Below are 229,055 nucleotides of genomic sequence, written 5' to 3'. Positions count from 1 at the left end.
GTCGAGCAAACGCTGTTGCTGTTCGCGAATCGCCGGGATGTTGCGCGACAGGACCGCGCTGTACGGATGACCTTCGGCCGCGATCTTCTCGGCCCAGTCGAGATCCGTCTCGCTGCCCGGGAAGCGCGCGATGAATTCCGAACGCGGCATCCCGCACTTGTCGACGACGATGTGCAGGATCTGACGCTCGACCTGACGCACTTCGTCCACTTGCGCACGCAGCGTGTCGCACAGACGCTCGACCGTGCGCGCAGTGAAGCGGATCGTCATCAGCTCGCTCTGGATCGTTTCCTGCGCCTTCAGGTAGGACTTCGACTTGTAGCCTTCCTTCTCGAACGCGCGGCGCATCTTGTCGAACCACTCGCTGATCTGCGCGAACTTTTCGAGCGATGCGCGCTTGAGGGCCTCGAGCTGGGCGGCGTTGGCCGACGCCTGCGCGGCGCCGTCATCGTCCTCCTCTTCCTCTTCTTCCTCTTCCTCTTCTTCTTCCTCGTCCTCGTTCTCGATCGCTTCGGCTTCCTTCGCGGAGAAACCGTCGGTGTCCGCGGCATCCGCCGCATTCGGATCGAGCAGGCCGTCGACGAGCTCGTCGACACGGATCTCTTCGTTCGCGACACGCTCGGCCATCGCGAGGATGTCGGCAATCGTCGTCGGGCACGCGGAAATCGCCATCACCATGTGGCGCAGGCCGTCTTCGATCCGCTTCGCGATCTCGATTTCGCCTTCGCGCGTGAGCAGCTCGACCGTGCCCATCTCGCGCATGTACATCCGGACCGGATCGGTCGTGCGGCCGAATTCCGAATCGACGGTCGACAGTGCGACTTCCGCCTCTTCCTCGACTTCATCGTCCGACGACGCGGCCGGCGCGTTGTCGTTCAGGAGCAGCGTTTCCGCGTCCGGCGCCTGCTCGTAGACCGCCACGCCCATGTCGTTGAACGTGCCGATGATGCCCTCGAGGGCTTCGGTTTCGGTGAAGTTGTCCGGCAGGTGGTCGTTGATTTCGGCATACGTGAGGAAGCCGCGCTCCTTGCCGAGCTTGATCAGCGCGCGCAGCTTCACGCGGCGCTCTTCGAGCTCCTCGGCCGTACCGGGCGTGCTCGTCGCGAACGCTTCCTTCAGCAGCGCCTTTTCCTTGGCGCGACGATCGCGCACCTTGGATTTGCCCGGAGCAGCCGCGGCTGCGGGCTGCTCGTCGCTCTGATTTGCGTCGTCATCGACGGATACTTCGTTCAGCTTTTTGGTCATGGAGTTCGCCGTACCGGCTATATCGACTCGCGGCTGCTGGACGACAGCCGGTTGAACCGTGGGTGCATGAGTAGTACGTACTGCCGTTTCGTCCGCGGCGGCAGTCGTGTCCCTTGCGCTTTTCGCACTTGCCCGCTTCGCCGCCGGCTTGGCCGGCCCGGAGTCGGGTCTCGCGGCAGCCCTGGATCTGGCTGCCGGCGCCGGCGCAGCCTGAGCAGTGCCGGCCGCGGTTTTCTTTCCTGCAGGGGCTGACGTGGCTGAAGACGTTGCCCTGGTGGAAGAAGCAGACTTGGCCGCTGTGACCTTTTTGGTCGGCTCCGTCGAGCCCTTGCCTGTTGCTTTCTTTCCGCCTGTCGTCTTTGCCATCGCGATTCTCGCCTCTGCTTGGAAAACAAACCGCTGGAAACCTTATATTATAGCACGCTGGGGAGCCCCTCTCTCGGCGCCCCGGCCGCCTACAGCCCGAGCCGACGCTTCATGTCGGTTCGCTGCTGGTTCAATTCCGTCAATTCCGCCAGTTCCTCGGGTGTAAACGTGGATTGCCGCGCGAGCCGGTCGAGCCGGTCGCAGCAGGCGTCATAGCGCATCTTGAGCACCGCCGCCTGCAGTTCCTCCCCCGCGATCCGTTCCTGCTCGCGCTGCCGTTCGGACACCGACTCGTCTTCCGAATTCTGTAACAGCAAATCGCGGACGTTTTCATCATAGTCCAGAATTTCGCGGAAGATTTCCTCGTAAGTCGCCGCGTTCGATGACGTTCGCAGGACATCCGACAGCAGCCGGAACTCCGCGCCGTCGCCCAGCGCACGCGCGTGATCGACGACTTCGGCAAACAGCTCCCCGATGCGCGGAAGCGCGCGCAGGGTCGCAAGCTGATCGTCGTCGAGCTGCGTCGCGATCCGCGGATGCATCACCAGCGTACGCAACGCCCGCTTTTCGCTGTCCGTCACACGCCGCCGCTCGCTGCGCGCGGGCGCCTGGCGCGCCGGCGCGGCAATGCGCGCATCAACGTCGCACAGCGCCGCAACCTCCTCGAACGGAATGTCGAGGCGGTCGGCGAACATGTGCATGATCTGCGCGCGCAGAGCGTTCGCCGGCAGCGCCTGCAGCAGCGGCTTCGCGTCGAACAGCGCCTTCGCGCGCCCTTCCGGCTGATCAAGCGCCTTGCCGGCAATTGCTTCGTTCAACAGAAATTGCGACAGCGGCATCGCGCGTTCGACCTGTTCGGAAAACGCTTCCGCGCCGAATTCGCGTACGTAGCTGTCCGGATCGTGTTCGGGCGGCAGGAAAAGGAATCGGATCGTCCGGTTGTCCGCCGCATGCGGCAGGCACGCCTCGAGTGCGCGGCGCGCCGCACGCCGGCCGGCCGAGTCGCCGTCAAAGCTGAAAATGACCGTATCGGTCTGCCGCAGCAGCTTTTGCACGTGGATCGGCGTACACGCGGTGCCGAGCGTCGCGACCGCGTTCGGAAAGCCGAGCTGCGCGAGCGCGACGACGTCCATGTAGCCTTCGACGACCAGCACGTACTTGCGCTCGCGGATCGCGAGCCGCGCCTCGAACAGCCCGTACAACTCGCTGCCCTTGTTGAACAGCGGCGTTTCGGGCGAGTTCAGATACTTCGGCTCGCCGCTGCCGAGCACGCGGCCGCCGAACCCGATCACCTGCCCCTTCACGTTGCGGATCGGGAACATGATTCGCTCGCGAAACCGGTCGTAGCGCCGCGCGACACCTTGCCCGTCGGTCTTCTCGCTGACGATCACGAGCCCCGATTCGACCAGCGAATCGTCGCGGTAGTCGGGGAACGCGGCTTCGAGGTTCTGCCAGCCGTCGGGCGCGTAGCCGAGCCCGAAACGCGCGGCGATCTCGCCGGTCAGGCCCCGGTTCTTCAGGTACTGGATCGCGACCGTCGCGCCGCGCAATTGCTTGCGGTAGTAGTCGCACGCGGCCGACATCACGTCGGACAGCGCGGTCGCGACCGATTTCGACACGGGCGCCGGATAATCGCCGCCCGCGCCGCCTGCGCCCCCGCCGCGCATCGACGGTTCGTGCGGCACCGTCAGCCCGACCGACTGCGCGAGTTCCTGCACGGCCTCGGGGAACGTCAGCCCCGCATGCTCCATCAGAAAACCGATCGCGGTCCCGTGCGCGCCGCACCCGAAGCAGTGATAGAACTGCTTGGTCGGGCTGACGGTGAACGATGGGCTCTTTTCGTTGTGGAACGGGCACAACCCCATGAAGTTGGCGCCGCCCTTCTTGAGCTGCACGTAACGGCCCACCACGTCGACGATATCGACGCGGTTCAGCAAATCCTGCAGGAACGAATGCGGAATCACCGTGGGATCGAGCGAAAAGAGACGATACGACGCCTCCGGCGCGCGCATGCGACGCGCCGGAAAGCAGGTTTTACTTGGACAGCGCGGCCTTGACCTGCGCGGAAACGGCCGTCATGTCGGCACGGCCGGCGAGCTTGCCCTTCAGCACGCCCATCACCTTGCCCATGTCCTGCGGGCCGGCCGCGCCCGTTGCCGCGACCGCGGCCTGGACTTCGGCGGCCACTTCGGCGTCCGACAGCTGCGCGGGCATGTACGCGCCAAGCACGGTCAGCTCGGCCTGCTCCTTCGCGACGAGATCGTCGCGGCCGGCAGCCTGGAACTGGCTGATCGAATCCTTGCGCTGCTTGATCATCTTGTCGATCACGGCGGTGATGCCGGCGTCGTCGAGGGTCACCCGATCGTCGACTTCGCGCTGCTTGATCGCGGCCAGCAGCAGGCGAATCGTCGCCAGACGCTCGCTTTCCTTCGCGCGCATCGCGGCCTTCATGTCTTCGCTGATCTGCTCTTTCAAACTCATCTTGCACCCGGGATGAAAACGTGACTTCGACGCCCGTGAACGGACGTCAACACAAAAACCCGCTTGGGACTATGTCTCAAGCGGGTTGCTCGAATCCGGCATCGGCGGCCTTCGCACGCTTGCCTCCGATCGAAGCCGATCGTGCGGCGGGCGCCGGTGCGCCGCTCAGCGAACCGCGCGGCGCTCAATCGTTCAGTACAGCTTCTTCGGCAACGTCTGGCTGCGGATGCGCTTGTAATGACGCTTCACCGCAGCAGCCTTCTTGCGCTTGCGCTCGGCGGTCGGCTTCTCGTAGAACTCCCGCGCACGAAGCTCGGTCAGCAGACCGTTCTTCTCGATCGTGCGCTTGAAGCGACGCATGGCGACTTCGAACGGCTCGTTTTCTTTAACGCGAATGATCGTCATGATCCGACACGAATAAAGGTTTGCAGGGAAGACTTACTAGTATAGCAGAGCGCCGCGTGAAGACATAAGAGGCGGCCGACCCGCGCGTCAGCCCCCGCGCGCGAACTCGGCGGCCGCCTGGCCCGCCGCCGTGCCCGAGGCCCATGCCCACTGGAAGTTGTAGCCGCCGAGCCAGCCCGTCACGTCCACTGCCTCGCCGATGAAGAACAGCCCCGGCACCCGCGCACTCATCATCGTCGCCGACGACAGTTCGCGCGTGTCGACACCACCCTTCGTCACTTCGGCCTTCTTGTAGCCTTCGGTGCCGTTCGGCGTCAACGTCCAGCCGGACAACGCGTCGCCGATCTGGCGCAGCGTCTTGTCGGGCAGGTCCGCGAGCCGCGCATCGGCCGCGACGCGATGCGCGTCGAGCCATACGTGCGCGAGCCGCGACGGCACCCAGTCCGCGAGCAGCGAGCCGATCTGCCGCTTCGACGTGCGCTTCGCGTCGAGCAGGTCGGCCACGACGTCGCGCTGCGGCAGCAGGTCGACGCGGATCGGATCGCCGGGCTGCCAGTAGCTGGAGATCTGCAGGATGCCCGGGCCCGACAGACCGCGATGCGTCAGCAGCAAATCCTCGACGAATTCGCCGCCGCGCCTGCGGTCGCCGGTCGACACGCGCACTTCGAGCGACACGCCGGACAGCGCCGCGAACGGCGCCCAGTCCTGCGGCGCGAACGTGAGCGGCACAAGCGCCGGACGCGTGTCGACGAGCTTGTGGCCGAACTGCTTCGCGAGCCGATAGCCGAAGTCGGTCGCGCCGATCTTCGGGATCGACAGGCCGCCGGTCGCGACGATCAGCGCGCGCGCGCGGATCGGCCCCGCCTGCCGGGTGTCGAGCGTGAAGCCGTCGGCCGGCGCATGCCGCACCGCGTCGACGACCACCGGGCGGCGCCACGCGATGCCGCCGGCATCGCATTCGTGCTTCAGCACGTCGATGATTGCGTCGCTGCCGTGGTCGCAGAACAGCTGCCCCTTGTGCTTTTCGTGCCACGTGACGTGATGGCGCTTCAGCAGCCCGAGAAAATCGCGCGGCGTGTAGCGTGCGAGCGCCGAGCGCGCGAAATGCGGATTCGACGACAGGTAGTTGTCGGGGCCCGCGTAAAGATTCGTGAAATTGCAGCGGCCGCCGCCCGAGATGCGGATTTTCTCGGCGAGCCGCGGCGCGTGGTCGATCAACACCACGCGGCGGCCAAGTTGCCCGGCAACCGCGGCGCTCATCATCCCGGCGGCGCCTGCGCCGATCACGGCGATGTCATAAGTTTCCATGGCGCGGATTGTACCTGCCCGGCCCTCGGACGGGCGCCGCCATCAGCGGCGACCTCCCCCCGCTGATATAATTTCCGGTTACGTTGACCTTCCTTCGGCGCGCTCGAACCGGCGCGCCCCGCCCCGACCCATGCTCGTTCTCGGCATCGAAAGCTCCTGCGACGAAACCGGCCTCGCGCTCTACGACACGCAGCGCGGCCTGCTCGCGCACGCGCTCCATTCGCAGATTGCGATGCACCGCGAATACGGCGGCGTCGTGCCCGAACTCGCATCGCGCGACCACATCCGCCGCGCGCTGCCGCTGCTCGAGGAAGTGATGGCGCAAAGCGGCACGCGTCGCGACGACATCGACGCGATCGCGTTCACGCAAGGCCCTGGCCTTGCCGGTGCACTGCTGGTCGGCGCGAGCATCGCGAACGCGCTCGCGCTCGCATGGAACAAGCCGACAGTCGGCATCCATCACCTCGAAGGCCATCTGCTGTCGCCGCTGCTCGTCGACGAGCCGCCGCCGTTCCCGTTCATCGCACTGCTGGTATCGGGCGGCCATACGCAGTTGATGCGCGTGACCGACGTCGGCGTGTACGAAACGCTCGGCGAAACGCTCGACGACGCGGCGGGCGAAGCGTTCGACAAGACGGCGAAGCTGATCGGCCTCGGCTATCCGGGTGGCCCGGAAGTCTCGAAACTTGCGGAAACCGGCACGCCGGGCGCGGTCGTGCTGCCACGGCCGATGCTGCATTCGGGCGATCTCGATTTCAGCTTCAGCGGCCTGAAGACGGCCGTGCTCACACAGATGAAGAAGTTCGAGGCGGCGAAGCTCGAAGGCGAAGCGCTCGAACGCGCGAAGGCCGACCTCGCGCGCGGCTTCGTCGACGCGGCCGTCGACGTGCTCGTCGCGAAATCGCTCGCCGCGCTGAAGAAGACGAAGCTCAAGCGCCTGGTGGTGGCCGGCGGCGTCGGCGCGAACCGCCAGTTGCGCGCGGCGCTGTCGGCCGCCGCAGTCAAACGCGGGTTCGACGTGCACTATCCCGATCTTGCGCTCTGCACCGACAACGGCGCGATGATCGCACTCGCCGGCGCGCTGCGGCTTGGCCGCTGGCCTGAACAGGCGAATGCCGACTACGCGTTCACGGTCAAGCCGCGCTGGGATCTCGCGTCGCTTGCGCGCTGAGTCACGCAGCGCGATGTCGCGCCGAGTCACCGAGTCGCTGAGTCACTGAACCGCTCCGATCGAGCCTCGTCCGAAAAACAGAATGGCCGCTCAAATTCGAGCGGCCATTTTTTTCATTGCAGCGGCAATACGGCGCTGCCACACGGCAGCACAGTGCACGCCCGACGTTACGCTGCGTGTCGCTTGTCCCGCTCGATCAGCGCATACGCGCTGTGATTGTGAATCGACTCGAAGTTCTCGGCCTCGAGCACGTATGCGACCACGCGCTCGTCAGCATCGAGACGCTGCGCGACGTCGCGCACGAGATCCTCGACAAACTTCGGGTTTTCGTATGCACGCTCCGTGACGAACTTCTCGTCCGGACGCTTGAGCAAGCCCCACAGCTCGCACGATGCTTCCTCTTCCGCGATGCGGATCAGCGCCTCGACGGGCAGGTCGGCCGCGAGTTCGGCGTCGATCGTCACGTGCGAGCGCTGGTTGTGCGCGCCGTACTGCGAGATCTTCTTCGAGCACGGGCACAGGCTCGTCACCGGCACGAGCACCTTCAGGAATACGCGCGTTTCGCCGTTGCGGCTCTCGCCCGCGAGCGTCACTTCGTAGTCGAGCAGGCTCTGCACGCCCGATACCGGCGCCGTCTTGCTCACGAAGTACGGGAACGTGACCTCGATACGGCCGGCTTCGGCCTCCAGCTTCTCCAGCATCGACGCGAGCATCGCGCGAAAACGCGCGACGGTCAGCGGCGCGCGGTTCTCTTCGAGCAGCGCGACGAAGCGCGACATGTGCGTGCCCTTCTGATCGGCGGGCAGGCGCACGTCGAGGTTCCAGACGCCGACGCTCGGCTGCACGTCGCCGCTTTCGGTGCATACCGTCAACGGATGCCGGACCGCCTTCACGCCCACGCGCTGAATCGGAATCTGGCGGGTATCCACCGTGCTCTGCACGTCGGGCATCACGAAGGCGGGATTCATCTGGTTCATCTTGTTTTCAATCCTTGTAAGCCGCGCGTTCGACGACGCGCACGCCGCGTCACGCGGCAGCCGGAAAAGCAACATGGGCCCGCAGGCCCATGTTTTCCGCATCAATGTTGACCGGTTGCGCCAGTCGCATCGACGCCGCCCGGAGGCGGCGCCAGCTTATGCGACGCGCTTCGCCTGACCGGCGACATCGGCCGCGGGGCTCAGGAAGCGTTCGCGAATCGATTTCGCGATGCCTGCACCGTCGAGACCGCATTGCGACAGCAGCTTCGCGGGATCGCCGTGATCGATGAACTGGTCAGGGAGGCCCAATTGTAGTACGGGCCGGATAACCCCACTCTCCATCAGGGCTTCGACGCAGGCAGAACCCGCGCCGCCCATCACGCAACCTTCCTCGACGGTGACGAGATAGTCGTGCGTCTGCGCGAGTTCGCGCACGAGCGCCGCATCGACGGGCTTCACGAAGCGCATGTTCGCGACCGTTGCGTCGAGCTCGTCGGCGGCGGCCAGCGACGGTGCGACCATCGTGCCGAACGCGAGAATCGCAACGCGCTTGCCTTCCGGCTGCGCGGTACGGCGACGCACTTCGCCCTTGCCGAGCGGGATCTCGGTGAATTCCTTCACCGTCGCCACGCCCGTGCCCGCGCCGCGCGGGTAACGCACCGCAGTCGGGTTCGGCTGCTGAAGCGCCGTATGCAGCATCTGGCGGCATTCGTTTTCGTCGGACGCCGCCATGATCGTCATGTTCGGGATGCAGCGCATGAACGCGAGATCGTACGCACCCGCATGCGTCGCGCCATCGGCGCCGACGAGGCCGGCGCGGTCGATTGCGAACACGACCGGCAGGTTCTGCAGCGCGACGTCGTGGATCAGCTGGTCGTACGCACGCTGGAGGAACGTCGAGTAGATCGCGACGACAGGCTTCAGCCCTTCGGTCGCGAGGCCGCCCGCGAACGTGACGGCGTGCTGCTCGGCGATGCCGACGTCGTAGTAGCGATCCTTGAAGCGCTTCTCGAACTCGACCATGCCCGAGCCTTCGCGCATCGCGGGTGTGATGCCGACGACGCGCGAATCGCGCTCGGCTTCATCGCACAACCACTCGCCGAACACCTGCGTGTACGTCTTCTTCGCCGGGGTGGCCGACGGCTTGATGCCTTCGGCCGGATTGAACTTGCCGGGGCCGTGATAAAGCACGGGATCGGCTTCGGCGAGCTTGTAGCCCTGCCCTTTCTTCGTCACAACGTGCAGGAATTGCGGGCCGCGCAGCTCGCGGATGTTCTGCAGCGTCGGGATCAGCGAATCGAGATCGTGACCGTCGATCGGGCCGATGTAGTTGAAGCCGAACTCCTCGAACAGCGTGGCCGGCACGACCATGCCCTTCGCGTGCTCCTCGAGCTTGCGCGCGAGTTCGAGCACCGGCGGCGCGACGCTCAGCACGCGCTCGACGCCGGCGCGCGCGGCCGCGTAGAAACGGCCCGACATCAGCCGCGCGAGATGGCGGTTCAGCGCGCCGACCGGCGGCGAAATCGACATGTCGTTGTCGTTGAGGATCACGAGCAGCTTCGCATCCTCCGAAACGCCCGCGTTGTTCATCGCCTCGAACGCCATGCCGGCTGTCATCGCGCCGTCGCCGATCACCGCGATCGAGAAGCGGTCGTCGCCGTTCAGCTGGCTGCCGATCGCCATGCCGAGCGCGGCCGAGATCGACGTGCTCGAGTGCGCGGTGCCGAACGTGTCGTATTCCGACTCGCTGCGGCGCGGGAAACCCGAGATGCCATCGTACTGGCGCAGCGTGTGCATCTGGTCGCGGCGGCCCGTCAGGATCTTGTGCGGGTAGGTCTGGTGACCCACATCCCAGACGATCCGGTCGTTCGGCGTGTTGAACACGTAGTGCAACGCGATCGTCAGCTCGACCGTCCCGAGGTTGGACGACAGATGGCCGCCCGTCTTCGACACGCTGTCGAGCACGAACGCGCGCAGTTCATCCGCGAGCGGTTGGAGTTGGCGACGATCGAGGCGGCGCAGATCCGCCGGGTCGTCGATGGTTTTCAGCAAGTCGTACATCGTCGTTCCATTGTAGGAAATCAAACGCGCCCGCATTCTGTTGCACGCACCGTAGCGTGTGCGCGGCGGCGGGCTTTCGCGTCAGCTGACCCGGTTCACCACCAGGTCGGCAAGTTCGGCGAGACGCTGTGCGCGCGCGCCGAACGGTTTCAGCGCGTCGTGCGCTTCGGCGCGCAGCTGTGCTGCGAGCTCGCGCGATGCGTCGAGGCCGAGGATCGATACGTAGGTCGGCTTGTCGTTCGCCGCGTCCTTGCCGGCCGTCTTGCCGAGCGTGGCGGAATCCGTCGTGACGTCGAGAATGTCGTCGACGACCTGGAACGCCAGACCGACGGCGCCCGCGTAGACGTCGAGTGCAGCCATCGCTTCCGCCGACGGCGTGTCGCCCGCCAGCGCACCCATCCGCACGGCCGCGCGCAGCAGCGCGCCCGTCTTCATCCGGTGCATCGTCTCGAGCTGCTCGCGCGTCAGCTTGAGCCCGACGCTCGCCAGGTCGATCGCCTGCCCGCCGGCCATGCCGATCGAGCCGCTCGCCAGCGCCAGCTCGCGCACGAGCGCGGCCTGCTGTGCGGGCGACAGCGCGGCGGCATCCGTCAGCGCGACGAACGCCTGCGACTGCAGCGCGTCGCCGACCAGCAGCGCCGTCGGCTCGTCGTACTGCACGTGCACGGTCGGCTTGCCGCGCCGCAACGCGTCGTCGTCCATGCACGGCATGTCGTCATGCACGAGCGAATAGACGTGGATCATCTCCAGCGCCGCCGCCGCCGCGTTGCGCGCCGCCTCCGTCGCGCCGGTCAGTTCGCCTGCTGCATGGCACAGCAGCGGGCGAACGCGCTTGCCGCCGCCGAGGACCGCGTAGCGCATCGCTTCGTGGAGTTGCGTGGGCACCACGTTGTCGGCCGGCAAATAGTGGCCGAGTGCGTCCTCGACACGGTCGAGCACGGACCGCATCCATTGTTCGAATGTCATAGATCGTCGTCTTCGCCGTCCGTGGCGGCCGTTCCGGATGACAGCGGCTTCAGCGTCGCGCCGTCGAGCACGCGAACCTGCTGTTCCACTTTCTCCAGCTGCTGTTGGCAAAACGCAACGAGGGTCGCACCGCGGCGATATGCGGCGAGCGAATCCTCGAGGCTCAACGCGCCGCCTTCCATCCGGGCAACCAGCGTCTCGAGTTCCGCGAGCGCCGTTTCATAGTTGTCCGGCAACGGTTCGGTGCCGTTGCCGGGCGGGGTGGCGCCTGGGGATGCGGTTTTCGCCATGGACGAGGGTGTCAAATTTCAAAACAAGTCGGACATTCTACGGCAAAAGAGAAATTTTCGACCTGCCGACTTGGGCACCCTGCCCCGCGCTCCGGCCCCTTGCCAGGCACACATTGTGCGCCCATCGGTCGCACCCCGACAAAAAATTGACACAAATCAGGCACTTAATCCTGGCCTTGCGGGGCGAACCGGGTATAATTCTCCGTTTCCCTAAATCGATTTTTCGATGGTTGGGTTGTTCACTGCTTTCACGCTAACACCGGGAGTGGGAATGTCCAATCTGAGCGATGCGCTTCAGTTGAAGTCGGCTCACAGCCAGCTTCCAGTCACTGCATATTTCGATGAGGCGCTGCTTGAGCGCGAGATCGAAACCCTCTTCAAGAAAGGACCTCGTTACGTCGGGCACGAATTGATGGTGCCCGAGGCGGGGGATTATTTTGCGCTGCCGTCCGAAAAGGAAGGCCGCGTGCTGGTCCGCAATCAGGCGAACCAGATCGAACTGCTGTCGAACGTGTGCCGTCACCGCCAGGCGATCATGCTGAACGGGCGCGGCCGCACGCAGAACATCGTGTGTCCGCTGCACCGCTGGACGTACGATCTGGAAGGCCAGCTGCTCGGCGCGCCCCACTTCCCCGACAAGCCGTGCCTGAATCTCGGCAAGAGCCCGCTGCAGAACTGGCAGGGGTTGCTGTTCGAGGCCGAAGGCCGCAACGTCGCGCGCGATCTCGCGAACCTCGGCACGAAGCATCACTTCGATTTCTCCGAGTACTTGTTCGATCACGTCGAAGTGCACGAGTGCGATTACAACTGGAAGACGTTCATCGAGGTGTACCTCGAGGATTACCACGTCGTCCCGTTCCACCCGGGCCTCGGCAGCTTCGTGTCGTGCGACGATCTCAAGTGGGAGTTCGGCGACTGGTACAGCGTGCAGACGGTCGGCGTCCATAACGCGCTCGCGAAACCGGGCAGCGCGACCTACCAGAAATGGCACGAGCAGGTGCTCAAGTTCCGCAACGGCGTACCGCCGGAGTTCGGCGCGATCTGGATGGTCTATTACCCGGGCCTGATGATCGAGTGGTATCCGCACGTGCTCGTCGTGTCGTGGCTGATCCCGCGCGGGCCGCAAAAGACGACCAACATCGTCGAGTTCTATTACCCCGAGGAAATCGCGCTGTTCGAGCGCGAGTTCGTCGAGGCCGAGCGCGCCGCGTATATGGAGACGGCCGTCGAGGACGACGAAATCGCGATGCGGATGGACGCGGGCCGCCGGGCGCTGATGGCGCGCGGCGAATCGCAGGTCGGCCCGTACCAGAGCCCGATGGAAGACGGCATGCAGCACTTCCACGAGTTCCTGCGCCGCCAGCTCGGCGATCTCTGATCCTGCATGCGGCGCACCGGCGCCGCGCGGGATCGGGCACATGAAAAGACGGGTTTCGGCCCGTCTTTTTTTGTTTAGACTTGGAGTATCGGGCCGTTTGCACTCCAGGGAGCCGTCATGCCACATACCCACTACACCACGCTCATCTCCGCAGCGAATCTCGCGGAGCGTCTGGCCGCGGCGCCGGGCAGCGTCGTCGTATTCGATTGCCGCTTCGACCTCGCCGATCCGGGCGCGGGCGAAGCCGCCTATGCAGCCGGCCATATTCCGGGCGCGCAGTATCTTCATCTCGACCGTGACCTGTCCGGCCGCAAGACCGGCACCAACGGCCGCCACCCGCTGCCGACGCGCGACGCATTCGCGACGCTGATGGCGAGCCGCGGCGTCAAGCAGGGCCAGCAGGTCGTTGCCTACGACGCGCAAGGCGGCGCCTATGCGGCGCGGCTGTGGTGGCTGCTGCGGTGGCTCGGGCACGATTCCATCGCGGTGCTCGACGGCGGCCTGCAGGCATGGGAAGCGGCCGGTCAGCCGCTGACCACGGACGTGCCGCACCCGGCCGCGGGCGACTTCCGCGCGGGGGCGCCGCTCGAATCGACCGTCGACGCGGCAGCCGTGCTCGCGAACGTGACGTCGGGGAGCCGCGTCGTGATCGATGCGCGCGCGCCCGATCGCTATCGCGGCGAAAACGAAACGATCGATCGCGTCGGCGGCCACATTCCCGGCGCGCGCAACCGCTTCTTCAAGGACAACCTGAGCGCCGACGGCCGCTTCAAGACCGGCCATGAATTGCGCGAGACATTCACCGCGCTCCTGGCCGGCACCGAGCCGAACAACGTGATCCTGCAATGCGGGTCGGGCGTGACCGCATGCCACAACGCGCTCGCACTGGAGGTCGCGGGGCTGCATGGCGCGTCGCTTTATCCGGGCTCGTGGAGCGAATGGAGCGCCGATCCGTCGCGACCGATCGCAACCGGCCCGACTCCATAAGCAACCGACGCGGCACGACGACGATGTCGCGGTCGATGAAGCGGCGGCCGGCGCCGCCGCTCGTCGCTCACATCACACCGTACTTGTGAAACCACTCGATCGCGCGCTTCCAGCCGTCCTCGGCATCGCCTTTCACGTAGCTCGGCCGATAGTCGGCGAAGAATGCGTGACCGGCATCCGGATACACGACGATCTCCGACTGCCGCGCGAGCGGTGAATCGCTCGTCTGGATCGCCTTGCGCATGTCGGCGAGCGATGCCTGCGTGATGTTCGTATCCTTCTCGCCGTACAACCCGAGCACCGGCACCTTCAACAACGACGCGTGGTCGACCGGATTGAACGGCGTCATCTCGTCGGTCTTGCCTTCGACGAACCCATACCACGCGACGGCCGCCCGCACATGCGGATTGTGCTCCGCATACAGCCACGCCTGGCGCCCGCCCCAGCAGAATCCCGTCACGCCGAGACGCGACAGGTCGCCGCCGTTCTTGCCAGCCCACGCGACGGTCGCATCGAGATCCTCGGTCACCTGACGGTCCGGCACCTTGCTGATGATGTGGTCGTACAGTTCCTTCATCGTCGGGTACTTCGCCGCATTGCCCTGCCGCGCGAACAGGTCGGGCGCGATCGCCAGATAGCCGAGCTTCGCGAAGCGGCGGCACACGTCCGCGATATGCGCATGCACGCCGAAGATTTCGTGAATCACGATGACGACCGGCAGGTTCGTCTTGTCGACCGGCTGCGCGCGGTACGCGGGGATGCTCGCGTCGCCCGAGCGGATCTCGATGGTGTCGACGTCCAGCCCGGCGCTGTCGGTGGTGACCGTCTGCGCCGACACAGGCAGCACCGCCGCCGCGAAGGTGCCGCCCAGCGCGGCCTGCATGAATTTGCGGCGCGAGAACGGGACGTGGGGAACCAGGCTGTCGACTTCGGGTTTCAACATGAATGCACTCCTCGATTGGCGCCGCCGCCACGGCCGCGGATCCGGCCTGACGGGGCATCGCGCCGGCCAACGGCGCGGATGTCGCGGCGGTCGGCACTCCGCCGCCACGCGAAAACCCGGACAAGATGCCCAATAATCCGTTGTCGCGTCAACTGTCGGATGTGTAAGACTCGATTACGAAGGTGTGATCGCGTCGCGTTCCGTGTCGTCAGGCGCTGCATCGCGCGTACTCGCGGCAGAACGAAAGCACCGTTCTCGAACGAATGCGTGTGCATCAAACGAAGAGCCGCGCGCAACGAACGCCGCCGTGTCGGCATGCAGAGGGATCGCGCGCCCGAAATGACTACGGGCAGAGAGCGCTCGGTGTGCGCCCTCTGCCCGCCCGGCGCAATCGGCCGCCTGGTGTCAATGCAGCTTCACACGCGGCAACGTCGTGCGTCTCAGCCAGTGCGCGACCGTATCGAGCATCATCCGTGGATAGCCGTGCAGCGCGGCGATGTGCAGCCGATACAGCGACATGTACATGAACCGAGCGAACAGCCCTTCGATCAGCATGTTGCCGCCGATGAGCCCGCCCATCAGGTTGCCGACCGCGCTGAAGTGGCCCAGCGACACGAGCGAACCGAAATCGCGATACGTGAACTCCGGCAGCGGACGGCCGTCGAGCCGGCAGCCGATCGCCTTCAGCAGGAAACTCGCCTGCTGATGTGCGGCCTGCGCGCGCGGCGGCACGTTGCGTTCGTTACCCGGCCATGCGCAGGCTGCGCAGTCGCCGAGTGCGAACACGTTGTCGTCGGTGAAAGTTTGCAGCGTGCGCCGCACGTCGAGCTGACCGAGCTTGTTGACCTGCAGGCCGTCGAGGTGAGACAGCACGGCCGGCGCCTTGATGCCGGCGGCCCACACCGTGAGATCCGCGCGGACTGCCTTGCCGCTCGCGGTGTGTACGACACCGGGCCCGACCTCGGTCACGCGCTCCGACAACATCAGCCGCACGCCGAGTTTTTCGAGCAGGTCGGCCGTTGCAGTCGACACGCGCTCCTGCAACGCCGGAAGAATGCGCGGGCCGGATTCGATCAGCACGATCCCGACGTCATGCCGCGGATCGAGCTTGTGCAGCCCGTACACGGACAGCACTTGCGCGGTGTTGCGCAGCTCCGCGGACAATTCGACGCCGGTCGCACCGCCGCCGACGATCACGACCTGGATGCGCGGTTCGGCTGCCGCACCGGGCGCCGGCTCCACCGGCGCCTGATGCTCGGCGCGCATGCACGCAGCGATCAGACGCTTGCGGAAGCGCTCGGCCTCGCCAACCGTATCGAGCGCGATCGCGTTTTCCGCCGCGCCCTGCACGCCGAAGAAATGCGTCGTGCTGCCGATCGCGATCACCAGCGTGTCGTATTCCAGGCTGCGCGCGGGCAACAGTTCCGCGCCGTCGCTGTCGTTGACCGGCGACAGCGTGATGCGCTTCGCCGCGCGGTCGAGCGTGGTGAGTTCGCCCTGCTGAAACTCGAAGCCGTGCCAGCGTGCCTGCGCCGCGTATTCGAGTTCCTGCGTGAACGGGTCCATGCTGCCGGCCGCGACTTCGTGCAGCAGCGGCTTCCAGATGTGGGTCGGATTGCGGTCGACGAGTGTGACCAGCGCACGCGCGGGACGATTGTCGCGCGCACCGTAACGGTCGCCGAGCCGCGTCGCCAGTTCCAGGCCGCCCGCGCCTCCGCCTACGATGATGATCCGATGCATCTGATTCCCCCTTTGCGATTCGAAACTGCTGCCGCCGGACGATGCAGACGCGATGCGTTCGCGCCGCCCGCTGGATTAACCGGTTCGGACATCATCGATGTGCAGTTCGAAACGCTTCGATGCGACCGACTCGGGAACGCAGCGCGCAGCGCCCCCGCGACAACGACCCGACTGACTTGCATTGTCCGGGAGCTTGCACGTTGACGACAAGCAAACCATCTCGATATTCGGCATCCCTGCAACAATATGCCGCGGGGAAACGGGAATCGGGAAACCGCGCAGCGCGCGTCAGTGCGCCTCTTCCCAATTCGCGCCGGCACCCACCTCGGCAACCAGCGGCACCTTCAGCTTGGCGACGCCGCACATCATTTCCGGCAGCTTCTCGCGCACGAGCGACAGTTCGTCGTCGGGCACCTCGAGCACCAATTCGTCGTGCACCTGCATGATCATCCGCGACGCGAGCCGGTCGCGCGTGAGCCAGTCGTCCACCGCGATCATCGACAGCTTGATCAGGTCGGCCGCGGTGCCCTGCATCGGTGCGTTGATCGCCGCGCGCTCGGCGGCCTGACGGCGCGGCCCGTTGCCGCCGTTGATCTCCGGCAGCCACAGGCGGCGGCCGAAAACGGTTTCGACGTAGCCCTTGTCTTTCGCGGCGGTGCGCGTGTCTTCCATGTATTGCGCGACGCCGGGGTAGCGCGCGAAATAGCGGTCGATATAGAGTTTCGCCGCATCGCGCGTAATGCCGAGGTTCGACGCGAGGCCAAAAGCGCTCATCCCGTAGATCAGCCCGAAGTTGATCACCTTCGCGATCCGGCGCTGGTCGGCGTTCACTTCCAGCGGCGTCACGCCGAACACTTCGGCGGCCGTCGCGCGGTGGATGTCCTCGCCCTGCGCGAACGCGCGCAGCAGCGACGCGTCACCGGAGATGTGCGCCATGATCCGCAGTTCGATCTGCGAATAGTCGGCCGACACGATCCGGTGGCCCGGCGATGCGATGAATGCTTCGCGGATTCGCCGCCCTTCGGCCGTGCGCACCGGAATGTTCTGAAGATTGGGGTCGTTCGATGCAAGCCGGCCCGTGACCGCGACGGCCTGCGCGTAATTCGTGTGCACGCGGCCCGTTGCCGGATTGACCATGCGCGGCAGCTTGTCGGTGTACGTCGATTTCAGCTTCGACAGCCCGCGATGCTCGAGCAGCAGCTTCGGCAGCGGGTAATCCTCGGCGAGCTTCTGCAGCACTTCCTCGTCGGTGGACGGCGCGCCGCTCGGCGTCTTCTTCACGACCGGCAACTGCAGCTTCTCGAAGAAGATTTGCCCGATCTGCTTCGGCGAGCCGAGATTGAACTCGCCGCCGGCCAGTTCGTACGCCTGGCTCTCGAGCTCGATGAGCCGCGTCGCGATCTCGTTGCTTTGCGCGTGCAGCAGCGCGTCGTCGATCAGCACGCCAGTGCGCTCCATCTTGCGCAGCACGAGCGCCACCGGCATCTCGATCTCGCGGTACACGCGCTCGAGGCCCGGTTCGCGCGCGACCTGCGGATACATCGCGTGATGCAGCTGCAGCGTGATGTCCGCGTCTTCGGCCGCATAGGCAGCGGCCTGATCGAGCGCGACCTCGTCGAAGCCGATCTGCTTCGCGCCCTTGCCGGCCACGTCTTCGTACTTGATCGTCTTCACGCCGAGATGACGCAGCGCGAGGCTGTCCATGTCGTGCGTGCGGTGCGATTCGAGCACATACGATTCGAGCAGCGTGTCGTGTTCGATGCCGTTCAGCGCGATGTCGTAGTTTGCGAGCACCTGCGCGTCGTACTTCAGATGCTGGCCGACCTTCTTGCGATCGGCCGATTCGAGCCACGGCTTCAGGCGCGCGAGCACGTCGTCGAACGGCAGCTGCTCGGGTGCGTCAGGGCCGCGATGCGCGACCGGCAGATACGCAGCCTTGCCGGGCTCGACCGCGAACGACAGGCCGACGAGCCGTGCGGTCATCGGATCGAGCGACGTGGTTTCGGTGTCGAACGCGGTCAGTGCGGCCGCATCGATCTTCGCGTACCACGCGTCGAACTGCTCCCAGGTCTGGATCGTGTCGTATTCGCGCACGATGTCCGTCGCCACCACCGGCGCGGGATCGCCTTCCGGCGCATCGGCGCCGCCGCCCTCGGCAGGTGCGTTGTCGACTTCGCGCAGCCACGTCTTGAAGCCGTAGCGCGCGAAGATGTCGCGCAGCAGGTCGCGTGCTTCGCCGTCCGTCTTCAGCGACGCTTCGATCGATTCGAGGTGCGGCGCGAGATCGCACGCCGTGTCGACGGTCACGAGCTTGCGGCCGAGCGGCAGGAAATCGAGCGCGCGCCGCAGGTTGTCGCCGACCACCCCCTTGATCTCGTCCGCGTGCTCGATCACGCCATCGAGGCTCTCGTACTGCGACAGCCACTTCACGGCCGTCTTCGGCCCGCACTTCTCGACGCCCGGCACGTTGTCGACGGTGTCGCCGATCAACGCGAGATAGTCGATGATCCGCTCCGGCGGCACGCCGAACTTCGCGATCACGCCGTCGCGATCGAGCGTCTCGTTCGTCATCGTGTTCACGAGCGTGACATGATCGGTGACGAGTTGCGCAAGATCCTTGTCGCCGGTGGACACGATCACGTTCATCCCGTGCCGCTCGGCTTCGCGCGCGAGCGTACCGATCACGTCGTCGGCCTCGACGCCGTCGACCATCAGCAGCGGCCAGCCGAGCGCGCGCACCGCGCCATGGATCGGCTCGACCTGCAGCGCGAGATCGGGCGGCATCGACGGACGGTTTGCCTTATAGTCGGCATAAAGGTCGTCGCGGAACGTCTTGCCCTTTGCATCGAACACGCAAGCGCTATACTCTGCACTGACTTCCTTGCGCATACGGCGCAGCATGTTGATGATTCCGTAGAGCGCTCCGGTCGGCTCCCCGCCAGGGCCACGCAAATCAGGCATCGCATGGTAAGCCCGATACAGATAGCTCGAACCGTCAACCAATAGCAGGGTCTTACCTTCCAGATTTCGTTCTTCAGGCATTATGAACAAGAGAAAAGTGATTCCGAGTCTGCGTTCGCTCGCAGATCAAGAACGCGCGACGGCCAAGAAGGCGCGCGCATCGTGGCAGATGTTCACGATTATGGCAGAGTTTATCGAGGCGACCGAGTACCTGTCGGAGATCCGCCCGGCCGTCAGCATCTACGGTTCTGCCCGTCTGAAGCCTGACACGCCGCACTACAAGCTCGCGGTCCAAATCGCCCGCAAGCTGTCCGACGCCGGCTTTGCGGTGATCTCCGGCGGCGGCCCCGGCATCATGGAAGCGGCGAACAAGGGCGCACACGCCGGCAAGGCGCCGTCGGTCGGCCTGAACATCGAGTTGCCGCATGAGCAGGCCGGCAACCACTATCAGGACATCTCGCTGCGCTTCCGCCACTTCTTCACGCGCAAGGTCACGTTCGTGAAGAACTCCGACGCAGTGATCGTGATGCCGGGCGGCTTCGGCACGCTCGACGAATTGTCCGAAGTGCTTACGCTGATCCAGACGAAGAAGTCCCGCCTCGTGCCGATTATCCTCGTCGGCAGCGAGTTCTGGAAGGGGCTGCTGCAATGGTTCCGCGACCAGCTGATTCCGAACGGCCTCATCAATCCGGAAGACATGGACCTGATGCAGGTGATCGACGATCCCGACCAAGTGCTCGACGCGGTGCTCGCGTTCTACGAGGACAGCGGCGAGGAAGAAGGCTCCGACGGTGGCGACGGTCATCCGCCTCCGCCCGAAGAAGACCGCATGTTCTATCTGTAATTCGAGCGACGTCGATGGCCGGCCTCACGGCCGGCCTCTCGCTTCCCGCGCGGCAGGCCCGGCGATTGCGCCGCCTGCCGCGCATCATTTGTAACACCGCATTAATCGCACTGCGCCCCCCGCGCATCGCCGAATGTCAAATCGCGCGGCCCGCATTGCAGGACGCGATTGCCACGCTCCGCGCCCGCGACGCGTCAATGTCAAATCGTGCTGGCTGCGGTTCATCGCCCCCGCTTGCGTCGCGACAATCCGCAGTAACAAACTCGCATCGCTTTTTTCGTGTCGCCGTCGCACACTTGATCTCGTCGACATGACGCCCCGCGATGGAACGATCCCCATCGCGCCAATCGCGCCGCGCCGGCCTTTTGACCACGACATCACAGAAAACAACATGAAACGCTCGCTGATCGCCATCGCCTTCGCCGGCTTCGGTCTTTCGCTGTCCGGCTTCGCTCACGCCGTCAACGTCGACGTCAACATCGGCACGCCCGCACCGGTCGTCGTCGCGCCCGCGCCCGTGGTGGTGGTCGGCTGGCACGGCGACCGCTACTGGGACGGCCATCGCTACTGGGAGCGCCGCGAGTGGGAAGACCACGAGCGCCACCATGGCCGCGACCGTTATCACTGCCCGCCGGGACACGCAAAGAAGGGCGAGTGCTGAACCGGTGAACGCCGGGCCGATCGGCCCGCGCGCTGAAGCGGAAACAACAAGGCCGCACGCGAACGGAAGTTCGCGTGCGGCCTTTGTCGTTGCAGGCTCGACCGTGCAGTCGGGCGGTCGCGTTACTGAAACGCCACTTCCGCGAAGCTGCGCAGCTTGCGACTATGGAGCTTGTCGAGCCCGTTCGTGCGCAGGATCTCCATCGCCTTCACGCCGATTTGCAGGTGTTGATCGACCTGCCCGCGGTAGAACGTGTCGGCCATGCCCGGCAGCTTCAGTTCGCCGTGCAGCGGCTTGTCCGATACGCACAGCAGCGTGCCGTACGGCACGCGGAAGCGGAACCCGTTCGCGGCGATCGTCGCACTTTCCATGTCGAGCGCGATCGCGCGGCTCTGCGACAGCCGCTGCACGGGCTCGCGATGATCGCGCAGTTCCCAGTTGCGGTTGTCGACGCTCGCGACCGTGCCCGTGCGCATCACGCGCTTCAGTTCTGCACCTTCGAGCCGCGTGACCTCCGCCACGCCGCGTTCCAGTGCGAGCTGCACTTCCGCGAGCGCCGGGATCGGCACCCACAGCGGCAAGTCGGCGTCGAGCACGTGATCCTCGCGCACGTAACCGTGCGCGAGCACGTAATCGCCAAGGCGCTGCGTGTTGCGCAGTCCAGCGCAGTGGCCGAGCATCACCCACGCGTGCGGACGCAGCACCGCGATGTGATCGGTGATCGTCTTCGCATTCGACGGGCCGACGCCGATATTGACCATCGTGATCCCGCTGCCGTCCGCGCGCTTCAGGTGATAAGCGGGCATCTGCGGCAGCCGCGGCGGTGCGGCGCCCTCGGCCGGCTCGCTGCCCAGATTAGCGTTGTACGTGATCACGTCGCCCGGTTCGACGAACGAGCTGTACTGGCTGCGGTACTCGCGCACTTCGGGATCGGTGCTCTCCGTCATCAGCGTGCGGCCAAGCTTCACGAATTCGTCGATGTAGAACTGGTAATTCGTGTAGAGCACGTAATTCTGGAAGTGCGTGGGCGACGTCGCCGTGTAGTGGCGCAGCCGGTGCAGCGAGAAATCGACGCGCGCGGCCGTGAACAGCGCGAGCGGATGCGGTTCGCCCGGCGCCGGCTCGAACGTGCCGTTGACGATGCGATCGTCGAGGTACGACAGGTCCGGCGTGTCGAAGATGTCGCGCATCGCGAGCAGGCGGTCGCGGTCGAGTTCGCCTTCGAGATGGATGCCCTCCGGAAACGCGAAATGAACCGGGATCGGCTGCGACGACACGCCGATTTCGATCTTCACATGATGGTTTTTCGACAGCAGGCGCAGTTGCTCGCGATAGTAGTTCGCGAACAAGTCCGGGCGCGTGACGGTCGTCTCGAACACACCGGGGCCGGCGACGAAACCGTACGACCGGCGCGAATCGACGTGCGTATTGACGTCGGTACGGATCCGCACGAACGGATAGCACGCGCGCACGTGCTCGGTGAACGGTTCGTGGCGGCGGTAGCGCGCGAATGCATCGCGCAGGAAGCCGGTGTTCGTGTCGTAGATGGCCGACAGCCGCGCGACGGCGGCAACCGGATCGTCGAAAGCTTCGACGGGAGGACTCTCGGGCGTCAGCACCCGGTGCCGGCGGCTCAAATCGTTCTTCATTTTCATCACCTCGTCTGATCGAACGACATTACCACGGAACCCGGTCACGCTCATGGCCGCGCGCTTGCATGCCGGGTGCACGCGAGGGCCGGCCTGCGCGCAGTATTTGCTAAAATCGATGGGTTCACTGGAGACTCATCATGAAGCCGCTCATTCTCGTCGCCGCTGCCGCCGCGTTTGCAGGCACGCTTGCCGCTGCCGGCGCCGCTTACGCCGCCGGCGGCACGCCCGACGCCGACGCACAGGCCCGGGCCGACGCCAACGAAGCCGCCGGCCTGCCCGATCTCCGCAAGATCAACCGGCCGGGCGCCGAAGTCACGTCGAAGGTCGACTTCGCCGACATTCGACGCACGCCAAGCTTCCACGAGAAGAGCAAGAACGGCACCGAGGTCACCGAGTATCGCGATCGCGGCAAGCCGGTCGAGATCGACGTGAAGTCCAATTTCGGCACCCGCTATCAAATGAGCTCGACGCTCGACACGTCGCCGAAGCCGCACGACGCGGGCATCCCGATCACGCGCCTGCCGTCGGTGAACCTGCGCTACTGATTTCCTGCCGCGCCGCGTCGGTCCCGATGCGGCGCCAGGTTCCCCCTTCACTTCCTGTCGCGCCGTACGCCGCCGCGCGTGCCGACAACTGACCAGACGCATCTCGCATGGCCGTTTTCACCGCTGTTTCCGACTCCGATCTCGCGCAATGGATGCGCCACTACGAACTGGGCGACGTGCTGGCGTTCCGCGGCATTCCGTCCGGCATCGAAAACAGCAATTTCTTCCTGACGACGACGCGCGGCGAGTACGTGCTGACGATCTTCGAGAAGCTGACGGCCGAGCAACTGCCGTTCTACCTCGACCTGATGCGCCATCTGGCGAGCCACGGTGTGCCGGTGCCCGATCCGGTCCCGCGCGATGACGGCGCGCTGTTCGGCGAGCTGCACGGCAAGCCGGCGGCAATCGTCACGAAGCTCGACGGCGCAGCCGAACTCGCGCCGGGGGTCGAACACTGCATCGAGGTCGGGCAGATGCTCGCGCGTCTGCACCTGGCCGGGCGCGACTATGCGCGCCAGCAGCCGAACCTGCGCAGCCTGCCGTGGTGGCAGGAGAACGTGCCGGCGATCGTCCCGTTCATTTCCGACGCGCAACGCGCGTTGCTCGAGGGCGAACTCGCGCACCAGACGGCGTTCTTCGCGTCCGGCGACTACGCGGCCCTGCCTGGCGGCCCGTGCCATTGCGACCTGTTCCGCGACAACGTGCTGTTCGCGCATGCGGCGCCGGATACCGGCCATGCGGTCCGGCTCGGCGGCTTCTTCGACTTCTACTTCGCGGGCTGCGACAAGTGGCTGTTCGACGTCGCGGTGACCGTCAACGACTGGTGCGTCGATCTCGCGACGGGCGTGCTCGACGCCGCGCGCGCGGACGCGCTGGTGCGCGCGTACCAGACTGTCCGGCCGTTCACGGCCGAAGAGCGCCGCCACTGGAGCGACATGCTGCGTGCGGGCGCGTACCGGTTCTGGGTGTCGCGCCTGTACGACTTCTACCTGCCGCGCGCGGCAGAAATGCTCAAGCCGCACGACCCCGGCCATTTCGAACGGATCCTGCGTGAGCGTATCGCGCACACGCCCGTGCTTCCCGAGACCCATACCGCATGCAACTGATCGAAGTGCCCGCGAAAGCGGGCTATGTCTGGTTCCGTCAAGGCATCTGGCTGTTCCGCCGGAACCCGCTCGCGTTCATCACGCTGTTCTTCACGTACCTGCTGGCGATCACGCTGGTGTCGATGGTGCCGGTGATCGGCGCGGCGCTGCCGCTGCTGTTCATTCCCGGCATCGCGGTCGGGTTCATGGCCGCGTGCCGCGACACGGTGGCCGGCAAGCCGGTGATGCCCACGATCCTGATCGACGGATTCCGCTCGTACGGCACCGCGACGACGCAGCGGCTGCTGGTGCTCGGCGTCGTCTATGTCGCGCTGATGGTGCTGGTGTTCGCCGCGTCGTCGATCATCGACGGCGGCGGGCTGCTCCACATGATGCTCGGCGCGACGGGCGACGCGAACGCGACGCCCGAAACACTCGCCACGCAAGGCACGCTCGGCGCGCTGCTGTTCGCGACGGTGCTCTACGCGCCGGTCGCGATGCTGTTCTGGTTCGCGCCGGTACTGACCGCGTGGCACGACATTCCGCCTGCCAAGGCGCTGTTCTTCAGCGTCGTCAGCTGCTGGCGCAATCGCGGCGCATTCGTCGTGTACGGGCTGCTGTGGTTCGGCGTCGCGCTCGCCACGTCGTTCGGGCTGTCGCTGCTGCTGCAGGCGCTCGGCGCCGGCGCATACGTGCTGACGATCATGATGCCGGTGACGATCATCATCGTCACGATGATGTACTGCTCGTTCTACGCGACCTATCGGGGCTGCTTCGGCGTGCAGGAGCCGGGCGCCGCGACGCCCACGTCGGGCCGCTGACGCTCGCACGGCCGCTGGCGCGCACGCGCTGCCGGCCGGCCCCTTCCCCTGTTTGACCGGCTCGCTCGCGCTCCTGAAGACGGCACCCGCCGGGGCCGCCGCACCCCTGTTCAACGAGATCTTTTGCGCGCAAAATAATTTGTGTGCAAATCGTTAGCGCGTGTGCCGCGCCGCCCCGGATCATGGACCGCCTGCCCCCGTTACCCCAGACGCTCGACGAACAACTGTGCTTCGCGCTCTACGCGACTTCGCATGCGATGACGAAGGCGTACAAGCCGTTGCTCGACAAGCTGTCGCTGACTTATCCCCAATATCTGGCGATGCTCGTGCTGTGGGAGCGCGACGACATCGCGGTGAAGGACATCGCCGCCCGCCTCGACCTCGACCCGGCCACCGTCACGCCGCTGTTGAAACGGCTCGAGGCGCTCGGCTATGTCGAACGCGTGCGCAGCGCGACGGACGAGCGGGTGGTGAACGCGCGCGTGACCGCTGACGGCCACGCGCTCAAGGACAAGGCCCGCTCGGTGCCGGCCGAGCTTTTTTGCGCGATGCAGCAGACCCCCGAGTTCCTCGTCCGGCTGCGCGCGGATTTGCAGCAGCTGCGGAGTGCGTTGTCGGCGTCGAACGAAGCCTGACGACACACGCGTTCGCGGTCGCGCCCGGCTCCGCCGGGCTCTTTCTTCAAAATTTCATTTGCACACAAATTATTTGTGTTCTATATTTTATCCGTGGCCCGCGACATTCCGTATGTCCGGACCGCTTTCCTCCCACTCTTCCCGACAGGAGCTGCACGATGAACATTCTGTACAAGACCAGCGCCACGAGCACGGGCGGCCGCGACGGCCGCGCGGTATCTGCCGACAACAGGCTCGAAGTGAAGCTGGCCGCGCCTCGCGAACTCGGCGGCACGGGCGCGGAAGGCACGAACCCGGAGCAGCTGTTTGCCGCAGGTTACTCGGCCTGCTTCCTCAGCGCGATGAAATTCGTCGCCGGCCAGAACAAGCAGACGCTGCCGGCGGACACGCGGGTCACCGCGGAAGTCGGTATCGGCCCGAACGACGCAGGCGGCTTCGGCCTCGACATCGAACTGCGCGTGTCGCTGCCGGGGCTGGACAAGGCAGACGCCCAGGCGCTGGTCGACAAGGCGCACCACGTATGTCCGTATTCGAACGCTACCCGCAACAACGTGCCGGTGCGCCTGACGGTCGTCTGACGCAACGCGCGGCGCCGAATGCAGAAAGGGCGTGTGCGGCTGCTTGCCGCACACGCCCTTTCGCGTGAACTGCCGGGCCGGCTGACGCGCCGGCCGGCGCTGCGCTGCTTAACGCGAGCCGAACGAGAACGGACGGTTCATCGCCGCTTCGCGATCGATCTTGCGCATGCGAAATTCGAGATCGTAGATGTCGGTCGCTTCGGCCAGATACGCGTCGGCACGCTCTTTCGCGGCCTTTTCAGCGTTCTTGGTCAGCATCAGGAAGAGGTGGCTCAGCAGGTACATGTTCGATCTCGCTTTCCGAAGGTTCTGGACTAGGGTTTTCCCGAATTATAGGGAAAACCCTAGTCGATGGCTAGCGTCGATCACACAGTGCGTCGTTCAGTCGCCACAGTGCGACGATTGTGTTCGAAAAAGGACCAGATCATCGCACTTGCATCCGGCCCGACCGCCGCGTGAAACGGCACCGCGTCGTCGCCGCCGGCCCACGCGTGTTCGAGCCCCTTCACGCGGCAGAGCCGCACGACCGTCTCGCCGTCGCGGCGCACATCGGTAAGCTGCACGCCCGCACCGCGCGTCTCGACGCGCTCCCCGCCGCGCAGCGCGCCGCGGCTGTCCGCGAGCCCGTTCAGGCGCATGAACTGCACCGTGAGCTGATCGGCGTTTTTCGGCGCGACGACGCGGTCGCTGTCACCCTGGACGATCAGCGCCGGCATGCCCGGATACGCGGTGGCGTCGACGAGGGCGTCGACGATCGCGGCCGGGTTCTGCCGCAGCCCGCGCCGCATCACGTCCATCGCCGTGATGCCGGAATTCGCTTCGCCGAGCGCAGGGCCCGAGTGCAGCGCGACGGCCGCGAAGCGATCCGGATGGTGCAGCGCGAGCAGCGCCGCGAGGCCCGCGCCGGCGGACAGTCCGGCGACGTAGACGCGGGATGCGTCGAATCCGTGCTCGTCGACGAGCGTATCGACAAGCGACGCGACCGCATCCGCTTCGCCGCGTCCCGCGCGGTCGGTGTCTTCATACCAGTGCCAGCAACCGTGCGCGTGCGCGCGCCGCGACTGCTCCGGGTACAGCACCGCGAAGCCGTGCTGGTCGGCCAGCAGGTTCATCCGCGTGCCGTGCGCGAATTCGTCGGCCGACTGCTGACAGCCATGCAGCATCACGACCAGCGGACGCGGGCCGCGCGCGCGACCGGGCGGGATATAGAGCGCGTACGCAAGATTCTGGACCAGCCGGCCGAGCGCATTCGCCATCGGATGCTCGGCACGCGTCCACTCGCCGGCGGCCCATGCGGCAGCGCGCGGCCGCACGCGCGATTCGCGCGGCGGGGACGGTTCGGTTGCAGCAGGCGACGCTGCGGCCTCGAGCGCGTCGCGCGCGATTCGCTGCGCATCGCGCGCCGCGCGTTTGGCGACCGGAGACAGCATGCGCTTCATGCCGCCCAGCCATACCTTGGTCAGACTTTTGGTCATCGATCGGGCTCGCAGTCAGGAAAAATAGGGGTGCGACTCACGGTGCATCGTTCATCTTTGTGCAATGCACCATAACACTGTTTCTGGGATTTTTCCTGCATACGGATAGTTCCGCGTCCCGTAAAAACGGGCCTCGATCGGGCGCGGCGCTATACTGCGGTTTAACCGCTTGTATCCGTTGTAGTCGTTCTTCGCGGCTCGCGCGTTGATTTAAGCATCCGTCCCGCCTCTGCCCGTTCCCTCCCGATGTTCGACCTGTCCTCTCATCTGTGGATCACGATCACCGCGTTCGGTGGCGCCGGCCTGACGTTGCCGCTCGCGATCACCATCGCCGTGTGGCTCGCGCTCGGCTACTCGTGGCAACGCGCTGCCGCATGGCTCGGCGTGCTCGCGGCCGCGATCGCGGTCGTCGCGCTCACGAAGATCGCATTCCTCGGCTGGGGCATCGGCATCCGCGCGTGGGACTTCACCGGATTCAGCGGCCACGCAATGCTGTCGACGTCGGTCTACCCGGTGGCGATCTTCCTCGCACTCATCCGCACGCGCACGCCGGTGCGGATCGCCGGCATCGCGCTCGGCCTCGCGGCCGGCGTCGCGGTCGGTGTGTCGCGCGTCGCGCTCGACGCGCATTCGCCGTCCGAATCGATCACCGGCTGCATCGTCGGCGCGATCGCCGCGCTCGCGTTCATCGCCGGCTCGTGGCACGCGGTGCCCCACCGCTGGTCGGTGCCGGCGGTCGTCGTGAGTCTCGCGCTCGTCACCGTCGCGCTGCATGGCATCACGGTGCCGTCGCACCGCTGGGTCACGCGGGTCGCGCTGGAACTGTCGGGGCACGAGCGGCCATTCGTGCGCGCCCGATGGAAAGCCAATCCGAACTACCGGCCGGCCTCGCAGCCGTCGTCGCTGCACCGCACCGGCTCGCCGGCGCCGCTGCTGCACGCGTGACGAGCGTCACGCCCGTCATTCCGGCCGCCGGTCACGTCTGAAGGTTCCATGCTCAGCGCCGCATGAGCGGTATGTCGAGCGTTATAACCCGCGCTATATTACGATTACGGTTTTCGACCATTCCAACGACGACCATGCGCTCGACCGCACGCCCGCTTCGCCGCACCCTGCTCCGTTTGATGCCGCTCGCCGCACTCGCCGCCGGATTCGCGTTCAGCGCTCCGGCTTGCGCCGCCGACGAACTGGTCGTGTCGGCGGCCGCCAGTCTGACCAACGCGTTCAAGGCGGTCGGCGATGCTTATCAGAAGCAGCACCCGGATACCAAGGTGCTGTTCAACTTCGGCGCGTCGGACGTGTTGATGCAGCAGATCGCCAAGGGCGCGCCGGCCGACGTGTTCGCGTCGGCCGACCAAAAGGCGATGGATCGCGCGGTCGCCGATAAGGTCGTCGTGCCCGGCACGCGCCGCGATTTCGCCGCAAACTCGCTCGTGCTGATCGTTCCGGCGGACGGCCATGCGGCCGCACCGGCGTCGCTCAACGAGCTGACGTCACCCGGCGTGAAGCGCGTCGCGTATGGCGACCCGGCGTCGGTGCCGGTCGGCCGCTACACGGAAGGTGCGCTGCGCGCGGCAGGCGTGTGGGACGCGGTCAGCGCGAAGGGCGTGCTGGCCGCCAACGTGCGCCAGAGCCTCGATTACGTCGCGCGCGGCGAAGTCGACGCGGGCTTCGTGTTCGGCACGGACGCCGCGATCATGCCGGGCCGCGTGAAGGTCGCGCTGACCGTGCCGACGCAGACGCCCATCACCTACCCGATCGCGGTCGTCAAGGACAGCCGCCATGCCGCACAGGCGCAGTCGTTCATCGATTTCGTCGCGTCGCCGCAGGGGCAAGCGGTGCTGTCGACGTTCGGCTTCAAGCCCGCGGGCAAGTGAGCACGTAATGATGCAGGACGCGTGGGTACCGCTGCTGCTGTCGCTGAAAGTTGCGGGCTGGGCGACCGCGCTCGACGTCGTGCTCGGGGTCGCGGCCGCGTTCGTGCTCGCGCGCTGGCGCTCGCCGATGCGCGACGTGGTGGATGCATTGCTGACGCTGCCGCTCGTGCTGCCGCCGACGGTGCTCGGCTATTACCTGCTCGTGCTGCTCGGCCGGCGCGGCGTATTCGGCGCATGGCTCGACCGGCTTGGCATCGAGCTCGTCTTCACGTGGCAAGGCGCGGTGATCGCGTCGATGGTCGTCGCGTTCCCGCTGATCCTGAAATCGGCGCGCACTGCGTTCGAGAGCGTCGATCCGCATCTGGAGCGCGCGGCCCGCACGCTCGGACTCGGCGAAGCCGCGGTGTTCTTCCGTGTGACGCTGCCGCTCGCCGCGCGCGGCATTCTGGCCGGCGCGCTGCTCGCGTTCGCGCGGGCGCTCGGCGAATTCGGCGCGACGCTGATGATCGCCGGCAATCTGCCCGGCCGCACGCAAACGCTATCGGTCGCGATCTACGCGGCGGTGCAGGCCGGCGACGACGCCACGGCCAACTTCCTGGTGCTCGTCACGTCGATCACGTGCGTGCTCGTGTTGCTCGCGACCGGCTGGCTCGTGCCGGCGCGCGCCGGACGGAGTCAGCCGACATGACGCGCGCAACGCATCGCGAGCCGCGTCATCGCGCCGCACCCGTCGCGGCAAAGTGCGCCCGCGCATCCCGCGCGGTTTTGCGCCCAGGCCGTGCCGCGCGACGGAGGCCCGCATGAGCGTCGCCGTCGATATCCGCAAGACCTACTCGAACGCCGAGCGCCGCTTCACGCTCGACGTGTCGTTCTCAGCGAACACGCAGCGCGTCGTGCTGTTCGGGCCGTCCGGCGCGGGCAAGAGCATGACGCTGCAGGCGATCGCCGGTTTGCTGTCGCCGGACGAAGGCACGATCACGCTGAACGGCGAGCCGCTGTTCGACGCCGCGCGCGGCATCGACGTGCCGAGCCGCGCGCGGCGCGTCGCGTATCTATTCCAGGACTATGCGCTATTTCCGCATCTGAACGTTCGGCAGAACATCGCGTTCGGGCTCACGTCCGGCCTGCGCAATCCACGCGCGAAGACGACGGCGCCCGAAGTCACTTACTGGCTGCAAGCGTTCGAACTCGACACGCTCGCCGGGCAATTCCCGTCACAGCTGTCGGGCGGACAGAAGCAGCGTGTCGCGCTTGCGCGTGCGCTGGTCGCGCAGCCGCGCATCCTGCTGCTCGACGAACCGTTCGCGGCGCTCGACGGCGCGCTGCGCCAGCGCATGCGTCACGAACTTGCTGAACTGCAGGCAAGACTCGATATCCCGATGGTGCTCATCTCGCACGACCCCGACGACGTTGCCGCGTTCGGCGATCAAGTCGTGCAGTTGAACGAAGGACGCGTGCAGGCCGTGGCGCCACACGCGGAGTGGCCAAGCCGCGTCATCTGAACGCGTGCGGGCCGGTGCCGTCGCGGCGGACGCGGCGGACGCCGGGTGCCTGACAGAAACCGCGTCGGCGGCATAAGCCGGAACGGGCCGAAAGCGGAAGCGAGGCCGGCGTCGCGTGCACGTTGGAGACACCGGTTTCGCCGTCGTGTGCGCGGATGTGCAACGGTGCTGGGCGTTCGACATTCGACCGCCTTCCGGCTCTCGGCATGCGCCCGCCGCGCCGCAACGCATGCTCAGCCCGTCACCGCAAGAATCACGCTCGATGCCTTGAACAACGCGATCGCACGCCGCCCGGCGTCGAGCTGCAACGCACGGACACTGTCGTTCGTAACCACGGCGGTGAGTGTGCCGCCGCCGTCCAGCGCAAGCGTCACCTCGCTGTTCACCGCACCTGCTGCAACGGTGTCGACGGTCCCGCGCAACTGGTTGCGTGCCGACACCTTCAACGTCGCTTCGCCGTCGTCGTCGACCGCCAGCACGACCCACGACGCCTTCACGAGCGCGCACGCGGCGGCGCCCGGCTGCAGGCCGAGCGCGTCGGCGCTCTCGTGCGTGAGAACCGCGACGATCGCCTGGCCGCCGGGCAGCACGAGCGTCACCTCGTCGTTCACCGTGCCGCGCACGATCGACTCGACCTTGCCGAACAACTGGTTGCGCGCGCTCGTCTTCATCCCGATCCGGCCGATCAGCGCCCAGTCGACGTCGAAACCGGACACGGCCGCGCTCGCGGCGTCGATGAAACGGCGATGCTCGCGCTCGATCGCGCGAAACGCGGCGATCAGCGACATCGCGCGCGGCGTCAGCGTCGTACCGCCGCCGCCCTTGCCGCCGGTCGACCGCATGACGAGCGGCTCGCCGGCCAGGTTGTTCATCGTATCGATCGCATCCCATGCAGCCTTGTAGCTGAGGCCGACGGCCTTCGCCGCGCGCGTGATCGAACCGGTCTGGCCGATCGCCGCGAGCAGTGCGATGCGTGTGGCGCCGCCGAGCGTCTGCTCGCCTGCGCGCAACCACAGTTCGCCGCCAAGTTCGAGCGGTGCGGCCGGGGAAGAAGGAGGCGACGCGTCGGTCATCGGTCAATCCGAAGAAAACGGGAGGCCATTATAGTGAGCGCGCCGCTCAACGCGGCTTGGCATCGAGCTTCGGCGGACGCAGGCTCGCCAGCAGCGCCTCGGCGTCGCGCGCCGCGCGCTGCTCGAGCGCGGCGCCGTAGCCGCGCACGAAGCCGACTTGATACGCGGGCGCCGCCAGTTGCTCGAGACGATGCAGCGCGACGATCGCGTCGTTCGCTTCGCCGAGCACGCTTTGCACGCGCGCGAGCGTCTTGACGGTTTCGGTGCGTGTGCGCCGCGACGCCAGCGACGCAAAGAATTCCAGCGCGTAGCGCAGCCGCTTCGCTTCGATCCGCACGCGGTGGCGTGCGGCCGTATCGAGCGACGTGAGCGACGGCGATGCATACAGATGACCGAACAGACGCCGCACGCGCTTGGTCGCATGACGCCGCAGCGGCGGCGCGTCGGCGTCGTCCGTGTCCGGCAGTGCAAGCATGCTCAGCCATTCGAGCCAGCCGAGCGTCAGCCGCGCATAGCGCGCCGAATGCAGCGCCTGGCGCAGTTCGACGCGCGCGGCCATCGCCTGCGCGCGCGCCGCGTCGAGCGTGCCGTTCCAGTCGGCACTGCCGCCATCGGCCGCGATCAGGCCGGGCAGGCTCTCGGTCGAGAACACGTCCCAGTCGCGCACCGTGCCGAGCAGCGACGCGAGCCAGCGCAGATCGGCGCCGAACGTGTCCTTCCATCGATCGTCCGCGAAGCGCGGAAAGAAACGCATCAGCGTGCGCAGCCGGCGCAGCGCGACGCGCATCTGGTGCACGAATTCGGGATCGTCGCGCTCGAGCACCCCTGCTTCATTGCCGAGCCATTGCGCGGCGATATCGGCGGACAGCGCGAACAGCGCGGCCCGCTGCGTGCGGATGCCAGTCAGATCGACGAGTTGCGCCTTCACGGGCCCGGCCACAGCAGGGTCGCCCGCGCACGCGCGGTCGATCACGCTGGCCAGCTGCACGAATGCGGGCCATGCGCCGCTCAGCTCGCGCGCGGCGGCGAACAGCGCGCGCAACGCGGCCGTGCGCGCGGCGACGGTGTCCCAGTCGGGCGCCGCAAGCCGCAATTCGACATGTCGGCGCGGCGCGTCGGCTCCGCCGTCCAGCGTGACGTCGTCGAGCGTCATCTCGACCACCACGCCGCTATCGTCCGCCCATCGCCCGCGCCGCCGCTCGCTGACGAGCCGCAGCGGCGCCGGCACAGTCGACGCGGCAACCGCGGCTTCATCGCCGCGTTCAGCGCGGCCGCTGGCCGCCTCGTCCTGCTCCGCTTCGGTGGATGTGCCGCGCGCCGGCGCGGCCACGACGATGCCCGCATGTTCGGCGTCGAACCGTTCGCGCGCCACGACGCCGGGCGCGAACGCCTTCGTGCGCGACGCGACCACCCGCCGCCCGTGCGCATTGGACTCGACCCACGTCCACCAGCTTTCGCCGGCGCTCCGCTCGGCTTCCTCGATCTGGCACGGCTCGATCGTTACGCGCGCGTGGCCGCGCCGCATCCGCACCTGCGGGCAGATCCGCCACGCGCGGACAAGCTCGGCGCCGAAGTCGCGCTGGTCGCCGCGGGCCCGGCTCCCCGCCTTCACCGGCCAACCTTCGAGCGACAGGCACAACACGATTTCCAGCACACGCGACATGGAGGCTCCCGCACATGAACAAGCGCCGGCGCATCGTACGCGCCGGCGTCGACAGTGAAGCAGCTTCCATAGTACACGGCGCTTACCGGCGCGTGACGCGATCCGGCCCCGCCGCGGCGTCGCAGATCAAACGACGTGTCAGAGGGCGTACTGCGCAATGCCGTTGCCGAACGACCAGTCTTCCTTCAGCACTTCGACCAGGCTGATGAATACGTCCTCCGGCCGCACGCCCGGCTGTGCGGCAAGGTTCTCCGCGATCGTCCGGTACAGCGCCTTCTTCTGCTCGAGCGTGCGCGTGTTGTTCGCGGTGATCTGGATCATCACGAGATCGTCGCTGCGCTCGATGTCGAGGTAATGGCGGCCGAAGAAGAAGTTCTCGGCCGTGTGCTCGGTCACGACCATGAAGATGTCGTCTTCGGGCACGTTGAACGTGTGCATCAGCGCGCGATACACGCCGTCGACGAGCGCCGCGCGGTAAGCGGCCGGTTTGCCTTCGCGTACTGCAATTCGGGTGAACGGCATGATCCTGCTCCTTTCGGTGACGTTGACATTCGAAAAACGCCACGTCAGGTTAGACACGGATAACTATAATGAACAGTCATCTATCGATATTTCATCCATTTACATCAGAAATGAAAGTCCTCGATCTCGATGCCGTCCGCGCGTTCGTGCTGGTCGCCGATCTCGCGAGTTTCACGCGCGCCGCCGACGCGCTCGGCACCACGCAGTCGGCCGTCAGCCTGAAGCTGAAGCGGCTCGAGGCACACCTCGGCAAGCCGCTGCTCGACCGCACGCCGCGCGTCGTCAAGCTGGCGGCCGACGGCGAGAACTTCCTGCCGGCCGCCCGCGCGCTGCTCGACGCGCACGATCGGGCGCTCGGCGCGATTTCGGCCGGCTCGCATCGGCTGTCGCTCGGCGTCAGCGAGCACGTCGCGGTGCCGGACCTGCCGGCGGTACTGACGAGCCTGCACCGGCAGGATCCGGGGCTGTCACTGGAAATGCACCTGGGGACGTCGGCAAACCTGCTCGCGCAATACGACGAGCGGCGGCTGGACGCAGCGGTCGTGCGGCACGAGCCCGGCGAGGATCCGCCGCGCGACGACGGCACGCTGCTGTTTACCGAACCGCTCGCGTGGCTTGCCGCGCCCGACTGGGCGCCGCGCGCGGGCGAACCGCTGCCGCTGGCGGTGCTGGCCGGGCCGTGCGGCGTGCGGGCCGCCGCGCTGCGCGCGCTCGAGCATGCGGGACTGCCGTGGCGCGAGCGGTTCACGGGCGGCGGCGTCGCGGCGGTCACGGCCGCCGCGGCCGCAGGGCTCGCCGTCTGCCCGCTCGCGCGGCGTGTCGCGCCGCGCACGCTGGTCGACGTCGGCGCGAGATTCGGGCTGCCGCCGCTGCCGCATTCGCAGGTCGTGCTGTATTCGCGCGTGCGCGACGCCCGTGCGGCGGCGGCACTTCGAAGGTTTTCCGACAGCCTTGCAATCTCGGCGTAAACTAGGCGGTTTCGCCGCCCGCCAATCCCCTGACGAATTCCGATGAAGCCCGATGCCCGCAAGCACCTCCGCGCCAACCTGCTGATGCTCGCCGCCGCCGCGATCTGGGGCTCGGCGTTCGTCGCGCAACGGTTGAGCCTCGACGTGATCGGGCCGTTCATGTTCACCGGATTGCGCTTCCTGCTCGGCGCACTGGTGCTGATTCCGCTGCTGACGTTGAACGCTGCCTCGCGCGCGCAGTTCGCGGCGATTCGCCGCGAGCCGGCGCTGCTCGCGCCGGGCCTCGCGCTCGGCGGGCTGCTCGCCGTGTCGATCTCGCTGCAGCAGTTCGGGCTGCAGTACACACGGGTCGCGAACGCGGGCTTCATCAGCTCGCTTTATGTCGTGATCGTGCCGCTGATGGGCGTGTTCGTGCGTCACCGCATCGGCGCCGGCACGTGGTTCGGTGCGCTGCTCGCGGCGATCGGCCTGTACTTCCTCAGCATCGACGAGCATTTCTCGGTGCTCTACGGCGACTGGTTCCAGCTCGCGGGCGCCGTGATCATCGCCGCGCACGTGATGGCGGTCGGCTATTTCGCGAAGCGGCACGATCCGCTCGTGCTCGCGTTCCTGCAGTTCGTCGCGTGCGGCGTGCTGTGCGTTGCGGCCGCCGTCGCGCTCGAGCCGGTCGGCGTTGCGATGCTGAAGCGCGCGCTGCCGACGCTGCTGTACGGCGGGCTGCTGTCGGTCGGCGTCGGCTATACGCTGCAGGTCGTCGCGCAGCGCGATGCGGCGCCCGCGCATGCGGCGGTGATCTTCAGCATGGAAGGCGTGTTCGCGGCAATCGCGGGGTGGGCCGCGCTCGGCGAGACGCTCACGCTGCGTGCGCTGATCGGCTGCGCGCTGATGCTGGCCGGCCTGCTGGCATGCCAGCTGCTGCCGAACGGCGATGCGCGGAAAAAGGACGAGGAAGCGCTGCCGGCGTGACACGCGCGATCCCTATAATGGCGGTTCGCATGTGTTTCATCCCAACCGCTTCCGACAGGCCAGCTCCGTGACGTCCTTTTCCGCCGATCCCGCCGCCGACCTGCTGCGCGAACGCGCAGCGCACTATGCCGCCGAGGCGGCGCTCTTTCTGCGCGACCAGGCGCTTTCCACCGCATCGCACGACCTGCGCAGCCCGCTGAACGCAATGCACAGCTGGGCGTATGTGCTCGAACGGCAGCTTGCCAACGCCGACCCGAACCTGCAGCGTGCGCTCGCGGGCATCCGGACCGGCATCGACCAGCAGGTCGCACTGATCGACGACGTGCTCGACGCGCCGCGCGCGGAAACGCGCAATCTCGCGATCGAGCCGCAGCCGTTCGCTTTGCGCCCGTTGCTCGACGACACGATCGCACTCGCGCGCGTCGCGCTGGCCGACGCGCGGCAGGTGCGCATCGACGCGACGCTGCCCGAGCACGAACCCGCGCTGACTGCCGATCGCGAACGCCTCGCACAGGCGCTGTGGACGATGCTGACGACGGCCGTCGAAGCGAGTGCCGCCGGCAGCCGCGTGACGTTCGCGTGCGCGCGCGACGGCGCGCAGTGCGTCGCGCACGTCGGCTGCGACGTCAGCGCCGCCGTTCTCGCCGATCCCGGCCTGCCGCACGCGTTCGAAACATTCGCGCGCCGCGAGATGCTCCGCACGCGCGACGCCAAACGCGTCGCGTGGATCGTCGCACTATGCCAGCGCGTCGCGCTCGCGCATGGCGGCACCTTCACGCACACGCCGTTCACCGACCGCGCCGCCGTCACCCTCACGCTCTCCGTCCCTTGCGAGGCGCCGGTGTAAGCAATCGGCCGTCCGATACATTACATTTGCCTTTCCGGCCCTATACTGACGGGCCTGTCTCAACTGGAGCGATTCTTTGTTACAGATCTTCGCGCTCATCGGCGCGTTGTTCCTGGTGGCCCTGAACGGGTTTTTCGTCGCAGCCGAATTCGGCCTCGTCAAACTGCGCGCGACGCGCGTCAAGACACTTGCCCGCAAGCACGGCCTGCGCGGGCGCATCCTCGCGGTCGTGCACGGCCGGCTCGACGCGTATTTGTCCGCGTGCCAGCTCGGCATCACGCTCGCGTCGCTTGGCCTCGGCTGGGTTGGCGAGCCCGCGTTCGCGGAACTGATCGGCCCGCTGCTCGACCTGATCGGCGTGCAGTCCGAGCGCATCGTGCACTTGATCTCGCTCGTGTTCGCGTTCTCGCTGATCTCGTTCCTGCACATCGTGGTCGGCGAGCTCGCGCCGAAATCGATGGCGATCCGCCAGTCGGAAAAGGTCGGCCTGTGGGTCGCGCTGCCGCTCTACGCGTTTTACTGGGCGATGTACCCGGCGATCTGGGTGCTCAACACCAGCGCGAACGCGGTGCTGAGGCTCGCGGGGCTGTCAGCCGACCACGGCGGCGATGCGCACTACTCGACCGACGAACTGAAGCTGATCCTGCGCAGCCGCCGCAGCGCGGCCGGCAATCCGGCGCAGCCCGCCCGCGGTGCGTACACCAACGACGAGTGGAACACGCTCGCGCATTCGCTCGACTTCTCGTCGATGACGGTGTCCGACCTGATGCGGCCCGCGCATGAAATGATCGGCCTGCGCCGCGACCTGCCGCTGCCGGACAACATGGAAATCGTCGCGCGGCATCGCTTCAGCCGCTATCCGCTGTTCGAGAATGCGTCGCGCGAACAGGTGAGCGGGCTGATCCACCTGAAGGATCTGCTGCTCGCGCGGCACGCGGGCGCGGCGCTGGAGGACCTGTCCGACTACGTGAGGCCGGTGCAGTACGTGAAGCCCGACACGCCCGCGCTGGAGCTGTTCCGCCGCTTCCGCAAGGGCGCACCGCACTTCGCGCTGGTCGGCAACAAGGGCGAGAAGCCGATCGGCTTCCTGACGCTCGACAACCTGCTCGGCGCGCTGGTGGGCCAGATCCACGACGAGTTCCGACAGGGCGACGCCGACTGGAGCCGCCTCGACGACGGCACGCTGATGGGCAAGGGCAGCCTGCCCGTCGTATCGCTCGAGCAGGCGCTCGGCATCGACATCGACGAAGGGCGCGCGGAGTCGGTCGGCGGCCTCGTGATCCAGGCGCTGAGCGATCTGCCCACCGAAGGCCAGCGCGTGTCGTTCGACCGCTTCGACGTGGTCGTGAAGAAGATGAACGGGCCGCGCATCGTGCTCGTGCGCGTGTATCCGAAAACCGCGAAGGAGGCCGACGAATGACGGCCACCGTTCAGCGCACGCGATGAGCCCGCCGCTGCCGCGCTGCTGCGTGATCTCGCCGGAGCCGGCGTCCGCATCGGACGCCGATTGCAGCGCGTTTCTCGACCGGATGTCGGCCGTGCTCGCGCGCGGCGAGACGCTCGTGCAGCTGCGCGTGAAATCGTTCGACCGGGCCGCGTTCGCGCGGCTGGCCGCCGATGCGCTCGCGCGCTGCACCGCGGCCGGCGCGCAACTGATGCTCAACGGCCCGATCGATGCCGCCGGCGTGATGCACCTCGACGGCGCGGGCTGGCACCTCGACGGCGCCGCGCTGCGCGCCGTCGCGCAACGGCCGCTGCCGCCCGCGCGGCGCATATCGGCCGCGTGTCATACGGCTGACGATCTCGTGCTGGCGATGCACGCGGGCGCGGACTTCGTCACGCTGTCGCCGGTGTTGCCGACGCTCAGCCATCCCGGCGCACCGGCGCTCGGCTGGACGCGGTTCGCCGCGCTGGCCGCGCAAGCCACGATGCCCGTCTATGCGCTCGGCGGCATGACGCGCGCGCATCTCGACGACGCGCGCCGCCACGGCGCCTATGGCGTCGCGGGGATTCGCGGCTTCTGGTAAGAGCGCGGCCAGGGCGCCCGCGCCCGGCGGTGCAAGCGTCGCGCGTTCAGCGACGCATCGCGCGCCATGCGCCGCCGTCGATCCGGCGCGCGTCGTGCGTCAGTGCATAGCCGTTGACGTCGCCCGTCAGCCACGCGACGAGCGAATAGGGCGGCAACTCCCCTTCATCGACGCGGTCGCGCGCGCGCGCCGGCGTCTCGAACACGATCCGCCCGCTCGGCGCGTCGAACGGCACCGTGTCGGGCGACAGGTTCAGCGCGATGGTCAGTGTCTCGTCGTCGGCAAGCCGCCACGATGCGAGCAGCGCATCGGCATCGCCGTCACCGCCCGCCTTCAGCGTATGCGCGTCCTGCGGACGGCAATCGGACAACCGCGGCGCAATCAGCTTCGCGCGCACCGCGAGCGCCGACTGCACGAAATGCGCACGCTCGGCGTCGCATGCGGTTTCGTCGAAGATCAGCGGAATCTGCGGCGTGAGCAACGACAGCGCGAGCGCCGCGAGGCGCGGTGTGTGCTCGCCGCGCGTGCGTCCATGCTCGCTGTCGCGCCATCCGCCGTCGGACAGCACGAGCGACGTCAGCGACAGCCCGCCGTCGGCGAATGCGGCGTCAGCCGACGCAGCCGGCTGGAACGCTGCGCCGGATGCAGTCAGTGCGCGAGCGAGCGTATGGATCGACTGGTGCGCCGAAATGCCCTCGTGTGCGGCCTCGTCGCGCGCTGTCAGCCGATGCAGCGCACGTTCGCCGCAACCGTTCCACTGCGCATCGAAATGGGTATCGGCCAGATGCACCGGATGCCGTTCGCTGCCGAGCACGAGGTGAATCAGCCGGTCGGCCGGCACGGCCGCGCGTACCCGATCGGCAATCTCGCGCAGCCACGACGTGCCGATCCGGTCCGCCTCGCGCAGCCGCAGGCCGTCGCAACGGTATTCGTCGATCCAGTACAACGCGTTGTCGCAGAAGAAGTCGCACACTTCCGGATGATCGAGCGCAAGCGGCGGCGCCTGCAACGGATCGTCGCGCGTATGGAAGAACGGCTCGGCGTAATGGCGCAGCGCGTCGGTGCCGCTGCCGAAACGCGCGTAATCGAGTTCCAGCAGCACCGCGAGGCCGTAGCCGTGCGCGTCGTCGATCAGCGCCTTAAGCGCATCGGGGCCGCCATCGGCCGCAAGCGGCGCGAACGGCAGGCTGTCGTGCGGCGACGCGAGCAGCTCCAGTGCGGTCACGCCGAGGCGCGCAAGCTGCGGCAGCCGGCGGCGCACGCCGTCGAAGCCACCCACCGCATGCGGACGAATCGCATAGAGTGCGATGTCTTCCCATGGTCGCCCGTGCCAGGACGTATTACGCCACGTGAACGCGCGGGGATCGACGACCTCGCTCGGCCCGTTGAGGCCGTCGGGTTGCGAACGCGACGCGGGATCGGGAATCGATACGACATCGTCGAGCCGGTAGCGGTAGCGGGTGCCCGCTCCGCATTCGACAAAGACCTCGAACCAGTTCGGACCGGCCGGCGTCATCGGCACGCGTGCGGGACCCCGCGCGGTTTCGAGTTCGAGCCGGACCTGCGTGCTGCCCGGCGCCCACACGCGGAAATGCGTGCGCGGCGTCGTGCCGAGCGCACCGCACGGCTGCGCGCCGAACGGCAAGCAGTGAATGTAGTGCTGCGCATACGGATCGTGCGGACAATCTGACATCATGCGCTCCTCATGCGTGCCGAGCGGCATGGCCGCGCAAGCGGCGCGCGGCGCATCGGGGCCCGGCATGCGACGGCCAGGCAGGGGGGAAGAAAAGTATGCGCCGATTCGGCGCATACGATGCATCGATTCATCACATTTTTAAATGCGAATCGACCCCGCAAACGTTTGCTTTCTGTACCGACCGAAGCGGGTAGTCCGCATACCGGAATGGCCGCACGCCTTGTTGACGCGCGGCCGCGCCCTTACGCTCGGGCCGATGCGCGCGGACACCCGGTCCGCGCTCCGACCCAAGGAATCCGCCATGTCGCTCCCCTCCAGCGCCGCGAAGTTCGATCCGGCACGCGCGCACGAATACGCAGAACAGTCCCGCATCGCGCTTGCCGGCTACGACGCGTGCCACGAACTCGCCGCGTGCATGCTCGCGTCGACGATCCGCGTGCCGGAAGCGCAGTTGCTCGTCGTGGGCGCAGGCGGCACCGGGCAGGAGATCTGCATCCCTGCCGCGCTCGAGCCGGGATGGCGCTTCACGGCCGTCGATCCGTCCGCGCCGATGCTGGCACTCGCACGCGCGAACGTCGAAGCGGCCGGCTGCGCCGCCCGCACGCAATTCATCGAGGCCGGCGTCGACGCGCTGCCCGATACGCAGGCCTTCGATGGCGCGACGCTGATCGGCGTGCTGCATCACGTTCCCGGCGATGCGGCGAAGGCGGCGCTGCTGAATGCGATCGCGCGCCGCGTGAAGCCCGGCGCACCGCTCGTGATTGCGGGCAATCATCGCCGCTATGCGGACCACCCCCGGCTGCTCGACGCATGGCAGCAGCGCTGGCGGATGAAGGGCGCGACGCCCGATGCAGTGCGCGCGCAGCTCGCCAAAATCCTGCAGGGCGCCGATCCGCCTGCGTCGGAAAAAGCAGTGTTCGACCTGCTGCACGAAGCCGGTTTCGATGCGCCGTTGCGCTTTTTCTCGAGCCTGTTCTGGGGAGCGTGGATTGCGGTGCGGCGTAGCGCGTGATCGCGCGTCCCCAGTGTGCGATGGCGTGCGACGCACGCGTTGCGCGCACAGCCGAGCGGCACGCCGGAGCGGCACGACTTCACGTACTGGCTGCATCGCACGGGAGGCCCGGCGATGCCGCCGCAGCTGCCGTTTCGGGTCGCGCTGCGGATCGCGCGCACCCCGCTGCCATGCTTCGCGCGGCCGCCCGCGTGCATCAGCTCAGCAGCCCCGCCGCGACGTTGATCGACAGCCCGAGCACGGCCATGTTGAAGTAGAACGACAGGATCGACTGTGCGAGCACCGCGCGTCGCGCGGAGCGGTTCGCGAGCGACACGTCGGCAGTCTGCGATGCGACCGCGATCGTGAACGCGAAATACAGGAAATCCCAGTAATCGGGCTCCGGCTGACTGTCGGGAAAACGCAGCGGTCGGTCGCTGCTCGGCGAACCGTAGTAAAGCCGCGCATAGTGCAGCGTGAATATCGTCGGGATCAGGAACCACGCGCCGAACAACGTCGCGCCCGTGACCGCGTAATGGCCGAGCCCCGCGCGAAACCCCACGCTCTTCGCAGTGGCGAGCTCGATCGCGATCGCGGCGACGCTCGCGACCGTCGCGAGACACACGACGGTCAGCACGGTCGTCGCATTCTCGTCTTCGCGGATCGCTATGTCGCGCACGTTATGATGATGCGCGCTGACCATGCGCACCCACATCAGCGCGAGATACAGCCACACCGCGCAGTCCCAGCCAATCAGCGCACGCACCGTCGGCCTCGACGGAACCGGCAGCAACAGCGCGCACAGCACGCCCGCGGCGAAGGCGGCGACCATGCGCGGCCGGTTGCGCAATACCTGCGGATAAAGCGTCATCGTGTGATTCCGAAAGCGGATGGAAAGGGTTGCGCCAGCGCGAACGGTGCGGGGCGGCGCCGGCGGGTAGCGCCCCGATTATCGCCATTCCCGCATGACGTGGCGATGAGCGCAAGCGCCTAAGATATCGGGATGAGCCCTTCCCTCTGCCGCCATCCCGCCAATTCGGCGGGCCGCGATTTCGTCGTCGGCGATCTGCACGGCTGCGTGGACGTGCTGCGCGCGCTGCTGCGCGACGTCCGCTTCGATCCGGCCAGCGACCGGCTGTTCTCGGTCGGCGATCTCGTCGATCGCGGGCCCGCGTCCGAAACCGCGCTCGAGCTGCTCGACCGCCCGTGGTGCCATGTCGTGCGCGGCAATCACGAAGAGGTGCTGAGCCTCGTGTCGCGCGGCAAGCTGCCGGCCGACGCGTGGCGCGGAATCGGCGGCGACTGGGGCGCCGAGCTGCCGCCGGACCGGCTGCACGCGCATGCGGCGCGCGTCGACGCGCTGCCGCTCGTACGCGTGGTCGGCGACGGGCCCGCGCGCTTCAACGTGCTGCATGCGGAATTCTTCGGACCGGACGCCGAGCTCGACACGGGCAGCTATGCGCACGACGTGCGCGAACGGCTGATCTGGGGCCGCGACCTGGTGCAGGGGCTCGTCGATCCGGCCGTGCAGGCCGGACTGTCGCTGACCTGCACCGGCCACACGCCGGTGCGCGCGCCGCAGCGCATCGGCGCGCAATGGTTCATCGACACCGGCGCGTTCGCGCCGTCGGGACGACTGACGATCGTCGAGCCGCGCACGGGCCGCACGTGGTCGCTGTCGCAGGCGGATGCGCGCGCGCGTCATGCGGGCGACCTGCCGCTGCCATAGCGGAGCGGCAAACCGAAGCCTGCGCTGCCCGCCCGCACGTGCGGGCTCGCGCGCGTCGCGAGCTAGCCGACCTGGTTCAGCTCGAACACGGCATCGATCGCGGTGCCGTTCCAGTTGTATTCGAGGTATGCCGCGTGATGACAATCGCGCAGCAGCGTCGTGCGAAACGCGGCGAGACATTCGCCGCCCGGGTCGCGCACCGACGGATAGACGATCCCCGCGCCGCCCGCATGGCGCACCGCACGGCCGAGCGCCTGTCCGGCGCTGTAATCGAGCGGATCGAGCAACGCAGGATTGCGCTGCGGCCACGTGCGCACGTCGGCGACGTCGCCGTGCGCGTACACGGTGTAGAGCCGCATCTGCTGACGCATCGGCTGCTCTCGCGTCGCGGCCAGGAACAGCCCGCTGTGATATCGCGTTTCGGCGATCGCCGTGTCGCGCGAGCGGCCGCAGTAGAACACGCCATAGCTGCCGTCTGAAAAGCGGCTGCCCTGCGGATTCAGGTGCGTGAACGCGGCCATGATCGGCCCCCAGCCCTGCCCGTAGCGGCGCTCGGCCGGCGGCACGAGGTCGAGCGTGCCGACTTCCTGGCGGATGCGGTCGTTGGTCAGCGATTCGAGCGCGTACAGCGCGTCGAAGTCCTCGGCGGACGCGACGCGGTCGAACAGGTTGATGGCCGGAAAACGAGTAGGAATCACGCGATAGGCGGGCGCCCAGTCGACGGTGGTCGTGGGCCAGTGTTGCGCATCGGTCGGGATCGTCACGCCCAGCCACCCCGCATCGCATCGAGGTATTGGCGCACGGCGACCAGGTCGCCGACATTGCCGGCAAGCATCCGGTCGAGCGCGCGCTTGCCGCCGAACGGTGCGGCGTCGTTCGGCCGCCTGACCCAGGTGTCGGCCGCAGCGGGCTGCGGCAGCAGGATCTGCAGCGACTTGTAGATGCCCAGCAATAGCGACAGCCGCTCGAGCGTATCGCGCGGCAGGCGCGCGGACTCTGGCGCCGCCTTCCACTTGAAAAACGTCGACCGGCCGGGCGACCCGAGCAGCACGATCTGCTCGTCGATCGTCAGCTCCCAGTCGCGCGCGATGTTGAAGAACGCTCGCAGGCCGGCCGCCGACATCTGCGCGACCGAGGCCTGCGGCGAGGCGGAATGCGGATCGAAGGCGGGTTGTGACATGACTGTTAGTCTCGAAACGAATTTACTAACAAGGTTAGTCCATTTCCGGATTTATGCAAGGGTCGTCACCCGGAACGGCTAACGTCCAACGAATTGATATTTTTTGTCCATTCTGGACTGCGATTTTATTTTCTGCGTTAATGGCCGTACGGAGCGCGCCCGCCGGGGGCGCGGTTCCGCAGCAACCGCGTCGTGCAGAACCGGATAGACCACGCCAAGGAACCATCATGAAGAGACTGATTGCCGCCGTTTCGATCGCCCTGCTTGCGGTATCGGCAGGCCCCGCCGCCGCGAAGGACTGGACCACGCTGCGCTTCGGCACCGACGCCAGCTACGCGCCGTTCGAATCGAAGGCGCCCGACGGCAAGCTGGTCGGCTTCGACATCGATCTCGGCAACGAGATCTGCGCGCGGCTGAAAGCGAAGTGCGTGTGGCTCGAGAACGATTTCGACGGGATGATCCCGGCGCTGAAGGCGAAAAAATTCGACGCGGTGCTGTCGTCGATGTCGATCACCGCGCAGCGGGCCGAGCAGATCGGCTTCACGACGAAGATCTACAACCAGCCGACGCGCCTCGTCGTGAAAAAGGGTTCGCCGCTGTTGCCGACCGCCGAATCGCTGAAGGGCAAGTCGATCGGCGTCGAACAGGGCACGACGCAGGAAGCGTATGCGAAGGCGTACTGGGCGAAGCAGGGTGCGAACGTCGTGTCGTACCAGAACCAGGACGGCGTGTATGCGGATCTCACGGCGGGCCGCCTCGACGCGGCGCTGCAGGACGAGGTGCAGGCCGCGATCGGATTCCTGAAGTCGCCGCGCGGCGCGGGCTACCAGTTCGTCGGGCCCGAGCTCGTCGACGAGAAGGTGCTCGGCGTCGGCGCCGGCATCGGTCTGCGCAAGGAAGACACCGACCTGAAGGCGAAGATCGATCGCGCGATCCTCGACATGGTCAAGGACGGCACCTACAAGCGGCTCGCGTCGAAGTACTTCGACTTCGACATCTACGGCGGCTGAAGCGGTGTCGCGGGCGACGGGCGCGATGCCCGTCGCCCGCGCCCAGGGCCTGTTCACCCTGGACCGCCCCTCCCCTGCCTCCCGGACGGCGACGCCTCCCTGACGTTCTGCCGTCGCGCCGGTGTCGTCGCCGTTGTCGCGCAACCGGATCCCGAACTTCGTTCGCGTTGCCGGCGGAGCGCCTGCGCTGGCGACCGCAGGCGCTCGACGTCGTCAATACGTGAAGATCGGGCGCCGGGGAACCGGTGCCCGCGTGCACATCCCCATGCGGATCGGGTTGGCCAGCGTGAAAGCGCCGGCCCGGCGCGGATGACCGGGTATCAACCGGATCCGCCTCGCACCGGGCGCGGAGAGATGGCCTGTCGACGCATGCCGGCCGGCTGCGAGCGGCGCGGCCGACCGGCGATGCGTCGAATCGTTGCGATCGCGGCCTGCCGGCCGCTGTGTGTGGCGATCGTTGCTCATTTTTATACCCCGTCTTCGATCCGTTGCTTGTGCGGGCAACCGGACCCCGCCGCTGCCTCGACGATCGGACGACGACGCTCCCGTGCCGTACGGAACGAGGGCTGTGTCCCGTCCCGCCGATCATCCCCGCGGACTGCGCACTGGCCGGCCTGTGCAGGGTTTGCTGCCGGTCCGGCCGCACGCCACGTCGTCGACGTTCGCACCCGCATCAGCGCAAGGAGCGGGCCAGCTTCGCGCGCGGCCGGCCGTGCAAGGCTTTCGTCGGACCAGCGTGCGGCGCGAACCGGCCGGACATGCGCAACGTTGCGAAACTGAAACATGCGCGGCGCGCCGGGCGCCGCTCACGCGAGCGCAATGCGTTGCCGCACAAGGCGCGCGGACGGTACGGAAAATTTTCCCGGCGCGGATGGCACGCCGTCACGGGCGTTTGCCGCGCGAATTCGCATGCGTGCCGACGCGAAACGTTTCATCGCCTTTACATGCGACACGGCCCGCTTGCGCGGGCCGGTTGCGATGCTGCGCGAATGCCGCTCACCCGACCCGCTGGTGGTCGGCGTCGCCGGACGGGGAGCCGTCCTTTCCGCCGTTGTCGCCGTTGTTGTCGTGATCGTTGAGCCCGTGCTCGATCATCATCCGGTAGAGCGTCACGCGGGAGATGCCGAGCTCGGCGGCGGCCTTGTTGATCCGGTGATCGTTGCGCAGCAGCGCGTTCTCGATCGCGGTGCGCTCCGCAAGCGAACGCGCCTGTTCGAGCGTCACGGGCTCGGTTTCGCCCGGCGTCTCGAGCCCGAGATCGTGCGGCGTCAGCAGCCGGCTCTCGGCCATCACGATCGCGCGGCGCACGCGATTGATGAGTTCGCGCACGTTGCCCGGCCACTCGTAGCGGCGCATCGCGTCGAGCGCGGCCGACGTGAAGCCGCTGATCTTGCGGCCGCTGTCGGCCTTGTATTTCTGCAGCACGTAATGCGCGAGGATCTCGATGTCCTTGCCGCGCGCGCGCAGCGGCGGCTCGTGAATACGCAGCACGCAGAGCCGGTGATAGAGGTCCGCGCGGAAGCGGCCGGCCTCGACCGCCCCGTCGAGGTCCACGTGCGTGGCCGAGATGATCCGCACGTCGACCGGAATCGACTCCTGGCCGCCGAGCCGCTCGATCTTCCCTTCCTGCAGGAAGCGCAGCAGGCTCGCCTGGCTTTCGACCGGCATGTCGCCGATCTCGTCGAGAAACAGCGTGCCGCCGTTCGCCGATTCGATCCGGCCCGCGCGCCGCTGGTTTGCGCCGGTGAACGCGCCGCGCTCATAGCCGAACAGCTCCGACTGCAGCAGGTGATGAGGAATCGCGCCGCAGTTGATCGCGACGAACGGCCCCTTGCCGCGCGCCGAGCGCTCGTGGATCGCGAGCGCGGTCAGTTCCTTGCCGGTGCCCGACTCGCCCGAGATGAACACGCTCGCATCGGTTTTCGCGACCTTGCGGATCGTGCTGAACAGCTGCTGCATCGCCTCGCAGTTGCCGATCATTCCGTGCTCGCCGATCGACGCCGCGTAAGCCGCGCCGTCGACGCGATCGAGCGCGGCCATTCCGCGCGCGTGGCCGAGCACGTGCGAAATCCATTCGTACGGCAACGGCAGCGTCACGTAATCGAAACAATAGCTGCGGATCAGTTCGCGCACGGCAGCACTGATCGTGATGCCGGCCTGCGCGACGGAAATCCAGCCGATCGCCGGCTGGCTCAGGCACGCCTTCAGCGCCGGATAGTCGCGCGACGTGAAGCCCGTGAAGTCGATGAGCCCGGCCGCGACGTTCACGCCGGACGTCATGTTCTGCGCGGCGCCGGCCGTCTTCGCGACCGCGATCTCCCAGCCGAGCTCGCGCAGTTGCGCCAGCAACGGCTCGTCCGGCGAACGCATGATCACGAACAGCTTGCGTCCGGCCTCGGGAGCGGTAACGGACACGAGCGGCATCTCGGGCGCCGCCGTTCCGTTTGCGTCGGGTGACCTTGCAACCATCGTTGTTCCCCGCTTGGCGTTGGTATCGTGCGGCGGCTCGCCGCCATGTACGACGGACCTCGATCGAACCGACATATTGGCCGCATTTCCGTCCGAATAAAATCCCCCCGCGCAATAATTGCTCGCGGGGCAAATCGAATGCTTGCATGAACGGTATATCGATGCCGCCGACGCGCGGCTAGATGGGTGTTATCCCGGTGGCGCGGCCGGTACGACGCCATGTGCACGGCCACGCCGGCGAGCGAAGCCGCGGCGCACAACGGCCGGCACGCCGGATTGGCTCAAACCCGGGCGCCCGCGCACGCGCATGCAACCGTTTGCGCTTGACCGCGGTCAATCGTCGGATCAATCGCGACTGATGCGGCAACGCAACACACGCCGCTGCGCGCCGCGGGCGCGCAGTCAACGCCCGGATGCGAGCGGCGCGAGCGGGTTCGCGCGGCCACGGCCGGCCGACGCGCCGTCGTGGTCGCCGTATGCGGCGACGAGCGCGTCGACGCGCGCAAGGTGATGGCGGTTGTCGTGGTCCCACGGATGGAAGCCGGGCCGGAAAAAGCTCAGCCATTCGCCGGCGATGCGAGGGAAAAGCCCGCGGCGCGGCCCGTACAGGAATGCGAGCACGCGCAACATGCCGCGCACGCGATGCCGGATGTCGCGATCGCGCGAGAGCAGCGTCACGTGAATCAGGAACACGGTCGGCCAGAACGTCAGCGTCGTTGCCAGGTACACGCCGATCCGGACCAGGTAGCTGCGCACGCCCGGCTTCATCACGGCATTCCACACGTCGTAGGACACGGCCTTGTGCTCCGTTTCCTCGAGCGCGTGCCACACCCACATCTGCCTGTAGCCTTCGACCGAGCCGGCGAGACGGGTCGGGTCGCGCAGGAGCCAGTCGGCGAGCATCGCCGTATAGTGCTCGGCCGCGACCGTGTGCGCGAGCTGCACCGAATGCGGCAGCTTGCGTTTCATGAAACCGAGCACCGTCCACACGCGTTTGTCGAGCTTGCGCGCGGGCAGCCGGTTCGCCTGCATCAGTTCGTTGTATTCGACGTGCTCGCGCGTATGCATCGCCTCCTGGCCAATGAAGCCGAGCACCTGCCGCTTCAGCACCGGATCGTCGATCCGGTCGCGATAGTTGCGCACCGAGTCCATGAAAAAACGCTCGCCGGCCGGGAACAGCAGCGACAACGCATTGAAGAAGTGAGTCACGTGCGGGCCGAGCGCATGCCAGTCCTTCGCGCGCTCGACCGGCAAGTCGAAGCGCAGATCGCGGCGCACCGGCATCACGTCGGCTGCGGTGGCGGAAGCGGCTGACTTCATGTTCGCGGTTCTCCTCGTTTTCGGGCGGCCGTGGCCGCGGGCCCGGCCCGCCCATGCGGCCCGGCCGCGCATCGCGCAACGGCAAAATCTTGACATCGATAACTGTAAAGATAGGCGGCGCGCGTCGTCGCGTGCAAGCCGCGCGGTAGACGCGTGCTTCCAAACGGTGCATGGTCGGCAACGCAGAAAAAGCGGCGCTCGGACAGTCGCGCCGCAGCCCGGGATTCGAACGCCGAAGGTGGCGCGCGGCGCGTATGAAAAGCGCTGCGTCCGCAGCCGGCAATCGGCGTCGAAGCCGCGCGCGACGGGCGTTTCGCGGGATCGTGCGACGGGTTGCACCGCGCTTTCGGGCGGCCACGCTGCCGTCGATTCATACGCGGGGATCGCCCTGCTCGCAGCATCGCGCGGCCCCGGCTCGCCGAACATTCAAACGCGCGTTCCAGTTTCATTTGGAGCGGCACGCGGCGCGCGGCGCCCGGCGGCTTGCGAACGGTGTCGCGCCGCGCGTTCGTCGCGCGGGGCGGCCCCCTGCGCGCTCGCCTACAATAGCGGTTTTACCCAACCCTTTTCAGGAGAAGTCATGTCTGTCACCACGACCGCATCGGGCCTCAAGATCGAGGATCTGACCGAAGGCACCGGCGCGGAAGCGCAAGCCGGCAAGACCGTCAGCGTCCATTACACGGGCTGGCTGACCGACGGTCAGAAATTCGACTCGAGCAAGGACCGCAACGACCCGTTCGCGTTTGTGCTCGGCGGCGGCATGGTCATCAAGGGCTGGGACGAAGGCGTGCAGGGGATGAAGGTCGGCGGCGTGCGTCGCCTGACGATCCCGCCGCAACTCGGCTACGGCCCGCGCGGCGCCGGCGGCGTGATTCCGCCGAACGCGACGCTCGTGTTCGAAGTCGAACTGCTCGACGTCTGACGAAGCCGCCGGCCGACGTCCCGCTCATGGAGCACATCCCGTCCCCCGCGATCGCGCTGCGCCGTTACGACACGTGCGAAGCGTCCGACGTGCACGACTTTCATCAGGTCGTGCTCGGCATCGACGGCGCGATGGTGATGGCGGTGGACGGCGTCGGCCAGCGCATCGACCGGCACGCGGCGTGGCTGATCCCGGCCGGCGCGCGCCACGAATACGCAGGCCTCGGCGAGAACCGCCAGCTCGTGCTCGATCTGCCCGCCGCGTCGCTCGCGGTGCCGCAGCGGCTGTTCGAGCGCGCGCGGGCCGTGGCGATCGATCCGGCGCTGACGTCGCTCGTCGCGCAGGTCGCGGCGGCGGCGGCCGCGCTCGACGAGCCGGCTCGCGACGCGCGGCATGCGCATCGCTTCCAGTGGCAGGCTGCCGCGCGCCTGTGCGACGCGCTGCTCGGCGACACCGGCCTCGCCGCGCCCGCGGGCGGCCTCGATTTCACGCGCATCGATCGCTGGCTGCGCGCGCGGCTCGCGGAGCCGCTGCGCATCGCCGATCTCGCCGCGCACTGCGGCTACGGAATGCGCCGGTTTCATCAACTGTTCGTCGACGCGTTCGGCGAAACCCCGCATCGCTACCTGCAACGGCTGCGGCTCGACGCCGCCGTCGTGCTGCTCGCAGACGGCCGGCACCCGCTCGTCGACATCGCCGGGATGGTCGGCTTCGCCGACCAGAGCACGTTCACGCACGCGTTCACGAAGCGCTTCGGCGTCGCGCCCGGGCGCTGGCGCGGCGAACGGCACTGAGCGGCTCCGCCGGGCCCGCCGCTCGCGGCCACCGCCGCACATCGCGGCCCATGCCGCATACGCGCACGCCCGCGTACCCGCATGCATACCGGTCGCATTGCGTCGATCACGCCACGCATCGACGCTTCACGCTCGCGTGAAACATCGCCGCCCATCGCGCCCTACGATGGGTTCATGGACACGACCCGCTCTTCCACCGCCTTCCCGCCCGCGCTTGCGCGCCTCGTCGCGACCGTCAGCATCGGCTTCGTCGTCACGCAGCTCGACGTGACGATCGTCAACATCGCGCTCGCGCACGTGGCCGCAGACCTGCATCTGCCGATCGCCGGGCTGCAGTGGGTCGTCGATGCGTACACGCTCGCGTTCGCGGTGCTGATGCTGTCGGCCGGCGCGCTCGGCGATCGCTTCGGCGCGCGCCGGCTGTACGTCGCGGGCCTCGTGCTGTTCGCGCTCGCGTCGCTCGCATGCGGCGCCGCCGTCGCCCCGGCGATGCTGATCGCGGCGCGCGCGCTGCAGGGCGTCGGCGCGGCCGCAATGCTGCCGAATTCGCTCGCGCTGCTCAACGACGCATGCCGGCACGATCCTCGCGTGCGGGCTCGCGCGGTCGGCTGGTGGACCGCGGCAGGCTCGATTTCGATTGCGGCGGGACCGGTCGTCGGCGGCCTGCTGATCGCCGCATGGGGCTGGCGCGGCATCTTTCTCGTGAACCTGCCGCTCTGTGCGGCCGGACTCGCGGCCACATTCGCATCGGTCCCCGCGCGGCGCGTCACGCCTGCACCCGCGGCACCGGCGCGTGCCGCAATGCCGGCACGCTCGGCAAGCACGCTGGACGTGCGCGGCCAGCTCGTCGCGATCGCGATGCTGACCGCGCTCACCGCCGCCGTGATCGAGTGGCGGCCGCTCGGCTTCGCGCATCCAGTCGTCGCCGGCGGGTTCGCGCTCGCGGCGTTCGCCGCGGCCGCCTTCGTCGCGCTCGAGTCGCGCACCGCGACGCCGATGCTGCCGCTGTCGTTGTTCCGCCGACGCACGTTCAGCGCGGCCGTGCTGTTCGGGATCTGCGTGAACCTCACGTATTACGGCACCGTATTCGTGCTGGCGCTGTACCTGCAGCGCGTGCGCGGCGAATCGGCGTTGCAGGCCGGCCTCGCGTTCCTGCCGCTGACGGGCGGCTTCCTGCTGTCGAATCTCGCGAGCGGCCGCGCGGTCGCACGTTACGGCCCGCGCGCGCCGATGGTCGCCGGTGCGCTCGTCGCCGCGCTCGGCTACGGCTCGCTGTATTTCGCCAACGCAGCGACGCCGCTGCCGCTGCTGCTCGTACCGTTCCTGCTGATTCCTGCCGGCATGGGCTTCGCCGTGCCGGCGATGACGACGGCCGTGCTCGCATCGGTCGCACCGGAACGCGCGGGCATCGCGTCGGCCGTGCTGAACACTGCACGGCAGGCCGGCGGCGCGATCGGCGTCGCCGCGTTCGGCGCGCTCGCGGGCGGCAGCGCGCGGCAAACCGTCGAGGGGCTGCATGTCGAAACCGCGGTGTCTGCCGCACTGCTGGTCGCGGCCGCATCGCTCGCGATGCTCGTCAGGGCCGACGCGCATCGGGGCACATCGGATGCGCAACGGGTGGTATCGGCGGCCGATTGAGCGAAACGATCGAGCACCCCGGACAGGTGCGTTGGCGGGTGCGTCGGTGTGTGCGGTGCCGCGACGCAAACAGCGCGGCGCTTGCGCCGCCCGATGACCTCGCGTTTATCCGCGCGTCGCGCCGTTGCCGTCCGCCACTTTCCGCACCATCGTCTCCGCCGCCTTCAACGGCCGGCCATCGTCGTGCCGCAGCGCGAGCTTGCGGATCGCACGGCCCGTCTTGCGTTCGACCAGCACCGAATGCGGCTCCCCTCGCTCGAACAGGTTCGCTTCGCCCCACTGCCGCAGCATCACGATCACCGGAAACAGCCCTTCACCCTTCTTCGTCAACGCGTACTCCTGATACGCGCTGCCGTCGGACGCCGGCACCACTTCGAACACGCCCGCGTCCACCAGCATTCTGAGCCGGTCCGACAGGATGTTGCTCGCGACGCCGAGGCTCGCACGGAAATCGCCGAACCGGCGCACGCCGTCGAACGCGTCGCGCACGATCAACAATGCCCAGCGATCGCCGACGATATCGGTTGCGCGCGCGACCGGGCACGGCGAATCCGCAAGGCTTTTCTGTTTGGCCATCCTTTTCTCCGCTGTCGCGCCGGCCGCGTTCGCACGGCGTTCGGCGCATTCGTGCGCGGGTCCGTTGCCCGCCACACCAAGTTGCATTTTAAAACTACTTTTTCTACACTCCAACTAGTTTTAAATTGCAACCACTTCAGCGAGCGCGAGGAAGCCCATGGAATCGTCATGTCGAACAGCCGCCGCACCGAACGCGACAGCGGGTGCAGCCGGCCCGGCCGGCGTCACGCGCGTCGCCAAGACGCTCGTCGCGCTTTTGGCGGTGTGCTGCGCGGCGAGCGTCGCGAACGTGTACTACGCGCAGCCGCTGCTCGATTCGATCGCGCGCGATTTCGGCGTATCGCAGGCGGCGGTCGGCGGCGTCATCACCGCAACGCAACTCGGCTGCGCGCTCGCGCTGCTGTTCGTCGTGCCGCTCGGCGACCTGCTCGATCGCAAGCGGCTGCTCGCAATTCAGCTTCTGCTGTTGACTGCCGCATGCATCGGCGTGGCGGTTTCGTCGACGCGCATCGCATTGCTGGCCGGCATGGTCGCACTCGGTTTGCTCGGCACCGCGATGACGCAAGGCCTGATCGCGTGCTCTGCCGCACTTGCGTCTGCCGGCGAGCGCGGCCGCGTCGTCGGCGCCGCGCAGGGCGGCGTCGTGATCGGCCTGCTGGCCGCGCGCTCGTTCGCGGGTGTGGTCACGGATATTGCGGGCTGGCGCGCGGTATATCTGATGTCGGGCGCGCTCGCGATCGCGATGCTCGTCGCGCTCGTACGGCTGCTGCCCGATGCGAACGCGCCGCGCGCGCGTATCGGCTACGCTGCGCTGCTGCGCTCGATGGTGACGCTGCTGCGCACCGAACGTGTACTGCGCGTGCGCGGTGCGATCGCGCTATTGATGTTCGCTGCATTCAGCATCTTCTGGAGCGCGCTCGTGCTGCCGCTCGGCGCGCCGCCGCATTCGATGTCGCATACGCAGATCGGCGCATTCGGGCTGGTCGGCGCATTGGGCGCGGCCGCGGCAGCCCGCGCGGGGCGGCTCGCGGATCGCGGGCTCGGCGAAACGACAACGGGCGCCGCGCTCGCGCTGCTCGCGTTTTCGTGGCTGCCGCTCGCGTTTGCCGGCACGTCGATCGCGCTGCTGGTCGTTGGTATCGTGCTGCTCGACGTCGGCGGCCAGGCCGTTCATGTCGTGAACCAGAGCATGATCGTCGGCGCGCGACCCGACGCGCATGCGCGCCTCGTCGGCTGCTACATGCTGTTCTATTCGGCCGGCAGCGGGCTCGGTGCGATCGTGTCGACGGCGACGTATGCGCACGCCGGGTGGGTCGGCGTGTGCGGACTCGGCGCGGCGGTCAGCGTCGCCGCGTTCATCGTATGGGCCGCGACACGCGGGCGGGCATGACATGGATCGCATGCACCGGTAGCAGCGGTTGCCAGGCGCCTTTCCACCTTTTCATTCCGTGTAGTCGGCGGCGGGAAGATCGCGCGGTCGAACGGAATCGCGCGAATCGCGGTGTGTGCGGCCGCGCACGGCAAAACGCCGGCGCGCCCGCGTTGGGGCGGCCGGCATGCGGCCCGGACGCACGCGAAGGTGCGCGCGGCCGGAGCGTCGTCATGACGGGCGGCGCGCTGTCAGCCCGCCGCCTGGATCGCCTCCTCGTACACGCCGGCAACGCGCCGCGCGATCACCGCGTTGTCGAAGTGATCGCGTGCATAGCGCTTGCATGCGGCTTCGTCCGGCAGCGCGATCGCGCCCGACAGCGCCGCACCGAGCCCTTCGGCGATCGCATCTGCGCCGGTCGACGGCAGCACGAGGTCGCTGGACAGCCCGGCGACGGCCTCCGGTAGCCCGCCGACCGGCGTAACCAGCACCGGCGTGCCGGACGCGAGCGATTCGACGGTGATGAGGCCAAAGCCTTCGAGCGCGACGGTCGGCACGACGCTGACCGTCGCCGCACGATACAGCGCCGCGAGATGCTGGTCGGGCACGAAGCCGAGCAGCTTCACGTTGTCCTGCAGCCCGGCCGCGTCGATGCGCTGCTGAAGTTCCTCGGCGAGCTTGCCCTTGCCGGCGATCAGCAGCAGCACGTCCGGATGGCGGCGCTTGACGATGCCGATCGCATCGACCAGGTCCTCGAGGCCCATGCGCCGCACGAGGCGGCGCACGGCCAGCACGATCGGCCGGTCCTGCGGCAGTTGCAGCTTGTGCCGCGCCTCGGCCGGCGTGAGCGGCGTGTCGAACTGGGCGGTGTCGACGCAGCCGGGAATCACGCGCACGCGCGACGGATCGATGCCGTAGCGGTTCGTCAGAATCTGGCCGAACGCCTGCGACAGCACGATCAGCCGCGACGAACGCGTGTAGACGGCCTGTTCGAGATAGCGCTTCGCGCGCTGCCCGAGCGATGCGGCGCCCTCGACCTGGCTTTCGTCGGCCCACGGGCCCTGGAAGTGCGACACCTGCGGGATCCCGCGCGTCACGTCGAGGCCGGGGAACGTATACAGCGCGAAGTGCGACGAGATCACGTCCGGTCGCGCGCTGCGGATTTCATCGCGCAGCGCGCGGCGCGCGGCGAGCATCCGACGCGCGAGGGGCTGCGACGCGGGCCCGAAGCCCTGGATCGCACCGCCCGTGTCGTCGGCGACTTTCGGCGAGCCGGCAACGAGCCCGCGCACCTCGACGCCCGCACCGGGCAGCGCGCCGACGAGCGAGTAGTACATCCGGTCGAGGCCGCCCGCGCGTTCGGGGAACCAGTGCATGCCGATTTGCAACGATTTGATCGGCCGGGAAGAAAGGGACATTACGACTGCTCCTGCGTGACTGCATGCTCGACCCGCTCGAACGCGGACGGCTGCGAGGGTTGGCCGATGCGCCGGTAAAGCGCGACGTACTGGGCGCCCATGTGGGCCCAGCCGAAACGGGTCATCAGTTCGCGGGCCGCGTCGCCCATCGCGCGGCAGGTGTCGCGCGACGCCGCGAGCGAGCCGATCGCCTGCGCGAGCGCGGCCGGATCGTCCGGGTCCTCCAGCACGATCCCGCATTCGCGCGTGATGATTTCCGCGCCACCGGCAGTACGCGCGGTGACGACCGGCAGCCCGGCTGCCATCGCTTCGAGCAGCGACAGGCTCATCGCTTCGTAGCGCGACGGAAACACGTATGCGTCGACCGAGCGCATCAGCGTCGGCATGTTTTTCACGAGCCCGAGGAAATGCACGCGCGAAGCGATGCCGAGCGCGCGCGCCTCGTCCGGATACGGGCTGCCCGGCAGATAGCCCGCCACCGCGAGATGGACGTTGGCCGGCAGTTTCGTCAGCGCGTCGAGCACCGTGCCGAGGTTCTTGCGCGGCGTGCGCAAGTCGCCGACGAACAGCAGCAGGAACGCGTCCGCCGGCAGCTTGAATGCCGCGCGATCGGCCTGCGCGAGCGCGAACGCGCTGCCGTCGACGCCGTTGTAGATCACGCTGATCTTGCGGCTGTCGATGCCGAGGCCGGCGATCTCGTCGGCCACCTTCTGCGACACGGCCGTGATCGCGCGCGAGCGCCGGTATGCCCAGCGCTCGAGCGCGGTGTTCACGCGCGTGTAGACGTACTGGTACGCCGACCACAGCCCCTTCGTCAGCCCGAACGGGTAGTACGGGCTCTTGAACCAGCCGCCGTGCACGAAATGCGCGGTATTCACGTCGGCCTTGATCCACGAGATGAAGCCGTTTACGTGCAGCACGTCGTATTCGCCGCGGTGCGCACGCAACCATGCCGCGCTCTTGAGCGCGAACACCTGTTGCTTGACGAGATTCGACGGCCAGAAGCCGCCGACCTTGACCGGCACCCAGCGCACGCGCGGATCGGCCAGCAGCTCGGGCGCGACGTGCGACGCGACCAGCGTGACCTCGTAGTTTTCGGCCAGCGCCGCGCGCGCGATTTCGTAATTGACGCGGCCCTGCCCGTCGTTATGACGCACGACGTGCGTGACGATCGCGATTCTCAATGGTCGCCTCCCCGTGAACGCGCGGCGGCCGGCAGGCGCTGCGCCTTCTGCCAGTGCGCCGCGGATAGTATGGAAAAAATGGCAGTGAACATCAGCAGACCGCCCGTGCCGATCAGCGAGTTCGTAAACACGAGCATCGCGAACGTCGACAGGCACAGGCTCAGGCATGCGCCGACGAACTTGTCGTTGCGCAGCTTGAACGCCGCGCGCACCGTGCGACCGAACAGCATCACGACGCCCGCGAGATACAGCAGCGTGCCGGGCCAGCCGAGCACGAACGGCACGTTCATCACGCCGCTGTCGAAGCTGCCGTACTTGCCGAGCTCGCCACTGTCGCTCGACAGCTTCGTCGACGCGCCCGTCGCGCCCATCCCCTCGCCGGCGACGTCGGTAAACGCCGTCTGCGCAAAGGTTGCATAGAACTTGTTGCGGTCGTCGTAGCTGCGGTCGTCCTTCAGGTTCGCGATCGACTGCAGACGCTGGCCGAGCCGGTCGGCTACCGGGCCGACGGTCAGCAGCGGCACGCACAGGCCGACGAGCACGACGCCGCTGATCAGGATCCGCATCCGCACGCGGTTGCTCGACTGCACGAGCTGGATCGCGAGCGCGATCACCCAGCCGCCCCACGTCGAGCGCACGAGACACAGCGCGAAGGACACGAAACCGGCAGCGCCCGCGAACCAGCGGATCTTCTGCGGCGCGACCAGCACGAACACCAGCGCGCCCATCATCGCGAACGCGAACGGCCCGGACGAGTTCATCGTGCTGAACACCCGCACGCCGTAGGGCACCGGCTCGCCCTGCGAACCCATCTGCGAGCCGACCATCCACAGCACGTCCCACTGCGGCATCACGAAGTACTGCACGACGCCGTACAGACCCATCACCAGCATGCCCCACATGAACGTGGACAGCAGCACGTCGCGATACTCGGGGTAGTCGCGCGCGTTCACCATGATGTGAAAGCCGATCAGAATCGGGTACAGCCAGTTCGCGAGGTCGTACGTCGCGGCCATCACGCCGCTCGACACGATCCCGACGAGATACGCATACACGAGCCCGAACAGGATCAGCAGCACCGGAATGCCGCGCCGCTGCGCGAGCACGCGGTAGTGCCGCAGCAGCCCGAACCCGGCGATCATCGTCACCGCGAGCGGCGCGACCTGGATCAGGCTCGTCGGCGTGAACGCGCCCTTCGACCAGTCGGCGAGACGCCGCACCTCCGGGCTCAGGAACCACACCCACCACATGAAGCCGACGTAGCGCGCGGGGCTCTTGAAATACAGCCAGATGCCGACCGCGATGGCCAGCACCGGAAACGCGAGCGTCAGCACCTTGCCCTGGTGAATGGCAATCAGCGCGGCGGTGAACGTCCACAGCCCGGCCTGCCCGGCCCAGTGCTTCGGATCCGCGAACCGGCTGCGCTTGCGCGACGGTGCACTTTCTGCGGCAATCGTACTCATCGATCCTCACTCACCGCGACGACGCGCCCGAATCCGCGAGCGGCATCGCGAGGCCCGCGGCCGCCGGCGTGCGGCGCCGGCGCAGCATGTCGCGCGTAATTCGCACGTGCTGCTCGGCAAACGCCTGCGTGGTCAGGTCGCGCTCGCGCAGACAGGCCGCCGCCGCGCGCGCGCATGCGAGCGCCGCGACCGGATCGGCCGCGAAGCGATCGGCGGCATCGCGCATCGCCTGGACATCGAACGCAGGCACGTACGCCGCCGTGTCGTGCGGGAAGTAGTCGCTGAGCCCGCCGACGTCGGACACGATCATCGGCTTGCCGACCGCCGCCGCCTCGAGCATCACGGTGATCCCCGACGCATGGAAGTTTGGCCGCAGCGGCACGACGATCACGTCGGCCCATGCATACAGTTCATGCTGCTTCGCGAGGCCCGATGCCGAACCGATCTTCACGTTCGGCGCGTGCCACTCGCGCGGCACGCGGCGCCGCGTCGCCAACCGGACGTCGTAGCGTTCGTCGCCGCCGAACGCGGCGAGGAACGTGCGCCAGTCGCGGTCGCGGTCGTTGCCGATCGCGGCGATTCGCAGCGGCCGGTGCGGCTGCCACTGCTGCGGCTCGACCGGCGGGAAATCCTGCGTGTTCAGTCCGTAATAGACGAACTCCGCTTCGCGCCCGAGGTAGCGGCGGCACAGCTCGGCGTTGTCGCGAGCGAGCGTCGTCAGCGCGTCGGCGCGCGTGAGCAGCTTGCGGTACAGCCAGCGGCGCGGGCCGCCGAAACCGTTCCACTTGTCGAACAGCCACACGCTCTGCGCGAGCAGGAGGGGGCGCTTGCCCTGCGCGCCGGCGAGCTTCAGGATCAGCGCGGCGGCGAGGTGCTCCTGCTCGGTGTGCGTCCAGATCACGTCAGTGTTCAAGAGCGCGGTGCGATTGCGCCATGCATGCACGACGTCGAAGCCGAGTGCAGCCTTCAGCGCACGGCGCGCGACGCTCGCGACGCGGCTCTCGCGACGATCCTCCGAATAGGTCAGCCGGAATTCGTCGGATTCGGCATGGTGATAGCCGTACAGGCAGCCGATGTTCTCCCCTTTGCGATAGGTACGCGGATCGGCGCCATAGAACAGATGGACGTGAACCTTCGTGGAAGTCATGTCAGCCTCCGCCGGACCGTCGGATATGCCGCAGCTTCCGGAAGATGGCGGGACTGCGCGCCGCCAGGCGAACGTCGGGGTTGTTTCATGTCGAGCCCTCCAGGGTTGGCCGTGCGCATCGCGCGCGACCCGTTCAAGACGTCACCGGCGGCATCGCCGCACGGCGGGGGGCAAGATCCGCGCGGCGCGCATCGCGTGCGCCGCGGCGCACCGCGCGCCAGTGCTCGAGCACGCGGTCGCGCCGGGGCGTATGCAGCGACAGCAGCACATGCGCGAGACCGGGATAGACGCGCGTGCCGACCAGCGTCCACCACCACCACGCGATCTCGCGCCGCACCGGCGGCAAATGCTCGCGCAGGATCAAATGCAGGTTGTACGCGCCGTTGCTGATCGCATTGAGCGACGCCGCATCGCGCCGGTCGTCGTCGAACCGCTCGGCCGGGTAATGATCGACCGCGATCGCCGGGTCGTAGACGAGCTTCCAGCCGTCGCGCTGCACGCGCATGCTGAACGCCATGTCGTTGTGCACCTGCGCGCCCGCGCCGCGCAACCGCGTATCGAAACGCAGCCGCTCGATCGCCGTGCGCCGGTAGCTCATGTTCGCGCCTTTGAGCATGTCGACTTCGCGCACGCCGCCGACGCCGAGGTGATGGTTGCCGACGATCTTGCCGGACAGCGTGAGCTGGCCCACGAGCTCGCGCGACTCGTCGAGCACGCGGCCTTTCTCGTGCACCCAGTCGCGGCCGCCGACCGCGCCGACGCGCGGATCGGCCAGGAATACGGCTTCGATGCGGGCGAGCCAGTCGGCGCGCGGCGCCGCGTCGTCGTCGGTGATCGCGACGATGTCGCCGTTCGCGGAATCGAGCCCCTTGTTCAGCGCGGCGACCTGCCCCGGCACGTCAACCGGCACGATCCGCAGCGGCAGCGCGCCGCCGACCGACGGATCGGCGAGGCGCTCGTGCGTGGCATCGTCCTCCGGGCGCGCGACGACGATCACCTCGTCGGGCAGCCGCTGCTGACGCTGCAGCGCGAGCAGGCACCGCGCGAGGTCGGCGGGCCGCCGGTAGGTCGGAACGAGCACGGAAATTTTCATCGAGGGTTCTCCCGTCGGCCGGACTGGCGCCGCTCGCGCCGGCCCGGTGTCGTGAAATGCGGTCAAGCGCTCAGGTATTCGTGGACGGCCGCATAGCCGCGGCCGTAGCCGCGCGCCTTCGGCGGCACGCCGTTGAAGATCCCGCCTTCGAGATCGACGCCCGCGGTGCGCAGGCGCTTGATCGCGTCGGCGATCTCGCCTTCGGTATGCATGCCCGAGCGCAGCACGAGGAACGTCGCGCCGGCCATCCGGCCGATGATGGTCGCGTCGGTCACCGCCAGCACCGGCGGCGAGTCGATCAGCACGACGTCGTAACGCTTGCCGAGCCCTTCGAGATATTGCGGCAGACGCGCCGACATCAGCAGCTCGGACGGGTTCGGCGGCCGCGTGCCGGCCGAGATGAACGACAGGCCCTGCACCGGCGTCTCGCGAATCGCTTCCTCGAGCGGCGACTGGTCGCTCAGCAGCTCGGACAGCCCGGGCTGCACGGTGAGACCGAAGTAGCGGTCGAGCATCCCGCGGCGCATGTCCGCGTCGATCAGCAGCACGCGCTTGCCCGAATGCGCGAGCAGCACCGCGAGGTTGACGGTCAGGAAGCTCTTGCCGATGCCCGGCGTCGGGCCGGTCAGCACGATCACGCGGTTCTTCGCGTCCATCATTGCGAACTGCATCGCGGTGCGCAGGCTGCGCATGCTTTCGACGCTCAGGTCCTTCGGACGCAGGCTCGCGAGAATCGGACGCGCGCGGCTGCCCCCCTTCTCGGCCATCGCGTCGAGCTTCACCTGCTCGGCGCTTTGCGGCACCAGCCCGTACAGCGGCAGGTTGAACGTGCGTTCGACGCGGTCCGGATCCTCGATGCCCTGGAACAGGTTGCGGCGCAGGAACACGACGCCGGTGCCGAGAATCAGCCCGAGGAACACCGCGGCCGACAGGATCAGCACTTTCTTCGGCTTGACCGGGTCGCCCGGACGCATCGCCGAATCGACGAGATGGATGTTGCCGCCCGTGCCGGCCTTCTGCACCGACAGTTCCTGCACGCGGTTCAGCAGCAGCACGTAGATGTCTTCGGCAACCTTCGCGTCGCGCTGCAGCTGCACGGCCTTCACTTCGGTCGCAGGCAGGCTGCGGAAGCGGTTGCTGAACTTGTCCTTCTCGCCCTGCAGCTCGGCGAGCTGCTGCTTCGCGGCGATCACCATCGGATGCGAATCGGTGAAGCGCTGCGCGAGCGACGCGAGCTGCAGGCGCTGCGCGGCGATCTGCTGTTCGTACTGCACGCTGCCTTCGAGGTAGACCTTCGCCTCGTCGCTCGCGTTGATCGAGCCGGACGTGCGCTGATACTGCGTCAGCGCGGCTTCCGCGCGCTCGAGATCGGCCTTCAGGCGCGGTTCCTCGCCCTTCAGGAAGTCGAGCATCTTCGTCGCTTCGGCCTGCTTCGCGATCACGTGCTGGTTCAGGTACGACTGCGCGAGCGCATTCGCGATCGCGGCGGTCTGATCCGGATCCTTGCCTTCGAGCGAAATCTGCACGACGCCCGTCTGCTTGCCCTGCTCGCTGACCTGGATGCCGGACTGGAAGCCGGTGATCGCGTCGAGATCGTTGTAGCGGACCACGGTGAACTGCGTGCCGGGACGCGCGACGAGCTTCTGCACGAGCAGCGTGACGCCGCCGCCCTGCTCCGACTCGCCGACGCGGCCCGACAACAGCCGGCGGCCGTCCGGGTCGACCAGCGTGTACGTGCCGTTCGGGCCGGCCGTCAGCGTCAGCTTCTTGCCTTCGAGCGCGGGCACGACGTTGATCGTGTCCACCTCGGCGAGCTCGCCGCCCCATGCGTACGAGCGCAGGCCGAACCACGGGCGCGACGGCTGGCCCGGCGTGGCGACGCGCGCGGCGAGGCTGCCGATGAGCGGCAGCGTCTTCGGCACGACCGAGAAGTTCAGCTTGAACTGCTCGACGACCGGCGCGACGACGCCGCGGCTCTTGATGATCTCGATTTCCGCATCGGTCGGCGCCTGCTGCGGGCCGCTGTTGATCATCGCGCCCGTCTGCGTCTGCGTGAGCGCCTGCGTCGTGTTGTCGTTGCCCTCGACCCGCACGTGCACGTCGGCCTGGTAGACCGGCTTCGCGACGTAGCAGTACAGGCCGGCGAGCGCGATGACGGTCACCGCGATCCCGAGCAGCAGCCAGATGTCGTCCATGAGCACCTGGAGCAGCTGGCCGAGGACGACGTCCTCTTCCTCGGTTTTGGCGGTCAGGTCCGCGTAGGAGTGTTTCGCTTGCGTGTTCACCATTCGTTCCCGCTTGAGTGGTGCCGGGGCGGAGGCGCCGCCCCGGCGGGCTATCAGCGCGTGATTTGCCGCATGTAGAAGATCGTCTGGATCGTCGGCAGCACCTGCTGCAGCACACGGTTGAACTGCACCGAGCTGGCCGTGCTCACGTAGACGACGTCGAGCGGCTGGAGCGGGAAGCGGCTCGACAGCATCAGCGCATCCGGCTGCGTCATGTCGAGGCGGAACACTTCCGGCTTCGTCGGGTTGTCGCGCATCCCGCGCATCACGTAGATCTTGCGCGGGTTCGCGTCGGTGTCGAGGATGCCGCCGCCGGCCGTCAACGCGTCGGCAATGGTCAGCTTGCCCTTGAGCATCGGCACCGTGACCGGCGTCTTGACTTCGCCCATGATGAACACGCGGCTGTCGCTGCGGTCCGGCACGTTGATGATGTCGCCCGGTTGCAGCATCACGTTCTGCTTCACCTCGCCGCGATCGAGCACGCCGTTCGCGTCGAGCGTATACAGCTTGCCGTCGCGCGTCAGGCGCACGCGCTGCAGATCGGCCTCGGCGGTCGAACCGCCCGAGCGCGAGATCGCGTCGACCAGCGTCAGCGGCACGTCGCTCACCGCGAGCGGGCCTGGCTGCTTCACCTCGCCCGTCACCTGCACCTTCTGGCTGCGGAACGACAGCACGCGCACGTCGAGCTGCGGATTCTTCACGTAGCGCGCGAGCGTAGACGCCATCTCGTCGCGGATCTGCGCCACCGTCTTGCCGGCCACGCGGATGCGGCCGACGAACGGGAAAAAGATCGTGCCGTCGGCGGCCACGGTCTGGCCGTACGGATCCGCCTGGCCCGGCAACGCGGTCGTATACGGCTGCTGCAGCGCGCCCGCGACCGACTGCGTCGTGTTGCCGCCGCTCGAGAACGACTGGCCCTGCGGCGTCGTCAGCTCCGGGTGGTCCCACACCGTGACGCCGAGAATGTCCTGCGGGCCGACGCGATACACATACTGCGACGGATCGGTGTAACGGCCCGGCGGCAGCGGATGCTCGACCTGCTGCTTCTGCAGTTGATCCATCACCAGCTTCGCGTCGATGTAATGAACCGGATAGGTTTCGGGCTGGCCCTGCCGGCCTTCGTCCTTCAGGTTCGACGAGTCGAGATAGTTGCCGGGCGCGCTCGCGCAGGCCGACAGGAAAGTCGTCAGCGCAACGGCGAGCGCCAGCGGGCGCATGGGACGTTTCAGCATAGTTTTTGCAGCCATCCTTGAACCAGACGTTCGATCAATGTGTAGCTCTCGCGATAGTCGGCCTCGGGGCCGCCATGCGGATCCGCGATCTCCGCGTCCTCCCACTTGCCCAGCAGGTGGACCTTGCCGCGCGCGAACGGATCGACCGCCTCGACGGCCTTGATCTGTTCGCGCTCGCTCACGAGGATCAGGTCGGCGTCGCGCACGATCCGGCGCGACAGCCGCCGCGACCGGTGCGTCGTCGCATCGACGCCGCGCTCGGCGAGCAGCCGCCGCATCACCGGATCGATGCCGTCACCGTCGTTCGCCCGCACGCCGGCGGAGTGGAACGTCACGCGCGGGCCGCCGCGCGACGCGGCGTGCGACTTGAACAGCATCTCCGCCGCCGGACTGCGGCAGACGTTCGCGTGACAGACGATCAGGATGTTCCGGAACATGGCAGCTCGAATCGGTAACGGGTAACGGCGTGGTGACGGCAGCGCGGCGATGCGGCAACGCGCGGCTTACGCGCTCGCGCGCGCGGCGCCCGGCACGCGGGCGGCGACCGCCTGACGCGAGCCCGGCCGGCCGATCGGGTGGTACTCGATGCCCTGCTCGCTCATCGTCTCCGGCTCGTACAGGTTGCGGCCGTCGAAGATCACCGGCGACTTCCACAGCCGGCCGAGCGCGACGAAGTCCGGGCTCTTGAATGCCTTCCATTCGGTGACGATCACGAGCGCGTCGGCGTCGCGCGCGGCTTGCGCTTCGTCGTCGGCGAACGTCAGCCGCTCGAGCCAGCTCGGGTGAGCCGCGAGATCGAGCGCGAGCACGCGGCGCGCTTCGTGCTGCGCGACCGGGTCGTACGCGGCGATGCGTGCGCCGCGCGACAGCAGCTCGGCGATCAGCTCGCGGCTCGGCGCCTCGCGCATGTCATCGGTATTGGGCTTGAATGCGAGGCCCCAGATCGCGAACGTGCGGCCGGTCAGGTCTTCACCGAAGCGCGCGACGATCTTGTCGGCGAGCACGCGCTTTTGCGCCGCGTTGACCGACGACACCGCCTTCAGGATCTGCAGCGCCTGGCCGTGCTCGTCGGCGGTGCGGATCAGCGCCTCGACGTCCTTCGGGAAACACGAGCCGCCGTAGCCGCAGCCCGCATACAGGAAGTGATAGCCGATGCGCGGATCGGAGCCGATCCCGCGGCGCACGGCCTCGATGTCGGCGCCGAAGCGGTCGGCCAGGTTCGCGAGCTCGTTCATGAACGAGATGCGCGTCGCGAGCATTGCGTTCGCCGCGTATTTCGTGAATTCGGCCGAGCGCACGTCCATGTACAGCGTGCGTTCGTGGTTGCGGTTGAACGGCGCGTAGAGCTTCTTCATCAGTTCGCGCGCGCGCTCGCCCGGCACGTCGTCGTCGCAGCCGATCACGATGCGGTCCGGCCGCGTGAAATCGTCCACCGCCGCACCTTCCTTCAGGAATTCCGGATTCGACACGACCGAGAACATCTGGCCGTCGTCGCCGCGCTTCGCGAGTTCGTCGGCGACCGCCGCGCGCACGCGCTCGGCCGTGCCGACCGGCACCGTCGACTTGTCGACGATCACCTTGAAGCCTTTCATGTAGCGGCCGATGTTGCGTGCCGCCGCGAGCACGTACTGCAGGTCGGCCGAGCCGTCCTCGTCGGGCGGCGTGCCGACCGCGATGAACTGCACGTCGCCGTGCGCGACCGCGGCCTCGACGTCGGTCGAAAAACGCAGGCGGCCCGCCGAGCGGTTGCGCGCGATGACTTCCTTCAGCCCCGGCTCGTGGATCGGCACGCCGCCATCGTTCAGGATGTCGATCTTCGACTGATCGACGTCGAGGCAGAACACGTCGTGCCCGATGTCGGCGAGACAGGCGCCCGTGACAAGCCCTACATAACCGCTGCCGATGATAGTCAGATTCATGATGTGTCGGACCTCGTGACCAATGATTCGAAATTCGTGAAACCGGAATGTGCGCGCGCTCGCGCGTCACGCGTCAGTAAGCGTTGCTGCCGGTGAAGCCTTTCCACAGCGTCAGCACGACGATCTTGATGTCGAGCCAGAACGACCAGTTCTGCATGTAATACAGATCGAGCTTCACGCGCCCCATCATCTTCTCGATCTGGTCGGTCTCTCCGCGATAGCCGTTGATCTGCGCCCATCCGGTGATCCCCGGCTTGATCCGGTAGCGGAACATGTAGCCCTTCACCAGATCCTTGTAGATGTCGTCGTGCGCAAGCGCATGAGGCCGCGGGCCGACGACCGACATCTCGCCCTTCAGCACGTTGATGAACTGCGGCAGCTCGTCGAGGCTCGTGCGGCGCAGGAAGCGGCCGACCGGCGTCACGCGCGAGTCGTTGCGGGTCGCCTGCGTGACCTGTCCAGCCACCTCCTGGTGCACCTTCATCGAGCGAAACTTGTAGATCTCGAACTCGTGCCCGTCGATGCCCTTGCGCTTCTGGCGGAAGAACACCGGCCCGGGCGACGTCAGCTTGATCAGGCACGCGATCGTCAGCATCAGCGGCGCGAGCATCGTCAGCGCCGCGAGCGCGAACAGCCGGTCGAACACGAACTTCGGCAGGATCCGCACGTCGGTGATCGGCGACGCCGCGAGGTTGATCGCCGGCACGCCGAGCAGCTCGACCACTTCCTGGTTGAAGAACGACAGCGTACGCACGTCCGGGATGAAACGGATGTTCACGAAGTCGTGGCGAAACACCGTCACGATCTGGTGAATGCGCCGCTCCTCGGTGATCGGCAGCGTGAGCCACAGCTCGCTGATCGCGCGGCTGCGCACCAGCCACACCAGCGATTCGAACTGCCGCTCGATGCGCACGTCGTCGAGCGCGACCTCGCCGGGCACGTCGCTTTCGTCGTACACGCACACCGGATTGAAACCCGCTTCGGGCCGCGCGCGCATTTGCGCGATCAGCCGCCGCGCGGCCGGCGTGCCACCGACGATCGCAACCGCCTTCAGGTTGTAGCCGCCGCGGCGCAGTTGCCGCAGCACCACGTGCACGCACGCCTTCGAGCCCGCGAGCAACGCCATCGTGACGAGCGCCCAGTAGCCGAGCCACAACCGCGACAGCTCGCCCGACTGGTGAAAGCTGAAGCTCAACAGGATGCCGGCGAGTTCGACGACCAGCCACGCGAACGCAACGCGGACCACCAGCCCGATGAGACGCTTGCCGCGCCACGACTGGTAGATGCCGACCGCCGGAAAGAACACGACGACGAGCAGGCAATCGAACAGCACCGTCGTGCGCTGCAGGTCGTTGAGCCAGATGCTGCCGCCGTGCAGCGCGGCGGCGATCAACGCCCCCAACACGACCATCGCGATATCGATGACTCTCGCCAGCACGCTCAACATGTCTGCTTCCTCTTCTGTGAACAGGCGTTAGCCGAACAGCTCCTTGCGCAGCCCGTGCCGCGCATCCGGTTCAAACGTTGCATGACGCTATTGAAGCGACAAGAAAATTCCACCTCAAGCGCACAAGTATTTCGAAAAATAATCGGAAATTCTTGCCGCGATATTCGCGAATTAATTCGGCACGTTTTCCCGACTTGAGCGCGAAACGCGAATATTTCGGCAACTTTACGATTCCTGCCATCGCCTTGCTGGAAGGGCCAGCCGCGCGCCTGGCCGAATTATTTTTTATTTTTTTGTTTGCATCTGACGCTATCGCGGAAATTTTTCCCGGATACGTGCGCGATCGATATCGCGCGAAGAACGTCGGTTTTATTGTCGATTTACTTCATGCTACAAAACAGGCACTGACTTCAAACGAGGAGAGTGTCACCATGAATGCTCCGGACGTGTTAGCCGATACGCGCCCTTCCACTTCCGCCGCCACCGACGCCGGGTCGCGCGTCGCGGTGCAGCCGGTGATCCTTGCCGGCGGTTCGGGCACGCGTCTGTGGCCGATGTCGCGCGAGCACTATCCGAAGCAGCTGATCGGCCTTCTCGGCGATCACTCGCTGCTGCAATCGACCGCGCTGCGGCTCGACGGGCTGACGACCGGCCATCCGCTGAACGACGACGTGCTGATCGTGTGCGGCGAAGATCACCGTTTCACGACCGCCGAACAACTGCGCCTGACCGGCAAGCGCGCGTCGATCATGCTCGAGCCGCTCGGCCGCGACACGGCGCCCGCGCTGACGCTGGCCGCGCTGCGGATCGTCGCGGGCGGCGCCGATGCGGTGATGACGGTGATGCCGGCCGACCACGCGGTGGCCGACCAGCCGCGCTTTCACGCGGCCGTCGCGGCCGGCGTGCACTGCGCGGCGCAGGGCAAGATCGCGACGATGGGCATCGTGCCGGGCCGCGCCGAGACCGGCTACGGCTACATTCGCGTCGGCGCGCCGCTCGGCGACCCCGCCACCGGCGATCTCGACGTGCGCCGCCTCGACCGCTTCGTCGAAAAGCCGCACCTCGAACTCGCTCAGCAGTACGTCGCGTCCGGTGAATACTGGTGGAACAGCGGCATCTTCATCGTGCGCGCGTCGGTGTGGCTGAATGCGATCCGCCAGCTCGAACCCGAGATCTACGCGGCATGCGAACAGGCCGTCGCGCGCGGCAAGGAGGACGGCGACTTCTTCCGCGTCGATCGCGACGCGTTCGCCGCATCGCCGTCGAACTCGATCGACTACGCGGTGATGGAGCCGCTCGCAAACCAGCCGCAGCTGTGCGAAAGCGTCGTCGTGCCGCTTGACGCGGGCTGGTCGGACGTCGGTTCGTGGGACGCGATCTGGCAAATCCTGCCGAAGGATGACGCCGAGAACGTCGGCCGCGGCCGCGTGCTGTTCGAAAACGCCGAATCGACGTTCGCGCATGCGGAGAGCCGGCTCGTCGCGTGTGTCGGCACGCAGAACCTGGTTGTCGTCGAAACGCCCGATGCCGTGCTCGTCGCCGACAAATCCCGTGTGCAGGACGTGAAGAAAATCGTCGGCCGCATCAAGGCCGAACGCGGCGCGGAAGCGACCGATCACCGCAAGGTCCATCGCCCGTGGGGCCATTACGACTCGGTCGACAACGGCGAGCGCTTCCAGGTCAAACGCATCGTCGTCAAGCCGGGCGCGCGACTGTCGCTGCAGATGCACCACCACCGCGCCGAACACTGGATCGTCGTGCGCGGCACCGCGCGCATCACGCGTGGCGACGAAACGTTCCTGCTGTCCGAGAACGAATCGACGTATATCCCGCTCGGCGTCTCGCATCGTCTCGAGAACCCGGGCAAGATGCCGCTCGAGCTGATCGAAGTGCAGTCGGGCGCATATCTCGGCGAGGACGACATCGTCCGCTTCGACGATACCTACGGCCGGCAGTAACGCCGCGCATGCCGGGTGCGCGGATCGCGCGCCCGGCGTCGCGAGCATCGGCAGACGCGACGGCAGACAAAAAATCGCGCGGGCATCGTGAACCACGATGCCCGCGCGGGTCCGCCCGGATGACGATCAACCTACGCGATAAGCGTATTCGCGACGCTCGGACTGCACCGGATCGTTGCGGCTTTCGCCCAATCCGCCCGTGCGACGCTCGGCGATGAAACGCTTGATGTCCGACTCCGCGCGCGCCAGCGCGGACAGCCCGGCCAGCACCTCGCTCTGCGGCGCACGCACCGGTTCGTCGCTCGCACCGTGGCGGTCGATCCACTGACGCGCCCAGTCGAGCGCGTACTGCTGCGCCTCTTCCGCGTCGGTGAAGCGCGGGCCGATCAGGCCCGAACGCTCGACGCGCCGGTCATCCTGCATGATCTCGGCCCACGCGCGGTACATCAGGTTCTGCACGGGCTGCGCAGTCCCGTAGATCGTATAGCCGCGATAGTCGTCGACCTGCGGCTCGGCCGACGCGAAGCTCGCGGCGGACGGGCGCCCGTGGCGCGACGCCGCGGGTGGCGCGCCCGGCACCGAGAACGACACGGCGGACGACGGGCTCGCGCGCTCGTCGGATCGCGCGGCCACCGTCGCGCCCTCCTCCCAAACGTTTGCCTGGGCGACCGGCAGTTGCCACGACTCCGGGTTCTGCCAGAACACGCCACGCAGACGGTCGTTGTCAGGCGCGGGCTCGGCCCGGCACGCCGGTGCGGCAGGAACCGGCGGCGGCGGCACGTAGGCGAACGTGCGCCCGCTGAACTGGGTCAGCACGTCGATCATCTGCAGCAGCGTGCCGTTGGCGAGCCACTCCTCGTAGCGGCGCCGGCACGTCGGCCCGGACGGATAGCGTCCGGGCAGTTTGGACCACGCTTCACCGGTCGTCAGGATCCACAGCACCGCATTGGCGACCACACGCGGTTCCGCGCGTGGTCGGCCCCGGCGGTTCAGCCGGATGGGTTCGTCGGCGATCAGTGCCGAAATACGCAACCACTCTTCATCGTTAAGCTCATCGAAGAACATAGTTGATTTCTCCACGCGACCAGGCCGGGGCCGCGATTGTCGGCGCCGTCGTCACGCATCGCGTCACGGGGCGGCCGGTTGCACATTATGGTTATCCGATTGTTGTGCATGCCGGCGCGACACCGCACTTTCACGGTGCCGCCATTCCCGGCAATGGCGCACAAATCACGGTCTCACTCCAATGTGGGAATTTTTGTGCACGAAGCATACCATCGTCAGGGTTTATCTCAATATGACAATGACTTAATGTTACGTACTGAAACAACCTGCCAAGGATGCGCAATCCATTTATCGTTGAATTTTTTTACGCGATCGTTATACGGACGGCTGGGAAGCCCCGTCCGGCGGGGCTCTGCGGGGCGGGCCGCCACACCGCGCCACGGCCGTTCCGGCTCGTTCCGACCCTGGCCTGTCACACTCTGCGGGGCGGCGGCCTAAAATCGGTAAATCCGGGATAAATTCGTAACAAGATATTTACGGATCGGTAAATCATTCAATTTCGGCCGAACCGAATTATCTCCGTGCACAATCTTTTTATTGTTTCTCTGCGAGTAGCGAAAGTCTGCTGACGTCCGGTGCACATTGTTTCCCGGCATGCAAGCGCAGGCAGGTCCGTTACATCTTTCACCACCCATGCAGGCAGTGCGGGCAGCGCGCCGGTCCGGCAGTTCCGAAGCGCGCGCCGACGCTCCGGTCGTTGCTTCGACAACGACCGTGTCAGTGCAGATCGCCTGCGAGCGACGCGGCCACTTCGGCGTCCATGCGTTGCGGCGCGACCGTATAGGCCGGATGGTCGCAGCCGATCGACAGCGCCGCGCCGCCCTTGAGCGCGGCGCGCATCGGCCCGCTCAGTTCGAACCGCACGAAATGCACGGCCGACGTTTTCTCCGCATTGTCGCGATCGAGATCCTCGTCTGCGATCGCGTACACCGCCGGATGGCCGTCGACCTGCAGGTACACGCGGTCCTCGACGCCGATCAGGCGCGCGAGCGCCGCCCGCCGCTCGGCCTCGTGCTCGTATTCGATCTGCAGCGTCGCCTTCAGGTTGGTGCCGTCCGGCACGAGCGGCAAATACGCTTCCAGTTCTCCTGCGATGCCGGCCTCGTCGAAGATCTTCTCGATGTGCAGCATCTCGTGGATCTGATAGCGGATCGTGGTCTCATCCTCGAACAGCAAGCGCAGATGGTTGCCGAGCGCCACCGCGCGGCGGCGCTTGTACGCGACGAGCCGTGCGTGTTCGGCCTTGCGGATCTTCGCGTACGCTTCGAGCGTCAGCAGCGAATCGCGGGTCAGCGTCATGGAATGTCCTCGGAGAGCGTTGGAAGTCGTCGATGTAGTCGCAACGAAGCGGGTCGAGCGCGTCAGATGCCGTACGCGCGGCGCAACAGCGTCAACGGATGCGCGAGCGGCGCGGCCGGCAGCCCCTTCTCGTCGATGCCCTGCGCGATGTGATGACCGGCGAGCGCGCAGTCCGACGAGACGAAGTCCGGTTTCGGCTCGGCCATCGCGTTGAACACCGGCGTGCCGATCCGCATCGCGTCCGCATGGAACGCCTTCTTCACGCCGAACGTGCCTGCGTGCCCGGAACATCGCTCGACGACGTTCACGCGCGTATCGGGCACGAGCGCCAGCGTGTCGGCCGTCTTGCGGCCGATGTTCTGCACGCGCGCGTGGCATGGCACGTGATACGACACGGTGCCGAGGCCCTGCTTGAAGTCCGTCTTCAGCAAGCCGTCGCGATGCCGCGCGATCACGTATTCGAACGGATCCCAGAACGCGTCGGCGACGGCGCGCACGGCTTCGTCGCCAGGGAACATCAGCGGCAGCTCGCTCTTGTACATCAGCACGCAGCTCGGGATCGCGCCGATCAGCGCGTAACCGTCTCGCGCATAGCGCTCCAGCACCGGGATGTTGACGACCTTCTTCGCGGCGACGCCCGCGAGATTGCCCTGCTCTAGCAGCGGCATCCCGCAGCAGGCTTCACGGCTGACGAGTTCGTACGGAATGTCGTTGTGCGCGAGGATCGCGAGCAGATCGTGGCCGATGCCAGGCTCGTTGAAGTTCACGTAGCACGTTGCGTAGATCGCGACCTTGCCGGGCGTGCGTTCGCCGTCGCGTACCGGCGGACCGTCCGAGCGCTTCGCCGCGCGACGGAACTTGCGCGGCGCGAACTCCGGCAGCCATGCGTCGCGATCGACGCCCAGCAGCGCTTCAAGCGCGTGGCGCGCCGGCGGCGTGCGATTCACCGCGTTCACCGTCTGCGTGACGATCGGAATGCCCGCGAAATGGCCGAGCGCGTCGGTGTTCGACAGCACCTTGTCACGCAGCGGCGCTTCGCCGCGCTGGTAGCGCGCGGCCTTCGCGCGCAGCATCAAATGCGGGAAGTCGACGTTCCATGCGTGCGGCGGCACGTACGGGCATTTCGTCATGTAGCAGAGGTCGCACAGATAGCACTGGTCGACGACCTTGCCGAACGCGTCCTTCGACACTTCGTCGATATCGCCCATCGGCGTGTCGTCGACGAGATCGAACAGCGCCGGAAACGCGCCGCACAGCGACACGCAGCGCCGGCATCCGGCGCAGATGTCGAAGACGCGCGTCATTTCCGCATCGATCGCGGCCTGGTCATAGAACGCTTCGGATTGCCAGTCGAGCGGATGCCGGGTCGGCGCTTCGAGACTGCCTTCCTTGTGGGGCATGGGGCGCTCCAGCGTGGCGCGCGTGCGCGCGGACCCGCCGCCCGTGCAGCGGGCGGCGTTCGACGCACGGCCGCGGGATATTCCGCGCCGACCGTGCGGCCCTGCGACGGCTCGCGTCAGTCGACGAGCGCGTCAAGCGCCTTCGTATAGCGGTTCGCGTGGCTGCGTTCGGCCTTTGCGAGCGTCTCGAACCAGTTCGCGATTTCGTCGAAGCCTTCTTCGCGCGCGGTCTTGGCCATGCCCGGATACATGTCGGTGTATTCGTGCGTCTCGCCGGCGATCGCCGATTCGAGATTCAGCCGCGACGAGCCGAACGGCAGCCCCGTCGCGGGATCGCCGACGGCTTCGAGGTATTCGAGGTGGCCGTGCGCGTGGCCGGTTTCGCCTTCGGCGGTCGAGCGGAACAGCGCGGCCACGTCGTTCTGGCCTTCGACGTCGGCCTTCGAAGCGAAATAGAGATACCGCCGGTTCGCTTGCGATTCGCCCGCGAATGCGGCCTTCAGATTCTCTTCGGTCTTGCTGCCCTTGAGTTGAGCCATTTGCGCCTCCGTTCGAGTCGGCGCGGCCGCGTGCGACGCCGGGCCGATCATATATGTGGGGAACGATGCGGCGCCGAGCGCGCACGTATCGTGCTCTTTAATCTAGGCGCTCGCGTCCGCATCCCCCAATAGGCTTTTTCAATCCGCGCGATAGCGGCAAGGCCCAGGCCGCGCCGCGAGCGGCGGATCACGCGTCCGTTGCCCGCTTCAGCAGCAATTCCCTTTCGCGCTCGTTACGGGTCAATTCGGCCGCGCGGCGAAATTCCGCCTTTGCTTCATCGGCCCGGCCGAGCTTCGCGAGCAGGTCGCCGCGCACGCTCGGCAGCCAGTGATAACGCGCGAGCGCCGGATCGTCGCGCAGCACGTCGACGATTTCCAGCGCCGCCGCCGGCCCGAACGCCATCCCCACCGCCACCGCGCGGTTCAGCTCGACGACCGGCGACGGCGCGACTTCGGCAAGCGCGTCGTACAACGCGACGATCTGCGCCCAGTCCGTTTCCGATGCATGCCGCGCACGCGCATGACACGCCGCCAGTGCGGCCTGCAGCGCATATGGGCCGCGCACGCCGCCGAGCTTCGCCGCCCGGTCGAGCGCGGCGAGGCCGCGCCGGATCAGCAGCGGATCCCAGCGGCTGCGGTCCTGGTCGAGCAGCAGCACGGGCCGCCCTTGCGCGTCGGTGCGCGCATGCATCCGCGACGCCTGCAGTTCCATCAGCGCGACCAGCCCGAGCACCTCGCTTTCGTCCGGCATCAGCCCGGCCAGCACGCGGCCGAGGCGCAGCGCCTCGTCGCACAGCGCCGGGCGCGTCCAGTCGTCGCCGGACGTCGCCGCGTGGCCTTCGTTGAACACCAGGTAGATCACTTCGAGCACCGACGCGAGCCGCGCGGGGCGCGCATCCGCGGCCGGCACCTCGAACGGCACGCGCGCAGCGGCGAGCGTGCGCTTCGCGCGCACGATGCGCTGCGCGATCGTCGGTTCCGGCGACAGGAACGCACGCGCGATTTCGCTTGTGGTCAACCCGCCAAGCAGCCGTAGCGTCAGCGCGACACGCGCATCGGTCGACAACACCGGGTGGCACGACGTGAAGATCAGCCGCAGCAGATCGTCGCCGATATCGTCTTCGCGCGCATCGGCGAGCGCGTCCGCGATGTCGGGGACGACATGCGCTTCGAGCGCGTCCATCTCATGGCCGAGCTGGTCGCGCTTCGCGGCGTGCAGCGACTCCTGCCGGACCCGGTCGAGCGCGCGCCGCTTCACGGCCGTCATCAGCCACGCGGCCGGGTTGTCGGGCACGCCGTCGACTGGCCAGTGCTCGAGCGCCGCGACGAGCGTGTCCTGCGCAAGCTCCTCGGCCACGCCGACGTCGCGCACCACGCGGGCGGCGCGAGCGATGATCTTCGGCGCCTCGATTCGCCAGACGGCCTCGATCGCACGATGGGTCGCCTCGAGCGTCACGACGCCGCCCCGTGCGCGGCCGCGCCCAACTGCGCGCACAGGCCCCACTCATGGCCGTCCGGGTCCGCAAACTCGTGGGTGTACATGCCCGCATCCGTTTGCGGCTCGCGCGGCACGGTGCCGCCGGCCGCGCGCGCCTTCACGACCATCGCATCGACGTCGGCCGGGCTCTCGCACGACAAGCACGGCAGCACCTGCACGTGCGTGGCCGGATCGACGATCGTCTTGCCGGTGAAACTTTGGAACAACGGCCGCTCGAGCAGCATTACGAGGATCGCGTCGCTGACCCGGACGCAGACCGAACGGTCGCTCGTATAGGCCGGCACGACGTCGAAGCCCAGCCCGACGTAGAACGCGCTCGCGCGCGGCAGATCAGCCACCGGCAGGCTGAGGAAGATCGTTCGATGCATGACGGTCGCTCCCGGCGAAAGCGGCTTCATGCGGCGTGGCCGCGCCCGACGTTGAGGTCGCGGAACCGCTCGACCGCTTCGCTCGGCGTCAGGTCGTCGAGTTCGAACAGCGGCCGCACCTCGATCTCGCATTCCATCTCCGCGCCGAACGGCGCCGGGAACCGGCGAGTCCATTCGAGCGCTTCGTCGCGCGAGCGCACCTGGATCAGCGTATAGCCGGCAATCAGTTCCTTCGTCTCCGCGAACGGCCCGTCGACCACCGTGCCCTTGCCGTTGGTGTACCGCACGCGCCATCCGCGCGCGCTGGGCCGCAGCCCGTTCGCATCGAGCAGCACGCCTGCCTTCGCCAGTTCCTCGTGATAGGCCGTCATCGCCTCGACCAGCCGGTTGTCCGGCAAAGCGTCGGATTCGCTCACGGCGTTCGCCCGGATCATGATCATGAATCGCATCGTTGACTCCTTGTCGTCGGTGAAAAGCGGCGTCCGTTCATCGGCGCCTCATACGGACGACGGGCGGCAGACCGCAGGATCGACGTGCAGCCCGACGAATCAGGGTTAACACCGAAAAACGGGCGTCACAGGAAGCAAGGGCCGACCGCACGCACTTCGACCGTGCACCATTGCGCGGCCGGGCACTGGCGCGCGATCTCGATCGCTTCGTCGCGCGTATCGACGTCGACGATGAAGAAGCCGCCGACCATTTCCTTCGCCTCGGCGAACGGGCCGTCGACGAGGCGCGTCTCGCCGTCGCGCACCTGCACGCGCGTCGCGCGCTCGGAACGCTCCAGCGACTCGACGCCGCGCAGCACGCCGCGCGCTTTCAGCGTCTCGGCGAAATCGACCATCCGCGCATAGAGCGCCTGGCCCTCTTCGAGCGTGCGTTCGGCGCGCTGGCCGGTCGGTTCGACAATCAACAGCATGTACGACATGGAGATCTCCTGAGGGGCCGCGTGCAAGCGTTCGGAGCGCGCGCCGGAATGACGCGCCAGATGCGAAGCGTAACAGCCCTGGCGCGCTCTGCCGCCATCGTTGGCCATTCGGCATTGGCCTGATGGCCATTTCGTCCGCAGCACGCGATTTTGCCGTCAAGATGCTTTCCCGAACTTGCGAATTTTCTTCCTGGGGAACGCTCCATGTCACGCCTGTCACCGCCGCTCGCGGTCGCGTTCGCCGCGTCGCTCGCCCTGTGCGTCGCGTCCGCCGTCGCCGCGCTGCCGCTCAACGCCGGCTGCGGCGGCGCGACAATGGCAATCGCCGACATCCGGCACCCCGACGGCCGCTCGCCGCTGGACGGCCGCACCACGTCGATCGAGGCGGTCGTCACCGCCGCCTTCAACGGCGCCGGCGGCTTCCGCGGGTTTTTCGTCCAGCAGGCGGACGCGCAGCGGCGGCATCGGCCCGGCGTCCCGGAAGGGCTGTTCGTCTACGCGCCGCATGCGCGCGTCCGTCCGGGCGAGCTCGTGCACGTGACGGGCAGGATCGAGCACAAATACGGCCGCACGCAGCTGACGCTGGCGGGCCGCGCAACCGTGTGCGCACGCGGGCAGACCGTCACGCCTGCATCGCTGACGCTGCCGGTCGACAACGACGCCGTGTTCGCCGCACATGAGGGCATGCGCGTGCGTTTTGCGCAAACGCTGACGGTCAGCGATACCAGCGAACTGGGTCGCTACGGCAGCGTCGTGCTCAGCCACGGCCGGCTGTATGCGCCCACTCACGTCGGCCCGCCGGCCGAAGCCGCCGCGCAGGCGGCGATCAATGCACGCAACCGGATCGTGCTCGACGACGGCTCGAGCCGCGTGAACCCCGCGACCGCCCGATATCCGCCCCCCGCCCTCAGTGCGGCCAACACGCTGCGCGCGGGCTACACGGTGCGCGGCGTCGACGGCGTGCTGGAGAAGCGTTACGGCCGTTGGCGGCTGCAGCCCGTCGCGGCGTCGGCTCCGGTATTCGACGCCGCGCCGAACCCGCGGACCGCCGCGCCCGCGCGGCATCCCGACGCCGACGTGCGCGTCGTGTCGTTCAACGTGTTCAACTACTTCAATGGCGACGGCGCGGGCGGCTTCGACGAGCCGGCCAACCGCGGCGCGAAGACGCACGCCGCGTTCGCGCGACAGGAAGCGAAGATCGTCGCCGCGCTACGAGCGCTGCACGCCGACGTGATCGGCCTGATGGAGATCGCGAACAATGGCTACGGTGAAGCAAGCGCCGTGCAGCGGCTCGCGGCCCGGCTTGGCGACGGCTGGCGCGCGGTCGAACCCGGCACCGCGCGGCTCGGGCGCGATGCGATCGCCGTTGCACTGCTGTACGACAGCCGGACGATCGAGGCGACCGGGCGCGCGACGAGCGTCGCGCTCGACGGCCGCAACCGGCCGCCGCTTGCGCAGACGTTCCGACGCATCGGCGGCACCCGCGCGTTCACGGTCGCGGTCAATCACCTGAAGTCGAAGAACTGCTCGCGCGCCGCCGGCGCCGATCTCGATCAATCGGACGGCCAAGGCTGCTGGAACGCGACGCGCACGCGCGCGGCCGAGCGCATCGCCGCGTGGCTCGCGACGACGCCGACCGGCGCCGCGGCCGACGGCGTGCTGCTGCTCGGCGATCTGAACAGCTACACGCACGAAGACCCGTTGCGCGCGCTCGCAGCGCACGGGTACACGAACCTCGTGGCCCGCTTCGCCGGTCATGGCGGCTACAGCTACGTATTCCGCGGCGTAGCGGGCAACCTCGATCACGCGCTCGCGAGCTCGCGGCTTGCCGCCCGCGTGAGGGCCGCGCAGACCTGGCACATCAACGCCGATGAACCGGCCGCGCTCCAATCCGTGCCCGATTACAAAACCGCGGCGCAAAGGGCAGCCTATTACGCACCCGATCCATACCGGTCATCGGACCACGACCCCGTCGTCATCGACCTGGCACTGGACGAAGGCGCGGTCTGCCCCGTCCCGGGCACGAAGTGTGCTCCAGCACGCCATGGCGATTAGTGCAATTGCATCAACAGAACGCGTGCAACGGCACTATTTACCTGATTGGCCAGGCGACGCCATATTTACCGGACTTTCGCGTCGCGCAGCGGCCTCGTCGTGCTGCTACTCGCGATTGCGAAATTTTTTCAATCGCCGCCGCGCCCCGTGCGGCGGGGCTTCCCGGGAAACTTGCCGGCGAATTGAAAATTTGTCTCGAAACTCAATTGGCTGATGTGAATCACACTGGTTGCTGGGATTCGTCTTATCTTCAAATTGGCCTGCAATCTGGGGCTGCAAATCAAATCGAAGGAGGATAAACACCATGGCGCTCACCGACTCGATCGAACACAAGCTGGACCGCGGCCTGTCCGACATCCGTCGCACCGGCCGGCGCGTGGGACGCACGACGCGCGCAGCTGCCCGCGATCTGCATGCAGACGTGACCGACGATCTGCGCGGGCTCGTCGACGAACTCGAAGACCTGCTGAAGAACGATGGCGACGGCGATATCGCCGCGCTGCGCAAGCGGGTGCAGGCGCGCCTCGACGAGGCGCGCAGCACGCTCGACTACGCGTCGGGCACCGCGGCCGCCCGGCTGCGTGAATCGGCCGAGCGCGTATCGCAAGCCGTGCACGACAACCCGTGGCAGACCGCGGGCGTCGTCGCGGGTCTCGCATTCGTCGCGGGCCTGCTCCTGTCCCGCCGTTGAGCGGGTTCACCCGGTTCGTCCTCAACCCGACAACGAAGGAGAAACGCCATGCAGAAGTCCCTCGCCCTGAAAGCCGCCGCAGCTGTGATGCTCGGCAGTCTCGCCCTTGCCGGTTGCACGACCACGCCCGACAAGCCCGACACCGCGGCGGCCAGCGCATCGAAACGGCAGTCGATCGACGCCAGCGTAAACGCGACGCTGTCGCGCCTCTATTCGACGGTGCCCGGTTCGCGTGACCTCGTGTCGAAGGCGCGCGGCGTGCTGGTGTTCCCGAACGTGCTGCAGGCCGGCTTCATCGTCGGCGCGCAATCCGGCAACGGCGCGCTGCGCGTCGGCGGCAGCACCGTCGGGTACTACAACACGTCGTCGCTGTCGGTCGGCCTGCAGGCGGGCGCGCAGTCGAAGGCAGTCGTGTTCCTGTTCATGACGCAGGACGCGCTCGACACGTTCCGCAAGTCCGACGGCTGGTCGGCAGGCGCCGACGCGTCGGTCGCGGTCGTGAAGGTCGGCGCGAACGGCGCGGTCGACACCAATACGGCCACCGCGCCGGTCGAGGTGCTGGTGCTGACCAATGCCGGCCTGATGGGCGACCTGTCGGTGAACGGCACCAAGGTCACCAAGCTCAACATCTGACGCTCATGCGCGGCACTGCCGCGCCTGCGTCCCGGCAACGCCGCGGCTCCGGCCGCGGCGTTTTCGCATGTGCCGCACGCAGCGGCTATGATGGCGGCACCTTTGCGGGCATACTGCCGTTCGGGCCGCCACGCCGCGCGCTTCGCCGCGAATGCGTGCCGTTCGCGAGCCGATCGCGCCCGTAGCAACGAGATTCAATCAAACCGGACAACAATCTGCGCGAACCTTCCATGGACAGCGGACACGATCACCAAAAATTCTTCTATTTCCTGTTGTTCGCGGTCACCGTCGGACTGTGCTGGATCCTCGCGCCGTTCTCCGGAGCCGTGTTCTGGGGCACCATTCTCGCGATCCTGTTCCAGCCGGTGCAACGCTGGCTCGCCGCACGCTTCGGCAAGCGGCGCAACCTGGCGGCGCTCGTGACGATGTCGCTGATCATCCTGATCGTGATCCTGCCGCTCGTGTTCGTCATGGCGACGCTCGTGCAGGAAATCGCGTACGTGTACCAGCAGCTCAAGGACGCACCGCCGAATTATTCGCAATACGTCCACGACATCTTTCACGCGCTGCCGACGTCGATCCAGCACCTGCTGCAGAAGTACGGGCTGTCCAACGTCCCCGGCATCCAGAAAAAGCTGACCGACGGCGCCGCGCAGATCAGCCAGTTCGCGGCAGCGCAGGCGCTCAGCATCGGCCAGAACACGTTCCAGTTCGTCGTCAGCTTCGGCGTGATGCTGTACATGGTGTTCTTTCTGCTGCGCGACGGCGGCGAAATCGGCCGGCGCGTGCGCCGCGCGATTCCGCTCGACGAGGAGCACAAGAACCTGCTGCTCGCGAAGTTCACGACGGTTGTGCGCGCAACCGTGAAGGGCAATATCGCGGTCGCGCTCGTGCAAGGCGCGCTCGGCGGGCTGATTTTCTGGATCCTCGGGATCGAGGGCGTCGTGCTGTGGGGCGCGCTGATGGCGTTCCTGTCGCTGCTGCCGGCAATCGGCGCGAGCCTCGTGTGGGTGCCCGCCGCGCTCTACTTTCTCGCGACCGGGTCGATCTGGAAATGCGTGATTCTCGTTGCCTTCTGCGTCGGCGTGATCGGCCTCGTCGACAACCTGCTGCGCCCGATCCTCGTCGGCAAGGACACGAAGATGCCCGACTGGGTCGTGCTGATCTCGACGCTCGGCGGAATGGCGCTGTTCGGCATCAACGGCTTCGTGATCGGGCCGCTCGTCGCCGCATTGTTCATGGCGAGCTGGGATATCTACGCACGCGCCGAACAAGGCGAGTGACGCGGCGCGCGGCTGCGCCGCGCCCGCACATGATCGTGTGCGACCGTGTTACGGATGACGGATTCTGATCACGACGGGCGCCACGGCGCCCGTCTCGCTTTCCGGCGCCGGCCCGGCCACCGTCAACACGCCGCCATCGGGACCGACACGATGTGTGCGGTCCAGTGCCAGCCACACGCTCCGATCGCTTCGTGCGTCGCGCCACGTCGCGCGGATCACCCCACTGCGCCGCAACGGTCGGCCGTCCGGCCGCACGAGCGCCACCTCCACGCCCGGCAGCCCGCGGCCGTGCGCGTCGAAGCGCAGCGTCGCGGTCGCGCCTTCGACTACGTCGCTCGACGGCGCTTCGAACGTCACGTCGTACAGATCGACGAGCGCACCGGTAAACCGGACGATGCCATCCGCATTCCCGCGCTCGGCCGCACCGGCAGCGGCCATCGCGCACGCCGCGCCCATTCCGGTCGCGACTGCCCGCAGCTTGCCGCCGACGCGCCGCATCGTTCGCGCGCGCACCGCCGTCGATGCCGCCTGCCCTGCCTTCGTTCGCATGTGGAGCCTCCGTTTTTGCCGCGCAAAAAAACGGCGGCGTGACGCGGAGGTCACGCCGCCGTTTGCCGATAATCACTTTAAGGAGACCGCTCGGAACAAGATATGGGACGAATCCTAAATCGATGCCCGCTGGTTCGAACTCAACGCAGGAGTACGCGTGCGCTCAAGCTTGCGGATCGACGCGCAGCACAAGCTTGCCGCGATGATCGCCGTCGAACAGCCGATTGAGCACGTCGGGGGCGTTCTCGAGCCCGTCGGCAACCGTTTCCTCGGCCTTGAGCCGGCCGTCGCGCAGCCAGCCGGCAAGCGTCTGCACCGCTTCTCGGCTCTTGCGATAGTCGAGGATCAGGAAGCCGCGCATCGTGATCCGCTTCGAGATCAGCACGCCGACGTCGTCCGCCGCGCGGCCGCTGTTGTAGTTCGAGATCACGCCGCACAGCGCGACACGCCCGCCGATCACCATCCGTGACAACACCGCGCGCATCACCTCGCCGCCGACGTTTTCGAAGTTCACGTGCACGCCATCCGGCGTCGCCGCCTTCAGTTGCTCACGGAAATCGGCAGCCTTGTAGTCGACGGCCGCGTCGAAGCCGAGCGTCTCCGTCAGGTAGCGGCACTTGTCCGCGCCGCCCGCGATGCCCACCACGCGCGCGCCGTGAATCTTGCCGATCTGGCCGGCAATCGAGCCGACCGATCCCGCCGCCGCCGACACGACGAGCGTCTCGCCCGGCTGCACCGGCGCGATGTCGGTCAGCCCGTAGTACGCGGTCAGCCCGCTCATCCCGCACGCGCCGAGCATCGTCGGCAGCGGCAGGCCCGACTGCGCGGGCAGCTTCACGAGCTGTGCGGCCTGCTCGGCCGGCACCACCGCGTAATCCTGCCAGCCGACGAGCCCTTGCACGAGATCGCCTTCGGCGAAATCCGCGTGGCGCGACGCGACCACGCGCCCGATGCCGAGCGCGCGCATCACCTCGCCGATCGCGACGGGCGGCAGGTATTGCGGCACGTCGCTCATCCACACGCGATTGGTCGGATCCATCGACAGATACAGCACGCGGACGAGCACTTCGCCGTCGGCGAGCGCCGGCACCGGCGTTTCGACCAATGAAAAATGTTCGCGGCCGACCCGCCCTTCGGGGCGCGTCTTCAACAGCAGTTGGCGGTTCATGGGTGTCGCCACGATGTTCTCCTCCGGTAGTTGGGTTCGCTGCGCGTCAGACCGCGCACATGCCGCCATCGATCACGAGTTCGGCGGCCGTCACGAAGCGGCTCTCGTCGGATGCCAGGTAGACGGCCGCATACGCGACGTCGTCCGGATCGCCGAGCCGGCGCAGCGGAATGCCGCGCGCGAGCTTGCGTGTCGCGTCGCGTTCGCCAAGCGACTGGAACAGCGGCTCGACGATCCCTGTGCGAATGAACGCCGGGTGGATCGAGTTGCAGCGCACATCCAGCTCGCGGCGCGCGCAGTCGATCGCGACCGACTTCGTCAGCGACGCCACCGCCGCCTTCGACGCGTTGTAAGCGGTGAAGTCCGGCTCGACCTTGAACGCGGCCACCGACGAGATGTTGATGATCGATGCGGGATGGCTCTCGGCCAGATACGACAGCGCATGCTTGCAGCCGAGCACGATGCTTTCGACGTTGATCGCCATCACGCGCCGCCACTCGTCGAGCTCGATCTGCGCGGGCGAGCCGATCGACCCGACACCCGCGTTGTTGACGAGCACCGACAGCCCGCCCATTGCATCGACCGCCTGCGCGAGCAGCGACTGCCAGCGCGCTTCGTCACGCACGTCCTGCGTGGCCGCGAACGCGACCGGCACTGCGTGCCCCGCATTGAGTTCCTCAGCGAACGCGTCGAGCACTGCCGCGTCGGCGACGTCGGTCAGGAACACGCGCGCGCCCTGCTCGACCATCCTGCGCGCGATCGCGCGGCCGAGGCCGCCGGCGGCGCCCGTGATGTACGCGCACTTGCCCGCGAGACGCGGGGAAACGACTGTCATGGAAACTTGCTCCTTTCGTGGATCGTCGAGGCGGACCGGTGCCGGAACGGCGGTTGCCGTGCGCGGGCCGACGGCCGCGGATTGCGCGAGTATAACGAGCCTGGGTTGCCGTGCCGGACAAACCGCGCCCAGCCGCTCCGAGCGCCGGACGATCGCCAGCGTACGCGAATGCGACCTATCGATGAAATGAATATTGGTAATGCCCGGTCATAGGCGCTTCTGATGACTTCCACGCCGGAACCGGTGAACCGAAGACCGCAAGACCGGCTGGCCATGACCGCGCAGCGCGCCCGATCGATCGACGCGCATACCGGCTCCACGCTAGCCGAACGCCCGCCGGCGCCGGCGAGGAAGCGAATGGAATAGACCAGGGAACGGCCACCGGGCGACGGCGCAGCCGTGGCCCGGTGGCCGATGGCTCCGTTGAGTCCTCGGGCAAGCGCGTCAGAACCCGTCGCCGGACGTGCGCAGGAACGCGCAGAACTGAGGAGAATGCGTGTCGATCATCTGCTGGAACGGCGCACGATGGCCGTATGCGATGCCCGACACGAGCAGCAGACAGAGGGCCGCGATCCGCGGCGCGAACGGTCGCTTCGGCACCCGGGCGTACGCGTGCAGAAACGCCAGCGCGACCGCAGCGCCAAGCAGCCAGCCGACGACGACTTCGGGCGTCGTGTGCGAATGGTCGAGCACGCGCGCGACGGCCGTTACCGCCCCGACGGCGAGGCCGGCCAGCGCGCCGGGCGTGTTGCCGGGGCGAAACGCCTGCCACATCATCGACAGCGCGACGGTCCATACGGACGTCGACATCATCGTGTGGCCGCTGATCACACGGAAGTCGAACTGCGGGAGTTCGATCCCGCAGCCCGCATAGAGAATCTTGGTCGCGCCGACCAGGCTCATGCCGGCCGCGAGCAGCACGACCCAACGCAACGCGAGCCGCCAGTTCGACAGCGCGAGCCAGACCGCGCAGGTGAGCGCGACCGGCAGGGTCAGTGCGGCATCGCCTATGTTGCTGATTTCACTCCACATGACGGACTTCGAACGGCCGGAGAAAGGCCGCAGTTTAACGCAAGCCGGCCCGGCGCCTGTTTCAGCCTGTGACAGGCTGTATCAGCCCGCGACACCCGTAATCAGCAGCAGGTTCGTACCCGTGATGACGACGAACAGCGCCCACGCGGCGATCTGCATTTTGCGGCCGATCGCATGCTCGCCCATCGTGTTGCGATCGCTGACCGATCTGATCAGCGGCCACATCGCGAACGGCAGTTGCAGGCTCAGCAGCACCTGGCTCCACACGAGCAGTTGCCCGACCGAGTTTTCGCCGAGCCACAGCACGCCGATCAGCGCCGGCACCAGCGCGAGCCCGCGCGTGATCAGCCGGCGCTGGTAGCACGGGATCTTCGTATGGAGGAAGCCGTCCATGATCACCTGGCCGGCGATCGTGCCCGTCAGCGTCGAACTCTGCCCGGACGCGAGCAGCGCGATGCCGAACAGCAGCGCGGCCGCGCCGCCGGCGATCGGCGTGATCAACCGGTAGGCCTGCTCGATGTCGGTCACGTTGTGCTGCCCGGTCGCATGGAACGCGGCGCCTGCGACGATCAGGATCGCCGCGTTGACGAGCATCGCGACGAACAGCGACACGCAGGTATCGATGCGCACCAGCGCGAGCGTGTCGCGGATCAGGCCGCGTGCGCCGCCGACCACGTGGCGCGTCTGCACGACCGACGAATGCAGATACAGGTTGTGCGGCATGATCGTCGCGCCGACGATGCCGAGCGCGAGCACGATCGCGTCCTTGCGGTCGTGGCCGGGATCTCCGGGCACGAGCCCGGTCGCGACCGCATGCCAGTCGGGCGGCGTGATCGCGACCTGTGCGACGAAGCAGAACGCCATCGTCGCGATCAGCCCGAGCACGATCGCCTCGATTTGCCGGACGCCCTTGCCCTGCAGGCCGAGCACGATCACCGTGTCGAGCGCGGTGAGCACGATGCCCCATGCGAGCGGCACGCCGAGCAGCAGCTTGAACGCGAGCGCGCAGCCGAGCACTTCGGCGATGTCGCACGCGATGATCGACACTTCGGCGGTAACCCACTGCAACACGCGCCCGAACGGACCGTAGCGGTCGTAGCTGGCCTGCGCGAGGTCCTTGCCGGCCACGAGGCCGAGCCGCGCGGCGAGCATCTGCAGGAAGATCGCGGCGACGCTCGAGAACGCGACGACCCACAGCAGCGAATAGCCGAACTGCGAGCCGGCCTGGATGTCGGTCGCCCAGTTGCCGGGATCCATGTAGCCGATCGCAACCAGCAGGCCCGGGCCGAAGAAGCGCTTGAGCTTCATCCAGCGCGACGCGCCGGCGTCGATCGTGATGCTGCCCTTTACTTCCGACGGGCAGAAAGGGGCGGTGGCGGTGGTGGGGAGGAGGGGCATGGGGTGGAACGCCGTCGATAATGCCCCGATTGTACGGAAAGGCGGCGGCTCCGTGGCCGCCGCCTGGAATGCCCGTGCACGGTTCAGTGGCCGGTACGCCCCGTCGGCATGCCGCGCGGCCGTGCCCCGAATCGCGCGCGCACGAGCATCCACGCGAATCGGCTGTTCGTCGTCCAGTAACGTCTCCACATCCGTTTCGGCTCCTGAAGCACCCGAAACAGCCATTCGAGACCCGCGTTCTGCATCCAGATTGGCGCACGTCGAACTTTGCCAGCGACGACATCGAAGGTGCCGCCCACCCCCATGACAAAATCGACGCCGAGTTCCGCCCTCCACCGATTGATGAAATTCTCCTTGCGCGGTGACGTGATCGCGACGAAAAGCAGCCTTGCACCGGACGCGCGGATCATGGATACCACTGCCTCCTCGTCGTCCCAGAAATATCCGTGGTGAATCCCGGCGATCTTCAAGCACGGATATTTTCTTTCGATCGCCAACGCCGCCCCGGTTACAACTGCATCGGTTGCGCCAAGCATGAAGACCGGCAACGCGTCATCCTGCGCCATTCGCAGCAACCGGTCGAACAGGTCGATGCCGGCGACGCGCTCGTCCACCGCGTGGCCGAGCGCGCGCGCGCCCCACACCACGCCCATGCCGTCGATGTTGATGATGTCGCACGCCTTCACCGATCCGGCCAGGTCCGGGTCAGCCTGCATATTGACCAGCTTGGCAACGTTGACGACCACGTGCTGGGTAAACTGCCGGCGAGCAATGCGATTGCGGATCAGTTCGACTGTCTCCGACATGGTCGCGACGTCCATCGGACAACCAAACAGCTCGATGCGTTTCATAGGACTTCCGGTTCGGAAAGGTAAGTGTGCGCTGCGTCTTCGGCGTGAACGCGGTTCGCGAGCAATTCGATCGCGTAGAACGCCCATGCCTGGGTCCATCGCAAATAATCGACCCGGTTCGTGAAGCGGGCGTTGCGCTGGTAGACGAAGCGGCCCTTGTCCGGCATGTAGAGCGTCTCTACCGCCCGCTCGAATACGCGCACGGCCAACGCGTAGTCCACGTCCGACGTCGAGACGGTCAGCAACGTGATCAGTGCCTGCGCAACGGAGTGCATATCGAGCGGCCAGATCCTGTCGTCGTAATATTTGACGGTTCCATCGGCCAGAAAAAACGCGTGTCGATAGTACGCGAGCCCCTGATCGATCGATTCGGCGAACACCCGGGTTCGACACACGCGCTGCAGCCGATGCAGCGCCTCGAGGTTATAGCCGCTATGGAATCCATCGACAAAACCGTGATGGCTGCGCAAGCCGTACGCCCACGCACCGTCCGGTCGTTGCATCGAGGCCGTCAATCGTGCGGCAGCGATCGCGCGTTCTCGCATCGGCACGTCTCCGGTCCGCACTGCCGTCTCGGCCACGAACGCCGCACTCCACAAATTGGCGTTGTGAACGAACGCGCATTCGCCCGGGATATACGCGAAATAGCCCGAGCCTTGATGCGGCACATAAAGCGTATCGAGAAAATGACCTGCATCGACCGCCGCATCGATGAATCGCGCCTCACCGGTGACGTCGCCAAGCGCGTACAACGCACGCGCGACATAGCAGGTGCTGATCGCATTCGGTGTTCCGACCGGCACGAAGAATGCCCTGGCAGCCCAGTCGAAGTGATAGCCCCACGCGCTATGGCGCCAGCGCTCGCGGTCTACGCGCTGCTGCAGCAGCCAGTCGCCGAGCGTGAGCGCCTCGTCGACACTCGCCCCGTCGCCGATGCGCCGTTCGCGCTCGAGCAGACCGAGCACGATGAGGGCGACGCCCTTGGGATTGCGCATTCTCGGAACACCGAGAAGCTGCCTGAAGTTGAACGGACTGCGCTTGTGCAACTGCAGCCACGCAATGCTGGCAAACGGCAGTTTCGACAACCCGGTGTATCTGAACAGCCGGCTGTTCAACCCGTCGAACGGGTCGTGGCCGGCATACGCGTGCCGACGGCAGTGGGCCAGCACGGCCTCCGACACCTGCGCGGGATCAAGTCGGGCGCTCATCGCTTGGCCTTCCTGTCGCCAATCGCGACCTTGCCGAAGTACAGCGTTACGACGGTCACGTCCGACGGGTCTTTCTGCCAGCCCGGTTTATACACGCCCAACTTCAGATAAGCGCTCACGTCGCCCGGATATGCATTCGGCTTCCCGCTTCCGTCGAAGACGCTTGTGCCGTTTTTCCACAGGTGCGTGATCGCATGCTCGCCGCTTGCATCGGGCGTGTACTGAAGGACCCAGTCGACCCATTTACCCCGATCATCGGATGCGCAGCAAAGGCGTCCGCCGAATCCGTGGAGGGTATTGGTTCCGCCGCGCACGGAAAATGTGTACTCGTTGCCCAGCAGCGTCAGCATGAATGGCGGCGATCCGACCAGGCCGCTCTGATGTATCTGCGTGATGATCTCCATCTGTTGAGAATCAAATGCAAAGTCGCGCGGCAGATACGTGCGCCACCAAATCAGATAATCATGCCCGGGAGCAAAGACGACGTCGCGAGGCAACGTGAATTCCGCGCGCGGCGATCCATTGATCAGATACGTGAAATCCTCGCTCTTTTGAATCTGCACACGAATCGAACGACGTGTGGGATTCGCCGGATCCGCCACCCACGTGACATCCGAGTGCCGCACGGCCTGAATTTCGATGTCGCCGATTCCGTTTTGCCAATCGTTCGTGTAAATCGACCGATAGGATTCGACATGCACCGATTTCGTGAAATCCGACGCAGACGCCATCGCGTCGGACACAGCCGTCAAGCCAATACATGCTGCCACCAGCGCGCGTCGAAAATCCCGCTTCGCATTCATATCAGCTCCTTCCGACTATTTGTCGATAACAATCCACATACCGCGCAACGACCCTCTCGGCTGCGTACAAGCGCTGTGCTCGCTCGCGGGCAGCCCGCCCCATTCGCTCACGAAGCGCCGGATCGCTGGCGATCGCGTGCATCGCGCGCGCAAGCGCCGGCGCATCGTCCGGTTCGACGAGGTATCCCGTGACGCCGTCATCGACCAGTTCGGCCAGGCCGCCCACGCGAGTCGCCACCACCGGCACCCCGTAAAACATCGCCTCCAGCGCGGCAATGCCGAACGATTCGAACCGGCTGGGCAAACAGAACAGCAGGGCTTCTCGATAAAAACGGGATTTTCCCGAACCCGCAAGCCAACCGGCGAATCGAACGTTATCGGCCACGCGCAGCGTTTCGGCGTAGTCGTGCCAGCGCTGCGTGTCGCCGTCGCCCGCCATCACGAGATCGATGGAGCGGCCCATTGCATTCAACGCGGCCAGCGCCTCGATCAACGTTGCGAGCCCTTTTTGCTCGGACAGCCGACCAGCGAACGCAATGTACGTACGGTCGGGCACCGCCATCGTCGACATGGGCGCGTTCTGCGCGTCGACGGCCGTGTTCGCGATCACGTGTGCGTCGCCCGCGCCGTTCCTGAACCGGTTCAGTACGCGCGCCCCCGCTTCGGAGACACCGACCGTGGCATCCGCGCTGCCCACGAACCACTCAATTGCCATGCGCGTTAGCGGGCCCGCCCGCTCCGTAAACCGATCGAAATTCCCCGAGTGAAGATGGAAGACCACGCGTCGCCGACAGAGTTTTGCGATTCGGCACAGGAACAGCTTGCGATAGAACGACCCACGCTCGGAAACGTGAAAGTGAATAACGTCCGCACTCCATACGTCGCGAAGAAATCTCGCAACGTCGAGCCACGCAAAGCTCGCCGCGTCGCGCACCTTGCGAAATCCGTGCGTTCCGAAGAACGCGATCTGAATCGACGCGTTCGCAAAAGCATCGCGCTGCGCCATCAGTTCGCCGAGCACCGACGCGATGCCGCCGCGTTGGCCGTGCCCGGGCCCGACATGCAACACGCGTATCAGGCGCGTGCGCGCCGGCTCTTGCATACCGGTTGCGACCTTTCTCATAGACCGGCCCTCTCACGTGCCACCCGGTGCATGTCGCGCCGGATCCGGACCGCAATCAATCCAAGAAATGGGCTGATCACCGCGGAACCCAGCACGTGTCCGGCAGTGCAAGCCATCGCAAACAGCACGATAAAGAACAGGCGCCCGAAGCGGCGCGACATGGTGCGCGGCCCTCGGCGCAAGAATGAACCCGAAAGCGCACAGATATAGACAGTAAAAAGCGGCAATCCGAGCATCAGGATCAAGTCTGGAACGTCGATCTCGACCATGTAACGCACGACCGGATATCCGCCCGTGAGCAATGCGACGAAATTGCCTTGCTGGAGATCGTCCCAGACGTTGGCGAACTTGAGGTTCCGACCGGAAAGCAGGAGCGTGACGATCTTGTCGTTGCCGATACGTCCGCTCTGATGGGCGAAGTAGCGTTGACTGAGTTCCACCGCGTCGTTCACCGCAGGAATGAACAGATAGGCGAGAATCGCAGCCGAAACCAGCGCAGCGACGGCCATGCCGACATAGCGGGTTGCCTTGATGGCGTCGAATCGGGCATAACAAAACGCGCAGGTCATTCCCAACGCGCCGACCACCGCCCCTTTCGTCCCGGACAGCATTGCCGCGGCCAGCATGCACGTCGTGAGCGCCACGCTGCGGAGTCTCCAGCCGCTTGTCAACGCATGCAGGTACGCGAATCCGAGCGCAACGACGATCAACGCGGCGGCTTCGTTCTGCGCATAGACGATCCCCTTGTACCCCGAGCGAATGTGCGTCTCGGCTTGATAACTACGGAACATCTCGATCGACATCGCCGCGCCCATCACGATCGATGCGCCGTAAATCAGCAATACGACGAACGCTACCCGTTCGATTTGCGCGAGGCGCCGATCACTGAGCAGTGCCATGGCCGCCGGATAAACGAAGAACGAAAACACCTTCAGTACGAACACGCTTTGCTCGATCACCTCGCGATCTGTCAGCGCGCCGAGCACGTAGGCGCCGAGCGTCACGCAGAGCGCCAGCACGGCCGCGATCGTGATGCGAACACCGGACATCCTTGCGCGAAACCCAGATAGCGTGAACGCCAGAAGGCCGGCGATCATCACGCCACGGACGAGCAACGAGATGCGCGCGTCGTTCCCGTGCGACGTCGCACTGTTCGTCATGTAGACAGACAGGAAGTCGCCAAGCGGCGACAACAAGAGTCCGATGCCGAGGGTCGCCCATGCCAGCGTCGCGGCGATTCGCGTCGCCGGCTCGGTCACGGAGCGCGGCGAGCGCGGGCCATACGAGAAACGAAGGCTGTCATCCATGGCGAGCAAAGAGTTGGCCGCGCGACGCGGTAAGGGTGAGTGCGGCCACGATCAGCCAGCGAAAGACGGCACGGACGACGCGCAGCGGCTTGTACAACCATTCAAGCGCGCCGTGACGCCGCGACGACAGCGCGACGCGTCCGGCTTCGATCGCGCTCGGCATCGTCTCGAATGCCTCCCAAACCGCATACGGACGCAGCTCGGCGATGCGCAGCCCGCCGTGATCGCGATGCCACGGCCAGTCGTCCAGCAGGGCTCCGACCGAACCACGCGTATGTTCGAGCGCCTTGCGCGCACCGTCGACGCTGATCCAGTAGCCGACCGACCCGCTCGTCCATTGCTTGAACGGCACACCGATCTGGAGCCCCGCGATCGACCGCGCCCGCTTCAGCGGCTCGTAAAGGTAGGCGAGCACTGCGCGCTCGCGGGACAGCTTCGAGCGGCCCAGCAGCACGATATCCGCATGGTCGGAGAGCGACTTGCCGGGAGCCGAAAGCAGACGTTCGAACAGCGCGTGGTCGAGCATCGCATCATCCTCGAGGATGATCGTCGCGCGCCCCGATCGAACGACTTTTTCCCATACGCGCACATGGCTGACGAAGCAACCGACCTCGCCGCGGCTCAGCGGTCGGCCATAGCGTGCGATGACCCGCGCGACGTCCGTCATGGCCGAGCACGCGTCCGCGTCGAGCGCTCGTGCGTCGAATGCGTCCTCAAAGTCGAACTCGACACCGTGACGGCCCAAGATCTCACGGATCGCCACACGTCTCGGCGAATCGGACAGCGATATCACGCGAATATCGAATGTCATGGCGCGCCCTCAGATCGAGTTGACTGTGCAAAGTGAGCGCGCAGCGTCGCCGACCGGGCGATCCACAATGCGAAGACCGCAAGCAACGTGAACTCCGCCACCAGGTATGCAGTGGCCGCACCGGCCGCGCCCCAGCGCGGCACCAGCAGCACCGCGAGCAGCACGTTGAGCACTCCCGCCGCGAGCATCACGCGAGCGCGCCGGCGTGTGCGGCCGAAGGGCACCAGTACCTGGAGCCCGAGGAAATAGGCGACATTGCCGAACAACGTCGACAGGCAGAGGACGTTCACGACTGACGACGCGCCGGCGAATTTCTCACCGAGCACGAACCGGGTGAGCACATCGGATATCGAAAAGCAGATCGCGATGCCGATGCCCGTCACGAACACGATCGCGATTCCGGCGGATATCGTCAGTCGGGCAGCCGCTCGCTCGTCATCCGGTTGCCGCCGTGCAAACAGCGCGGCAATCCGGGGGTAGAGAACCGTATTGATCTGCGCGGGCACCATGTTTCCAGCGGTCTTCAACTTGTCCGCAGCGGCATACAAGCCGACCTGATACGGTCCGCCGAGCGCGCCGACGATTACCGTGTTTGCAGCGCTGAACAGGCTGACCGATGCGGTCGACACGAACATGTCCGCTCCGTCGACCAGCTGCGCACGAACCGCACGCCAGGAAAAATGCCGGTGACCGAGTAATCCGAGGCGACGCGCCATCAACATCGACCCGCCGGCCGCAAGCACCGATGTCAGTGACTGGATCGCAATGGCGATGTCTACGTCCGCTGGCGAGCGGACCAGCCAGAAAGTCAGCGGCAGTGCGACGAACCGGCTTGCGAGCGCAACGGCCGTAAAAGACGAGAATCGCTCGAGGCCCTGCAACAGCCAGTTGAGCGTCCAGACGTTAGCGATCACACCGAGCCAGCCGATCCAGATCGCCGTTGACATGGCTGCAAGCGTGTGGTCGACCATCAGCACGGCGGACAGAATCGCGCAGGACGCAACACACAGGCACGCCTTCGCGCCGACGATCGACCACACCAGCTCGCTCAACCGCCGCGGATCGCCGCGAAATTGCGCGACCGCTCGCGGGCCGCTGAGATTGAAGCCCCATTCGGTCAGTATTGTTCCGTACACCGTCAACGCCGTGACATAGCCGACCACGCCGAATTGTGCCGGACCGAGTACCCGCGTCAAATATGGGAACGTCGCGAGCGGGACGACATACATACCGATCTGCCACAGAAGCATCGCGGCGAAACTGCGGCCGAGCCCTGCCCCGCCCGGCCGTGAGCCGGACGAAGTCATTGCCCGCGTTACGTTCGACATGCGCGCCGTCATCGGATCACGCTGCCTGCCGCTCGCGCGCGAGCAACCCGCGCGTATCGATCACGATCTTCGTGTGCAGCTTCATCGGATCGATCTGTTTAAATTGCCGATGATCGACGAGGATCACCACGATATCGGCGCGCGCGAGCGCATCGGCAACTTCGCCGAGCATTACACGCCCTTCCAGCGACGCGGGAAGCTGCCGGATGTTCGGCTCGACTGCGATGACCTGCCCGATCTCGCGATTCGCCAGCTCGCGGACGATGCCGACGGCGGGACTTTCGCGCAGATCGTCTATGTCGGCCTTGAACGCGAGCCCGAAGCACGCGATCACCGGCTCGCGAAAGCGTTTCGCGACATGCTCGATCCGGTCCAGTACGTGGTTCGGCTTGTCGTCGTTGACGGTTCGCGCCGTACGGATAAGCCGTGCGTGCTCCGGAGCGGAATCGACGATGAACCACGGATCCACGGCGATGCAGTGCCCGCCGACGCCAGGCCCCGGTTGCAGGATGTCGACTCGCGGATGCCGATTCGACAAGCGGATCAGTTCCCACACGTTGATGTCCAGCGACTCACAGATCACCGACAACTCATTCGCGAACGCGATATTGACGTCGCGGAACGAGTTCTCGGTCAGCTTGCACATTTCGGCTGTACGCGCATCCGTCAATACGCACTCGCCGCGCACGAAGACCCGATACAGTTCCGCGGCCTGCTCGCTGCACCGTCGCGTCATGCCGCCAATCACACGATCGTTTTCCACCAGTTCGCGAATCACATGTCCGGGCAACACGCGCTCCGGGCAGTGCGCAATCCGGATATCGGACTGCTCGCCGGCCTGTTGCGGAAACGTCAGATCGGGTCGCATGGCCGCGAGCCAGGAAGCGATCTTTTCCGTCGTGCCGACCGGTGACGTCGATTCAAGCACGACGAGATCGCCTTTCTTCAGGACGGGGCCTATCGCACGGCTCGCCGCCTCGACGTGGCTCAGATCCGGCTTGTGTCCTGCACCGAACGGCGTCGGAACCGCGATCAGAAAGGCGTCGGCCGGCTCGATCGTCTCGGTCGCCCGCAGATGTCCCTGCGTCACGGCTGCACGCACCAGCATGTCGAGTTCCGGCTCGACGATATGCACGTCGCCGCGATTGATCGTATCGACCGTTGCGCGATTGACGTCGACACCGACCACCGTTTTACGTCGCGCCGCGAATGCGGCGGCGGTCGGCAAGCCGATGTAGCCGAGCCCGATTACGGAAATGACATCGAAGGACATGGATGGATCTCGCTGTATTGGGAATAGGGTTCATGCAAACCGGCCGGCCGCCGCTACCGCCGTGCGGGCGTCGGACGTGCGAGCCGTCAGCAGTTCGACGATGCGCTCGCTTGCGCGGCCGTCGCCGTACGGGTTGTGCGCCCGGCTCATCGAGTCGTACACGTCGGGGCACTCCCACAGCTGCGTGACCTCGCTGACCAGCCGACTCGCGTCGGTGCCCACCAGACGAACCGTTCCAGCCGCAACCGCCTCCGGGCGCTCCGTCGTATCGCGCATCACGAGCACCGGCTTGCCCAGCGACGGCGCTTCCTCCTGAATGCCTCCCGAATCGGTCAGGATCAGCCATGCGCGGCTCATCAGATAGACGAATTGCAGATATTCCTGCGGTTCGATCAACACGATGTTGTCGATATCGCCGAGCAGGCGCGTCACCGGCTCGCGGACATTCGGGTTCAAATGCATCGGATAGACGATCCGGCACTCTGGAAAACGCGTCGCGATCGTCGCCAGCGCGGTGCAGATCTGTTCGAAGCCCCGGCCGAAATTCTCGCGCCGGTGCCCCGTGACCAGGATCATTCGACGCTCGTCGCCGAGGAACGGAAATGCAGCACGCATCCGCTCGGCCAAATCAGGCTCACGTGACAGCCGCTCCGTCACCGTCAGCAATGCGTCAATGACCGTGTTGCCCGTTACGTGAATCCGTTCGGCAGCCACGCCTTCGGACAGCAGATTCGACCTGGACGTCTCGGTCGGCGCGAAATGATGCAGCGCAAGCGTGCCGGTCATTTTCCGGTTGGCCTCCTCCGGCCATGGTGCATACAAGTTGCCCGTGCGAAGCCCGGCCTCCACGTGCCCGACGGGAATGCGGCGGTAATAGGCTGCCAGCGAAGCGCCAAGCGTCGTCGTCGTGTCGCCATGCACGAGCACCAGATCCGGCCTGAGCGACTCGAGAACCGGATCGAGCGTCGTCAGGATTTGACCGGTGAGGTTGCCGAGCGTCTGCCCATCACGCATCAGGTCCAGATCGAAGTCTGGAACGATGTCGAACAGGTCGAGCGCCTGATCGAGCATTTGCCGATGCTGTGCGGTCACGCATACCGCGCATCGCACGCCGGCGAGCGATTTCAGGCGTCGCACGAGGGGCGCCATCTTGATGGCTTCCGGCCGCGTGCCGAAAGTGACGAGAATGTTTTCATGACGGATCGTCATCGGCTTCTCCCTGGACAGCTCACATCCGCTCGACACGCGTTTCCGCCTCGGCGCCTTCGTACGCATACGCACCGTAGTTGCCGTATTGCGCGGAGCGCAGCCCCGGCCGGAAACCGTTGAACACCACGCCCGTTACCGTCGCGCCGACGCGCTCGATCCGCTTCACCGACTCCAGGATCTCGCCCTGGGTGGTCATGCCGGAACGGGCTGCGAGCAGGATCGTGCCCGCGTACCGCGCAAACACCGTCGCGTCGGTGACCGGGAGCAGCGGCGGCGCATCGAGCAGAACGATGTCGTAGCGATGTGAGACTTCGGAGACCACCACGGCAAGGTCGTTGGATGCGAAGAGTTCAACCGGCTGCCCTACGCGCGGGCCCGTCGGCAGGAAATCGACGTGTGGCGACACGCCGCGCACGATCGCCTGATCGAGTACTGCTTCGCCGCGCAGGACGCTCGACAATCCGGGCGCGGACCGAGTCCCGAAATCCTTGGCCAGGCGCCCGCGCCGCAGATCGCCATCGATCAGCAGCACACGCTTGTTCGATTGACCGAGGAGCGCCGCGACGTTTGCCGATATGAAGGACTTTCCGATGCCGGCAGCCGGCCCCGTGACGAGAACCACGTTGTTTTTTGGCCGATCGAGCAGCAGGAACTGCAACGCAGTGCACAGGCTTCGCAACGCCTCGACCGCCGGCTCGTGCGGCCGGGCCAGCGCCAGAATCGCCGCGTCCTGGCTCGCACCCGTCCCGACCCGCGTAAGCTGGCGCTGAACGGGGCTGAGAGGAATGGTCGCAATCACGTTCAGGTCGGCGTCACGCTCGATCTCCGACGGATCGGTCACGCCGCCGAACAGCACTGCCCGCGCGATCGCGACGCACGCTCCAACTACCAGGCCTATCACGGCGGCCAGTGCGACCACGAGCAGCGGCTTCGGCCACACCGGCTGATCCGGAACGATCGCGTGGTCGATCACGCGCACGTTGCCGATCTTGCTCGCCGTCGCGAGCCGCAACTGTTGAATGCTGTTCAGCAGCCCGACATAGATCTCCGTTTGCACGGTAACGTCCCGTCGCAACCGGACGATGTTCTGTTGCGCATCGGGCAGCCGCTGGATTGCGTCATTGAACGTGCCCACGTTGGCCTTGGCCGCGGCAATCTGCTGATCGAGCGACGCGAGTTGAGGGTGCTCCGGGGTGTAGACCGACGCCAACGCTTTGCGCTTCTGCTCCAGTTCGAACAACGACGTCTGCGCCGTGACCGACTGATTGAGCATCGCTTTCGCCTGCTCGCTCAGATCGATTACTTCGTGCTTCGTCTGGTAAGCGTTCAAGCGATCCTCGACCGCGCGCAATTGCTTCTCGACGTCCGGTACCTGCTCGGTCAGGAATCTCAACGATTTCTCGGCTGTCGCTGCCTTCCGGTCGGCATTCTGGCGGACGTAGTTGTCGGCGATTTCGTTGAGCACGCCGGCGCCCAGAACGGGGTCGTCGTTCTCATATGTGACGCCGATGACGCCGGACTGGTCCTTGCCCTTTTCGGTGATGGTCAACGCCTTCTGCAGTTTCGTCAGCATCTTCTGTTTCGAGAATGCCTTGACGACGAATTGAGCACCCGGGCGCGCTTCGATCGCCGCGACCGTCAGCGTCACGTCGCCGGCCGGCGTGCCGACATGCAGCGGCACGCCGATCCGGCCTGTTGCTTCGGCGTCCAGGTCGCTCCCCGAAAGACGAAAGCGCCCGTCGCCAAGGAAGGTCACGAAAAACCGGTCCTCGAGGAAATCCCGCGGCACCTCGAATGTCGACACCGAAATGCGTTCGCCACCCCATACGAACCCGCCCATCCCGAACAGTCCCGGCGTGGAAAGCTTCTTGTTGAAGCGTGCAATCACCGCTCCGATGATCGGGAAATGATTCGGCGTCGCTTCGATGGCCAGGCGCTGATCGACGACGACAGGCTCGGTCACGAGCCTGGATCTCAGGATTTCCATTTCGCCGTCATCCGTCGACTTCACGTCGAATAGCGAGCTGAGACCACCGACGAGACTACCTGCCGCGCCGCCCATCATGTCCGCGCCGTTGCTCTCGACCTGCACGACGATGTCGACGCTGTAGACGGGCTTCGCGACGAGCGCATACAGGCCACCGAACAGCACGAACACGCACGCGACGATGCCGATGATCCTGACGTTCTTGATCATCATGTCGGCGATGCCGCGAATGTCGACTTCGTCCGCGTCTCGCGGGAAATGGGAGGGTGCTTTCATAGAGTTCATGGTGACTGCCGATATCCTTGGGCTGGCGAGCCGGACGGCTCAACGGTCTCGTTCGATCAGGTTGCCGATGCGCTCGACCCAGTCGTTGACGCCGTGTTCGATCAGCGTCAGCGCATAGTCGTAGCTGCGTTGTGACCGCCGGTACGGATCGGCCACATCGGAGGGAAAGGCTTCGGCAATGCGATAGATGCGCCCTCGCGATGCGGGGTGGAATCGCTCGATCGCCTTGCGTTGCTCGAGCTCCATCACGAGAATCAGGTCCGCCGCGCTGCACATGCGTTCGTCGAGACGTCTCGCACGATGCGCCGACATGTCGATTTCACGCGACTTCAGCAGCGCGGCTGCAACCGGATCGATCGCCATGCCGTTCCTGGCCTGCAGGCCTGCCGACGAAACCGACACCCCGGGCAGCAGGCGCTGGAACAAGCCCTGCGCCATCGGGCTGCGACACACGTTGCCATGGCAAACGATGAGCAAATGCCGAATCATTTCGAGACGATTGCCGCGGTAAGGCCTGCGTTGATGGCGGGCAGCAGCAAGCTCAGAACCCGGCTGAATCGGACGAGCCCGTTCCCGTCGACATAAACCACGTCTTTCGGCCGCAACTCGAACTGGTTCGCCAGCACCATCGATACCGGCGAACGCGCATCCAGGTGATAGACCTGCGGCGTCTCGCCCTGCGCGCCGCGGATCACGTAGAGTTGCGCGGCGTCGGCGCTCGTGCTGTTGAGGCTGCCGGCCTGCGACAGTGCGTCGCTCAAAGTCAGCTTGCCGGTTCGCAGCGGCAACGCCGTCACCGGCTTGCTCACTTCGCCCATCACGTACACACCGTTGTCTTCGCGCGGCACGACTCGTAGCAAATCGCCATCGCGGAGCGGAATCGACGCAGGATTCACGTTGCGTGCGAGCATGCCCGGGAGGTCGAGCGGATACGACACCCCGTCGCGCACGAGAACCAAACGACTCTGATCGGCCGTGGGGGCGAACCCGCCCGCGCGATTGACCGCCTCGAACAGCGTCATCGGAATGTCGTTGATCGGAACATTGCCAGGCGTACGGACTTCGCCGTCGACGTAGATTTGCTTCGCCCTGAACGACGCGACCCTGACCATGACCTTCGGCGTGACGAAGTAACGCGCCATCGCCGTCGTGATCGCCTTGCGTGCGCCGTCGACCGTGAGACCCGCGACCTGCACGTTCCCCGCATACGGCACCTGCACGTTGCCGCCGTTGTCGACGACGAAACCCTGAGGCGGATCGAACGGGCGTCCGTTGGTCTGCTGCGGCGCGCCCTGCGCCTGCGTCAATTCCGGATGATCCCAGACCGTGATCTGAAGGACATCGCCTGCGCCGAGGGTATAGGGTTGAGCCTTGCCGACGAGCGATCTCAAACGCTCGCCGTCGTCGGCGCTGGCCGCCGCGCGGAGTTGGCGAATCAGTGTCGCGTTGATTTCCTCGATCGGAATCTGCATCGACTCAGCCGGCGCTCCGTCCCCGCCGGATACCGCGAGCGTGGCCGGTCCGGTCATGCGCATCCCCGGCGCAGCGGCGCACCCCGACAACACCAGACAGGCACCCGCGACGAGCATTGTGGTCCAGCGACCGCGCAGGCCTGGCGAGCCGGAATGGACAGCTTGTTTCACTCGTTTATTCATGGTTTCGATTTATCGACACTCTTGTAGACACCCGCCTTCCGTCACTCCAGCGGCCTCTCGCCCCGCACGACGCCCTCGCCGCCGCCATGCAATCAATACGCATTGCCCCCCACAAACCCCTTCAGAATCGTCGCGCCCACAATCCGCATATCCAGCCCGAACGACCAGTTCTGCAGGTAATAGAGATCGTGCTCGACCCGCCCCTGCATCTTCTCGATCCGATCGGTTTCCCCTCGATAGCCGTTGACCTGCGCCCAGCCGGTAATGCCCGGCTTGATCCGGTAGCGCTGGATGTAGCGATCGACGACCTTGCGGTACAACTCGTCATGCTCCAGCGCGTGCGGGCGCGGGCCGACGACCGACATGTCGCCTTGCAGCACGTTGATGAACTGCGGCAACTCGTCGAGACTCGTGCGGCGCAGGAATCGCCCCACTCGCGTGATCCGCGCATCGTGGCGGGTCGCCTGCCTGACGACGCCCGGCTGCTCCGTGTGCAGCCGCATCGTGCGAAATTTGTAGATGCTGAACACGCGCCCGTCCGCGCCCTTGCGGCGCTGCCTGAAAAACACCGGCCCGCGCGATGTCGCCTTGACGGCGATCGCGATGATCAGCATCAACGGCAGCAGCGCCACGAGCGCGAGTGCCGCGAAGCATCGATCGAAAATCTCCTTGCTGAGCAGCGCATGCGGCGGCAGCGGCGATGCGGCAAGATTGATCGCCGGTACGCCCAGCACGTCCGTCAGCGCGCTGTCGAACAGCGACAACGCGCTGACGTCCGGCATGAAGCGGATATTCACGAGCTCGTCGCGGAATTCGGATACGAAGCGCAGAATCGTGCGTTCCTCCGACAGCGGCAGCGCGAGCCACAGTTCGCGCATGCCCTGCTGGCGCACATACGCGATGAATGCCGCTTCGTCCTCGAACGCCGGAATACCCGCCACCGCGCCGCGCGCGACGGAATCCACGTCGAACACCGCAGCGGCGCGAAACCCGCTCGCGGGCGACCGCTCGATCGTGCCGATTACGCGACGGCAATACTCGCCGCGCCCGACGACCGCAACCGATCGCAGGTTCATCCCCGCATGCCGCAGCCGGCGCAACATCGTGTGCACGACGAGCCTCACAGCGATCAGCGCCGCGCCGGTCATGCCGGTCCAGTACGCAAACCACAACCGCGACACGGACTCCGACTTGTGAAGCGTAAACGTCACCACCAGCGCGCCGCCCTGCGCGATCAGCCACGCCAGCGCCAGTTGCCCCGCCAACCGGAACAGCGAGCGCCCTCGCCACGACTGGTACACGCCGAACGTCGGAAACAACATCAACGAAAAGGCGCTCGAGAACGCAACGACCGACGCGTCGAGCCGGGCATTCGCGACCGCGTCAAACCGGAAATGCGCTGCCAGCGCCGCACCGAATACGATCAGCATCAGATCGACCGTGCGGGCGACGACCCCGTTGACACCGGGTCCGACCGACCTGTATTCGAAATGTGACGTCTTGCTCATCTTGCCCCCGCGTTCACGACGTGATCCGCAGCGCCGGCATGCCGACGCGCACTCCATCGCCCGAACCTTCCCCAACTGCGCGCGACGGCACTCGAAAATCCGCTCGACAGCCGTTCGCCATATAGGATTCCTATTTATCGCTATCCATGACGCGGAGAGCGACGATTTCACGTTATTGATTCAGCCCGGCTGTCGCGGCATGACTTCCGCAATGGCGACGAGCGAATATGCAGTCGCCCTTGCCACAACAACCGGCGTAAGCGCTGATACGGTCGGTGATTAAATCAGGGACGCGCGCCCTGATGCTGCTGCATACGCGGGCTTGCCCACCTGCTGTGTGCGAGGAGATTGGATGGCATCGACGGCAATTCCGCGGCGCCGATACCGAAAGTCGGAATCGAATTCATGATTGGTCTGATGTTATTGATGTTAAATACTGCGGCACGCGTCTGAATAAGCAGAAATCGTGCCACCATCGCAAACGGGGATCGAAGCCCCTCTTTATCGGATGGAAAACCTTGTGAAATCCGTGGATTGCGCGACGCCCTTCATGAATTCGATGTCGGCTGAATCGATGTGCGCGGTGCGTCACGCGATCGTTGTTACGTTACGCGCCGCGTAACGTGCGGCGTAACGCACGCGATTTCGGGCCCCGCCGCGTCATCGCGTTTCGATCGAATCGTCGCGCCTCTGCAATACCGCACGTGAGCGATCGATCGTCCGCTCGTGGGCTCGCACGAGCGTGTGTCGTGCGCGCGGCTTGGCGTCGCCGGGCAAGACGGCTCGATGCCCGCCTTCGCGATCCGCTGCCGCTCGATGACACGAAATTCGGTGGGCGACAGCGCAATGTGTTGCCGGAACAGCTTCGCAAGACGCTCGCCGTTGCCGAGGCCGGTGCGCCGTGCAATCTTGTCCGCGGGCAACGTGGTGTGGATCAGCATGTGGCGTGCGCGCTCCAGACGAATGCTCAAGATGAATTCCGTCGGCGTCGCGCCGACTTCCTTCTTGAAGCGTCGCAGAAAGTTGCGCTCGCTCATCGCGACGGCCTGTGCGATCTCGACGATCGAGATCCGCCCGGCACTGCCCGCACGCAGCAACTGCATCGCCATGCGAATCGGCTGGCTCGCGGCAAGTTCGCGCATCGACCACTCGGCCGAAGGCCCGATAAGGTCGCCGGAATCGCGGTAAACGTGCCGTTCGATTTCATCGGCCGCGAGCGCGCCGAGTTCATGTCTGAACAATTCCAGCAGAACCGCCCGCACGTCCGTGCGTCTGGCCGGCTCGTCGGCACGGTCCGCCGCGGACACGAAGCTCACTATCGACGCGGCGGGCTGCCGTACGCCGGCGCGATTTGACACGACGGTCGCGGGTATTTCCACGTCGTCCGCGAGCCACCGGGCATGCGCGTGCACCGCACGAAACCGGAGAAGCAATGCTTCGGTCCATCCGAACAGCAGATGATCGCCGTGAAGATGAAAAAACGCGTGCACGCGCTGCACGTGGGCATCGTCGAACTTGTCGGTCGTCACCTGCACACCGGACGACGACGGCAACAGCCCGCCGCTGGCCGACACGAACGTCACTTGATAACCCGGCCCCACGGGCATCAGGCGATTGGCGAGGTTGAACGCCTCGATCATGTACGCGGCCTGGGCCAGCGAGAAACCCGCACTCAAAAAGACGACAACCGCCCGTTGTTCACCAGCATTCACTTGCCAAGCCCCCGTATTTCCTGCCCACTTCTCTCAAACGCGCTTTTTATTTGATCGATGCGCTTCTCTGTGCTTGAAAAAGCGTCCGCATCATATCTTTAAACCGAAACCCGCTTGGAAACTGGCCGATCGCGACAGGGTTGTGGCGGATTGATACAAGCCCGATCGCACAACGCGCCGAGCTATTTAATGGAGCGCTCATTCCGGTCGCGTCAAATAATCCGCCCGGCAGAATGCGAAAAATCGTACAGTCTTTTGCAAAATTAAAGACAAACGGCGCATCCCGATCTCATCTTTTTAAAGATTATTAAACAGCTTTCGCCAATACACCGGGAAATGCACTGAACCGCTTCAAATGACCAATAAATTATCGAATCGATTCAGCGCAAACGTTGTCGTAATCCGAAACCGGGGAAATTGACGCGAATGGACGGCACGATGCGCGTTCGATCGTGCGCGTACCGGCGTTTTCGGCCAACACGATCCAATCGCTCTAGAATCGGCAACGTTCCCACTTCCGCTCACCCCCGTGCCCGCCGATCATCGTCTCGACCTGAACCTGTTCCGCGTGTTCGACGCCATCTACGTGCACGGCGGCATCGGTGCGGCCGCCCGCGCGCTGCACCTGACGCAGCCGGCCGTCACGCATGCACTCAACCGGTTGCGCGCGCACTTCGACGATCCGCTGTTCGTGCGCCAGGGCAACCGCATCGTGCCCACCGAACGCACACGCACGATGATCGCCGACGTGCAGCTTCATCTTGCCGGCCTGCAACGCGCCGCGCGCGATCCGGCCGCATTCGATCCGGCGAAACTCGACCTGAGCATCGCGGTCGGCATTCGCGACGTGCTGGAATCGATTGCGCTACCGCGGATCGTCGCTGCGTTCGCGGACGAAGCGCCGGGCCTGCGCTTCGTGAGCCGCCGCGTCGCGGTGCACGACATCGAGCGCGAACTTGCATCGGGCAACCTCGATCTCGCGGTCGATCGCCGCGTGCCGACCGGGCCGCGCATCGCGACCGAGCACCTGCTCGACGATTCGCTCGTCGTCGCGATGCGGCACGATCATCCGCTGATGAGCGGCCCGCTGCGGCGCGGCGACTATTTCGCCGCCCGGCATATCGCGGTGTCGTCGCTCGGCGAACCGCAATCTCTCGACGTGCTGCTCGGCAACGACGGACGGTTCCGTCATATCCAACTTGTCTGCCAGCACTATTTCGCCGCATGCCAGATCGCCGCCACGGGCGACCTGTTGCTGACGCTGCCGCGCACGTATGCCCTGCGCATGGCCGCGATGCTGCCGATCGCGGTGCAACCGCTGCCGCTGCGGCTCAAGCCTTTTCCGCTGCTCGCGTACTGGCACGAAACACGCGAAACCGACCGCGCACACCAGTGGGTGCGCGAACGCGTCGCCACCCTCGTGCGCCGCAGTGTCGGCGCCAGCGCCGACTGATCGCGTCGCGTGTCGCCGCAACGCGCTGCGCCCGCGTTTTCCGGCGAGACGGTATGCTGACGGCCGACATGCCGCGCGCCGACGCGGCCCTTCCTTCCCGCTTACCGGAGATTCGCCATGCCGCTCATCCACGCTGCCGCCGTCCTCGCCGCCGACGCGCCGAACTACGTTGTCCAGCTACAGGCCGGCACGCATGCGCTGACCGGCGACGAAGCGCCGCGCGAAGGCGGCCAGGGGCTCGGTCCGGCGCCGTTCGAGCTCGTGCTTGCGGGCCTCGCGCAGTGCACGGCCGCGACGCTGCGCATGTATATGCAGCGCAAGACGTGGCCGGCCGTGCACATCGACGTGCGTACCGAACTGCATGCCGATCGCGAAGGCCAGCAGTACGTGCGCCGCCTGGTGACGCTCGAGGGCCCGCTCGACGACGCGCAGCGCCAGCGCCTCGCGGAAATTTGCGAGAAGACGCCGGTGACGCTGTTCATCAAGCGCGGCACGCCGATCGAAACGACGCTGGCCTGACACGCCGCGGGCCGAGCGTCGCAAGCGGCACGCCGGCACGCAACAAGCAAAACGGGCGGGCCGCGCACGATGCGCGGCCCGCCCGTTGGCGGACGAGGTGCGGCGCTTACAGTCCGAGCGCGGACAGATCCAGCTTGCCGTCCTTCACCGGCGGGCACCAGAAATACGCGCCGGTCAGCGGCCGCGTGAAGCGGAACAGGCCGTCGACGATGCCGTCGTCGGCGCCGCTCATCCGGCGCATCTGCACGTCGAACGCGCGGAACGACGCGCCGAACGCGACGAAATAAAGCCCGGCGCGGCGCGCATCGGCCCACGGCGACGAACGGCGCAGCATGAACGCTTCCGGCTCGAAGCTTTCCTGCGCGGTGCGCTTCACGTGCGCAAACTCGGGCGCATCGTCGAGTTCCTCATTGTCCGAGCGGCGGCGGCCGATGATGTGATCCATGTCGCCGGAAGCGATGCGCTCCATCTGGTCGAAATCGTGCAGCCACTGCTGGACCGCGACGAAGCTCGAACCGTCGAGTCCCGCGCCCTGTCCGGCGACGATCGCGGCGGCCAGCGCGTCGTCGCCGGTCGGGTTTTCGGTGCCGTCCTCGTAGCCGGACAGGTCGCGATCGTTCGAGTAGCGGAAGCCGTCGACCACGTCCTGCAGCGCGAATGCGGGCGCGAGTGCGCGCTCGATTGCGCGCGATCGCAGCACGAGATCGCCGCGATCGTCGCCGCGCAGCCACACCCACACGTCGGCCGGCGTGCGCGGCAGCGTGCGGTCGTTCACCGCGAATGCCGGATATTCGGTGAGGCCCGGCACCGGGCGCCCGAGGTGAGCGGCCAGTGCGTGTCCGAAACCCGCGACCGCGCCGCGCCCGTCGACGAGTTCGCGCAACGCCTTCAGCGCCGCGGCGACATTGCCGTTGTTCGAAATCGTGAAAGTCAGGTATCGGGCCGCCGTGTCGATCGGAGCCAGGATGCCTTGCTGAACGTCGCTCATCGTTTCCTCGGGAATGTATCGGGGTGAATCCGCGAGGCCGCTCCGGCCCGCGCGCAACCGCGAAGTGTAATCGATGCGGGCGGCCGGCCCGTGCGGCACCGCAGCGCGGAACGCGCCAACGTGCGAACGTGCGAACGTGCGAACGAAAGAGGGCCGAAACGTCGAATATCTGCACCGTATCGACGCTGCAACGCCGTATTCGTCAGACATTGCGGCGCGCCGCGCCCTGCTGATAAAATCCGTTCACGCCATTTCGGCGTCTTTTCAACCATTCACTTCAGGGAGGTGCAGATGTTCCGAATGCCAGCAGCCTTCCCGAACGTGGTCCCACGACGCGGCTGATTCCGCCCGTCGTCCGCGCCGGCTCCCGAGTGCGCCCCCGGCTTACCGGTTAGCACGCCAGCCCGCGCCATTCCCGACAGCCCGTTTCATTGCGTCCGCGAAGTCCGTGCGGGCCGGCTGTTGCGTTTTCGACGTTCTCCGAACCGGAAAGTCCCGTCGCGCGATGCGCCGGGCAACGATACATGACCAGAAAAACCACCCATCTGGGCGGCCACGCTTTCCAGGCCGTCTTCGGCTTTACGTTCCGCTACTGGCGCAAGCAGCCGGTGCGCATCGCGGCGATCGCGGCACTGGCGCTGCTCGGCGCGCTCGCCGACGTGCTCACGCCGCTGTTCGCCGGGCGCCTCGTCGATGCGCTGTCATCCGGCTCGACCGACCGCGCCGCCGCGTGGCACGCGGCCGTGACCGCGTTCGGCGCGCTGGCCGCGCTCGGCATCGGCGCGACGCTGCTGCGGCAGGGCGTCTATCTGAACATCATCACGCTCACGCTGAAAATGATGAGCGAGATCGCCGCCGCATCGTTCCATCGCGTGCAGCGCTTTTCGACCGACTGGCACGCGAACAGCTTCGCGGGCTCGACCGTGCGCAAGATCACGCGCGGCATCTGGGCGCTCGACCTGCTGAACGACACCGTGCTGATCGCGCTGCTGCCGTCGGTCACGATGCTCGTCGGCGCGACCGTGCTGCTCGGCTCGCACTGGCCGGTGATGGGCGTCGTCGTCGGCGCGGGCTCGCTGCTGTACATCTCGGTGACGGTCGCCGTGTCGCTCGGCATCGTCGCGCCGGCCGCGCGGCTCGGCAACATGTGGGACACGCGAATGGGCGGTGCGCTCGCCGATGCGGTCAGCTGCAACGCCGTCGTCAAGGCATTCGGCGCGGAAGCGCGCGAGGAAGCGCGGCTGGCGCGCGTGATCGGCAAGTGGCGTCAGCGCACGCGCCGCACGTGGGTGCGCGGCACGTTCAACGGCGGCCTGCAGGGCGCGATGCTCGTCGCGATGCAGGCGGCGATGATCGGCGTCGCGCTGCGGCTCTGGGCGAACGACGAAGCGAGCGTCGGCGACATCGCATTCTCGCTGACGATGTTCTTCATGCTGCAGGGCTACCTGCGCGACGTCGGCATGCACATCCGCAACCTGCAGCGCTCGGTCAACGACATGGAAGAGCTCGTCGCACTCGAGCGCCAGCCGCTCGGCATCGACGATCGCCCCGGCGCGCCCGCGATCCGGATCGAGCGCGGCGAGATCCGCTTCGAGCACGTGACGTTCCGCTACGGCAACCATCCGGTGCCGCTGTACGACGACTTCTCGATGCGCATCGCGCCCGGCGAACGCGTCGGCCTCGTCGGTCATTCCGGGTCGGGCAAGACGACGTTCATCAAGCTGATCCAGCGCCTGTACGACGTGTCGGGCGGCCGCATCACGATCGACGGCCAGGACATCGCGCAGGTGCGGCAGGATTCGTTGCGCAGCCAGATCGCGATCGTCCAGCAGGAGCCCGTGCTGTTCCACCGCACGCTCGCGGAGAACATCGCGTATGCACGCCCCGGCGCGAGCCGTGCGGAGATCGAGCGCGCCGCGCGGCTCGCAAGCGCGCACGACTTCATCGCGGCGCTGCCGGACGGTTACGACACGCTCGTCGGCGAACGCGGGATCAAGCTGTCGGGCGGCGAACGCCAGCGCGTCGCGATCGCGCGCGCGTTCCTCGCGGATGCGCCGATCCTGATCCTCGACGAAGCGACGTCGAGCCTCGACAGCGAAAGCGAGGTGCTGATCCAGCAGGCGATGGAGCGGTTGATGGTGGGCCGCACGACGCTCGTGGTTGCGCACCGGCTGTCGACGGTGCGCTCGCTCGACCGCCTGCTCGTGCTCGACCGCGGCAAAGTGATCGAGGAAGGCAACCACGACGCGTTGATCCGGCTCGACGGCGGGGTCTACCGCCGGCTGTTCGAGCGGCAGGCGCTGGAACTCGCGAAGGGCTTGCTCGATTCGCCGCGGCGCGGCGCCGGCGACCAGGCCGGGCCGCGCGGAGAGCCGGCGCGGGCGTAACGCGAACGGGCCGCGATGTGGCGCGACCGTGCGGTGACGCCGATTGCGGCCGAGCCCCGTTCATGATTGCGCCGTACCGCGGCCCGACCCTGTTCGCGATGGGGGTTCCTCGGATCACTTATCATACCGGCCACGCAATTCGCGACGAAAGGCAGATCATGTTTACAGGCATTGTCCAGGGTGTTGGCGTCATCAAGGCCGTCAAGGATCACGGCGAACTGAGGACGTTCACCATCGAATTCCCCGAGCGGTTCACCACCGACATCGAGATCGGCGCGAGCGTGTCGGTCGACGGCGTTTGCCTGACGGTAACGACGATTCATTCGCCGGTACTGATCGATTTCGACGTGATGTTGCCGAGCCTGCGCATCACCACGCTGGCCAACCTGACGACCGGCGCGCGCGTCAATGTCGAACGGGCCGCGAAGGACGGCGCCGAAATCGGCGGGCATCCGCTGTCCGGCCACGTCGACTTCATGGGGACCATCGTGCACATCGCATCGTCCGAACACAACCGGATGATCCGCATCGGCGTGCCGGCCGAATTCAAGCGCTACGTGTTCGCGAAGGGGTATATCGCGATCAACGGCTGCAGCCTCACGGTGTCCGACGTCAATCGCGACGAAGGCTGGTTCGACGTCTGGCTGATTCCGGAAACGCGACGCGCGACGACCTTCGATGCGAAGGGCGTCGACGACAACGTCAACATCGAAATCGAACGCAGTACGCAGGTCGTCGTGGATACGATCCGCGAGTCGGTCAAGGAAACGCTCGGCGAGCTGACGGGAATCGTCACGACGCTGCTGGCGGACAAGGGCATCGATATCGAAGAGCTGCTCGCGCGCAACGTCGCGAAGCTGCCGAAGGAATAGCGCGCGGCGGTTGGCCCGGCGGCCCGCGATCGACGGAGACCGGCTTGCGTCCGGCGCTGTGGCGCCGGCGCAGGCGCAGGCCGACCTCAGTCCGCCTCCATCCGTGCGGCCTTCCCCACCGCCACCCGTTGCGATCGATAAATCCCCGCGTGTCCGGAAAACAGGTACGCGACCACGCACGCCACGATCGCATACACGCCGACATCCGCGCCGAACAGCTCGATCGCCATGATCGTCGACGCGATCGGCGTGTTCGCCGCGCCCGCGAACACCGCGACGAAGCCGAGCCCCGCAAGCACCGGCACCGGCAGCGCGAGCACCTGGCCGAGCGCATTGCCGAGCGTCGCGCCGATGTAGAACAGCGGCGTGACTTCACCGCCCTTGAATCCCGACGCGAGCGTGACGACCGTAAACGCGAACTTGCCCGCGAAATCGTAGACGGGCAGCGGTCCGCGAAAAGCCGCTTCGATCGTCGGAATCCCGAGCCCCAGATACTGCGGCACGTTCAGCACGCTCGCCGCCACGGCCACCATCACGCCACCGAGCACCGGCTGCAGCGGCGCGTAGCGGACGACGCGCCGACACCACGCGGTCAGCGCATGCGTGGCGAACGCGAACAACCGCCCGACGACACCGAACGCGACACCCGCGACGACCGTCGCGGCCAGCGCGGTCGCCGATACGGCCGGCACGAACGGGATCGCATACACGGTGTGATGCACGCCCCACGCGCGGCACACGAGGTCCGCGACGATGGCCGACGCGACGCAGGTCAACAGCGCGTCGTACCGCACGCGGCCGATCGCGAGCACTTCGAGCCCGAACACGGCGCCCGCGAGCGGCGTGCCGAACACCGACGAGAACCCGGCCGCGATGCCGCCCATCAGCAGCACGCGCCGATGCTCGCGATCGAGCCGGAGCACGTGAGTGATGCGATCGGCGAGCGCGCCGCCCATCTGCACGGCCGTGCCCTCGCGGCCGGCCGACCCGCCGAACAGGTGCGTGACGACGGTCGCGACCAGCACGAGCGGCGCCATCCGCTTCGGCACGAGCGCCTTCGGGTCGTGAATCTCGTCGATCAGCAGGTTGTTGCCGCGCGCGACCGACTGGCCGAACCGGTGATAGACCCACCCGGTCGCGAAGCCGGCGGCCGGCAGCGCCCACAGCAGCCACGGATGCGCGATGCGCGTGGCGCTCGCCCAGTCGAGCGCGATCAGGAACAACGCGGAGGCCGTGCCGGCCAGCGCGCCGAGCAGGGCCGAGAGAGCGAGCCACCGGCACACGTAGCGCGCGGTCGCGACAATATCGGCGGAAGTCGAGAAAAACATGGTTTCCAGATTCGACAGGACATCGACACCTGGGCGGCAGAACACCGCATGGACGGCCTGCGACCTCCTGACAACCCAGGAACACGCAGGCATCATCAGCCGGGCGAACCGGCGGTTGAGGGCCGAAGACCGCGCGCGCGACGCGCCGGACTCGACCGCAGGGAGGCATGCCATCTCCGCAGGCGGCAATTGTACGCGACGCCGCGCATCGCACGCAACGCGGCCCGTCAGTCGCGCGGCACGCGCGTCACGCGGGAAATCAGTTGCGGCGCAATCCGGTCGAGCGGCAGGATCGCCGACGCGGCACCGATCGCCGCGGCCGCCTTCGGCATCCCGTATACGGCGCTGGTCGCCTCGTCCTGCGCGATCGTGTAGCAGCCCTTCGCGCGCATCGCCTTCAGCCCGAGCGCGCCGTCGCGCCCCATGCCGGTCAGCAGCACGCCGAGCGCGTCGCCCTGCCAGCTGTCGGCGACGCTATTGAAGAACACGTCGACCGACGGCCGGTATGGCGTGTCGGCCGGATGCCGCGTATAGCCGAGCACGCCGCGCGGCGACAGCGACAGGTGATCGTTGGTCGCGGCGAGCAGCACCTCGCCCGCCTGCGGCACGCTGCCCTGCCGCGCGACGCGCACGGGCAGCGGCGTATAACCGTCGAGCCACTCCGCCATCCCGAACGCGAATGCCTGATCGACGTGCTGCACGATCACGAGCGCCGCCGGAAAATCGGCCGGCAACGCACGCAGCAGCGCGGTGAGCGCGGTCGGGCCGCCGGCCGACGCGCCGATCGCGATCAGCGTCGGCTGGCCGCGCGCGGGCGCAGGCCCGGTAGGTACTAGCGCCGCGCTCCGGGTTTCGAGCAGGCGGCCGATCTGGTCGATCTTCGCGAGCAGCGGCTGCGGCGCCGCATCCGACGGCAGGCCGAGCGCGAGCGTCGGCGTGTCGACCGCATCGAGCGCGCCGGCGCCCATCGCCTCGTACACCGACGACGTGTTCGCGCTGACGCTCGCCGTCACGATCAGGATCGCGCACGGCGCACGCGCCATGATCTGCCGCGTCGCCGCCACGCCGTCGAGCTTCGGCATCACGAGATCCATCAGCACGAGATCGGGCGGATGCGCGACGCAGAAATCCACGGCCTCGCCGCCGTCGGTCGCCACCCACAGCACGCGGTGATCGGTGCGCAGCGCGATCACGCGGCGCAGCGCCTCGACGGCAAGCGGCAGATCGTTGACGATGCCGATGTTCATGCGCGCGCGTCCCCGATCAGGTCGTGCACCGCATCGAGCAGCGCTTCGTCGTGGAAGCTGCTCTTCGCGAGGTAGTAGTCGGCGCCGGCATCGAGCCCGCGCCGGCGATCCTCGTCGCGATCCTTGTACGACACGATCATCACCGGCACACGCTTGAGCATCGGGTCGTTCTTGATCAGCGTGACGAGCTCGATGCCGTCCATGCGCGGCATGTCGACATCGGTCACGACGAGATCGAACGCGTCGCTGCGCACCGCATTCCAGCCGTCCATTCCGTCGACGGCGACGGTCACGTCGTAACCGCGCTTCTCGAGCAGCTTGCGTTCGAGCTCGCGCACCGTCAGCGAATCGTCGACGACCAGCACGCGGCGGCGCCGGTCGGCCAGCGCAAGCTGCCGGTCGCGCGTCAGCTTCGCGAGTTGGCCGCCGCGCACGAGCTTGTCGACCGAGCGGATCAGGTCCTCGACATCGACGATCAGCACCGGGTCGCCATTTTCGAGCAACGCGCCGGCCGCGATGTTCTGGATCTTCTGCAGGCGGCTGTCGAGCGGCTGCACGACGAGCATCCGCTCGCCGAGGAAGCGGTCCACGGCGACGCCGTACAACTCGGGCTCGCCGCCGACGACCACGACCGCCGTGCTCGCGCGCGCGACGTCGGGCTCGTCCGTGTCGAGCAGTTGATGCGCGTCGACGAGGCCCACGCGCCGGCCGTCGAACGGAAAATGCGGCTGGCCCTCCAGCACGTCGATGTCGTCGTGCGCAAGCTCCAGCGTGCGGCGCACGTGCGCGAGCGGAAACGCGTACGGCTCGCCGCCGACCTCGACGAGCAGGCTGCGGATCACCGACAGTGTCAGCGGCAGTTGCAGCACGAAGCGCATGCCCGCGCCCGGCTCGTTGAAGATGCGCACCGCGCCGCGTACGCCGCGCACCATCTCCTGCACCGCGTCGAGGCCGACACCGCGCCCCGACACGTCGGTCACCGCGTCGCGCATCGAAAAGCCCGGCAGCAGCAGGAATTCGAGCAGCTCGGGGTCGGACAGGCGCGCGGCCGTCTCGTCGTCGGTCAGGCGCTGGCGCACGACGGCCGCGCGCAACGCGTCCATGTCGACACCCGGCCCGTCGTCGATCACGCTGACGAGCAGCGAGCCTGCGCTGTGGCGCGCCTCGAGCGTCACGCTTGCCTCGGCCGGCTTGCCGCGCGCGCGACGCGCGTCGGGCGACTCGACGCCATGGTCGATTGCGTTGCGCAGCAGATGGCCGAGCGGCGCATCGAGCAGATCGAGGATGTCGCGATCGACCTGCGTGCCTTCGCCGACGATCGAAAAGCGCACCTGCTTGCCGAGCGAGCGCGCGAGGTCGCGGACGATGCGCGGATATGCGCGCGTCGCGTCGCCGAACGGCCGCATCCGGCACTGCAGCGCCTCGTCGTACAGCTGTTCGGCGATATGCGTGCTGCGCCGCTCGAAGCGGTCGAACTCGTCCATCCGCTCGGCGAGCGAACGCTGCAGGTCGTTGAGCATGTGCCGCACTTCGTTCACCGACGCGAGCACGCCCGCATCGAGATCGTCGGCGAACTGTTCGTACAACAGATCGAGCGAGCGCGCCGCATCGCGTTGCGCTCGCTTCACGCGCAGCATCGATTCGGCAAACGGCTTCAGCCAGCGCGATTCGACCAGCGATTCGCCGGACAGGCTCAGCAGCCGGTTCAACGTATCCGCGCGCACGCGCCGCATCGCGCCCGCGCCGGCCGCGCGGCCGGCCGGGACCGGATCGGGCGCGGCCGCCGGCACCGCGAGCGGCGGCACCGCGGCGGCCCCACCGGGTTCGTTCGCGGCCCCGTCGTGTCCGCGCAATGGCATGACGGACGGCGGCGCGACGCTCGATGCCGGCATCGCATGCGCGCCGTCGGCACTCGCCAGCGCAAGCGCGAACGCGTCGATTTCGGCAGACGACACGGGTTGAGCGTGCGGGTCCGCAACGCGCACCAGCAGATCGACGCCGGCGAGCAGCACGTCCACGTGCGTGGCCGTCAGCGCGACCGTGCCGGCCTGCGCGGCAACGAAGCATTCTTCCATCCGGCCCGCGATGTCGACGCCGAGCGGCACGCCGACGATGCGCGCGGCGCCCTTCAGCGAATGCGCGGCGCGCATGCACGCCTCGAGCGCCGCGGCGTCGGGCTCGCCGGCTTCGAGCGCGAGCAGACGCTCGGACAGCGCCTGGGTCTGCGTGCGCGTCTCCTCGCGGTACAGCTCGAGCAGCGACAGGTGGCTCAGATCGTCATCGCCGCTCATCGCATGCTCCGGGTGACCGCGTCGAACAGCCGGTCGTCGTCGAGCAGCCCGACGGACTTGCCGCGCCACGACAGTACGCCGCGCGACAGCCCGGCGCTCGCGCGGCCGACCGTGGCCGGCACGGGCACCCATTCGGACGCGCTAAAGCGCAGCACGCCCTCGACTTCGTCGACCGGGAACACCACCGGCTCGCCCTGGTGGGCCGCGACGAGCAGCCGCGTGAAGCGGCCGTCGGCGCGGCGTGCGCCGACGGTGCCCGCGTCGAGGCCGAGCAGCGCGCCGATCGAGATCGCGATGCGCAGCGTGCCGCGAATGTTGACCACGCCGCGCACGGCCGAATGGCGGCGATACGGCAGCGAATGGATCGGGCGCGTGCCGGCGATCTCGCGCAACACGCCGATCGGCAGCGCGAGCCATTCGTCGGCGACGCGAAACGCGAGCGCCGCCTGACGCGTATCGTCGCCGGCATGCGCGCGCGGCGCATCGACCGCGCTGATCCGCTGCGTGGCGTCGGCCATCTCGGCGGCATCGAGCGGGCGCTCGAGCAGCTTCGCCGCGTGATACGCGTAGACCGGGCAGTTCAGGCAGCGCAGGCAGTCGGCCAGCCGCTCGCACGAGCGGTCGCCGCGCGTGCCGATCCGGTTCCAGCAATCGTCGACGCCGATCGTCGTGTCGTCAGTGGCAACCGCGTCGCGGTTCATTCTTTCGTCGGTCATCCCGATGTCGGCTCCCAACCCGTATTCTCATCAGCCGGCCGAGCGGCGCGCTCGCTCGAGCAGCCATTGCGCGCCGGCGCCGTCGCCGCCGGCGTCCAGCAACGTCGCGAGATGCGTCAGCGCTTCGTGATGCGTCGGCCGCAGATACAGCGCCTTACGGTAGAAATCGCCCGCTTCGGCAGCGCGGCCGCGTGCGTCGGCGATAAGCCCGTTCAAATAGAACGCGTCCGCGTGCGGCCCGGCATGCGCGGAGAACTGTGCGAGCACGCGCTCGGCCTCGTCGAACGCGCCCGCGTTGGCCAGCGCCTGTGCTTCCTCCAGCGTCGGCGCGGCGCCGGCGGCAAGCGGCGCTGCCGGCGCGTCGGCCGCATGCACGGCAGTCCCCGCGCGGCTTGTATTGAGCGCATCGAGCGCACCAAGTCGCACATCGCCGCGCAGGTCGGCTTGTGCGGGCGCGCCGGGCGAACGCGCGGTGCCGGCCCACGCCGGCGGCACGACGGCCAGCACCGGCCGGGGCGCGGCCGGCGGCGTAACCGAGAAGCGCTCCGCGCGCCGGGATGGCGCCAGCGCGGGCGCCGCCGCATGCCGGGCCGCGTGGCCTTCCGCCGTGTCGCCGTGCGCACGATGGAACGCGAACGCGAGCGGCACGCGCGCCGAGCGCATCCCGTGGCGCATCGCGACACCCGTTTCGGCCGGACCGACGAACAGCACGCCGTCATCGACGAGCATGCTTTCCAGCGAACCGATTACGCGGTCCTGCGCGTCGCGGTCGAAATAGATCAGCACGTTGCGGCAAAACACGAAGTCGTAGCGGATGCCCGTATCGGCGCCCGGTTCGACGAGGTTCGCCTGCCGAAACTGCACGCACGCGCGCACGCGCTCGTCGAGCAGCCAGCCGTCCTCGACGGGCGTGAAGTAGCGGCCGCGAAACTCCGTGGCCGTGCCGCGGAATGCGTTGCGCCCGTAGCAACCGAGCCGCGCGTATGCGACCGCGCGCGCGCTGAGGTCGATCGCGTCGATCGTGAAACTGGCCGGATCGAGGCCGGCGTCGAGCAGCGCCATCGCCGCCGAATACGGCTCCTCGCCGGTCGAGCACGGCGCGCTCAGCACGCGAATCACACGCCCGGGCGTGGCGGCGACCCGCTCGGCCGCGAGCCGCGCGAGCGTCGAGAATGCCTCGCGATCGCGGAAGAACCACGTTTCCGGCACGACGAACAGCTCGATCAGCGCGCGCCGCTCGTCGGCCGACGCATTGAGCTGCTGCCAGTACGCATCGAGCGCTTCCGGCGTGAGCGGCGGGCGCGCCGCCGACGGCAGCCGCTCGCCGTCGCCCTGCAGTGCGTGCACGCGTTCAGTCAGTGCGCGGAGCAGAAAATCGTTGCCGAGCGAATCGGAATCGATGCCCGTTTCGCGCAACAGCCAGCCGCGAAATCGCGAATCGGCCACTCTCATGCGAACTCCCCTCCTTGGCCGGCCAAGCCGTCGAACAGATACGAACGCGCGACGTCGCCGATCAGGTCCGACACCGACACCTGCTGCACGATCCCGTCGCGCGTGTGCGCGACGCGCCCGAGCCAGCGCGTGCGCGCGGTCGAGATGCCGCTCGCGCGGAACGCCGTGCGGTCGATCCGCAGCGTCTGCGTCGCGCGCTCGACGATCAGCCCGATCACGCGCGCGCGATCGAGCGGCTCGACGCGATGGCGGACCATCACCAGCCTCGTCGAGCGCAGCGCATGCGCGCGCCGCCCGAGCGCCAGCATCGGCACGTCGATCACCGGCACCGGCTGACCGCCGCGCATCAGCAGCCCGGCAATCCATTCGGGCGCACCGGGCACGGCCTTGGCGGCGGCGAGCGGCAACACCTCGTCGATGTCGGCCGCGTCGAGCGCATAGCGCTCGCCGTCGAGATCGAACATCAGGAACAGCGCGTGCGCGCCGCCGTGCGGCTCGGCCCGCATCACGCGTCGACCTTGAAGCGCGACACGCTGGTGCGCAGCTGATTTGCGACGAGCGTCAGGTCGTCGATCGCCTGCGACGACTGCCGCAGCGATTCGGCCGTCTGCTGCGCGGCCTCGGACAGCTGCGACAGCGCCTGCGTGATCTGCTCGGCGCCGTTCGCCTGCGTTTGCATCCCTTCGTTGACCATCTGGAAGCGCGGCGCGAGCGTCTGCACTTCGGCGATGATCTGCGACAGCTGGCCGCCGACCTGCTGCACGTCGAGCATCCCGCGGCGCACTTCCTCCGAGAACTTGTCCATGCCCATCACGCCCGCCGACACGGCCGACTGGATTTCCTTCACCGTTTGCTCGATATCGTAGGTCGCCACCGCCGTCTGGTCGGCCAGGCGGCGGATTTCGGTTGCGACGACCGCGAAGCCGCGGCCGTATTCGCCGGCTTTCTCCGCCTCGATCGCCGCATTCAGCGACAGCAGGTTGGTCTGGTCGGCCACCTTGGTGATCGTCGCGACGACCTGATTGATGTTCAGCGCCTTCTCGTTGAGGATCGCGAGCTTCGCGTTCACCGAGCCGGCCGCGTCCATCACGCTGCGCATCGTCTCGCCCATCCGCGTGAGGCCGCTCTGGCTCACGCCCGCGAGCGTCGCGGACTGCTCGGCCACGCCGGCCACCTCGTTCATCGTGCGCAGCAGGTCGCGCGACGTCGCGAAAATCTCGCGGGACGTCGCACCGATCTCCGTCGTCGTCGCCGCGGTTTCGTTGGCGGTCGCCTGCTGCTCGCGCGACGTCGCCGCGATTTCGGCGACCGACGTCGTCACCTGCAGCGACGACTGCTGCGCGCGCGCGACCAGTTCGGTCAGTTCGTCGGCCATCCGGTTGAAGCCCGTCTCGAGCGTGCCGAACTCGTCGCGGCGGCGCAGGTCGAGGCGGCGCGTCAGATTGCCGGTGCGCATCACGTCGTGCACCTCGACGAGCCGCGCCATCGGCACGGTGACGGTGCGGTACAGCCCGTAGCCCAGCGCGAGCGCGGACAGCAGCACGATACCGAGCGCGGCGGCCAGGACGATCTCGGTGTCCTGCACCGACTCGCGGATCAGCTTCGCGGACTGGTCGGCGAACTTGCGGTTCTCCTGCACCAGCACATTCGCGTTGCGCACGACGTCGGCCCACGCGGGTTGCACTTTCGCGTACGCGGCGACGGCCTCGTCGTGCGACACGCGGTGTTTTTGGACCGCATCGTTCAACAGCGGAAGGTAGCGGTCGAACGACGCGCGGAACGTCGCGAAGCGCTGGCGGTCGTCATCGCGGAACGTGGTGTTTTGGTAATCGACCGACAGTGACTCGACGTCCTTCACCGCTTCGCCGATCTTCGCGAGATCGCGCTGCACGGCCTCCGGATCGCTTTCGACGAACGTCGCCTGCTGCAGCGCGGTGAACGATTCGTTGACCGCACCGCGCAGCGACGCCGCGAGATAGACGCCGGGCAGCGAGTCGCGCTCGATGCTGACGGCTTCGGTATTGATCGCACGCAGACGTTCGTACGACACGCCGGCGGTCACCAGCATCAGCACGAACAGCACGCCGAAGCTGAGCAGGATGCGGTTGCCGAGCGTCAGCCGGGCGGCGCCGCCGATCGTCGGATGCAGGCTTTCATTGGTCGCGCGAGGCGTCACGGTGGCCATGTTCGTTATGGGCTTTCTAAATTCAGCGTTGAAAAAATCCGCGCCCGCCTGCGCGCCGCACGGCGCGCCACGAGCGCATCGGGTCTCTCCGGCAGCGCGGCCGCGGCGGGCTGCGCCGCGACATTACCGCTCCGCCTGCGCCGGCAACCGCAGCGCGACCATGAAGCCGCGCGCGGTATTGCGCATCAGGATCTGGCCGCGATGCCGCGCGGCGGTCGCACGGACGAACGCCAGCCCCAGGCCGAAGCCGCTGCGCGCCGCACCATGCGCGGATTCGAGCCGCACGAACGACTCCGTCGCGGCCGTGCGCTGCTCGGGCGCGATGCCGGCGCCGGCGTCCTCGACCCCGATCAGCCACGCACCGCCGTCATCGCTCAACGTGCAGTGCACGTCCGTGCCGGCCGGCCCGTACTTCAGCGCGTTGTCGATCAGGTTCGCGACCGCGCGCGTGAGCATCATGCGGTCGCCCATCGTCACGCCGGCTGTGTCGGGCACGTGCGCGACGACGCGACTGCCGAAGCCGGCCGCCTTCTCCCACAGCTGGTCGACGGCGTCGAGCACGATCTCGTTCAGGCTCAGAACCTCGTGCGCGCGGCGCTCGGACTGCGCGCGCGTCAGATGGATGAACCCGTCGGCGAGCGCGAGCGCGCGCCGCGCGTGGCCGGCAATGCGCTCCATGATCGCCGGCATGTCGCCGTGCTCGTTGCGATAGACCTCGAGCAGCGCGAGGATCGACGTCTGCGGCGAGCGCATGTCGTGCGACAGGAAATCCAGCGCTTCGTCGCGTTGCCGCGACATCAGATACGAATTCGAGTGATAGCGGATGCGCGCGGTCAGCTCCATCGCGTCGGGGAGCTTCACGAGATAGTCGTTCGCGCCGGCGATGAACGCCTCGCGCTTGACGATCGGCTCCTCCTTCGCCGACAGCACGATGATCGGCACACGCGCGGTCTCGGCGTCGGCACGCCACGCGCGCACGAGATCGAGACCGTCGATGTCCGGCATCACGAGATCCTGCAGGATGACCGTCGGCTTCACGTCGCGCGCGAGTGCCATCGCCCGGTGCGCGTCGGTGCACACGTGCAGGTCGATATCGTGCTCGCCGCGCAGCGCGCGGCGGATCACCTCGCCGACGAACGGCTGATCGTCAACGAGCAGAACCGACAGTCCCGATTCAAGGCAATCCGGCGCATTTTCACCGCTCGATTCTTTCATAAATACCGTTTCAAACGCCAAATCTCCAATTGATTCTTTCATGGGAGTTGTTTATCCGACTTGGACGCCATCTTGATTTAGCGGTTGAGAAATCCGCCTGTTGTTGCCGATGTGGCCTGTCGGCATTGGCTCGCGGGGATCCGAACGCCGATTTTCCCCGCCGACGGTCGTATTACCTCCGCACGCTTTCTCTCAATAAAGATAACCAGCTGATTCTAAATGAAATTAGAACACAGCATCTATCTCCTTCCGGTTTAGTTTTGCCAAATATGGTGAAAGAGCGGGGTTCGGTTAAATCAGATCATTTCCGGACGCGAACGACGATAACGTTTGCGAAGCCGGCGCCGCGAGGCTTGCATGCGCTGCAAGGGTGGTGCGTCGATCGTATCGGGACCGGGTTCCGCGGCCGCGCCGATCGCGGCGCACAGCGCCGGTGCGCGGCGCAAACCGCAGCGGCCGCAGCGGCCGCAGCGAGCATCGCCGCGCCCCGCGCCGGGCGGAGCCGCGCGACGGGCTTACCCGCGCGCGTGCTGCGCGGACACTTCCTGCAGATCGAGATCGCGCTCGACCATGTGCAGCATCTCGTCGTGGATGTGCCCCGAACGGTGCAGGCGCAACAATTCCGCGCGGCCGGCCTTGATCGCGGCCAGCACGACGTCGTAGTGCGCAACACGGATTTCCGCCGGGTACTCGGGCTCGTTCTTCGTGCGCTCGGTCAGCTCCGCGCGATACGTGTATTGCTCCAGCAGGCGCGGATGAATGACGTTGCCGCTGTCGTCGCGCACCAGCGGCTGGATTGCCGCGAGCTGTGCCGCCTCGATGTACGCCCACGTCTGCGGCTCGGTCAGATGGTGCGCTGCGCGCGCTTCGCTCGGCGGCAGGCGCAGCAGCCGGATCAGCGGCCCGATCGTCGTGCCCTGCAGCAGCACGGTGACGAGAATCACCGCGAACGACGCGACCAGGATCACGTCGCGGCCCGGCATCGCCTCGGGCAGCGACAGCGCGATCGCCAGCGTCACGACCCCGCGCATGCCGGCCCAGCTCATGATCGTCGCGGCCTTCCAGTCGGGCGCGCCGCCGCGCCGGACGATCCCGCGCACGGGCCACTTCAGCGCCTCGACCGCGTAGACCCACACGAAGCGCGACACGATCACGGCAGCGAGCACGGCAAGCACCGCCGGCATCATCGTGCCGAGCACCTGCCCGAAGCCGCCGAGCCGATGAATCGCACCGCGCAGCGACAACCCGATCAGCACGAACACCATCGCCTCGAGCAGGAACACGATCACCTGCCAGAACGCGGTCCCACGCGTGCGCACGGCTGCCGAAAACACTTCGTGCTGGTGCCAGCCGATGATCATGCCGGCCGTCACCGTCGCGATTACGCCCGACACCTCGACCATTTCGCCGGCGATGTACGCGATCCAGCCGGCGATCACCGCGACGGTAATCACCAGATAGTCGTCGTCGAGCAGCTTCAGGAACCACACGACGAGCTTGCCGACCAGAAAGCCCACCACGACGCCGCCGAGCCCGAGCTCCGCGAAGCGGACGACTGCGTGCTCGAGGCTGAACGCGCCCGTCAACGCGGCCGCGACCGCGAAGCGGAACAGCACCAGCCCCGCCGCGTCGTTCAGCAGGCTTTCGCCTTCGAGCAGCACCATCAGCCTGCGCGGCAACGCGACGCGTTCGAGCACCGCTTTCGCGGCGACCGCATCGGGCGGCGACACGATCGCGCCGAGCGCGAAGCACGCAGCCCACGGCAGCGACGGCACGATCCAGTGGACCGCGAAGCCGACCGCAAACGTCGTGAACACGACAGCGCCGATCGCGAGCAGCAGAATGCCGCCCACGTTGCGCTTGAATTCCTCCCACACGGTGAAATACGCACCGTCCATCAGCAGCGGCGGCAGGAACACGAGCAGTACGAGTTCGGGATCGAGATTGACGTGCGGCAGCCCGGGAATGAACGCGATGCCGATGCCGCCGATCAGCAGCGCGGCGGCGGGCGGCAATCGCAACCGCTTCGCGATGTATTCGAGTGCGACGATCGCGAGGAATGACAGCAAAACCAGCTTGAACGCCGAGACGGGGGACATCGATCGACCTCATGAAGAATGAATGCGCATGCCAGCCGGTGTCGTACCCCCGGCGACCATTTCGCGCGATTACATCATGATGCGATGCTTGCAGTCGAGCGCGCTCGGCGCGCGACGCGCGGCGGCGGCACGTCCGTGCACGAACGCCGGCCGGCTTTTCGCCCGAGCGCACGCCGGAACGAGAACGGCACGCGGGCCGGCACGAACGCCCGCCCGCGTGCCGGCCGGCGCCGCCGCGCCGGCGCCCGCTAGCGGCGGCGCACGACCATCAGCCGCGGCTCGGTCATGTCCTCGATCGCATAGCGGATCCCTTCGCGGCCGAGCCCCGAATCCTTCACGCCGCCGTACGGCATGTTGTCGACGCGGAACGACGGCACGTCGTTGATCACGACCCCGCCGACCTCCAGCTCGTCCCACGCGCGCTGCGCATGCGCGAGCGAATCGGTGAACACGCCGGCCTGCAGCCCGAAGTCGCTGTCGTTCACGCGCGCGAGCGCATCGTCGAAGCTGTCGAACTTCTCGAGAATCGCGACCGGGCCAAACGCCTCCTTGCGATAAAGATCCTGGTCGCGGCCGACGTTTTCCAGCAGCGTCGCCTCGAACATCGCGCCGTCCACCTTGCCGCCCGCGACAATCTTCGCGCCCGCGGCCACGGCCGCATCCATCCAGCCCGACAACCGGCGCGATTCGGATTCGGAGATCATCGGCCCGACAAACGTCGACGGATCCTTCGGATCGCCCATCTTCAGCGAACGCGTCTTCGCGATCAGTTTTTCGCGCAGCGCGTCGTACACATCGGCATGCACGAGAATCCGCTGCACGCCGATGCAGCTCTGGCCCGACTGGTAGAACGCACCGAACGCGAGACGCTCCACCACGTAGTCGAGCCGATCGCGTTGATCCGCGTCGACGATCGCCGCCGCGTTGCCGCCGAGCTCGAGCACGACTTTCTTCTTGCCCGCCTTCTCCTTCAGCGCCCAGCCGACTGCCGGCGAGCCCGTAAACGACAGCAGCCTGAAACGCTCGTCCGTCGTGAACAGGTCGGCGCCGTCGCGATGCGCGGGCAACACCGAGAACGCACCCTTCGGCAGATCGGTTTCCGCGAGCACCTCGCCGATGATCAGCGCGCCGATCGGCGTGCGGCTCGCGGGCTTCAGCACGAACGGGCAGCCGGCGGCCAGCGCGGGCGCGACCTTGTGCGCGGCAAGGTTCAGCGGGAAGTTGAATGGCGAGATGAACGAGCACGGGCCGATCGGCACGCGCCGCGTATAGCCGGTGTAGCCTTGCGCGCGTGCGGAGATCTCCAGATTGAGCACTTCGCCGTCGATGCGCACGGCCTCTTCGGACGCGACGCGAAACGTATCGATCAGCCGCGTCACTTCGCCCTTCGAATCGTTGATCGGCTTGCCGGCCTCGATGCAGAGCGCCTCGGCCAGTTCGTCGAAGCGCTCGCGAAAACGCGCGACGCAGTGGTCGAGCACCGCCTGCCGCTTGTAGGCGGGCAGTTCGCGCATCGGCTTCGTCGCGTCAACCGCCGCGCCGATGGCCGCATCGATCGCCTTCGCATCGGCCAGCGCGACGCGCGTTGCGACCTTCCCGCTGAACTTGTCGGTCACTTCCAGATCGGTATTCGCGTAGACGGCCTCGTTGGCGAGGTAGTACGGATAGGTTTCCTTCAACATGGAACGGCTCCTTCCGGTGAACGGGGAATTCAGAGTTGCGCCGACAGGCGCTTGATTTCGCGGTTCAGCACGCGCTCGTTGTCCGAATAGTCGATCGGCACGTCGATCACGTGAACGCCCGGCGTCGAGAAACAGTCGCGCAGCAGCGGCTCGAGATCATCGGCGGCTTCGACGCGATGCCCGTGCGCGCCGTAGCTTTGCGCATACGACACGAAATCGGGGTTCTTCAGCGTCATCGCAAAATCGGGGAAGTTCATGTTTTCCTGCTTCCAGCGGATCATCCCGAACGCGTCGTCGCGGAGGATCATCACGACGATGTCGAGCTTCAGCCGCACGGCCGTTTCGAGTTCCTGCGAATTCATCATGAACCCGCCGTCGCCGCACACGGCGATCACCTTGCGCTGCGGATGCACGATCTTCGTCGCGATCGCCGACGGCAATCCTGCGCCCATCGACGCGAGCGCGTTGTCGAGCAGCAGCGAGTTCGGTTCATGCGCACGCCAGTAGCGCGCGAACCAGATCTTGTACATCCCGTTGTCGAGGCAGACGATCCCGTCGACCGGCAGCGCGTTATACAGATCGTTCACGATCCGCACCGGATACATCGGAAAGCGCGGATCGTGCTGGCCCTTTTGCAGATGCGCGTCGAAATGCTCCTTGATCATCGTGAAGCGCTCGAAATCCCAGTGCGACTGCGGCGTCACCGCTTCCTTCATCTGCCATACCGCGTTCGCGATGTCGCCGACCACTTCGATCTGCGGGAAATAGACGGGGTCGACCTGCGCGCCGAGGAAGTTCACGTGGATCACCGTTTTGTCGTCCGCGCGCATGAAGAACGGCGGCTTCTCGATCACGTCGTGGCCGACGTTGATGATGCAGTCGGCATGCTCGATCGCGCGGTGCACGAAGTCGCCGTCGGACAGCGTCGCGTTGCCGAGCCACAGCGGATGCGTTTCGTCGATCACGCCCTTGCCCATCTGCGTCGTGAAGAACGGAATGCCCGTCTTGTTCACGAATTCGAGCAGCATCTTGCAGGTCGTCTTGCGGTTGCCGCCCGCGCCGATCATCAGCAGCGGATGACGTGCTGCCTGGATCGCGTCGATCGCATGCGCGACCGCCTTCTCCTCGGCCACCGGCCGCCGGCTGTAGCTGCGCGGAATCGGCTTGCCGTCGCCCTCTTCATGCGCGATGTCTTCCGGCAGTTCGAGGTGCGCGGCGCCCGGACGCTCTTCCTCCGCACGGCGAAACGCCTCGCGCACGGCCGCCGGAATATTGCCGATCGACACGATCTGCCGCGTGAACTTCGTAAGCGGCTGCATCATGTCGACGACGTCGACGATCTGGAAGTGACCCTGTTTGCTCGACTTGATCGGCTTCTGCCCGGTGATCATCAGCATCGGCATGCCGCCGAGTTGCGCGTACGCGGCGGCCGTCACGAAATTCGTCGCACCGGGCCCGAGCGTCGCGAGACACACGCCGGTGCGCCCCGTCAGACGACCGTACGTGGCCGCCATGAAACCGGCGGCCTGCTCGTGCCGGGTCAGCACGAGCTTGATCTTCGATCGCCGCAGCGATTCGAGCAGATCGAGGTTTTCCTCGCCGGGAATGCCGAACACGTACTCGACGCCTTCGGCTTCCAGCGCCTTCACGAACAGATCCGATGCTTTCATGGGTGGGGACTCTCGGTTGATGCCGCCTTGCCCGGCTTACAGGCGCGCGGCGTTCAGAACGCGCGCCGGCCTACGGCACGCGGACGCTTTACCTACCGGATGCAACCATTGCATTGCCCGCCGCGCATCGCACGGCGGCGCCTCCGTGAGCAGGAGGACAAACGGATCCGCCCGCGCGCAGCAAACAGCGAAAACATGCGCGGGCGGCAGGAACGTTTTCGATTGTAGACGGATTCGCGGCATCGCGACTTCGACCGGATGACCAGCGGCCGGCGCCCGCGCAGCATCGGCCTGACGGCCAATTGGACGTCAAACGGCGCGCACGGCCGTACCGTATCGGCACCGAATTCGATTCAATCTATCTGTGAACCATGGTTGACATACTGAAATCCATGCCCTACAGTTCGCCTTCGTACAGTATCCGGACCACAGACGTCTTCGACGCGTGGTTTGCCGCCCTTACGGATCGCGTCGCGCGGCGCCGCATCCAGGCGCGCATCGACCGTCTGTCGATGGGCAACCCGGGCGACTGGAAATCCGCCGGCTCACCGATCGTCGAAATGCGTATCGACCACGGCCCCGGCTATCGCGTCTACTACGCGAGGCGCGAAACGATATGGGTGATCCTGCTCTGCGGCCGTGACAAGTCGACACAACAGGCGGACATCCGCGCCGCGCACGCGATGCTCGAACGGCTCGACCTGGAGTAACGGATGGACAAGATCAAGACCCGGCCGTGGGATTCGGCCGAACACCTGAAAACCGACGACGACATGGCCGAGTATTTCGAGGCCTGTCTGCAGGAAGCCGGCGACGACCCGGCCTTCATCGCGCATGCGCTTGGCGTGATCGCGCGCGCGCGCGGGATGTCGCAGGTCGCGCGCGACGCCGGCCTGTCGCGCGAAGGGCTGTACAAGGCGCTGTCGCACGACGGCAATCCGAGCTTCGGCACGATCCTGAAAGTGATCAAGGCGCTCGGCCTGCAGCTGCACGGCGCGAAGGCGCACGCGTGAGCCGGCCGCGCGCTGCGCGCCGGGCGCAGCCGCGTCAATGCAGCCAGGCAGCCGCCCATCGCGGCACGAGCGACACCACGTAGAGCCCGAGCCCGATCAGCCCGCCGACCAGCGTGCCGTTGATGCGGATGTACTGCAGATCCTTGCCGATGTTCAGCTCGATCTGCCGAGACATTTCGCGCGCATCCCAGTTGCGCACCGTATCGCGTATGTGACGCATCAGGAAATCCGCGAAATCCGGCGCCATTTCGTGCACGGCCCGCTCGATGTGCTCGTTCAGCGACGCGCGCAGCGCCGGGCTTTCCGCGAGCCGCGCGCCGAGCCAGCCGCCGAGCGTCGCGGCCTGCCGGTGCAACGCCGAATCCGGGCGCGCGAGATCGGCCTTCAGCCACGCGCGCAACTGGTCCCACAGATCGCGCACATACACGTTGAACGCATCGCCGTCGCGAATGTAGCGCTTGATCTCGTCGCCTTTCGCGATGAACGCCGGGTCGTGCTTCAGCCGCTCGGTCAATCGCGCGACCGTGCGGTCGAAGCGCTGCCGCAGTTCGTGTTCGGGATCGGCCGCAACGCCTTCGAGCACGCGGCTCACCGCGCTCGCGAGCATCCGCGCGCCGTTCTCGCCGAACCACTGGGTCGGCATGATCTTCTCGACCTTCGGGTATTGCGTCTTCAGCCATTCGACGATGAAGCCGGCGATCACCTCGCGGTTCTCCTCCTTGTCGAGCACGTCGACGACCTGTTCGATCGCATCGTCGAGCAGCGTCTGGTGGCGGCCGTCCTTCGTCAGCGTGTCGAGGATCGCGCCCGCCGATTGCGACAGGTCGATCCGGTCGATCACCGTGCGGAACGCGTCGTGGACGAACGACTGGATCCGCGCGTCGTCAGTCATGTCGAGCGCGAAGCTCATCAGCTTCGTCGCGTAGCCGCCGAGCGCTTCGGTGTTCGCCGGCTCGCCGAGCCACGCGCCGAGCTTCTGCGCAGGATCGTGCTGGCGAATCTGCGCGGCGAGCGCGTCAGGGCCAAGGAATTTCTCGCGCACGAACACCGCGAGGTTGTCCGCAATCTTGTCCTTGTTCTTCGGGATGATTTCGGTGTGGCGCGACACGAACGGAATCGGCACGCGACGAAACAGCGCGACGACCGCGAACCAGTCGGCGAGCGCGCCGACCATCGCGGCTTCGGCCACCGCCTTGAAGCCGTCGACCCACGGGCCGCGCGGCAACAGGATCGTCGTGACGAATATGGCGACGGCGGCCAGCAGCAGCCATAGCGCGCGGCGCTTGCTGCGTTTCAGTTCGAGGGCTTTGTCTGGCGTCATGGGCGACCGGTGCAACGGCAATGCCGCTAATATGCACCGATCGCCGACCGACGACAAACCCGCACCGCGCGTGTCATGCCGAAACGGGCCTCTGCCGACGTTCCCGCTAACCGACGCGAACGCCGCCAAGCCGGCCGCGTTCGCGCATCACGTCACAGAAACGTTTTCAGGTTCACCGCCGGATCGGCGAGCTTCGCCGGATCGGGCGCGGCGCCTGCCGCGATCAGCCGGCGCGACGCGCCGATGTCTCGCCCCAGGTTCGCGGCGGCCACCGCCACGATTTTCCCGTCGTCGCCGAGCCCGAACACCGTGAACGGTCCATTCGCGGGATCGCCGCGCACGACGGTAGTCCGCTCGCTGCCGAACAGCCCGAGCATCTGCAGGTTGCAGTCATACTGATCGGACCACAGCCACGGCAGCTCGGCATACGTTTCGTCCGCGCCGAGCAGGTTCGCGGCCGCCACCGCCGGCTGGTTCTCGGCAACCTGCCACGACTCGATCCGCACGTGACGCCCGAGCAGCGGATTGAAATGCATCGTCACCTCGCCCGCCGCGAAGATCGCGCGATCGGCGGTGCGGCATCCCGCATCGACGCGGATGCCGTTGTCGACATCCAGCCCCGCCGCATGCGCGAGCTCGACATTCGGTACGACGCCGATGCCGACCACGACGATGTCGGCCGGCACGTCGCCGCGATCCGTCTCGACGAGCGCGCCGCCCCCCGGCGCGCGGCGGATCGCACGCGGCAGCGTCGCCATCCGGAAGACCACGCCGCGCGCGTCATGCAACTGCCGTGCATACGCGCCGACGACTTCGGGCAACGCACGTTGCAACAAGCGCGGCGCGGGATCGATCACCGTCACGTCGCAACCGAGCTGGCGCGCGGCCGCCGCCACTTCGAGGCCGATGAACCCGCCGCCGAGCACCGCCACGCGACGCCCCGGCGCGAGCCGCGCCCGCAACGCACGCGCATCGGCAACGGTACGCACGTAATGCGGGACGACGCCTTCGTCGACCGGCCCGCCGAACGTGCGCACGCGCGAGCCCGTCGCGAGCACGAGCTTCGCGTATGGCACCGTCGCGCCGTCGTCGAGCCGAACCCGTTGCGCAGCGCGCTCGATCGCGTCGACGCGTGTGCCGAGCCGCAGCTCGATGCGCTGCGCGTCGTACCATCCCGCGTCGCGGATGAACGCCCGCTGCTCGCCGCCGTCGCTCAGCAGCGCGTCCTTCGACAGTGCCGGACGATCGTACGGCAGTTCGCGTTCCGCGCCGATCATCACGATGCGCGCGGCGGCATCGCGCTCGCGCAGCGCCTCGGCGGTGCGCCGGGCCGCATGGCCGGCCCCGACGATCACGAACGGGTCAGTCGACATTGACTTCCACCTGCCCGTCGACGATCCGGATCGGATAAACCCGCACCGGCTCGGTGATCGGCGCGCATTTCGGCGCGCCCGTGCGAATGTCGATCAAGCCCTGGTGCAGCGGGCATTCGACACAGCCGTCTTCCACATAGCCTTCCGACAGCCGAGCGTGACCATGCGAACACAGGTCGTGCATCGCGAACAGTTCGTCGCCGATCCGGAACACGGCGATCGGTTTCTGACCGGCGACACGCGCCGCCGGTTCGTCTTCGGAGAATTCGTCGAATGCGCCCAGCGGATGCCATTGCGCGAGCGTTGCTTCAGTCATGTCGATTCCTTGCTTCGTCAGATCGGTCAGATCGGGGTCGCGAGCAGCGTCTGCACGCGCGACGTGTCGTAGATCACGCGCTTGGTCTTGTAGCGCAGCCCGTCGGGCGTGCGCACGACCGTGTCGTAGTACTTGCCGGCCTGATACACGTTCGATTCGCCGTTGCTGCGCGTCTGCACGACCACGTAGTTGCTTTCGGTGTCGATCTCGCCGTCGCGCTGCGCGACGATCGTCAGGCCCGACGTCATGTGCCGGTACGTGTGCTCTTCATAGATGTTCGCATGCCGCAGCGACACCACGCGGTCGCGCAGCATCCGCTGGTTCGTGCAGTGGACGATCCCGACCGGCAGCCCGAGATCCGCGTTTTCCTTCGGCACGATCTCGTACGTGCAGTCCTCGGTGAACATTTCCGGCCAGCGTTCGAGCCGGTCGTTGTCGAGATGGCCGATGTAGCGGTTCTGCAGCATGTAAATCTCGAACCACGTCTTCATGTCTTCCGTGAGGTTTTCCATCGTTGCGCGCTCCCGCTTCAATAGCCCATCAGCTTCTGATAACCGACCCAGAACTTGCGGATCAGGCTTTCGGTGATCACCGTGTCCTGCTGGTCCGGATTGCCGCGCGACATCTCGATCACCGACGTCGCGTCGGCGTCGCGTACGGTGCCGCGCTGCACGAGTTCGGTCGCCTCGGTGTCTTCCATCGAGATGTAGCCGGCCGGGCCGACCAGGTTCGCCTGCTTGATGCGCAGCGCGCGCAGTTCGGGCGTGTCGTCCGCGTAGCCGAAAAAGTGGAAGATCAGCTCGAAGTTGTCCGGCCCCTTCGGCAGGATCTGCCGCGCGACCAGCGTGTTGTGGATCTGCTGGATCACGAGCTGCGGGAAGATCGGCTGGATGTGGTTCGTGCAGTCCTCGTCGTATTCCGACACGAGATCGAGGATCGATTCGTCTTCCAGATGGAACCCTTCGTCGAACGAGCGAATGTTCTGCTGCTTGTATGCGGCGGACGTGTCGTCGCCCGTCTTCGTCACCGTGATGATGCTGTGCAGCCCGTGGTTCGCATCCGGGATCGAGCGCGCCTTCATGCCGACGCGGAAAATGTTGAAGGTCGTATGGAACAGGTGCAGCATGCTCGCGTGATACGGATCCTTCACGTTCTCCATGTACAGCTTCCAGTTCGACTTCGAATACTGGCGCGTGCAGCCGAGATACTCGATCGGCTTGTGGAAGATCCGGTCGATCCATGGGCGCATCTGCTCGCCGAGATAGTCGGGCAGCGGCGCAACTTCATCGCTGAAGGTGGCGAACACGAGCCCGCGATAGCTGTCCACGCGCAGCTTGCGCAACCCGTGCTGCTTCGGGTCGAAGTCGGCCGGCATCCCGGTCATGCCCTTCTGGCCGCGCCGGAACGGCACGCCGAGCAGGTTGCCCTGATTGTCGAAGCTCCACTGGTGGTACACGCACGTGTGCGAACTCGCGTTGCCGCGCGATTTGCGGCAAACCTGCGCACCGCGGTGCGCGCAGCGGTTCACCCACGCGGACAGCGCGCCGTCCTCGGTGCGCGTGACCACCACCGGCGTGTCGCCGACGAACGTGCTCTTGAAGTCGCCGGCCTTCGGAATCTCCGCCTCCAGCGCGACGAAGTTCCACGTCGGCCCGCGGAAGATGCGTTCCTGCTCGCGATCGTAGACGGCGCGCGAGCTGAATACCTTGTACGGCACGCGCGAACCGTCGTCGTGCGGAAAATGCACGTCGGATGCGTCGTCGCGCGCGGCGAAGACGACGGGCGATTCTGTCTGCTCCATGTCGGACTCCTTGTGGTTCCGTGTCGTTGATTGCATGGAGCCGATTTTTGAAAAGCTAATATTCGGCGTCTATCCGGAAAGTGCGATTGCGGCGGCGCAATATCCACTTTCGGCGGATTTCTGCGCTAGCATGGCGACACACGCGACCCGCGCACGATCGCGACCCATTCGCCGGATCGAAGCGCGCGTCTATTCCAAGGCCGATGCCCATGTCCCCAACGTCGTTCGAACCGTTTGCGCTGCGCGCGCACCGGCTGTTCGAATCCCGCGATCTCGACGAGACGCGCGAGCGGATCTCGCGCGTGATGCAGCCGCACGCGCTGCTGCCGAGCGGCCGCGTGCAGGGCGCGTCGCATATGGATTTCGTGCGGCTCGGCGGCCTCGGGATCGGCACCATCGCGTTCGGCGACGCGATGCGCGTACAGGTCGACGCCGTCGACGGCTATTACCTGCTGATGTTCTGCCTGTCCGGGCAGGCCGAAGTCCACGCGATGGGACGCCGGCTCGGCGTCGACGCGCACACGGGCGTGCTGTGTGCGCCTGGCGAGCGCTTCGACGCGGTGCTGTCGGCCGACTGCGAACAGTTCGTGCTGCGCATCGACGCGGCGACCGTCGGTGCGCTGACCGGCGACCCGCGCGCGACGCTCGACCCGGTGCTGCACGTGAGCGACGCCGCGCTCGCCGCGTGGCGCCAGCAGCTGATGCTCGTGGCCGGCTCGCCCGAACTGCTCGAACGCGCGAATGCGAACCCGCGTGTCGCATCGCAACTCGAGCATCTGCTGATCGACCTGCTGATCGAAGGCCACCCGCCGTCGGTGCTGCAGCGCTCGCGCCACGATCCGGCGCCGGGGTTCGTGCGCCGCGCGCAGGAGTTCATCGCCGCGCATTACGCGCAGCCGCTGCAACTCGCGGACATCGTCCAGGCCGCCAACGTGCCCGAGCGGACGCTGCGCGACGCTTTCCTGCAATTCCGCGGGATGAGCCCGATGCAATACCTGCGGGCGACGCGGCTCGAGCACGCGAGGGAGTTGCTGCGCGGGCCGCGATCAGAGCGGCGGATCGCCGACATCGCGCTCGATTGCGGGTTCACGCACCTCGGGCGATTCGCGATCGCTTATCGGGAGAAGTTCGGCGAATCGCCGTCGGAGACGCTCGACGGGAAGCGGTAGGTGGACGTGGGGTTGCAGCGTTGGGCGCCTTGGCGATTGCGGCGTTGCCGTTTGTCGCGTTGCCGTTTGTCGCCTGTCGCCTGTCGCCCTGTCGCTTGCCGTTTGCCGTTTGCCGTTTGCCGCTTGCCGCTTGCCGCTTGCCACTTGCCACTTGCCGCTTGCCGCTTGCCGCTTGCCGCTTGCCGCTTGCCGCCTCGCCAGCCGCGCGCAGCCTTGCCCGGCGCCTAGCCTGTATCGGGCGCGGATGACCGCCGCGTCGCACCGCCCGTTCCACACTCCGCCGACCACGTCGAAATAGACCGTTAGTTGCAGCACTACGAGAACGAACGCCGCTACCCTGCCGGCGCGATCATCTCCCGCGCAATCGCGCAGAATGCGGTCGTCGCCGCGCTCTCGCCGTGCAGCCGGCGGCTCATGATGATCGGCGACGTCGCCGTGGGCTCCGGCAACCGCCGGTACACGACGCCCTTCACCCGCACGCCGTCGACGCTTTCCGGCACCAGCGACACGCCCACCTGCGCGGCGACGAGCCCGAGCGCTGTCTGCAGCTCGCGCACCTCGTGCACCGCAGCCGGCACGAGCGCGCCGTCGCGCAGCGCGGACAGCTGCTGGTCGGCAAAGCTCGGTCGCGGCGTGCTCGGATAGACGATCAGCGTTTCGTTCGCGATGTCGGCGAGCGTCAGCGGCCGGTCAGGATCGGCAAGGCGGTGCCCGGCCGGCAGCGCGGCGATGAGCTTTTCCTCGATCAGCGCCTCGCGCACGAGCTGGTCGTCATCGAAGCGCAAGCGGCCGAACCCTACGTCGATTCGGCCGCCCTTCAGCGCGCCAAGCTGTTCGAGCGTGAACATTTCGATCAGCGACAGCTCGACATCCGGGTGCGCCTGCCGAAACGCGCGGATCACGTCCGGCAGCGCGCCATAAAGCGTCGACGGCACGAAGCCGATCACGATCCGCTCCGACAATTGCGCGAGTCGCCGCGTCAGCGGGCCAAGCTCGTCCGCCTGCTCGACCACGCGCTTCGCCTGCGCATAGAACACGCGGCCCGCGTCGGTCAGTTTCAGCGGCCGCGCGCCGCGCTCGAAGAGCGGCAATCCGAGCTCGTCCTCGATCGCCTGAAGCTGCCGGCTGAGCGGCGGCTGCGTCATGTGCAACCGCTCCGCCGCGCGCGTGATGTTCATTTCCTCGGCGACGGCGATGAAGTAGCGGAGCTGGCGCAATTCCATTTCATGCCTCAAAGGTATGGAAGTAGTCGGAAAGAGTGTTGGACGACGCCGGGCGGGAATTCCTACCATGTGCACCAACAGGAGGAATCGCATGATAGCAACAGCCGCCACCATCGAACGCATCGAGACGCTGCTCGTCGACGTGCCGACGATTCGGCCCCACAAACTGTCGGTCGCGACGATGAATTGCCAGACCCTCGTGCTGGTGCGCGTTCGATGCACGGACGGTATCGAAGGCGTCGGCGAGGCGACCACGATCGGCGGTCTCGCGTACGGCGAGGAGAGCCCCGAGAGCATCAAGGTCAATATCGATACGTATTTCGCGCCGCTGCTGCACGGGATGGACGCAACACGCCCCGGCGCCGCGATGGCGCGTGCGCGCAAGCTGTTCCAGGGCAACCGGTTCGCGAAATGCGCGCTCGAAACCGCGCTGTTCGACGCGCACGCGCGCCGCGTCGGCGTGCCGCTATCCGAACTGTTCGGCGGCCGGACAACCGACGCGGTCGACGTCGCATGGACGCTCGCGAGCGGCGACACGCAGCGCGACATCGCGGAAGCCGAGGCGATGCTGGACGCGCGCCGCCATCGCGCATTCAAGCTGAAGATCGGCTCGAACGCGGTCGACGACGACGTCGCGCACGTGATCGCAATCAAGCGCGCGCTCGGCGAGCGCGGCGACGTGCGCGTGGACGTCAACCAGGCATGGAGCGAAACCGACGCGATCCGCGCCGGCGCGCGCCTCGCCGACGCCGGCGTGAGCCTCGTCGAGCAGCCGATCGCTGCGACCAATCGCGCGGGACTGAAGCGGCTCACCCAACTCGCGCACATCCCGATCATGGCAGACGAAGCGCTGCACGGCCCGGTCGACGCATTCGCGCTCGCGCAGGACCGCGCGGCCGACGTGTTCGCGGTGAAGATCGCGCAATCGGGCGGGCTGCTGGGCGCCGCGAGCGTTGCGTCGATCGCGGCCGCGGCCGGCATCGGCCTGTACGGTGGCACGATGCTCGAAGGCGCGGCCGGCACGATGGCGTCCGCGCAACTGTTCAGCACGTTCGGCGCGCTGAAATGGGGCACCGAACTGTTCGGCCCGCTGCTGCTCACGGAGGAAATCCTCGTCGAGCCGCTGCGCTACGAAAATTTCCAGCTGCACCTGCCGGCCACGCCCGGCCTCGGCATCACCTTCGACTGGGCCCGCATCGATCGGATGCGACGCGGCGCCCGCTGATCACACACGACACGACAACCGAACCCGGAGACACAGATGAACAAGCAAGCCATCGACGCCCTGCTGAAGACCTTCGACGACGCCGCGGAAAAACCCGGCAACCCGCGCGTGCGCGCGATCGTCAATCGGATCGTGAAAGACATCTGCTACACGATCGAGGACTTCGACGTGCAGCCGAGTGAATTCTGGACCGCGCTGAACTACCTGAACGAAGCCGGCCGCGAATTCGGGCTGATCGCGGCGGGCCTCGGTCTCGAGCGCTTCCTCGACGTGCGGATGGACGAGGCCGAGGAGAAGGCCGGCTTTCACGGCGGCACGCCGCGCACGATCGAAGGGCCGCTGTACGTCGCGGGCGCGCCGGAATCGGTCGGCCATGCGCGTCTCGACGACGGCACCGATCCGGGCCAGACGCTGGTGATGCGCGGCCGGGTGCTCGGCCAGGACGGCGCGCCGCTTGCAAACGCCCTCGTCGAGGTGTGGCATGCGAACCATCTGGGCAACTACTCGTACTTCGACCAGTCGCAGCCGGCGTTCAATCTGCGCCGCTCGATCCGCACCGATGCCGACGGCCGCTACAGCTTCCGCAGCGTGCTGCCGGTCGGCTACAGCGTGCCGCCGGGCAGCAAGACCGAGCAGCTGCTCGATCTGCTCGGCCGACACGGTCACCGTCCCGCGCACATCCACTTCTTCGTTTCCGCGGACGGATATCGTAAGCTGACGACGCAGATCAACATCGAAGGCGATCCGCATATCTGGGACGATTTCGCATTCGCGACGCGCGAAGGGCTGATCCCGAAGATCAGGCAGGCCGAAGGCGCGGAAGGCAAGCCGTACGGCGTCGACGGGCAGTTCGCGCTGATCGACTTCGATTTCACGCTTCTGAAGGACAAGCAGGACGTTCCCGCGAGCGAGGTCGAGCGCGCGCGCGCGCAGGCCTGAGCGGCCGTCCCGTTCGACGAATCGATAACGCAAGGAGCGAGGATGCTGTTTCATGTGGAAATGACCGTCCGCCTGCCGGCGGACATGGACCCGGTCAAGGCGGCCACGTTGAAGGCCGAAGAAAAGGCGATGTGCCAGCGGCTGATGCACGAAGGCGTGTGGCGGCATCTGTGGCGGATCGCGGGGCAGTATGCGAACGTCAGCATTTTCGACGTCGAGAGCGTGCAGCAGCTGCATGACGTGCTGAGTCAGCTGCCGTTGTTTCCGTATATGGAGATGGAAGTGCGCGCGCTATGCCGGCATCCGTCTTCGGTGCGGGAGGATGATCGGTAAGTCACGTTGAAGCGCGCCGCCAGCCGGCCGCGCGACGGGAAGCACACGGGCGACCGGCGCTTTGCTCGCTGGCCGCCCGTGTCGTTTTGCAGCCCGGGATGCCGGTGTCGTCCCGCATCGCGACGATGCGGGGACGATCACGGCTCCAAGGCGAGATGCGCGGCGAATCCGACCGCTCCCGGCGCGATTCCCGGCTTCAGCGTCAGCGCCGGAATCTCGTAATCGCCCGCATTCTGCCGCCGGAACGGGATCGGCTGCGCCGTCCAAAGCGCATCGAGACGCTTGCCCAGTGCCGCCCGGATTTCGTCGAAGCGCGCATCGTTCATTTTTCCGGCGCGGTAGATCACGAACGGCGGCAACACGTCGAACCCGGGGTAATACAGAATCCCGTGCTGGATCGGAAACAGCACGTCGTCGATCGGCCCGTTGATGCCGCGCGCACTGTAGTGCGACTCCCATCCGCCCGTCGTCACGATCACCATCGCACGCTTGCCCGCGAGCGATCCTTCGCCGTAACGGTCGCCCCAATGCCGGTCGGAATGCTCGCCAACGCCGTACGCGAATCCGTACGCATACACACGCTCGACCCAGCCCTTCATGATCGCCGGCATCGAGAACCACCACAGCGGAAACTGCAGAATCACCGCATCGGCCCACTTCAGTTTCTCCTGTTCGCGTGCGATGTCGTCGCGCTGCGTGCCCGTCTCGAACGCACGCTTCGAATCGAGCGCGGGATCGAACCGGGCGTCGGGCGCGCGGTCGGGCACGTCGTCCGCGTCGAATGCGGCCTTCCAGTTCATCGCATACAGATCTGTGACCCGCACCGTGTGGCCGGCCGCTTCGAGATGCGCGACGGCGAAATCCCGCAACGCACCGTTCAGCGATCGCGGTTCCGGATGGGCATAGACGATCAACACATTCATTTTCCTGGCTCCGTGGATGGAATGACTGCAGGATGCCGTCTCAACCGATATAGTTGAAATGAATTCCTGACATTCCAGGTATAACCATGAACAATCTCAGACGACTGGATCTGAACCTGCTGGTCACACTCGACGTGCTGCTCGCCGAGCACAACGTCACGCGCGCCGCGGAAAAACTGAACATGTCTCAACCGTCGGTGAGCGTGCAGTTGCAGAAGCTGCGCGACCTGTTCGGCGACCCGCTGCTGCTGCCTGGCCCACGAGGAATGCGGCCGACCGCGCGCGCGGAATCGCTGCGCGAGCCGCTGCGGGATGCGCTCGAGGGGCTCGAGCGCGCGGTGCTGACGGCCACGCCGTTCGATCCGGCGACTGCGACCAACACGTGGCGCGTGGCCGCGACCGACTACGGCGAATCGACGATCGTCCTGCCAACGCTGAACACGCTGCGCTCGGCCGCGCCCGCGACCCGGCTCGCCGTCGTCGAGCTCGTGCCGCCTCGCATCGAGCAGGATGCCGAACGAAACGGCATCGACCTGGCGTTTCATACGACCGAAGGCTCGCCGGAAGGGATGCGGCGCCTGCCGCTGTTCACCGAGCGCTACGTGCTCGTCGGCCGGGCCGGGCATCCGAAGCTGAAGCGGCGGCCCACGCTCGCGCAGTTCGGCGCGCTGGAACACGTGATCGTATCGCCGGACGGCGGCGGCTTTTTCGGCGTGACCGACGAAGTGCTCGCGCAAGCGGGCGCCACACGGCGCGTCGCGCTGTCGGTGCCGCACTTCCTGTTCGTGATGTCGGCCATCGCCGGCACCGACCTCGTCGCGATGCTGCCCGAGCGGCTGGTGCGCAATACGCCCGCGTTGCGCGTCGTCGAAGCGCCGGTCAATGTTCCCGGCTATGAAATGTCGATGCTGTGGCACGAACGCGTGCATCGCGATCCCGCGCATCGGTGGCTGCGGGAAACGATCGCCGCGTCAGTGTGAATGGCCGCGCCGAAGCGAACGACCGCACGCTCGTGCGCCCACCGGCCGGTCGTCCCAAACCGGTCGCCACGCACGCGGGTTCATTCGGGACTTGCTGTCGCGCCGAACACTGTATATATTTACAGTGCTTTTGCACCATTTGACCCGAATTCCGTCATCCATGACGGACGGACTTTTGTGAGGCGACCATGTTCCAGTCATCCGCATTCGATCCCGAGCAACCCGGCTTCAATCCTGTCCACTTCGAACGCGCCGCGCAGCGGGCGGTGGTCGACCTGCAGCGCGTCGTCGGCGGCCCCGCGCAGCGCGCGCTCGGGCTGCGACGCCGCACTCACCCGGCCGCCACCCGCACAATGAGCTGGCAGGCGCTGCTGAACGTGGAGGAACTCGCGTTCTCGAATGCCGGTTTCCTGAGCCGCAACGATCCGGCGGTCGTCAATGCGTTCATTCGCCTTCGCGACAGCCGGCTCGTCGCGGCGGACGTCGACGAGCCTGTCGACTGGCGTCGCGACGACGACGACCTGCCGGCCGTCTACCTGATCGTCAAGGCGATGCTCGAAGCTGAAGAAGAAGAGCGGGCCGAAGCGGCGTGATGCACGCCGGCAAGGAGCGGGCGCGATCTGCCGGAATCTGCCGGGATCGCGTCGGCGCGCCGCAGGGCGACGCCGCACGCAGTTGCGTCATGCTGCCGACGTCGTACGAACGGGCAATGGTCGGAGCGCGCGTCACGGGCCATCGCGCCGCGCGCGCCGCCGCGATGCCCGAAGCCGCACCGCGTTACAACCGCGCGGCCAGCCGCGAACCCTGGTCGATCGCGCGCTTCGCATCGAGTTCGGCGGCCAGTTCCGCGCCGCCGATCAAGTGCACCGAGCGTCCGGCCGCCTGCAGCGGCGCGAGCAGCGCACGCTGCGGCTCCTGGCCCGTGCACAGCACGATCGTATCGGCCTCGATCAGTTCGCGATCGGTGCGCTGCTCGCCGTACGACACGTGCAGCCCGCGCGCATCGATCAACTCGTAGTTCACGCCGCCGATCATCTTCACCTGCTTCATCTTCAGCGTCGTACGGTGGATCCAGCCGGTCGTCTTGCCGAGGCCCTTGCCGAGCGGCGCGGCCTTGCGCTGCAGCAGCGTCACTTCGCGAGCGGGCGGCGCGACCTGCGCGCGCGTCACGCCGCCGCGCGTCGCGGCCGGATCCGTCACGCCCCACTCGGCTTTCCATTCCTCGAGATCGAGCGTCGGCGACGCGCCGTCCTGTACGAGGTATTCGGCGACATCAAAGCCGATACCACCCGCGCCGACCACCGCAACTCGCCGCCCGACCGGCTGCCGGCCGGCGAGCACGTCGATATAGCTGAGCACGTTCGCCCCGTCCTGACCGGGAATTTTCGGGTCGCGCGGCGCAACGCCGGTCGCGAGCACGATCTCGTCGTAAGCGCCCGCGATCAGGTCGCTCGCGTCGACGCGGCGATTCAGATACAGATTCACGCCGGTGAGCTCGAGCTGCCGGCCGAAGTAACGCAGCGCTTCGTCGAATTCCTCCTTGCCCGGAATCCGCTTTGCCATGTTGAACTGGCCGCCGATCTCGGCCGCCGCGTCGAACAGGTCGACCTGATGGCCACGTTGCGCGAGCACGGTCGAGCACGCAAGCCCGGCCGGCCCCGCACCGACCACCGCGATGCGCTTCGGCTGCTGCGCCGGTGCGTAGATCAGCTCGGTCTCGTGGCATGCGCGCGGGTTCAGCAGGCACGAAGCGATCCTGTTCTTGAACGCATGATCGAGACACGCCTGGTTGCAGCCGATGCAGGTGTTGATTTCGTCGGCGCGCCCCTGCGCCGCCTTGACGACGAACTCCGCATCCGCGAGCAGCGGACGCGCCATCGACACCATGTCCGCGCAACCGTCCGCGAGGATTTGCTCGGCCACTTCGGGCCGGTTGATCCGGTTGGTCGTCACGAGCGGGATGCCGACCTCGCCCTTCATCTTCTTCGTCACCCACGCGAACGCGCCACGCGGCACCGACGTCGCGATCGTCGGCACGCGCGCCTCGTGCCAGCCGATTCCCGTGTTGATGATGGTCGCGCCCGCGCGCTCGACGGCCTTCGCAAGCTGCACGGTCTCGCTCCAGTCGCTGCCGTCCGGAATCAGGTCGAGCATCGACAGCCGATAGATCAGGATGAAATCGCGCCCGACCGCTTCGCGCGTGCGCTGGACGATTTCGATCGGCAGCCGGATCCGGTTCTCGTACGAACCGCCCCACTGGTCGCGGCGCTTGTTCGTATGCATCGAAATGAACTGGTTGATCAGGTAGCCCTCGGAGCCCATGATCTCGACGCCGTCGTAGCCGGCCTCGCGTGCGAGCTGCGCGCAGCGGACGAACGCGCGGATCTGCCGCTCGACACCGCGCGCGCTCAGTTCATGCGGCGCGAACGGCGAAATCGGCGACTTGATCTTCGACGGCGCGACGGCAAACGGGTGGTAGCCGTAGCGGCCGGTATGCAGGATCTGCAACGCGATCTTGCCGTCGTGCTCATGCACGGCGTCGGTGATCACGCGATGCCGGCGTGCGCCGGCCGACGTCATCAGCGTGCCGCCGAACGGCTTGGTCCAGCCGGCCACGTTCGGCGCAAAGCCGCCGGTCACGATCAGGCCGACGCCGCCGCGCGCGCGTTCGGCGAAGTAGTCGGCGAGCCGCGGCAGCGTCTTGCGGCTGTCCTCGAGGCCCGTATGCATCGAACCCATCAGCACGCGATTCTTCAGCGTGGTGAATCCGAGGTCGAGCGGCGCGAGCAGGTGCGGAAAAGAGGTTGTCATCGTCGGTCTGCGGTTTGCGATGAATGTGATCGTAGGCCGCGCGCCGCCTTGAACGTGAGGGGTCAAACAGCCATAATGCTTGTCATTTCCGGCCAAAAACACATGACCTCCCCGCCACGCAAGGACCCTCTCGGGCTACGCCGGCCGACGATTCCGGTCGCCTATACGCGCCTGCTGCTGCAGGCGCTGGCCGCGCGCGGCGTGGATCTCGCCGCGGTTCGCGCGGGCACCGGGTTGCGCGACGCGGTGCTGGCCGAACCGGACGCGCGCGTCGCACCATCGCAATGGGGCCGGCTCGTGCTCAACGCGATCGAGATCGGCGGCGATCCGGGCATCGGGCTCGCGTTCGGGTTGCTGCTGAAGCCGACCGTTCACGGCTTTCTCGGCTATGCGACGCTGACCGCGCCGGACATCCGCGCCGCGCTCGTCGTCACGCAGCGCTACTTCCGGATGCGCAATCGCCAATACCGTCTGACCTATACCGAAGACGAACACGGCGCGACGCTCGAGCTGCACGGCGTGCAGGCGAGCCCCGTGCTGCAGCATCATGTGATGTTCGAGTTCGTGCTGACCGGGCTCACGCAGAACATCGCGCAGTGGTCGGGGCGCGCGTCGCCGTCGATCGCCCTGCGCTTCGCCTGGCCGGAACCCGGCTATTTCGCGCGCTATCGCGACACGCTTCCGCCGGTCGAATTCGGCTGCGCGGCGAATGCGCTGTGGGTCGCGCGCGACGTGCTCGACTGGCCGCTGCCGCTCGCCGACGAAGTCGCGCACCGGCAGGCCCTCGTGCAGGTGGAGCGCGAATATGCGCAGGTGCGCCAGGACGAAGGCGATCTCGTCGAACGCGTGCGCGCGGAACTCGCGAGAACGGACGGCGGCTATCCGGGCCCGGACGCGCTCGCCGACGCGCTGCTGGTGTCGACGCGCACGTTGCGGCGCCGGCTCGAGGAAGCCGGTTCGAGCTATCGGACGCTGCTGGACGAAGCGCGGTTTCGCGACGCGAAGCAGTTGCTTGCCGCATCCGATCTCGACCTGAAGACGATCGCCGAGCGGCTGCAATTTACCGACCCGGCGAATTTCACTCGGGCGTTCCGGCGCTGGGCCGGGCAGACGCCCAGCGCGTATCGGGAAACGGCCGGCGCGCGCGCGCGCGAATAAGCCGGACAGTCAGTTGCCGACGTAAATCCGCGCGCCGCCGTCGCCTTCGCGTGCATCGATGCGCACGTCGCCGCGCGCGGCGACGATCGCGTCATACACGGCATCCGTCACGCATACGACCGGCACCGCGATCGCATACAGTTCGGCGGCGACGATCGCGCCGATCGAAATGATCAGGTCGCGCTCCTTCAGCACGATCCCGACCGGCCCCGTGCCGTTGCGCACCGCTTCCGCGAGCACGCTGCTGCTCGAGCTCGATCCCTTCGCGTGCGGCATGACCATGATCCGGCCGGCGAGGCTCGCGCCGGCCTGCGGGTGCCCGCGATCGACCATCTGTCCGGCGCCGGAGTCGTAGCCGCCCCAGAAGCTGAGCGGCTTGTCGAGGACGATCGTGTGCGCGCACGCGCCGCCCGGCACGAGCGTGTCGCCCGTCAGTGTCCGAATCGTTGCGTCAGTCATCGAATCGCACCTTTCCTTCGAACGCGGAACGCACGCACTCGCGCATGCTGCCGTAAGCGACCGTGACGCCGATGTTCGCGGGCGCATACGACGCCCATTTCCCCGAATTGGTCATCACGAGGCCGGACAGCTGTTTCATCACCGGCGTGATGTACGTGCACGTATCGACGACGATCTGGATACCGCGCGCGTCGAATTTCTCCGCAAGCCCGAGCTCGCCGAGCTCCCACAGCAAGAAGCGGCTCGTGTTCACGTAGAAATCGCACTTGGGCTTGCCGTCGAACTGGTCGAGCAGCGCATCGAGCGTGCGGAATTCGGCCAGCGAGAAGTGCGGCGTGCCGAGCGCGACCGCGACGAGCGTGTCGCCTGCCGCGCCGTGGTTCAGCGTGCGGCGGACGTCGTCCAGATCGGCGAGCGCGACGTTGACGACGCGCTCGGCCGCGCGACCGTGCAGCGCGGCGTCGAGCGTCGGCGCCTCGGGCGTGACGCCCACCGCGTGGAACAGCGCGACGGCGCCGCTCGACGCGGCGGCCGCGCCGAGCGCCTTCAGTTCGTCTTCCGTGGTATTCGGCGGCAGCCCGACGATCGCGGGCACGACCGCGCCCGCGATACGGCCGACCAACAGCCCGAGCGCTGCGAAATAAATGTCGCGCGACGGCCGGTCGCCGAAATCCGGCGCGTTGAACACGATCCGCGCCGCGCGATTCGCTTCGACGTGCAGCCCCGCATACGGCGTGCGGCCGGTGATTGCTGCGGCCAGATCGAGAAAATCGCCGTAGCGGCTGGTGCGCGCGCCGAGCACGGAGTTGGCGAACACGATCGCATTGGATTCGGCCCATGCGATCTGCTCGCCGGCACGCGGACGATTCTTCAGCTGATACGGCGCGCACGTGAAGCTCGATTCGCAACCGAGCTGCAGGTGCGCATCCATCAGCCGCTGCGCGTCGCGCTGAATCGCGCGGTCGCCGTGATAAAGCTCGGGATGGATCAGGTCGAGCGACCCGACGTTCAGCGTGGTGGGCACCGCGACCTGCGCGCCGGTGTCGACGAAATACTCGACGAAGTCAAGGCTCGTCCGGCCGTGATAAAGACAGCCGTCGATATGCGCGCACGTGATGTCGATCAGATGCGGCGCGGACATCACGTCGGCCGTGCGCGCGACGATGCGCATCGCGCGTGCGACGCCGTCGCCGAATGCGCCGCGCAACATCGCGTCGTCGCGCTCGCTCAACTGCAGCATGGGTGCTCCTCGTGTCTCGTCCGGTGGATCCGGATCGCTTTCGCGATACTACCGCGCGCGTTGCGCCTAGCGCAGCGCCGTCACGCCCGACAGTTCATCGCGCAGCGCCTTGGCCCGGCTGCGGCCGAACTGCGTCTCGAACTCGTCCTGCGCGGCCTGCCATGCGACTTTGGCCTGCGCGTAGGTCCGCTCGCCGAGTTTCGTCAGACTCAGCGCGTGCGCGCGCGCGTCGTGCTCGGACGCCGTCGCCGCCACGAATCCGTCGCGCTGCAGCGGCTTGAGCGCGCGCAGCAGCGTCGTGCGGTCCATCACCAGCGTATCGGCGAGTTCGCTCATCACGAGGCCGGGCCGGCGCGACAGGTTCGCCATGATCGAGAACTGCGCGGGCGTGACGCCAACCGGGGCCAGATGCCGCTCGTAGAGCTGCGTGACGAAGCGCGCCGCCTGACGCAGCGCGAGGCAATTGCAGGCTTGGGCGATCTGGGTATCGTTCATGTCCGGCAATTTATATGTGCATATGCATAAAGTCAATGTACACTCGCCCGTAACGGGTCGCGGCGGGCCGTCGCGGGCATCCGGCGCACCGCAATCGCCCGATCGGATCGAGGAGACGAAGATGGACTACATCGACAAGTTGCGGATCTTCCGGTCGGTGGTCGAAATGCGCAGCTTCACGCGCGCGGCGGACATGCACGGCCTCGCGCGGCCCGTCGTGTCGCGGGCGGTTGCGGACCTGGAGGCGCGCTTCGGCAGCCGCCTGCTGCACCGGACCACGCGTCAGGTGTCGCTCACGGAAACCGCCGAGCGCATCTACGAGCGCTGCGCAGCGGTGCTCGACGAACTCGATTCGCTGGAAGCACAGGCGCAGTCGCACACGCGCGAGCCCGAAGGGCTGCTGCGTCTCGTCGCGCACACGACGGCCGCGCTGAACCGGCTCGTTCCGCTGATCGCCGGCTTCAAGGCCGCGCATCCGAAGGTGCGCCTCGACGTCACGCTGACCGAGCGCCCGGTCGATCTCGTCGGCGAAGGCTACGACATCGGCATCGTCGTGCCTTACATGCTGACGAGCGAGACGACCGTCGTGCGGCTGATCGAACGCATCCCGGTCGTGATCGTCGCGACGCCGGCGTATCTGCGCACGCATCCGCGCCCCGACACGCCGGCCGCGCTCGCCGGCCATGCGTTCGTGCCGATGTCGCCGTCGCTGCGGCGGCCCGCGCTGTCGTTCCGGGTCGACGGCGACACGCTCACCGTGCCGCTCGATTTCGACATCTCGTCAAACAGCCCCGTCTTCAACCGCGAAATGGTGATGCACGACTTCGGCATCGGCGTCGTGCCGAAGACGCTCGTCGAAGCCGAACTCGCGTCGGGCGCGCTCGTGCAGTTGCTCGAAGGCGCCGATCTCGTCGATGCATTCGTCGAGATCAAGCTCGCCTACGCGAACCGCGCGCTGCTGCCCGCGAAGGTCAAGGCGTTCCTCGACTACACGGCCGCCTACTCCGCCCGCGAAGGCGGGACCGTTCCGGCCGCCGCGTAATCCGGCGCGTCCACGCGCCGGCCGGCCGTCGATTGGTACAGCCACGACACCAATCTGATCCTGCGCCACCGCTCGCTTCGCGCCGTCGCGCCGCCTAACATGTGCACATGCACAACACTACGCTGACCGATGACGATTGCTTCGCGGTGCGCCAAGCCGCGCGACGGATTTCGCAGTTCTACGAGCGCTATCTGTCGCAGGCGGGCGTCACGCCGTCGCAGTACAGCATCCTCGCGCTGCTGCGCGAGCGCCCGGGCCTGACGATGGCGACGCTGTCGGCGGTGCTGGTGATCGAACGCACCGCGCTGCTGCGCGCGCTCAAGCCGCTGATCGGCGCGGCGCTCGTGACCGGCCGGATCGAGGCGCGCTGCCGCCGCCAGACGTTCGCGCTGACCGCGCACGGCGAAGCGAAGATCGCCGACGCGCATGTGCACTGGCTCGCCGCGCAGCAAGCGTTCGAGCAGCGGTTCGGGCCGGCCCGCGCGGCCCGCCTCAGAGACGAATTGTTCCGGATCACGCACAACCTGCCGGAACGCGATTGACGACTTCCCCGATCGGCGACGTGTCGTCGATCGCCTCAATAAGTGCATATACATAGGTGATTCGATGGAAACGACCTCAACCGCTGCCTCACGCGAGGCAGCCACAATCGAGCGGCCCGCGACGCAACGGCGCCGCGTGCCATGGATGCGGATCGCGGTGGCGGCCGTCGTCGTCGCGGTCGCGGCGGCGGCGCTCGACTGGCTGTTCGTGCTGCGCTTCCAGGAAAGCACCGACGATGCGTATGTCGGCGGCGACGTGACCGTGCTCGCGCCGAAGGTCAGCGGCTTCGTCGACCGGATTCTCGTGACCGACAACCAGCGCGTGAAGGCCGGCGACGTGCTCGTGCAGCTCGATGCGCGCGACTACGATGCGAAACTGGCGCAGGCCAGCGCGGAAGTCGACAGCGCGCGCGCCGCGGTGACCGAACTCGAAGCGAAGCAGCAGTTGCAGTATGCGGTGATCGGCCAGCATGCGGCGGACAAGAACGCGTCGGCGGCCGAACTCGCGCGTGCGTCGTCCGACCGCGTGCGCTACCGGGAGCTCGTCAAGTCCGACGCCGTATCGAACCAGATCGTCGAACGTGCGGACGCCGACTATTCGAAAGCGGATGCGGCGGTCGCGCGCAGCGACGCCGCGCTGCTCGCGGCGAAGCGCCAGCTCGACGTGCTCGGCGCGCAGCTTGCCGATGCGCGGGCGCGCGTAAACACGGCGCTCGCCGCGCAACGCGCCGCGGCGTTGAACGTCGAGTACACGACGATCCGCTCGCCGGTCGACGGCTATGTCGGCAACCGCACCGGCCGCGTCGGGATGCTCGCGAACGTCGGCGTGCCACTGCTGACGGTCGTGCCGGCTGCGGGCCTGTGGATCGATGCGAACTTCAAGGAAGACCAGCTGCGCAAGATGCGCGCGGGCGATCGCGTCGACGTCGCGCTCGACGCATCGGGCACGCGCCTGCACGGCCGCGTCGACAGCCTCGCGCCCGCGACCGGCGCCACCTTCAGCGTGCTGCCGCCCGAGAACGCGACCGGCAACTTCACGAAGATCGTGCAGCGCGTGCCGGTGCGCGTGCATCTCGATCCGCAGCCGGGGATCGAGCACGTGCTGCGCCCCGGTCTGTCCGCGGTCGTGACCGTGCATACCGACCACGCGAACTGAGCGGGAGCCGACGATGACCACCGCGTTTTCCGGCGACCCTGCGTCGCAACCGACGAAGCAGCGCGTGTTCGCGTTCGCGCTGATGTGCGTCGGCTTCTTCATGGCGACGCTGGACATCCAGATCGTCGCGTCATCGTTGCGCGACATCGGCGGCGGGCTGTCTGCGAGCCAGGACGAGCTGTCGTGGGTGCAGACGGCTTACCTGATCGCCGAGATCATCGTGATTCCGATGTCGGGCTGGTTGTCGAAGGTGATGTCGACGCGCTGGCTGTTCGTCGCGTCGGCCGTCGGCTTCACGATCACGAGCATGCTGTGCGGGCTCGCGTGGGACATCAACTCGATGATCCTGTTCCGCGGGCTGCAGGGCGCGCTCGGCGCGGCGATGATCCCGACCGTGTTCACGACTGCGTTCGTGCTGTTCCCGGGCAAGCAGCGGCTGATCGCGTCGACGACGATCGGCGCGCTCGCGTCGCTCGCGCCGGCGATCGGGCCGGTGATCGGCGGCTGGATCACCGATCAATGGTCGTGGCACTGGCTGTTCTACCTGAACCTGCTGCCGGGCATCGTCGTGGCCGTGCTCGTGCCGCGCTACGTGCACATCGACGAGCCGGACCTGAGCCTCGTCAAGCGCGGCGACTATCTCGGCATCGCGCTGATGTCCGGCTTTCTCGGCTGCCTCGAATACGTGCTGGAGGAAGGCCCGCGCAAGAACTGGTTCAGCGACGACGTGATCGTCTTTTGCGCGTGGATCTCCGCGATCTGCGGCGTCCTGTTCGTCGTGCACGCATTGACCGCCGACGATCCGATCGTCGACCTGCGCGCGCTGGTCGTGCGCAACTTCGGGATCGGCAGCCTGCTTTCGTTCGTGACGGGCATCGGGATTTTCGTGACGGTGTTCCTCACACCGCTCTTTCTTGCGCAGGTGCGCGCATTCAGCTCGCTGCAGATCGGCATCGCGCTGCTGTCGGTGGGCGCGTTTCAGCTGATCGCGCTGTGCGCGTATGCGTTCGCCGCGCGCCACTTCAGCATGCGCGCGCTGCTCGTGTTCGGGCTGATCTGCTTCGGACTCGGCTGTTATCTGTACACGCCGATCACGCACGACTGGGGCTGGCGCGAACTGCTGCTGCCGCAGGCGCTGCGCGGCATCGGCCAGCAGTTCAGCGTGCCGCCGATCGTGACGATGGCGCTCGGCTCGCTGCCGCAGTCGCGGCTGAAATCGGCGAGCGGCCTGTTCAACCTGATGCGCAACCTCGGCGGCGCGATCGGCATCGCAGTGAGCGCGACGATGCTCAACGACCGCGTGAACTTCCACTATCTGCGCCTGAACGAGCACGTGAGCGCCGGGGAGCCGCAGGTCGCGTCGCTGCTCGATCGCCAGGCCGCGTACTGGGGCGCCGTCGCCGGCAATACGCTCGACACCGCGCAGGCCGGCCTCGCGAACCTGCACCGCCTGATCTATCGCGAAGCGCTGACACTGACCTTCGCCGATGCGTACTACGCGCTGTCGCTGTGCTTCGTCGTCGCGCTCGTCGCCGTCGCGTTTTCACGCCCGATCAACCTCAACGCGCCGCCGCCGGACGCACACTGAAGCGAAGGTCATCATCATGAAAAAGCCACTCGTCGCGCTGGCCGTCAGCGCATTCGCCGCCGGGTGCGCGGTGCAGCCCGCACAGCATCCGGCACTGCCCGATTCCGTCCAATCGCTCGCGCCCGCCGCGTGGGACACCGACGTGCCGCGCGCGGACATCGACGCCGCCGCGTGGTGGGCGCGGTTCGACGATCCGGTGCTCGACCGGCTGATCGCGACCGTGCTCGACGGCAATCTCGATCTGCAGGCTGCCGCCGAACGCGTGAAGCAGGCACAGGCGCTGACCGTACAGAAGCGCGCGGTGCTGCTGCCCGAACTCGACGCGACCGCGCATGCGGCCGACGCGCGCCAGAACACGCCGCCGCCGCTCGGCTATGTGCGACAGGCCGGTGCGGGGCTGGCACTGAGCTGGTCGCCGGACGTGTTCGGTGGCGAACGGCTCGACCTGCTGGCCGCGCAGGCGGAGTTGGTCGGGGAAAAGCATGCGGAAGAAGCGATGCGGCTCGCACTCGCGGCCGATGCGGCGTCCGCGTATGTGGACCTGCGCTGGGCGCAGCAGGAACTCAAGATCCTGCAGGACAACGCGGCGATCCGCCGGCATGCGCTCGAGCTGACGCGCAAGCGGCAGGCGTTCGGGCTGTCGACGGAGCTCGACGTCACGCGCGCCCAGAACCAGCTCGATGCGCTCGAAGCGCGGATTCCGCCGACGCAGGCGCAGATCGCGCATCAGCTGAACCTGATCGCCGTGTATTCGGGCCGCACGCCCGAATCGGTCGACCGGCTCGTGCTCGCTCAGGGTGGTGCGATTCCGGCACCGCCGGCCGGCTCGCCGCGTACGTTGCCGTCACAGGCGCTGCTGCGCCGGCCGGACGTGCTCGCCGCGTATGCGCAAGTCGAGCGGCGGGCGGCGCAGGTCGGCGTCGCGAAGGCAGAGCGGTATCCGAAGTTCTCGCTGAATCTGACGGACGGGATTCTGGCCGCGTCGTACCTCGGTTTGCCGACGCTGACCGACAACCTGTTCAGCGCGGCGCTGAGCGCGACGAGTCCGATCTTCAATGCGGGGCGCATCACGGCCGACATCGCGCAGAGCGAGAGCCGGATGCGCGAGTCGGAACTCGGCTTGCGGCAGACGATGCTGCAGGCACTGCGGGAAGTCGAGGATACGCGTGCGAACCTCGTCAGCACCGACGAGGCCACGCGGCGGCTCGGCGATGCGCTAGCGGCGTCTGACAAGGCGCTCGGGCTCGCGAACCAGTTGTACAAGGGCGGCGCGACGGATTTCCTTGACGTACTGTCCGCGCAGGAGGTGTACCTGCGCGATTCGGACGCGCTCAATCAGGTCAGGCGCGAGCATGCGCTGGCGGCGGTCGCGCTGTATCGGTCGCTTGGCGGCGGGTGGAGCCGCAACGACACGGCGGGCGGGAGCGAGACGGAGGCCGTGGCGGTCGCGGGCGCCGGCGCAGCACACTGACGGCCGCCGCCCCCCGGGCTGCGGCCCCGGCGAACGCGCGGGGGATCGGGCCGGTGCGAGCTACCGCGCACCGGCTGCGTCATGCGCCGCGTTCAGCCCGCATCGGGCCACCGGTAGCCGATCACTTCGTGCAGCGGATACGCGAGCTCGCGCACTTCTTCGAGCTGATTGCCGCCGAACAGGTGCACGTGCCGGTCGTCGTGACGCAGGTAGAAGCCGACGTGGCCCTTCCAGCTCGCCGGATCGTCGCGCGTCAGGATCGCGATGCAGCCGTACACCGGCTGTTCCAGCGGGCGGCCCCATGCGAGCCACGAGCGCGCGAGCGCGGAACCGGTGCCGCGAATGCCCGCGTGCGTCATGCACCAGTTGACGAACGACGAGCACCACGAAATCTTGTCGTCGTACCCGGCGAGGTTCGTTTGGTTGTTGTATTCGACGATGCGCGGATTGATGCTGCCGGGCGGGAAACGGCGGATGCCCAGTTCGGCCAGCGCGACGGCCATCCACGGCGGGTGGCCGGCTTGCGGGTTGTGGTCGGCGTTCGATCGGGTCATGGCGGCGGCGGGACCGGGCGTCGGAGCGAGGCGTCAATCTTCGCACGAATGCGGCGATGTGAGAGCGGCGCCTCGCCTGTTTGCGCGCAGTCGATTACCAGCCTTCCCGATTCGCGACAATTCCGAGAACAATGCAGCGAACCTTTCCGCTTCGGCTCGCGCTACGGATGCACGACGCAAGCCGATCCGCGTGATCGGCTACCATCTGAGCAATTCATCGCCCCGGGAATCACCTGCTCTGAAAAAGGAACCGTACGCCATGACCACCCGCTCGGACGACACCGTGGCAGCCGACCGCGCCTCGAACACGTCATCAAGCCCGGCCTCCGGCGCGAAAACGCGCGTCATTGCGCTACCGGCTCATCTTCGGCAGATACCGTCATGCAGCGGCATTCCGGACCTCGTCAGCACCTATCTGATCAATATCGGCCTGGTGCTGTTCTTCGTCGCAATGTTCTTCGGATTGGCGATCGCGCCGTTCGAAGATGCATCACTTGCGCGAACCGGATTCCTCGGCTTCGTGGTATGGATGCTCATGCTGGGGGTCATCGCTTGGGCAGTGGTGCTCTTCATTCGAGCCACGATGAATATCGGCGCGTGGTTCGAAGTCGACTCAACCGGTTTCCGATACGGAATGGGCAAGCGCACGCATACGGCAGCCACGCAGCAGGAGCAGCGCATCGAATGGAGCGACATCGTGCCGAGGCTGGATCTGCGCTATGACGTCGAGTACCACAGCGCTTCCCGCGTCACCATGCGGCCGGCCAGCTTCCAGTTCTGGCGGCGCGGCGCGAAGCTCGAATCGGCAAAGCCGGTTACGTTGCGCACGAACCTCGTGGATTTCGGTGCGGACAACACCATTCGTTGCATCCGCTTCAAGAATCGCGATGAACTCCATTTGGCTGTGCTATGCGGTCTGGCGCATCGCGGGCTGCGTTTCAATCCGAGGGCGTTCATCGCCGCCGGAATTCACCCTGAAACCTGGAAGCCGCTTGCGAAAGAGCGCCGACCGGCCTTGCTGTGGATCTCGGTCATCGCCGTGCTTGGGCTTGCCGCGTTCTGGGTATGGGGCCGCGTGTCGCTGCCTTTTTCGATGTCGATGCTGATCGTGTGCTGCGGGTACTACTGGACCGAGGGAAAATATGACTTCTCGCCGGATATCAAGCACTATCCCCGCGACCCCATCATGTTCTGCCTCGACAGCGATACGGGTTCCGACGACGCGAAATCGTAACGGCGCGGGCATCGCGCCCCTCCAGTCACGCTCGTCCCGGTATCGCGCCAAGCCATACCGGAACGGCTCCCCGGCCCTACCCTCTCCCGTCACTCCACCGTCACCGATTTCGCGAGATTTCTTGGCTTGTCGATATCCGCGCCGCGCAGGCACGCGGCGTGATACGCGAGCAGTTGCAGCGGCACGACGTGCAGGATCGGCGACAGCAACCCGTAGTAATCCGGCATCCGCAGCACCGACACGCCTTCGCCATTGTCGATTCGCGTATCGGCATCGGCGAAGACGTAAAGCTGGCCGCCGCGCGCCCGCACTTCCTGCATGTTCGACTTCAGCTTTTCGAGCAGCGCGTCGTTCGGCGCGATCGTCGCGACCGGCATCGCGTGCGTGACGAGCGCGAGCGGCCCGTGCTTCAGCTCGCCGGCCGGATACGCTTCCGCGTGGATATACGAAATCTCCTTCAGCTTCAGCGCCCCTTCGAGCGCAATCGGGTAATGCAGACCGCGCCCGAGAAACAGCGCGTTCTCGTGCCGCGAGAATTCCGCCGCCCAGCGCCCGATCTGCGGCTCCAGTGCGAGCACGTCCTCGAGCGCGGCCGGCAGCCGCCGCAACTGCGTCGTGTAGCGCGCGAGCTGCGCGTCGTCGACGTAGCCGCGCAAACGCCCGAGCGTGACCGCCAGTATGAACAACGCGACGAGCTGCGTCGTGAACGCCTTGGTCGACGCGACACCGATTTCCGGGCCGGCGCGCGTGAGAAACCGCAGCCCGGTCTGCCGCATCATCGCGCTGGTCGGCACGTTGCAGATCGCGAGCGTGTCCATGTGGCCGAGCGCTTGTGCGTACTTGAGCGCGGCGAGCGTATCGGCGGTCTCGCCGGATTGCGACACGCTGACCACCAGCGTATTCGGCAGCGCGAGCGCGTCGCTATAGCGGTATTCGCTCGCGATCTCGACCTGCGCGGGCAGCCGCGCGATCGTCTCGAGCCAGCGGCGCGCGGTCAGCCCAGAATAGTGGCTCGTGCCACACGCGAGGATCAGCACGTTGTCGATCTGCCCGAACGCGCGCGCGGCATCCGGGCCGAATGCGGCCGGGTCGAACAGCCCCGCATCGGGAATCGTCGCGGCGACGGCCTGCGGCTGCTCGAAGATTTCCTTCTGCATGAAATGCCGGTACGGTCCGAGCTCGACGACACCTTGCGTCGATGCGACGGTCTGGATCGGGCGCTCGACCGGCGTGCCGTCGCGCGCGAGCACCCGCACGCCGCCCGGCGTCAATTCGACGACGTCCCCTTCCTCGAGAAAGATGAACCGATCGGTAATGCCGGCCAGCGCCAGCGCATCGGACGCGAGAAAGCATTCGTCGTCCTTCAGGCCGACGACCAGCGGCGAGCCGGCGCGCGCGCCGATCAGCCGCTGCGGCTCGCTCTTGCTGAACACCGCGATCGCATACGCACCGTGCAACTGCGCCGTGGCGTCGCGCACGGCGGCGAGCAGGTCGCCGCGATACTTGCTGTGGATCAGATGCGCGACGACCTCGGTGTCGGTCTGCCCGTCGAACTCGTAGTTCTCTTCCGATAGTTGCCTGCGCAACGTCTCGTGATTCTCGATGATGCCGTTGTGCACGAGCGCGATCTCGTCGCGCGAGAAGATCGGATGCGCGTTGCAGGTCGCGGGCGCACCATGCGTTGCCCACCGCGTGTGCGCGATGCCGGTGCTCCCCGCGAGGCCGGCGCTGCGTACGTGCGCGTCGAGATCGGCGACGCGCGACACGCTGCGTTCGCGGCGCGCCTGCCCGTCGACGACGGTCGCGACCCCGCATGAGTCGTAGCCGCGATATTCGAGGCGGCGCAAACCTTCGATCAGAACCGGAACGATGTTCCGTTGCGCGACCGCGCCGACGATGCCACACATGACACGTCTCCTTCCCTTTGTCCGTTCATGGACCGTGCGCCGTCGTGTCAGCGCGATCCGGTCACCGTTGCCTCCGCCGTCGTGAACCCGCAGGTGGCGGGTGCGAGCGGATCGGCCATCCGGCTTTCGAATGCCAGGTACAACGCCTCCTCCAGTACGTTCCAGTGCGCGCCGTGACGATAAGGTCCCGAGCGCGCGTACCAGCACGCAACGGTGCTCCAGTCGTTCATCTTGAATGCGACCAGCGCGATCAATCCCCACGGAAAATCGGAGCCGGCGAGCTGCATCCATGTCTTGCCGTACTTGTGCATCCACTGCGCATAGATCGTCTCGTTCGACTGGTCGGGCACACGGATGCCCGACAGGATCGGAAAGATCTGCGCGACCTTCGCCGGATAGAAGCTCGCGTCGCTGATCTTCTGCGTGCTCGCGCGAAAACCGGATTGCGTGCCGCGCCAGAACACTTTCACGATCGCCGCCGCCAGCCGGTCGGCCCGCTGGCTCCAGGGCGCCGCACGTGCGTAGTCGGCGCGGCGCACGTAATACGCGGCGAGCGCCTGAAACGCGCTGTGCACTTCGACGTTGTCCATCAGCAGCGCGACGTGCAGCGTCGACGAAATCTGGTAAACGCCGGTCGCGCTGTCGAGCAGCGTGTCGAGGTGCGCGCCCGCGCGGCTCATGCTCGCTTCCCATGCGGCGGGCATCCCGTCGGGCGGCGCAAAGCGCGCGAGCAGTTCGATCCAGGTCGCCATCATCGCGTCGTCCGCGTCGGCTTCCGCACACGGGCTGACGAGCCCGCTCTTCACGCAATAGCGGTCGAAGCCGCCGTCCGGACGCTGGCGTGGCAATACCCACGCGATCCAGGCGAGCGCGGACTGCCGGGCGTCCATCCGCGTATCGGCCGCAGCCAGCAGCGCCTTCGCCGCGAAGTACGGGTCGATGCCCGCGCCGTTCAGCCGCACGGTGATCGCGCCATCCGGACGTTGGTACAGCCCGTTGAGCTGCAGTTCTGCGGCGTCCGCGTGCGGCATCGAGCAGCACGCGGCGACGCAGCAGGCGATGCGCGCGACACGCAGCAACCTGGCGATGGCCGCCACGCATGCGCGGGCGGCGGGGAAAAGCGCGGGCCGATTCATGATCTGGGGCTCCTGCGCGGTTATGCTGCGCAATCGGCGCCGGGCGCGGCGTTGGCCGCGCCGCGTCCGGCGCACGCGTCGGCGTTGCGGCTCAGTTCACCTTGGCGCTCGTGAACTTGAGGCTGGTACCGGTGCTCGCGGTGACGAGCCAGTACTTCGAGTCGGTGATGCCGACGGTGCCGATGCCTTGCGTGATGATCGGCGCCGCGAATTTCGCCTTCGGCAGCAGCCACGTCATGTTCGCGAGACTCGTCGGGTGGCTGGCCGAGAATGCCCAGCTGGAGCCCGTATCGGTGGCCGACCACGTGACGTTCAGGCGCGACCGGTCGAACACCGTGATGTCGGTCATCGTGTACCAGCGGAACTGCCCGGTAAGCTTCAGCGAATTGGCTTGCGAGAAGATCGCGGACAGCGTCGACGTATACGACGATGCGCCGAGCGGATGCGCATAGATCAACCGGCTCGTGCGGTTGGCGACGACGAAGTTCATCAGCGCCGCATACCAGTTGTTCACGTCGGTCGTCGGCACCGCATACTGCTGGAACTCCTCGAACGTCGCGTACTTGCCGAACGGCATCACCGGGTAAGCCCACAGGCCGGGGTTCAGCAGCGCGCCGTTGCGATACGCGCGGGTCGGCGCCGAGCCGGTGTGACCGGTGAAGTAGTATCCGTTGAAGCCGTTGCTTTCGAGCCAGTTCACCGACCACGTCGGCGTGTTGCCTTCCGGCGCCGCGTATTCGACATCGGGCAAGCCCGTCGCCGTCTGAATCGCCTGATGGTTCATCACCAGGTACTGCGTGAACGTGCTCGCGTTCGTTTCGCTCGCATTCGCCCCCCAGTAGTCGTGAATCCATCCGCCATGGCTGCCGACGTGTTGGCCCTTGCTGACGAAGTACTTGAGAAGGCTCTGCGCCGTCGGATTGTTGGCGAGATTGATACCGTTGCCGTCACCGAACGTTGCCTCGTCCGGGCCGGCCGTCACCACGATCGAGAACGGCCCGTTGTTCCATACGCCGAGGTTCTTCAGCTGGAGCGCCGGCTGGATCTGGTCGCCCGCGCAGAAGTGCCAGTTGAACACGAGGCCGGCCTGCGCGTTCGGCAGCGGCGACAACGACGGCAGATTCAGCATCTGCGTGCCGAAATAGTGCAGGTAGCCGTGGATCAGCATCCCGTCGGTCTGCCCGTCGAGGTACGCGAGCGGCAGGTTGACGAACAGCACGCCCCCGTTGCCGTACGGGTTGTAGCCGGACACGAGCCCGAAATTCGGCGACGTCAGGATCGTCGTGCCCGAATACGTGCCCTGAGTGACGAAGCTCGGATACGTCAGGAACCCGTACACGTAGCCGGAGATGCCTTCGAGCGTGTCGGTCGTGGTCGCCAGCGTCGACGCGAGCGCGTTGGCGGTCGTACCCGTCGCGGTGCTCAGCAGCGAGCCGGCGCTATACGACGTGGTCTTCTTCAGCTTGCCGGCGACGGCGCCCGTCAATTTCGGCACCGTCTGGTTCAAGAGCCCGCTGCCGGTCGGCGGCGTCGTGTACTGGAACCATGCGCCATGGTTGTAATTGGCGAGGCCGCCCGGGTTCGACGGGCTGGCGGGCAGGAACAGCGCGCTGGTGCCGGATGTCGATGCCGAAGTCTTCGACGTACCGGAGCTGCTCGTCGACGCCAACGACATCGTCGGGCTGGCGGCCGTGGTCGTCGACGTGGTCGTCCATGCCATCGACTTGCCGGGAGGCACCTGCAGCGTGCGCAGCCAGCTGCTCATCCCGGTCACGTTGCCGAGGCCGATCATGTTGCCGCCGTATTGGTCATACAACACGTAATCGACGCCGGCCATGCTGCTGAAGCGCGATTTCGGGCTCACGTAGAAGCCGGCCGAATTCAGCACGCCGAAGTCGTAGACGAGCATCACCTTGCCGCCGTTCAACGCGTAGTTCTGGATCGCGGTCACCAGCGTGTCGGCTGCCGTCGTATGAACCTGGTCCGGCAGGATCAGGCCCGGGTACTGCGACAGCGTCGACCCGGCGGCCAGGAACTGGCTGTCGGTCATCACCTTGATCTGTAGCCCCTCCTCCTGCGCGGTGTCGAGCCAGGCCGACACGCGAGGATCGGGCAGCGTCAGCGTATCGGGCACCAACAGCAGCAGCTGGTTGGTGGCTGCCCGAACGCCGCCCGGACTGAATGCGAATGCGAGCGCGAACAACGCGAACAGAATCCGCAAGAACTTGCCTGACTTTGCCAACATGGTGTGCTCCTCGCTTAAGGAATGGGTTGTGCGCGGCAGCGGTGCGCGTGCCGGGCGATCAACCGACCTTGTCCGGTGGAAGTGTGAGGCTGCCCAATTCGTCGAGCATCGAACGACGCCGGCGCCGGCCGCCGGACTCGCGAACGGGCCCTGGCAAACCGCACCGTCTTCTCCGCTGCAAACGCATCGATGCGACGTGGTGACTCAAGCGAACAACGTGCCATTGGCGCTGGAGGCCCGGTCGTGCTCGCTTCGCGTGCCGCGGTGCCGCACGAACGGGCCGAAAACGCGGCCGAATCGTTTCATCGCTGATACGGCGGTTTTTCCCGGCGATCTCAGCGCGCGTCGCCGGACGGATTCGTCAGCGCGCCTGGCCAGCTCGCGCAGTAGGTGTACAGCGTGACCAGCAGGCCGATCAGCAGCGGGCCGCCTAGCAGGAAGTAGCAGAACGGCAGGAACAGCAGCGAGCCGTGATGGACGACGATCGCATGCAGCAGCATCACGAACGGCAGCGCGAACACGAAGTAGCCGACCACGAGCACCGACGCGGCAATTTTCTGCGGCAGCGAGAAATCGAGCGGATAGTAGAGCGCTGCCATCACCAGCGGAATCAGCGTGATCGCCGCGCCGTGCAGCACGAACATGTCGCGCAGGTGCAGCATCGGTACGTACGGAAACGCGCCGGGCGCGAGCCAGAAATACGCGCAAATCAGCATCTGCGTGAAGCTCGCGATACGTAACAGATATGCAACGGGCAACCAGCTCGCGCGGCGATAGAACGACGCGCCGAAGCCGGCCGCGCAGATCGCCGCGGTGACGGCAAGCTGCGTGCCGCTCGGCATGCGCGCGGCGACGTCGATCGACAGCAGCGGCACGCGCGGCGCATCGGGCGGATAGCCGAGCACGATCACGTGCAGTGCCGGATCGATCTGCCGTGCACCCCAGATCATGACTGCACGCCAGTAGCGCCACGCGAGCGGCAAGCCGGCCCACAGCAACGCGTAAAGGGTCGGCGTCAGCAGCGCGATCGACGTGAGCCAGCGCTGCGGATGCGGGTGGGTCCGCAGCGAACGGTCGACGGCGGAACGGACGGGACGCGTCTGCATGGCCCCCGCCCCCGCTACCAGCGGTAGAACACGCTCAGCTCGCCGCCGATCCGTGAATAGTAGGGGTTGTGGTAGTAGTCGAATTCGAGCTGCGTGCCCCACTTGCGCGTGACCCAGTAGCGCCATTTCGCGATCACTTCGTGGCTGCGGAAGTCGGCGATCTGCGAACCGGATCCGGTCACCTGGTACGCCTCGCGGCCGAACCCGGCGCGCAGCACGATCACGCTCTTGCCGACTTCGCCGTAAGTGACGGCGCCGTAGTATTGCGGCGCCTTCACCGAGCCCGGCGAATCGACCGTATAGTTCGTGCCAGCCTCGAAGATCCACTTCGGCAGCGCATACCAGATCAGGCCGGCGTGATACAGCTGATCCTTGTGACCGCTGCGGTTCCATGCGTAGCCGGCTCCCAGCGACACGATCAGCGACCGGTTGGACAGCAGCTTGCGGTTGATCGACAGGTCGACGCGTGCGCTCGGCAGGATCGTGCCGGACGTCGTGCCGGAAAAGCCGATGCCGCCGAACCAGTCCGGCCCCATGTCCTGCACGTACGTCAATGAGCCGAGCTGCGTGTTTTCGCCGAAGCGGTGCAATTGCGCCAGTTCGCCGAGTATCGTGCGGCCGCCGTCCTGATAGACGCCGCGCACGTGCACGCCGTACCAGTCGCCGTAGCCGTGCGTCAGGTGCGCGCTCGACACGCCGAGCGACATCTCGGCATGCGGTTCGCCCGGCGCCTGCACGTGCGCGATCACCGCATCGGGCAACGGCGGCCGGTTCGTTTCGTCCGGCGAAAACTCCGCGAGCGACGTGCCGTCCGGCACGCCGTCGGGCGACACACGCACGAATGCGGGCCCGTCGAGCGTGCGCGGCACGATGACGGGCGTCGCAGCGTCGGCCGTTTGCGCGGGCGGAGAAGCATCGGTGTCATCCGGCTGCGCCGCGCGCACCGGGAGCGGGCCGGCGGCGACGCCGCACAGCATCGCCAGGGCGGCGACCGGCGCGCGCGAGCGGCGACGGCGGAAACGATCGGACATGGGGCGCTCCTTAACGGGATGCGTGAAACCAGCCGCTGCGGCACGCGACGAGGTCGCCGTGCACGCACGCATGGCCGATCACCGAGACGTCGCGCGCGCACGCGCTGACAGGATGGCCGGCCACGCCGATGCGCGCGCCGGTCACGCGCAGCAGGCCGCCGGCCGACACGACGCCGTCGATGCAGCTGCCGCTCGCGAGCAGCACGTCGTCGCGCGCGAACACGCCGCCATGCAGGAACGCGTGGCGTTCGAGTTCGACGCGATGCGCCTTCACGCTGCCGTGCAGCACGCAACCGTCGCCGAGTACGAGCGTGCCGTCCACCACGAGGTTGCCCTGCACCGCCGTGTGCGCAGGCAGCCGCACGTCGCAAGGCAGCAGGTAACGGCCGTGCACGTAGCGGTGCGGCAGCTTCGCGAAGTGGCGCGTCAGCGACACGGCGCGACGCGGCGGGTCGGGCATGTCGGCCGACGCGGCGTCGGGCGCGGCGCCCGCCGTCTTGCCGAACACGATCGGCTCGCCGTACAGGCATGCGAAGCCGCCGGCGCCGTGCAGGCACACCGTCCCGCCGACCACGGCGCCGCGCAGCACTGCGCTGTCGACGTCGATGTGCGGCGCGTGCGCGAGCATGCCGACCGTCGCGCCGGCGTGAATGTCGATGCGCTGCTCTGCGAACGCGTACGCGGCCCGCGCGCCGCCATCGAGCGTGATCGTGCGGCGCGCGTACAGCACGTCGTCGCACTGTTCGTCACGCACGACGCGAATCTCGTCGTCGTCGCGCACCAGCAGCCCGAGCGCGTGCCACGGCGGCGCGGCCGGCGAATCGGCCGGGTGCGCGCCGCCGGCATGCGTGCGCAGCGCATCGCGCCAGCGCGCGGCGAGGAGCGCCTGATCGACGAACGGCCCGTCGCCGATCGGCAGCGCGGCCACGTCGCTGCGCCGGATCAGTTCATGCAGCAACGGCAGGAACGGCAAGGTGAGCACACCGGCCACCGGCACCATCACGTTGAAGGTCGTCATCGTTCATCGTCCCGGTTTTAATTGCCGGCGAAAGCGCTCGGTCTTGTCCCATTTCAGTTCGCGACGGAACGCGGCGTCGAGCGCGAGGCCCCACAGGGCGGACACCACCGCCGCGATCGTCACGCAAAAGCCGACCACGTTGACCGGCACGAGCCGCAGCCGCGTCGCGCGACCGTCGAGGCGTGCGGCGACGACGATCTCGAAGAACACGCCGAAGTTGCCGAAGGTGCTGAACCCGAACAACGCGAGCAGCGACACGAGCAGGCCGAGCGCCGTCGAGTTGACGCCGTTGAGCAGGTACAGCGCGATCGCGGTCGCCCATGCAATCGCGAGCAGCGCCGGCATCAGGAACACGCCGAGCAGCAGCGCGCCATCGAGCCGGCAACGCGGCGAGATCAGCGGATTGCGCAACACCGGGCCCAGATAGCGCAGCAGCGTCTGGTTGTGCCCTTTCGCCCAACGCGTCAATTGCCGCGCGCGCACCGCCCAGCGCTCGGGCACCTCCTCGTAGCATTCGGCGTGATTCAGGTAGACCGTGCGCCAGTCGCTCAGCAACAGGCGGTAGGTCATGTCGGTGTCCTCGGCGAGCGTGTCGTCGCACCAGCCGCCGACCGCATCGAGCGCGCCCTTGCGCACGCCGCCGACGGTTCCGCCGTACTGCGGCACCAGGTTCAGGTTGTTGCGCGCCTGCTGATTGACTTGATAACCGCCCGCGCGCTCGAGATCGAGCAGCCGTGCGAGCAGATTGCTGTCGGCGTTCTGCGGGACGACGCGCCCCATCACCGCGCCCACTTCGGGGTCGAAGAACGGCGCGACGAGCTCCTTCAGCAGGCCGGGACGCGGGAGGTAGTCGGCGTCGAATACCACCATGATGTCGCCGCGGATAAAGCGCAGCGCGTCCTTGAGCGCGGCCGCCTTGCCCGGCTTGCCGCTTTCGCGGTGAAACGGCTTGATCAGGTCGGGGGCCAACGCCTTCACCTCGTCGATCAGCGCGCGCGTGTTGTCGGTCGATCGGTCGTTGACCGGAATGATCGTCAGCCGGTCGTGCGGATAGGTCGTCGCGAGCAGCGCCATCAGGCAATCGACGACAACCGCTTCCTCGTTGTGCGCGGCAACGAACACGGTGAGCCGCGGCCAATCGCCATGGGTAATCGTCTGATAAGGCGCATGCTGCGGCTTGAACAACCGGTCGAGGCTGAACATGTAATGCCGCGCGGCATACACGCACGTCAACAGCGTGAACAGCCACAGATACGCGACGCACGGCATCAGCAATGTTTCCGGATCGAACATGATGCGGGGCGCGTCGGCGAGCGGCGGCTCGAGCAGTGCGGACGTATCGGTCGACGTGAGCACGGCAAGCGGCGCGGGACCGCCGTAGCCGCCGACACGCTCGGCCGCATCGGCGGCCGGCATGCCGACCTGCACCTGCACCGCTGCGGCTGCCGGCCGCGATGCGGTGTCATGCAGCGCCTGTGCACACGCGAGCACGATCAGCAGCAGAATGCCTTCGACACACAGCGACATCGTCCGACGGTTTTTCATGTGCTGCCCCCCGTGCCGGCGACGCCGGCCGATGAACGCTGGGGCACGGCCGTGGATCGCGCGGATGTCAATGGCAAGCGGCACACGTCCGTCGCGCGCGCGGCCATGTTCCGCGCCTGACGAGCGTGCCGTGCCGCTTTCCGGATTCGTTGCTCTGGCGTCCCGGTTCGCCTGCTGCCGGTCGAACGCGTCGGGATGCGCCTTGTCCGGCCAGAACAAGCAAGGGGCGAGCCATCGGCCGCGCGGCCCCGTGCGGCAACGGAGGACACCCTCGCCGCAAGCGCCGGCCGCGCCGCGGCAGCAGCTTTTTGATTCACCGACGAATCAGCGTCGACGCATGCGCAGCGGCCGCGTCTCGCCAGCCGTTTGCATCGGGCGGCGAATCGTCTGCTGATCGGCGCACGCATCGCTTTGCGCGACGCGGCTTCGACGCGAAATCAATCGTGAATCGTCCACGGACGAATCGCGTCCGGCAACCGCGCAGGCGGCCTGCCGCAACGCGGCTCCGGCGTCCGTCATGCGGATATCGCGTCCGCGCACTGCCCTTACGTTACAGATACGCAACATTTCGCAGCAGTCGGCCCCGGCGACGACGTCGCCACGCACTGCGGCGAAAACCTTCGCGAAAAGGCCGAAGCCGTCAGATCGATGTCGCTCCATTCATTGCGCAGATGAAATTCGCCGGGCAAAGCGATCCAACGCAATTCGTAAATTGCGTGCCCCGCGCGCGGCGGCCGACGCAGCGCACGCACCACCATTCGTCGAACCACGGGACCGGAGCGGCGCTGCGATGCGTCGAACGTTTTTCAGTCACGCGGCATGCGGCCGATACGGTGTCCGTAGCAGTTGTGAAACGTTCCGGAACGAATCGTGCGTGACGCTTGAAGCGGACCCGGCAGCACGAGCGGCTGGTTTGAATATTGCTGTATCGGAATCGGGATCTCTGTCGGTCGCGCCGCCGTATGGCAACGCGAACGATATGACGAAGACGTTGCGACCGACATAGCGAGGAACGCTCATGACGTGACGGATCAGGGTCAACGGGACGGCCGTCGTCCGACGATTGCGTGGCACGGACCGCGCGGACAAGAACGGTGCGCCCGCCCCGCCACACCGCAGCATGTCGCTCGGCCCGCATCGGCCGGTGCGATCGCACGCGGGAGCGGTGCGGGTTGCCCGCAACCATGCTTGGCGCCAGGTGCCGGGTCTTCCGGCGCAAAGAAGCTCAACGAGGATAACGATGAAGAAGATCTTGCTTGTGTTCGGGACGCGCCCGGAAGCCATCAAGATGGCGCCGCTCGTCCGCGCGCTGAAGGCGCGCAAGGATGTAGACGCCAGAGTCTGCGTGACCGCGCAGCATCGGGAAATGCTCGACCAGGTGCTCACGCTGTTCGACATCAAGCCCGAGTACGATCTGAACCTGATGCGCCAGAGCCAGACGCTCACCGACGTGACGACCGGCATTCTTCAGGCGATCGGCATCGTCTTCGACGACTTCCATCCGGACGTCGTGCTGGTGCACGGCGATACGACCACGACACTCGCCGTCAGCCTCGCAGCGTTCTACCGCTATCTGCCGGTCGGGCACGTTGAAGCCGGGCTGCGCAGCGGCGACATCTGGTCGCCGTGGCCGGAGGAACTGAACCGCCGCGTGACGGATGCGGTGTCGTCATGGCATTTCGCGCCGACCGGCCAGGCACGCGATAACCTGTTCAGCGAAGGCGTGCCGGTCGGCGCGGTCGTGATGACCGGCAACACCGTGATCGATGCGCTGCATGACGTCAAACGGATGCTCGACCACGATGCCGAGCTCCACGGCAAGGTTGCCTCGCATTTTCCGTTTCTCGAACCGTCACGCCGCGTGGTGCTGATCACGGGCCACCGGCGCGAAAGCTTCGGCGAACCGTTCCGCAATTTTTGCGTGGCGCTGTGCGCGCTCGCGAACCGCTATCCCGATGCGCAGTTCGTGTATCCGCTGCATCTGAATCCGAACGTGCGGGAACCGGCGCGCGCGCTGCTCGGCGGCGTGCCGAACATTTACCTGATCGAGCCGCAGGAATATCTGTCGTTCGTGTTCCTGATGTCGCGCGCGCATTTCATCATCACCGATTCGGGCGGCATCCAGGAGGAAGGGCCGGCGCTCGGCAAGCCCGTGCTCGTCACGCGCGAGACGACCGAGCGGCCCGAAGCGATCCAGGCCGGCACCGCGCGGCTCGTCGGCACGGATCAGGAGCGGATCCTGTGGGAAGCGTCGCGGCTGTTCGACAGCGAGAGCGCCTACGAGGAAATGTCGCGCGCGAGCAATCCGTATGGCGACGGCCATGCGAGCGAGCGGATCGTTCATGCACTGCTGCATATGCCGGGCGCGAGCGCGAATGCGTCGAGCTTCCTGATGGGCGCCGCGGCGATGCCGTTGAACGCGCTCACGCTGGGGCTGATGACCTTGCGCTCGCCCTGAAGCCCGGCGTCGGCCCGCGGACGCCTGCGCGGCGGCGCATTGTGCCGCCGCGCGTCAATCGTCCGACTTCGGCATTCGTGCATCGTCATCGATCTTGAACGCCGATACGAGACGTGTCAGCTCGGCCGCCTGCTGCTTCAGGCTCTGCGCGGCCGCCGCGCTCTGCTCGACGAGCGCCGCGTTCTGCTGCGTCATCTGGTCGAGCGACTGCACCGCGCCGCCGATCTGATCGATGCCGGCGCTCTGCTCGATGCTCGCCTCCGCGATCTCGCTCATCATCGCGCTGACGCCCTGAACCTGCGACACGACATCGCGCATGACGTTGCCGGCCTCGCTGACGAGACGCGACCCGGTGTTCACCGTGCCCGCGCTGTGCTCGATCAGCACCTTGATTTCCTTTGCCGCGTGCGCGCTGCGCTGCGCGAGATTGCGCACCTCCGACGCGACGACCGCGAACCCGCGGCCCTGCTCGCCGGCGCGCGCGGCTTCCACCGCCGCATTCAGCGCGAGAATGTTCGTCTGGAACGAAATGCTGTCGATCATCACGATGATCTCCGAGATCCGTCTCGACGCGTCGCTGATCTGCTCCATCGTGGTCACGACTTCGCCGACCACCCGTCCACCGCGCGTCGCGGTATCCGCTGCGCCGGTGATCAGCTGCGCGGCCGTCGTCGCGGTTTCGGTGTTGTTGCGCACGACCGCCGTGATTTCCTCCATCGACGACGCCGTGCGCTCCAGATTGCCGGACTGCGCTTCGGTGCGCTCGCTCAGGTCCGCATTGCCCGACGCGATCTGCGCGGAGCCGGTCGCAATCGACGCGGACGCCGCGCGGATCCGGTGCACGAGCGTCGACAGCGACGACACGAAACGGTTGAACGCATCGGACAGCTGGCCGATCTCGTCGCCGCTCTCGACCGTCATCCGGCGTGTCAGGTCGCCCTGGCCGCTGGCAATCTCCGACAGCAGCGTCGCCGCGCGCCGGATCGGCGCGGCGATCGCGCGCCCCACCAGCCAGATCACGACGAGCGCGACGCCGAGGCCGACGATTGCGGCAACCAGCGCCGCGCTGCGAATCGCGCGCGTCACCGGGCCAAGCAATTCCGCCTGCGGCACTTCGACGACCACGTACGCATTCAGCTCCGGGATGAACGACGTCGCGATGAATCGCGCGCCGTCTTCGCCGTCGACGCTCAAGTACGCATACGGCTTGCCGGCCAGCAGCGTCGACGATGCGTCGCGCGGCAGGCCCGGTGCGTCCTTCAGGAAATGCTTGCCGTCGATCAGCGACGTATCGCGATGCATCATGATCGCGCCGTCCGGCCGCACGAGATACGCGAACCCGGTGTCGCCGATCCGGTACGCGGCGATGCCCTTCGCGAGCGCATCGACGGACAAGCTCATGCTGGCGACGCCGACCGCCGCGCCGTCCAGCTCCACGCGGCTGTTGATGAACATCATGTAGCCGCCGAGCGTGACTTCGCGATCCATGTTCACGTCGTAGGCGTTGCCCGACGCGAGAAAGCTGGTCAGCCACTGATCCTTGTCGGTGACCTTGCGCTGCAGGCCGGCCTCGTTGTAGTAATTGCCGCTCTTGAGCGACGCCCACTGCACCGACGCGGCCTTCTGCTCGTCCTTCACGTTCTTCGCGAGCTGGATCCAGTTGCGCGTGCCGGCATCGGGCTCGCCGTCGGCTTCCCATTGCAGCAGGAACGCATCGCGCGCGAGGAGGCGCGACGCGGCGATCGGGCCGGCCATCTGCCGCTGCACGTCGGCGCGGATGCCGTTCACGGCAGTCGGCAGTTCCTCGCGGACAACGCGCTCGCGCACCGCGTCGCCGATCAGCCGTATGCTCAGCCCGCTCGAGATTGCAACGAACACGAGCAGGCAGCTCGTCATGCTGAAAATCAGCTTGTTCTGAATGGACAGCTTGCGCCAGAAGTGCATGGAATATCCCCGATAACCGCTCGATTCGAGCCAGCTCGGGTTATCGGCACGCGGCGCGCGAAATCGCATCGCCGCCGTCACATGGTCGACATTCGGGATTCGTTATGCCGGCGGGCCGACCACGCGTCGCGCGACGAACCGCCGCCGCGCGATGCTCATCTCAATACGCGACGAAGATGGTCACGCGCCGGTTGCGCGCGCGCGCAGCCGCATCGTCGCCAGCGACGAGCGGCTGCGTATCGGCCCGGCCGATCGCCGCGAGCCGATGCGGCGCGACGCCGCGCTCGGCCAGATAGCGCACGACGCTGCCCGCCCGCGCGGACGACAGCTCCCAGTTCGATTCGTATTTCGCGTTCGCGATCGGCACGCTGTCGGTATGCCCTTCGACGAGGATGTCGCCGCTCGCGTGCTCGCTCAGCGCGCGCGCGATCTGGCTCAGTACCGGTGCGGCGTCCGGCAACAGGTGCGCATCGCCGACGTTGAACAGCACCTTCGCGTCGATGCCGATCTCGATCCCGTGCGGTGCGCGCACGAGCGAAATGCGGCCGTTCTTCTTCAGCGCGTCGAGCGAAGCGAGCCATGCGGGCGCGCGATCCGGCATCGCGGGCGCGGCGGCCGTTGCACTGGCTGCGCCGCTCTCGTGGCGCGCGAGCGTCTGATACCGCGCATCGAGTGCGTTGTATTTCGCGAGCTGCAGCACGTACAGCGCGAGAAACAGCACCATCAGCGTCGTGATGAGGTCCGCATACGAGATCAGCCAGCGCCCCGATTGCGTGCCTTCGGCTTCATCGTCGTCGCGCGCGCGCTCAGGCGCACGCACGCGCGCCGCGTCAGTTCGAGCGGTCATGTCGAAGCTCCTCGCGCATCATGCGAGCGACTCGGCCGCACGTCCGCGCACGTCGCCGGTCAGACGCGTTTCGATCGTGTGCGGCGATTCCTTGCGCGAGATGGCGAGCAGGCCGTCCAGATACAGCTTGCGAAACCGCAGCTCGCTGTCGATCTGCGCACGCAGCTTCCCGTAGAGCGGCAGAAACACCAGGTTCGCGAACGCGAGGCCGTACAGCGTCGCGATGAACGCGACCGCGATGCCCGGCCCGAGCTGCGCCGGTTCGAGGATGTGGCTCGTCACCTGCACGAGCCCGAGCACCGAGCCGAGAATGCCGAACGTCGGCGCATAGCCGCCGGCCTGCTGCCACACGCGGGCGGCGGCGAGCCGGCTGCGCTCGTATGCATCCAGGTCGCGATGCAGCGCGTCCTCGAGCACGGCGGTCGGCACGCCGTTCGCGAGCAGCTCGAGCCCGCGCCGCGCGAACGGATGAATGCCGGTCACGTCCATCGATTCAAATGCAAGCAACCCGTCGAGCTTCGCGCGATCGCCCCATTCCAGCACGTCGGTCAGGTGCTTGCGATCGACTTCCTGCGCGCGCACGAACGCGAGCCGCAGCTGCTTCACCGCGTCGAAGAAGCGCGCCCACGTGTTCTGGATCATCACCGCGCCGAGCGTTCCGCCGAGCACGATCACGAGCGCTTCGAACTGGAACAGCATCGAAAAATGCCCGCCTTCCAGCGCGAAGCCGAACACGATCGCCGCGCCGCCGACTACCACGCCAACCAGGGTCAACAGGTCCATATGCGTCTCCGTCGTGCGTGCGTCATGCGTCGGACGAAGCCAGCGGCGCGACGGCCGCCGGCGCCTTGGCCGCGCGCACGGCGTCCAGCACGCGGCGTTCGATCTCCTCGACCTCGATCGGATCGAGCTTCAACTCGCGGCGCATCACCCACGACACCTCGTTGCGCCGCGCTTCCGTCATCACGGAGAACAGCTTGTCCGCCACCGCGCGGTCGTCGAGGCTCGCGATCAGCTTCGCGAGATCGTACGTGTCGAATGCGCTGATCACGTCGAACAGCGTGCGCTGGTCGACCCACACGATGTCCTCGAGCGAGCGCACGTCGCCGCCGGCGCGCGGGCTGCGCCGCGAGAAATACGCAACGCCCTTCTGCTCGACATAGCCGAGCACTTTCGACTTGCGGAACGCGAACACTTCGTCCGCGATCTCGCCGTGCGACAGCTTGTTGAGCAGCAGCTTCCGGTCGACGCCGATCAGCGCTTCGAGATCGACGAGTTCGATCAGCTCGAGTTCGCAGTTGATCGATACGTCGAGTTCGTGATCGGCGACCTGCTGCGCGCGATCGACCACGCGCGCGGCATCGAACGTGACGACCTGGCGCGCATCCGCCGACGCGCCATGTTCGACCGCACCGCCGGCGTGATCGGCGTGCGCGGCGCCGATCGTGACGAGATTGAGCTTTTCCATGCGGCGCAGCATCGCGAGCACGTGCGGACGCGAATGACCGGCAATCGCGCGGCAGCGGCGAATCACGTCAGCGAGCGGCACCGACGTCTCGGCCGCATGCGCCTGCATCGGCCGCCGCGACCACGCGTCGTCCGAGCCGCGCGTTTCGGCGCCCGCCATCAGCGACAGCACGTGCGCATACGACACCACGCCCGGCATGAAGTCCGCGTGCGTATAGGTCGCGAGCTGGTCGTCCTTGCGCTTCACGCGCCGGATCATCGTGCGCACGATATGACGCAGCAGCGCCGACACGTGCTCGATTTCGTCGTCGAGCGTCGCGGCCGGCACGACCGTGAGCTGGCAGAACGACAGCGCCTTCGCGGTATGCGCGCGCGGTTCGGATCCGAGCAGTGCCGCTTCGCCGAAGAATTCGCCGCGCCCGAGCGTCGCGACGACGACGCGCTTGTCGTCGCAGCGCGTGGACAACTCGACCTTGCCGTCGGCGATCAGAAAGATGACGGGCTCACCGGCGAAGCCCTCCGAGTAAATGATCTCTCCGGGCGCGGCCGTACGCGTCCACGATTGCTGACGATTCAAGTTGGTTCCCCTGCTGCGCTGGTTGTTGCGGACTGCGCGTCGCATGTCGGATGCGTGCGATCGCGAGTCGTCCCCGTGACCCGTTTACGTCATCGCGCGCAACATCCTTTAGGGAATTCGCACTCGCCAGCGTGCGCAATCGAAGCCAAACGTTTGCGGACTGATCGACCGCCGAGTGGATTCGTTTCGAACCGCGCGCCTGTCGTCAAATTGAAAGCCGGGGTAGCGGCGCAGCGGATCAGAACTCCATGTCGAGTTCGTCGATATCCTCGTGCTCCGCCTGCGCCGCGTCGATCCATTCGGCGACGAACGGATGCGCGAGTATGCGCATGCAGTAGTCGGCGATATCGGGCGGGAGTTTCACGTCGTAGGTCAGGAAGCGCGTGACGACCGGCGCGTACATCGCATCGGCGATACCGATCTGCGCGCCGAACAGCCAGGGGCCGCCGTACGCGGACAGGCATTCGCGCCAAATCGTCATGATGCGTTCGATGTCGTGCTGCGCACGCGACCAGATCCGGAAACCGGGAAAATGCGCACGCAGGTTCATCGGCAACGCGGAGCGCAATGCGCTGAAACCGGAGTGCATCTCGCCGCAGATCGACCGGCAATGCGCACGCGCATGGCGATCGTCGGGCAGCAGCCGCGCATCGGGCCGGATTTCGTTCAGGTATTCGGCAATCGCCAGCGTGTCCCACACCGTGCTGCCGTCGTGCGTCAGGCATGGCACGAGTATCGACGGCGACAGCAGCAGCAGTTCCGCGCGCGAGGTCGCATCGATCGGCACGCTGACCGTCTCGAACTCGAGCCCGCTCAGCTTCGCGAGCAGCCATCCCCGCATCGACCACGACGAATAATTGCGGCTGCTGATGGTCAATGTCGTTTGTCGGGTCGATTCCATGTCGTTCCCCTGCTGATTGCCGTTCGCGCCCCTGCACCGAAAGCGCCCGCCGCGCCGCACGCGCCGCACCACGCTCGTGCGGCGCATTCGCCGAACTGGCGCAGCGTCGCACCGCGCCGCGGCCGGATCCGCATGCACGACCCGCGCCTGCGGTGCAGCGCGCTCACGCGTACGCGCGCACGTGCCGCCTGAACCGCCGCGGATCCCGCGACGCGCAGGAAGCGCTGCAACCCGCGTGCCAGCGCGATACTGGCACACCGCTTGCCTCGCACAATGCAACGTGACGCACCGAGCGACGGACATGAACCTGCTTGCCTATCCGCTTTACCAATGGTCTGCGGAATGCCTGCGTCCCGCGCGCGCCTGGGCCGCCGCCACCCGCGCGGCGATGTCGCTGTGGCCGCCCGCCACGTCGACCCCGACGGGCCGCATGATCGACGCGCTGTGCGAACTGATCGAATGCTGCGCGTTCTCGCACCGGCGTCCGCCGTTCGGCATCGGATCGGCCGTCGTCGACGGCCACACGGTGCCCATCGTCGAGGAAGCCGCCGCGGCGTCGCCGTTCGGCACGCTGCTGCATTTCCGAAAGGCGGGATCAGTCGCACGGCAGCCGCGCGTGCTGATCGTCGCGCCGATGTCCGGACATTTCGCGACGCTGTTGCGCGGCACGGTCAGCACGATGCTGGCCGATCACGATGTCTACATCTCCGACTGGCATAACCCGCGCGACATCCCGCTGTCGGCCGGGCGCTTCGGTTTCGACGAATACGTCGAACACGTGATCGATTTCATTCGGCAGATCGGGCCGGACGCGCACGTGCTCGCGATCTGCCAGCCGACCGTCGCCGCGCTGTCGGCGGTCGCACTGATGGCCGCCGCCGGCGATCCGGCACAGCCCGCGAGCCTGACGCTGATGGCCGGGCCGATCGACTGCCGCGTGAATCCGACGAAAGTCAACGCGCTCGCGACGAGCCGGCCGATCGAGTGGTTTGCGCGCAATCTGATCAGCGTCGTGCCGCCCGGCTTCGTCGGCGCGCAGCGTCGCGTGTATCCGGGCTTCGTGCAGGTCGGCGCATTCATGTCGATGAATCCGGACCGGCATGCGGCGTCGTTTGCCGATCTGTACTTCGAGCGTGCGAAAGGCGACCCGGCGAAAGCCGACACGCTGCGCAGCTTCTATGACGAATACTTCGCGACCGCCGATCTCACCGCGGAGTTCTATCTCGAGACCGTCGAGAAGGTGTTTCAGCAATACGCGCTCGCGCGCGGCGAACTGATGGTAGGCGACCGGCTGGTCGAGCCCGCCGCGATCCACCGCACCGCGCTGCTGACGATCGAGGGCGAGAAGGACGACATCTGCGCAGTCGGCCAGACCGTGGCCGCGCAGGAGCTGTGTTCGGGGTTGCCGTCGTACCTGAAAACGCATCACGTGCAGACGGGCGCGGGCCACTACGGGGTGTTCAACGGCAGTCGCTGGGAAACGCAGATCTATCCGATCGTGCGGGCGACGATCCACGACAACGAGCCGTACGACCGGACCGCCGATCCCGCTGGCGACGCGAGCGGCGCGCACTACGTGACGCTGCGCGCGTTGCTCGATGCGCGCACGCGCGTCGACGACGCGGCGACATCCGTCGCGCAATGCGCTCAGGCGCGCTGAACGCGCGCCGTCGCGACGAGCGGCGTGGCTACCCCGGCCCTCGCGCGAACTGCCCCGCCGAGTCGGCGGCGGGGCGCGCTACCGTGCGGTGTGCGGTGTGCGGTGTGCGGGCCGCGCTGGCCCGCGCGTGCCGTCGGCGTTACGAACAGGCCTTGCCGTGCGACGCGTGATAACCCTTCGCTTTCGCATCGGCTTCCGACATGTAACTGCCGTGCTTGGTCTTGCCATAGTATTTGTCGGTCGAGCAGTGGTAGACCTTCGTGCTGTCGTTGACCCATACCTTGCCCGCGCCGCCGCCGGGCGCCGCAGCGGGTGCGCTCTTCGCGGGCGCGGCGCCGGACGCCGCGGAAGCCGAAGCAGCAACCGCAGGCGCCGCAGCCGGCGCGCTGGCCGCGACTGCGGCCGACGCGCCGTACCATGTCTTCACGCCCTTGTGACCCGCGCACGCGCCCTTCTTCGACGCACCCGAGTAGAACGAGCCGTCCTTGCACAGGCCCGTCGTGCCGGCCGGCGCGCTCGCCGGAACCTGCGCGAACGCACCGATCGACATACCCATGCCGACGGCGAGCGCGGCGATCAACATCGTCTTTTTCATGATCCTCTCCTGATTTGCCTGGATGCTCGCAGCATCCCCGACGCGGTGCCGGGCATGCGCGTCGCGGGTCAACGTACCCAGCGGCACGTACGGTGATGGTGGTGATCGAAATGGCACACGCGGTGCGAATGGGCTTCGGCAAGCGCCGGCATGAGGACGGCGCCCGCGACAGCCGCCGCGGTCAGAATCTTCGCGATGCGGGTCATGACTTTCTCCTGGGTTGATCAGCCGGTGGCCCGGCTGTTCTCCCTTAACGCCCGTCGCGCAGCTGCCGTGCACCGCACGGCGTCGAATTGACCATCTTTGACACGGTGTAACGGAACGTCACACGAATCCGGCGAGAACTCACGCGCCCGCGTCGCCCCACGGCGTCGGCGCGGGAACGTCGCACGGCCCTTCGACGTCGATCGACTTGAAATCGGCGGGCCCGACGATTTCCAGATACTCCATGTCCGGCGAGTAGTCGAACAGGTAATGGACGATGCCCGGCGCCTGGTGCACGCAGTCGCCGGCATTCACGAGTGTCTCGCGTTCGCCGTACATGAAGCGCGCCCAGCCCTTGAGCATGATCACGATGTGGAAATCCGCCTCGTGACGGTGCCAGCCGGTGCCCGCCGCCGGTGCATGATTCGCCCTGACGAGTTGCGCGACGACCCGGCCGTTCGTCGCGCCCGCGATGCCGAGATCGCGATACAGGAAGAAGTCGCGCAGGCCCTCGCCTCGATACGGCGTGTCCTGCGGCCTCACATGGGAAAACGCGGTAGGTGTCGGCGTGCTCATCGCGGCGCTCCTCGATCGAAAGAGTCGTCCGGGACAAGCATTTAGCGTTCCAGTTTCAGCAGCGCCTGCCTACTTCAGTCGCCCCGACAAAAACTGTCCGAGCCGCTCGCTCTTCGGGTTGACGAGAATCTGTTGCGGATCGCCCTCTTCCTCGATCTTTCCCTGATGCAGGAAGATCACGTGGTTCGACACGTTGCGCGCGAAACCCATCTCGTGGGTGACGACGACCATCGTGCGGCCTTCCTCGGCGAGCTGCTGCATCACCTTCAGCACTTCGCCGACGAGTTCCGGATCGAGCGCCGACGTCGGCTCGTCGAACAGCATCACCTCCGGCTCCATCGCGAGCGCACGCGCGATCGCGACGCGCTGCTGCTGCCCGCCCGACAAGTGCGACGGATACATCCCTTCGACGCGCGGCGCGAGCCCGACCTTCTCCAGATACTTGCGTGCGCGCGCAACCGCCTCGTCTTTCCCGATTCCGAGCACGGCCATCGGCGCCTCGATCACGTTCTCGAGCACGGTCATGTGCGCCCACAGATTGAAGTGCTGGAACACCATCGACAGCTTCGTGCGCATTCGCTGCAACTGCTTCTGGTCGGCCACGCGCAGCGCCCCGTTGCGGTCGCGCGTGGTCTGGATCGGCTCGGCGCCGATCGTGATCTGCCCCGAGCACGGTTGCTCGAGGAAGTTGATGCAGCGCAGGAAGGTGCTCTTGCCGGAGCCGCTCGAGCCGATGATGCTGATCACGTCGCCGGCCTTCGCCTTCATCGACACACCCTTCAACACCTCGTTGTCGCCGAACTTCTTGTGCAGGTTTTCAACGGTGAGCTTGTACATGCTTGGTCTTTCCTTGCGAATCGTGCGAATGCATTAGTGGCCGCGCGGCGACAGGTACGCGAGCCAGCGCGTCTCGAGCTTGCGGAACGCCCAGATGAGCGTGAATACGACGACGGCGTACAGCACGGCCGCGATGCCGTATGCCTGGAACGACATGTACGTCGCCGAGTTCACGTCGCGCGTGACCTTCAGGATGTCGGGCACGGTCGCGGTAAACGCGAGCGTCGTCGCATGCAGCATCAGGATCACTTCGTTGCTGTAGCTCGGCAGCGAGCGGCGCAGCGCGGACGGCAGGATGATGCGCGTGTAGAGCTTGAAGCGCGACATCCCGTATGCCATTCCGGCCTCAATCTCGCCTGCCGACGTTGCCTTGATCGCGCCCGCGAAGATCTCGGTCGCGTACGCGCACTCGTTCAGCACGAACGCGAGCAGCGTGCAGTTCATCGCGTTGCGGAAGAACGTGTCGAGCAGCACGTGGTTGTGCACGACCTGCAGGCTGTAGATGCCGGTGTAGCACATCAGCAGCTGCACGTAGAGCGGCGTGCCGCGGAACACGTACGTGTAGAGCCACACCGGGCCGGAGATCCAGCGGTTCGACGATGCGCGTGCGATCGCGAGCGGCACGGCCAGTGCGAAGCCGAGCGCGATCGACACGACCAGCAGCCACAGCGTGATCGCGAGGCCGCTGAAGCGGTAGCCGTCGGTGTACAGATAGTTCTGCCAGTACTGACTGATGAGTTCGATCACAGTGCAAGCCTCCGGACGCCGACGGAATAACGCTTCTCGAGGTGGTGCAGCACGACGTTCGACACCGTCGTGATCGCGAGGTAGATCGCGCCGGCCGCAAGCGTGAAGAAGAAGAAATCGAGCGTGCTCTTGCCGGCGTCCTGCGACGCCTTCACCACATCCGCGAGGCCGATGATCGACACGAGCGCGGTCGCCTTCACGAGCACCTGCCAGTTGTTGCCGATCCCGGGCAGCGCGAAGCGCATCATCTGCGGAAACAGGATCCGGTGAAACACGCGCCAGCCGCTCATCCCGTATGCGAAACCGGCTTCGAGCTGGCCGCGCGGCACCGCGAGGAACGCACCGCGAAACGTCTCGGTGAAGTATGCGCCGTAGATGAAGCCGAGCGTCACCACACCGGCGACGAACGGGTCGATGTCGATCTGATCCCAGCCGAGCAGGTCCGTCGCGTTGTTCAGCAGGATTTGTATCCCGTAGAACAGCAGCAGCATCAGCACGAGGTCGGGCACCGCGCGGATCAGCGTCGTATAGAACGTGCCGACCGACTTGAGCACGCGATTGGCCGACAGTTTCGCGGCCGCGCCAGCGAGGCCCAGTACGAGCGACGCGGCGAGCGACAGCACCGCGAGCTTCACGGTCTCGACCGTGCCGGCCCACAGCAGCGGGCCAAATCCTTGGAAAATCATATTAGGGATCCAGAACGATGTGGCTGGATTGTCAATAGCCATTAACCGCGCAGCAAACGAGTTCTGCGCACGACATGATGCGGCGTGCTCATCAAGCCGTGCGCATCAGGCGACGCGAGCGGCATCCGGCAACGGATGCTGTGCGCGCCGTCAGCGACGCACATCGTGGCGGCAGTCAGCCGCCGAGGACGCCGAATCGCCGAGCCCGATCGTCGATCGATCGTTGGCATGGGCACCGGCCGTGATGCAGGCGGCGATACTGAGCGCGAGTTTCTTCATGGCGTTCCTGTCATAGGCGAACTGGGCTCGGGTCCCGTCCGGCGGCGCGGCCACCCGAGCCCTGCCAACCCGGATGCCACTCATCGAGCGGCACTCGAAGTTGTACATACAACTTTGCCTTTTCAGGACCATCACCGGCAATCCGTGTTTCTCTCTAATTGTCTGATTATTTCGCGGATGCGCAGCTCACCCTTATATTTCAGGCATCTTCCCGTTATGTACTGCTGTAACGCGCCTTTCGAGGCGGAGTCCGGACAGCCGTCGACGTGCACGTATTTGTCTATACTTTTATTTTTGACGCGTGCGCTCGACAGGCCGGCCGCGATTCGCGCCCATGCGCCGGGCGAGCGGCATCGGGACGGACCGATGCCGGGATAACCCGGATCACCGCTCACGGGCGGGCCGTCGCGGCGTCGAACCCGGTACACTCCGCCCGGACACCGATACGATGGCCGCGCTGCGGCACGCGGGCCCGTCTCTTGACCAGCAATGCAATGACCACACCGATCTATCAGGAAATCAAGGATTTCATCCTCGCGCGCATTCATGCAGGCGAGTGGGCGGAAGGCGACCAGGTGCCGTCGGAGAACGAACTCGCGCGCGAATTCAACGTCGCGCGGATGACGGTCAACCGCGCGCTGCGCGAGCTTACCGCCGAGCAGGTGCTCACGCGCACGCGCGGCTCCGGCACGTATGTCGCGTCGCCGAAGTACGAATCGACACTCGTCGCGATCCGCAGCATCTCCGACGAAGTGGCCGCGCGCGGCCATGCCTATCGTGCGCAGGTGCTGGAGGTGGGCGCGGCGGTCGCCGACGCGAAGCTCGCCGACGAACTGCAGCTCGATGCAGGCAATCCGATCTTTCATTCGCGCGTGCTGCACTTCGAGAACGACACGCCCGTGCAACTCGAGGAGCGCTGGGTCAATCCGGCCTGCGCGCCCGAATACGCACTGCAGGATTTCACGACGACGACACCGAACCAGTACCTGACGCGCGTCGCGCCGCTGCAGCGCGTCGAATACCGGATCGAGGCTGCGATGCCCGACGCGGGAACGCGCCGCCATCTTGCGATGGACGAACGCGAGCCGTGCCTGCTGCTGCACCGGCGCACGTGGTCGCAGGGGATGGTCGCGTCGGTGGCGAACCTGTGGCACCCGGGCAGCCGCTACCGGTTCACCGGACATTTCTGACGCACGGGCCGCGCGCTCGGCGCGGTCAGCGCGAGCTGCCGCGCACCCAGCGCTCGAGCGCGTCGACTGCCAGCCGCACGCCGTCTTCCCGCGCGATGCGCGCACCCAGTTCGGCGGCACGCGCCCGGGTGTCCGCACGGGCTGCGAACGCGATCGCACGGCCGAGCGCGGCACTGTCCACGCGACGTCCGGCCACCGGCGCGTCCGCGACACCGAGCCGCCGAAGCCGGTCGGCCCAGAAAAACTGATCGCCCACGAACGGCACGACGACCGACGGTATCCCCGCCCGCGCGGCCGAATGCGTGGTGCCCGAGCCGCCGTGATGGATCGCCATCGCGATATGCGGAAACAACTCGTCGTGCGGCGTATCGCCGATCACGTGCACGTGCGCGGGCAGCATCGACGCATCGATTCCGCTCCAGCCCGGATAAAACAGTGCGCGCCGGCCGTCGAGCGCGCGCACCAGCGCGTCGGTCATCGCGGCCCGATCGAATCCGGCCATGCTGCCGAAACCGATATACACGGGCGGCTCGCCCGCTTCGAGAAAGGCCGACAACGCGGGCGGCGGCATCCACGCCGGCGCGTCGACGCGCCACTGACCGCATGCCAGCGCGTTCGGCGGCCAGTCGGCCGCATCGGACAGCAACGCGGGCGACACGCCGTACAACATCGGATGGCCGGTCCACACGCGCCCGCGCGGCGGCAGTCCGCACACGCTTGCGCGCGCAGCATTGGTCGCGCTGCGGAACGCCTGCCACAGCAGCGCATTCACGAACCGGTGGCTCGTGCGATTCAGCCAGCGCGGCACCCTGCCGGGCGGCAGGAACGGCGACGCGAATGCCGCGGTCGGCGTGATCGGAATCATACCGGCGCCGATCGCCGGCACGCCCCGATATTCGGCAACCGACAGACCGACGAACGACGCGAGCCCCGACACGAGGATCGCATCGCAACCGGCCGACGCGTCGGCGACCTCGCGCATCCATGCGGCCGTATTCCCGTTCGCAATCGCGACGAGCGCCTTCGACGTGTCGTTGAAACCGCCGCGCCGGTTCAGCGCGCGGGACAGCGCGCCGTTCGGCGCGATCACCGCGCGGATATCGCCGGACAACGGTGCGCACGGCACGCCGAGTGCGGTAGCGGAGCCGAGCGTCGCGGCATCGGCCAGCAACCGGACTTCATGGCCCGCGTTCATCAATGCGCGGCCGAGCGCCGCGAGCGGACGCGTGTCACCTTCGGTGCCGTAAGTGGCGATGACGAAATTCATGTGGGACTCCTCGTTCCGCGATGCATGCGGGTGGATTCTCAAAAGTGCACGTCGTATACTAATGCAATTCGTACACTTTTCGTAAGACCCGCGCCATGGAGCCACGCCTATGACGACCGACGAACCGGGCCGCCGCGCGCGCAAGCGCAGCCAGATGCTCGCGCACCTCGCCGATACCGGCGCCCGCCTGTTCGACGAACACGGTTACGACGCCGTCACGATGGAGCAGATCGCCGCGCACGCGGATGTCGCGAAGCGGACGCTGTACAACCACTTCGCGACGAAAGAGGCCGTGCTCGCGCACTGGCTGGAAGGTGAACTCGCGCGCGATCTCGCGCATCTGCAGCGCGACGTCGCGCGGCGCAAGACGTTCGCATCACGGCTCGCGTGCGTGCTCGATGCGTCGGCTGCGTGGTGCGAACAGCATCCGGCGTACCTGCTCGCGTATTTGCGGCACCGCTTCCTGAGCATCGGCGCGCAACACGCGGACGGCGGCAAGACGAACGGCGCCGACATCGCGCTCCTGTGGCAGCAACTGATCGGCGCGGGGCAGCAGGCGGGCGAACTCAATGCGGCGCTCGCAGCCGACCAGCTCGCCGCGTGGTTCCATCACCTGTATCTTGCGGCGATGCTGCGCTGGCTGACGGTGCCGGGATTGTCGCTGAAGCGGGAGTTCCGGTCGGTCGCGAAGCTGTTCATCGAAGGCGCGCAAGCGAAGGCGTGAACGACGACCGTCGGCCGGCGTAGCCCGCGCGCCGCCGGAAATGCCGCGCGATCCTCGGTGATTCGGGGTTTTTGCGACGAACGCGCGTGCGGGATGCGAAATTTCCCGCGCAGCAGTATGCTGATGTCGTACGGCTGCGCACGATGGATCGGGCAATCCGTTGGTCCGCACGTCGCCGCGCCGCCGTCGCGACCGCAATCATGCGTTGCAAGGAGGGCTTCGTGATGGCTACCACGCATCAGCACTTCCACCTCGAACTACGGCACGCGACCGCGCCGACTTACTTCATCAGCTACCTGTTTCCCGCCCTGCTGTTCGTGTACGAACTGCTGCGCGTCGGTCAGTGGATCCGCGATCACGGGATGCAATTCGCCGCGTTCAAGCAGATGGGTTACGAGTATCTGCTGATGCTGCTGTTCGTCGGCTTGCAGATCGTCGTCGAAGCGATCTTCCTGCTCGGCGCGGCGATGCGCCGCGACCATCGCGATTTCGAGCACCGCCTGCCGAACGTGGTGCTCGGCATCGGCTGCTCGATCGCGCTGCTCGCGATCGACCTCGCGATCCAGCTGGCGTTCTGAATTCCGGCGGGCCCGGCCCCGCCGATCGCATCGCGCACGGGCGTTCGCGCGCTCAGGCGGGCGCGTCGCGCAGCAAGGCCGCGACCGCGGCGAGGACGTCGTCGGTACGCTCGCGATGCGGCATGTGTCCGCATCCGTCGAGCATCAGGTACGACGACGGCCCCGCGACGCGCGCGGCGATTCGCTTCGGATGCGCGTCCGATCCGTATTCGTCCTGCGCGCCGTGAATCGCAAGCGTCGCACAGCGGACACGCGGCAGCGCGTCGTCGAGCGTCCAGCCGCGAAACGCAGGCGACAACCACGTGTCGACCCATGCGCGCAGCACCCATTCGGCCTTGTCGCCGTGATAGCGTGCGAGCCGGTCGAGCTGGCCGGGCGCGGCGAACTGCTGCGCTGCTTCGCGAATGCCGTCGCGCGTGCGATCCTCGACGAACGCCTGCGCGGCGACCGTCACCAGCGCGCGGCAGCGTTCGGGATGCGCAGCCGCACAGCAAACCGCCATGCCGCCGCCGACGCTGTGCCCGAACGCGACGAACGACTCGATGCCGCACCATTCGAGCAGCGCCGGAAATCCGTGATCGGCCTCGTCGCGCACGAACGTCGTCGCGAGTTGCCCCGGATGGCGATCGGAGCGGCCGAAGCCGAGCCGGTCGTACGCGATCACGTCGCGCCGCGTGGCCTGCGCAAGTTGCGCCGGGAAGTCGCGCCATAGTTCGACGCAGCCAAGCGAATCATGCAGCAGCACGATGGGCGCGGCCGGCATAGGCGCGGCCGCCCCAGGCGCGCGCTGCCCAAATGCGGTCGCGTGCGGCGCGCGTGCCACGCCCCAGCGTTTCGCGAAGAGACGCCCTTGCGGCGTCTCTACCCAGATCTCCTCGGTCACGATGTCGGTCATGTGTATGTCGTTTGCGTGAAGGCGATCGCGCGCGCGTGCCGCATCGAATACCGGTGATCGCGGCTCCACGGCGCGCGCCGCGCGGAGCGAGCCGCCATCCGCCGCACGCTCATTCCGGCTGCGGCGGCAGATACTCCATCTGCGCCTCGTCGTAGAGCCGGTAAATCAGCGCCTGCATCGCGCGGATGTCCCCCGATTCGTCGAGCATACGCATGCTCATGATGATCGGCGATACGAGATTCGGGTCGTCGAGCGGCTTGTAGCTGATGTCGTCGCGCTTCAGCCCGTACACGCTGTGCGGCACGACGGACACGCCCTCGCCCATCGCGACGAGGCCGAGCGCGATCTGCAGCTCGCGCGTCTCATAGATGCGCCGCGGCTGCAACGCGCGATCGTGAAACGCCGCGAGCACCTGGTCCGCATAGCTCGGCCGCGGCGCCTTCGGAAAGATGATCAGCGTGTCGTTGACGAGATCGTGCAGCGACAGCACGGGCTTCGCGCCGTCGAGCGGATGGCCGACCGGCAGCGCGACGATCATCCGCTCCTCGCGCAGCACGACGCGCCGCACGCTCGGATCCTCGTGACGGATGCGGCCGAAGCCGACGTCGATGCGCCCTTCCTTCAGCGCCTTGATCTGATCCATCGTCGACATCTCGTGCAGGCTCAGCTCGACGGCCGGATACTCGCTGCGAAAACGGCGGATGATCTTCGGCAGCATCCCGTACAGCGTCGAGCCGACGAACCCGACCGACATGCTGCGCTCGATCTTGCCGACGCGCTTCGTCATCGATTCGAGCTCGGTCGTCTGCGCGAGCAGCTGCACCGCATGCGAATAGAAGAACCGTCCCGCGTCGGTCAGCTTCAGCGGCCGCGCATTGCGCTCGAACAGCGGAACGCCGAGCGACTCCTCGAGCTGCTGGATCTGACGGCTGAGCGGCGGCTGCGCGATGTGCAGGCGCTCGGCCGCACGCGTGAAATTCCGCTCCTCGGCGACGGCGACGAAGTAGCGGAGGTGTCTCAACTCCATGTTCGAATCCTCCCGGACAGGCAACGGGCGCTCATTGGGCACCGCGCCGGCAACGCCAGCGCCGGTCGCTGCCGCCGGCTATCCTCAGCGGCTTCCTCGATCGCCTGCTTCCCGATTCCGTCACGATACCTCAGCCGGCGCCGATCCCTGCGCGAGCCGCACTGCATTCGCGGCGACGCCCGAAGCCGCGCAAAGCAAAACGGGAAGCCGCGAGGGCTTCCCGTTCGTTCGCCGGCGCCACGCCGCGGCATCGTGCCGGCCGCGCGTCACGCCTCGGTCGCGTACAGCGCGTCGCGCTGCGCGTCGCTCAGCGAATCGAGCGGCACGTCCGGCAGCCGATAGCAGATCATCGCGCCGTACAGCTCGGCCAGGCAATTGCTGCCGGCGTCGAGCGCGTAGCCGTCCTCGCCGTCCGGCGCCGGCGGATACACTTCGCGCCACGCATTGATCGCGGCTTCGATTCGCACGATGGAAACGGGTCCGGCCTTCCGCTCGGCGGGTGATGCGCTCATGAATTCCTCTGGGTTGCGCGCTCCGCCGGCCGTGCACGCGCCGCCGGAACGATGAAAACGCCGGGCGCCGCCGGCCGCCGCTCGACGCGCGCGCCGGATGCCCGATCCGCGCCGCGCTCGTCGCGCCGGCCGGGCCGTCGCCCGGTAGGGTCGGGAAATATAACCGGCTTTGACCCCGTGCAGCGGAAAACCGACAAAAAAATGGGGTTGCGCGGTATCCGCGCACACGCCGATGCGGTTCCCCCGGCACGCGGTGCGCGCGCCGCCGCCATGCGCGCCCACGCGCCCGAAAACAAACGGGAAGCCCGCGGGCTTCCCGTCTTCACTGCGTGCTCGCTCCGCGTCGCGCGGCGGCTTGCCGCGTCGGCCTCAGGCCGCCGTTTCGCGGTTCGTCACGCGCTGCGCGTGCGCACCGCGATTCGCGGCGACCCACGGCGCGATCTCCATGTCCTCGTAGCGCACGAAGCGGCTCTTGTTCAGCAGCCGGTAGCCGAGCCACACGACAACGAACAGCGGAATGCCGACGTACGTCGCCGCAACACCGGCCCAGTCGATCCGGTTCGCGAGGAACGCCTGGTAGTCCTGCCCCAGCGCGATCACGAGACACAGCACGAACGCGAACAACGGGCCGAACGGGAACCACTTCGACTGATACGGCAGCTGATCGAGCGCGTAGCCCTGCTTCACGTAGCCCTTGCGGAACCGGTAATGGCTGATCGCGATGCCGAGCCATGCGATGAAGCCGGTCATCCCCGACGTGTTCAGCAGCCACAGGTACACCGTCTTGTCGCCGTACAGCGACGTGAAGAAGCACAGCGCGCCAACCGCAGTCGTCGCATAGAGCGCATTGCGCGGCACGCCGCCGGGCGACAGCTTCGCGAACAGTTTCGGCGCGCGGCCTTCGGTCGCGAGGTTGTACAGCATCCGCGTGGACGCATACATGCCCGAGTTGCCGGCCGACAGCACGGCCGTCAGGATCACCGCGTTCATCACGCCGGCCGCGAACGCCAGCCCCGCGTGTCGGAACACGAGCGTGAACGGGCTCACGCCGATATCGGTCACGTCGCTCTTCAGCAGGTTCGGGTCGGTGTACGGAATCAGCACGCCGATCACGAAGATCGCGAGCACGTAGAACAGCAGGATCCGCCAGAACACCTGACGCACCGCGCGCGGAATCGTCGTGCGCGGGTGCTCCGATTCGCCGGCCGCAACGCCGATCAGCTCGGTGCCCTGAAACGAGAAGCCGGCGATCATCGCGACGCCCATCAGCGCCGGCAGGCCGCCCGCGAACGGCGCGTCGCCGATCGTCAGGTTGCCCCAGCCGTTGCCCGGCGCGCCTTTCAGAATGCCGAAGATCATCAAAAGCCCGACGCCGATGAACGCGACGACGGTGACCACCTTGATCAGCGCGAACCAGTATTCGGCCTCGCCAAAACCGCGCACCGTCAACGCATTGAGCAGGAACATCACGGCGAGGAACGCCGCGCTCCACCACACGCCCGGCACGTCCGGGAACCAGTAGTGCATCACGAGCTGCGCGGCGACGAGCTCGACTGCGATCGTCACCGCCCAGTTGTACCAGTAGTTCCAGCCGAGCGCGAAGCCGAAGCCTTCATCGACGAATTTTGCGCCGTAGGTCGCGAACGAGCCCGACACCGGCATGAACGCGGCCATTTCACCGAGGCTCGTCATCAGGAAGTAGACCATCAGGCCGATCAGCATGTACGCGACCATCGCGCCACCGGGGCCTGCCTGCGAGATCGACGCGCCGGACGCGACGAACAGGCCCGTGCCGATCGAGCCGCCGATCGCGATCATCGTCAGGTGGCGCGCCTTCAGCGCGCGATGAAGCTTGGGTGGGTTCGCGGACGAACCGGGTTGGTCGGAATTCGGAAGTGCGGACATAAACGAGACGAACGTTGAGCGGGCCGGCATCCGGGGCCGGCACATGCGGGAGCGGGGCGCCGTGCGCCGCCTGCGATGCATTCGATGCGGCCCCGATACGCGTTGCGCGCCGGGCGCCGGCGGCGAAGCGCGGATTCTACCTGATTCGTCATGGGGGCCGCTCGCGCCCGGATGCCCGAGCGTCGCGCGCAGGCGCCGCGGAATCAACAGCCTGGAGGTGCATTCACGTGACCGCCGGCCGCGACGCGCCGTCCGTCCTGCGAATACGCAAATGTCCGATGAATCGGTTACGAACAACGGCCGGCGCAGGTTTTAAAACGCCAATTTGTTTCGCCCACCATGAAATAATCAGACAAAATAGTGCCAGTCGAAATTGATTGAAATCAAATCGCGGCCGAGAATCGCCGTAATGATGCGTAACCGTTTCCAATGATGGTTTCCCATGCATGTTTTGCATCGCACGGCGAGATACGCGAATTCGCGAGATAATGCGGTTTAAATCGAAATAATCAGCGTGCGGAAGCGTCGAAGACGCAAAATGCCCGCCGCTCCGCCCCCGCCGAGGATGAAGTCACCCCCGTTGATCGCCGCGCTGCGCCGCCACACCGCCTTGGCCGTGGCGCGCATTCTGTCGCCCCGCGGCGTCCTCGCGGCCGGTATCGTTCTGCTGCTGTTCAGTTGGGGACTCTCCGCGTCGCTGTTGATCGAAGCGCGTCACGACGCATACGACCATGCGGTTGAAAACGCGCGCAATCTGATGCTGCTGATCGAGCGCGATATTTCCCGCAATATCGAGCTGTATGATCTGTCGCTGCAAAACGTGGTCGATGGTCTCGCCGATCCGGAATTGGCCACGCTGCCGCCGCATCAGCGGCACCGGCTGCTGTTCGACCGCGCGGCGACCGGCGCGTTTCTCGGCGCCATTTTCGTGATGGATGCACACGGCAATATCGTGATCGATTCTGCGGAGTCGCCGCCGCGGCAAGGCAATTTTGCCGACCGCGAATATTTCGCCGTCCACCGCGACGGGCTCGCAACGGGCCTCTACATCAGCCGGCCCTACCCGTCGCGGCTGCGCGGCGGCGCACTGACGATCGCGCTCAGCCGGCGCATCACGCGCGCCGACGGCACGTTCGGCGGAATCGTCGTCGGCACGCTCAGCATCGACTACTTCCGCGCGCTCCTCGACGGGCTCGCGGTCGGCCGGCACGGCAGCGCGGCGATCGTCGAGGACAACGGCACGCTCGTATCGCGGCTGCCGTACGATGCGCGCGCGGTTGGCGTCGACCTGCACGACTCGCAGCTGTTCATCGACGCGCAGCGCAGCCGCGAAGGCGCACTCGTCGGCACCGGCCCGATCGACGGCGTGCGGCGCATCTATGTTTACAAGCATCTCGCGCATCTGCCGCTGACCGTCGACGTCGCGCCCGCCGAGGTCGACGTCTATGCATCGTGGAACCATCGAGCGATCTGGACCGCCGTGCTGATGGCGCTCTTTACCGCGTTCATCGCGTGGGGCTCGCTCGCGCTGTCGCGTGAACTCAGCCGCCGGCAGATCGCCGAATCGAAGCTGTACCGGCTCGCGCACACCGATTCGCTGACCGGGCTCGACAACCGCGGCACATTCGACGCGGTGCTCGCGAACGAAGCGCAGCGCGCATCGCGCAGCGGCCGCCCGCTGTCCGTGCTGTTCGTCGACGTCGATCATTTCAAGGCATTCAACGACTATTACGGCCACCTCGCCGGCGACGACGTGCTGCGCGACGTCGCGCAAGCGGCGTCGCGCTGCCTGCGCCGCGACAGCGACCACGTCGCGCGCTACGGCGGCGAGGAATTCGTCGTCACGCTGCCCGATACCGATGCGCACGGCGCGGCGACCGTCGCCGAAGCGATCCGGCGCGCGATCGCGGGCCTCGACATCGAGCATCGCCGCAGCCCGTACGGGCACGTGACCGCGAGCATCGGCATCGCGACCGCCGCCGGCCGCGTGAATGCCGCAACGCTGCTGCGCCAGGCCGACGACGCGCTGTACCGCGCAAAGTCCGGCGGCCGCAACCGCGTGTCGGACGCCGAGCACGCGAGTGCGGCCGACGCGTGACACCGGCTCATATCGGCTGATATCGGCTGATATCGGCTGACGCCTGGCGACGCTGGCTGACGCCACGTGATGCCGCGGCGTGACGACCGGCGCCGCACCGGCGTGGACAGTCCGCGTGCGTTCGGCTAGCGTTACGTCAGCTGCGCGAGCGGCGCGGCGCCGGCCCGCGCAGGCCGCCCGCGCGTGTTCCGGCCATCCCCACTCCGTCATGACCGCCCAGCTCCCTGCCCGACTGCCTCCGTTCCTGCGCCACGCGCTCCGTCCGCTCCTCGATCCGTACCGCCGCTACCGGCACGCAAAGCTGATCCACGCGGCGCGCGTCGCGCTCGCGATCCTCGTGTCGATCGCGCTGTCCACGGGGCTGAACGTGCCGCATGGCGAGTGGTCGACGATCACCGTGCTCATCGTCGTCGGCGGGCTGCAGCACCACGGCAACATCCGCAAGAAGGCGGCCGAGCGTGCGCTCGGCACGTCGATCGGCGCGCTGGCGGGGCTTGCGCTGATCCTGCTGTATTCCTTTTTGCATGCGCCGCTCGCGATCTATCTGCTGATGGCGATCGCGTGCGGCGTGTGCGCGTATCACGCGATCGGCAAGGCCGGCTACATCGCGCTGTTGTCCGCGATCACGATGGTGATCGTCGCCGGACACGGCGACAACGAGATCGTCGACGGCCTCTGGCGCGCAGTGAACGTGCTGACCGGGATCGCGATCGCGCTGGCGTTCTCGTTCGCGCTGCCGCTCTATGCGACCTATTCGTGGCGCTACAAGCTCGCCGACGCGCTGCGCGCGTGCGCGGCCGTGCATGCGCGACTCGCCGGCGACCGCCCCGTGACCGACGACGCGCACCTGAAGGAAATGGCCGCGCTGAGCGCGCTGCTGGTGCAGTTGCGCTCGCTGATGCCGTCGGTGTCGAAGGAATGCGACATCCCGGTCGCGCACCTCGAGGCGATCCAGCGCAGCCTGCGTCTGTGCATTGGCTATCTGGAGATCCTGTCGAGCGCGGTGCCCGCCCGCGACGACCTCGCCGCCCGCGACTACATGCGCACCGCGATGAAAGCCGTGAACCGGCGCATCCGCGACACGCTGGTCGGCGCGAGCCGCGCGCTCAAGTTCGGCACGCCGAGCCGGCTCGCACCGCGCCGCCGGCCGGCCGCGGACGCACCGCACGACGTGCTGCATGGCGTGCCGCCGCTGCAGTTGTCCGGGTACGTGTCGATTACGGCCAAGCTGGCCGGTGAAGTGGATCAGTTGCGCGAGAAGCTGCTCGAAACCGCGCGCGCGTGGAATATCTGAACGTCGATCCGAACGCCGCGCGTTCCGAGGGCGGGATCGCACAATATTTCATTTTGCTTTCATATGCGGCGCCGGCGGGCGTTGACCACGGCATTCGTACTGGATGCTCTGATCCGTCCCCGGAAAAGGAGCGCGCATACCGCGCGCAGGTCTGCCGGATTCGCCGGATTTTCCGCCGGCCGTCACGCCGCTTCGCGACGGATTCTCGGGACGGTTCACGGCCCGGCGGCCCCGCCGCGACGGCCGCGGCGACGGATTGCCGCGAAAATCAGGTCTTGCCCCAACTTCCCGGACAGCCGATACTCGCATATTCCGCGAAATACGATCCCACCGGCTTCAATCCACGGTAATTCCTATGAGCACGATTCTCGAAAGCCTCCCGACCGGCCAGAAGGTCGGTATCGCCTTCTCCGGCGGCCTGGACACCAGCGCCGCGCTGCACTGGATGAAACTGAAGGGCGCCGTCCCGTACGCATACACGGCGAACCTCGGCCAGCCCGACGAAGACGATTACGACGCGATCCCGAAACGCGCGATCGAATACGGCGCAGCCGGCGCCCGCCTGATCGACTGCCGCGCGCAGCTGGTCGCCGAAGGCATCGCGGCGCTGCAAAGCGGTGCGTTCCACATCACGACGGCCGGCGTCACGTACTTCAACACGACGCCGATCGGCCGCGCCGTGACGGGCACGATGCTCGTCGCCGCGATGAAGGAAGACGGCGTCAACATCTGGGGCGACGGCAGCACGTACAAGGGCAACGACATCGAGCGCTTCTATCGCTACGGTCTGCTCGTGAATCCGGATCTGAAGATCTACAAGCCGTGGCTCGACCAGACGTTCATCGACGAGCTCGGCGGCCGTGCCGAAATGTCGGCGTTCATGAACCAGGCCGGCTTCGCGTACAAGATGTCGGCGGAGAAGGCGTATTCGACCGACTCGAACCTGCTCGGCGCGACGCATGAAGCGAAGGATCTCGAAAGCCTCGAAAGCGGCATCAAGATCGTGAACCCGATCATGGGCGTCGCGTTCTGGCGCGACGACGTGAAGATCGCCGCCGAAGAAGTGACTGTGCGCTTCGAAGCGGGCCAGCCGGTCGCGCTGAACGGCGTCGAGTTCAAGGACCCGGTCGAGCTGCTGCTCGAGGCGAACCGCATCGGCGGCCGCCACGGCCTCGGCATGAGCGACCAGATCGAGAACCGCATCATCGAGGCGAAGAGCCGCGGCATCTACGAAGCCCCGGGCCTTGCGCTGCTGTACATCGCATACGAGCGTCTCGTCACCGGCATCCACAACGAAGACACGATCGAACAGTACCGCGAGAACGGCCGCCGCCTCGGCCGCCTGCTGTATCAGGGCCGCTGGTTCGATCCGCAGGCGATCATGCTGCGCGAAACGGCCCAGCGCTGGGTCGCGCGCGCGATTACCGGCGAAGTGAAGATCGAGCTGCGCCGCGGCAACGACTATTCGATCCTGAGCACGAAGTCGCCGAACCTCACGTATCAGCCGGAGCGTCTGTCGATGGAGAAGGTTGCGTCGACGTTCTCGCCGCGCGATCGTATCGGCCAGCTGACGATGCGCAACCTCGACATCACCGATACGCGCGACAAGCTGCGCGTGTATTCGCAAGTCGGCCTGCTGACGCCGGGTGAATCGTCGGCGCTGCCGCAGATCAAGGGCGACAGCGGCGAGTAAGCCAGTCGCTTTCACACGCGGCCGGGCGGCATGAAAACCGCCCGGCTGCACGCAGTACTTCCCTCCTCCGCTTTTTCTTCAAGCGCCGCCGGATTCGAAACGCGCGTCGTGACGGTTCTGCAGGCGCGTCGCGATCATTTCGATGCGGTGGCCGGCGCAGTGGCCGTCGCGGTCGCGGTGGCCGCAGTCGTCAACGCCGTGGAAGCAGTGGCATTGGCCGATGCCGATGTCGGCGCAGATGCCGGCGTGCGCGCCAGATCCTGCCCGATCATGTCCGCGACCGACTTCTCGCACGACTTGATCCCTTCCACCGACTTGTCGAAATTCTTCTCGAGATCGCTGAAGCTGCCATACGTGTAAGCGAAATCGCTGTCGATGTGCACGCTGTTCGCCTTGATGTCGTAGCCGCACGCGAACGTCTTGTAATAGATGTCCTGCTTCGTCTTTGCGTCGAGAATGCGCGCGCGTATGACCACCCACGGAATGTAGTCGGGCTGGTTGGCCGGCGAGATATAGCCGAACGACGTGAACCACAGGTTCATGATCGCGTCCGCGTCGGTCTGGATCGCCGAGTAGTCGTCCGACTTGCCGTCGTCGGCGAGCTTCGCCTTCTGGCCGGCCAGCTTCACGACCTGATAGCCGTTGCCGGTGAGCCGGCCTGCGACGCCGTCTGCGATGTCGGGGGCGAACACGATCTTGTTGGCCGTCACGTGGTCGGTGTAAGTGCTCGTATGGCTCGCGTTGACGGCCACTTGCGCGAGACCGCCGAGCAGGCCGAAGCCGGCTGCCGCGCTGCCGAGATTGATGACCGCGATACGCTTCGGCTCGGTGACGTCGAGCATCGCGATCGAATGCAGCTTCTCGCGCGCTTCGGGCTTCATGTCGGTGTTCGGCAACGTGACGCAGCCGGACAGCAGCGTCACGAGCAGGCCGCAAGCGGACAGGGTGGCTTTGGTGGAGTTCTTCATTGGGTCAGTGGCTTCTTGTTGTTGACGGAAATTCATCGGGCCGTCGCACGCGGCGCGTGAAGACGCGGAGCCGCGTATGACGGTAGTGCGTTTATTGCTTGATGACCTGACCGTATGCGGCGAAGCTGTAATCAGCTGCGCGCAGCACGTACAGGATCGACCGCTGGAAGCCGTTGCTGCCGCGGATCGGCACGAACGTGATCGCGGCGCTGCCCGCCAGCGGCACGCCGGCCGGCAGCTTGCAGCCGGACGATGCCGACGCCGTCAGCGTCATGTCGTACATGTTCTGGTTGGAGTTCGGCGTCGACAGCAGCAGCGTGCCGGTCATGTTGCAGCCGCTCAACGTGCCGGTGACCGAGCCGCCCGATGCGATCGTGAACGATGCGTTCGTCGTCGCCCATGCGCCGGTGACGCTGTCTTGCGTGACGCTGAGCGCGTTTTCCGCGTTGTACGTCCACGTGAAGTTCGATGCGGTACCGCCGCGGCTGATCGTGCCGGACAACGTCTGTTTCGCGCTGTACGCGCCGGAGCCCGAGTCGATTTTCGTGACGACGCCCGTCATGCCCGCGAAGTTGAAGCCCGAGCTGAGCGACCACGTCGCGCCGTTGACCGTCAGGGACGTGAAATCGTTGGACATCACGAACGAGCTGAGCAGATTCAGCGTGCTCACGTTGTTGTTCGGGTCGATCAGTGCAATGGTCGAGTAGCCGAGGTTGCCCGACTGCGTCCAGATCCCGGTCGGGCCGCTTGCCGTCGCGACGGTCGAACCGACTTGCGGGCTCGTCAGGCTCGGCAGCGCCTCGCCGACCATCACGGGCTGCGACGATGCGATCGGCGCGCTTGCGGGCACGGCCGCGAGCGGCGTCGATGCGACGGCCGGTGCGCTCGCCGCGTTATTGGCGCCGCCGGTGTTGGCCGGTGCGCCGCTGCTTGCATTCGACGAGCCGTCGCCACCGCCGCATCCTGCGACGACGAATACCGAGATTCCGGCAGCTGCCAGCAAACAAAGAGACTGCTTCTTCAATTCAACCCCCCGATTTTTTGATGCGTTTTTTGGTAGTCAAGATTGGAATCTGCTTGTGTTGCGTTGAGTTGGAATCGCTTGCTGTTTGGGTTTTGGGGCGGCCCCCCTTTAGTGGGCGTGGATGGGCTTTTTGATATTTCGGCGATGGGTGATGCGCAGCTCCGCAGGTGTCGATACGCGGCGCGCAGTGTGGCGGAGATAGGCGTGGATGCGCGGTCGCGCGAGGTGGCGCTCGCGGCCATGACGGCGCAAGGCGACAGAAAAGCCGCTGCGCTGGAGCAAAAGGAAGCGACGCGCCGGCCCCCGTTGCCCGCGCGTCGAGTGGAATCGGTGCGTCTCATGTTCTGATCAAGTACACGGCTTCGCCGGCCGTGCGCCCCTCGTCGGTTGGTCGTGTGGTTGAGTCGTTTTGGTCTTGTTTTTTTGCGGTATCGAGGAAGAGTAACGGCAGGGATTTCGTATTCTTTAGGGCGGAATTGACCTGACCCTGAACCAGAATTAGTCTCGGTCGGAAGTGGAGATTTCCGGCTTGGTTGAGTTGTCAGGCGAGGCGGATTCCCTTGCCCGACGGGCGAATTCTGCGGGTGTCATCCACTGCAATGCGGAGCAGGGGTGTCAGGATTTCCGTGTTCAAGGTAGTTGAGTAATTACACGGAAGGGGGACGGCCGCATCAGTTCAATGACGGACTGGCGCCGGCTGTCGCGGACGAAAAACTTAACGCAGTGTCCGGAATCAGTTGACCACTATAGTTCATCGCGGACGACACCATAGCCCCCACGATCGGCATACCCATCGTGGACAACGCCACGGCAGCTGCCATCGAAAGAAGCTGCTCCGGCCCGAAGCCCCCTTGCTTCACGAACTCCGAATGCAGATGGTCGGTCGGCGTCTCTTGCGTAAGCTCACCGCCGAGCTGCTGCTGCAGCGATGCAAGCATCGCCTGCGTCGACGCCGCGCCAACCGTCCTATCCGCCGCCAGCTTCTGCAACGCCCCACCGATCTGGTTCGGCGTCTGCACGTTCAGGCCCATGTTCGCCGCGCTAATGAACCCGCCCGGATGCACCATCGTGCTCGCCGTCTCAGATACGGCACAAGCAGATTGCCATGTTCACGACTGTCTCGGCGATTTCGGCGCCCGGCCGTGCTTCTGACGTAGTTATCGCAACAAGTCCCACCCTCAATGTAGAAGAATTCTCTTTACTGCTCTTGTATCAAGCTCTATCGCGATGGACGCTTGTCAAATCGCTTGTCCCTTTCCGATTCAGACTTGAACTCCACAAGCAGTCCCACCTCCAGAAGTTTTACCGCTGCCGCGCCGGTCACTCTGAACGGAATGCTCTCCAATGCTCCCACAATGTACTCGTATGCGAGCCCATACTCTCCAGCATGATCAATAAACTCGCCGATCTGAGCCAAATGCTCCGCATAGGTGAGCCCATCCGGCGGGTAGTATTGGGAAACTTCGGGTTGAGCCCTCATCTCATTAAGAATAAAATTTAAATTACCTTCAATCAACGCATCGTCAGAAATTTCATTCATTTCGGATTTCTCGGCAAGTTTGTAGGATAGCCAGTAACAATTCGACCTTTCGCGGGGTCGATAACAACTTTAACGTCAACGCCTTTGATCGTACCAGTGCCAGTTATGTAGCCATTTTTTGGTGCCGGTTTCGACCAAATTGTATTGGGATTCGTCGCGATATCAGAAATAGCGTTAGCTATATCTTGTGCGCTCCAGGTCGCTGGAAATTCAGACTTCCCTGGTTTTCCAATCCCAAACAAATGCCCTCCGGAAGTAGGTCCATCACCATAGAGAACATGGGTCTCCGCTTTAGGATCCAGCAAAGAATAGTTGCCGGCTTCTGGGGTGGATGACGTTCCTTCCTTGTCGCTCGCCGTGCTACCCGATTCGTTGCCGTCATTCCCGCCACTGCCGATAGTCAATATTGGACCAAACTTCGGCAGAGTAAAAGCGGCCGGAGCCGGCATCACGATCGGGATACAGGGCCCTGCTGCCATCGGCATACAGGTCTGTAGTAGAGTCACCCCCGCAACCGTAGAGTTCCCGGCCCGCCGCGCCTGCGATCCGCCACTCAAGTCGTCATCGTTGCCGCCGCCCGACGTATCTGGTAACTGCGGTTGATTATCATGCGAGTCGTTTGATGCCGTGGCCCTAGTCGCCGCCCCGGATCCTGCTATAGCAGACGCCATGAGCGGAGAGGTCAGTAACAGCGCACGACAAAAAGCATTCTGCCCGCAAGCCTGAACGATCTTCTCTACATGGTTTTCGGCGTTATTAGTTGCCTCGTTGCCCGCCCACGTTGCCGCGGCTTGCGCATTAACGCCCGCCAGCCCGGCTGCCAAACCACCACTAAGCATGGACAGCGTCGTCACTTCCGCTAGCTGTGTGGTCGTCAGCGGCGCTCCAGCCGGGTCGAACGCCACGATCGCCAACGGAGCCGCGACGGCGCTGGTCGCTCCGCCGATCGCACCGGCAGCACAGCCAGTTCCCGTTGCAGCGCTCGCTGCGCATCCAAGAAGTCCATTGGCCGCGACGTTCTCTATCGTAAGCGGATCAGTTCCCTGCCCAATCGCATACGCACCAGCCGCGGCCGCATCCCGAATGAAACTATCCCGCAAACTATCGAGGAAACTTCCCCCGCCAATGAGCGTCTGCGTACCGGCCTGAATCGCGGCATTGGCAGACAACGCCAACGCTGCGGTCGGAAGCGACCCCGATACTGCCCCCGCTTGCGGCACCAGCGCATTACCCGTCGTCTGCACACCGGCCAGCGCCGAAAGGGACGGCGCACTTCCTTCGAATGCGGCATTTGCATTGAAGCCGAACGAACCGGTGCTGCTGTCAAACGTGATGCCGTTCGTCAGACCGGCCGTCACCGCTCCGATCAGACCGTTCTTCAAGCTCGCGCCGAAATCGATCTGACCGGTGGCAACGACCTGGCCTAGCGCGCTCGACGCAAAAGAGCTCAACCCGACCGCGATCATCGTGTTGGCCAAGCCGCCAACGGCCAGCGACCCCCCTGCTGCGCTTGCTGCAGCAGTGATGGCAGCCCCCGTCAACCCTTGCTGAGCTGCCATAAACGCTGCCGTGGTCGCCGCTTCAGCGGCCCCCGACATCGACGCAATCGCAGCAGATATCTCCGGTTGCATCATGATCGCTGCAGCAACGGCGACGACCATCGAGAAGATCTGCGTCATCCCGAACGAGCCGCCTTCCTTCACGAAATCCTGATGAAGGTTGTCGCTCAGACAAACAAGCGCTACAGCAAGGCGACAGGACCACCACGATGCGCACGACGTGGTGCAATCTGCACCATCGCGCAACCCTCCATCTGCTCTGGCTTTGCGTGATTCGCGACCGCTACGACGACGCTGCACCGCTCAGGAATGTTGTACGCCTCAAACCCGCGCCACGCTTGCCTGAGCGACCGTTCTGCACGCGTTTTGGTACGTGCGTCATGTCTGTGCCATTTCAAGGGGAGATTTCGATGACGATCCGCGACCAGCAAATGCGCAATTCCACGGCCGCGCCGGCCGACCGGCCATACGACGAACATCGCGTCATTGCCGATACCTGGCTGCGGCACACGATCGACGGAATTCGGCAAATGCACGTCGACGACGACGTGCGCCGCGAAGTGGCGGGGAGGATTTTCTAGCAGGCCAGCACCGAGGCACTGACAACGACGAAGGAAGCAAATCAGCAGCGGCGCCGTTACGCTCGCTGAAGTCATAAAGCACAAACCCGACTCGTGGCCGGGTTCGTCTCACTGCGGCTGACCGGGCAATCACCGGCGCAAGCCGATCCTGCGCTAATCTGGACTCGCTTCGAGAAACTCGAATGATCCGGCAACACATTCAATAACGTCACCGGACTGCATTTCGATGCACAGAACACTCCCCCTTTCATCTTGGCTCTGCGTCATCCTATTAATGCTTACGCTGGGACCCCACGGATGCTCGCGAGGCAATTTCACGGATACAAGGCCCCTTGCCATCAACGTTCGGCTATGCGACGACGCGTCTCGCATCTCGAATGCTGATTCGCCTAGTCGCCAGTCGACTTTAAGCGCGACGAAGGTCCAATCGTGGCAGTGATTGAAGTTCATTTTGTGTTTAACGGCAAATGTGCAGCTGGCGACTCCGGTGCGACGGGATTTCCATTGATATCGAGCCGCTCTCCTGACGGGTTATTGACATGGCAATGCGGGCAAGGATCGGCAGGATGAATCAATATGCGTTGCTCTCCCGTCACTGGATCAACATAAGCACCTTGACCACCCTGAGGATTGGGGCCTTTGGGTATCAATCCACTATCCTTGGCATGTTGATCGATTTCCTCCGGCGTTTTCCCGGCGACATCGGCCGGGTCGATCGTGGGAGACTCGGGGGCGCTTGCCGTGCTGTCGTCTCCACTGCTAAGAATAGCGCCACTATGAGCGCCCAGCCAGTCTAGCCCCGATCCGATAGCCCCGCCTACGGCGGCACCCACCGTTGCGCCTGCTGCCACCTCGGCCGGCGTCGCAACGACGTTCAGTCCGCCGGTGGCAGCATCCACAACAACTGATCCGGCGGCCGCTGCACCACCGCCGACCGCTGCCCCCACTGCGGCCAAGGCGCGACCACACGAGTTATGTTCGCAGAAGTTGTTTAGTGTTTCATTCTGCGCCGCCGTCACCGCGCCCTGGACGTTGAAGCCGAGCGCTCCTGCCACACTACCACTGACGAACGTTTCGACGACCGCCAAGGCCGCAGGCGGGAGGGCGCCGCTGCTGTTAATGATCGGATTGAGTCCAGCCGACACGGCCCCACCAATCGCACCACCTGCACAGCCCGTACCGCTAGCCGCACTCGCAGCGCATCCGAGCGCCGCATGCGCCGCCACATATCCGGCCTTGCCGAGATCACCCTCGCCGAAAAAGTGAAGTTCGTTGAGCTGCCCGATCGCGCTCGCCGCGACAGCCGCCAGGTCGCTCACAACGCTCCCTTTCAACGCAGTCCCGAAGCTCCCCCCATACGCGACCGTATTCACGGTTGCCGATACCAACCCCCGACCTGCGATTTCAAACGCGCCCTGAAGGATCTGCTCCGAGGTGATCGTATTCGATGCGATGTTGTTTCCGATGGTCTGCATCGGCAACGCATTGAGGTCCAATCCTGCCATCAACCCCTGCGTCAAATCAGCTACCACGCCTGCCTTAAGAACCTCCCCGAGGCTGAACCCTTGATCGCTGAACGCCTGATTCGACGCGGACGACACCATGGCGCCCACGACAGGCATCCCCATCGCGGACAACGCGACAGCAGCCGCCATCGAGAAAAGCTGCTCCGGACCGAACCCACCCTGCTGTACGAACTCCGAATGCAGATGGTCCGCTACTGTCTCTTGCGTGAAGCCGCCGCCGAGTTGATGTTGCAGCGATGCAAGCATCGCCTGCGTCGAAGTTGCATCAACCGTCCCATCCGCGTTGAGCTTCTGCAACGCCCCACCGATCTGGTTGAGCGTCTGCACGTTCAGGTCCATGTTCGCCGCGCTCATGAACCCGCCCGGCTGCACGACGGTGCCCGTCGTCTTCAGATACCCGCCATCGACCTTCTGCCAGATCTCGCCGACGTCAACCTGATTCGCCTGATTCGTCAGCGTGTGCGTATCGACGCTCAGCGTCCCCGACGCCGTGATGCTCCCCGTATTCAGAATGCTGCCGTTGCCGTCCTGATTGAACTTCAGCGTGACGTCGTGCCCCGAGATGTTCCCGCCCGCCGACATCGCCTGCGTGTCCACCGGCAGATACACCTGCGGCATCAGTGCGGTGATCGTCGGGCACGTCGCGGTGCCCGTCGCGTGACACGTCGGATCCGGCACGGTCTGCTCGACGTACCACAGCATCGGCTTGTCGAGCGCGTTGATCTGCTCCTGCGTCAGGGCGGCGCCGAGTTGCAGGTCGTGCGCCTTCGAGTAGTCGATCGCGTTCTGGTACAGGTACATCTTTTCCTGCGCCGTCACCGACAGGTTTTTCTCGTTGTCGTACGTCAGCCCATCGACGAAGCTCGACTTGCCGGTCTGCTTCAACGCCGCCTGCTGCAACAGCAGATCCTCTTCCTGCGGGTTGTAGTAGAACAGCAGTGACGATCAGCTGCACGCGTCCGCTCGTGACGCTGCCTGCGGCCGTGATATCGATCGCATAGGTCGATGCGGTGTCCGGGTCGTTCGTCGCGGTACGCGAGAGCCAGTCGTTGGCGTTATCGTTCGGCGACAGTCCCGTGTTCAGTTCGACGCGGCTCCGTCCGGCCAGCAGGCGCACGCCGGCCGTCGCGGACGAAAACGTATTGTCGATCGCGCCGTCGACGACGATGTTCTTTGCGATCAGATCCAGCCCGATCAGCGCGCCGGCCAGTCCGCCCGGGCCGACGACGATCGTGCCGGTCGACGTGTCGAGCACGATGTTGCGCTGTATCACGCCGGGCGCGATCTGCAAGTCATTGAAGCTCACGTTGCCGGTGGATAGCGCGACATGCCCCGTATTGACGAACGATCCGCCGTTGATCGTGATGCCGTTCGGGTTCGCGAGCACGACATTCGCGCGGGGTCCGGCTACCTCGATTTCGCCCTCGATCAGGCTGCGGTTCGTGCTCGTCACCTGGTTGACGATCGTGCGCGCGTTGATGCCGGCGTTGTTCAGCGTCGCGCCGGCGGCCGTCACGTTGAACGACGAATACGTGTTGCTCGATACCCCGGCGACCGCCGGTGCGAGGTTGACGAGTTGCCAGCCATTCGGGCCGACCGACACGCTCGTGGGCGTGCCGCCGTCCGGGACAATCCCCGAGGCGGCGGCGCAATGTGGCAGCAATCCGGCTACGGCAACGCAAAGGCACAGCGCGCGCCAGCCCCCGGTGCCTGCGCGCCCCATTGAATCGGTGCATCCCGTTCTGATCTCGCGCACGGCTTCGCCGGCCGTGCGCCCTCGGTTTTTAGGTCGTGTGGTTGTACTGCTTTCGTCGTACTTTTATGCGATACCGAGGAAGGGTAACGGCGCAGGCGCGAGTTTCTTTAGGGCGCTTTATCGAATAATTTGCCTAATGGATTCGGGGTCCATATTACAAATTCATTTCACACGGGACACAACGCACCGCCCACCGGCTGCGCCAAGCGCTCACATCCAGCCGATAGATGCACAGCAGCACCGGGCGTCGCCGCAAATCATTGCGTACGTCGATTTTCCGGCCGAAAAGACCAACCGGTGATGCTGACCACCGTCGGCAGCCGTTCGCCGAAGCGAATACAATGCGTCGATCCTCGCCGCTGCGCCCATTCTCCCGGAGCCGCCATGTTCGACCTGACCACGCTGACCACCTTCACGGCTGTCGTCCTGGGCCTGTTCCTGATTCCCGGCCCCGCGGTGCTGCTCGTGCTGAGCCGCACCGTGCAGGGCGGCCGCAAGACCGGCATCCTCACCGGTCTCGGCGTGGCAAGCGGCGACTTCGTGCATACGCTGTTCGCGGCCGTCGGGCTGTCGGCGCTGCTGATGACGTCGGCACTCGCGTTCAACGTCGTGAAGCTGGTCGGCGCGGCCTACCTCATCTACCTCGGCGTGCGCGCGCTGCTCGACCGGCCGTCCGATCCGTCGCTGCCGAAGGTGTCGTCCGTCACGCCGCTGAAGGCGTACCTGCAGGCGATTCCCGCCGAAGTGCTGAATCCGAAGACCGCACTGTTCTTCCTCGCGTTCATGCCGCAGTTCGTGCATCCGGAACGCGGTTCGACGTTCGTGCAGTTCGCCGTGCTCGGGCTGATCTTCGTCGTGCTCAGCTCGCTCTACACGACGCTGATCGCGTGCTCGATCCGCCCGCTCGGCCGCGTGGTGAAGCGGCTCGCGTGGCTCACGCGCTGGCAGGGGAAGATCATCGGCTCGATCTTGATTGCGCTCGGCCTGCGCGTCGCGGTGCAGCAGCGCTGATGCGCGTGTCGCATGACGTCCGGCCCGGCATCCTCCGGCGATCTCCTTTATAGCGACCCGCGACTCGTCGCCGTCTACGACCTGTTCAACGCCGGCGATCGCGACTACGCGTTCTACGCATCGCACATCGGCCCCGCGCGGCAACGGGTTCTCGACCTCGGCTGCGGCACCGGCACGTTCGCACGCCGGCTCGCGGCGGCCGGGCATGACGTCGTCGCGATCGATCCGGCACCGGCGATGATCGACCATGCGCGACGTCAGCCGGGCGCCAGCGCGGTCCGCTGGCTCGCGTGCGATCTCGGCGGCCTGCCGCCCGGCGCGCCGTTCGACGCCGTCGTGATGACCGGGCACGCCTTCCAGTGCCTCCTGACCGACGCCGACATCGAAGCAACGCTGCACGGCGCGCGGCGCGTGCTGGCCGACGGTGGCCGCTTCCTGTTCGAAACGCGCAACCCGCGCATCGAGCCGTGGCGAACATGGACGCCGCACGCGTCGGCATCCCGTGTCGAATCGCGCGAATTCGGCAGCGTGGAACTGCATCATGAAGTGACCGCGGTCGACGGCTCTATCGTGACGTTCGACACGTATTACCGCTTCCGCCGCGACGACACGGAGCTGAAAAGCACGAGCCGGCTGCGCTTCATCGCGCAGCGCGACCTGCAGGCACGCGTGGCGGCGGCCGGATTCTCGTCGACGGACTGGTATGGCGACTGGCAATGCGCGCCGTTCGATGATGCGGCGAGTGCGGAGATCATTGCGGTGTGCTACGCGTGAGTATGCGTGCGTCGTCGCCGGACAGCAGTGGCGGGGCCGTCATGAACGGCTGAAGTTGTCGCGCATGATGTACGACGCGCGCCAACGCTCGACGCGCCCCGGACATCGGGCGCGTCCACTCGTCATCACACGCCCTCGAGTGCGCGCCGCACACCGTCCCAATCGAGCCCGAACCGCGCGAGATACTTGCGCAGCCGGTCCGCATCGTTCGGCTGCTTTTTGTTCTGCCGCGACACCGCGAACAGCGTACGCCCGGCTTCCGACAGGCTCGCCGACGTGCGGCACACGTCGAGCACGCGTTCGAGTTGCGCACGGTCGAACAGGTCGAGTTCCGCCGCACGCGCACCGAACACCACGTCGACGCACGCATCCGGCGCACCGGCACCGCCCGGCAACGACCACGTACGCGTCAGCCGCTCGACTTCCTGAGCGGCAACCGCTTCGGTAATTCGCCCCGCATCCGCGAGCGTCGCCATCCGCGTGATCGATGCGGACAGCTCGCGGAAGTTACCGGTCCACGCCGCGCGCGACGACGCCGCGAACGCGAGATAGCGCCGCTTCGCTTCCACGTTGAACCGCACCTGCTCGCCGTGCTCGCGGCCGAAACGGTCGAGTTCGAACTCGAGGTTCGGTTCGATGTCCTCACGGCGTTCGGCCAACCCCGGCAATTCGTAGGTCCACAGATTGATCCGCGCATACAGATCCTCGCGGAACGTGCCGGCCGCCACCATCTGCCGCAGATCGCGATGCGTGCCCGCGATCAGCTGGAAGTCGCTGGTCGCCTCGACGTCCGCGCCGACCGGCAGGAAACGCTTCTCCTCGATCGCCTTCAGCAACATCGCCTGCTCGTCGAGCCCGAGTTCGCCGATTTCGTCGAGAAACAGCAGGCCACCGTCGGCCGCACGCAGCAGGCCCGCGCGCGCGGACTGCGCGCCGGTGAACGCGCCCTTCACGTGACCGAACAGCGTCGACATCGCCGCGTCGCCGCGCAGCGTCGCGCAGTTGATCTCGATGAACGGCCCCGCGAGCCGATGACGGCCGCGCTTCAGCTCATACACGCGTTTCGCGAGGAACGACTTGCCGGCCCCCGTCGGCCCGACGAGCAGCATCGGCGCGCGCGAACGCACGGCGACGCGTTCCAGCTGCTCGATCAGCGCGTTGAAACGCGCGTTGCGCGTCGCGATGCCGGCCTTCAGGAACGACACCGTTTCGTCGCGCTCGCGCGTGAAGCGCTGTGCGATCCGGTTGTAGCGCGACAGGTCGAGATCGATCACCGAGATCGTGCCCGGCCCGCTCGGGCCTTCGTCGGTCTGCTGCGGCGGCCCCGTCTGCACAAGGCGCGCGGGCAGGTAACGCGCTTCCGCCAGCAGGAACCAGCAGATCTGCGCGACGTGCGTGCCCGTCGTGATGTGCAGCAGGTAGTCCTCGTGCTCGACGTCGAACGGATACGCGCGCGCGAAGTCGTGCAGCGTCGCGTAGACCTCCTCGAAGTCCCACGGGTCTTGGATCGTGACAGGCGTGAGCCGCACCTCGGTATGCGGTGACAACTGCGCGAGATCGTCGCGCACCTGATTGGCGAGCCGCGCGTAGCTCGGCGGATGCAGCAACTCGAGCCGGTCGATCGCGAGCTCGGGCTGCATGCAGAGCGACACGGTCGGCCGCCACTTGCGGTAACGGCGCGGCGTGCGGCCGCCCTGGTCGAGCACGGTACCGAGAAAGCCGATCGCGACGGTCTTTCGCATGTTTATCTCATAGGATATGAAGCGATCCAATTGTATCGGATTCCCCGCATACCACGATATCCGGATCGCGCGCGCCGGCCGGCCAAAAACCGGCCATTCCCCTTTCATTTCAATGCGTTGCCGGTTTTTTCGGTCTGCCACCCCGCCCGCTGGCACGCTCTTCGCTCATTAGAACGCGCCGGATGTCCCGCTGGCCCGCGAGCCAGGGTTCACAAAGCCCTGCTGGTGCGCCGCTGCCGAACCTCGTTCGTCGCGGTAGCGCATGCCGCCATGGACAAATGAAGGCGAAGGGGCGCGCGAGGCATGCCATGTCCGGGTTCGAATCCTGGAGCGCCCACCATTCGGAAGCTCAACAGGTAGAGCAGCCGGCGCAAGCCGGTGTGTGGCGGGTTCGAATCCCGTCCGAATACAGTCCGCAAGGACGGTCTAGCAACAGAAAGCAGTACCCGCCGGCGCGGGCCGACAGGCCCGCCGCGTGTCGGACCGGTTGCGGTTCCGCGCGATCGGCCGGGCGGCCGAACGGCCTGCGCGAACGTACGCGACGACGTAATTGCTGCATGCGTTGACGCGAGCGACCGCGCCGGCTCACGAGCCGCCCGCCCGACCGCGTCGCGCCCTGATCCGTGCGATACGCGCCGCCCGGCGGCCATTGAAGAAAAGGACAAGAATATGTGGAAGCGTCATGTAGTGAAAAAGAACGAACGCGCGCTGCTGATGAAGGACGGCGATTTCGTGAAGGTGCTGGAACCGGGCGTGTTCAAGGCCTTCGATCCGCTCAAGCGTCTGTCGGTGCAGAGCGCGCGCCTCGACGCGCCGCTCGCCGACACCGCGCTGGCCGACTATCTGCGTCACGACGCACCGGACGTGCTCGCGCAACACTTCGTCGCGATGGATCTCGCCGACGACGAAGCGGGCCTGCGTTACGAAGACGACGTGCTGGTCGAGATTCTGCCGCCCGGCACGCGCCGGCTGTACTGGCGCGGCCTGATCGCGCACCGTCTCGAGCGCGTCGATCTCGCGCAGCACAGCATGCTGCCGGCCGCACTCGCGAAGCGGATCGTGCAACCGGCGCTGCGTGCGCGCGGCGTTGCGGGTCTGACGGGCGTGCTGCTTGCGCAGGTGCCCGCATATCACGTCGGCATGCTGAAGATCGACGGCAAGATCGATCGGCTGCTCGAGCCTGGCGTGGCAGCGTTCTGGCGCTTCAACCGCGACGTCGCGGTCGAGCTGGTCGACTTGCGCCTGCAGGCGCTCGAAGTCGCCGGCCAGGAAATCCTGACACGCGACAAGGTCGCGCTGCGGCTGAATCTGTCGGCGACGTGGTGCTATGCGGACGTGCTGCATGCGTTCGGCCAGTTGCAGAAGCCGGTCGAGCACCTGTATCGCGAGTTGCAGTTCGCGCTGCGCGCGGCGGTCGGCACACGCTCGCTCGACGAACTGCTGGAAGACAAGCAGGCAATCGACGACGTCGTGATCGCGCAGGTCCGCACGCGCCTGGCCCAATCGGGCGTGGACGTGCGCAGCGTCGGCGTGAAGGATATCGTGCTGCCGGGCGACATGAAGACGATCCTCGCGCAGGTGGTCGAGGCCGAAAAGGCCGCGCAGGCGAACGTCGTTCGCCGCCGCGAGGAAACGGCGGCGACGCGCTCGCTGCTGAACACTGCGAAGGTGATGGAAGAGAACCCGACCGCGCTGCGACTGAAGGAGCTGGAAACGCTCGAGCGCGTTGCGGAACGGATCGACCGCATTTCGGTGTTCGGCGGTCTCGACCAGGTGCTGAACGGACTCGTCAGCATCAAAGGCGCTTGATGGATGAAACGGCGCGGCGCGTGCGTGCCGCGCCGGACGAATGAATGAAGGGTTAACTAAATGAATAACGACGATTTTCAGGTAATGGAACTGGCGAACGGCAAGCCGGTAAAGATGTGGACGCACGGCGTCGTGGTCGAGGACGACGCGCGCACGCAACTGCGCAACACCGCCCAGATGCCGTTCATCTTCAAGCACGTCGCGGTGATGCCGGACGTTCACCTCGGCAAGGGGTCGACGATCGGCAGCGTGATTCCGACGAAAGGCGCGATCATCCCGGCCGCGGTCGGCGTCGACATCGGCTGCGGGATGATGGCCGCGCGCACGACGCTCACGGCAGCGGACCTGCCCGACTCGCTCGGCGGGCTGCGCAGCGCGATCGAACGCGCGGTGCCGCACGGCCGCGCGCCGGGCCGCCGCGATCCGGGAGCCTGGGGCGATCGCACGCCGGCTGCCGTGATCGAAGCGTGGAAGTCGCTGCTGCCGGGCTTCGAGCGAATCGTCGACAAGTATCCGAAGCTGCAGAAGACGAACCACTACACGCATCTCGGCACGCTCGGCACGGGCAACCACTTCATCGAGGTGTGCATCGACGAAGCCGATCGCGTGTGGTTCATGCTGCACAGCGGCTCGCGCGGCGTCGGCAACGCGATCGGCAGCCTGTTCATCGAACTCGCGCAGGCCGACATGCGCCAGCACATCGCGAACCTGCCGGATCGCAACCTCGCGTATTTCACCGAGGGGAGCCGGCACTTCGACGATTACGTCGAAGCCGTGGGCTGGGCGCAGGACTACGCGCGCCGCAACCGGCAGGCGATGATGGACGCGGTGATCGGCGCGGCGCGCGGCGTGATCGCGAAGCCGTTCTCGGTGGATGAGCACGCGGTGAACTGCCACCACAACTACGTGCAGCGCGAACGCCACTTCGGCGAGGACGTGCTCGTGACGCGCAAGGGCGCGGTGTCCGCGCAGAAGGGTCAGTTGGGGATCATTCCGGGCTCGATGGGCGCGAAGAGCTTCATCGTGCGCGGGCTCGGCAACCCGGAGAGCTTCTGTTCGTGCAGCCACGGCGCCGGCCGCTCGATGAGCCGGACGGAAGCGAAGCGCCGCTTCACGGTCGACGACCAGGTGAACGCGACGCGCGGCGTCGAATGCCGGAAGGACGCGGGCGTCGTCGACGAAATCCCGATGGCCTACAAGGACATCGACGCGGTAATGGCGGCGCAGCGCAGTCTCGTCGAAGTGGTGCACACGCTGCGTCAGGTGGTGTGCGTGAAAGGATAGCGCGGGCGCGGCCGAAGGCCGGCCGGTCGCGCACAACGAAATGGAAGGACAACGATGAAAACGGCAACACCATTGAAAGCGGTACGCAGCGCGCACCCGGTCGATCAGGCCGTACGCGCACGCGTGATGACGGAACTCGAAGACGTCGAGCGCCGCCACGATGTGCGCGTGCTGTTCGCGTGCGAATCGGGCAGCCGCGGTTGGGGGTTCGCGTCGCCGGACAGCGACTATGACGTGCGCTTCGTGTACGTGCACCGGCGCGACTGGTACCTACGCGTCGAACCGCAACGCGACGTGATCGAACGGCCGCTCGATGACGAACTCGACGTAAGCGGCTGGGAGCTGCGCAAGGCGCTGCAACTGCTGCACCGGTCGAACCCGACGCTGCTCGAATGGCTCGCGTCGCCGGTCGTCTATCGCGAGGACACCCGCTGGACGCCGCGGCTGCGCTCGCTCGCCACCGCGTTCTTCTCGCCGATGCGCGGACGGCATCACTACCTCGCGATGGCGAAGAAGAACTTTCGCGGTTATCTGCAAGGCGACACGGTGCGATACAAGAAGTACCTGTACGTGCTGCGGCCGCTGCTCGCGGTGCGCTGGATCGACCTGGGGCTCGGGATGCCGCCGATGCGTTTCGCCGATCTGGTCGATGGCACCGTGCACGAGCCGGCAGTGCGCGACGAGCTCGACGCACTGCTCGCGTTGAAGATGCGCGCGAACGAAAGCGAGACCGGCCCGCGCCGGCCCGCAATCCACGCGCTCGTCGAAACGATGCTGGCGGACGCCGAACACGATCGCGACTACAAGCGGCCATGGGGCGATGCGGCCATGCTCGACGCATTCCTGCGCGACGTGGTCGAAGCCCGCTGACGAACGGACGGCGCGATGCCCGCAAGCACCGCGCCGTTTCCATTTCGGCCTTCATCGGGCCTTTCACGTGAACCTTCATCGCGACGGCGGCATACTCGGAGCCGTCCGGCCGCGCCGGCTTCGCATTGCGCGCGTACGATGCACTTGCAATCACGGCGACCGGACGTCCGCCCTCGTCCCGTCATCGCCGATTGCCGACGATCACGATCGGGAATCGTTCCCGCATCCTTCGTCGGCGGAACACGGCATTCCATGCGCCGCGCTCACATAAGCAACCCACCATTCGTTCTAAAGCGCGCCATGGCGTGCTCCTATAATCAGCCGACGATCACAACAACAGACGGAGCACCCATGACCGAACAGGCCTCTTCGAACTGGCGCCTCGAAACCATCGCCGTGCACGGCGGCTATCGCCCCGACCCGACCACGCGCGCGGTCGCGGTGCCGATCTACCAGACCGTTGCGTACGCATTCGACGACACGCAGCACGGCGCGGACCTGTTCGACCTGAAGGTGCAGGGCAACATCTACACGCGGATCATGAACCCGACAACGGACGTGCTCGAGCAGCGGATCGCGGCGCTCGAGGGCGGCATCGGCGCGCTCGCGCTGGCGTCGGGCCAGGCGGCGGTCACGTACGCGATCCAGACGATCGCGGAAGCCGGCGACAACATCGTATCCGCGAGTTCGCTGTACGGCGGCACTTACAACCTGTTCGCGCATACGTTGCCGCAATACGGGATCGCGACGCGCTTCGCCGACCCGCGCGACCCGGCGTCGTTCGAACCGCTGATCGACGCGCGCACGAAGGCGATCTTCGCGGAATCGGTCGGCAACCCGCTCGGCAACGTGACCGACATCGCCGCGCTCGCGGACATCGCGCATCGCCACGGCATCCCGCTGATCGTCGACAACACGGTGCCGTCGCCGTACCTGCTGCGCCCGTTCGAACACGGCGCCGACATCGTCGTGCACTCGCTGACAAAGTATCTCGGCGGCCACGGCACGAGTCTCGGCGGCGCAATCGTCGATTCCGGCAAGTTCCCGTGGGCCCAGCATGCGGATCGCTTCAAGCGGCTCAACGAGCCCGACGTCAGTTATCACGGCGTCGTCTATACGGAAGCGTTCGGGCCGGCCGCGTATATCGGCCGCGCACGCGTCGTGCCGCTGCGCAACATGGGTGCGGCGATCTCGCCGTTCAACGCGTTCCAGATCCTGCAGGGCATCGAGACGCTCGCGCTGCGCGTCGAGCGCATCAGCGACAACGCGCTGAAGATCGCGCAGCATCTCGCGCGCCACGAGCACGTCGAGTGGGTGAGTTACGCGGGACTGCCCGATCACCCAGATCATCCGCTCGTTGCGCGCTATCTGTCGGGCCGTGCGCCCGGCATCCTGACGTTCGGCGTGAGAGGCGGCCGCGACGGCGGTGCGAAGTTCCAGGACGCGCTGAAGCTGTTCACGCGGCTCGTCAACATCGGCGACACGAAATCGCTCGCGACGCATCCGGCGTCGACGACCCACCGCCAGCTGTCGCCGGCCGAGCTCGCGAAGGCCGGCGTGAAGGAGGAAACGGTACGGCTGTCGATCGGCATCGAGCATATCGACGACCTGCTCGCCGACCTCGATCAGGCGCTCGCGCAGGTGTGAATCGACGCAGGCGCGCCGGGATTGGCCCGAACGCCTGCGCCCTCTGTCGCGACTTCGACAGCTCCAGGGTGCTCGGCACGACAACGTACCGTCGTGCGAGATCCCGCCTCGGTGGTCAAGCAATCAGACGGTTTCAGCCAGCGCGCGGCGTGATCGCCGCACCGCAGGAAGATGAGGTTCAGACACGCCCGCACTTCGTGCGCCGGCGCTGCGCGAGCCAGTCCAGCAGTTGCCGCCCGTCGCGCCCGCCGAACCATCGCGCATGCCCGATCAGATAGCCGTCGTACGCGACTTCGACGATGTCCGGCGCATCGACGGTGCAACCGAAATACGCGACCTCGGACAACGCGAATTCCGTATGCACGATCGGCAGCATCTCGACCAGCGCCGCATATGCGTGGTCGCCGAGCGGTTCGATCGATTCATAGCCGTCGAGCAAAGCGTCGATCTGCTCGTATTCGACACGGCGCGCATCCGCCGGCGCCAACCAGTCGATCGTATTGCGTTCGATCGCGAGCGCGACATCCATCACCGCGCACGTGCGATCCGACAACCCGAAATCGAGCACGGTCCGCACCTGCGCGCCGGGCCCGGCGTCGGTCCACAGCAGGTTCGACGCATGCCAGTCGCCGTGTGTCCACAGCGGCGGCAGCGCGGGCAGCAGCGGCACGAGACGCGCGTGATACGGGCCGATCGCCTCCGCGACATCGCCGCGCCAGTCGCGCGCGCCGAGCGCGCGAATCAGCAATGGCTGCACATCGACCCAGCGTTCGAGCGCGCCCGCGAGATCGGCCGACGACAGCACGCGGAAACTCGACAACAGCGTACGCACGGGTCGCGCCGGCGCGTCGTAACCGGCCGACGCACGATGCAGTGCGGCCAATGCGCGGCCGGCCGCGTACGCATGTGACGGATGCGCGAACGGCTTCCACGACATCACGCCGCGATACGCGTCCACGCCCGGCGCGACCACGTGCACCTCATAGGTCCAGTCGCCGGACGCGAATGCAGTCGCGCCGTCGCGCGCAGAGAGCACGTCCGCCACCGGCACGCCGCGTTCGCGCAGATGCGCGATGAAGCGATGCTCCTCCTCGAGCGCGGCAACGTCGCGCAGGCTCGCGTGATGACGCTTGACGAACAATGCGCGCTCATCGTCGGTGCGCACCAGCACGGCCGCGGAAAATGGCCGCGGGCTGTGCCACGTGAGCCGTGCCGGCGCACCGACGCCATCGATCCGCGCGAGCACGCCGGCGACTTCGTCGCGCGTCATCAGCGGCCAGTCGCGTTCGGTCTGCTCGCCGTCGACGCCGAACTGCGGCGGCGCGACGTCCCGCGTGTCGGCGGCGTCGCGCGCTGTACGCGCATCCGGCTCCAGTGGAAATGACATGACCGACGTTGCTCCGTAGTGATTCGATCCGTGGCGCGGGCCGCCGATCAGCCGGCGGCGCTCGCCGTTGCGCGCAGCGCATTGGCCGTGCGGCTCCAGTCGCGCCAGCCGATGACGGCCAGTGCGATGAACAGCGCATAGAGCCCGGCCGTCAGATACAGCGCCTTGAACACGAACATCCCCACGTACACGACGTTCACGACGATCCACAACCCCCACGATGCGATGTAGCGCCGCGCGGTCCAGTATTGCGCGACGAGGCTGAACGCGGTCAGCGACGCATCGACGAACGGCAGCGCCGCGTCGGTCCAGCGCGCCATCATCCCGCCGAGCAGCGCGCTGCCGATCACGGCCGCGACGAGGTCCGGCAGCATCTGCCGCGGCCGCACGCCGGTAACGGGCGCGACGTCGCCCTGCGGCGCTGCGCCGCCGTTCGCTTCGAGCGTGCGCTGCGCGATCCAGCGCCGCCAGCCGTACACCTGCAGCACCGCGAACGCGCCCTGCAGCAGCATGTCCGAATACAGCTTCGCGTCGAAGAAGATCCAGCCGTACAGCGCGACCGACGCGAGCCCGACCGGCCAGCACAGCATGCGCCGCTTGGCGGTCAGCCAGATCGCGAATGCGCTGACGATCACGCCGGCGATTTCGATTGGGGACATCGTCAGGGCTCTCCTGGTTGGCTGCCGGAGCCGCGCGTCACGCGGCAAGATCCGGACGGTCAGAAATCATAGGTCAACGATACGCGCGCGGTGCGCGGCGCGCCCGGAAACAGGTATGCGTCGCCCTGCTGCTCGCCCGCATCGCGCCAGTAAAACTTGTTGAACAGGTTGTCCACCGACACGCGCAGCACCGTGCGGTGGCCGCCGATCTTCGTCGTATAGCGCGCGCCGAGATTGAACACGAACCACGACGGCACGCGCGCCGTGCCTTCTTCGTTCGCGTTGCGCGCCCCGCTGTACTCGACGCCGCCGAGCACGTTCAGGCCGGCGACGCCCGGCACCGCGTAATCCGCGTACAACGACGCGCGCAGCGCCGGCACATTGATGATCTGGTGCCCTTCGTACGCCGGCGAGCCCGAATCGTAGGCGCGCGCGCGAATCGCCGCGACGCTGGCCGTCAGCCCGAGCCGCTCGGTCACGCGCCCGGCCGCGCCGAGCTCGATCCCCTGGTGGCGCTGCGTGCCGCGCTGCACGAACGTATAGCTCGCGCCCGACGCATCGGGATCGGCGAACTGGAACGGCTTGCTGATCGAGAACACGGCGGCCGTCAGACTCAAGCGGTCGAGCCAGTCGTATTTCGCGCCAAGCTCGAACTGGCGGGATTCGACCGGCGGCAGGAACGCATACGCGTTGGTCGCGCGCACCGGCGCCTGGTCGCCGAGCGACAGCGCCTTGCTGTACGACGCATACAGTGACAGCGCGTTCACCGGCTTGTAGACGAGCGCGACTTGCGGCAGGAACACCGAGCGGTCGGTGTGCGTCGCGTCGCCGTCGAGGCTGCTCCAGCTGCGCTGGCGCAGCAGCACCTCCTTGCCGCCCGCGAGCACCTGCCAGTGCTCGCCGATGCTGATGCGGTCGAGCCCGAACACGCCGTACTGCCACGCGTCGAGCCGCGGATACGACGGCCCCGGCGTATTCGGCGACGGCGCGAACGCGACGTCGGGACCGTAAATGTTCTCGCTGCCGACGTAGTCGTACACGGCGTCGGCCATGTGCACGACGCGGCGCTGCACGCTCACGCCCAGCGTCAGCTCGTGGCGCAGCGGGCCCGTTGCGAACCTGCCGGTCGTCACGGCACGCAGATCGTCGTTGCGGCGGTATTCGCCGGGGCTGCGGAAGTCGTACACGTCGTAGTCGCCGTTCGCGCCGAAGAAAAACGGCGACGTCGCGCCGGCCGCGCAGCTCGCCGCGTAATAGCAGCCATACGCGAACGCGCTGTTGTCGTCGATCATCGTCCGGCTGCGGCCGGCGGCGACATAGGCCTTCCAGTCGTCGTTGAACTGATAGTCGAAGCGCGCGTTCAGGTTCAGCGCGTCGGTCGTCACCGGTTTCGCCCACGGCTGCGTGCCGAGCGCCTTCGACGTCGTTTTCACCGACGGCACGACCGTGCCGCCGAGCAGCTGGTAGCCGGGCGCGGAGCGCTGGATCCACTGCTGGAATTCCGCGTTGAGCTGCAGGCTCGCGCGCGGGCTGATGTCCCAATCGGCGGCGATCGACCCGAACGTGCGCCGCCCGTTCGTGCCATCGATATACGAGTGCATGTTCTCCTTCGCCGCATTGATCCGGAACCCGAACTGATGATCGGGCCCGAAGCGGCGGCCGAGATCGACGGCCGCCGACGTGGAACCGCGGCTGTCGACGCCGGTCGTCACGCTCGCGACGTTCGCCGAGCGCTTGGTCACGAAGTTGACCACGCCGCCCGGCGCGACCACGCCGCTGTCGATACCCGCGAGCCCCTTCAGGATCTCGATCCGCTCCTTGTTTTCCAGCGGCACGTTTTGCTCGCCGGACACGGTCAACCCGTCGATCCGGATCGCGCTCGCGAGATCGACCGGGAAGCCGCGGATCGCGAACCCTTCGAAATAGCCAACTGGAGCATACGCGTTGACGACCGATGCATCGTTGCGCACCACGTCGCTCAAGCGCTTCGCCTGCTGATCGTCGAGCTGCGCGCGCGTAACCACGCTGACGGATGCCGGCGTGTCGCGCAGCGGCGCGTCGTCGAGCCCCGCGACCGACGCTTCACGCACGCGAAACGTGCTGCCGCGTGCGCCGCTGACCGTGATCGTCGGCAACGTCGCGCTGCCGGCCGCATCGGCGGCCGGCGCGGCCGGCGCGTCGCCCGGTGCTGCGGCCGCGTGCGCCGCGAAAAGCGTGATGCCGAGACCGACACCAAGCCGGGCCTTCGTGCGCCGCCGCCGTGCGCGCGCCGCTGTTGTTCTGTTCACCGTCATCGTTCTGGATGGAAAACTCGCCACTCGTCCCTGTCGAAACACTCGAAATACGTGATGCGCACCCGTTACGCCGACGCACGGGCGCTCCCCGCACACACGCGTCAGCACGACGTTCATCGGACGAATCGAGCGACCGGCCGCATGCGTGCCGATCGTTCGGAAAAGCGCGGAATGGAACCTCGAATCAACGCGATGCGTCGGGCGCCGACGCGGCCGTCGATCCATCGTGAGCCGGATGCCTGTCGGGTCGCGGCGGCGTCGCCGTGCTGTCGTGCGGGGGGCGCATCAGACGCCCCGCTTCGGTCGGCGGGCAGCTGCGTGCGCCGTTCACCGAGATGGCCGCATGCTCGTTGCGCGCGACATTTGGGGCGTGGCGCGCATTTTACCCCGGGCGGGGTCCGGGTCTGGAGAATCGGATGGCGCGCGCCACGACCAAGAAAAGCAGCACGTCGTGCGCCCGCGTGCCGCACCGTGCTCGCGCGTCGGCCGCTCGCCCGTCACCGGTCGAGCACGAGCGGCTCTACGGCCCCTTCGGCGGGCCGCGCGACGCACAGCAGCGCGCAGCCGGGTGCGACGTCGGCGTCGTGAGGCTGCACGTAATCGACCGCACCGGCGAGCACGCGCGTCGCACACGCACCGCACGACCCCGACCGGCATTCGGACGGCACCGCAACGCCCTGGCCTTCCGCGAATTCGAGCAGCGTGCCGTCCGCGGGCGTCCACGCGGCGTCGCGCGCGGTGCGGCGGAACACGACGGGCACGCTCGCCGGCGGCCGCGCATCTGCCGCATGGTTCCCGCTGCGGACAACGCTCGACGGGCCGAACGACTCGAAGCGGATCCGTTCGTCCGGCACGTTCAGCGCGCGCAATCCGCCGTACAGGTCGCGCATGAACGCAGCCGGCCCGCACAGGTAGAAGTCGTAGTCGTCGAACGGCAGAATGCGCTTCAGTTGCGCGATGTCGACGCGGCCGGCCCGCGCGGTGCCGTCGCGCTGCGGCCGGCTGTCGAACCAGTGCAGCGACACGCGCGCGTCGGCGTCCGCGACGCGCGTCAATTCCGTCGCGAACGCCCGGTCGGCCGGCTCGCGCGCGCCGTGCACGAACACGACGCGGCGCGAAGGCGTGTCGTCGGCGAGCGCGCGGCGCAGCATCGCGATCATCGGCGTGATGCCGATGCCGGCCGACACCAGCACGGCAGGGCGCGGGCTCGCAACGTCGAACGTGAAGCGGCCGCGCGGCATCTGCGCATCGAGCGTCATCCCGGCTCGCGCATGGTCGTGCAGCCAGCGCGACACGCGCCCTTCGCGCTTCACGGTGATCCGGTAATGCGACGCGCCGGGCGCATCGGACAGCGTGTAGCTGCGAATCGTCGGCGCATCGCTGTCCGGCAGCGCGACGCGCAGCGTCAAATGCTGTCCGGCTTCGTACGACGGCAACACGCCGCCATCTGCCGGTTCGAAATGAAACGAGCGAATCGCACGCGCTTCGTCGACAATCTTCGCGATGCGCAGCGGGCGCCATGTGGCAGGCGAGCCCGACGCCGGCGCCGGTTCCGGTGCGGATGCCGATCCGGATGCAGGCTCCGCTGCAGACTGGGAAACCGGTGCGGATACGAGCGGCGGTGACGCCGATACTCCGCCCCCGCCCGCGCTCGCCGCGCCCGTCCTCCCCGCGAACTGCGGCGCCCGCTCGACCGCCGACCACCGAAACGGCAGCACGCCGCGCGCACGCCGTACTTCACGCACATGAAACCGCACGACCCGCTGCGCGCCGTCGAACGACGCGACGAGCGGGCCGTCCCAAACGATCTCCGCCCGCGCGGCGACATACAGCAGGTCGCCGCTGTCGAAATCGACGAACAGCAACCCGGCGCGCGGATCGTGCTGCAGGTTGCCGAGCGTATTGAAAAAGCGGTTGCCGCTGAAATCCGGCGTCGTCAGCGTGTGTGCGTCTTCGACGCGCACGAAGCCCGGCATTCCGCCGCGATGCGACACGTCCGCACCGCGGGCGGCGCCAGCAGCGTCCGACGTGTTCGCGCTCGCGACGAAGAACGTGTCGGCATGCGCAAGCAGCACGCGATCCGCGTCGTTCAGCCGATCCGACACGTCGACGTCGACGTGGACCGCGGCGGCGCCGTCGCGCGGGACGAACGCCGGCTTGCGCGCCTGGATGTACTTCGCGCAGTTGCCGAAGCTCTGCTCGACCGCGATCGTCAGCGCGCGGCCATCGACCGCGCGCACGACGCCGTTCACCCGGTTGCGCCGGCGCGTATCGAACTCGATGCCCAGCCCGCCGAGCGGCGCGCCGGGCTGCCATGCGCCGGCAAGCGGATCGCCGGGCAGCGGGTCGCCGTCGATGCGCAGCGTGCGCGCGTCCGGCGTCGTCACGAAGCCGGGCGTCCCGACCCGCAGCGTCGCCCACGGCTGGCCGCCTGCATCGACGCCGCCGAGCACGAAAAACGGCAGCTGCGCGAAAAACGTCCGGTGCTGCTCCGGCATGAAGCGCCGAATCCCGCGCCGGCCGGCCGCGCTCGCGGCTTCGGTCACGCCCGCGCGCTGCTGCACGGCGAGCTCGCCCGCATGAAACGGCGCGTCGTCGAGCTCCCAGCCCGGTACGGCAACGGTCGGCACGGTCACGATGTTCTCCCGGTAAAGACGCGGCGTCAGGCCGCGAGCAAGCCGGCGCGCGTCGACGGCATCGCGACGAAGCCCGGCAGCGCCTCGACGCGTGCGAGCCACGCGCGCACGTGCGGATACGGTTCGAGCGACACGCCGCCTTCCGGCGCATGCGCGATGTACGTGTATGCGGCGATGTCGGCGACCGTCGGTCGCGCGCCCGCCGCGAACGGCTTGCCCGCGAGCTCGCCGTCGATCACGCCGAGCACCTTCGCGGCCGTGCGCTTGGCCGCGTCGTGATCGAGCGATGCGTGAAACACGGTGACGAGCCGCGCGGCCGCGGGCCCCGACGCGATCGGCCCCGCCGCGTACGACAGCCAGCGCTGCACGGTCGCGGCGCCGACGGCATCGTCGGGCAGCCAGTGCGCGTCGCCGTAGCGCTTCGCGAGATACACGAGGATCGCATTGGAATCGGCGAGCACGGTGCCGTCGTCGTCGATCACCGGCACCTGGCCGAGCGGGTTGAGCGCAAGAAACGCCGGATCGCGCTGCGCGCCGGCCGCGAGGTCGACGTCGACGATCTCGAACGGCAACCCGAGCAGCGACAGGAACAGCCGGACACGATGCGCGTGCCCCGACAGCGGAAACGAATAGACGCGAACCGGACGGGCGGGCTTGCTGGCTGCGGACATGGAAATGGCTCCTGGATCTCGCGGCGCCGGGAATCGGCGACGAACGGCCCCAGCGTAGCGCTCGCCGTTCGCATCCAGAAGACGGATAATGACTGAAACATTATCCGCTTTCATAGGACAATCACGATGGCCGATCTGCGGGACGTGAACCTGAACCGGCTGGCGATCTTCGTCGCCGTGGTCGATGCCGGCTCGTTGACGGCGGCCGCCGAACGGCTCGGTCTCGCGAAAACGGTGGTCAGCACGCACATGCAGCGTCTCGAATCCGAAGTCGGCGCGAACCTGCTGGTGCGCACCACCCGGCGACTGAGCGTGACCGATGCGGGCCGCGTGTTCTACGATGCGTGCCGCGACATCGTGCGGGCGACCGAATCGGCGCTGGACGCCGTCTCATCCGATGCGGGGCCGCTGCGGGGCACGCTGCGCGTGAGCGTGCCGATCGACTACGGCGCGCTGGTCGTCGCGCCGGCCATCGTCGCGCTGCGCGAAGCGCATCCGGGGCTCGACGTCGAGCTGATCGCGAACGATCGTATCGCCGATCTCGTCGCGGACAATCTCGACGTCGCGATCCGCATCGGCCGGCTCGCGGATTCGAACTATCGCGCGGCGCAGCTCGGCGAATACGAGAAGTGGGTCGTCGCGAGTCCCGCGTTCGTCGCGCGGCACGGGCTGCCGCGCGAACCCGATGCGCTCGCCGCGCTGCCGTTCGTGATGCTGTCGACGCTGTCGCGCCCGCATACGCTCGAACTCCATCACGCGAGCGGCGCGCATGCGTCGGTGCGCTGCGTCGCGCCGATCGTGTCCAACACCGCGACCGCCTGCCGTGCGATCGCGCTCGCGGGCGGCGGCTTCGGGCTGCTGACGGATTTCTCGATCGCCGACGATCTCGCAACCGGCCGGCTCGTGCGGCTGCTGCCCGCGTGGCGGTCGGCGCGCGCCGGGATTCACGCGGTGTATCCGCCGACACGGCTGCCGTCGCCGAAGGTGCGCGCGTTCATCGACGCGATGAAGGCAACGATCGTCGCAACCCGGCCGGCCGCCCCGTCGCCGACGACGCGGCCGAAGCGCTCGGCACGGTAGGCAGCCGGCGGCCGGATCGATCCAGCCGTGGCTCGCCTGCCGGGTCGCCATCGCGACGTTGGCGCGACGATGCATTCTCCGCCGGCGCTTGCCGCTCAACGAGGCCGTTCCTCGTGCGAACCCGGTCTCATGCCGCGCCGGCCGCACACCGCACATGGCCGCGCACCTAGCGCGCTTCGCGCAACGTCCCGAGCAGCACTTTCCTGCAACTCGCGATCATCTGCGCCTCCGGATCGCGATACCCGGTCAGCAACCAAGCGGCGCCGACGTTCGTCATCGCGCCGACGAGCGCGAGCCCGACGAGCCGCTGCTCGGTCCGCTCCGCGGGCGTTACGGCCTCACGCGTCGCGCCGATCGCCATGATCAGCTTGCCGAAGTCGATCAGCATCCGCTGGTACGTCGTGTCGGTATCCGCACTCACGCCCATTACCTCGAGCAGCAGCACACGCGCCGCGCACGGATCGCGCAGGAATGCGAAGAACGCCGCGAGCCCCGCGTCGACGCTTTCGCTCAGATCGCCGCCGCGCTCGGCCACCGCGCGTGCGACCGCGTCGTGCAGGCGCTGCGCATGATGCAGGTACGTGCAGCGCAGCAGATCCTCGGTGCTGTCGAACGCCGCATAGAAATAGCGGTCGTTGAGCTTCGCTTCGTGGCAAATCGCCCGCACGGTCGCCTTGCGAAAGCCGACCGTGCCGAACACCTGCGTCGCCGCGCGGATCAGCGCGTCGCGCCGCTCCGCCGCCCGCACTTCGGGCGCGACACCGCCGTATGCGCGGCCCCGTTTTTCCGTTTCGAGTGCTTTCTCCATTTCGCTATTTGACATCAGGACATGCGAAAACTAAAGTGGTGACGAACAACACCACAATAGAAGCGCTGCCGGTATGGCGCAAGCGGAACGGGAGGGACAACCGATGAAGGGTTTTTCCGGCAAGGTCGCCGCGATCACGGGCGCCGGTTCGGGCATGGGCCGCAGCCTCGCGGTCGAACTCGCACGGCGCGGCTGCGAAGTCGCGCTCGCCGACGTCAACGATGTCGGGCTCGCCGGCACGGCGGCCGCTTGCGCGGCGTACGGCGTGCGCACGAGCACGCGCCGGCTCGATGTCGCCGATCGCGACGCGGTGTTCGCGTGGGCCGACTTCGTGCGTGCCGAACATCGCAAGGTCAACCTGATCTTCAACAACGCGGGCGTGTCGCTGGCCGCGAGCGCGGAGACCGCGAGCCTCGCCGATCTCGAATGGATCGTCGGCATCAATTTCTGGGGTGTCGTGCACGGCACGCAGGCGTTCCTGCCGCATCTGCGTGCGTCCGGCGACGGGCACGTGATCAACACGTCGAGCCTGTTCGGGCTCATCGCGATGCCGACGCAGAGCGCGTACAACGCGACCAAGTTCGCGGTGCGCGGCTTCACCGAGGCGTTGCGGATGGAACTCGAGCTCGACGGCGCACCAGTCAGCGCGACGTGTGTGCATCCGGGCGGCGTGGCCACCAACATCGTCGACGCCAGCCGCGTCGACACCAGCATCCATGCGCTGACTGGCCAGGACGAAGCGACCCACCGCCGCCAGGCGAACCGGATGATCGATGCGACCACCGCCGACGACGCCGCGCGGCAGATCCTCGCGGGCGTCGAGCGCAATGCGCGGCGGGTGCTGGTCGGCGCCGATGCGCGCCGTCTCGACAAGCTCGCGCGCCTGCTCGGCGCCGGCTACCAGCGGCTGGTGCTACGCCACGTGCGCCGCGCCCGTGCACGCAACCTCCGCCGGAACGAAGCGCCGCCGGCAGGACGCGCGCCCGCGCCGTCGGCGCTCTCGACCCACTCCGGCAAGGATTGCGCATGACATCGACGACGACCGACCGGCGCGACGCGCCGCCCGCCTGCGGCGACGACCGCGACCTCGACGTGCTGATCGTCGGCGCCGGCTTGTCCGGCATCGGCGCCGCGTATCACCTGCAAAAGCGTTGCCCGTACGCGAGCGTCGCGATCGTCGAGGCGCGCGATGCGATCGGCGGCACCTGGGACCTGTTCCGCTACCCGGGCGTCCGTTCGGATTCCGACATGTTCACGCTCGGCTACAGCTTCCGCCCGTGGCACAGTGACAACGCGATCTCGGACGGCCAGACGATCCTCGACTACATCCGGGACACCGCGCGCGCGTACGGCATCGACAAGACGATCCGCTACGGGCAGAAAGTGGTTGCCGCCGACTGGGATTCGCATCGCGCGCGCTGGACGGTGCGCGTCGAACGCACGCGCGACGGCGCGGTCGACACGCTCGTCTACACGTGCCGCTTCCTGTACATGTGCAGCGGCTATTACGACTACGACGGCGGCTATCTGCCCGACTGGGCCGGGATGGAAACGTTCGAAGGCCGGATCGTGCATCCGCAACAATGGCCGAAGGACCTGTCGTACGCGAACAGGCGCGTCGTCGTGATCGGCAGCGGCGCGACGGCCGTCACGCTCGTGCCGTCGATGGCGGCGGATGCGAAGCACGTGACGATGCTGCAGCGCTCGCCGACCTACATCGTGTCGCTGCCCGCGCGCGACAGGATCGCGAACGCGCTGCGCCGCGTGCTGCCGTCGCGGCTCGCGCACCGGGTCGTGCGCGTGAAGAACGTGCTGCTGACGATGTACCTGTACAACGTGTCGCGCCGCAAGCCCGAGCGCACGAAGCGGTTCATCATTCGCGCGGCCGGCAAGCAGCTCGGGCCCGACTTCGACGTCGCGAAGCACCTGACGCCGCGCTACATGCCATGGGACCAGCGCGTATGCCTGGTGCCGAACGGCGACCTGTTCAAGTCGATTCGGGCGGGCCGCGCATCGATCGTCACCGACGAGATCGAACGCTTCACGCCGACCGGCCTGAAGCTGAAGAGCGGCGAGCAACTCGATGCGGACGTGATCGTCACCGCGACAGGGCTGAAGGTGAAGATGCTCGGCGGCGCGCGCGTCACGGTGGACGGCCGCGCGGTCGACCTGCCGCAGACGGTGTCCTATAAAGGCATGATGTACAGCGACGTGCCGAACCTCGCATCGTCGTTCGGCTACACGAACGCGTCGTGGACGCTCAAGGCCGAGCTGATCGCGCGCTACGTGTGCCGGCTGCTGAACCACATGCGCGCGCACGGTTACGACACGTGCGTGCCGCGGCTCGGCGCCGGCGATCTCGGCGACGTGCCGGCAGTGAACCTGAGCTCGGGCTACATCCAGCGCGCGGCCGGCATTCTGCCGAAGCAGGGGCACCGCAAGCCATGGAAGTTCCACCAGAACTACGTGCTGGATCTGGCGTCGCTGAAGTTCAGCGGGCTCCAGGATTCCGCGATGCAGTTCGAACGCCGCGCGAAAGCCGGCCCGGCCGCCGCGCCGGTTGCCGAACCCGTACTCGAAACCCGTTGAGGCCGACATGAGCCATACGCTTCATCTGATCCAGAACGTGCTGCTCGGCGCGGTCGCGCTGCTCGCTGCGCTCGCGCTGTTTTCCGGTTACGTCGCGCACCGCGTGACGCGCGCGTTTCCGCCGGAAGGCCGCTTCGTCGACGTCGGCGGCGATCGCATCCACTACGTCGAGTACGGCAGCGGATCGCCGATCGTGTTCGTGCACGGGCTCGCCGGCCAGTGGCGCAATTTCGCGTACCTGCCGCTCACGCGGCTCGCGCAGCACCATCGCGTGATCTTCGTCGACCGCCCCGGCGCAGGCCGTTCGCTGCGCGGCGCCGATTCGCAGGCCAACGTGTTCGCGCAGGCCCGCACGATCGCCGCGTTCATCGATGCGCTGAAGCTCGATCGCCCGGTGCTCGTCGGCCACTCGCTGGGCGGCGCGATCGCGCTCGCGGTCGGTCTGAACCATCCGGAGCACGTAAGCCGGCTCGCGCTGATTGCGCCGCTGTCGCACGAGCAAACCGAACCGCCCGCGCCGTTCAAGCCGCTGATGCTGCCGTCGCCGCTCGTGCGCCGCTTCGTGTCGTGGACCTTCGCGATCCCGCTGACGATCCTGACCGGCCGCGGCGCCGTGCGGCAGGTGTTCGCGCCGGAAGCCGTGCCGCGCGACTTCCCGGTGAAGGGCGGCGGGCTGCTCGGGTTGCGCCCGCAGGTGTTCTACGCGACCGCGACGGACTTGCTGTCGGCGCCCGTCGACCTGCCCGCGATGGAACGGCGCTACGCGGAACTCGCGCTGCCGGTCGACGTGCTGTACGGCCGCGCCGATCCGATCCTGAACTGGCGCACGCACGGCGACGCGCTCGCGCAGAAATCGGCGCGCGTGCGGCTGAAGGTCGTCGAAGGCGGCCACATGCTGCCGGTCACGATGCCGGACGCGACCGCAGACTGGCTGCTCGAAGTCGCCGCCGCGCCGGTTGACGGCGCCCCGCAGCCGGTGCGCCTCGCGTAGGTCGCGGCAGCAACGCGAAGGCTGATTCCGCGCCGGACAACGACCGCGGCGACGACATCAGGCCTCGTCGTCGGGCGCGGACAGCCCAAGCTCCGAGATCACGTCGCGGGCGCTGCGGAATGCTTCGACCGCGGCCGGCGCGCCCGCATACAGCGCGCTGTGCAGCAATACCTCGCGGATCTCGACGAGGGTCGCGCCGTTGTTGAGCGCGCCGCGAATATGCCCTTTCAGCTCCGTGCCGCGGCCGAGCGCGGCCAGCATCGCGCACGTGCAGAGGCTGCGCGTCTTCAGGTCGATCCCGCCGCGCTGCCAGGTGCTGCCCCATGCATGCTCGTTCAGCCAGTTCTGCAGCGGACGTGAGAAACCGTCGAGATCGCGCATCGCGCGCTCGACGAATGCATCGCCCATGACCTCGGCGCGTCGCGCCTTCCCGCGTTCCCTGTCCTGTTCGCTCATGTCGATGTCCTGTTCGATCGTGTGATGGAAGTCGTGACCGCTTCGGTACGGCCTCGATAACCGGTTGGGGTTCGCGTCATGTTCGCGGCGCGCGGGCGTTTCGTCAAAGACGGCGCGCTCGGATCGCCGGCGCCAGCGCGAACGCTACGTAACATCCCGCCGTGCGTTACGGCGCCTTGCGGGAACATCGCGGCATCCGCCGGCGGCGCGACTGCCGCACCACCCGCGTCAAACCGCCATTCCTCCGTTTAAATCGCGCCGATCTTCCCGATTCCCGCAACAAAGCGCCGTCGCGTCGCGGGAAAAATGCCATGGCGCGAAATTTGCAGTAATCGCCCCGGACACAACTTTCAATGTCGAGGGCACCATGCACCATTACTTCAAGAAAACAACGGTATCGCTGGCCGTCATGTCGCTCGTCACACTGTATGGCTGCGGCTCGGTCGACGGTCCGGTGACGCCGATCAAGCCGAGTACGTCGGGGACTTCGGGTACGTCAGGGACGTCGGGCACTTCCGGCGGCTCGGGGAACGTTTCGACATCCGGCGGCGGCAGTTCGGGGACGTCCGGCGGCGGCTCGTCGGGGACGTCGGGGGGTGGATCTTCGGGGAGTTCCGGTACTTCGGGTACTTCGGGCACCTCCGGTACTTCCGGCACCTCGGGCACCTCGGGCACCTCGGGTACTTCGGGCACTTCGGGCACTTCGGGCACTTCGGGCACTTCGGGCACTTCGGGCACTTCGGGCACTTCGGGCACTTCGGGCACTTCGGGCACTTCGGGCACTTCGGGCACCTCCGGTACTTCCGGCACGTCGGGCACTTCGGGCACCTCCGGTACTTCCGGCACCTCGGGCACCTCGGGCACTTCGGGCACCTCCGGTACTTCCGGCACCTCGGGCACCTCGGGCACTTCGGGCACTTCGGGCACTTCGGGCACTTCGGGCACCTCCGGTACTTCCGGCACCTCGGGCACCTCGGGCACCTCGGGCACTTCGGGCACTTCGGGCACCTCCGGTACTTCCGGCACCTCGGGCACCTCGGGCACCTCGGGCACCTCGGGTACCTCGGGCACCTCGGGCACCTCGGGCACCTCGGGCACCTCGGGCACTTCGGGCACTTCGGGCACCTCGGGCACCTCGGGCACGTCGGGCACCTCCGGTACTTCCGGCACCTCGGGCACCTCCGGCACCGGCGTCACCCCGCTGGGCAACGTCCTTCAGCAAACCGGCACGCTCGTCACCAGCCTCGGCACGGTAGTCGCGAACGGCGGCTCGCAGATCGGCGGCGTGCAGATTCCCGGCACGAACCCGACGACGGCCACGAGCGTCGGCAACGCGGTCACGAGCCTCGGCAACGGCGTGCAGTCGCTCGGCAACGGCGTCGCGGCCGGCCTCGGCTCGATCGGCGTATCGCCGAACCCGCTCGGCCCGACGCTCACGTCGACCACCGGCCTGCTGACCGGCGCCGGCGGCGCCGTCAACAACCTCGGCAATGCGGTGACGAGCCTCGGCACCGGTCCGCTCGCACCGCTCGCGCCGGCGACGACGCTGGTCGGCAGCCTCGTCAACACGGTCGGCACCGCGGTCAACTCGACGGCATCGGCGCTGAACACCGCGCTGAACAGCGCGCCGGTGCAGCAGCTCGAAACGCAGCTCGGCAGCGTGATCAACCCGATCACGAACACGCTGACCGGCGGTGTCACGACGCCGGGCGCCACGCAAACGCTCGGCAACGCCACGCTGCTCGGCGCGCCGCTGAGCGGCCTGCTGGGCACGCTCGGCAGCGGCCTCGGCCTCGCCGGTACGCAGGTTGGCGGCGCCACCGGCAACCCGGTCGGCACGAGCCTCGGCAGCACCGTATCGCAGCTCGGCAACACCGTCTCATCGACCGGCGGCCTGCTGTCCAGCGGCAGCTCCAGCAGCGGCACCAACCCGCTCGCACCGATCACCGGCCTGCTCGGCACGCTCACGGGCGGGCTCGGCGGCGGCAGCAGCTCGAGCGGCTCGGGCGGCACCAGCGGCACCAGCGGAACGAGCGGCACCAGCGGCGGTCCGCTCGCGCCGATCACCGGCCTGCTCGGCACGGTGACCGGTGCGCTCGGCGGCCTCGGTTCGAGCGGTACGGGCGGCACCAGCGGGACCAGCGGTACGAGTGGCACCAGCGGCTCGGGCGTCGGCGGCCTGCTCGCGCCGGTTACCGGCCTCGTCAACGCGTTGACGCCGCTTGGCGCAAGCCTGACCGGCACGGTCACGACGCCGGGCGGCAGCCTGACCGGCAATCTCGGCGGTGCGCTGACGAGCGGTCCGGTCGGCACGCTGACGGGTTCGCTGACCTCTGCGGCCGGCTCGCTCGGCGCTGTCGGCACGGCCAGCCCGGGCGGTGCGGCCGGCACGGTGACGACGCCGTCCGGCAGCGGCACCGTGGCCGCGGGCCTGACCGGCAGCTCGACCGGTGCCGCGGGCAGCACGACCAACCTGCTCGCGCCGGTGACGAATCTGCTCGGCGGCCTGCTCGGCGGCACGATCCCCAAGAAGTAACGCTTCACGTATCACAACCACAGGCCAATGGCCGGGCACATACCAAATCGAAGCCTGGCCGACGGCCGGCGCCACCCGCCAAGCGGGGGCGCCGGCCATCATCCCGACGAGGATCTGATCATGAACTCCGCCATCGACGGCATCGCCGCGGTCCAGCACCGCCCGCCCCCTTCCGCCACGCCATTCCGCGCCGGTCTGCTCGGCATCGCGGCCGGCCTGTTCGCACTGTGGATCACGCGCGACCAGCCGGGCGTCGACGCCGCCGCGCGCGCGGTCATCGCCAGCCTCGCGATCATCGGCACGATCGCGCTGCACGAAATCTTCATCTCGCGCGTCTACCTGCGGCCGAGCGCGGGCCTGTCACGGCAGGCCGTGCGCCCGCTCGGGCTCGCCCGCGTCGCGACGCGGCTGGGCGCACTGACGTCGATCTACGCCGGCATCGGCGCGATCTACTGGCTGCTGCCCGAATATCACGGCGCGTTCTACCTGCCGTTCTGGTCGCTGCTGCGCTCGCTCGCGCCGTATGTGATCGTCGCCGCGCCGTTCTACTTTGCGTGGATGGATCGTCACCAGCGCGAAACCGACGACGCGTACCTGTTATGGGGGCGCTACCTGTTCCGCCGCGAAAAGCCGGCGAGCTGGCAGCCCGTGCGCGAGATGCTCGCCGGCTGGGGCGTGAAGGCGTTCTTCCTGCCGCTGATGACCGTGTACCTGTCGAAGGACGCAGACCATCTGAGCGCGTCCCTGGCCAACGCGATGCATGCGCCGATGACGCTCGCGACCTTCGTGTTCCTGTACGACCTGTCGTTCACGATGGACCTGATGTTCGGCACCGTCGGCTATCTGTGCACGTTCCGGATTCTCGACAGCCACGTGCGCACCGTCGAGCCGACCACGCTCGGCTGGGTCGCCGCGCTGATGTGCTATCAGCCGTTCTGGTCGCTGATCTCGAACAACTACATCCGCTACGAAGGCTCGCTGTTCTGGGACAACTGGCTGCTGTCCGCGCCGACGCTGCGCGTCATCTGGGGTGCGGCGATCATCGTGCTGCTGATGACGTACGCGCTGTCGACGATCTCGTTCGGGTTGCGTTTCTCGAACCTGACGAATCGCGGCATCATCACGTCCGGCCCGTATCGCTTCACGAAGCATCCCGCATACATCACGAAGAACCTGTCGTACTGGATGGTGTCGGTGCCGTTCGTCGAGCCGCTCGGCTGGCAGGTCGGGCTGATGCACTGCGCGGGGCTCGTCGCGGTCAACCTGATCTACTACATACGCGCGAAGACCGAAGAACGCCATTTGATGCGCGATCCCGACTATCGCGCATACGCGGAGTGGATCGCGCAGCACGGGGTGTTCGCGCGGATCAGGCATGCGTTCGGAGGGCGACAGGCGGCGTGACGCAGCCGGCGGCCAGTCGGCCGCTCGCTCGCGTCGCGGGCGACGCCGGCCCGGCATGCACGGCCGCCGCGCTTTGAGCGGCGGCGACGCGCATACGATGACGCGCCGCCCGGTTCTGCGCCGAACGATGCGCAGTGTCGCCCATCCGCCATTGCAACAAGCCGCCTCGTGCGGCCTATTGTCGCGAAACACGCCGATTCCTCGCGTTTCGTCGCTTTTCTCCCGCAGCCCGGTTGCCTGACCGGAACCCCTCGCGTATGGTGCTGACCGTCCGCGAGCGCGCGTCGCCCGGACCTTCGACCGTCGTTCCGTGCGACGGCCGCGCGGGCCGTGCCCGCCATCACCGTCTCTGCGGCGCAACTCGTGCAGCGCCGCGCGTTCTTGAGGAGAGAGGCGTGATCCACAAAGTCGTGATCCTGTTCGCACTCTGCATCGCGGGCCTCGCCGCGATCGCCGCCGGTTTCCAGCACATCCCCGGCTGATTCGCGGCCCCGGCTCGTTCGCCGAGCCCGGGGGCCGCTTCCATTTCTTTCCCCTGTTGCGATGAACTCCTTTCTCGATGCGCCCGGGACGGGCGCCTTTTGCCATGCGTATCGACGTACAGCATTGCCAGCACGACATCGACGATGAACTCGACACGCTCTACGCGCGTCTGCACGAGCCAGGCCACCGCCTGCACCACCTGCCGGCGATCGCGCTCGGCGGCGCCGGCCTGTTCGTCCGCCACCGCGAAGCGGACGGCGAATTCTTTCTTTACGTCGAAGACCGGGCCGCGCGCCAGCTCGCCGGCTACATGGTATTCAACCGGCTGCCCGAACTGCCGCGCCGCGCGGACCGCTACCTGCGCGCACCGCATACGCGGCTGCGCGGATCCGCGCAACGCAGGGGCCTCGCGACGACGCTGTATCGATGGGGACTCGACGCGGGCCTGTGCCTGATCAGCGGCGCGCGGCAGTCGGTCGGCGCGGCGCGGCTGTGGACGGCGCTCGCAGGCGATTACCGGCATGGCTTCGTCGACGTCGAAGACCGCGCGCTGCGCTATCTCGGCGAAACCGTTGCCGACGACGTGCACGGTGCGCTGCATACGCGCCGGCTCTTGCTCGGCAACGGATGGACGTTTGGCGAGCTGGCACGCGCCACCGGGATGACCGGCGTCGATGAAGCGGGATGTGAGCACGCGCAGCGTCCACCGGACGGTCGCGCAGCGCATCGCCCGCGCGACGCGGCCAACGCGCGCCACGCACCGCGCATACCGGTGCGATAATCGCCCGGTTCCGCGCGCCGCCGCGCCAGCCAACCGCCGCCCCACCCCTCGATGGCCACCGAACCCAGAACCGATTGCACGCACCGCATCGAGATCGTCGCGTTGTGCGGCAGCCTGCGTGCGCAGTCGTACAACGCGGCGCTGCTGGATGCGGCCGCGCGCGTCGTACCGCGCGGCATGCGCATCGCGCGCTTCGATCGCCTGGGCGAACTTCCGCTGTTCAACCCTGATACCGAATATCCGTCGCCGGACGCGGTGCGCGACCTGATCGATCGGCTGAACGCCGCCGATGGCGTGCTGATCGCGAGCCCGGAATACGCGCACGGCGTGACGGGCGTGATGAAGAACGCGCTGGACTGGGTGGTGGGATCGGAAGCGGTCGTGTACAAACCGGTCGCGGTGTTGAACGCATCGCCGCGCGCAACGCATGCGGACGCCGCGCTGCGGGAGACGCTGTCGGTGATGTCCGCGTGCATCGTCGAGCCCGCGTCGATCCCGCTGCCGACATTGCCGCACATCCGCCGTTCGCGTCGGCGCTGCGCGACGCGTTGCACGCATTGCGCGCGGCGATCGGCGAACGGCCGGCCAGGCGCTAGACGAAGGACGCCGCGCGCGAACGCGTGCGTCATCGTGCGTCACGCAGCTATCGCGCGTTGGCGCGCGTGGCCTTCTTCGCCGGCTTCGACGCCTTCGCGGCTTTCGCGCGCGGCGCCTCCTTCTCCGGCTGCGCGGCGCCGCCGGCGAGATCCTCGAGCCACGCCAGCGCATCGACATACGACAGGAACTGCTGAAGGTATTCCGGCGACAACTCGCGCATCGTCGCGAGCGACCGGTGCACGAGGCTGTTCGAATTGAGCGGCCCCGCGTTGCGCGGCACCTGGTCGAGCGACTGCCGGTACTGCTGTTCGGTTCGCACCTTCGACCACGTCGTGCGGAAGTAGTCGATGAGTTCGGGATCGATCCCGCGCCGGTCGGCCTGCGCGTCGCGTGCGATTTGCGCGACGAGCTCGCCAAGGCGGCTGCGCGCCGGCCGCACCGCCTGCGCCGCGTCCGTCGCTTCGGCAGCGCGCGCGACGATGTCCGCATACGCGTCAAGCAGCATCGCGAGCCGCGCATCGAGCAGCGCGCGCGCATCGCCATCGAGCGCGGCCGTGCGCTTCTCGAGCGCGTCGAGCCGATGGAAGCGCACGGGATCAAGCCGGTCGGCGCCCTGCGCGCGCCACGCGTCGAGCGTCGCGCGCACGTGCGTCGCGTCGTCGGTCACTTCGCTTTCCCCCCGTTCGACGCGGCCTTGCGCGGCACCGGCGCGATCTCGACGCGACGGTTCTTCGCGCGGCCTTCATCGTCGGCATTCGAGCTGACCGGCTGCTCGGAGCCGAACGCGGCCGCGAACACCGAGTGTGCGGGCACGCCCGCATCGATCAGCGTGCGCGTGACCGTCAGCGCGCGCTTGGCCGACAGTTCCCAGTTGTCCGCGAACAGGCGGTTGCCGGCGCGCACCTGCTGGTCGTCGGCGAAGCCGCTGATCATCAAGATCTCGTCGCGCGTGTTCAGGTATGCGGCAAGCGGGCCGGCAAGCGTCTTCAGCAGATCGCGGCCGTCGGGTTGCAACTGATCGGAGTTCAACGCGAACAGCACGTTGCCGCTGATGCCGATGCGACCGTTCACGAGCGTCACGCGGCCGGCGGCGAGCGGGCCGGCGAGCGCCTTCTCCAGCGACTCGCGCTGTTGCGCCTCCAGTTGCCGGGCGCGCACGGCTTCCTCGAGCTTCGACGTGAGCTGCAACTGCATGCCGATCACGCCAACGAGAATCAGCACGAATGCGCCGAGCAGCACCGACATCAGGTCGGCAAACGCGGGCCATACCGGCGCGGCGGGAGCGCCGTCGTCGATTTCGTCGTGCATGCGTTACGCTCCGACCGATGCGCGCCGACCGGCGAGATGCTGCAGGTCTTCGACGATCTGCTTCTGCGACATCATGCTGAGGTCGATGACCTCGCGCGCCTGCGCGACGTAATACTCCAGTTGCTCGTCGCTGCGTGCGAGCGACTTCTCGAGCGCGGCCTCGATGCGCTGCAGGTGGGTGAGCAGCTTGTCGTTCGATTCGCCGAACACCTGCACGGCCGCGCCGAATGCGTCGCCAAGGCTGGCGACCTCGACCGCGCCCGCAGCGACCTGCGCGGCAACCGAATCGAGCTTGCGCGTTTCGGCATCGACGGTGTCGTTGAAGCGTGCACCGACGCGATCGAGCAGGTCGGCCGACGTGCTCACCAGCGCGTCGATTGCGGCGCGCTGTTCGGTCGACGCGTGGTTGACCGCGCCGAGCAGCGTTTCGAGCGTCGCGAGCAGGCGGCTGCGCTCGTCGAGCATCGCGGTGTCGCGCACCATGCTGTCGGACAGGCGCTGACGCAGTTCGGCGACGACGTCGGCCGCGGCCTTCGGCGCTTCCGATGCAGCCTGCACGAGGCGCGAGATCTCGTTGATCGTGTCGCTTGCGTGCACTTGCGCCTGCGCGGTGATCGCGTTCGCGGTGCGGGTCAGCGTGTCGCAGATGTCCTGCTGGCGCGCGGCGGCCTGCGCGCTCGTCTGCGCCCACTCGTCGCGCAGCGCGGCGGCCATCGCCGCAAGCGATTCGTTCCAAGCGGACAAGCGTGCTTCGTCGCGCGCGGCGAGTTGCGTTTGCAGCCCCGTGTGCGAATCGCGGATCGTCGACAGCAGCTCGTTCGAGCGTTGTTCGAACGTGGACGCTTGTGCAGCGAGATCGCGCGTCGTTTGTGCAAGCGCGTCGCAGATCTGCTGCTGACGGCCGGCGCTGTGCGCGCCTGCGCGCTGCCATTCGTCCCCGAGCTTCGCCGCCATCGCCGCAAGCGATTCGTTCCACGCGGACAAGCGTGCTTCGTCGCGCGCGGCGAGTTGCGTTTGCAGCCCCGTGTGCGAATCGCGGATCGTCGACAGCAGCTCGTTCGAGCGTTGTTCGAACGCGGACGCTTGTGCAGCGAGATCGCGCGTCGTTTGTGCAAGCGCGTCGCAGATCTGCTGCTGACGGCCGGCGCTGTGCGCGCCTGCGCGCTGCCATTCGTCCCCGAGCTTCGCCGCCATCGCCGCAAGC

The 229,055-nt window shown here is 66.9% G+C and carries 203 protein-coding genes, 1 tRNA gene, 4 pseudogenes and 1 riboswitch (1 of these 209 running past the window's edge); of the genes and pseudogenes, 80 read left to right on the top strand and 128 right to left on the bottom strand.

What is annotated here, in order from left to right; translation table 11 throughout:
- The 5 genes from rpoD to KDW55_RS18830 all read right to left on the bottom strand — a co-directional run.
- On the bottom strand, positions 1–1,611 hold the 5' portion of the coding sequence (gene rpoD / locus KDW55_RS18850; RefSeq protein ID WP_209822290.1) for an RNA polymerase sigma factor RpoD. Its footprint begins 807 nt before the window's first position; only the first 1,611 of its 2,418 coding nucleotides appear in the window; it begins with the start codon at positions 1,609–1,611; the stop codon falls past the left edge of the window.
- Positions 1,612–1,700: 89 nt separating this feature from the next.
- Positions 1,701–3,575: a DNA primase gene (gene dnaG, locus KDW55_RS18845; protein WP_212161611.1), complete on the bottom strand. Its 1,875-nt coding sequence runs from the start codon at positions 3,573–3,575 to the stop codon at positions 1,701–1,703.
- A 70-nt stretch (positions 3,576–3,645) separates the two neighbouring features.
- Entirely contained in the window at positions 3,646–4,092 is a 447-nt protein-coding gene (locus KDW55_RS18840; protein ID WP_040139376.1) for a GatB/YqeY domain-containing protein, read from the bottom strand.
- Between the two features lie 192 nt (positions 4,093–4,284).
- Positions 4,285–4,497: a 30S ribosomal protein S21 gene (rpsU, locus tag KDW55_RS18835; protein WP_006479415.1), complete on the bottom strand. Its 213-nt coding sequence runs from the start codon at positions 4,495–4,497 to the stop codon at positions 4,285–4,287.
- Between the two features lie 87 nt (positions 4,498–4,584).
- Complete coding sequence (locus KDW55_RS18830; RefSeq protein ID WP_226209339.1) at positions 4,585–5,814, bottom strand: NAD(P)/FAD-dependent oxidoreductase; 1,230 nt, start codon at positions 5,812–5,814, stop codon at positions 4,585–4,587.
- 121 nt (positions 5,815–5,935) lie between these two features.
- Between KDW55_RS18830 and tsaD the strand changes: the two genes are divergently transcribed.
- The gene (gene tsaD / locus KDW55_RS18825) at positions 5,936–6,976 is read left to right on the top strand and encodes a tRNA (adenosine(37)-N6)-threonylcarbamoyltransferase complex transferase subunit TsaD (RefSeq protein WP_040139366.1); all 1,041 of its coding nucleotides are present in this window, start codon (positions 5,936–5,938) and stop codon (positions 6,974–6,976) included.
- A gap of 167 nt (positions 6,977–7,143) precedes the next feature.
- Here the strand turns inward: tsaD and folE2 are convergent, their stop codons facing one another.
- The 4 genes from folE2 to KDW55_RS18805 all read right to left on the bottom strand — a co-directional run bounded on the left by folE2 (position 7,144) and on the right by KDW55_RS18805 (position 11,270).
- Positions 7,144–7,953, bottom strand: coding sequence for a GTP cyclohydrolase FolE2 (gene folE2, locus KDW55_RS18820; protein ID WP_040141007.1), 810 nt, complete (start codon positions 7,951–7,953; stop codon positions 7,144–7,146).
- A gap of 156 nt (positions 7,954–8,109) precedes the next feature.
- Entirely contained in the window at positions 8,110–10,014 is a 1,905-nt protein-coding gene (gene dxs, locus KDW55_RS18815) for a 1-deoxy-D-xylulose-5-phosphate synthase (protein WP_040139365.1), read from the bottom strand.
- 81 nt (positions 10,015–10,095) lie between these two features.
- Positions 10,096–10,980: a polyprenyl synthetase family protein gene (locus KDW55_RS18810; RefSeq protein WP_059545305.1), complete on the bottom strand. Its 885-nt coding sequence runs from the start codon at positions 10,978–10,980 to the stop codon at positions 10,096–10,098.
- A complete protein-coding gene (locus tag KDW55_RS18805) occupies positions 10,977–11,270 on the bottom strand; it encodes an exodeoxyribonuclease VII small subunit (protein WP_040139363.1) in 294 nt (97 codons plus the stop codon). The genes KDW55_RS18810 and KDW55_RS18805 overlap by 4 nt, the downstream gene beginning before the upstream one ends.
- Before the next feature lie 271 nt (positions 11,271–11,541).
- On the opposite strand from KDW55_RS18805, the gene KDW55_RS18800 reads away from it, so the two are divergent.
- Positions 11,542–12,648 carry an aromatic ring-hydroxylating dioxygenase subunit alpha gene (locus KDW55_RS18800; RefSeq protein WP_040139362.1) on the top strand — a complete coding sequence of 369 codons (1,107 nt, stop codon included), beginning with the start codon at positions 11,542–11,544 and terminating at the stop codon, positions 12,646–12,648.
- A 117-nt stretch (positions 12,649–12,765) separates the two neighbouring features.
- Complete coding sequence (locus KDW55_RS18795) at positions 12,766–13,635, top strand: sulfurtransferase (protein WP_069242737.1); 870 nt, start codon at positions 12,766–12,768, stop codon at positions 13,633–13,635.
- A 67-nt stretch (positions 13,636–13,702) separates the two neighbouring features.
- Here the strand turns inward: KDW55_RS18795 and KDW55_RS18790 are convergent, their stop codons facing one another.
- The 3 genes from KDW55_RS18790 to polA all read right to left on the bottom strand — a co-directional run bounded on the left by KDW55_RS18790 (position 13,703) and on the right by polA (position 19,360).
- Positions 13,703–14,578, bottom strand: coding sequence for a dienelactone hydrolase family protein (locus KDW55_RS18790; RefSeq protein ID WP_059545302.1), 876 nt, complete (start codon positions 14,576–14,578; stop codon positions 13,703–13,705).
- 405 nt (positions 14,579–14,983) lie between these two features.
- Positions 14,984–16,318 carry an NAD(P)/FAD-dependent oxidoreductase gene (locus tag KDW55_RS18785; RefSeq protein ID WP_040139359.1) on the bottom strand — a complete coding sequence of 445 codons (1,335 nt, stop codon included), beginning with the start codon at positions 16,316–16,318 and terminating at the stop codon, positions 14,984–14,986.
- A 288-nt stretch (positions 16,319–16,606) separates the two neighbouring features.
- Positions 16,607–19,360, bottom strand: coding sequence for a DNA polymerase I (gene polA, locus KDW55_RS18780; protein ID WP_069242735.1), 2,754 nt, complete (start codon positions 19,358–19,360; stop codon positions 16,607–16,609).
- A 1-nt stretch (position 19,361) separates the two neighbouring features.
- On the opposite strand from polA, the gene KDW55_RS18775 reads away from it, so the two are divergent.
- Both KDW55_RS18775 and KDW55_RS18770 read left to right on the top strand, forming a co-directional pair.
- Positions 19,362–20,123 carry a TIGR00730 family Rossman fold protein gene (locus tag KDW55_RS18775; RefSeq protein ID WP_040139357.1) on the top strand — a complete coding sequence of 254 codons (762 nt, stop codon included), beginning with the start codon at positions 19,362–19,364 and terminating at the stop codon, positions 20,121–20,123.
- A gap of 391 nt (positions 20,124–20,514) precedes the next feature.
- Positions 20,515–20,784 (top strand): hypothetical protein, encoded by a 270-nt coding sequence (locus tag KDW55_RS18770; RefSeq protein ID WP_059545348.1) that lies wholly within the window; start codon positions 20,515–20,517, stop codon positions 20,782–20,784.
- A 122-nt stretch (positions 20,785–20,906) separates the two neighbouring features.
- Here KDW55_RS18770 and KDW55_RS18765 read toward each other — a convergent pair whose 3' ends face one another.
- A complete protein-coding gene (locus KDW55_RS18765; RefSeq protein ID WP_040141004.1) occupies positions 20,907–22,433 on the bottom strand; it encodes an AMP nucleosidase in 1,527 nt (508 codons plus the stop codon).
- Positions 22,434–22,573: 140 nt separating this feature from the next.
- Here KDW55_RS18765 and KDW55_RS18760 point away from each other — a divergent pair, with 140 nt between their 5' ends.
- The 5 genes from KDW55_RS18760 to KDW55_RS18740 all read left to right on the top strand — a co-directional run bounded on the left by KDW55_RS18760 (position 22,574) and on the right by KDW55_RS18740 (position 26,100).
- Complete coding sequence (locus KDW55_RS18760; protein WP_040139356.1) at positions 22,574–22,981, top strand: hypothetical protein; 408 nt, start codon at positions 22,574–22,576, stop codon at positions 22,979–22,981.
- Between the two features lie 107 nt (positions 22,982–23,088).
- Positions 23,089–24,087: a homoserine kinase gene (locus tag KDW55_RS18755; protein ID WP_040139355.1), complete on the top strand. Its 999-nt coding sequence runs from the start codon at positions 23,089–23,091 to the stop codon at positions 24,085–24,087.
- The gene (locus KDW55_RS18750) at positions 24,078–24,887 is read left to right on the top strand and encodes a BPSS1780 family membrane protein (protein ID WP_040139354.1); all 810 of its coding nucleotides are present in this window, start codon (positions 24,078–24,080) and stop codon (positions 24,885–24,887) included. The genes KDW55_RS18755 and KDW55_RS18750 overlap by 10 nt, the downstream gene beginning before the upstream one ends.
- Positions 24,888–25,069: 182 nt before the next feature.
- Positions 25,070–25,522 (top strand): MarR family transcriptional regulator, encoded by a 453-nt coding sequence (locus KDW55_RS18745; RefSeq protein ID WP_212161594.1) that lies wholly within the window; start codon positions 25,070–25,072, stop codon positions 25,520–25,522.
- A gap of 158 nt (positions 25,523–25,680) precedes the next feature.
- Positions 25,681–26,100: an organic hydroperoxide resistance protein gene (locus KDW55_RS18740; protein WP_069242733.1), complete on the top strand. Its 420-nt coding sequence runs from the start codon at positions 25,681–25,683 to the stop codon at positions 26,098–26,100.
- Positions 26,101–26,208: 108 nt separating this feature from the next.
- Here the strand turns inward: KDW55_RS18740 and KDW55_RS18735 are convergent, their stop codons facing one another.
- Both KDW55_RS18735 and KDW55_RS18730 read right to left on the bottom strand, forming a co-directional pair.
- Positions 26,209–26,385: a DUF3563 family protein gene (locus KDW55_RS18735; protein ID WP_069228557.1), complete on the bottom strand. Its 177-nt coding sequence runs from the start codon at positions 26,383–26,385 to the stop codon at positions 26,209–26,211.
- An 80-nt stretch (positions 26,386–26,465) separates the two neighbouring features.
- Positions 26,466–27,575 carry a PHB depolymerase family esterase gene (locus tag KDW55_RS18730; RefSeq protein ID WP_209822285.1) on the bottom strand — a complete coding sequence of 370 codons (1,110 nt, stop codon included), beginning with the start codon at positions 27,573–27,575 and terminating at the stop codon, positions 26,466–26,468.
- Positions 27,576–27,821: 246 nt separating this feature from the next.
- Between KDW55_RS18730 and KDW55_RS18725 the strand changes: the two genes are divergently transcribed.
- From KDW55_RS18725 to KDW55_RS18710, 4 genes are all read left to right on the top strand, one after another.
- Complete coding sequence (locus tag KDW55_RS18725; RefSeq protein WP_059545296.1) at positions 27,822–28,520, top strand: phosphatase PAP2 family protein; 699 nt, start codon at positions 27,822–27,824, stop codon at positions 28,518–28,520.
- A 134-nt stretch (positions 28,521–28,654) separates the two neighbouring features.
- Entirely contained in the window at positions 28,655–29,452 is a 798-nt protein-coding gene (modA, locus tag KDW55_RS18720) for a molybdate ABC transporter substrate-binding protein (protein ID WP_059545294.1), read from the top strand.
- Positions 29,453–29,462: 10 nt separating this feature from the next.
- Positions 29,463–30,140, top strand: a complete 678-nt coding sequence (modB, locus tag KDW55_RS18715) for a molybdate ABC transporter permease subunit (protein ID WP_040141002.1) — start codon at positions 29,463–29,465, stop codon at positions 30,138–30,140.
- A 112-nt stretch (positions 30,141–30,252) separates the two neighbouring features.
- Positions 30,253–30,954: an ATP-binding cassette domain-containing protein gene (locus KDW55_RS18710; protein ID WP_212161593.1), complete on the top strand. Its 702-nt coding sequence runs from the start codon at positions 30,253–30,255 to the stop codon at positions 30,952–30,954.
- 233 nt (positions 30,955–31,187) lie between these two features.
- Here the strand turns inward: KDW55_RS18710 and KDW55_RS18705 are convergent, their stop codons facing one another.
- From KDW55_RS18705 to KDW55_RS18695, 3 genes are all read right to left on the bottom strand, one after another.
- On the bottom strand, positions 31,188–32,027 hold the full coding sequence (locus tag KDW55_RS18705) for a TOBE domain-containing protein (RefSeq protein WP_212161592.1): 840 nt from the start codon (positions 32,025–32,027) through the stop codon (positions 31,188–31,190).
- A 46-nt stretch (positions 32,028–32,073) separates the two neighbouring features.
- Positions 32,074–33,690 (bottom strand): CHAD domain-containing protein, encoded by a 1,617-nt coding sequence (locus KDW55_RS18700; protein ID WP_212161591.1) that lies wholly within the window; start codon positions 33,688–33,690, stop codon positions 32,074–32,076.
- Positions 33,691–33,828: 138 nt separating this feature from the next.
- Entirely contained in the window at positions 33,829–34,212 is a 384-nt protein-coding gene (locus KDW55_RS18695; RefSeq protein ID WP_212161590.1) for a tautomerase family protein, read from the bottom strand.
- A gap of 110 nt (positions 34,213–34,322) precedes the next feature.
- Between KDW55_RS18695 and KDW55_RS18690 the strand changes: the two genes are divergently transcribed.
- The 5 genes from KDW55_RS18690 (at position 34,323) to KDW55_RS18670 (ending at position 39,020) form a co-directional block, all read left to right on the top strand.
- Positions 34,323–35,180 (top strand): LysR substrate-binding domain-containing protein, encoded by an 858-nt coding sequence (locus KDW55_RS18690; RefSeq protein WP_212198012.1) that lies wholly within the window; start codon positions 34,323–34,325, stop codon positions 35,178–35,180.
- Between the two features lie 42 nt (positions 35,181–35,222).
- Complete coding sequence (locus KDW55_RS18685; RefSeq protein WP_040139343.1) at positions 35,223–36,146, top strand: DMT family transporter; 924 nt, start codon at positions 35,223–35,225, stop codon at positions 36,144–36,146.
- 67 nt (positions 36,147–36,213) lie between these two features.
- Positions 36,214–36,993, top strand: a complete 780-nt coding sequence (locus KDW55_RS18680; protein ID WP_212161877.1) for a HAMP domain-containing sensor histidine kinase — start codon at positions 36,214–36,216, stop codon at positions 36,991–36,993.
- Between the two features lie 76 nt (positions 36,994–37,069).
- On the top strand, positions 37,070–38,413 hold the full coding sequence (locus tag KDW55_RS18675) for a hemolysin family protein (protein WP_040139341.1): 1,344 nt from the start codon (positions 37,070–37,072) through the stop codon (positions 38,411–38,413).
- A 22-nt stretch (positions 38,414–38,435) separates the two neighbouring features.
- A complete protein-coding gene (locus tag KDW55_RS18670) occupies positions 38,436–39,020 on the top strand; it encodes a thiamine phosphate synthase (RefSeq protein WP_212161878.1) in 585 nt (194 codons plus the stop codon).
- A gap of 46 nt (positions 39,021–39,066) precedes the next feature.
- On the opposite strand, the gene KDW55_RS18665 is transcribed toward KDW55_RS18670, so the two are convergent.
- Positions 39,067–40,713 (bottom strand): DUF3459 domain-containing protein, encoded by a 1,647-nt coding sequence (locus KDW55_RS18665; RefSeq protein ID WP_212198014.1) that lies wholly within the window; start codon positions 40,711–40,713, stop codon positions 39,067–39,069.
- Between the two features lie 304 nt (positions 40,714–41,017).
- Here KDW55_RS18665 and KDW55_RS18660 point away from each other — a divergent pair, with 304 nt between their 5' ends.
- The gene (locus tag KDW55_RS18660; protein ID WP_212161879.1) at positions 41,018–41,728 is read left to right on the top strand and encodes a class I SAM-dependent methyltransferase; all 711 of its coding nucleotides are present in this window, start codon (positions 41,018–41,020) and stop codon (positions 41,726–41,728) included.
- A gap of 54 nt (positions 41,729–41,782) precedes the next feature.
- Positions 41,783–41,920: pseudogene (locus tag KDW55_RS29465) on the top strand (glutathione S-transferase); the annotation flags it as partial.
- 4 nt (positions 41,921–41,924) lie between these two features.
- On the opposite strand, the gene KDW55_RS18655 reads toward KDW55_RS29465, so the two are convergent.
- Positions 41,925–42,578 carry a DUF1345 domain-containing protein gene (locus KDW55_RS18655; protein ID WP_040139337.1) on the bottom strand — a complete coding sequence of 218 codons (654 nt, stop codon included), beginning with the start codon at positions 42,576–42,578 and terminating at the stop codon, positions 41,925–41,927.
- Between the two features lie 132 nt (positions 42,579–42,710).
- Here KDW55_RS18655 and KDW55_RS18650 point away from each other — a divergent pair, with 132 nt between their 5' ends.
- Positions 42,711–43,436, top strand: a complete 726-nt coding sequence (locus KDW55_RS18650) for a metallophosphoesterase (protein ID WP_212161880.1) — start codon at positions 42,711–42,713, stop codon at positions 43,434–43,436.
- A 62-nt stretch (positions 43,437–43,498) separates the two neighbouring features.
- On the opposite strand, the gene KDW55_RS18645 is transcribed toward KDW55_RS18650, so the two are convergent.
- Together KDW55_RS18645 and KDW55_RS18640 are read right to left on the bottom strand one after the other, a co-directional pair.
- Positions 43,499–44,200, bottom strand: a complete 702-nt coding sequence (locus tag KDW55_RS18645; RefSeq protein WP_040139335.1) for an RES family NAD+ phosphorylase — start codon at positions 44,198–44,200, stop codon at positions 43,499–43,501.
- Positions 44,197–44,616 (bottom strand): MbcA/ParS/Xre antitoxin family protein, encoded by a 420-nt coding sequence (locus KDW55_RS18640; RefSeq protein ID WP_040139334.1) that lies wholly within the window; start codon positions 44,614–44,616, stop codon positions 44,197–44,199. The genes KDW55_RS18645 and KDW55_RS18640 overlap by 4 nt, the downstream gene beginning before the upstream one ends.
- Before the next feature lie 227 nt (positions 44,617–44,843).
- Between KDW55_RS18640 and KDW55_RS18635 the strand changes: the two genes are divergently transcribed.
- Complete coding sequence (locus KDW55_RS18635) at positions 44,844–45,626, top strand: ABC transporter substrate-binding protein (protein WP_040139333.1); 783 nt, start codon at positions 44,844–44,846, stop codon at positions 45,624–45,626.
- Between the two features lie 996 nt (positions 45,627–46,622).
- Here KDW55_RS18635 and KDW55_RS18630 read toward each other — a convergent pair.
- Both KDW55_RS18630 and KDW55_RS18625 read right to left on the bottom strand, forming a co-directional pair.
- Positions 46,623–48,095: a sigma-54 dependent transcriptional regulator gene (locus KDW55_RS18630; RefSeq protein WP_040139332.1), complete on the bottom strand. Its 1,473-nt coding sequence runs from the start codon at positions 48,093–48,095 to the stop codon at positions 46,623–46,625.
- Positions 48,096–48,497: 402 nt separating this feature from the next.
- Positions 48,498–49,415 carry a metal-dependent hydrolase gene (locus KDW55_RS18625; RefSeq protein WP_069242723.1) on the bottom strand — a complete coding sequence of 306 codons (918 nt, stop codon included), beginning with the start codon at positions 49,413–49,415 and terminating at the stop codon, positions 48,498–48,500.
- A 580-nt stretch (positions 49,416–49,995) separates the two neighbouring features.
- On the opposite strand from KDW55_RS18625, the gene KDW55_RS18620 reads away from it, so the two are divergent.
- From KDW55_RS18620 to KDW55_RS18610, 3 genes are all read left to right on the top strand, one after another.
- Entirely contained in the window at positions 49,996–50,337 is a 342-nt protein-coding gene (locus KDW55_RS18620; RefSeq protein WP_059466723.1) for an FKBP-type peptidyl-prolyl cis-trans isomerase, read from the top strand.
- Positions 50,338–50,363: 26 nt separating this feature from the next.
- On the top strand, positions 50,364–51,131 hold the full coding sequence (locus tag KDW55_RS18615; protein ID WP_040139329.1) for an AraC family transcriptional regulator: 768 nt from the start codon (positions 50,364–50,366) through the stop codon (positions 51,129–51,131).
- 174 nt (positions 51,132–51,305) lie between these two features.
- Positions 51,306–52,769, top strand: coding sequence for an MFS transporter (locus KDW55_RS18610; RefSeq protein WP_212160458.1), 1,464 nt, complete (start codon positions 51,306–51,308; stop codon positions 52,767–52,769).
- A 105-nt stretch (positions 52,770–52,874) separates the two neighbouring features.
- Here KDW55_RS18610 and KDW55_RS18605 read toward each other — a convergent pair whose 3' ends face one another.
- Positions 52,875–53,345 (bottom strand): helix-turn-helix domain-containing protein, encoded by a 471-nt coding sequence (locus KDW55_RS18605; protein ID WP_059545340.1) that lies wholly within the window; start codon positions 53,343–53,345, stop codon positions 52,875–52,877.
- Between the two features lie 157 nt (positions 53,346–53,502).
- Here KDW55_RS18605 and KDW55_RS18600 point away from each other — a divergent pair, with 157 nt between their 5' ends.
- The gene (locus KDW55_RS18600) at positions 53,503–54,735 is read left to right on the top strand and encodes an MFS transporter (protein WP_212160459.1); all 1,233 of its coding nucleotides are present in this window, start codon (positions 53,503–53,505) and stop codon (positions 54,733–54,735) included.
- Between the two features lie 230 nt (positions 54,736–54,965).
- On the opposite strand, the gene KDW55_RS18595 is transcribed toward KDW55_RS18600, so the two are convergent.
- The 10 genes from KDW55_RS18595 to KDW55_RS18550 form a co-directional block, all read right to left on the bottom strand.
- A complete protein-coding gene (locus KDW55_RS18595) occupies positions 54,966–56,132 on the bottom strand; it encodes a glycosyltransferase family 4 protein (protein WP_040139326.1) in 1,167 nt (388 codons plus the stop codon).
- Positions 56,132–57,316: a glycosyltransferase family 4 protein gene (locus tag KDW55_RS18590; protein ID WP_209825626.1), complete on the bottom strand. Its 1,185-nt coding sequence runs from the start codon at positions 57,314–57,316 to the stop codon at positions 56,132–56,134. The genes KDW55_RS18595 and KDW55_RS18590 overlap by 1 nt, the downstream gene beginning before the upstream one ends.
- A complete protein-coding gene (locus tag KDW55_RS18585) occupies positions 57,313–58,779 on the bottom strand; it encodes a glucose-6-phosphate isomerase (RefSeq protein ID WP_040139324.1) in 1,467 nt (488 codons plus the stop codon). The genes KDW55_RS18590 and KDW55_RS18585 overlap by 4 nt, the downstream gene beginning before the upstream one ends.
- A gap of 10 nt (positions 58,780–58,789) precedes the next feature.
- A complete protein-coding gene (locus KDW55_RS18580; protein ID WP_069242717.1) occupies positions 58,790–59,926 on the bottom strand; it encodes a glycosyltransferase family 4 protein in 1,137 nt (378 codons plus the stop codon).
- A gap of 133 nt (positions 59,927–60,059) precedes the next feature.
- A complete protein-coding gene (locus KDW55_RS18575; RefSeq protein WP_069242716.1) occupies positions 60,060–61,019 on the bottom strand; it encodes a glycosyltransferase family 2 protein in 960 nt (319 codons plus the stop codon).
- A gap of 62 nt (positions 61,020–61,081) precedes the next feature.
- Positions 61,082–63,307 carry a polysaccharide biosynthesis tyrosine autokinase gene (locus tag KDW55_RS18570; RefSeq protein ID WP_040139321.1) on the bottom strand — a complete coding sequence of 742 codons (2,226 nt, stop codon included), beginning with the start codon at positions 63,305–63,307 and terminating at the stop codon, positions 61,082–61,084.
- Between the two features lie 50 nt (positions 63,308–63,357).
- Positions 63,358–64,536: a polysaccharide biosynthesis/export family protein gene (locus KDW55_RS18565; RefSeq protein WP_040139320.1), complete on the bottom strand. Its 1,179-nt coding sequence runs from the start codon at positions 64,534–64,536 to the stop codon at positions 63,358–63,360.
- Entirely contained in the window at positions 64,530–64,973 is a 444-nt protein-coding gene (locus KDW55_RS18560) for a low molecular weight protein-tyrosine-phosphatase (protein WP_040139319.1), read from the bottom strand. The genes KDW55_RS18565 and KDW55_RS18560 overlap by 7 nt, the downstream gene beginning before the upstream one ends.
- A 66-nt stretch (positions 64,974–65,039) precedes the next feature.
- Positions 65,040–66,455 carry a UDP-glucose/GDP-mannose dehydrogenase family protein gene (locus KDW55_RS18555; protein WP_040139318.1) on the bottom strand — a complete coding sequence of 472 codons (1,416 nt, stop codon included), beginning with the start codon at positions 66,453–66,455 and terminating at the stop codon, positions 65,040–65,042.
- A 73-nt stretch (positions 66,456–66,528) separates the two neighbouring features.
- Entirely contained in the window at positions 66,529–67,902 is a 1,374-nt protein-coding gene (locus KDW55_RS18550) for an undecaprenyl-phosphate glucose phosphotransferase (RefSeq protein WP_209822276.1), read from the bottom strand.
- A gap of 431 nt (positions 67,903–68,333) precedes the next feature.
- Here KDW55_RS18550 and KDW55_RS18545 point away from each other — a divergent pair, with 431 nt between their 5' ends.
- A complete protein-coding gene (locus KDW55_RS18545; RefSeq protein WP_209825734.1) occupies positions 68,334–69,860 on the top strand; it encodes a mannose-1-phosphate guanylyltransferase/mannose-6-phosphate isomerase in 1,527 nt (508 codons plus the stop codon).
- Positions 69,861–69,986: 126 nt separating this feature from the next.
- Here KDW55_RS18545 and KDW55_RS18540 read toward each other — a convergent pair whose 3' ends face one another.
- The 8 genes from KDW55_RS18540 to KDW55_RS18505 all read right to left on the bottom strand — a co-directional run bounded on the left by KDW55_RS18540 (position 69,987) and on the right by KDW55_RS18505 (position 76,957).
- Complete coding sequence (locus KDW55_RS18540) at positions 69,987–70,925, bottom strand: DUF6566 family protein (RefSeq protein WP_040139315.1); 939 nt, start codon at positions 70,923–70,925, stop codon at positions 69,987–69,989.
- A gap of 717 nt (positions 70,926–71,642) precedes the next feature.
- Entirely contained in the window at positions 71,643–72,224 is a 582-nt protein-coding gene (locus KDW55_RS18535) for a DUF3501 family protein (protein WP_040139314.1), read from the bottom strand.
- A gap of 62 nt (positions 72,225–72,286) precedes the next feature.
- On the bottom strand, positions 72,287–73,624 hold the full coding sequence (locus tag KDW55_RS18530) for a heterodisulfide reductase-related iron-sulfur binding cluster (RefSeq protein ID WP_069242713.1): 1,338 nt from the start codon (positions 73,622–73,624) through the stop codon (positions 72,287–72,289).
- 116 nt (positions 73,625–73,740) lie between these two features.
- A complete protein-coding gene (locus KDW55_RS18525; RefSeq protein ID WP_040140994.1) occupies positions 73,741–74,163 on the bottom strand; it encodes a rubrerythrin family protein in 423 nt (140 codons plus the stop codon).
- 187 nt (positions 74,164–74,350) lie between these two features.
- Positions 74,351–75,619 (bottom strand): RNA polymerase sigma factor, encoded by a 1,269-nt coding sequence (locus tag KDW55_RS18520; protein ID WP_040140992.1) that lies wholly within the window; start codon positions 75,617–75,619, stop codon positions 74,351–74,353.
- A complete protein-coding gene (locus KDW55_RS18515) occupies positions 75,616–76,029 on the bottom strand; it encodes a VOC family protein (RefSeq protein ID WP_040140990.1) in 414 nt (137 codons plus the stop codon). The genes KDW55_RS18520 and KDW55_RS18515 overlap by 4 nt, the downstream gene beginning before the upstream one ends.
- Before the next feature lie 26 nt (positions 76,030–76,055).
- Positions 76,056–76,478, bottom strand: a complete 423-nt coding sequence (locus KDW55_RS18510; protein WP_059545265.1) for a YciI family protein — start codon at positions 76,476–76,478, stop codon at positions 76,056–76,058.
- A 125-nt stretch (positions 76,479–76,603) separates the two neighbouring features.
- A complete protein-coding gene (locus KDW55_RS18505; protein WP_040139312.1) occupies positions 76,604–76,957 on the bottom strand; it encodes a YciI family protein in 354 nt (117 codons plus the stop codon).
- Between the two features lie 204 nt (positions 76,958–77,161).
- Here KDW55_RS18505 and KDW55_RS18500 point away from each other — a divergent pair, with 204 nt between their 5' ends.
- From KDW55_RS18500 to KDW55_RS18480, 5 genes are all read left to right on the top strand, one after another.
- A complete protein-coding gene (locus tag KDW55_RS18500; protein WP_212160461.1) occupies positions 77,162–79,012 on the top strand; it encodes an ExeM/NucH family extracellular endonuclease in 1,851 nt (616 codons plus the stop codon).
- Complete coding sequence (locus KDW55_RS18495) at positions 79,012–79,311, top strand: hypothetical protein (RefSeq protein WP_212160462.1); 300 nt, start codon at positions 79,012–79,014, stop codon at positions 79,309–79,311. The genes KDW55_RS18500 and KDW55_RS18495 overlap by 1 nt, the downstream gene beginning before the upstream one ends.
- Before the next feature lie 5 nt (positions 79,312–79,316).
- The gene (locus KDW55_RS18490; protein ID WP_040139310.1) at positions 79,317–79,703 is read left to right on the top strand and encodes a DUF883 family protein; all 387 of its coding nucleotides are present in this window, start codon (positions 79,317–79,319) and stop codon (positions 79,701–79,703) included.
- A 48-nt stretch (positions 79,704–79,751) separates the two neighbouring features.
- Positions 79,752–80,336, top strand: a complete 585-nt coding sequence (locus tag KDW55_RS18485; RefSeq protein WP_040139309.1) for a YSC84-related protein — start codon at positions 79,752–79,754, stop codon at positions 80,334–80,336.
- Between the two features lie 230 nt (positions 80,337–80,566).
- The gene (locus tag KDW55_RS18480) at positions 80,567–81,619 is read left to right on the top strand and encodes an AI-2E family transporter (protein WP_040139308.1); all 1,053 of its coding nucleotides are present in this window, start codon (positions 80,567–80,569) and stop codon (positions 81,617–81,619) included.
- Positions 81,620–81,667: 48 nt separating this feature from the next.
- Here KDW55_RS18480 and KDW55_RS18475 read toward each other — a convergent pair whose 3' ends face one another.
- The 19 genes from KDW55_RS18475 to KDW55_RS29460 all read right to left on the bottom strand — a co-directional run bounded on the left by KDW55_RS18475 (position 81,668) and on the right by KDW55_RS29460 (position 102,986).
- Entirely contained in the window at positions 81,668–82,168 is a 501-nt protein-coding gene (locus tag KDW55_RS18475) for a thioesterase (RefSeq protein WP_069242711.1), read from the bottom strand.
- Between the two features lie 163 nt (positions 82,169–82,331).
- The gene (locus KDW55_RS18470; protein WP_069242710.1) at positions 82,332–83,348 is read right to left on the bottom strand and encodes an NADP-dependent oxidoreductase; all 1,017 of its coding nucleotides are present in this window, start codon (positions 83,346–83,348) and stop codon (positions 82,332–82,334) included.
- A 34-nt stretch (positions 83,349–83,382) separates the two neighbouring features.
- The gene (locus KDW55_RS18465; protein WP_212160463.1) at positions 83,383–84,171 is read right to left on the bottom strand and encodes an SDR family oxidoreductase; all 789 of its coding nucleotides are present in this window, start codon (positions 84,169–84,171) and stop codon (positions 83,383–83,385) included.
- 444 nt (positions 84,172–84,615) lie between these two features.
- Entirely contained in the window at positions 84,616–85,203 is a 588-nt protein-coding gene (locus KDW55_RS18460) for a phosphatase PAP2 family protein (RefSeq protein WP_040139305.1), read from the bottom strand.
- A gap of 81 nt (positions 85,204–85,284) precedes the next feature.
- Positions 85,285–86,601 carry an Nramp family divalent metal transporter gene (locus KDW55_RS18455; protein ID WP_059545251.1) on the bottom strand — a complete coding sequence of 439 codons (1,317 nt, stop codon included), beginning with the start codon at positions 86,599–86,601 and terminating at the stop codon, positions 85,285–85,287.
- 83 nt (positions 86,602–86,684) lie between these two features.
- Positions 86,685–87,452: a WecB/TagA/CpsF family glycosyltransferase gene (locus tag KDW55_RS18450; protein WP_069242709.1), complete on the bottom strand. Its 768-nt coding sequence runs from the start codon at positions 87,450–87,452 to the stop codon at positions 86,685–86,687.
- The gene (locus tag KDW55_RS18445; RefSeq protein WP_349252606.1) at positions 87,449–88,633 is read right to left on the bottom strand and encodes an aspartate-semialdehyde dehydrogenase; all 1,185 of its coding nucleotides are present in this window, start codon (positions 88,631–88,633) and stop codon (positions 87,449–87,451) included. The genes KDW55_RS18450 and KDW55_RS18445 overlap by 4 nt, the downstream gene beginning before the upstream one ends.
- Positions 88,634–88,656: 23 nt before the next feature.
- Entirely contained in the window at positions 88,657–89,463 is an 807-nt protein-coding gene (locus tag KDW55_RS18440; protein WP_209822269.1) for a heparin lyase I family protein, read from the bottom strand.
- A 1-nt stretch (position 89,464) separates the two neighbouring features.
- Positions 89,465–90,586, bottom strand: coding sequence for a glycosyltransferase family 4 protein (locus KDW55_RS18435; protein ID WP_069242706.1), 1,122 nt, complete (start codon positions 90,584–90,586; stop codon positions 89,465–89,467).
- Positions 90,583–91,893: an O-antigen ligase family protein gene (locus KDW55_RS18430; RefSeq protein WP_209822268.1), complete on the bottom strand. Its 1,311-nt coding sequence runs from the start codon at positions 91,891–91,893 to the stop codon at positions 90,583–90,585. The genes KDW55_RS18435 and KDW55_RS18430 overlap by 4 nt, the downstream gene beginning before the upstream one ends.
- Complete coding sequence (locus KDW55_RS18425; protein ID WP_212160466.1) at positions 91,886–92,704, bottom strand: glycosyltransferase family 25 protein; 819 nt, start codon at positions 92,702–92,704, stop codon at positions 91,886–91,888. The genes KDW55_RS18430 and KDW55_RS18425 overlap by 8 nt, the downstream gene beginning before the upstream one ends.
- Positions 92,701–94,032, bottom strand: coding sequence for a flippase (locus tag KDW55_RS18420; RefSeq protein ID WP_245163702.1), 1,332 nt, complete (start codon positions 94,030–94,032; stop codon positions 92,701–92,703). The genes KDW55_RS18425 and KDW55_RS18420 overlap by 4 nt, the downstream gene beginning before the upstream one ends.
- A gap of 16 nt (positions 94,033–94,048) precedes the next feature.
- The gene (wecC, locus tag KDW55_RS18415) at positions 94,049–95,305 is read right to left on the bottom strand and encodes a UDP-N-acetyl-D-mannosamine dehydrogenase (RefSeq protein WP_209822265.1); all 1,257 of its coding nucleotides are present in this window, start codon (positions 95,303–95,305) and stop codon (positions 94,049–94,051) included.
- Positions 95,306–95,335: 30 nt separating this feature from the next.
- Complete coding sequence (gene wecB, locus KDW55_RS18410) at positions 95,336–96,514, bottom strand: UDP-N-acetylglucosamine 2-epimerase (non-hydrolyzing) (RefSeq protein ID WP_069242701.1); 1,179 nt, start codon at positions 96,512–96,514, stop codon at positions 95,336–95,338.
- A 19-nt stretch (positions 96,515–96,533) separates the two neighbouring features.
- Complete coding sequence (locus KDW55_RS18405) at positions 96,534–98,786, bottom strand: polysaccharide biosynthesis tyrosine autokinase (protein WP_083253063.1); 2,253 nt, start codon at positions 98,784–98,786, stop codon at positions 96,534–96,536.
- A gap of 39 nt (positions 98,787–98,825) precedes the next feature.
- Positions 98,826–99,275, bottom strand: a complete 450-nt coding sequence (locus tag KDW55_RS18400; RefSeq protein ID WP_069242700.1) for a low molecular weight protein-tyrosine-phosphatase — start codon at positions 99,273–99,275, stop codon at positions 98,826–98,828.
- A complete protein-coding gene (locus KDW55_RS18395; protein ID WP_069243492.1) occupies positions 99,272–100,315 on the bottom strand; it encodes a polysaccharide biosynthesis/export family protein in 1,044 nt (347 codons plus the stop codon). The genes KDW55_RS18400 and KDW55_RS18395 overlap by 4 nt, the downstream gene beginning before the upstream one ends.
- A gap of 218 nt (positions 100,316–100,533) precedes the next feature.
- Complete coding sequence (locus KDW55_RS18390; RefSeq protein ID WP_059545238.1) at positions 100,534–101,949, bottom strand: undecaprenyl-phosphate glucose phosphotransferase; 1,416 nt, start codon at positions 101,947–101,949, stop codon at positions 100,534–100,536.
- Between the two features lie 602 nt (positions 101,950–102,551).
- Positions 102,552–102,986, bottom strand: coding sequence for a helix-turn-helix domain-containing protein (locus KDW55_RS29460; RefSeq protein WP_235355494.1), 435 nt, complete (start codon positions 102,984–102,986; stop codon positions 102,552–102,554).
- A 153-nt stretch (positions 102,987–103,139) separates the two neighbouring features.
- On the opposite strand from KDW55_RS29460, the gene KDW55_RS29455 reads away from it, so the two are divergent.
- The 4 genes from KDW55_RS29455 to KDW55_RS18375 all read left to right on the top strand — a co-directional run bounded on the left by KDW55_RS29455 (position 103,140) and on the right by KDW55_RS18375 (position 105,633).
- Positions 103,140–103,304 (top strand): hypothetical protein, encoded by a 165-nt coding sequence (locus tag KDW55_RS29455; protein ID WP_226209200.1) that lies wholly within the window; start codon positions 103,140–103,142, stop codon positions 103,302–103,304.
- A gap of 102 nt (positions 103,305–103,406) precedes the next feature.
- Positions 103,407–103,715, top strand: a complete 309-nt coding sequence (locus KDW55_RS29450) for a hypothetical protein (RefSeq protein WP_249173911.1) — start codon at positions 103,407–103,409, stop codon at positions 103,713–103,715.
- Between the two features lie 475 nt (positions 103,716–104,190).
- Positions 104,191–105,114 carry a LysR family transcriptional regulator gene (locus KDW55_RS18380; protein WP_209825632.1) on the top strand — a complete coding sequence of 308 codons (924 nt, stop codon included), beginning with the start codon at positions 104,191–104,193 and terminating at the stop codon, positions 105,112–105,114.
- A 117-nt stretch (positions 105,115–105,231) separates the two neighbouring features.
- On the top strand, positions 105,232–105,633 hold the full coding sequence (locus KDW55_RS18375; RefSeq protein ID WP_212160467.1) for an OsmC family protein: 402 nt from the start codon (positions 105,232–105,234) through the stop codon (positions 105,631–105,633).
- Positions 105,634–105,739: 106 nt separating this feature from the next.
- On the opposite strand, the gene KDW55_RS18370 is transcribed toward KDW55_RS18375, so the two are convergent.
- Positions 105,740–106,621 (bottom strand): Dyp-type peroxidase, encoded by an 882-nt coding sequence (locus KDW55_RS18370; RefSeq protein ID WP_040139295.1) that lies wholly within the window; start codon positions 106,619–106,621, stop codon positions 105,740–105,742.
- Between the two features lie 524 nt (positions 106,622–107,145).
- Between KDW55_RS18370 and KDW55_RS18365 the strand changes: the two genes are divergently transcribed.
- The gene (locus KDW55_RS18365) at positions 107,146–109,008 is read left to right on the top strand and encodes an ABC transporter ATP-binding protein (RefSeq protein WP_069243491.1); all 1,863 of its coding nucleotides are present in this window, start codon (positions 107,146–107,148) and stop codon (positions 109,006–109,008) included.
- Positions 109,009–109,166: 158 nt separating this feature from the next.
- Positions 109,167–109,880, top strand: a complete 714-nt coding sequence (locus tag KDW55_RS18360) for a riboflavin synthase (protein ID WP_059545338.1) — start codon at positions 109,167–109,169, stop codon at positions 109,878–109,880.
- Positions 109,881–109,966: 86 nt separating this feature from the next.
- On the opposite strand, the gene KDW55_RS18355 is transcribed toward KDW55_RS18360, so the two are convergent.
- From KDW55_RS18355 to KDW55_RS18305, 11 genes are all read right to left on the bottom strand, one after another.
- Complete coding sequence (locus KDW55_RS18355; protein WP_069242695.1) at positions 109,967–111,208, bottom strand: voltage-gated chloride channel family protein; 1,242 nt, start codon at positions 111,206–111,208, stop codon at positions 109,967–109,969.
- 79 nt (positions 111,209–111,287) lie between these two features.
- A riboswitch (Fluoride riboswitch) is annotated at positions 111,288–111,395 on the bottom strand.
- A 40-nt stretch (positions 111,396–111,435) separates the two neighbouring features.
- Positions 111,436–112,455, bottom strand: coding sequence for a chemotaxis response regulator protein-glutamate methylesterase (locus KDW55_RS18350; protein ID WP_040139292.1), 1,020 nt, complete (start codon positions 112,453–112,455; stop codon positions 111,436–111,438).
- Positions 112,452–114,746 carry a hybrid sensor histidine kinase/response regulator gene (locus tag KDW55_RS18345; protein ID WP_212160469.1) on the bottom strand — a complete coding sequence of 765 codons (2,295 nt, stop codon included), beginning with the start codon at positions 114,744–114,746 and terminating at the stop codon, positions 112,452–112,454. Before KDW55_RS18345 ends, KDW55_RS18350 begins: the two co-directional genes overlap by 4 nt.
- On the bottom strand, positions 114,743–115,447 hold the full coding sequence (locus tag KDW55_RS18340) for a chemotaxis protein CheW (protein WP_059545336.1): 705 nt from the start codon (positions 115,445–115,447) through the stop codon (positions 114,743–114,745). Before KDW55_RS18340 ends, KDW55_RS18345 begins: the two co-directional genes overlap by 4 nt.
- Positions 115,448–115,492: 45 nt before the next feature.
- On the bottom strand, positions 115,493–116,914 hold the full coding sequence (locus KDW55_RS18335; protein ID WP_212160470.1) for a CheR family methyltransferase: 1,422 nt from the start codon (positions 116,912–116,914) through the stop codon (positions 115,493–115,495).
- A complete protein-coding gene (locus KDW55_RS18330; RefSeq protein WP_069242692.1) occupies positions 116,911–117,423 on the bottom strand; it encodes a chemotaxis protein CheW in 513 nt (170 codons plus the stop codon). Before KDW55_RS18330 ends, KDW55_RS18335 begins: the two co-directional genes overlap by 4 nt.
- Positions 117,420–119,099, bottom strand: a complete 1,680-nt coding sequence (locus KDW55_RS18325; protein ID WP_040139288.1) for a methyl-accepting chemotaxis protein — start codon at positions 119,097–119,099, stop codon at positions 117,420–117,422. The genes KDW55_RS18330 and KDW55_RS18325 overlap by 4 nt, the downstream gene beginning before the upstream one ends.
- Positions 119,100–119,222: 123 nt before the next feature.
- Positions 119,223–120,356, bottom strand: coding sequence for a hybrid sensor histidine kinase/response regulator (locus tag KDW55_RS18320; protein WP_040139287.1), 1,134 nt, complete (start codon positions 120,354–120,356; stop codon positions 119,223–119,225).
- A gap of 473 nt (positions 120,357–120,829) precedes the next feature.
- Positions 120,830–122,413, bottom strand: coding sequence for a Na+/H+ antiporter (locus tag KDW55_RS18315; protein WP_059545226.1), 1,584 nt, complete (start codon positions 122,411–122,413; stop codon positions 120,830–120,832).
- A gap of 248 nt (positions 122,414–122,661) precedes the next feature.
- Positions 122,662–124,095, bottom strand: coding sequence for an aldehyde dehydrogenase family protein (locus KDW55_RS18310; RefSeq protein ID WP_040139285.1), 1,434 nt, complete (start codon positions 124,093–124,095; stop codon positions 122,662–122,664).
- Positions 124,096–124,124: 29 nt separating this feature from the next.
- Positions 124,125–125,765 (bottom strand): acetolactate synthase large subunit, encoded by a 1,641-nt coding sequence (locus tag KDW55_RS18305; RefSeq protein WP_069242688.1) that lies wholly within the window; start codon positions 125,763–125,765, stop codon positions 124,125–124,127.
- A 392-nt stretch (positions 125,766–126,157) separates the two neighbouring features.
- On the opposite strand from KDW55_RS18305, the gene KDW55_RS18300 reads away from it, so the two are divergent.
- Both KDW55_RS18300 and KDW55_RS18295 read left to right on the top strand, forming a co-directional pair.
- A complete protein-coding gene (locus KDW55_RS18300; protein WP_156789083.1) occupies positions 126,158–126,475 on the top strand; it encodes a type II toxin-antitoxin system RelE/ParE family toxin in 318 nt (105 codons plus the stop codon).
- Positions 126,476–126,478: 3 nt separating this feature from the next.
- A complete protein-coding gene (locus tag KDW55_RS18295; RefSeq protein WP_006756590.1) occupies positions 126,479–126,778 on the top strand; it encodes an addiction module antidote protein in 300 nt (99 codons plus the stop codon).
- A 34-nt stretch (positions 126,779–126,812) separates the two neighbouring features.
- Here the strand turns inward: KDW55_RS18295 and KDW55_RS18290 are convergent, their stop codons facing one another.
- The 5 genes from KDW55_RS18290 to andAc form a co-directional block, all read right to left on the bottom strand.
- The gene (locus KDW55_RS18290; RefSeq protein ID WP_059545223.1) at positions 126,813–128,099 is read right to left on the bottom strand and encodes a DUF445 domain-containing protein; all 1,287 of its coding nucleotides are present in this window, start codon (positions 128,097–128,099) and stop codon (positions 126,813–126,815) included.
- 152 nt (positions 128,100–128,251) lie between these two features.
- Positions 128,252–129,472 carry an anthranilate 1,2-dioxygenase system ferredoxin--NAD(+) reductase gene (andAa, locus tag KDW55_RS18285; protein ID WP_069242686.1) on the bottom strand — a complete coding sequence of 407 codons (1,221 nt, stop codon included), beginning with the start codon at positions 129,470–129,472 and terminating at the stop codon, positions 128,252–128,254.
- Positions 129,462–129,788, bottom strand: a complete 327-nt coding sequence (gene andAb, locus KDW55_RS18280; protein ID WP_040139280.1) for an anthranilate 1,2-dioxygenase ferredoxin subunit AndAb — start codon at positions 129,786–129,788, stop codon at positions 129,462–129,464. Before andAb ends, andAa begins: the two co-directional genes overlap by 11 nt.
- 26 nt (positions 129,789–129,814) lie before the next feature.
- Positions 129,815–130,300, bottom strand: a complete 486-nt coding sequence (gene andAd / locus KDW55_RS18275) for an anthranilate 1,2-dioxygenase small subunit AndAd (protein ID WP_040139279.1) — start codon at positions 130,298–130,300, stop codon at positions 129,815–129,817.
- A gap of 17 nt (positions 130,301–130,317) precedes the next feature.
- Positions 130,318–131,589 (bottom strand): anthranilate 1,2-dioxygenase large subunit AndAc, encoded by a 1,272-nt coding sequence (gene andAc / locus KDW55_RS18270; protein WP_040139278.1) that lies wholly within the window; start codon positions 131,587–131,589, stop codon positions 130,318–130,320.
- 209 nt (positions 131,590–131,798) lie between these two features.
- Here andAc and andR point away from each other — a divergent pair, with 209 nt between their 5' ends.
- Positions 131,799–132,758: an anthranilate 1,2-dioxygenase regulatory protein AndR gene (gene andR, locus KDW55_RS18265; protein WP_040139277.1), complete on the top strand. Its 960-nt coding sequence runs from the start codon at positions 131,799–131,801 to the stop codon at positions 132,756–132,758.
- A gap of 332 nt (positions 132,759–133,090) precedes the next feature.
- Here the strand turns inward: andR and KDW55_RS18260 are convergent, their stop codons facing one another.
- Positions 133,091–133,981, bottom strand: a complete 891-nt coding sequence (locus KDW55_RS18260) for a LysR family transcriptional regulator (RefSeq protein WP_040139276.1) — start codon at positions 133,979–133,981, stop codon at positions 133,091–133,093.
- A gap of 91 nt (positions 133,982–134,072) precedes the next feature.
- Between KDW55_RS18260 and KDW55_RS18255 the strand changes: the two genes are divergently transcribed.
- From KDW55_RS18255 to catC, 3 genes are read left to right on the top strand one after another with little or no spacing between them, the layout of a single operon-like run.
- Positions 134,073–135,206, top strand: a complete 1,134-nt coding sequence (locus KDW55_RS18255; RefSeq protein WP_059545218.1) for a muconate/chloromuconate family cycloisomerase — start codon at positions 134,073–134,075, stop codon at positions 135,204–135,206.
- 36 nt (positions 135,207–135,242) lie between these two features.
- The gene (catA, locus tag KDW55_RS18250) at positions 135,243–136,145 is read left to right on the top strand and encodes a catechol 1,2-dioxygenase (RefSeq protein ID WP_040139274.1); all 903 of its coding nucleotides are present in this window, start codon (positions 135,243–135,245) and stop codon (positions 136,143–136,145) included.
- Positions 136,146–136,187: 42 nt separating this feature from the next.
- The gene (gene catC / locus KDW55_RS18245; protein ID WP_040139273.1) at positions 136,188–136,478 is read left to right on the top strand and encodes a muconolactone Delta-isomerase; all 291 of its coding nucleotides are present in this window, start codon (positions 136,188–136,190) and stop codon (positions 136,476–136,478) included.
- A gap of 137 nt (positions 136,479–136,615) precedes the next feature.
- Here the strand turns inward: catC and KDW55_RS18240 are convergent, their stop codons facing one another.
- Entirely contained in the window at positions 136,616–137,401 is a 786-nt protein-coding gene (locus tag KDW55_RS18240; protein ID WP_059545214.1) for an NAD(P)H-dependent oxidoreductase, read from the bottom strand.
- Positions 137,402–137,487: 86 nt separating this feature from the next.
- Between KDW55_RS18240 and KDW55_RS18235 the strand changes: the two genes are divergently transcribed.
- Positions 137,488–138,381 carry a LysR family transcriptional regulator gene (locus tag KDW55_RS18235; protein ID WP_212160472.1) on the top strand — a complete coding sequence of 298 codons (894 nt, stop codon included), beginning with the start codon at positions 137,488–137,490 and terminating at the stop codon, positions 138,379–138,381.
- A gap of 188 nt (positions 138,382–138,569) precedes the next feature.
- Positions 138,570–138,974: a DUF2471 family protein gene (locus KDW55_RS18230; protein ID WP_040139270.1), complete on the top strand. Its 405-nt coding sequence runs from the start codon at positions 138,570–138,572 to the stop codon at positions 138,972–138,974.
- 184 nt (positions 138,975–139,158) lie between these two features.
- On the opposite strand, the gene KDW55_RS18225 is transcribed toward KDW55_RS18230, so the two are convergent.
- A complete protein-coding gene (locus tag KDW55_RS18225) occupies positions 139,159–141,192 on the bottom strand; it encodes an NADPH-dependent 2,4-dienoyl-CoA reductase (RefSeq protein WP_212160473.1) in 2,034 nt (677 codons plus the stop codon).
- A gap of 75 nt (positions 141,193–141,267) precedes the next feature.
- Here KDW55_RS18225 and KDW55_RS18220 point away from each other — a divergent pair, with 75 nt between their 5' ends.
- On the top strand, positions 141,268–142,350 hold the full coding sequence (locus KDW55_RS18220; RefSeq protein ID WP_212160475.1) for an AraC family transcriptional regulator: 1,083 nt from the start codon (positions 141,268–141,270) through the stop codon (positions 142,348–142,350).
- 9 nt (positions 142,351–142,359) lie between these two features.
- On the opposite strand, the gene KDW55_RS18215 is transcribed toward KDW55_RS18220, so the two are convergent.
- The 3 genes from KDW55_RS18215 to KDW55_RS18205 form a co-directional block, all read right to left on the bottom strand.
- Entirely contained in the window at positions 142,360–142,809 is a 450-nt protein-coding gene (locus KDW55_RS18215; protein ID WP_212160476.1) for a DUF126 domain-containing protein, read from the bottom strand.
- The gene (locus KDW55_RS18210) at positions 142,802–144,049 is read right to left on the bottom strand and encodes an aconitase X (RefSeq protein ID WP_212160477.1); all 1,248 of its coding nucleotides are present in this window, start codon (positions 144,047–144,049) and stop codon (positions 142,802–142,804) included. The genes KDW55_RS18215 and KDW55_RS18210 overlap by 8 nt, the downstream gene beginning before the upstream one ends.
- Before the next feature lie 66 nt (positions 144,050–144,115).
- On the bottom strand, positions 144,116–144,544 hold the full coding sequence (locus tag KDW55_RS18205) for a MarR family winged helix-turn-helix transcriptional regulator (RefSeq protein WP_040139265.1): 429 nt from the start codon (positions 144,542–144,544) through the stop codon (positions 144,116–144,118).
- Between the two features lie 121 nt (positions 144,545–144,665).
- On the opposite strand from KDW55_RS18205, the gene KDW55_RS18200 reads away from it, so the two are divergent.
- The 5 genes from KDW55_RS18200 to KDW55_RS18180 all read left to right on the top strand — a co-directional run bounded on the left by KDW55_RS18200 (position 144,666) and on the right by KDW55_RS18180 (position 150,343).
- Entirely contained in the window at positions 144,666–145,586 is a 921-nt protein-coding gene (locus KDW55_RS18200) for a LysR family transcriptional regulator (protein WP_040139264.1), read from the top strand.
- 107 nt (positions 145,587–145,693) lie between these two features.
- Complete coding sequence (locus tag KDW55_RS18195; RefSeq protein WP_040139263.1) at positions 145,694–146,128, top strand: MarR family winged helix-turn-helix transcriptional regulator; 435 nt, start codon at positions 145,694–145,696, stop codon at positions 146,126–146,128.
- 64 nt (positions 146,129–146,192) lie between these two features.
- On the top strand, positions 146,193–147,284 hold the full coding sequence (locus tag KDW55_RS18190; RefSeq protein ID WP_040139262.1) for an HlyD family secretion protein: 1,092 nt from the start codon (positions 146,193–146,195) through the stop codon (positions 147,282–147,284).
- Between the two features lie 13 nt (positions 147,285–147,297).
- On the top strand, positions 147,298–148,872 hold the full coding sequence (locus KDW55_RS18185) for a DHA2 family efflux MFS transporter permease subunit (RefSeq protein WP_040139261.1): 1,575 nt from the start codon (positions 147,298–147,300) through the stop codon (positions 148,870–148,872).
- 16 nt (positions 148,873–148,888) lie between these two features.
- Positions 148,889–150,343 (top strand): efflux transporter outer membrane subunit, encoded by a 1,455-nt coding sequence (locus tag KDW55_RS18180; RefSeq protein ID WP_212160478.1) that lies wholly within the window; start codon positions 148,889–148,891, stop codon positions 150,341–150,343.
- A 92-nt stretch (positions 150,344–150,435) separates the two neighbouring features.
- Here KDW55_RS18180 and KDW55_RS18175 read toward each other — a convergent pair whose 3' ends face one another.
- Entirely contained in the window at positions 150,436–150,846 is a 411-nt protein-coding gene (locus KDW55_RS18175) for a TIGR02594 family protein (protein ID WP_083253108.1), read from the bottom strand.
- A 310-nt stretch (positions 150,847–151,156) separates the two neighbouring features.
- Between KDW55_RS18175 and KDW55_RS18170 the strand changes: the two genes are divergently transcribed.
- A complete protein-coding gene (locus KDW55_RS18170; protein WP_212160479.1) occupies positions 151,157–152,131 on the top strand; it encodes a hypothetical protein in 975 nt (324 codons plus the stop codon).
- An 89-nt stretch (positions 152,132–152,220) separates the two neighbouring features.
- Here KDW55_RS18170 and glmS read toward each other — a convergent pair whose 3' ends face one another.
- The 7 genes from glmS to KDW55_RS18135 all read right to left on the bottom strand — a co-directional run bounded on the left by glmS (position 152,221) and on the right by KDW55_RS18135 (position 162,119).
- A complete protein-coding gene (gene glmS / locus KDW55_RS18165) occupies positions 152,221–154,038 on the bottom strand; it encodes a glutamine--fructose-6-phosphate transaminase (isomerizing) (protein WP_040139258.1) in 1,818 nt (605 codons plus the stop codon).
- 47 nt (positions 154,039–154,085) lie between these two features.
- Complete coding sequence (locus tag KDW55_RS18160; RefSeq protein WP_212160481.1) at positions 154,086–155,174, bottom strand: hypothetical protein; 1,089 nt, start codon at positions 155,172–155,174, stop codon at positions 154,086–154,088.
- Between the two features lie 91 nt (positions 155,175–155,265).
- On the bottom strand, positions 155,266–157,419 hold the full coding sequence (locus KDW55_RS18155) for a membrane protein (protein ID WP_040139256.1): 2,154 nt from the start codon (positions 157,417–157,419) through the stop codon (positions 155,266–155,268).
- 335 nt (positions 157,420–157,754) lie between these two features.
- Positions 157,755–158,525, bottom strand: coding sequence for a hypothetical protein (locus KDW55_RS18150; RefSeq protein ID WP_212160483.1), 771 nt, complete (start codon positions 158,523–158,525; stop codon positions 157,755–157,757).
- A 14-nt stretch (positions 158,526–158,539) separates the two neighbouring features.
- Complete coding sequence (locus KDW55_RS18145) at positions 158,540–159,556, bottom strand: YaiO family outer membrane beta-barrel protein (RefSeq protein ID WP_209822248.1); 1,017 nt, start codon at positions 159,554–159,556, stop codon at positions 158,540–158,542.
- A 10-nt stretch (positions 159,557–159,566) separates the two neighbouring features.
- Positions 159,567–160,574: a polymer-forming cytoskeletal protein gene (locus KDW55_RS18140; RefSeq protein WP_209822247.1), complete on the bottom strand. Its 1,008-nt coding sequence runs from the start codon at positions 160,572–160,574 to the stop codon at positions 159,567–159,569.
- A 3-nt stretch (positions 160,575–160,577) separates the two neighbouring features.
- Positions 160,578–162,119: a glycosyltransferase gene (locus KDW55_RS18135; protein ID WP_212160485.1), complete on the bottom strand. Its 1,542-nt coding sequence runs from the start codon at positions 162,117–162,119 to the stop codon at positions 160,578–160,580.
- 1,240 nt (positions 162,120–163,359) lie between these two features.
- Here KDW55_RS18135 and wecB (KDW55_RS18130) point away from each other — a divergent pair.
- The gene (gene wecB / locus KDW55_RS18130; RefSeq protein WP_212160487.1) at positions 163,360–164,577 is read left to right on the top strand and encodes a UDP-N-acetylglucosamine 2-epimerase (non-hydrolyzing); all 1,218 of its coding nucleotides are present in this window, start codon (positions 163,360–163,362) and stop codon (positions 164,575–164,577) included.
- A 54-nt stretch (positions 164,578–164,631) separates the two neighbouring features.
- Here wecB (KDW55_RS18130) and KDW55_RS18125 read toward each other — a convergent pair whose 3' ends face one another.
- From KDW55_RS18125 to KDW55_RS18105, 5 genes are all read right to left on the bottom strand, one after another.
- Positions 164,632–166,521, bottom strand: a complete 1,890-nt coding sequence (locus KDW55_RS18125) for a methyl-accepting chemotaxis protein (RefSeq protein WP_212160488.1) — start codon at positions 166,519–166,521, stop codon at positions 164,632–164,634.
- A 160-nt stretch (positions 166,522–166,681) separates the two neighbouring features.
- The gene (locus KDW55_RS18120; RefSeq protein WP_040139248.1) at positions 166,682–167,368 is read right to left on the bottom strand and encodes an OmpA family protein; all 687 of its coding nucleotides are present in this window, start codon (positions 167,366–167,368) and stop codon (positions 166,682–166,684) included.
- An 18-nt stretch (positions 167,369–167,386) separates the two neighbouring features.
- Entirely contained in the window at positions 167,387–168,151 is a 765-nt protein-coding gene (locus KDW55_RS18115) for a flagellar motor protein (protein WP_040139247.1), read from the bottom strand.
- Between the two features lie 22 nt (positions 168,152–168,173).
- Positions 168,174–169,412, bottom strand: coding sequence for a cyclic nucleotide-binding domain-containing protein (locus KDW55_RS18110; protein WP_040140966.1), 1,239 nt, complete (start codon positions 169,410–169,412; stop codon positions 168,174–168,176).
- Positions 169,413–169,650: 238 nt separating this feature from the next.
- Entirely contained in the window at positions 169,651–170,313 is a 663-nt protein-coding gene (locus tag KDW55_RS18105; RefSeq protein ID WP_059545332.1) for a glutathione S-transferase family protein, read from the bottom strand.
- Between the two features lie 301 nt (positions 170,314–170,614).
- Here KDW55_RS18105 and phaZ point away from each other — a divergent pair, with 301 nt between their 5' ends.
- Positions 170,615–171,973 (top strand): polyhydroxyalkanoate depolymerase, encoded by a 1,359-nt coding sequence (gene phaZ / locus KDW55_RS18100; protein ID WP_212160490.1) that lies wholly within the window; start codon positions 170,615–170,617, stop codon positions 171,971–171,973.
- A gap of 139 nt (positions 171,974–172,112) precedes the next feature.
- Here phaZ and KDW55_RS18095 read toward each other — a convergent pair whose 3' ends face one another.
- The 7 genes from KDW55_RS18095 to KDW55_RS18065 form a co-directional block, all read right to left on the bottom strand.
- On the bottom strand, positions 172,113–172,568 hold the full coding sequence (locus KDW55_RS18095) for a hypothetical protein (RefSeq protein WP_212160492.1): 456 nt from the start codon (positions 172,566–172,568) through the stop codon (positions 172,113–172,115).
- Positions 172,569–172,636: 68 nt separating this feature from the next.
- Positions 172,637–172,774, bottom strand: coding sequence for an HHHH-motif protein (locus KDW55_RS18090; protein WP_197416244.1), 138 nt, complete (start codon positions 172,772–172,774; stop codon positions 172,637–172,639).
- A gap of 139 nt (positions 172,775–172,913) precedes the next feature.
- Positions 172,914–173,348, bottom strand: coding sequence for a cupin domain-containing protein (locus tag KDW55_RS18085; protein ID WP_040139244.1), 435 nt, complete (start codon positions 173,346–173,348; stop codon positions 172,914–172,916).
- Positions 173,349–173,417: 69 nt separating this feature from the next.
- Positions 173,418–174,185, bottom strand: a complete 768-nt coding sequence (locus KDW55_RS18080; RefSeq protein WP_040139243.1) for an ATP-binding cassette domain-containing protein — start codon at positions 174,183–174,185, stop codon at positions 173,418–173,420.
- 33 nt (positions 174,186–174,218) lie between these two features.
- Positions 174,219–174,932, bottom strand: a complete 714-nt coding sequence (locus KDW55_RS18075) for an ABC transporter permease (protein ID WP_040139242.1) — start codon at positions 174,930–174,932, stop codon at positions 174,219–174,221.
- Positions 174,929–175,618 (bottom strand): ABC transporter permease, encoded by a 690-nt coding sequence (locus KDW55_RS18070; protein WP_212160493.1) that lies wholly within the window; start codon positions 175,616–175,618, stop codon positions 174,929–174,931. The genes KDW55_RS18075 and KDW55_RS18070 overlap by 4 nt, the downstream gene beginning before the upstream one ends.
- A gap of 150 nt (positions 175,619–175,768) precedes the next feature.
- Positions 175,769–176,005 (bottom strand): hypothetical protein, encoded by a 237-nt coding sequence (locus KDW55_RS18065; protein ID WP_069242671.1) that lies wholly within the window; start codon positions 176,003–176,005, stop codon positions 175,769–175,771.
- A gap of 386 nt (positions 176,006–176,391) precedes the next feature.
- Between KDW55_RS18065 and hutC the strand changes: the two genes are divergently transcribed.
- On the top strand, positions 176,392–177,087 hold the full coding sequence (gene hutC, locus KDW55_RS18060; protein WP_040139240.1) for a histidine utilization repressor: 696 nt from the start codon (positions 176,392–176,394) through the stop codon (positions 177,085–177,087).
- Between the two features lie 25 nt (positions 177,088–177,112).
- On the opposite strand, the gene KDW55_RS18055 is transcribed toward hutC, so the two are convergent.
- The gene (locus KDW55_RS18055; RefSeq protein WP_212160494.1) at positions 177,113–178,354 is read right to left on the bottom strand and encodes a glycosyltransferase; all 1,242 of its coding nucleotides are present in this window, start codon (positions 178,352–178,354) and stop codon (positions 177,113–177,115) included.
- Positions 178,355–178,463: 109 nt separating this feature from the next.
- Here KDW55_RS18055 and KDW55_RS18050 point away from each other — a divergent pair, with 109 nt between their 5' ends.
- Positions 178,464–179,078, top strand: coding sequence for a TetR/AcrR family transcriptional regulator (locus KDW55_RS18050; protein ID WP_212160495.1), 615 nt, complete (start codon positions 178,464–178,466; stop codon positions 179,076–179,078).
- Positions 179,079–179,302: 224 nt separating this feature from the next.
- A complete protein-coding gene (locus tag KDW55_RS18045) occupies positions 179,303–179,656 on the top strand; it encodes a hypothetical protein (RefSeq protein ID WP_012365480.1) in 354 nt (117 codons plus the stop codon).
- Positions 179,657–179,708: 52 nt separating this feature from the next.
- Here the strand turns inward: KDW55_RS18045 and KDW55_RS18040 are convergent, their stop codons facing one another.
- From KDW55_RS18040 to KDW55_RS18025, 4 genes are all read right to left on the bottom strand, one after another.
- The gene (locus KDW55_RS18040; RefSeq protein WP_212160497.1) at positions 179,709–180,551 is read right to left on the bottom strand and encodes an alpha/beta hydrolase; all 843 of its coding nucleotides are present in this window, start codon (positions 180,549–180,551) and stop codon (positions 179,709–179,711) included.
- Between the two features lie 109 nt (positions 180,552–180,660).
- Complete coding sequence (locus KDW55_RS18035; RefSeq protein WP_040139236.1) at positions 180,661–181,578, bottom strand: LysR family transcriptional regulator; 918 nt, start codon at positions 181,576–181,578, stop codon at positions 180,661–180,663.
- A gap of 266 nt (positions 181,579–181,844) precedes the next feature.
- Complete coding sequence (locus tag KDW55_RS18030) at positions 181,845–182,090, bottom strand: DUF3717 domain-containing protein (protein ID WP_006761486.1); 246 nt, start codon at positions 182,088–182,090, stop codon at positions 181,845–181,847.
- A 369-nt stretch (positions 182,091–182,459) separates the two neighbouring features.
- Positions 182,460–183,995 (bottom strand): amino acid permease, encoded by a 1,536-nt coding sequence (locus tag KDW55_RS18025; protein ID WP_212160498.1) that lies wholly within the window; start codon positions 183,993–183,995, stop codon positions 182,460–182,462.
- A gap of 565 nt (positions 183,996–184,560) precedes the next feature.
- On the opposite strand from KDW55_RS18025, the gene KDW55_RS18020 reads away from it, so the two are divergent.
- The 4 genes from KDW55_RS18020 to argG all read left to right on the top strand — a co-directional run bounded on the left by KDW55_RS18020 (position 184,561) and on the right by argG (position 189,080).
- Positions 184,561–186,093 (top strand): sensor domain-containing diguanylate cyclase, encoded by a 1,533-nt coding sequence (locus KDW55_RS18020; protein WP_209822242.1) that lies wholly within the window; start codon positions 184,561–184,563, stop codon positions 186,091–186,093.
- 208 nt (positions 186,094–186,301) lie between these two features.
- Positions 186,302–187,387, top strand: coding sequence for an FUSC family protein (locus KDW55_RS18015; RefSeq protein WP_040139233.1), 1,086 nt, complete (start codon positions 186,302–186,304; stop codon positions 187,385–187,387).
- Positions 187,375–187,737, top strand: coding sequence for a hypothetical protein (locus KDW55_RS18010; RefSeq protein ID WP_212160600.1), 363 nt, complete (start codon positions 187,375–187,377; stop codon positions 187,735–187,737). The genes KDW55_RS18015 and KDW55_RS18010 overlap by 13 nt, the downstream gene beginning before the upstream one ends.
- Positions 187,738–187,742: 5 nt before the next feature.
- Entirely contained in the window at positions 187,743–189,080 is a 1,338-nt protein-coding gene (gene argG / locus KDW55_RS18005) for an argininosuccinate synthase (protein ID WP_040139232.1), read from the top strand.
- A gap of 134 nt (positions 189,081–189,214) precedes the next feature.
- Here the strand turns inward: argG and KDW55_RS18000 are convergent, their stop codons facing one another.
- The 5 genes from KDW55_RS18000 to KDW55_RS17980 form a co-directional block, all read right to left on the bottom strand.
- Positions 189,215–190,048 (bottom strand): hypothetical protein, encoded by an 834-nt coding sequence (locus tag KDW55_RS18000; RefSeq protein ID WP_212198011.1) that lies wholly within the window; start codon positions 190,046–190,048, stop codon positions 189,215–189,217.
- Positions 190,049–190,139: 91 nt separating this feature from the next.
- The gene (locus KDW55_RS17995) at positions 190,140–191,051 is read right to left on the bottom strand and encodes a hypothetical protein (protein WP_212160499.1); all 912 of its coding nucleotides are present in this window, start codon (positions 191,049–191,051) and stop codon (positions 190,140–190,142) included.
- Positions 191,052–191,743: 692 nt separating this feature from the next.
- Positions 191,744–192,139, bottom strand: coding sequence for a hypothetical protein (locus KDW55_RS17990; RefSeq protein WP_069242662.1), 396 nt, complete (start codon positions 192,137–192,139; stop codon positions 191,744–191,746).
- A gap of 152 nt (positions 192,140–192,291) precedes the next feature.
- Positions 192,292–192,612, bottom strand: a complete 321-nt coding sequence (locus tag KDW55_RS17985) for a hypothetical protein (RefSeq protein ID WP_069242661.1) — start codon at positions 192,610–192,612, stop codon at positions 192,292–192,294.
- Complete coding sequence (locus tag KDW55_RS17980) at positions 192,609–194,291, bottom strand: EndoU domain-containing protein (RefSeq protein WP_212160500.1); 1,683 nt, start codon at positions 194,289–194,291, stop codon at positions 192,609–192,611. The genes KDW55_RS17985 and KDW55_RS17980 overlap by 4 nt, the downstream gene beginning before the upstream one ends.
- 89 nt (positions 194,292–194,380) lie before the next feature.
- Here KDW55_RS17980 and KDW55_RS17975 point away from each other — a divergent pair, with 89 nt between their 5' ends.
- A complete protein-coding gene (locus KDW55_RS17975; protein WP_212160501.1) occupies positions 194,381–194,752 on the top strand; it encodes a hypothetical protein in 372 nt (123 codons plus the stop codon).
- Between the two features lie 446 nt (positions 194,753–195,198).
- On the opposite strand, the gene KDW55_RS17970 is transcribed toward KDW55_RS17975, so the two are convergent.
- Both KDW55_RS17970 and KDW55_RS17965 read right to left on the bottom strand, forming a co-directional pair.
- Positions 195,199–197,178 (bottom strand): DUF637 domain-containing protein, encoded by a 1,980-nt coding sequence (locus KDW55_RS17970; protein WP_249173912.1) that lies wholly within the window; start codon positions 197,176–197,178, stop codon positions 195,199–195,201.
- Positions 197,179–197,215: 37 nt separating this feature from the next.
- Positions 197,216–198,001, bottom strand: a pseudogene (locus KDW55_RS17965) (filamentous hemagglutinin N-terminal domain-containing protein); the annotation flags it as partial.
- A gap of 417 nt (positions 198,002–198,418) precedes the next feature.
- Between KDW55_RS17965 and KDW55_RS17960 the strand changes: the two are divergent.
- The gene (locus tag KDW55_RS17960; protein ID WP_212160502.1) at positions 198,419–199,045 is read left to right on the top strand and encodes a LysE family translocator; all 627 of its coding nucleotides are present in this window, start codon (positions 198,419–198,421) and stop codon (positions 199,043–199,045) included.
- A gap of 12 nt (positions 199,046–199,057) precedes the next feature.
- Positions 199,058–199,819 carry a class I SAM-dependent methyltransferase gene (locus tag KDW55_RS17955; protein WP_212160503.1) on the top strand — a complete coding sequence of 254 codons (762 nt, stop codon included), beginning with the start codon at positions 199,058–199,060 and terminating at the stop codon, positions 199,817–199,819.
- 125 nt (positions 199,820–199,944) lie between these two features.
- On the opposite strand, the gene rtcR is transcribed toward KDW55_RS17955, so the two are convergent.
- Positions 199,945–201,561, bottom strand: a complete 1,617-nt coding sequence (gene rtcR / locus KDW55_RS17950) for an RNA repair transcriptional activator RtcR (protein WP_212160504.1) — start codon at positions 201,559–201,561, stop codon at positions 199,945–199,947.
- Between the two features lie 338 nt (positions 201,562–201,899).
- Here rtcR and KDW55_RS17945 point away from each other — a divergent pair.
- The 5 genes from KDW55_RS17945 (at position 201,900) to KDW55_RS17925 (ending at position 207,171) form a co-directional block, all read left to right on the top strand.
- Positions 201,900–201,971 (top strand) — tRNA-Cys (locus tag KDW55_RS17945).
- Positions 201,972–202,230: 259 nt separating this feature from the next.
- Positions 202,231–203,370, top strand: coding sequence for a slipin family protein (locus tag KDW55_RS17940; RefSeq protein WP_040139222.1), 1,140 nt, complete (start codon positions 202,231–202,233; stop codon positions 203,368–203,370).
- Between the two features lie 60 nt (positions 203,371–203,430).
- Complete coding sequence (locus KDW55_RS17935; protein ID WP_212160505.1) at positions 203,431–204,654, top strand: RtcB family protein; 1,224 nt, start codon at positions 203,431–203,433, stop codon at positions 204,652–204,654.
- 54 nt (positions 204,655–204,708) lie between these two features.
- Entirely contained in the window at positions 204,709–205,524 is an 816-nt protein-coding gene (locus tag KDW55_RS17930) for a nucleotidyltransferase domain-containing protein (RefSeq protein ID WP_040139220.1), read from the top strand.
- Between the two features lie 351 nt (positions 205,525–205,875).
- Entirely contained in the window at positions 205,876–207,171 is a 1,296-nt protein-coding gene (locus KDW55_RS17925) for an aminotransferase class I/II-fold pyridoxal phosphate-dependent enzyme (RefSeq protein ID WP_209822236.1), read from the top strand.
- Between the two features lie 178 nt (positions 207,172–207,349).
- On the opposite strand, the gene KDW55_RS17920 is transcribed toward KDW55_RS17925, so the two are convergent.
- From KDW55_RS17920 to KDW55_RS17900, 5 genes are all read right to left on the bottom strand, one after another.
- Positions 207,350–208,558, bottom strand: coding sequence for a phosphotransferase (locus KDW55_RS17920; RefSeq protein ID WP_212160506.1), 1,209 nt, complete (start codon positions 208,556–208,558; stop codon positions 207,350–207,352).
- A gap of 47 nt (positions 208,559–208,605) precedes the next feature.
- Positions 208,606–209,217 carry a nicotinamide riboside transporter PnuC gene (gene pnuC / locus KDW55_RS17915; protein ID WP_212160508.1) on the bottom strand — a complete coding sequence of 204 codons (612 nt, stop codon included), beginning with the start codon at positions 209,215–209,217 and terminating at the stop codon, positions 208,606–208,608.
- Positions 209,218–209,276: 59 nt separating this feature from the next.
- Complete coding sequence (locus KDW55_RS17910) at positions 209,277–211,511, bottom strand: TonB-dependent siderophore receptor (protein ID WP_212160509.1); 2,235 nt, start codon at positions 211,509–211,511, stop codon at positions 209,277–209,279.
- Positions 211,512–212,008: 497 nt separating this feature from the next.
- A complete protein-coding gene (locus KDW55_RS17905) occupies positions 212,009–214,147 on the bottom strand; it encodes a pyridoxamine 5'-phosphate oxidase family protein (RefSeq protein ID WP_212198010.1) in 2,139 nt (712 codons plus the stop codon).
- 26 nt (positions 214,148–214,173) lie between these two features.
- Positions 214,174–214,818: a glutathione S-transferase gene (locus KDW55_RS17900; protein ID WP_069242654.1), complete on the bottom strand. Its 645-nt coding sequence runs from the start codon at positions 214,816–214,818 to the stop codon at positions 214,174–214,176.
- Between the two features lie 126 nt (positions 214,819–214,944).
- Between KDW55_RS17900 and KDW55_RS17895 the strand changes: the two genes are divergently transcribed.
- Entirely contained in the window at positions 214,945–215,898 is a 954-nt protein-coding gene (locus KDW55_RS17895; RefSeq protein WP_040139213.1) for a LysR family transcriptional regulator, read from the top strand.
- A 166-nt stretch (positions 215,899–216,064) separates the two neighbouring features.
- Here the strand turns inward: KDW55_RS17895 and KDW55_RS17890 are convergent, their stop codons facing one another.
- Complete coding sequence (locus KDW55_RS17890; protein ID WP_209822231.1) at positions 216,065–216,721, bottom strand: TetR/AcrR family transcriptional regulator; 657 nt, start codon at positions 216,719–216,721, stop codon at positions 216,065–216,067.
- 88 nt (positions 216,722–216,809) lie between these two features.
- On the opposite strand from KDW55_RS17890, the gene KDW55_RS17885 reads away from it, so the two are divergent.
- From KDW55_RS17885 to KDW55_RS17875, 3 genes are read left to right on the top strand one after another with little or no spacing between them, the layout of a single operon-like run.
- Positions 216,810–217,736, top strand: coding sequence for an SDR family NAD(P)-dependent oxidoreductase (locus KDW55_RS17885; protein WP_069242652.1), 927 nt, complete (start codon positions 216,810–216,812; stop codon positions 217,734–217,736).
- Positions 217,733–219,295, top strand: a complete 1,563-nt coding sequence (locus KDW55_RS17880; RefSeq protein ID WP_212160510.1) for an NAD(P)/FAD-dependent oxidoreductase — start codon at positions 217,733–217,735, stop codon at positions 219,293–219,295. The genes KDW55_RS17885 and KDW55_RS17880 overlap by 4 nt, the downstream gene beginning before the upstream one ends.
- Positions 219,296–219,302: 7 nt before the next feature.
- Positions 219,303–220,286: an alpha/beta hydrolase gene (locus KDW55_RS17875; protein WP_040139209.1), complete on the top strand. Its 984-nt coding sequence runs from the start codon at positions 219,303–219,305 to the stop codon at positions 220,284–220,286.
- Positions 220,287–220,343: 57 nt separating this feature from the next.
- Here the strand turns inward: KDW55_RS17875 and KDW55_RS17870 are convergent, their stop codons facing one another.
- A complete protein-coding gene (locus KDW55_RS17870) occupies positions 220,344–220,742 on the bottom strand; it encodes a carboxymuconolactone decarboxylase family protein (protein ID WP_040140957.1) in 399 nt (132 codons plus the stop codon).
- 367 nt (positions 220,743–221,109) lie between these two features.
- Between KDW55_RS17870 and KDW55_RS17865 the strand changes: the two genes are divergently transcribed.
- From KDW55_RS17865 to KDW55_RS17845, 5 genes and pseudogenes are all read left to right on the top strand, one after another.
- Positions 221,110–223,278 carry a collagen-like triple helix repeat-containing protein gene (locus KDW55_RS17865; RefSeq protein WP_212198009.1) on the top strand — a complete coding sequence of 723 codons (2,169 nt, stop codon included), beginning with the start codon at positions 221,110–221,112 and terminating at the stop codon, positions 223,276–223,278.
- A gap of 120 nt (positions 223,279–223,398) precedes the next feature.
- Entirely contained in the window at positions 223,399–224,682 is a 1,284-nt protein-coding gene (locus tag KDW55_RS17860; protein ID WP_212160513.1) for an isoprenylcysteine carboxylmethyltransferase family protein, read from the top strand.
- Positions 224,683–224,939: 257 nt separating this feature from the next.
- Positions 224,940–225,164 carry a hypothetical protein gene (locus KDW55_RS17855; protein ID WP_209822226.1) on the top strand — a complete coding sequence of 75 codons (225 nt, stop codon included), beginning with the start codon at positions 224,940–224,942 and terminating at the stop codon, positions 225,162–225,164.
- Positions 225,165–225,268: 104 nt separating this feature from the next.
- Positions 225,269–225,946: a histone acetyltransferase gene (locus KDW55_RS17850; RefSeq protein ID WP_212160514.1), complete on the top strand. Its 678-nt coding sequence runs from the start codon at positions 225,269–225,271 to the stop codon at positions 225,944–225,946.
- Positions 225,947–225,997: 51 nt separating this feature from the next.
- A pseudogene (locus tag KDW55_RS17845) lies at positions 225,998–226,542 on the top strand (NADPH-dependent FMN reductase).
- A 47-nt stretch (positions 226,543–226,589) separates the two neighbouring features.
- Here KDW55_RS17845 and KDW55_RS17840 read toward each other — a convergent pair.
- The 3 genes and pseudogenes from KDW55_RS17840 to KDW55_RS17830 form a co-directional block, all read right to left on the bottom strand.
- A complete protein-coding gene (locus KDW55_RS17840) occupies positions 226,590–227,210 on the bottom strand; it encodes a DUF2894 domain-containing protein (RefSeq protein ID WP_069242644.1) in 621 nt (206 codons plus the stop codon).
- Positions 227,207–227,851: an OmpA family protein gene (locus KDW55_RS17835; protein WP_040139204.1), complete on the bottom strand. Its 645-nt coding sequence runs from the start codon at positions 227,849–227,851 to the stop codon at positions 227,207–227,209. Before KDW55_RS17835 ends, KDW55_RS17840 begins: the two co-directional genes overlap by 4 nt.
- Before the next feature lie 3 nt (positions 227,852–227,854).
- Positions 227,855–229,055: pseudogene (locus KDW55_RS17830) on the bottom strand (DUF802 domain-containing protein); the annotation flags it as partial.

This window comes from Burkholderia sp. AU19243 (assembly GCF_018148075.1).
GTDB classification, from domain to species: Bacteria; Pseudomonadota; Gammaproteobacteria; order Burkholderiales; family Burkholderiaceae; genus Burkholderia; species Burkholderia latens_A.
The sequence above is the reverse complement of the archived record's forward strand: the minus strand, read 5'-3'. Positions and strand labels throughout refer to the sequence as shown.

Excerpts from the sequence above, each read along its gene's own strand:
- KDW55_RS18840 (WP_040139376.1), bottom strand. The coding sequence starts at position 4,092 with ATGAGTTTGAAAGAGCAGATCAGCGAAGACATGAAGGCCGCGATGCGC.
- rpsU (WP_006479415.1), bottom strand. The coding sequence starts at position 4,497 with ATGACGATCATTCGCGTTAAAGAAAACGAGCCGTTCGAAGTCGCCATG.
- tsaD (WP_040139366.1), top strand. The coding sequence starts at position 5,936 with ATGCTCGTTCTCGGCATCGAAAGCTCCTGCGACGAAACCGGCCTCGCG.
- folE2 (WP_040141007.1), bottom strand. The coding sequence starts at position 7,953 with ATGAACCAGATGAATCCCGCCTTCGTGATGCCCGACGTGCAGAGCACG.
- dxs (WP_040139365.1), bottom strand. The coding sequence starts at position 10,014 with ATGTACGACTTGCTGAAAACCATCGACGACCCGGCGGATCTGCGCCGC.
- KDW55_RS18810 (WP_059545305.1), bottom strand. The coding sequence starts at position 10,980 with ATGACATTCGAACAATGGATGCGGTCCGTGCTCGACCGTGTCGAGGAC.
- KDW55_RS18805 (WP_040139363.1), bottom strand. The coding sequence starts at position 11,270 with ATGGCGAAAACCGCATCCCCAGGCGCCACCCCGCCCGGCAACGGCACC.
- KDW55_RS18800 (WP_040139362.1), top strand. The coding sequence starts at position 11,542 with ATGTCCAATCTGAGCGATGCGCTTCAGTTGAAGTCGGCTCACAGCCAG.
- KDW55_RS18795 (WP_069242737.1), top strand. The coding sequence starts at position 12,766 with ATGCCACATACCCACTACACCACGCTCATCTCCGCAGCGAATCTCGCG.
- KDW55_RS18790 (WP_059545302.1), bottom strand. The coding sequence starts at position 14,578 with ATGTTGAAACCCGAAGTCGACAGCCTGGTTCCCCACGTCCCGTTCTCG.
- KDW55_RS18785 (WP_040139359.1), bottom strand. The coding sequence starts at position 16,318 with ATGCATCGGATCATCATCGTAGGCGGAGGCGCGGGCGGCCTGGAACTG.
- polA (WP_069242735.1), bottom strand. The coding sequence starts at position 19,360 with ATGCCTGAAGAACGAAATCTGGAAGGTAAGACCCTGCTATTGGTTGAC.
- KDW55_RS18775 (WP_040139357.1), top strand. The coding sequence starts at position 19,362 with ATGAACAAGAGAAAAGTGATTCCGAGTCTGCGTTCGCTCGCAGATCAA.
- KDW55_RS18770 (WP_059545348.1), top strand. The coding sequence starts at position 20,515 with ATGAAACGCTCGCTGATCGCCATCGCCTTCGCCGGCTTCGGTCTTTCG.
- KDW55_RS18765 (WP_040141004.1), bottom strand. The coding sequence starts at position 22,433 with ATGAAGAACGATTTGAGCCGCCGGCACCGGGTGCTGACGCCCGAGAGT.
- KDW55_RS18760 (WP_040139356.1), top strand. The coding sequence starts at position 22,574 with ATGAAGCCGCTCATTCTCGTCGCCGCTGCCGCCGCGTTTGCAGGCACG.
- KDW55_RS18755 (WP_040139355.1), top strand. The coding sequence starts at position 23,089 with ATGGCCGTTTTCACCGCTGTTTCCGACTCCGATCTCGCGCAATGGATG.
- KDW55_RS18750 (WP_040139354.1), top strand. The coding sequence starts at position 24,078 with ATGCAACTGATCGAAGTGCCCGCGAAAGCGGGCTATGTCTGGTTCCGT.
- KDW55_RS18745 (WP_212161594.1), top strand. The coding sequence starts at position 25,070 with ATGGACCGCCTGCCCCCGTTACCCCAGACGCTCGACGAACAACTGTGC.
- KDW55_RS18740 (WP_069242733.1), top strand. The coding sequence starts at position 25,681 with ATGAACATTCTGTACAAGACCAGCGCCACGAGCACGGGCGGCCGCGAC.
- KDW55_RS18735 (WP_069228557.1), bottom strand. The coding sequence starts at position 26,385 with ATGTACCTGCTGAGCCACCTCTTCCTGATGCTGACCAAGAACGCTGAA.
- KDW55_RS18730 (WP_209822285.1), bottom strand. The coding sequence starts at position 27,575 with ATGACCAAAAGTCTGACCAAGGTATGGCTGGGCGGCATGAAGCGCATG.
- KDW55_RS18725 (WP_059545296.1), top strand. The coding sequence starts at position 27,822 with ATGTTCGACCTGTCCTCTCATCTGTGGATCACGATCACCGCGTTCGGT.
- modA (WP_059545294.1), top strand. The coding sequence starts at position 28,655 with ATGCGCTCGACCGCACGCCCGCTTCGCCGCACCCTGCTCCGTTTGATG.
- modB (WP_040141002.1), top strand. The coding sequence starts at position 29,463 with ATGCAGGACGCGTGGGTACCGCTGCTGCTGTCGCTGAAAGTTGCGGGC.
- KDW55_RS18710 (WP_212161593.1), top strand. The coding sequence starts at position 30,253 with ATGAGCGTCGCCGTCGATATCCGCAAGACCTACTCGAACGCCGAGCGC.
- KDW55_RS18705 (WP_212161592.1), bottom strand. The coding sequence starts at position 32,027 with ATGACCGACGCGTCGCCTCCTTCTTCCCCGGCCGCACCGCTCGAACTT.
- KDW55_RS18700 (WP_212161591.1), bottom strand. The coding sequence starts at position 33,690 with ATGTCGCGTGTGCTGGAAATCGTGTTGTGCCTGTCGCTCGAAGGTTGG.
- KDW55_RS18695 (WP_212161590.1), bottom strand. The coding sequence starts at position 34,212 with ATGCCGTTCACCCGAATTGCAGTACGCGAAGGCAAACCGGCCGCTTAC.
- KDW55_RS18690 (WP_212198012.1), top strand. The coding sequence starts at position 34,323 with ATGAAAGTCCTCGATCTCGATGCCGTCCGCGCGTTCGTGCTGGTCGCC.
- KDW55_RS18685 (WP_040139343.1), top strand. The coding sequence starts at position 35,223 with ATGAAGCCCGATGCCCGCAAGCACCTCCGCGCCAACCTGCTGATGCTC.
- KDW55_RS18670 (WP_212161878.1), top strand. The coding sequence starts at position 38,436 with ATGAGCCCGCCGCTGCCGCGCTGCTGCGTGATCTCGCCGGAGCCGGCG.
- KDW55_RS18665 (WP_212198014.1), bottom strand. The coding sequence starts at position 40,713 with ATGTCAGATTGTCCGCACGATCCGTATGCGCAGCACTACATTCACTGC.
- KDW55_RS18660 (WP_212161879.1), top strand. The coding sequence starts at position 41,018 with ATGTCGCTCCCCTCCAGCGCCGCGAAGTTCGATCCGGCACGCGCGCAC.
- KDW55_RS18655 (WP_040139337.1), bottom strand. The coding sequence starts at position 42,578 with ATGACGCTTTATCCGCAGGTATTGCGCAACCGGCCGCGCATGGTCGCC.
- KDW55_RS18650 (WP_212161880.1), top strand. The coding sequence starts at position 42,711 with ATGAGCCCTTCCCTCTGCCGCCATCCCGCCAATTCGGCGGGCCGCGAT.
- KDW55_RS18640 (WP_040139334.1), bottom strand. The coding sequence starts at position 44,616 with ATGTCACAACCCGCCTTCGATCCGCATTCCGCCTCGCCGCAGGCCTCG.
- KDW55_RS18635 (WP_040139333.1), top strand. The coding sequence starts at position 44,844 with ATGAAGAGACTGATTGCCGCCGTTTCGATCGCCCTGCTTGCGGTATCG.
- KDW55_RS18630 (WP_040139332.1), bottom strand. The coding sequence starts at position 48,095 with ATGGTTGCAAGGTCACCCGACGCAAACGGAACGGCGGCGCCCGAGATG.
- KDW55_RS18625 (WP_069242723.1), bottom strand. The coding sequence starts at position 49,415 with ATGAAGTCAGCCGCTTCCGCCACCGCAGCCGACGTGATGCCGGTGCGC.
- KDW55_RS18620 (WP_059466723.1), top strand. The coding sequence starts at position 49,996 with ATGTCTGTCACCACGACCGCATCGGGCCTCAAGATCGAGGATCTGACC.
- KDW55_RS18615 (WP_040139329.1), top strand. The coding sequence starts at position 50,364 with ATGGAGCACATCCCGTCCCCCGCGATCGCGCTGCGCCGTTACGACACG.
- KDW55_RS18610 (WP_212160458.1), top strand. The coding sequence starts at position 51,306 with ATGGACACGACCCGCTCTTCCACCGCCTTCCCGCCCGCGCTTGCGCGC.
- KDW55_RS18605 (WP_059545340.1), bottom strand. The coding sequence starts at position 53,345 with ATGGCCAAACAGAAAAGCCTTGCGGATTCGCCGTGCCCGGTCGCGCGC.
- KDW55_RS18600 (WP_212160459.1), top strand. The coding sequence starts at position 53,503 with ATGGAATCGTCATGTCGAACAGCCGCCGCACCGAACGCGACAGCGGGT.
- KDW55_RS18595 (WP_040139326.1), bottom strand. The coding sequence starts at position 56,132 with ATGTCCCTTTCTTCCCGGCCGATCAAATCGTTGCAAATCGGCATGCAC.
- KDW55_RS18585 (WP_040139324.1), bottom strand. The coding sequence starts at position 58,779 with ATGAGTACGATTGCCGCAGAAAGTGCACCGTCGCGCAAGCGCAGCCGG.
- KDW55_RS18580 (WP_069242717.1), bottom strand. The coding sequence starts at position 59,926 with ATGACTTCCACGAAGGTTCACGTCCATCTGTTCTATGGCGCCGATCCG.
- KDW55_RS18575 (WP_069242716.1), bottom strand. The coding sequence starts at position 61,019 with ATGAAAATTTCCGTGCTCGTTCCGACCTACCGGCGGCCCGCCGACCTC.
- KDW55_RS18570 (WP_040139321.1), bottom strand. The coding sequence starts at position 63,307 with ATGGTGAACACGCAAGCGAAACACTCCTACGCGGACCTGACCGCCAAA.
- KDW55_RS18565 (WP_040139320.1), bottom strand. The coding sequence starts at position 64,536 with ATGCTGAAACGTCCCATGCGCCCGCTGGCGCTCGCCGTTGCGCTGACG.
- KDW55_RS18560 (WP_040139319.1), bottom strand. The coding sequence starts at position 64,973 with ATGTTCCGGAACATCCTGATCGTCTGTCACGCGAACGTCTGCCGCAGT.
- KDW55_RS18555 (WP_040139318.1), bottom strand. The coding sequence starts at position 66,455 with ATGAATCTGACTATCATCGGCAGCGGTTATGTAGGGCTTGTCACGGGC.
- KDW55_RS18550 (WP_209822276.1), bottom strand. The coding sequence starts at position 67,902 with ATGTTGAGCGTGCTGGCGAGAGTCATCGATATCGCGATGGTCGTGTTG.
- KDW55_RS18545 (WP_209825734.1), top strand. The coding sequence starts at position 68,334 with ATGAATGCTCCGGACGTGTTAGCCGATACGCGCCCTTCCACTTCCGCC.
- KDW55_RS18540 (WP_040139315.1), bottom strand. The coding sequence starts at position 70,925 with ATGTTCTTCGATGAGCTTAACGATGAAGAGTGGTTGCGTATTTCGGCA.
- KDW55_RS18535 (WP_040139314.1), bottom strand. The coding sequence starts at position 72,224 with ATGACGCTGACCCGCGATTCGCTGCTGACGCTCGAAGCGTACGCGAAG.
- KDW55_RS18530 (WP_069242713.1), bottom strand. The coding sequence starts at position 73,624 with ATGCCCCACAAGGAAGGCAGTCTCGAAGCGCCGACCCGGCATCCGCTC.
- KDW55_RS18525 (WP_040140994.1), bottom strand. The coding sequence starts at position 74,163 with ATGGCTCAACTCAAGGGCAGCAAGACCGAAGAGAATCTGAAGGCCGCA.
- KDW55_RS18515 (WP_040140990.1), bottom strand. The coding sequence starts at position 76,029 with ATGCATCGAACGATCTTCCTCAGCCTGCCGGTGGCTGATCTGCCGCGC.
- KDW55_RS18510 (WP_059545265.1), bottom strand. The coding sequence starts at position 76,478 with ATGCGATTCATGATCATGATCCGGGCGAACGCCGTGAGCGAATCCGAC.
- KDW55_RS18505 (WP_040139312.1), bottom strand. The coding sequence starts at position 76,957 with ATGTCGTACATGCTGTTGATTGTCGAACCGACCGGCCAGCGCGCCGAA.
- KDW55_RS18500 (WP_212160461.1), top strand. The coding sequence starts at position 77,162 with ATGTCACGCCTGTCACCGCCGCTCGCGGTCGCGTTCGCCGCGTCGCTC.
- KDW55_RS18490 (WP_040139310.1), top strand. The coding sequence starts at position 79,317 with ATGGCGCTCACCGACTCGATCGAACACAAGCTGGACCGCGGCCTGTCC.
- KDW55_RS18485 (WP_040139309.1), top strand. The coding sequence starts at position 79,752 with ATGCAGAAGTCCCTCGCCCTGAAAGCCGCCGCAGCTGTGATGCTCGGC.
- KDW55_RS18480 (WP_040139308.1), top strand. The coding sequence starts at position 80,567 with ATGGACAGCGGACACGATCACCAAAAATTCTTCTATTTCCTGTTGTTC.
- KDW55_RS18475 (WP_069242711.1), bottom strand. The coding sequence starts at position 82,168 with ATGCGAACGAAGGCAGGGCAGGCGGCATCGACGGCGGTGCGCGCGCGA.
- KDW55_RS18465 (WP_212160463.1), bottom strand. The coding sequence starts at position 84,171 with ATGACAGTCGTTTCCCCGCGTCTCGCGGGCAAGTGCGCGTACATCACG.
- KDW55_RS18460 (WP_040139305.1), bottom strand. The coding sequence starts at position 85,203 with ATGTGGAGTGAAATCAGCAACATAGGCGATGCCGCACTGACCCTGCCG.
- KDW55_RS18455 (WP_059545251.1), bottom strand. The coding sequence starts at position 86,601 with ATGCCCCTCCTCCCCACCACCGCCACCGCCCCTTTCTGCCCGTCGGAA.
- KDW55_RS18450 (WP_069242709.1), bottom strand. The coding sequence starts at position 87,452 with ATGAAACGCATCGAGCTGTTTGGTTGTCCGATGGACGTCGCGACCATG.
- KDW55_RS18440 (WP_209822269.1), bottom strand. The coding sequence starts at position 89,463 with ATGAATGCGAAGCGGGATTTTCGACGCGCGCTGGTGGCAGCATGTATT.
- KDW55_RS18435 (WP_069242706.1), bottom strand. The coding sequence starts at position 90,586 with ATGAGAAAGGTCGCAACCGGTATGCAAGAGCCGGCGCGCACGCGCCTG.
- KDW55_RS18430 (WP_209822268.1), bottom strand. The coding sequence starts at position 91,893 with ATGGATGACAGCCTTCGTTTCTCGTATGGCCCGCGCTCGCCGCGCTCC.
- KDW55_RS18425 (WP_212160466.1), bottom strand. The coding sequence starts at position 92,704 with ATGACATTCGATATTCGCGTGATATCGCTGTCCGATTCGCCGAGACGT.
- KDW55_RS18420 (WP_245163702.1), bottom strand. The coding sequence starts at position 94,032 with ATGTCGAACGTAACGCGGGCAATGACTTCGTCCGGCTCACGGCCGGGC.
- wecC (WP_209822265.1), bottom strand. The coding sequence starts at position 95,305 with ATGTCCTTCGATGTCATTTCCGTAATCGGGCTCGGCTACATCGGCTTG.
- wecB (WP_069242701.1), bottom strand. The coding sequence starts at position 96,514 with ATGACGATCCGTCATGAAAACATTCTCGTCACTTTCGGCACGCGGCCG.
- KDW55_RS18405 (WP_083253063.1), bottom strand. The coding sequence starts at position 98,786 with ATGAACTCTATGAAAGCACCCTCCCATTTCCCGCGAGACGCGGACGAA.
- KDW55_RS18400 (WP_069242700.1), bottom strand. The coding sequence starts at position 99,275 with ATGATTCGGCATTTGCTCATCGTTTGCCATGGCAACGTGTGTCGCAGC.
- KDW55_RS18395 (WP_069243492.1), bottom strand. The coding sequence starts at position 100,315 with ATGACCGGACCGGCCACGCTCGCGGTATCCGGCGGGGACGGAGCGCCG.
- KDW55_RS18390 (WP_059545238.1), bottom strand. The coding sequence starts at position 101,949 with ATGAGCAAGACGTCACATTTCGAATACAGGTCGGTCGGACCCGGTGTC.
- KDW55_RS29460 (WP_235355494.1), bottom strand. The coding sequence starts at position 102,986 with ATGAGCGAGCGCAACTTTCTGCGACGCTTCAAGAAGGAAGTCGGCGCG.
- KDW55_RS29450 (WP_249173911.1), top strand. The coding sequence starts at position 103,407 with ATGATCGCCGTGAAGATGAAAAAACGCGTGCACGCGCTGCACGTGGGC.
- KDW55_RS18375 (WP_212160467.1), top strand. The coding sequence starts at position 105,232 with ATGCCGCTCATCCACGCTGCCGCCGTCCTCGCCGCCGACGCGCCGAAC.
- KDW55_RS18370 (WP_040139295.1), bottom strand. The coding sequence starts at position 106,621 with ATGAGCGACGTTCAGCAAGGCATCCTGGCTCCGATCGACACGGCGGCC.
- KDW55_RS18365 (WP_069243491.1), top strand. The coding sequence starts at position 107,146 with ATGACCAGAAAAACCACCCATCTGGGCGGCCACGCTTTCCAGGCCGTC.
- KDW55_RS18360 (WP_059545338.1), top strand. The coding sequence starts at position 109,167 with ATGTTTACAGGCATTGTCCAGGGTGTTGGCGTCATCAAGGCCGTCAAG.
- KDW55_RS18355 (WP_069242695.1), bottom strand. The coding sequence starts at position 111,208 with ATGTTTTTCTCGACTTCCGCCGATATTGTCGCGACCGCGCGCTACGTG.
- KDW55_RS18350 (WP_040139292.1), bottom strand. The coding sequence starts at position 112,455 with ATGAACATCGGCATCGTCAACGATCTGCCGCTTGCCGTCGAGGCGCTG.
- KDW55_RS18345 (WP_212160469.1), bottom strand. The coding sequence starts at position 114,746 with ATGAGCGGCGATGACGATCTGAGCCACCTGTCGCTGCTCGAGCTGTAC.
- KDW55_RS18340 (WP_059545336.1), bottom strand. The coding sequence starts at position 115,447 with ATGAACCGCGACGCGGTTGCCACTGACGACACGACGATCGGCGTCGAC.
- KDW55_RS18335 (WP_212160470.1), bottom strand. The coding sequence starts at position 116,914 with ATGAGAGTGGCCGATTCGCGATTTCGCGGCTGGCTGTTGCGCGAAACG.
- KDW55_RS18325 (WP_040139288.1), bottom strand. The coding sequence starts at position 119,099 with ATGGCCACCGTGACGCCTCGCGCGACCAATGAAAGCCTGCATCCGACG.
- KDW55_RS18320 (WP_040139287.1), bottom strand. The coding sequence starts at position 120,356 with ATGAAAGAATCAATTGGAGATTTGGCGTTTGAAACGGTATTTATGAAA.
- KDW55_RS18315 (WP_059545226.1), bottom strand. The coding sequence starts at position 122,413 with ATGTCCCCCGTCTCGGCGTTCAAGCTGGTTTTGCTGTCATTCCTCGCG.
- KDW55_RS18310 (WP_040139285.1), bottom strand. The coding sequence starts at position 124,095 with ATGTTGAAGGAAACCTATCCGTACTACCTCGCCAACGAGGCCGTCTAC.
- KDW55_RS18305 (WP_069242688.1), bottom strand. The coding sequence starts at position 125,765 with ATGAAAGCATCGGATCTGTTCGTGAAGGCGCTGGAAGCCGAAGGCGTC.
- KDW55_RS18300 (WP_156789083.1), top strand. The coding sequence starts at position 126,158 with ATGCCCTACAGTTCGCCTTCGTACAGTATCCGGACCACAGACGTCTTC.
- KDW55_RS18295 (WP_006756590.1), top strand. The coding sequence starts at position 126,479 with ATGGACAAGATCAAGACCCGGCCGTGGGATTCGGCCGAACACCTGAAA.
- KDW55_RS18290 (WP_059545223.1), bottom strand. The coding sequence starts at position 128,099 with ATGACGCCAGACAAAGCCCTCGAACTGAAACGCAGCAAGCGCCGCGCG.
- andAa (WP_069242686.1), bottom strand. The coding sequence starts at position 129,472 with ATGTCGACTGACCCGTTCGTGATCGTCGGGGCCGGCCATGCGGCCCGG.
- andAb (WP_040139280.1), bottom strand. The coding sequence starts at position 129,788 with ATGACTGAAGCAACGCTCGCGCAATGGCATCCGCTGGGCGCATTCGAC.
- andAd (WP_040139279.1), bottom strand. The coding sequence starts at position 130,300 with ATGGAAAACCTCACGGAAGACATGAAGACGTGGTTCGAGATTTACATG.
- andAc (WP_040139278.1), bottom strand. The coding sequence starts at position 131,589 with ATGGAGCAGACAGAATCGCCCGTCGTCTTCGCCGCGCGCGACGACGCA.
- andR (WP_040139277.1), top strand. The coding sequence starts at position 131,799 with ATGTCCCCAACGTCGTTCGAACCGTTTGCGCTGCGCGCGCACCGGCTG.
- KDW55_RS18260 (WP_040139276.1), bottom strand. The coding sequence starts at position 133,981 with ATGGAATTGCGCCAGCTCCGCTACTTCATCGCCGTCGCCGAGGAAATG.
- KDW55_RS18255 (WP_059545218.1), top strand. The coding sequence starts at position 134,073 with ATGATAGCAACAGCCGCCACCATCGAACGCATCGAGACGCTGCTCGTC.
- catA (WP_040139274.1), top strand. The coding sequence starts at position 135,243 with ATGAACAAGCAAGCCATCGACGCCCTGCTGAAGACCTTCGACGACGCC.
- catC (WP_040139273.1), top strand. The coding sequence starts at position 136,188 with ATGCTGTTTCATGTGGAAATGACCGTCCGCCTGCCGGCGGACATGGAC.
- KDW55_RS18240 (WP_059545214.1), bottom strand. The coding sequence starts at position 137,401 with ATGAATGTGTTGATCGTCTATGCCCATCCGGAACCGCGATCGCTGAAC.
- KDW55_RS18235 (WP_212160472.1), top strand. The coding sequence starts at position 137,488 with ATGAACAATCTCAGACGACTGGATCTGAACCTGCTGGTCACACTCGAC.
- KDW55_RS18230 (WP_040139270.1), top strand. The coding sequence starts at position 138,570 with ATGTTCCAGTCATCCGCATTCGATCCCGAGCAACCCGGCTTCAATCCT.
- KDW55_RS18225 (WP_212160473.1), bottom strand. The coding sequence starts at position 141,192 with ATGACAACCTCTTTTCCGCACCTGCTCGCGCCGCTCGACCTCGGATTC.
- KDW55_RS18220 (WP_212160475.1), top strand. The coding sequence starts at position 141,268 with ATGCTTGTCATTTCCGGCCAAAAACACATGACCTCCCCGCCACGCAAG.
- KDW55_RS18215 (WP_212160476.1), bottom strand. The coding sequence starts at position 142,809 with ATGACTGACGCAACGATTCGGACACTGACGGGCGACACGCTCGTGCCG.
- KDW55_RS18210 (WP_212160477.1), bottom strand. The coding sequence starts at position 144,049 with ATGCTGCAGTTGAGCGAGCGCGACGACGCGATGTTGCGCGGCGCATTC.
- KDW55_RS18205 (WP_040139265.1), bottom strand. The coding sequence starts at position 144,544 with ATGAACGATACCCAGATCGCCCAAGCCTGCAATTGCCTCGCGCTGCGT.
- KDW55_RS18200 (WP_040139264.1), top strand. The coding sequence starts at position 144,666 with ATGGACTACATCGACAAGTTGCGGATCTTCCGGTCGGTGGTCGAAATG.
- KDW55_RS18195 (WP_040139263.1), top strand. The coding sequence starts at position 145,694 with ATGCACAACACTACGCTGACCGATGACGATTGCTTCGCGGTGCGCCAA.
- KDW55_RS18190 (WP_040139262.1), top strand. The coding sequence starts at position 146,193 with ATGGAAACGACCTCAACCGCTGCCTCACGCGAGGCAGCCACAATCGAG.
- KDW55_RS18185 (WP_040139261.1), top strand. The coding sequence starts at position 147,298 with ATGACCACCGCGTTTTCCGGCGACCCTGCGTCGCAACCGACGAAGCAG.
- KDW55_RS18180 (WP_212160478.1), top strand. The coding sequence starts at position 148,889 with ATGAAAAAGCCACTCGTCGCGCTGGCCGTCAGCGCATTCGCCGCCGGG.
- KDW55_RS18175 (WP_083253108.1), bottom strand. The coding sequence starts at position 150,846 with ATGGCCGTCGCGCTGGCCGAACTGGGCATCCGCCGTTTCCCGCCCGGC.
- KDW55_RS18170 (WP_212160479.1), top strand. The coding sequence starts at position 151,157 with ATGACCACCCGCTCGGACGACACCGTGGCAGCCGACCGCGCCTCGAAC.
- glmS (WP_040139258.1), bottom strand. The coding sequence starts at position 154,038 with ATGTGTGGCATCGTCGGCGCGGTCGCGCAACGGAACATCGTTCCGGTT.
- KDW55_RS18160 (WP_212160481.1), bottom strand. The coding sequence starts at position 155,174 with ATGAATCGGCCCGCGCTTTTCCCCGCCGCCCGCGCATGCGTGGCGGCC.
- KDW55_RS18155 (WP_040139256.1), bottom strand. The coding sequence starts at position 157,419 with ATGTTGGCAAAGTCAGGCAAGTTCTTGCGGATTCTGTTCGCGTTGTTC.
- KDW55_RS18150 (WP_212160483.1), bottom strand. The coding sequence starts at position 158,525 with ATGCAGACGCGTCCCGTCCGTTCCGCCGTCGACCGTTCGCTGCGGACC.
- KDW55_RS18145 (WP_209822248.1), bottom strand. The coding sequence starts at position 159,556 with ATGTCCGATCGTTTCCGCCGTCGCCGCTCGCGCGCGCCGGTCGCCGCC.
- KDW55_RS18140 (WP_209822247.1), bottom strand. The coding sequence starts at position 160,574 with ATGACGACCTTCAACGTGATGGTGCCGGTGGCCGGTGTGCTCACCTTG.
- KDW55_RS18135 (WP_212160485.1), bottom strand. The coding sequence starts at position 162,119 with ATGAAAAACCGTCGGACGATGTCGCTGTGTGTCGAAGGCATTCTGCTG.
- wecB (WP_212160487.1), top strand. The coding sequence starts at position 163,360 with ATGAAGAAGATCTTGCTTGTGTTCGGGACGCGCCCGGAAGCCATCAAG.
- KDW55_RS18125 (WP_212160488.1), bottom strand. The coding sequence starts at position 166,521 with ATGCACTTCTGGCGCAAGCTGTCCATTCAGAACAAGCTGATTTTCAGC.
- KDW55_RS18120 (WP_040139248.1), bottom strand. The coding sequence starts at position 167,368 with ATGACCGCTCGAACTGACGCGGCGCGCGTGCGTGCGCCTGAGCGCGCG.
- KDW55_RS18115 (WP_040139247.1), bottom strand. The coding sequence starts at position 168,151 with ATGGACCTGTTGACCCTGGTTGGCGTGGTAGTCGGCGGCGCGGCGATC.
- KDW55_RS18105 (WP_059545332.1), bottom strand. The coding sequence starts at position 170,313 with ATGGAATCGACCCGACAAACGACATTGACCATCAGCAGCCGCAATTAT.
- phaZ (WP_212160490.1), top strand. The coding sequence starts at position 170,615 with ATGAACCTGCTTGCCTATCCGCTTTACCAATGGTCTGCGGAATGCCTG.
- KDW55_RS18095 (WP_212160492.1), bottom strand. The coding sequence starts at position 172,568 with ATGAAAAAGACGATGTTGATCGCCGCGCTCGCCGTCGGCATGGGTATG.
- KDW55_RS18090 (WP_197416244.1), bottom strand. The coding sequence starts at position 172,774 with ATGACCCGCATCGCGAAGATTCTGACCGCGGCGGCTGTCGCGGGCGCC.
- KDW55_RS18085 (WP_040139244.1), bottom strand. The coding sequence starts at position 173,348 with ATGAGCACGCCGACACCTACCGCGTTTTCCCATGTGAGGCCGCAGGAC.
- KDW55_RS18080 (WP_040139243.1), bottom strand. The coding sequence starts at position 174,185 with ATGTACAAGCTCACCGTTGAAAACCTGCACAAGAAGTTCGGCGACAAC.
- KDW55_RS18070 (WP_212160493.1), bottom strand. The coding sequence starts at position 175,618 with ATGATTTTCCAAGGATTTGGCCCGCTGCTGTGGGCCGGCACGGTCGAG.
- KDW55_RS18065 (WP_069242671.1), bottom strand. The coding sequence starts at position 176,005 with ATGTACAACTTCGAGTGCCGCTCGATGAGTGGCATCCGGGTTGGCAGG.
- hutC (WP_040139240.1), top strand. The coding sequence starts at position 176,392 with ATGACCACACCGATCTATCAGGAAATCAAGGATTTCATCCTCGCGCGC.
- KDW55_RS18055 (WP_212160494.1), bottom strand. The coding sequence starts at position 178,354 with ATGAATTTCGTCATCGCCACTTACGGCACCGAAGGTGACACGCGTCCG.
- KDW55_RS18050 (WP_212160495.1), top strand. The coding sequence starts at position 178,464 with ATGACGACCGACGAACCGGGCCGCCGCGCGCGCAAGCGCAGCCAGATG.
- KDW55_RS18045 (WP_012365480.1), top strand. The coding sequence starts at position 179,303 with ATGGCTACCACGCATCAGCACTTCCACCTCGAACTACGGCACGCGACC.
- KDW55_RS18040 (WP_212160497.1), bottom strand. The coding sequence starts at position 180,551 with ATGACCGACATCGTGACCGAGGAGATCTGGGTAGAGACGCCGCAAGGG.
- KDW55_RS18035 (WP_040139236.1), bottom strand. The coding sequence starts at position 181,578 with ATGGAGTTGAGACACCTCCGCTACTTCGTCGCCGTCGCCGAGGAGCGG.
- KDW55_RS18030 (WP_006761486.1), bottom strand. The coding sequence starts at position 182,090 with ATGAGCGCATCACCCGCCGAGCGGAAGGCCGGACCCGTTTCCATCGTG.
- KDW55_RS18025 (WP_212160498.1), bottom strand. The coding sequence starts at position 183,995 with ATGTCCGCACTTCCGAATTCCGACCAACCCGGTTCGTCCGCGAACCCA.
- KDW55_RS18020 (WP_209822242.1), top strand. The coding sequence starts at position 184,561 with ATGAAGTCACCCCCGTTGATCGCCGCGCTGCGCCGCCACACCGCCTTG.
- KDW55_RS18015 (WP_040139233.1), top strand. The coding sequence starts at position 186,302 with ATGACCGCCCAGCTCCCTGCCCGACTGCCTCCGTTCCTGCGCCACGCG.
- argG (WP_040139232.1), top strand. The coding sequence starts at position 187,743 with ATGAGCACGATTCTCGAAAGCCTCCCGACCGGCCAGAAGGTCGGTATC.
- KDW55_RS18000 (WP_212198011.1), bottom strand. The coding sequence starts at position 190,048 with ATGAAGAACTCCACCAAAGCCACCCTGTCCGCTTGCGGCCTGCTCGTG.
- KDW55_RS17990 (WP_069242662.1), bottom strand. The coding sequence starts at position 192,139 with ATGGTGCATCCGGGCGGGTTCATTAGCGCGGCGAACATGGGCCTGAAC.
- KDW55_RS17985 (WP_069242661.1), bottom strand. The coding sequence starts at position 192,612 with ATGAATGAAATTTCTGACGATGCGTTGATTGAAGGTAATTTAAATTTT.
- KDW55_RS17980 (WP_212160500.1), bottom strand. The coding sequence starts at position 194,291 with ATGACGCAGATCTTCTCGATGGTCGTCGCCGTTGCTGCAGCGATCATG.
- KDW55_RS17975 (WP_212160501.1), top strand. The coding sequence starts at position 194,381 with ATGCGCACGACGTGGTGCAATCTGCACCATCGCGCAACCCTCCATCTG.
- KDW55_RS17960 (WP_212160502.1), top strand. The coding sequence starts at position 198,419 with ATGTTCGACCTGACCACGCTGACCACCTTCACGGCTGTCGTCCTGGGC.
- KDW55_RS17955 (WP_212160503.1), top strand. The coding sequence starts at position 199,058 with ATGACGTCCGGCCCGGCATCCTCCGGCGATCTCCTTTATAGCGACCCG.
- rtcR (WP_212160504.1), bottom strand. The coding sequence starts at position 201,561 with ATGCGAAAGACCGTCGCGATCGGCTTTCTCGGTACCGTGCTCGACCAG.
- KDW55_RS17940 (WP_040139222.1), top strand. The coding sequence starts at position 202,231 with ATGTGGAAGCGTCATGTAGTGAAAAAGAACGAACGCGCGCTGCTGATG.
- KDW55_RS17935 (WP_212160505.1), top strand. The coding sequence starts at position 203,431 with ATGAATAACGACGATTTTCAGGTAATGGAACTGGCGAACGGCAAGCCG.
- KDW55_RS17930 (WP_040139220.1), top strand. The coding sequence starts at position 204,709 with ATGAAAACGGCAACACCATTGAAAGCGGTACGCAGCGCGCACCCGGTC.
- KDW55_RS17925 (WP_209822236.1), top strand. The coding sequence starts at position 205,876 with ATGACCGAACAGGCCTCTTCGAACTGGCGCCTCGAAACCATCGCCGTG.
- KDW55_RS17920 (WP_212160506.1), bottom strand. The coding sequence starts at position 208,558 with ATGTCATTTCCACTGGAGCCGGATGCGCGTACAGCGCGCGACGCCGCC.
- pnuC (WP_212160508.1), bottom strand. The coding sequence starts at position 209,217 with ATGTCCCCAATCGAAATCGCCGGCGTGATCGTCAGCGCATTCGCGATC.
- KDW55_RS17910 (WP_212160509.1), bottom strand. The coding sequence starts at position 211,511 with ATGACGGTGAACAGAACAACAGCGGCGCGCGCACGGCGGCGGCGCACG.
- KDW55_RS17900 (WP_069242654.1), bottom strand. The coding sequence starts at position 214,818 with ATGTCCGCAGCCAGCAAGCCCGCCCGTCCGGTTCGCGTCTATTCGTTT.
- KDW55_RS17895 (WP_040139213.1), top strand. The coding sequence starts at position 214,945 with ATGGCCGATCTGCGGGACGTGAACCTGAACCGGCTGGCGATCTTCGTC.
- KDW55_RS17890 (WP_209822231.1), bottom strand. The coding sequence starts at position 216,721 with ATGTCAAATAGCGAAATGGAGAAAGCACTCGAAACGGAAAAACGGGGC.
- KDW55_RS17885 (WP_069242652.1), top strand. The coding sequence starts at position 216,810 with ATGAAGGGTTTTTCCGGCAAGGTCGCCGCGATCACGGGCGCCGGTTCG.
- KDW55_RS17880 (WP_212160510.1), top strand. The coding sequence starts at position 217,733 with ATGACATCGACGACGACCGACCGGCGCGACGCGCCGCCCGCCTGCGGC.
- KDW55_RS17875 (WP_040139209.1), top strand. The coding sequence starts at position 219,303 with ATGAGCCATACGCTTCATCTGATCCAGAACGTGCTGCTCGGCGCGGTC.
- KDW55_RS17870 (WP_040140957.1), bottom strand. The coding sequence starts at position 220,742 with ATGAGCGAACAGGACAGGGAACGCGGGAAGGCGCGACGCGCCGAGGTC.
- KDW55_RS17865 (WP_212198009.1), top strand. The coding sequence starts at position 221,110 with ATGCACCATTACTTCAAGAAAACAACGGTATCGCTGGCCGTCATGTCG.
- KDW55_RS17860 (WP_212160513.1), top strand. The coding sequence starts at position 223,399 with ATGAACTCCGCCATCGACGGCATCGCCGCGGTCCAGCACCGCCCGCCC.
- KDW55_RS17855 (WP_209822226.1), top strand. The coding sequence starts at position 224,940 with ATGGTGCTGACCGTCCGCGAGCGCGCGTCGCCCGGACCTTCGACCGTC.
- KDW55_RS17850 (WP_212160514.1), top strand. The coding sequence starts at position 225,269 with ATGCGTATCGACGTACAGCATTGCCAGCACGACATCGACGATGAACTC.
- KDW55_RS17835 (WP_040139204.1), bottom strand. The coding sequence starts at position 227,851 with ATGCACGACGAAATCGACGACGGCGCTCCCGCCGCGCCGGTATGGCCC.